This window comes from Streptomyces sp. NPDC046909 (assembly GCF_040644695.1).
Taxonomy (GTDB): Bacteria; Actinomycetota; Actinomycetes; order Streptomycetales; family Streptomycetaceae; genus Streptomyces.
In genome coordinates, this window is record NZ_JBEYXC010000005.1 from 111,648 (window position 1) to 338,653 (window position 227,006).

The 227,006-nt window shown below is 70.6% G+C and carries 199 protein-coding genes and 5 pseudogenes (2 of these 204 cut by a window edge); 106 read left to right on the forward strand and 98 right to left on the reverse strand.

What is annotated here, in order from left to right; translation table 11 throughout:
• On the reverse strand, positions 1-230 hold the beginning of the coding sequence (locus ABZ928_RS17545; protein WP_361519136.1) for a hypothetical protein. The gene continues 1,105 nt to the left of window position 1, outside the view; 230 of the gene's 1,335 nt are visible here — the first part of the coding sequence; the start codon lies at positions 228-230; its stop codon lies off the left edge, out of view.
• A 127-nt stretch (positions 231-357) separates the two neighbouring features.
• Here ABZ928_RS17545 and ABZ928_RS17550 point away from each other — a divergent pair, with 127 nt between their 5' ends.
• From ABZ928_RS17550 to ABZ928_RS17590, 9 genes are all read left to right on the forward strand, one after another.
• Positions 358-1,182: an SDR family NAD(P)-dependent oxidoreductase gene (locus ABZ928_RS17550; protein ID WP_361519138.1), complete on the forward strand. Its 825-nt coding sequence runs from the start codon at positions 358-360 to the stop codon at positions 1,180-1,182.
• The gene (locus ABZ928_RS17555; protein WP_361519140.1) at positions 1,175-2,074 is read left to right on the forward strand and encodes an amidohydrolase family protein; all 900 of its coding nucleotides are present in this window, start codon (positions 1,175-1,177) and stop codon (positions 2,072-2,074) included. The genes ABZ928_RS17550 and ABZ928_RS17555 overlap by 8 nt, the downstream gene beginning before the upstream one ends.
• Before the next feature lie 130 nt (positions 2,075-2,204).
• Entirely contained in the window at positions 2,205-3,572 is a 1,368-nt protein-coding gene (locus ABZ928_RS17560) for an FAD-binding oxidoreductase (protein WP_361519142.1), read from the forward strand.
• 14 nt (positions 3,573-3,586) lie between these two features.
• Complete coding sequence (locus ABZ928_RS17565; RefSeq protein ID WP_361519144.1) at positions 3,587-4,597, forward strand: ABC transporter substrate-binding protein; 1,011 nt, start codon at positions 3,587-3,589, stop codon at positions 4,595-4,597.
• A gap of 2 nt (positions 4,598-4,599) precedes the next feature.
• Complete coding sequence (locus ABZ928_RS17570; RefSeq protein WP_361519146.1) at positions 4,600-5,367, forward strand: ABC transporter permease; 768 nt, start codon at positions 4,600-4,602, stop codon at positions 5,365-5,367.
• 4 nt (positions 5,368-5,371) lie between these two features.
• Positions 5,372-6,187: an ABC transporter permease gene (locus ABZ928_RS17575; protein ID WP_361519148.1), complete on the forward strand. Its 816-nt coding sequence runs from the start codon at positions 5,372-5,374 to the stop codon at positions 6,185-6,187.
• Positions 6,184-6,978 carry an ABC transporter ATP-binding protein gene (locus ABZ928_RS17580; RefSeq protein WP_361519150.1) on the forward strand — a complete coding sequence of 265 codons (795 nt, stop codon included), beginning with the start codon at positions 6,184-6,186 and terminating at the stop codon, positions 6,976-6,978. The genes ABZ928_RS17575 and ABZ928_RS17580 overlap by 4 nt, the downstream gene beginning before the upstream one ends.
• Entirely contained in the window at positions 6,975-7,394 is a 420-nt protein-coding gene (locus tag ABZ928_RS17585) for a VOC family protein (RefSeq protein WP_361519152.1), read from the forward strand. The genes ABZ928_RS17580 and ABZ928_RS17585 overlap by 4 nt, the downstream gene beginning before the upstream one ends.
• Positions 7,395-7,481: 87 nt before the next feature.
• Positions 7,482-9,461, forward strand: coding sequence for a hypothetical protein (locus ABZ928_RS17590; RefSeq protein WP_361519154.1), 1,980 nt, complete (start codon positions 7,482-7,484; stop codon positions 9,459-9,461).
• Between the two features lie 69 nt (positions 9,462-9,530).
• On the opposite strand, the gene ABZ928_RS17595 is transcribed toward ABZ928_RS17590, so the two are convergent.
• Both ABZ928_RS17595 and ABZ928_RS17600 read right to left on the reverse strand, forming a co-directional pair.
• Positions 9,531-10,610 carry a tyrosinase family protein gene (locus ABZ928_RS17595; RefSeq protein WP_361519156.1) on the reverse strand — a complete coding sequence of 360 codons (1,080 nt, stop codon included), beginning with the start codon at positions 10,608-10,610 and terminating at the stop codon, positions 9,531-9,533.
• Complete coding sequence (locus tag ABZ928_RS17600; protein ID WP_361519158.1) at positions 10,597-11,091, reverse strand: hypothetical protein; 495 nt, start codon at positions 11,089-11,091, stop codon at positions 10,597-10,599. Before ABZ928_RS17600 ends, ABZ928_RS17595 begins: the two co-directional genes overlap by 14 nt.
• A gap of 109 nt (positions 11,092-11,200) precedes the next feature.
• Here ABZ928_RS17600 and ABZ928_RS17605 point away from each other — a divergent pair, with 109 nt between their 5' ends.
• Positions 11,201-11,890: a M24 family metallopeptidase gene (locus tag ABZ928_RS17605; protein WP_361519160.1), complete on the forward strand. Its 690-nt coding sequence runs from the start codon at positions 11,201-11,203 to the stop codon at positions 11,888-11,890.
• Between the two features lie 51 nt (positions 11,891-11,941).
• Here the strand turns inward: ABZ928_RS17605 and ABZ928_RS17610 are convergent, their stop codons facing one another.
• Both ABZ928_RS17610 and ABZ928_RS17615 read right to left on the reverse strand, forming a co-directional pair.
• The gene (locus ABZ928_RS17610) at positions 11,942-12,724 is read right to left on the reverse strand and encodes an SDR family oxidoreductase (protein ID WP_361519162.1); all 783 of its coding nucleotides are present in this window, start codon (positions 12,722-12,724) and stop codon (positions 11,942-11,944) included.
• Between the two features lie 58 nt (positions 12,725-12,782).
• Positions 12,783-13,514, reverse strand: coding sequence for an SDR family oxidoreductase (locus tag ABZ928_RS17615; RefSeq protein ID WP_361519163.1), 732 nt, complete (start codon positions 13,512-13,514; stop codon positions 12,783-12,785).
• Between the two features lie 108 nt (positions 13,515-13,622).
• On the opposite strand from ABZ928_RS17615, the gene ABZ928_RS17620 reads away from it, so the two are divergent.
• Genes ABZ928_RS17620 through ABZ928_RS17640 form a run of 5 tightly spaced genes read left to right on the forward strand, consistent with a single transcriptional unit; the run spans position 13,623 to position 18,511 of the window.
• Positions 13,623-14,495 (forward strand): fumarylacetoacetate hydrolase family protein, encoded by an 873-nt coding sequence (locus ABZ928_RS17620; protein WP_361519165.1) that lies wholly within the window; start codon positions 13,623-13,625, stop codon positions 14,493-14,495.
• Between the two features lie 6 nt (positions 14,496-14,501).
• Positions 14,502-15,320 carry a fumarylacetoacetate hydrolase family protein gene (locus ABZ928_RS17625; RefSeq protein ID WP_361519167.1) on the forward strand — a complete coding sequence of 273 codons (819 nt, stop codon included), beginning with the start codon at positions 14,502-14,504 and terminating at the stop codon, positions 15,318-15,320.
• Positions 15,317-16,528, forward strand: coding sequence for an amidohydrolase family protein (locus ABZ928_RS17630; protein WP_361519169.1), 1,212 nt, complete (start codon positions 15,317-15,319; stop codon positions 16,526-16,528). The genes ABZ928_RS17625 and ABZ928_RS17630 overlap by 4 nt, the downstream gene beginning before the upstream one ends.
• Complete coding sequence (locus ABZ928_RS17635; RefSeq protein WP_361519171.1) at positions 16,525-17,982, forward strand: carboxylesterase family protein; 1,458 nt, start codon at positions 16,525-16,527, stop codon at positions 17,980-17,982. The genes ABZ928_RS17630 and ABZ928_RS17635 overlap by 4 nt, the downstream gene beginning before the upstream one ends.
• 37 nt (positions 17,983-18,019) lie before the next feature.
• Positions 18,020-18,511, forward strand: coding sequence for a carboxymuconolactone decarboxylase family protein (locus tag ABZ928_RS17640; protein WP_361519173.1), 492 nt, complete (start codon positions 18,020-18,022; stop codon positions 18,509-18,511).
• Here the strand turns inward: ABZ928_RS17640 and ABZ928_RS17645 are convergent.
• Positions 18,508-19,458 carry an alpha/beta hydrolase gene (locus ABZ928_RS17645; protein WP_361519175.1) on the reverse strand — a complete coding sequence of 317 codons (951 nt, stop codon included), beginning with the start codon at positions 19,456-19,458 and terminating at the stop codon, positions 18,508-18,510. The two genes, ABZ928_RS17640 and ABZ928_RS17645, sit on opposite strands and share 4 nt — an antisense overlap.
• A 146-nt stretch (positions 19,459-19,604) precedes the next feature.
• Here ABZ928_RS17645 and ABZ928_RS17650 point away from each other — a divergent pair, with 146 nt between their 5' ends.
• Positions 19,605-20,345, forward strand: coding sequence for a GntR family transcriptional regulator (locus ABZ928_RS17650; protein ID WP_361519177.1), 741 nt, complete (start codon positions 19,605-19,607; stop codon positions 20,343-20,345).
• 105 nt (positions 20,346-20,450) lie between these two features.
• On the opposite strand, the gene ABZ928_RS17655 is transcribed toward ABZ928_RS17650, so the two are convergent.
• Positions 20,451-21,224 (reverse strand): SDR family oxidoreductase, encoded by a 774-nt coding sequence (locus ABZ928_RS17655; RefSeq protein ID WP_361519179.1) that lies wholly within the window; start codon positions 21,222-21,224, stop codon positions 20,451-20,453.
• A gap of 272 nt (positions 21,225-21,496) precedes the next feature.
• Here ABZ928_RS17655 and ABZ928_RS17660 point away from each other — a divergent pair, with 272 nt between their 5' ends.
• From ABZ928_RS17660 to ABZ928_RS17670, 3 genes are all read left to right on the forward strand, one after another.
• Positions 21,497-23,161, forward strand: coding sequence for a cellulase family glycosylhydrolase (locus ABZ928_RS17660; RefSeq protein WP_361519181.1), 1,665 nt, complete (start codon positions 21,497-21,499; stop codon positions 23,159-23,161).
• Between the two features lie 107 nt (positions 23,162-23,268).
• Positions 23,269-23,838, forward strand: a complete 570-nt coding sequence (locus tag ABZ928_RS17665) for a carboxymuconolactone decarboxylase family protein (protein WP_361519183.1) — start codon at positions 23,269-23,271, stop codon at positions 23,836-23,838.
• Positions 23,839-24,210: 372 nt separating this feature from the next.
• Positions 24,211-24,771, forward strand: coding sequence for an AAA family ATPase (locus ABZ928_RS17670; RefSeq protein WP_361519185.1), 561 nt, complete (start codon positions 24,211-24,213; stop codon positions 24,769-24,771).
• A 188-nt stretch (positions 24,772-24,959) separates the two neighbouring features.
• On the opposite strand, the gene ppk2 is transcribed toward ABZ928_RS17670, so the two are convergent.
• Positions 24,960-25,763 (reverse strand): polyphosphate kinase 2, encoded by an 804-nt coding sequence (gene ppk2, locus ABZ928_RS17675; RefSeq protein WP_361519186.1) that lies wholly within the window; start codon positions 25,761-25,763, stop codon positions 24,960-24,962.
• A gap of 270 nt (positions 25,764-26,033) precedes the next feature.
• Between ppk2 and ABZ928_RS17680 the strand changes: the two genes are divergently transcribed.
• Complete coding sequence (locus ABZ928_RS17680; RefSeq protein ID WP_361519188.1) at positions 26,034-27,011, forward strand: ABC transporter substrate-binding protein; 978 nt, start codon at positions 26,034-26,036, stop codon at positions 27,009-27,011.
• Here ABZ928_RS17680 and ABZ928_RS17685 read toward each other — a convergent pair.
• The gene (locus tag ABZ928_RS17685) at positions 27,006-27,221 is read right to left on the reverse strand and encodes a twin-arginine translocase TatA/TatE family subunit (protein WP_361519190.1); all 216 of its coding nucleotides are present in this window, start codon (positions 27,219-27,221) and stop codon (positions 27,006-27,008) included. The genes ABZ928_RS17680 and ABZ928_RS17685 overlap by 6 nt on opposite strands.
• A 149-nt stretch (positions 27,222-27,370) precedes the next feature.
• Here ABZ928_RS17685 and ABZ928_RS17690 point away from each other — a divergent pair, with 149 nt between their 5' ends.
• Positions 27,371-27,757, forward strand: coding sequence for a BlaI/MecI/CopY family transcriptional regulator (locus tag ABZ928_RS17690; RefSeq protein ID WP_361519192.1), 387 nt, complete (start codon positions 27,371-27,373; stop codon positions 27,755-27,757).
• A gap of 6 nt (positions 27,758-27,763) precedes the next feature.
• Complete coding sequence (locus tag ABZ928_RS17695) at positions 27,764-28,702, forward strand: M56 family metallopeptidase (protein ID WP_361519193.1); 939 nt, start codon at positions 27,764-27,766, stop codon at positions 28,700-28,702.
• 27 nt (positions 28,703-28,729) lie between these two features.
• Here the strand turns inward: ABZ928_RS17695 and ABZ928_RS17700 are convergent, their stop codons facing one another.
• Positions 28,730-29,185 carry a TerB family tellurite resistance protein gene (locus ABZ928_RS17700; RefSeq protein ID WP_361519195.1) on the reverse strand — a complete coding sequence of 152 codons (456 nt, stop codon included), beginning with the start codon at positions 29,183-29,185 and terminating at the stop codon, positions 28,730-28,732.
• A gap of 117 nt (positions 29,186-29,302) precedes the next feature.
• Here ABZ928_RS17700 and ABZ928_RS17705 point away from each other — a divergent pair, with 117 nt between their 5' ends.
• From ABZ928_RS17705 to ABZ928_RS17750, 10 genes are all read left to right on the forward strand, one after another.
• Positions 29,303-30,655, forward strand: a complete 1,353-nt coding sequence (locus ABZ928_RS17705; RefSeq protein ID WP_361519197.1) for a hemolysin family protein — start codon at positions 29,303-29,305, stop codon at positions 30,653-30,655.
• On the forward strand, positions 30,652-31,674 hold the full coding sequence (locus ABZ928_RS17710; RefSeq protein WP_361519199.1) for a hemolysin family protein: 1,023 nt from the start codon (positions 30,652-30,654) through the stop codon (positions 31,672-31,674). The genes ABZ928_RS17705 and ABZ928_RS17710 overlap by 4 nt, the downstream gene beginning before the upstream one ends.
• Before the next feature lie 154 nt (positions 31,675-31,828).
• Complete coding sequence (glnT, locus tag ABZ928_RS17715; protein WP_361519201.1) at positions 31,829-33,145, forward strand: type III glutamate--ammonia ligase; 1,317 nt, start codon at positions 31,829-31,831, stop codon at positions 33,143-33,145.
• A gap of 33 nt (positions 33,146-33,178) precedes the next feature.
• Positions 33,179-34,036 carry a glutamine amidotransferase gene (locus ABZ928_RS17720; RefSeq protein ID WP_361519203.1) on the forward strand — a complete coding sequence of 286 codons (858 nt, stop codon included), beginning with the start codon at positions 33,179-33,181 and terminating at the stop codon, positions 34,034-34,036.
• Positions 34,024-34,698 (forward strand): glutamate synthase, encoded by a 675-nt coding sequence (locus tag ABZ928_RS17725; protein WP_361519205.1) that lies wholly within the window; start codon positions 34,024-34,026, stop codon positions 34,696-34,698. The genes ABZ928_RS17720 and ABZ928_RS17725 overlap by 13 nt, the downstream gene beginning before the upstream one ends.
• A gap of 107 nt (positions 34,699-34,805) precedes the next feature.
• Positions 34,806-36,125: an FMN-binding glutamate synthase family protein gene (locus ABZ928_RS17730; protein ID WP_361519207.1), complete on the forward strand. Its 1,320-nt coding sequence runs from the start codon at positions 34,806-34,808 to the stop codon at positions 36,123-36,125.
• Positions 36,122-37,207: an FAD-dependent oxidoreductase gene (locus tag ABZ928_RS17735; protein ID WP_361519209.1), complete on the forward strand. Its 1,086-nt coding sequence runs from the start codon at positions 36,122-36,124 to the stop codon at positions 37,205-37,207. The genes ABZ928_RS17730 and ABZ928_RS17735 overlap by 4 nt, the downstream gene beginning before the upstream one ends.
• A gap of 9 nt (positions 37,208-37,216) precedes the next feature.
• A complete protein-coding gene (locus ABZ928_RS17740) occupies positions 37,217-37,831 on the forward strand; it encodes an XRE family transcriptional regulator (protein ID WP_059190389.1) in 615 nt (204 codons plus the stop codon).
• Positions 37,832-37,933: 102 nt separating this feature from the next.
• A complete protein-coding gene (locus tag ABZ928_RS17745; protein WP_361519211.1) occupies positions 37,934-39,229 on the forward strand; it encodes an ammonium transporter in 1,296 nt (431 codons plus the stop codon).
• Positions 39,230-39,392: 163 nt separating this feature from the next.
• Entirely contained in the window at positions 39,393-40,790 is a 1,398-nt protein-coding gene (locus ABZ928_RS17750) for a cytochrome P450 (protein ID WP_361519213.1), read from the forward strand.
• Positions 40,791-40,813: 23 nt separating this feature from the next.
• On the opposite strand, the gene ABZ928_RS17755 is transcribed toward ABZ928_RS17750, so the two are convergent.
• Genes ABZ928_RS17755 through ABZ928_RS17775 form a run of 5 tightly spaced genes read right to left on the reverse strand, consistent with a single transcriptional unit; the run spans position 40,814 to position 45,633 of the window.
• Complete coding sequence (locus ABZ928_RS17755; protein ID WP_361519215.1) at positions 40,814-42,028, reverse strand: PQQ-binding-like beta-propeller repeat protein; 1,215 nt, start codon at positions 42,026-42,028, stop codon at positions 40,814-40,816.
• 60 nt (positions 42,029-42,088) lie between these two features.
• Positions 42,089-42,955 carry a sugar nucleotide-binding protein gene (locus tag ABZ928_RS17760; protein WP_361519218.1) on the reverse strand — a complete coding sequence of 289 codons (867 nt, stop codon included), beginning with the start codon at positions 42,953-42,955 and terminating at the stop codon, positions 42,089-42,091.
• Positions 42,956-42,979: 24 nt separating this feature from the next.
• Positions 42,980-43,840 carry a fructosamine kinase family protein gene (locus ABZ928_RS17765; protein WP_361519221.1) on the reverse strand — a complete coding sequence of 287 codons (861 nt, stop codon included), beginning with the start codon at positions 43,838-43,840 and terminating at the stop codon, positions 42,980-42,982.
• A 58-nt stretch (positions 43,841-43,898) separates the two neighbouring features.
• Positions 43,899-44,339: a GNAT family N-acetyltransferase gene (locus ABZ928_RS17770; protein WP_361519224.1), complete on the reverse strand. Its 441-nt coding sequence runs from the start codon at positions 44,337-44,339 to the stop codon at positions 43,899-43,901.
• A 10-nt stretch (positions 44,340-44,349) separates the two neighbouring features.
• Complete coding sequence (locus tag ABZ928_RS17775; protein ID WP_361519227.1) at positions 44,350-45,633, reverse strand: MFS transporter; 1,284 nt, start codon at positions 45,631-45,633, stop codon at positions 44,350-44,352.
• A 175-nt stretch (positions 45,634-45,808) separates the two neighbouring features.
• Here ABZ928_RS17775 and ABZ928_RS17780 point away from each other — a divergent pair, with 175 nt between their 5' ends.
• Entirely contained in the window at positions 45,809-46,759 is a 951-nt protein-coding gene (locus ABZ928_RS17780) for an expansin EXLX1 family cellulose-binding protein (protein WP_361519230.1), read from the forward strand.
• A 27-nt stretch (positions 46,760-46,786) separates the two neighbouring features.
• Here ABZ928_RS17780 and ABZ928_RS17785 read toward each other — a convergent pair whose 3' ends face one another.
• Positions 46,787-47,437: a helix-turn-helix domain-containing protein gene (locus tag ABZ928_RS17785; RefSeq protein WP_361519233.1), complete on the reverse strand. Its 651-nt coding sequence runs from the start codon at positions 47,435-47,437 to the stop codon at positions 46,787-46,789.
• Positions 47,438-47,544: 107 nt separating this feature from the next.
• Here ABZ928_RS17785 and ABZ928_RS17790 point away from each other — a divergent pair, with 107 nt between their 5' ends.
• The 4 genes from ABZ928_RS17790 to ABZ928_RS17805 all read left to right on the forward strand — a co-directional run bounded on the left by ABZ928_RS17790 (position 47,545) and on the right by ABZ928_RS17805 (position 51,377).
• Entirely contained in the window at positions 47,545-48,606 is a 1,062-nt protein-coding gene (locus ABZ928_RS17790; RefSeq protein ID WP_361519236.1) for an oxygenase MpaB family protein, read from the forward strand.
• Between the two features lie 208 nt (positions 48,607-48,814).
• A complete protein-coding gene (locus ABZ928_RS17795; protein ID WP_361519239.1) occupies positions 48,815-50,023 on the forward strand; it encodes a cation:proton antiporter in 1,209 nt (402 codons plus the stop codon).
• Positions 50,024-50,142: 119 nt separating this feature from the next.
• Positions 50,143-50,334: a hypothetical protein gene (locus ABZ928_RS17800; protein ID WP_361519241.1), complete on the forward strand. Its 192-nt coding sequence runs from the start codon at positions 50,143-50,145 to the stop codon at positions 50,332-50,334.
• A gap of 152 nt (positions 50,335-50,486) precedes the next feature.
• Entirely contained in the window at positions 50,487-51,377 is an 891-nt protein-coding gene (locus ABZ928_RS17805; protein WP_361519244.1) for a PfkB family carbohydrate kinase, read from the forward strand.
• 326 nt (positions 51,378-51,703) lie between these two features.
• Here ABZ928_RS17805 and ABZ928_RS17810 read toward each other — a convergent pair whose 3' ends face one another.
• Positions 51,704-52,684 (reverse strand): TIGR01777 family oxidoreductase, encoded by a 981-nt coding sequence (locus tag ABZ928_RS17810; protein WP_361519247.1) that lies wholly within the window; start codon positions 52,682-52,684, stop codon positions 51,704-51,706.
• Positions 52,685-52,817: 133 nt separating this feature from the next.
• Here ABZ928_RS17810 and ABZ928_RS17815 point away from each other — a divergent pair, with 133 nt between their 5' ends.
• Entirely contained in the window at positions 52,818-54,392 is a 1,575-nt protein-coding gene (locus ABZ928_RS17815; RefSeq protein ID WP_361519250.1) for an APC family permease, read from the forward strand.
• A 12-nt stretch (positions 54,393-54,404) separates the two neighbouring features.
• On the opposite strand, the gene ABZ928_RS17820 is transcribed toward ABZ928_RS17815, so the two are convergent.
• Complete coding sequence (locus ABZ928_RS17820) at positions 54,405-56,588, reverse strand: nitrate- and nitrite sensing domain-containing protein (RefSeq protein WP_361519253.1); 2,184 nt, start codon at positions 56,586-56,588, stop codon at positions 54,405-54,407.
• 312 nt (positions 56,589-56,900) lie between these two features.
• Here ABZ928_RS17820 and ABZ928_RS17825 point away from each other — a divergent pair, with 312 nt between their 5' ends.
• Together ABZ928_RS17825 and ABZ928_RS17830 are read left to right on the forward strand one after the other, a co-directional pair.
• Complete coding sequence (locus ABZ928_RS17825) at positions 56,901-58,262, forward strand: hypothetical protein (protein WP_361519256.1); 1,362 nt, start codon at positions 56,901-56,903, stop codon at positions 58,260-58,262.
• Positions 58,263-58,450: 188 nt separating this feature from the next.
• Positions 58,451-60,034: a protein kinase gene (locus tag ABZ928_RS17830; protein WP_361519259.1), complete on the forward strand. Its 1,584-nt coding sequence runs from the start codon at positions 58,451-58,453 to the stop codon at positions 60,032-60,034.
• Positions 60,035-60,045: 11 nt separating this feature from the next.
• On the opposite strand, the gene ABZ928_RS17835 is transcribed toward ABZ928_RS17830, so the two are convergent.
• From ABZ928_RS17835 to ABZ928_RS17850, 4 genes are all read right to left on the reverse strand, one after another.
• Complete coding sequence (locus ABZ928_RS17835) at positions 60,046-60,663, reverse strand: TOPRIM nucleotidyl transferase/hydrolase domain-containing protein (RefSeq protein ID WP_361519262.1); 618 nt, start codon at positions 60,661-60,663, stop codon at positions 60,046-60,048.
• Between the two features lie 60 nt (positions 60,664-60,723).
• A complete protein-coding gene (locus tag ABZ928_RS17840) occupies positions 60,724-61,257 on the reverse strand; it encodes a GIY-YIG nuclease family protein (protein ID WP_361519265.1) in 534 nt (177 codons plus the stop codon).
• A gap of 105 nt (positions 61,258-61,362) precedes the next feature.
• A complete protein-coding gene (locus ABZ928_RS17845; RefSeq protein WP_361519268.1) occupies positions 61,363-62,082 on the reverse strand; it encodes a VOC family protein in 720 nt (239 codons plus the stop codon).
• A gap of 238 nt (positions 62,083-62,320) precedes the next feature.
• The gene (locus tag ABZ928_RS17850) at positions 62,321-63,523 is read right to left on the reverse strand and encodes a MalY/PatB family protein (RefSeq protein ID WP_361519271.1); all 1,203 of its coding nucleotides are present in this window, start codon (positions 63,521-63,523) and stop codon (positions 62,321-62,323) included.
• Positions 63,524-63,754: 231 nt separating this feature from the next.
• Between ABZ928_RS17850 and ABZ928_RS17855 the strand changes: the two are divergent.
• From ABZ928_RS17855 to ABZ928_RS17865, 3 genes and pseudogenes are all read left to right on the forward strand, one after another.
• Positions 63,755-65,861: pseudogene (locus tag ABZ928_RS17855) on the forward strand (Tat pathway signal sequence domain protein).
• Positions 65,862-65,888: 27 nt separating this feature from the next.
• On the forward strand, positions 65,889-67,778 hold the full coding sequence (locus ABZ928_RS17860; protein ID WP_361519273.1) for a glycoside hydrolase family 97 catalytic domain-containing protein: 1,890 nt from the start codon (positions 65,889-65,891) through the stop codon (positions 67,776-67,778).
• Positions 67,779-67,806: 28 nt separating this feature from the next.
• Positions 67,807-69,027 carry a glycoside hydrolase family 88 protein gene (locus ABZ928_RS17865; protein WP_361519275.1) on the forward strand — a complete coding sequence of 407 codons (1,221 nt, stop codon included), beginning with the start codon at positions 67,807-67,809 and terminating at the stop codon, positions 69,025-69,027.
• Between the two features lie 2 nt (positions 69,028-69,029).
• Here the strand turns inward: ABZ928_RS17865 and ABZ928_RS17870 are convergent, their stop codons facing one another.
• The 5 genes from ABZ928_RS17870 to ABZ928_RS17890 all read right to left on the reverse strand — a co-directional run bounded on the left by ABZ928_RS17870 (position 69,030) and on the right by ABZ928_RS17890 (position 74,462).
• Positions 69,030-70,721, reverse strand: a complete 1,692-nt coding sequence (locus ABZ928_RS17870; RefSeq protein WP_361520689.1) for a phospholipid carrier-dependent glycosyltransferase — start codon at positions 70,719-70,721, stop codon at positions 69,030-69,032.
• 55 nt (positions 70,722-70,776) lie between these two features.
• Complete coding sequence (locus tag ABZ928_RS17875; RefSeq protein ID WP_361519278.1) at positions 70,777-71,148, reverse strand: hypothetical protein; 372 nt, start codon at positions 71,146-71,148, stop codon at positions 70,777-70,779.
• A gap of 10 nt (positions 71,149-71,158) precedes the next feature.
• Positions 71,159-71,665 carry a SigE family RNA polymerase sigma factor gene (locus ABZ928_RS17880; protein WP_361519280.1) on the reverse strand — a complete coding sequence of 169 codons (507 nt, stop codon included), beginning with the start codon at positions 71,663-71,665 and terminating at the stop codon, positions 71,159-71,161.
• A gap of 166 nt (positions 71,666-71,831) precedes the next feature.
• Positions 71,832-73,841: a DUF1996 domain-containing protein gene (locus ABZ928_RS17885; RefSeq protein WP_361520692.1), complete on the reverse strand. Its 2,010-nt coding sequence runs from the start codon at positions 73,839-73,841 to the stop codon at positions 71,832-71,834.
• A 171-nt stretch (positions 73,842-74,012) separates the two neighbouring features.
• A complete protein-coding gene (locus ABZ928_RS17890; protein WP_361519283.1) occupies positions 74,013-74,462 on the reverse strand; it encodes a MerR family transcriptional regulator in 450 nt (149 codons plus the stop codon).
• 49 nt (positions 74,463-74,511) lie between these two features.
• Here ABZ928_RS17890 and ABZ928_RS17895 point away from each other — a divergent pair, with 49 nt between their 5' ends.
• Positions 74,512-75,324, forward strand: coding sequence for an MBL fold metallo-hydrolase (locus ABZ928_RS17895; protein ID WP_361519286.1), 813 nt, complete (start codon positions 74,512-74,514; stop codon positions 75,322-75,324).
• Positions 75,325-75,351: 27 nt separating this feature from the next.
• Here the strand turns inward: ABZ928_RS17895 and ABZ928_RS17900 are convergent, their stop codons facing one another.
• Positions 75,352-75,726, reverse strand: a complete 375-nt coding sequence (locus tag ABZ928_RS17900; protein ID WP_361519289.1) for a VOC family protein — start codon at positions 75,724-75,726, stop codon at positions 75,352-75,354.
• Positions 75,727-76,139: 413 nt separating this feature from the next.
• Here ABZ928_RS17900 and ABZ928_RS17905 point away from each other — a divergent pair, with 413 nt between their 5' ends.
• Complete coding sequence (locus tag ABZ928_RS17905) at positions 76,140-76,925, forward strand: endonuclease/exonuclease/phosphatase family protein (RefSeq protein WP_361520694.1); 786 nt, start codon at positions 76,140-76,142, stop codon at positions 76,923-76,925.
• 60 nt (positions 76,926-76,985) lie between these two features.
• Here the strand turns inward: ABZ928_RS17905 and ABZ928_RS17910 are convergent, their stop codons facing one another.
• Positions 76,986-77,690 carry a flavodoxin family protein gene (locus tag ABZ928_RS17910; protein ID WP_361519292.1) on the reverse strand — a complete coding sequence of 235 codons (705 nt, stop codon included), beginning with the start codon at positions 77,688-77,690 and terminating at the stop codon, positions 76,986-76,988.
• A gap of 213 nt (positions 77,691-77,903) precedes the next feature.
• Here ABZ928_RS17910 and ABZ928_RS17915 point away from each other — a divergent pair, with 213 nt between their 5' ends.
• Together ABZ928_RS17915 and ABZ928_RS17920 are read left to right on the forward strand one after the other, a co-directional pair.
• Positions 77,904-78,815, forward strand: coding sequence for a LysR family transcriptional regulator (locus tag ABZ928_RS17915; RefSeq protein ID WP_361519295.1), 912 nt, complete (start codon positions 77,904-77,906; stop codon positions 78,813-78,815).
• A 5-nt stretch (positions 78,816-78,820) separates the two neighbouring features.
• Entirely contained in the window at positions 78,821-79,258 is a 438-nt protein-coding gene (locus ABZ928_RS17920) for a YrhB domain-containing protein (RefSeq protein WP_361520697.1), read from the forward strand.
• A gap of 267 nt (positions 79,259-79,525) precedes the next feature.
• Here the strand turns inward: ABZ928_RS17920 and ABZ928_RS17925 are convergent, their stop codons facing one another.
• On the reverse strand, positions 79,526-80,455 hold the full coding sequence (locus tag ABZ928_RS17925; protein WP_361519297.1) for an ornithine cyclodeaminase family protein: 930 nt from the start codon (positions 80,453-80,455) through the stop codon (positions 79,526-79,528).
• Positions 80,452-81,213, reverse strand: coding sequence for an IclR family transcriptional regulator (locus tag ABZ928_RS17930; RefSeq protein WP_361519300.1), 762 nt, complete (start codon positions 81,211-81,213; stop codon positions 80,452-80,454). The genes ABZ928_RS17925 and ABZ928_RS17930 overlap by 4 nt, the downstream gene beginning before the upstream one ends.
• Positions 81,214-81,353: 140 nt before the next feature.
• Here ABZ928_RS17930 and ABZ928_RS17935 point away from each other — a divergent pair, with 140 nt between their 5' ends.
• Complete coding sequence (locus ABZ928_RS17935) at positions 81,354-82,667, forward strand: amidohydrolase family protein (protein WP_361519303.1); 1,314 nt, start codon at positions 81,354-81,356, stop codon at positions 82,665-82,667.
• The gene (locus tag ABZ928_RS17940) at positions 82,664-83,731 is read left to right on the forward strand and encodes a membrane dipeptidase (protein ID WP_361519306.1); all 1,068 of its coding nucleotides are present in this window, start codon (positions 82,664-82,666) and stop codon (positions 83,729-83,731) included. Before ABZ928_RS17935 ends, ABZ928_RS17940 begins: the two co-directional genes overlap by 4 nt.
• 6 nt (positions 83,732-83,737) lie before the next feature.
• On the opposite strand, the gene ABZ928_RS17945 is transcribed toward ABZ928_RS17940, so the two are convergent.
• A complete protein-coding gene (locus ABZ928_RS17945; RefSeq protein WP_361519309.1) occupies positions 83,738-84,301 on the reverse strand; it encodes a hypothetical protein in 564 nt (187 codons plus the stop codon).
• A 480-nt stretch (positions 84,302-84,781) separates the two neighbouring features.
• Here ABZ928_RS17945 and ABZ928_RS17950 point away from each other — a divergent pair, with 480 nt between their 5' ends.
• Positions 84,782-85,987, forward strand: a complete 1,206-nt coding sequence (locus ABZ928_RS17950; RefSeq protein WP_361519312.1) for an MFS transporter — start codon at positions 84,782-84,784, stop codon at positions 85,985-85,987.
• Between the two features lie 43 nt (positions 85,988-86,030).
• Here the strand turns inward: ABZ928_RS17950 and ABZ928_RS17955 are convergent, their stop codons facing one another.
• The 5 genes from ABZ928_RS17955 to ABZ928_RS17975 all read right to left on the reverse strand — a co-directional run bounded on the left by ABZ928_RS17955 (position 86,031) and on the right by ABZ928_RS17975 (position 91,937).
• Complete coding sequence (locus tag ABZ928_RS17955; RefSeq protein ID WP_361519314.1) at positions 86,031-86,492, reverse strand: hypothetical protein; 462 nt, start codon at positions 86,490-86,492, stop codon at positions 86,031-86,033.
• Between the two features lie 153 nt (positions 86,493-86,645).
• On the reverse strand, positions 86,646-88,277 hold the full coding sequence (locus ABZ928_RS17960; RefSeq protein ID WP_361519316.1) for a methyltransferase: 1,632 nt from the start codon (positions 88,275-88,277) through the stop codon (positions 86,646-86,648).
• Between the two features lie 97 nt (positions 88,278-88,374).
• Positions 88,375-89,550 carry a 4-hydroxybenzoate 3-monooxygenase gene (locus ABZ928_RS17965; protein ID WP_361519319.1) on the reverse strand — a complete coding sequence of 392 codons (1,176 nt, stop codon included), beginning with the start codon at positions 89,548-89,550 and terminating at the stop codon, positions 88,375-88,377.
• A gap of 214 nt (positions 89,551-89,764) precedes the next feature.
• Entirely contained in the window at positions 89,765-91,162 is a 1,398-nt protein-coding gene (locus tag ABZ928_RS17970) for a DEAD/DEAH box helicase (RefSeq protein WP_361519322.1), read from the reverse strand.
• A gap of 163 nt (positions 91,163-91,325) precedes the next feature.
• A complete protein-coding gene (locus ABZ928_RS17975) occupies positions 91,326-91,937 on the reverse strand; it encodes a TetR/AcrR family transcriptional regulator (RefSeq protein WP_361519324.1) in 612 nt (203 codons plus the stop codon).
• A 244-nt stretch (positions 91,938-92,181) separates the two neighbouring features.
• On the opposite strand from ABZ928_RS17975, the gene ABZ928_RS17980 reads away from it, so the two are divergent.
• The 11 genes from ABZ928_RS17980 (at position 92,182) to ABZ928_RS18030 (ending at position 103,060) form a co-directional block, all read left to right on the forward strand.
• Positions 92,182-93,432 (forward strand): sedoheptulose 7-phosphate cyclase, encoded by a 1,251-nt coding sequence (locus ABZ928_RS17980; protein WP_361519327.1) that lies wholly within the window; start codon positions 92,182-92,184, stop codon positions 93,430-93,432.
• Positions 93,429-94,493 carry a ketoacyl-ACP synthase III family protein gene (locus ABZ928_RS17985; RefSeq protein WP_361519329.1) on the forward strand — a complete coding sequence of 355 codons (1,065 nt, stop codon included), beginning with the start codon at positions 93,429-93,431 and terminating at the stop codon, positions 94,491-94,493. Before ABZ928_RS17980 ends, ABZ928_RS17985 begins: the two co-directional genes overlap by 4 nt.
• Entirely contained in the window at positions 94,490-95,698 is a 1,209-nt protein-coding gene (locus ABZ928_RS17990) for an MFS transporter (protein WP_361519332.1), read from the forward strand. The genes ABZ928_RS17985 and ABZ928_RS17990 overlap by 4 nt, the downstream gene beginning before the upstream one ends.
• A complete protein-coding gene (locus ABZ928_RS17995; RefSeq protein WP_361519335.1) occupies positions 95,698-96,690 on the forward strand; it encodes an alcohol dehydrogenase catalytic domain-containing protein in 993 nt (330 codons plus the stop codon). Before ABZ928_RS17990 ends, ABZ928_RS17995 begins: the two co-directional genes overlap by 1 nt.
• Positions 96,683-97,522 carry an SDR family oxidoreductase gene (locus ABZ928_RS18000; RefSeq protein ID WP_361519338.1) on the forward strand — a complete coding sequence of 280 codons (840 nt, stop codon included), beginning with the start codon at positions 96,683-96,685 and terminating at the stop codon, positions 97,520-97,522. Before ABZ928_RS17995 ends, ABZ928_RS18000 begins: the two co-directional genes overlap by 8 nt.
• Positions 97,519-98,418 (forward strand): NADP-dependent oxidoreductase, encoded by a 900-nt coding sequence (locus ABZ928_RS18005; RefSeq protein ID WP_361519341.1) that lies wholly within the window; start codon positions 97,519-97,521, stop codon positions 98,416-98,418. Before ABZ928_RS18000 ends, ABZ928_RS18005 begins: the two co-directional genes overlap by 4 nt.
• A gap of 85 nt (positions 98,419-98,503) precedes the next feature.
• Positions 98,504-99,370 carry a VOC family protein gene (locus ABZ928_RS18010; RefSeq protein ID WP_361519344.1) on the forward strand — a complete coding sequence of 289 codons (867 nt, stop codon included), beginning with the start codon at positions 98,504-98,506 and terminating at the stop codon, positions 99,368-99,370.
• The gene (locus ABZ928_RS18015) at positions 99,367-100,224 is read left to right on the forward strand and encodes a TIGR03619 family F420-dependent LLM class oxidoreductase (protein WP_361519347.1); all 858 of its coding nucleotides are present in this window, start codon (positions 99,367-99,369) and stop codon (positions 100,222-100,224) included. The genes ABZ928_RS18010 and ABZ928_RS18015 overlap by 4 nt, the downstream gene beginning before the upstream one ends.
• Positions 100,221-100,892: an HAD-IA family hydrolase gene (locus tag ABZ928_RS18020; RefSeq protein ID WP_361519350.1), complete on the forward strand. Its 672-nt coding sequence runs from the start codon at positions 100,221-100,223 to the stop codon at positions 100,890-100,892. Before ABZ928_RS18015 ends, ABZ928_RS18020 begins: the two co-directional genes overlap by 4 nt.
• Positions 100,889-101,902, forward strand: a complete 1,014-nt coding sequence (locus tag ABZ928_RS18025) for an ROK family protein (protein WP_361519353.1) — start codon at positions 100,889-100,891, stop codon at positions 101,900-101,902. Before ABZ928_RS18020 ends, ABZ928_RS18025 begins: the two co-directional genes overlap by 4 nt.
• Positions 101,903-101,935: 33 nt before the next feature.
• Positions 101,936-103,060 (forward strand): alcohol dehydrogenase catalytic domain-containing protein, encoded by a 1,125-nt coding sequence (locus tag ABZ928_RS18030; RefSeq protein WP_361519356.1) that lies wholly within the window; start codon positions 101,936-101,938, stop codon positions 103,058-103,060.
• A 30-nt stretch (positions 103,061-103,090) separates the two neighbouring features.
• Here the strand turns inward: ABZ928_RS18030 and ABZ928_RS18035 are convergent, their stop codons facing one another.
• The 11 genes from ABZ928_RS18035 to ABZ928_RS18085 all read right to left on the reverse strand — a co-directional run bounded on the left by ABZ928_RS18035 (position 103,091) and on the right by ABZ928_RS18085 (position 116,256).
• Complete coding sequence (locus ABZ928_RS18035; RefSeq protein ID WP_361519359.1) at positions 103,091-104,650, reverse strand: mucoidy inhibitor MuiA family protein; 1,560 nt, start codon at positions 104,648-104,650, stop codon at positions 103,091-103,093.
• A 6-nt stretch (positions 104,651-104,656) separates the two neighbouring features.
• Positions 104,657-106,741 carry a DUF4139 domain-containing protein gene (locus tag ABZ928_RS18040; RefSeq protein WP_361519362.1) on the reverse strand — a complete coding sequence of 695 codons (2,085 nt, stop codon included), beginning with the start codon at positions 106,739-106,741 and terminating at the stop codon, positions 104,657-104,659.
• A gap of 75 nt (positions 106,742-106,816) precedes the next feature.
• Entirely contained in the window at positions 106,817-107,101 is a 285-nt protein-coding gene (locus ABZ928_RS18045) for a hypothetical protein (RefSeq protein ID WP_361519365.1), read from the reverse strand.
• Positions 107,088-108,047 (reverse strand): hypothetical protein, encoded by a 960-nt coding sequence (locus tag ABZ928_RS18050; protein ID WP_361519368.1) that lies wholly within the window; start codon positions 108,045-108,047, stop codon positions 107,088-107,090. Before ABZ928_RS18050 ends, ABZ928_RS18045 begins: the two co-directional genes overlap by 14 nt.
• On the reverse strand, positions 108,040-108,270 hold the full coding sequence (locus ABZ928_RS18055; protein WP_361519371.1) for a hypothetical protein: 231 nt from the start codon (positions 108,268-108,270) through the stop codon (positions 108,040-108,042). The genes ABZ928_RS18050 and ABZ928_RS18055 overlap by 8 nt, the downstream gene beginning before the upstream one ends.
• A gap of 20 nt (positions 108,271-108,290) precedes the next feature.
• Positions 108,291-108,452 (reverse strand): hypothetical protein, encoded by a 162-nt coding sequence (locus tag ABZ928_RS18060; protein ID WP_361519374.1) that lies wholly within the window; start codon positions 108,450-108,452, stop codon positions 108,291-108,293.
• Positions 108,453-108,666: 214 nt separating this feature from the next.
• Entirely contained in the window at positions 108,667-110,706 is a 2,040-nt protein-coding gene (locus tag ABZ928_RS18065) for a glycoside hydrolase (protein ID WP_361519377.1), read from the reverse strand.
• 111 nt (positions 110,707-110,817) lie between these two features.
• The gene (locus ABZ928_RS18070) at positions 110,818-112,857 is read right to left on the reverse strand and encodes a beta-galactosidase (protein WP_361519379.1); all 2,040 of its coding nucleotides are present in this window, start codon (positions 112,855-112,857) and stop codon (positions 110,818-110,820) included.
• Positions 112,858-112,962: 105 nt separating this feature from the next.
• Positions 112,963-114,300 (reverse strand): sugar ABC transporter substrate-binding protein, encoded by a 1,338-nt coding sequence (locus tag ABZ928_RS18075; protein WP_361519382.1) that lies wholly within the window; start codon positions 114,298-114,300, stop codon positions 112,963-112,965.
• A 104-nt stretch (positions 114,301-114,404) separates the two neighbouring features.
• Positions 114,405-115,325, reverse strand: coding sequence for a carbohydrate ABC transporter permease (locus ABZ928_RS18080; protein ID WP_361519384.1), 921 nt, complete (start codon positions 115,323-115,325; stop codon positions 114,405-114,407).
• 4 nt (positions 115,326-115,329) lie between these two features.
• Positions 115,330-116,256: a sugar ABC transporter permease gene (locus ABZ928_RS18085; RefSeq protein WP_361519387.1), complete on the reverse strand. Its 927-nt coding sequence runs from the start codon at positions 116,254-116,256 to the stop codon at positions 115,330-115,332.
• 229 nt (positions 116,257-116,485) lie between these two features.
• Between ABZ928_RS18085 and ABZ928_RS18090 the strand changes: the two genes are divergently transcribed.
• From ABZ928_RS18090 to ABZ928_RS18110, 5 genes are all read left to right on the forward strand, one after another.
• Entirely contained in the window at positions 116,486-117,568 is a 1,083-nt protein-coding gene (locus tag ABZ928_RS18090) for a LacI family DNA-binding transcriptional regulator (RefSeq protein ID WP_361519390.1), read from the forward strand.
• A 239-nt stretch (positions 117,569-117,807) separates the two neighbouring features.
• The gene (locus tag ABZ928_RS18095; RefSeq protein ID WP_361519393.1) at positions 117,808-119,079 is read left to right on the forward strand and encodes a cation:proton antiporter; all 1,272 of its coding nucleotides are present in this window, start codon (positions 117,808-117,810) and stop codon (positions 119,077-119,079) included.
• 154 nt (positions 119,080-119,233) lie between these two features.
• Entirely contained in the window at positions 119,234-120,415 is a 1,182-nt protein-coding gene (locus ABZ928_RS18100) for a helix-turn-helix transcriptional regulator (protein WP_361519396.1), read from the forward strand.
• Between the two features lie 132 nt (positions 120,416-120,547).
• The gene (locus ABZ928_RS18105; RefSeq protein WP_361519399.1) at positions 120,548-120,736 is read left to right on the forward strand and encodes a hypothetical protein; all 189 of its coding nucleotides are present in this window, start codon (positions 120,548-120,550) and stop codon (positions 120,734-120,736) included.
• Between the two features lie 2 nt (positions 120,737-120,738).
• Positions 120,739-120,969, forward strand: a complete 231-nt coding sequence (locus tag ABZ928_RS18110) for a hypothetical protein (RefSeq protein WP_361519402.1) — start codon at positions 120,739-120,741, stop codon at positions 120,967-120,969.
• Between the two features lie 31 nt (positions 120,970-121,000).
• On the opposite strand, the gene ABZ928_RS18115 is transcribed toward ABZ928_RS18110, so the two are convergent.
• On the reverse strand, positions 121,001-121,447 hold the full coding sequence (locus ABZ928_RS18115) for a hypothetical protein (RefSeq protein ID WP_361519405.1): 447 nt from the start codon (positions 121,445-121,447) through the stop codon (positions 121,001-121,003).
• A gap of 246 nt (positions 121,448-121,693) precedes the next feature.
• Here ABZ928_RS18115 and ABZ928_RS18120 point away from each other — a divergent pair, with 246 nt between their 5' ends.
• Positions 121,694-121,897, forward strand: coding sequence for a cold-shock protein (locus tag ABZ928_RS18120; protein WP_037751662.1), 204 nt, complete (start codon positions 121,694-121,696; stop codon positions 121,895-121,897).
• A gap of 126 nt (positions 121,898-122,023) precedes the next feature.
• Here ABZ928_RS18120 and ABZ928_RS18125 read toward each other — a convergent pair whose 3' ends face one another.
• Both ABZ928_RS18125 and ABZ928_RS18130 read right to left on the reverse strand, forming a co-directional pair.
• Entirely contained in the window at positions 122,024-122,446 is a 423-nt protein-coding gene (locus tag ABZ928_RS18125) for a GNAT family N-acetyltransferase (protein WP_361519408.1), read from the reverse strand.
• A 222-nt stretch (positions 122,447-122,668) separates the two neighbouring features.
• Positions 122,669-123,481, reverse strand: coding sequence for a helix-turn-helix transcriptional regulator (locus ABZ928_RS18130; RefSeq protein WP_361519411.1), 813 nt, complete (start codon positions 123,479-123,481; stop codon positions 122,669-122,671).
• 85 nt (positions 123,482-123,566) lie between these two features.
• Between ABZ928_RS18130 and ABZ928_RS18135 the strand changes: the two genes are divergently transcribed.
• Entirely contained in the window at positions 123,567-124,364 is a 798-nt protein-coding gene (locus tag ABZ928_RS18135; protein ID WP_361519414.1) for a sulfite exporter TauE/SafE family protein, read from the forward strand.
• Positions 124,365-124,367: 3 nt separating this feature from the next.
• Here ABZ928_RS18135 and eno read toward each other — a convergent pair whose 3' ends face one another.
• Positions 124,368-125,651, reverse strand: coding sequence for a phosphopyruvate hydratase (eno, locus tag ABZ928_RS18140; RefSeq protein ID WP_361519417.1), 1,284 nt, complete (start codon positions 125,649-125,651; stop codon positions 124,368-124,370).
• A gap of 93 nt (positions 125,652-125,744) precedes the next feature.
• On the opposite strand from eno, the gene ABZ928_RS18145 reads away from it, so the two are divergent.
• Complete coding sequence (locus ABZ928_RS18145; RefSeq protein WP_361519420.1) at positions 125,745-126,605, forward strand: winged helix-turn-helix transcriptional regulator; 861 nt, start codon at positions 125,745-125,747, stop codon at positions 126,603-126,605.
• 124 nt (positions 126,606-126,729) lie between these two features.
• On the opposite strand, the pseudogene ABZ928_RS18150 reads toward ABZ928_RS18145, so the two are convergent.
• Positions 126,730-126,989: pseudogene (locus ABZ928_RS18150) on the reverse strand (MarR family transcriptional regulator); the annotation flags it as partial.
• Positions 126,990-127,095: 106 nt separating this feature from the next.
• Entirely contained in the window at positions 127,096-128,226 is a 1,131-nt protein-coding gene (locus ABZ928_RS18155; RefSeq protein ID WP_361519423.1) for an ABC transporter substrate-binding protein, read from the reverse strand.
• A gap of 443 nt (positions 128,227-128,669) precedes the next feature.
• On the opposite strand from ABZ928_RS18155, the pseudogene ABZ928_RS18160 reads away from it, so the two are divergent.
• Positions 128,670-128,822, forward strand: a pseudogene (locus ABZ928_RS18160) (transposase); the annotation flags it as partial.
• 153 nt (positions 128,823-128,975) lie between these two features.
• Here the strand turns inward: ABZ928_RS18160 and ABZ928_RS18165 are convergent.
• The 3 genes from ABZ928_RS18165 to ABZ928_RS18175 form a co-directional block, all read right to left on the reverse strand.
• Positions 128,976-130,088, reverse strand: a complete 1,113-nt coding sequence (locus ABZ928_RS18165; protein WP_361519425.1) for a polyprenyl synthetase family protein — start codon at positions 130,086-130,088, stop codon at positions 128,976-128,978.
• A 105-nt stretch (positions 130,089-130,193) separates the two neighbouring features.
• Complete coding sequence (locus tag ABZ928_RS18170; RefSeq protein WP_361519428.1) at positions 130,194-131,048, reverse strand: hypothetical protein; 855 nt, start codon at positions 131,046-131,048, stop codon at positions 130,194-130,196.
• The gene (locus tag ABZ928_RS18175; RefSeq protein ID WP_361519430.1) at positions 131,009-134,023 is read right to left on the reverse strand and encodes a M4 family metallopeptidase; all 3,015 of its coding nucleotides are present in this window, start codon (positions 134,021-134,023) and stop codon (positions 131,009-131,011) included. The genes ABZ928_RS18170 and ABZ928_RS18175 overlap by 40 nt, the downstream gene beginning before the upstream one ends.
• Before the next feature lie 268 nt (positions 134,024-134,291).
• Here ABZ928_RS18175 and ABZ928_RS18180 point away from each other — a divergent pair, with 268 nt between their 5' ends.
• Both ABZ928_RS18180 and ABZ928_RS18185 read left to right on the forward strand, forming a co-directional pair.
• The gene (locus tag ABZ928_RS18180) at positions 134,292-134,984 is read left to right on the forward strand and encodes a response regulator transcription factor (protein ID WP_361519432.1); all 693 of its coding nucleotides are present in this window, start codon (positions 134,292-134,294) and stop codon (positions 134,982-134,984) included.
• Complete coding sequence (locus ABZ928_RS18185) at positions 134,981-136,432, forward strand: HAMP domain-containing sensor histidine kinase (RefSeq protein WP_361519434.1); 1,452 nt, start codon at positions 134,981-134,983, stop codon at positions 136,430-136,432. Before ABZ928_RS18180 ends, ABZ928_RS18185 begins: the two co-directional genes overlap by 4 nt.
• A 411-nt stretch (positions 136,433-136,843) precedes the next feature.
• Here ABZ928_RS18185 and ABZ928_RS18190 read toward each other — a convergent pair whose 3' ends face one another.
• Positions 136,844-138,994 carry an MMPL family transporter gene (locus ABZ928_RS18190; protein WP_361519437.1) on the reverse strand — a complete coding sequence of 717 codons (2,151 nt, stop codon included), beginning with the start codon at positions 138,992-138,994 and terminating at the stop codon, positions 136,844-136,846.
• A gap of 467 nt (positions 138,995-139,461) precedes the next feature.
• The gene (locus tag ABZ928_RS18195) at positions 139,462-140,373 is read right to left on the reverse strand and encodes a LysR substrate-binding domain-containing protein (RefSeq protein WP_361519440.1); all 912 of its coding nucleotides are present in this window, start codon (positions 140,371-140,373) and stop codon (positions 139,462-139,464) included.
• 164 nt (positions 140,374-140,537) lie between these two features.
• Here ABZ928_RS18195 and ABZ928_RS18200 point away from each other — a divergent pair.
• From ABZ928_RS18200 to ABZ928_RS18215, 4 genes and pseudogenes are all read left to right on the forward strand, one after another.
• Positions 140,538-141,270 (forward strand): annotated as a pseudogene (locus ABZ928_RS18200) (SDR family oxidoreductase).
• Between the two features lie 107 nt (positions 141,271-141,377).
• Positions 141,378-142,001 (forward strand): NAD(P)-binding domain-containing protein, encoded by a 624-nt coding sequence (locus ABZ928_RS18205; RefSeq protein ID WP_361519442.1) that lies wholly within the window; start codon positions 141,378-141,380, stop codon positions 141,999-142,001.
• Between the two features lie 94 nt (positions 142,002-142,095).
• Positions 142,096-143,037 (forward strand): SDR family oxidoreductase, encoded by a 942-nt coding sequence (locus ABZ928_RS18210; protein ID WP_361519445.1) that lies wholly within the window; start codon positions 142,096-142,098, stop codon positions 143,035-143,037.
• 13 nt (positions 143,038-143,050) lie between these two features.
• On the forward strand, positions 143,051-143,710 hold the full coding sequence (locus ABZ928_RS18215) for an NAD(P)-binding domain-containing protein (RefSeq protein ID WP_361519448.1): 660 nt from the start codon (positions 143,051-143,053) through the stop codon (positions 143,708-143,710).
• A gap of 151 nt (positions 143,711-143,861) precedes the next feature.
• Here ABZ928_RS18215 and ABZ928_RS18220 read toward each other — a convergent pair whose 3' ends face one another.
• The 4 genes from ABZ928_RS18220 to ABZ928_RS18235 all read right to left on the reverse strand — a co-directional run bounded on the left by ABZ928_RS18220 (position 143,862) and on the right by ABZ928_RS18235 (position 149,264).
• Positions 143,862-144,971: a hybrid-cluster NAD(P)-dependent oxidoreductase gene (locus tag ABZ928_RS18220; RefSeq protein ID WP_361519451.1), complete on the reverse strand. Its 1,110-nt coding sequence runs from the start codon at positions 144,969-144,971 to the stop codon at positions 143,862-143,864.
• Positions 144,968-146,212 (reverse strand): aromatic ring-hydroxylating dioxygenase subunit alpha, encoded by a 1,245-nt coding sequence (locus tag ABZ928_RS18225; protein ID WP_361519453.1) that lies wholly within the window; start codon positions 146,210-146,212, stop codon positions 144,968-144,970. Before ABZ928_RS18225 ends, ABZ928_RS18220 begins: the two co-directional genes overlap by 4 nt.
• Positions 146,213-146,262: 50 nt before the next feature.
• Positions 146,263-148,311 carry an NADH:flavin oxidoreductase gene (locus ABZ928_RS18230; protein ID WP_361519456.1) on the reverse strand — a complete coding sequence of 683 codons (2,049 nt, stop codon included), beginning with the start codon at positions 148,309-148,311 and terminating at the stop codon, positions 146,263-146,265.
• Between the two features lie 170 nt (positions 148,312-148,481).
• Positions 148,482-149,264: an IclR family transcriptional regulator gene (locus ABZ928_RS18235; RefSeq protein ID WP_361519458.1), complete on the reverse strand. Its 783-nt coding sequence runs from the start codon at positions 149,262-149,264 to the stop codon at positions 148,482-148,484.
• A gap of 199 nt (positions 149,265-149,463) precedes the next feature.
• Here ABZ928_RS18235 and ABZ928_RS18240 point away from each other — a divergent pair, with 199 nt between their 5' ends.
• From ABZ928_RS18240 to ABZ928_RS18270, 7 genes are all read left to right on the forward strand, one after another.
• The gene (locus tag ABZ928_RS18240) at positions 149,464-151,047 is read left to right on the forward strand and encodes an ABC transporter substrate-binding protein (RefSeq protein ID WP_361519461.1); all 1,584 of its coding nucleotides are present in this window, start codon (positions 149,464-149,466) and stop codon (positions 151,045-151,047) included.
• A 2-nt stretch (positions 151,048-151,049) separates the two neighbouring features.
• Positions 151,050-152,003 carry an ABC transporter permease gene (locus ABZ928_RS18245; protein ID WP_361519464.1) on the forward strand — a complete coding sequence of 318 codons (954 nt, stop codon included), beginning with the start codon at positions 151,050-151,052 and terminating at the stop codon, positions 152,001-152,003.
• Positions 152,003-152,893 (forward strand): ABC transporter permease, encoded by an 891-nt coding sequence (locus ABZ928_RS18250; RefSeq protein ID WP_361519467.1) that lies wholly within the window; start codon positions 152,003-152,005, stop codon positions 152,891-152,893. The genes ABZ928_RS18245 and ABZ928_RS18250 overlap by 1 nt, the downstream gene beginning before the upstream one ends.
• Positions 152,893-154,635: an ABC transporter ATP-binding protein gene (locus ABZ928_RS18255; protein WP_361519469.1), complete on the forward strand. Its 1,743-nt coding sequence runs from the start codon at positions 152,893-152,895 to the stop codon at positions 154,633-154,635. The genes ABZ928_RS18250 and ABZ928_RS18255 overlap by 1 nt, the downstream gene beginning before the upstream one ends.
• Positions 154,632-156,650, forward strand: coding sequence for a CocE/NonD family hydrolase (locus tag ABZ928_RS18260; RefSeq protein ID WP_361519471.1), 2,019 nt, complete (start codon positions 154,632-154,634; stop codon positions 156,648-156,650). Before ABZ928_RS18255 ends, ABZ928_RS18260 begins: the two co-directional genes overlap by 4 nt.
• Positions 156,617-157,306: a TetR/AcrR family transcriptional regulator gene (locus ABZ928_RS18265; RefSeq protein WP_361519474.1), complete on the forward strand. Its 690-nt coding sequence runs from the start codon at positions 156,617-156,619 to the stop codon at positions 157,304-157,306. The genes ABZ928_RS18260 and ABZ928_RS18265 overlap by 34 nt, the downstream gene beginning before the upstream one ends.
• Positions 157,307-157,437: 131 nt before the next feature.
• Complete coding sequence (locus ABZ928_RS18270) at positions 157,438-159,648, forward strand: MMPL family transporter (protein WP_361519477.1); 2,211 nt, start codon at positions 157,438-157,440, stop codon at positions 159,646-159,648.
• Between the two features lie 192 nt (positions 159,649-159,840).
• Here the strand turns inward: ABZ928_RS18270 and ABZ928_RS18275 are convergent, their stop codons facing one another.
• Genes ABZ928_RS18275 through ABZ928_RS18295 form a run of 5 tightly spaced genes read right to left on the reverse strand, consistent with a single transcriptional unit; the run spans position 159,841 to position 165,885 of the window.
• Entirely contained in the window at positions 159,841-160,185 is a 345-nt protein-coding gene (locus ABZ928_RS18275; RefSeq protein ID WP_361519480.1) for a DoxX family protein, read from the reverse strand.
• Positions 160,182-162,149, reverse strand: a complete 1,968-nt coding sequence (locus tag ABZ928_RS18280; protein ID WP_361519482.1) for an acetoacetate--CoA ligase — start codon at positions 162,147-162,149, stop codon at positions 160,182-160,184. The genes ABZ928_RS18275 and ABZ928_RS18280 overlap by 4 nt, the downstream gene beginning before the upstream one ends.
• On the reverse strand, positions 162,146-163,732 hold the full coding sequence (locus tag ABZ928_RS18285; RefSeq protein ID WP_361519484.1) for a bifunctional 3-(3-hydroxy-phenyl)propionate/3-hydroxycinnamic acid hydroxylase: 1,587 nt from the start codon (positions 163,730-163,732) through the stop codon (positions 162,146-162,148). The genes ABZ928_RS18280 and ABZ928_RS18285 overlap by 4 nt, the downstream gene beginning before the upstream one ends.
• A gap of 18 nt (positions 163,733-163,750) precedes the next feature.
• Positions 163,751-164,704 (reverse strand): fumarylacetoacetate hydrolase family protein, encoded by a 954-nt coding sequence (locus ABZ928_RS18290; protein WP_361519487.1) that lies wholly within the window; start codon positions 164,702-164,704, stop codon positions 163,751-163,753.
• Between the two features lie 35 nt (positions 164,705-164,739).
• Positions 164,740-165,885, reverse strand: a complete 1,146-nt coding sequence (locus ABZ928_RS18295; protein WP_361519490.1) for a VOC family protein — start codon at positions 165,883-165,885, stop codon at positions 164,740-164,742.
• A 134-nt stretch (positions 165,886-166,019) separates the two neighbouring features.
• Here ABZ928_RS18295 and ABZ928_RS18300 point away from each other — a divergent pair, with 134 nt between their 5' ends.
• Positions 166,020-166,655, forward strand: coding sequence for a TetR/AcrR family transcriptional regulator (locus ABZ928_RS18300; protein WP_361519492.1), 636 nt, complete (start codon positions 166,020-166,022; stop codon positions 166,653-166,655).
• Positions 166,656-166,657: 2 nt separating this feature from the next.
• Here the strand turns inward: ABZ928_RS18300 and ABZ928_RS18305 are convergent, their stop codons facing one another.
• Complete coding sequence (locus tag ABZ928_RS18305) at positions 166,658-167,440, reverse strand: DUF2993 domain-containing protein (RefSeq protein WP_361519495.1); 783 nt, start codon at positions 167,438-167,440, stop codon at positions 166,658-166,660.
• Between the two features lie 36 nt (positions 167,441-167,476).
• Positions 167,477-168,115 (reverse strand): TetR/AcrR family transcriptional regulator, encoded by a 639-nt coding sequence (locus ABZ928_RS18310; RefSeq protein WP_361519498.1) that lies wholly within the window; start codon positions 168,113-168,115, stop codon positions 167,477-167,479.
• Positions 168,116-168,301: 186 nt separating this feature from the next.
• Here ABZ928_RS18310 and ABZ928_RS18315 point away from each other — a divergent pair, with 186 nt between their 5' ends.
• A complete protein-coding gene (locus tag ABZ928_RS18315) occupies positions 168,302-169,915 on the forward strand; it encodes an MFS transporter (RefSeq protein ID WP_361519501.1) in 1,614 nt (537 codons plus the stop codon).
• Between the two features lie 269 nt (positions 169,916-170,184).
• On the forward strand, positions 170,185-170,946 hold the full coding sequence (locus ABZ928_RS18320) for a maleylpyruvate isomerase family mycothiol-dependent enzyme (RefSeq protein ID WP_361519504.1): 762 nt from the start codon (positions 170,185-170,187) through the stop codon (positions 170,944-170,946).
• Positions 170,947-171,004: 58 nt separating this feature from the next.
• On the opposite strand, the gene ABZ928_RS18325 is transcribed toward ABZ928_RS18320, so the two are convergent.
• The 5 genes from ABZ928_RS18325 to ABZ928_RS18345 form a co-directional block, all read right to left on the reverse strand.
• The gene (locus ABZ928_RS18325; protein WP_361519507.1) at positions 171,005-172,912 is read right to left on the reverse strand and encodes a PASTA domain-containing protein; all 1,908 of its coding nucleotides are present in this window, start codon (positions 172,910-172,912) and stop codon (positions 171,005-171,007) included.
• 103 nt (positions 172,913-173,015) lie between these two features.
• Entirely contained in the window at positions 173,016-173,687 is a 672-nt protein-coding gene (locus ABZ928_RS18330; RefSeq protein WP_361519510.1) for a TetR family transcriptional regulator, read from the reverse strand.
• Between the two features lie 57 nt (positions 173,688-173,744).
• Positions 173,745-174,833, reverse strand: coding sequence for a catalase family protein (locus tag ABZ928_RS18335; protein WP_361519512.1), 1,089 nt, complete (start codon positions 174,831-174,833; stop codon positions 173,745-173,747).
• A 27-nt stretch (positions 174,834-174,860) separates the two neighbouring features.
• Positions 174,861-176,201, reverse strand: coding sequence for a peroxidase (locus ABZ928_RS18340; RefSeq protein ID WP_361519515.1), 1,341 nt, complete (start codon positions 176,199-176,201; stop codon positions 174,861-174,863).
• A gap of 13 nt (positions 176,202-176,214) precedes the next feature.
• A complete protein-coding gene (locus ABZ928_RS18345) occupies positions 176,215-176,823 on the reverse strand; it encodes a hypothetical protein (protein WP_361519517.1) in 609 nt (202 codons plus the stop codon).
• Positions 176,824-177,098: 275 nt separating this feature from the next.
• Here ABZ928_RS18345 and ABZ928_RS18350 point away from each other — a divergent pair, with 275 nt between their 5' ends.
• The 3 genes from ABZ928_RS18350 to ABZ928_RS18360 are packed head-to-tail and all read left to right on the forward strand — an operon-like array spanning position 177,099 to position 179,991.
• Positions 177,099-178,280 carry a DUF4331 family protein gene (locus tag ABZ928_RS18350; RefSeq protein WP_361519520.1) on the forward strand — a complete coding sequence of 394 codons (1,182 nt, stop codon included), beginning with the start codon at positions 177,099-177,101 and terminating at the stop codon, positions 178,278-178,280.
• Entirely contained in the window at positions 178,277-179,368 is a 1,092-nt protein-coding gene (locus ABZ928_RS18355; protein ID WP_361519523.1) for a hypothetical protein, read from the forward strand. Before ABZ928_RS18350 ends, ABZ928_RS18355 begins: the two co-directional genes overlap by 4 nt.
• 29 nt (positions 179,369-179,397) lie before the next feature.
• The gene (locus ABZ928_RS18360; RefSeq protein ID WP_361519526.1) at positions 179,398-179,991 is read left to right on the forward strand and encodes a TetR/AcrR family transcriptional regulator; all 594 of its coding nucleotides are present in this window, start codon (positions 179,398-179,400) and stop codon (positions 179,989-179,991) included.
• 306 nt (positions 179,992-180,297) lie between these two features.
• On the opposite strand, the gene ABZ928_RS18365 is transcribed toward ABZ928_RS18360, so the two are convergent.
• A complete protein-coding gene (locus ABZ928_RS18365; protein WP_361519529.1) occupies positions 180,298-182,547 on the reverse strand; it encodes an MMPL family transporter in 2,250 nt (749 codons plus the stop codon).
• Positions 182,548-182,651: 104 nt separating this feature from the next.
• Between ABZ928_RS18365 and ABZ928_RS18370 the strand changes: the two genes are divergently transcribed.
• Together ABZ928_RS18370 and ABZ928_RS18375 are read left to right on the forward strand one after the other, a co-directional pair.
• The gene (locus ABZ928_RS18370) at positions 182,652-183,221 is read left to right on the forward strand and encodes a TetR family transcriptional regulator (RefSeq protein WP_361519532.1); all 570 of its coding nucleotides are present in this window, start codon (positions 182,652-182,654) and stop codon (positions 183,219-183,221) included.
• Positions 183,222-183,269: 48 nt separating this feature from the next.
• The gene (locus tag ABZ928_RS18375) at positions 183,270-184,076 is read left to right on the forward strand and encodes an SDR family oxidoreductase (RefSeq protein ID WP_361519535.1); all 807 of its coding nucleotides are present in this window, start codon (positions 183,270-183,272) and stop codon (positions 184,074-184,076) included.
• A gap of 125 nt (positions 184,077-184,201) precedes the next feature.
• Here the strand turns inward: ABZ928_RS18375 and ABZ928_RS18380 are convergent, their stop codons facing one another.
• The 5 genes from ABZ928_RS18380 to ABZ928_RS18400 all read right to left on the reverse strand — a co-directional run bounded on the left by ABZ928_RS18380 (position 184,202) and on the right by ABZ928_RS18400 (position 190,801).
• The gene (locus ABZ928_RS18380) at positions 184,202-184,972 is read right to left on the reverse strand and encodes a hypothetical protein (protein ID WP_361519538.1); all 771 of its coding nucleotides are present in this window, start codon (positions 184,970-184,972) and stop codon (positions 184,202-184,204) included.
• Entirely contained in the window at positions 184,969-186,729 is a 1,761-nt protein-coding gene (locus tag ABZ928_RS18385; protein WP_361519540.1) for an FAD-dependent monooxygenase, read from the reverse strand. The genes ABZ928_RS18380 and ABZ928_RS18385 overlap by 4 nt, the downstream gene beginning before the upstream one ends.
• A gap of 102 nt (positions 186,730-186,831) precedes the next feature.
• On the reverse strand, positions 186,832-188,724 hold the full coding sequence (locus tag ABZ928_RS18390) for an acyl-CoA synthetase (protein ID WP_361519543.1): 1,893 nt from the start codon (positions 188,722-188,724) through the stop codon (positions 186,832-186,834).
• Entirely contained in the window at positions 188,721-189,668 is a 948-nt protein-coding gene (locus tag ABZ928_RS18395; RefSeq protein ID WP_361519546.1) for a fumarylacetoacetate hydrolase family protein, read from the reverse strand. The genes ABZ928_RS18390 and ABZ928_RS18395 overlap by 4 nt, the downstream gene beginning before the upstream one ends.
• A complete protein-coding gene (locus ABZ928_RS18400; RefSeq protein WP_361519549.1) occupies positions 189,665-190,801 on the reverse strand; it encodes a VOC family protein in 1,137 nt (378 codons plus the stop codon). The genes ABZ928_RS18395 and ABZ928_RS18400 overlap by 4 nt, the downstream gene beginning before the upstream one ends.
• 162 nt (positions 190,802-190,963) lie before the next feature.
• Between ABZ928_RS18400 and ABZ928_RS18405 the strand changes: the two genes are divergently transcribed.
• Positions 190,964-191,617: a TetR/AcrR family transcriptional regulator gene (locus ABZ928_RS18405; RefSeq protein ID WP_361519552.1), complete on the forward strand. Its 654-nt coding sequence runs from the start codon at positions 190,964-190,966 to the stop codon at positions 191,615-191,617.
• Here ABZ928_RS18405 and ABZ928_RS18410 read toward each other — a convergent pair.
• Together ABZ928_RS18410 and ABZ928_RS18415 are read right to left on the reverse strand one after the other, a co-directional pair.
• The gene (locus ABZ928_RS18410; RefSeq protein ID WP_361519555.1) at positions 191,610-192,473 is read right to left on the reverse strand and encodes an SDR family NAD(P)-dependent oxidoreductase; all 864 of its coding nucleotides are present in this window, start codon (positions 192,471-192,473) and stop codon (positions 191,610-191,612) included. The two genes, ABZ928_RS18405 and ABZ928_RS18410, sit on opposite strands and share 8 nt — an antisense overlap.
• A gap of 2 nt (positions 192,474-192,475) precedes the next feature.
• Entirely contained in the window at positions 192,476-193,756 is a 1,281-nt protein-coding gene (locus ABZ928_RS18415; RefSeq protein ID WP_361519557.1) for an NADH:flavin oxidoreductase, read from the reverse strand.
• A 146-nt stretch (positions 193,757-193,902) separates the two neighbouring features.
• Here ABZ928_RS18415 and ABZ928_RS18420 point away from each other — a divergent pair, with 146 nt between their 5' ends.
• Positions 193,903-194,556 carry a TetR/AcrR family transcriptional regulator gene (locus ABZ928_RS18420; protein WP_361519560.1) on the forward strand — a complete coding sequence of 218 codons (654 nt, stop codon included), beginning with the start codon at positions 193,903-193,905 and terminating at the stop codon, positions 194,554-194,556.
• Between the two features lie 47 nt (positions 194,557-194,603).
• Here the strand turns inward: ABZ928_RS18420 and ABZ928_RS18425 are convergent, their stop codons facing one another.
• The 3 genes from ABZ928_RS18425 to ABZ928_RS18435 all read right to left on the reverse strand — a co-directional run bounded on the left by ABZ928_RS18425 (position 194,604) and on the right by ABZ928_RS18435 (position 198,441).
• Positions 194,604-196,229 (reverse strand): hypothetical protein, encoded by a 1,626-nt coding sequence (locus ABZ928_RS18425; RefSeq protein ID WP_361519562.1) that lies wholly within the window; start codon positions 196,227-196,229, stop codon positions 194,604-194,606.
• A gap of 284 nt (positions 196,230-196,513) precedes the next feature.
• Complete coding sequence (locus ABZ928_RS18430; protein ID WP_361519565.1) at positions 196,514-197,281, reverse strand: NPP1 family protein; 768 nt, start codon at positions 197,279-197,281, stop codon at positions 196,514-196,516.
• Between the two features lie 26 nt (positions 197,282-197,307).
• Positions 197,308-198,441, reverse strand: a complete 1,134-nt coding sequence (locus ABZ928_RS18435; protein ID WP_361519568.1) for a glycoside hydrolase family 19 protein — start codon at positions 198,439-198,441, stop codon at positions 197,308-197,310.
• A 141-nt stretch (positions 198,442-198,582) separates the two neighbouring features.
• Here ABZ928_RS18435 and ABZ928_RS18440 point away from each other — a divergent pair, with 141 nt between their 5' ends.
• The gene (locus tag ABZ928_RS18440; RefSeq protein ID WP_361519570.1) at positions 198,583-199,737 is read left to right on the forward strand and encodes a hypothetical protein; all 1,155 of its coding nucleotides are present in this window, start codon (positions 198,583-198,585) and stop codon (positions 199,735-199,737) included.
• 54 nt (positions 199,738-199,791) lie between these two features.
• On the opposite strand, the gene ABZ928_RS18445 is transcribed toward ABZ928_RS18440, so the two are convergent.
• Positions 199,792-200,088: a VOC family protein gene (locus ABZ928_RS18445; protein ID WP_361519573.1), complete on the reverse strand. Its 297-nt coding sequence runs from the start codon at positions 200,086-200,088 to the stop codon at positions 199,792-199,794.
• A 167-nt stretch (positions 200,089-200,255) separates the two neighbouring features.
• Between ABZ928_RS18445 and ABZ928_RS18450 the strand changes: the two genes are divergently transcribed.
• Positions 200,256-200,978: a hypothetical protein gene (locus ABZ928_RS18450; RefSeq protein ID WP_361519576.1), complete on the forward strand. Its 723-nt coding sequence runs from the start codon at positions 200,256-200,258 to the stop codon at positions 200,976-200,978.
• Here ABZ928_RS18450 and ABZ928_RS18455 read toward each other — a convergent pair.
• The 6 genes and pseudogenes from ABZ928_RS18455 to ABZ928_RS18480 form a co-directional block, all read right to left on the reverse strand.
• Positions 200,964-201,890 (reverse strand): hypothetical protein, encoded by a 927-nt coding sequence (locus tag ABZ928_RS18455; RefSeq protein WP_361519579.1) that lies wholly within the window; start codon positions 201,888-201,890, stop codon positions 200,964-200,966. The two genes, ABZ928_RS18450 and ABZ928_RS18455, sit on opposite strands and share 15 nt — an antisense overlap.
• 782 nt (positions 201,891-202,672) lie before the next feature.
• A complete protein-coding gene (locus tag ABZ928_RS18460) occupies positions 202,673-204,010 on the reverse strand; it encodes an enolase C-terminal domain-like protein (protein WP_361519582.1) in 1,338 nt (445 codons plus the stop codon).
• A gap of 25 nt (positions 204,011-204,035) precedes the next feature.
• Complete coding sequence (locus tag ABZ928_RS18465) at positions 204,036-205,376, reverse strand: gluconate:H+ symporter (protein ID WP_361519584.1); 1,341 nt, start codon at positions 205,374-205,376, stop codon at positions 204,036-204,038.
• 124 nt (positions 205,377-205,500) lie between these two features.
• Complete coding sequence (locus ABZ928_RS18470) at positions 205,501-206,448, reverse strand: 5-dehydro-4-deoxyglucarate dehydratase (protein WP_361519587.1); 948 nt, start codon at positions 206,446-206,448, stop codon at positions 205,501-205,503.
• Positions 206,449-206,477: 29 nt separating this feature from the next.
• A pseudogene (locus tag ABZ928_RS18475) lies at positions 206,478-206,895 on the reverse strand (enolase C-terminal domain-like protein); the annotation flags it as partial.
• An 85-nt stretch (positions 206,896-206,980) separates the two neighbouring features.
• Entirely contained in the window at positions 206,981-207,457 is a 477-nt protein-coding gene (locus ABZ928_RS18480; protein WP_361519589.1) for a hypothetical protein, read from the reverse strand.
• Between the two features lie 536 nt (positions 207,458-207,993).
• Here ABZ928_RS18480 and ABZ928_RS18485 point away from each other — a divergent pair.
• The 4 genes from ABZ928_RS18485 (at position 207,994) to ABZ928_RS18500 (ending at position 213,158) form a co-directional block, all read left to right on the forward strand.
• Positions 207,994-208,641, forward strand: coding sequence for a (2Fe-2S)-binding protein (locus tag ABZ928_RS18485; RefSeq protein WP_361519592.1), 648 nt, complete (start codon positions 207,994-207,996; stop codon positions 208,639-208,641).
• Between the two features lie 6 nt (positions 208,642-208,647).
• The gene (locus ABZ928_RS18490; RefSeq protein WP_361519595.1) at positions 208,648-209,628 is read left to right on the forward strand and encodes a xanthine dehydrogenase family protein subunit M; all 981 of its coding nucleotides are present in this window, start codon (positions 208,648-208,650) and stop codon (positions 209,626-209,628) included.
• On the forward strand, positions 209,625-211,817 hold the full coding sequence (locus ABZ928_RS18495) for a xanthine dehydrogenase family protein molybdopterin-binding subunit (RefSeq protein WP_361519598.1): 2,193 nt from the start codon (positions 209,625-209,627) through the stop codon (positions 211,815-211,817). The genes ABZ928_RS18490 and ABZ928_RS18495 overlap by 4 nt, the downstream gene beginning before the upstream one ends.
• 174 nt (positions 211,818-211,991) lie before the next feature.
• Positions 211,992-213,158, forward strand: coding sequence for an XdhC/CoxI family protein (locus tag ABZ928_RS18500; protein ID WP_361519600.1), 1,167 nt, complete (start codon positions 211,992-211,994; stop codon positions 213,156-213,158).
• Positions 213,159-213,304: 146 nt separating this feature from the next.
• Here ABZ928_RS18500 and ABZ928_RS18505 read toward each other — a convergent pair whose 3' ends face one another.
• On the reverse strand, positions 213,305-214,198 hold the full coding sequence (locus ABZ928_RS18505; RefSeq protein ID WP_361519602.1) for a helix-turn-helix transcriptional regulator: 894 nt from the start codon (positions 214,196-214,198) through the stop codon (positions 213,305-213,307).
• A 173-nt stretch (positions 214,199-214,371) separates the two neighbouring features.
• Between ABZ928_RS18505 and ABZ928_RS18510 the strand changes: the two genes are divergently transcribed.
• From ABZ928_RS18510 to ABZ928_RS18525, 4 genes are all read left to right on the forward strand, one after another.
• A complete protein-coding gene (locus ABZ928_RS18510; protein WP_361519605.1) occupies positions 214,372-215,388 on the forward strand; it encodes a zinc-dependent alcohol dehydrogenase family protein in 1,017 nt (338 codons plus the stop codon).
• A gap of 70 nt (positions 215,389-215,458) precedes the next feature.
• Entirely contained in the window at positions 215,459-216,124 is a 666-nt protein-coding gene (locus tag ABZ928_RS18515; protein ID WP_361519608.1) for an SDR family NAD(P)-dependent oxidoreductase, read from the forward strand.
• Positions 216,125-216,182: 58 nt separating this feature from the next.
• Positions 216,183-216,482, forward strand: coding sequence for an SDR family oxidoreductase (locus ABZ928_RS18520; protein WP_361519611.1), 300 nt, complete (start codon positions 216,183-216,185; stop codon positions 216,480-216,482).
• Positions 216,483-216,578: 96 nt separating this feature from the next.
• Entirely contained in the window at positions 216,579-217,535 is a 957-nt protein-coding gene (locus ABZ928_RS18525; RefSeq protein ID WP_361519614.1) for an alpha/beta hydrolase, read from the forward strand.
• Between the two features lie 173 nt (positions 217,536-217,708).
• Here ABZ928_RS18525 and ABZ928_RS18530 read toward each other — a convergent pair whose 3' ends face one another.
• Positions 217,709-218,881 carry a cytochrome P450 gene (locus ABZ928_RS18530; RefSeq protein WP_361520700.1) on the reverse strand — a complete coding sequence of 391 codons (1,173 nt, stop codon included), beginning with the start codon at positions 218,879-218,881 and terminating at the stop codon, positions 217,709-217,711.
• A gap of 201 nt (positions 218,882-219,082) precedes the next feature.
• Here ABZ928_RS18530 and ABZ928_RS18535 point away from each other — a divergent pair, with 201 nt between their 5' ends.
• Together ABZ928_RS18535 and ABZ928_RS18540 are read left to right on the forward strand one after the other, a co-directional pair.
• Positions 219,083-220,612 carry a toll/interleukin-1 receptor domain-containing protein gene (locus ABZ928_RS18535; RefSeq protein ID WP_361519617.1) on the forward strand — a complete coding sequence of 510 codons (1,530 nt, stop codon included), beginning with the start codon at positions 219,083-219,085 and terminating at the stop codon, positions 220,610-220,612.
• Positions 220,613-220,634: 22 nt separating this feature from the next.
• On the forward strand, positions 220,635-223,229 hold the full coding sequence (locus ABZ928_RS18540; RefSeq protein ID WP_361519620.1) for a hypothetical protein: 2,595 nt from the start codon (positions 220,635-220,637) through the stop codon (positions 223,227-223,229).
• Positions 223,230-223,284: 55 nt separating this feature from the next.
• Here ABZ928_RS18540 and ABZ928_RS18545 read toward each other — a convergent pair whose 3' ends face one another.
• Complete coding sequence (locus ABZ928_RS18545; protein ID WP_361519623.1) at positions 223,285-223,881, reverse strand: nucleotidyltransferase family protein; 597 nt, start codon at positions 223,879-223,881, stop codon at positions 223,285-223,287.
• A 22-nt stretch (positions 223,882-223,903) separates the two neighbouring features.
• On the reverse strand, positions 223,904-225,346 hold the full coding sequence (locus tag ABZ928_RS18550; protein WP_361519626.1) for an aminotransferase class V-fold PLP-dependent enzyme: 1,443 nt from the start codon (positions 225,344-225,346) through the stop codon (positions 223,904-223,906).
• Between the two features lie 174 nt (positions 225,347-225,520).
• Here ABZ928_RS18550 and ABZ928_RS18555 point away from each other — a divergent pair, with 174 nt between their 5' ends.
• Positions 225,521-226,009, forward strand: a complete 489-nt coding sequence (locus ABZ928_RS18555) for an Lrp/AsnC family transcriptional regulator (protein ID WP_361519628.1) — start codon at positions 225,521-225,523, stop codon at positions 226,007-226,009.
• 79 nt (positions 226,010-226,088) lie between these two features.
• On the opposite strand, the gene ABZ928_RS18560 is transcribed toward ABZ928_RS18555, so the two are convergent.
• Positions 226,089-227,006, reverse strand: the 3' portion of a protein-coding gene (locus tag ABZ928_RS18560) for a non-reducing end alpha-L-arabinofuranosidase family hydrolase (RefSeq protein ID WP_361519631.1). The gene runs 549 nt beyond the window's last position; 918 of the gene's 1,467 nt are visible here — the last part of the coding sequence; its start codon lies off the right edge, out of view; it ends in the stop codon at positions 226,089-226,091.

Genomic DNA, 227,006 nt, shown 5'->3' on the forward strand with positions numbered 1-227,006 from the left:
GCCTCCTTGGCGTCGGCGGACGCCACGACACCGGGGAGCGTCTCCACCGAACGCAGGGTCGCGTCGCGCAACCGGACCGACGGCGGCAGTGAACCGACCACGTCCGTACGGCGGTTGAGCGGGCTGACCGACCAGCGCCCGGGTTCGTACGCGCCGGGTTCGCGCCGCGCCGCGAGTTCCGTGCGGAAACGGGCGATCTCGTCAGGGGTGAACACGGGTGGCTTGTCCATACGGCCATCCAAACTCGGTGTCGACACTAAAGGCAATACATCTGCGTTGAGAGCCTAGATGTTTACTTTCTGTCGACACCTCGCTAGAACTGTCGACAGTTTCGTCCCCCAGGAAGGGAGAACTTCCGTGATCCAAGACCTGCCCGACCGACGCCGGGGCCGCCTCGCGGGCCGGGTCGCCGTCATCGGCGGCGCCGGCAGTGTGGGCCCCGGCTGGGGCAACGGCCGCGCCACCGCGGTGATCTTCGCCCGGGAGGGCGCCACCGTCTTCCTGGCCGACCGGGACAAGGAGTCCCTGGAGGTCACCGCACGCCAGATCCGCGACGAGGGCGGCAGCGCGCACACCGCCGTCCTCGATGTCACCGAACCCGCCGCCGTCGATGCCTACTTCGCGGACTGCGAGGGTGAGGCCGGACGGATCGACATCCTCGTCAACAACGTCGGCGGCTCCCGTGCGGGCGGCGCGGTCGAGCTGAGCCTCGACGACTGGGAGAGCCAGCTCCGGACCAATCTGACCAGCGCCTTCCTCGCCTGCAAGCACGTCATCCCGGTCATGCGGCGCGGCGGCGGGGGCGCCATCGTCAACACCGCCTCGGCGTCCGGGCTGCGCTGGACGGGCGCGGCGCAGGTCGGATACGCGGCGGCCAAGGCCGCGGTCATCCAGCTGTCCCGGGTCACCGCCGTCGAGTACGCGCCCGACAACATCCGCGTCAACACGGTCGTCCCCGGCCAGCTGCACACCCCGATGGTCGAGGCCCGCCTCGCCCACCAACGTGCCGACGGGGACGTGGAAAAGCTCCTCGAACAGCGGCAGGCCCGGATCCCGCTCGGCTTCATGGGCGACGGCCGCGACACCGCGTACGCGGCGCTCTTCCTCGCCTCCGACGAGGCACGCTTCGTCACCGGCACCGAGATCGTCGTCGACGGCGGAATGACGGCGCGCTGTGACTGAACCCGCCCTTCAGGTGTCCCCGGGCTGCCCGCCCCCGCACCCCGCCCCGCGCAGGCCGGCCCTGGCGCTGCCCCGGGACAGCTGCGACGCCCACTGCCACATCCTCGGCCCCGCCGACGTCTTCTCGTACGCGCCGGACCGCACCTTCACCCCCCTCGACGCGCCCAAGGAACAACTGAGCGCCCTGCACGCGCACTTGGGGATCACGCGGGCGGTGGTCGTGCAGTCCTCCTGTCACGGCCACGACCACGCCGTACTCCTGGACGCGCTGCGATCAGGCGACGGGCGGCTGCGGGGTGTGGCGCTCATCGGCGAGTCGACGCGGAGAGGTGACATCGAGGAGCTCCACCGTGCCGGGGTGCGTGCGTTCCGGCTCAACTTCCTTCCCCACCTGCGCACTCCGCCGACCCGGGCCGAGATCGACTCGGTCCTCGAACGAGTCGACGGACTCGGCTGGGCGGCCCAACTCCACGTCCAGGGCGAGGAGATCGCGGGCCTTGACACCGTCGTGCGGGAGCTGCCCGGACGCGTGGTCATCGATCACATGGGCCGTGTCGACCTCGCCGAGGGGTTCGACGGCCCGGCCCCGCGGAGCCTGCGCGCCCTGCTCGACACCGGGCGCGTCTGGGTCAAGGTCAGCGGTGTCGACCGGATCTCGCGCCAAGGGCCGCCCTACGGCGACGCCGTGGCCCTGGCCGCCTCCCTGGTGGCGCACGCACCCGAGCGCGTGGTGTGGGGCACCGACTATCCGCACGTCAACATCGTCGGCGAGGCCCCCGACGACGGCCTCCTCGTCGACCTCGTCGAGCGCATCGCACCCGACCCCGCGCATCTGCGGCGGCTGCTCGTCGACAACCCGGCCGAGCTCTATGACTTCCCGTCAGCTTCCTGAGCTTCCTGAGAGAGCGATATGAGTTCACTAGTGTCGGCAGAGATAGCAGGTATTTCGCTGTCACATCCCTTGAAGCGCCAAAGTGTCGACAGTAGTGTCCCGACTCGAACCCCACGTGAGGAGAACGGCCATGCCTGAGCTTCCCCGCGACAGGCTCCTCCGACGCGGCGAGCCGGCGTACGAACAGGCCCGTCTCGACGCCGTCTGGAACGAGCGCAAGCCCGACCGCCACCCGGACGTCATCGTGCTCGCGGAGACCGAGGAGGACGTGCTCGCCGCCGTGCGTCTCGCCCGGCGCGAGGACCTGCGGATCGGGATCCGGTCCGGCGGTCACAGCTGGGTGGGCAACGGAGTGCGCGAGGGCGGGATGCTGCTCGACCTCTCACGCCTGAAGGGCATCGGCGTCGATCCCGCGACCCGCACCGCCGCCGTCCAACCGGCCGTGACAGGACCGGCGTTGCTCGCACGGCTCGCCCCCCACGGCCTGTTCTTCCCGACCGGGCACGCACCCACCGTCGGCATCGGCGGCTTCCTCCTCGGCGGCGGCTACGGCTGGGACTCACGGCGCCTCGGCCCCGCCTGTCTGAGCATCCGCGCCGTCGACGTCGTCCTCGCCGACGGCACCCTCGTCCACGCCACCGACGACACCCACCCCGACCTCCTGTGGGCGGCCCGCGGCAGCGGCCCCGGCTTCTTCGGCGTCGTCACCCGCTTCCACCTCGACCTGCACGACCTGCCCCACCGCATCCTGCGCACCGCCCACACCTACCCCCTCGACCTCCTCGACGAGGTACTCGCCTGGTCGTACGACACCCTCGAACTCCTGTCACCCGCCGTCGAGTTCTCGGCGAAGGTCGGCTTCTCACCCTGGCTGGAGCAGCAGACGGTCTCGATCACGGCCACCGCCTTCTGCGACACCGACGAGAACCCCCTCGCCCCGCTGGAGGACGCCCCCTTCCGGGACCGGGCCGTGCGCGCTGTGGTCGCGGAGGAGACGAGCATGGCCGAGCTGTACGACTACGCCGACCGCATGACCCCGCCCGGGATGCGCTGGGCCCTCGACGGGATCTGGACCGACGAACCCGTCGAGAAGGTCCTGGACGCCGCCCGGCCGCTGTTCGCCGCCATCCCCGACACCACCAGCCATGTGCTGTGGATGCTCTGGGGCGGCTTCCCGGAGCGGCCCGACGCCTGCTGGTCCAGCCAGGCCAAGCTCTACCTCTCGCCCAACGCGGGCTGGACCGACCCCGCCGAGGACCTGGCCCACGAGCACTGGACGCACGGCCTGCTCGCCGACATCCAGCACCTCTCCAAGGGTCTCCAGTTCTCGGACAACAACCTCGCCGACCGCTTCGACCACGGACTCAGCCCGGCCAACTCCGCACGCCTGGAACGGATCCGGGCCGCGTACGACCCCGACGGCCTGTTCCGGACCTATATGACCCCGCAGGAATCCACGACCGCCTACGCCGCCGCGGGACGCGCGCGGACCCACTGAAGGAGAGCCGTTCCATGGACACCACCACCAGAACCCCGCGGCGCCGCACCCTGTTCGCCCTCTCCGCGCTGGCCGTCACGCTCTCGCTCACCGTCACCGCCTGCGGCGGCGACTCGGACGCCGCCACCACCAGCGACGGCAAGGCCGAGATCACCGTCCTGCGCTCCAACGGCGCCATCTTCGAACCCCTCTACATCGCCGAGCAGCAGGGCTACTTCAAGGACGCGGGCCTCGACGTCACCATCAAGGCCGGCGCCCAGGACACCTCCCAGAACGCCCCCTCCGTCCTCAACGGCGAGGCCCAGTTCGCCATGACGGACAGCTCCGGCTTCCTCAAGGGCGCCGCCCAGGACATGCCCATACGCGTCGTCACCGGCCTCCAGTCGGCGACGACGAAGACCGACCCCACCGACGGACTCCTGGTGAAGAAGGACAGCGAGATCGAGTCCTTCAAGGACCTGGAGGGCAAGACCGTCGGCATCTCCGCGCTCGGCGGCACCATCCAGTTCATCTGCGAGTACCTCGTGCAGAAGGCCGGCGGCGACCCTGGCAAGGTCAAGTTCGTGGCCCTGCCGACGACTTCGCTCACCGACGCCGCCACCTCCGGCAAGACCGACGCCGTCTTCTCCTTCGGCCCCTTCTACTTCGCCGGCCTCGACGGCGGCCTGCGCTCCATCGGCAACGGCATGAACGACGTACCCGGCATGGTCCAGGGCCTGCTGTTCTCCAGCCAGGAGTACCTGGCGAAGAACGAGGACACGGCGAAGAAGTTCATCGACGCGGTCGCCAAGGCCATCGACTACGCCAACGCCCACCACGACGCCGTCAAGGCGATCGACAAGAAGTACACCCAGGTCCCCGCCGCCTTCATCGACGCGCACGACACCAACTACTACGACAAGAACCTCAACACCACCGTCATGCGCACGGTGATCACCAAGATGCACGAGTTCGACCTGCTCGACAACGAGCCCAAGGACGACGCGATCTACTGGGACGAGGCCCCGACCTCGGCCGGGGAGTAGCGATGGCCAAGGTCCGACTGCTGCAACTCGGTGCCGTCGTCGCCGTGTTGCTGCTGTGGGCGCTCGTCGCCGCCGTGGGCGTGGTCAGCTCGACCGCGCTCCCGGGCCCCGGCTCCGTGGCCGCCGCCCTCGCCGACCTCCTCGGCAGCGGCACCTTCTGGGAAGCGGTGGGGGAGACCCTGCGCGGCGCGGTCACCGGACTCGTCGTGGCGATCGCGATCGGCATCCCGCTCGGTCTGCTGACCGGCGTGTACGCGGCCGCCGAGGAGTCCTCCCGACTGCTCATGGAGATCCTCAGGTCGTTCCCCGTGATCGCCCTGCTGCCGGTGTTCCTGCTGGTCCTCGGCTCGACCCCGGGCATGAAGGCGACCGTCGTCTTCATCGCCTGCGTCTTCCCGGTGCTGCTCCAGGCCCAGTACGGAGCCCGCAGCGTCAGCCAGGCCGTGCACGAGACCGCGCGCGGCTACCGCATCCCCTGGCTGCTGCGACTGCGCCGGGTCGTCCTGCCCGCCGCGGCCCCCTCGATCATGACGGGCCTGCGGCTGGCCGCGACGACCTCGGTCCTGGTCTCCATCGGCGTCGAGGTGCTCACCACGCTCCCCGGCATCGGCCACATGATCATGGAGTCCCAGCAGGCGGGCGCCTCCGCACGGGCCTACGCCTACATCCTCACCGCCGGAACCATCGGCTACACGATCACCCTGCTCGCGCAGACCGCCGAACACCGGCTGCTGCGCTGGCGCCCGCCCACCCGCACGGGAGAGGAGTAGCCGCATGCCCTGGAAGCCGATCCTGCGCCAACTCTGGCTCCCCGCCCTGGTGTTCCTCGTCCTGCTGGTGTCGACCGCCGGCAGCACCAGCTTCTACTTCCCGCCCCTGACCGAGGTCCTCACCACCCTGTGGGACGAACTCCTGCACGGCGGCCTCGTCGGCGACCTCCTCTTCAGCCTGCGCAACATCCTGTGCGGGCTGGCCCTCGCCACCGTCGTGGGGGTCGGCGCGGGCCTCGTCATCGGTGAGATCCGGACCCTGCGCCTGGCCACCGGACCTCTCCTCGACTTCGCCCGCGCCACCCCCACGGTCGGTTTCGTGCCCGTCATCATCCTCACCCTGGGCATCGGCTCCGGACCGAAGATCTTCCTCATCTTCCTGGGCTCGGTCTGGCCGATCCTCCTCAACACCGTCAGCGGCGTGCAGGGCATCGGCCCCGCCGTCCACGAGACCGCGCGCGGCTACCGCATCCCCTGGCCGCTGCGCCTGCGCCGGGTCATCCTGCCCGGCGCACTGCCCCAGATCCTCGCGGGCATCCGGGTCGCCCTGTCCATCGCCGTCGTCCTCATGGTCGTCAGCGAGATTTACGGATCGCCCGTGGGCCTGGGCAACTTCATCCTCCAGAGCGGCTCCAGCTTCCACGTCGCCGAGACCTGGGCCGGAACCGTCCTCATCGGCATCCTCGGGTACGCCCTGAGCGTGCTGCTCCTCCTCGTCGAACACCGACTGCTCGGCTGGTACCACGAGCGCGCCCCCCGGACCCGCTCGCCGCGACCGGCGGTCACCGAGCGCATCGAGAGCAACGGAGTCGTCGTATGACACGCGGATCCACCCTGTACGTCGAGGACCTCTCCATGTCCTTCGGGGACCACCGGGTGCTCGACGGCCTGACCCTGAGCGTCGACCCGGGGGAGTCCGTGTGCGTCGTCGGCCCCTCCGGCGCCGGCAAGACGACCCTCCTGCGCTGCCTCGCCGGACTGACCCGCCCCACCTCCGGCCGGGTCCGCTACGGCGACCAGCCCCTGACCGAACCGCACCCCGACATCGCCGTCGTCTCCCAGGACTACCGCGGCTCCCTGCTGCCGTGGCTGCGCGCCTGGGACAACGTGGCCTTCCCGCTCCAGGGCCGAGGCGTCAAGAAGGCCGTACGCAAGCGGCGGGCCCTGGAGTGCCTGGAGGCGGTGGGCCTGCCGGACGTCGGTGACAAGTACCCGTGGCAGCTCTCCGGCGGTATGCAGCAGCGGGTCGCGACCGCGCGCGGACTGGCGTACGACGCCCCGGTGCTGCTGATGGACGAGCCGTTCGGGTCGGTCGACGCGCAGTCCCGCTTCGACCTGGAGGACCTCACGCTGCGGCTGCGCAGGGAACTCGGCATCACCGTCCTCGTGGTCACCCACGACATCGACGAGGCCGTCTACCTCGGCGACCGCGTCATCGTCCTCGGCGGCAGGCCCACCGCCGTCCTCGACAACCTCACCGTCCCGCTCGGCCCCGACCGCGACCAGCTCACCACCCGGGCCGACCCCCGCTTCGCCGAACTGCGCACCCGGGTCCTCGCCCGGATCCGCGGCGAGAAGGTGCCGTCCGGGCCGGCGACGGCACGCGCGTGACCTCCAGGTTCGACCACGTCGGCATCTCCGTGCCGGACCTGTCGGCCGCCGTCGTCTGGTACCGCAGGGCACTGCACCTCACCGAGGAACGTGCCTTCGCGGTTCCCGGCACCGATCTGCGCGGGGTGATGCTCCGTCACCCCAGCGGCTACCGCGTCGAGTTGCTGCACCGCCCGGCCGCCGCACCGGGCATCGCGGCCGACAGCCCCGTGACGGCCGCGGGCACGCTCGGCTACGGCCACCTCTGCCTGAGTGTCGACACTCCTGGCGAGGTCGACACGGAGTTCGCCCGGCTCGTCGCCGCGGGCGCGGGCGCACGGATGAGCCCGTGTCCCGCACCCCGGCCGGATGCCCGTATGGCGTTCGTGTCCGACCCGTTCGGCAATCTCATCGAACTGATCAACCGGACCCCCTGACCGTCCGGTTCTCCTGCCCCTCATCCCGGCCGACCGCCACCCCCGCGGTCAGCCATGCCTGAAAACACCGAGAACAAGGGAGTTCACGTGACAGACACCAGCAGGCCAGTCCCAGAGGTCACCTACCGGGCCCGTCCCCGCGCCCTGCTCGTGGCGGTGGCCGCCGCCTTCGCGCCGACGCTCGTCGTCCCCGCGAGCGCCCACGCAGCCACCACCAAGGCCGGCAAGCGGATCACCGTCGCCTCCGGGCAGACCCTGGAACTGACCGCGACGACGACCGCGACCCGCCTCACCATCGCCGAGGGCGGCTTCATCACCGTCCCCGACGGCTACAGCCTCACCCTCACCGTCAACGGCGTGGAGACCGGCAGCGAACTCGCCGCGCTCACCGATGGATACGGCGGCGTCGCCACCGCGATCGCCGCCGGCACCTACCGCGGCACCATCGTCCTGACGGTCGCCGAGGCCAACGACCTGACCTACTCCACCCTCACCCTGCCCTTCCGGCAGGCGCTCTACGTCGACGCCGACGGGGTCGACGAGTCCAAGTCCGTGCCCTCCGACGTGCTCGGCGGCACCGTCACCGACACCGGCGCCTCCGGCATCACCCTCACCTCCAACGGCGAGGCCTTCAACGGCGTCTACGTCACCGGCGGCGGCAGTTACACGCTCACCGACCCGACGATCGCCTTCGACGGCAACGGCCGCTGCGACTTCATCGGTTACGGCGCATCCGTGGTCGGCACCGGCTCGGGAACCACACTCGTCCTGGACGGGGCGAACATCAGCAACGTGGGCGTGGTCCGTACGGCGGTCATCGCCGACGCCACCGCCAACGTGATCGTGAAGAACTCCACCCTGCACTGCGCCGACGGGGTCGTCCCCGACGAGTACCCGGCCGCGGGCACCGGCGACACCCGCTACATGATCACCGTGCCGTGGATGCTCGGCCTGTCCGGCAACGTCCGCACCACCAACCTGCTCGGCGCGAGCACCAAGGCCTCCTACATCAACTCCACGATCTCCTCGGAGAAGTGGGGCGCCCTGTCCGTCGACGGCGGCAGCTACTGCACGCTCACCGCGATCAACAGCACCATCGCCAACACCGGTGGCCAGGGCTACGGTTCGTACGCCATCGGCAACGTCACCGAGCACTTCCTCGGCTGCACCTTCGACGTCGGCGACTACGCCCTCATCCACTGGGGCGCCTCCGCCCACTACGGGGACAGCACCGCGAGCGCGGTGGCCGCGCTCAACTCCTCCCTCGGTATCGGCCTCACCTCCGCCGAACTGAGCGCCCTGCCCGAGAAGTCGACCACGATCGACGCCGGCCGCTTCATGGTCCTGTGGTACGCGGCGGGTTCCGTCACCATCGACGGCGGCACCACGGTCAACACCGGCGAGACCACGTTCGTGTCCAAGGCGGTCGCGGGCACCGTCACCGTCGACGGCTCGGACGGCGCGACGATCAACTCGGGCAACGGCGTCATCTTCCAGCTCATGGACACCGACCGGCCGAGCAGCGTCACCGTGTCGGGCCAGCCCCGGTCCTCGGAGACCATCGGCACCTACACGGAGCCCACCGGCTCCCCGACGAAGTCCTCCAGCTGGGTCACCACCAGCTCCCAGTCCACCGACGCGAAGGGCACGTTCACCGACATCGACCTGACCGGCGACTTCTACAACTCGGTCTGGGGCGGCGGCAACGCGAGCCTCCAGGGCCAGAACCTCTCGCTCTCCTTCACCCGTTCCACCATCGAGGGCGTCATCTCCGCGAGCACCGCCAAGCACAGCGTCTCCACCATCACCAAGGACACCTACCGTGAGATCAGTGAGGTCACCAACACCCCGAGCGCGGTCGTCAACAACGGCGTCCTCGTGACCCTGGGCAGCGGCTCCACCTGGACCGTGACGGGAACCTCGTACCTGAGCTCCCTGACCCTCGCCTCGGGCGCGTCGGTGACGGCGCCCTCGGGCAAGACGGTCACCCTGACGGTCGGCGGTACGACCACGGCGATCGAGGCCGGCAAGACGTACACGGGGGCCCTCACCCTGACCGTGGCGTAGCCGCACGAGGGGCGCCGGCCCCCGGGACGCGCATCGGGTCCCGGGGGCCGGCGCCCGCGCACGGGCCGGCTAGAGCGGCGGCGCGTACGCGTACCCTTCGGCGTCGATGGTCCGCGTGTCGAGCACGTCCCGCACGCTCACGGCCGGGTCCCCGGAGAAGTCGGGCAGAAGCGCCTTGACATGGGACGTCACCAGCGTGTCGTACCCCGGTGTCGTACCGACCCAGGGCCACATCCGGTCGTCCCGGGCGTGGCCGGGCGGCTGCGGGTCGTGGGTGAACGGGGAGAGCTGCTGCGGCGGCGGATAGTGGTCCTGCGGCTTGGAGCCGGGGACGGCGGCGAGGCGCCGGGCCTGCCAGTTCGCCCACAGCCGGTCCACGTTGGCGTGGTGGAGCCAGAAGACGGGGTCGTTGGGCGAGAAGGCACCGGACATATGGCCGCCGATGAAGTTGTGCCCGGTGTTGTGCGTGGGCACGAACACCTGGGCGCCGTTGTCGTCGCGGCCCATGAAGCCCTCTTCGAGGGCCGCCCAGAAGTACCAGAAGGGGTGGACGCCGGGCTGCTGGAGTACGAGCTGTTCGAGCCGGGCGATGTGGGTCCTCCCGGGCGGCCACTCCGCCACGTCACTGCCTCGGGCCAGGCTCGTCCCGAAGGATTCCTCCAGGAGCGGATGGACCGCGTACCCGGTCACTCCCACGATGTCCGTCGGCCACCAGGCGGGACGCTCGGGAGGCGGAACGGGGTTGCGCAGCACGCTGTCGGCGAGCGGTTCGGGCTCGTCCGAGGTGAGGGAGCCGAGGAAGTCCCCGGTGAACAGCTTGGCGGTGGCGCCCGCGTGATCGGTCCAGTCCCAGTACGGGACGGTGACGCCGGGGACCTCGGCCTGGAGCGCCTTCTCGAACCGCCGGAGGTACTGGCGGTGCCAGGGGCAGAAGCCGATGTTCCAGTGCCCGTAGTTGACGGTCGTGCCGGGCGGGGATCCCGGTGGGACGACGGCCATGACCGCGGAGTGCAGGGCGACGAACTGGTCGTAGACGTTCAGACCCGCGGGCCCGGAGGAAGCGGGGCGGTGCTTGAGGCGGATGACGGCCTCAAGGAACCGGTCCCGCTCCTCGTCGGTGAGGTCGACCGCGTTCTTACGGATGTCCATGGCCGCCCCCTTCAGCGGGGTGTGCGTGCTGGTGTTCGAGATGTCCGGTGGCCGGGACGCCGTACAGACCGGCGAAGAACGGGCGCGCGGGATCGTCGGTCAGTAGCCGGCCGATCAGCGCCCGGAACGTCTCACCGGTCCGCGTCCGCAGGGCCAGCTCGCTCTGGTACATGCTCGCGGGGCCCAGTCCGACGCTGAGCAGGACCCCGGAGCGGTTCGACTCGACGCCGATCTCCGCCGGCCGCACTCCGACGAGACCGCAGTGGACAGTCCCCTCCAGGCTCTCGGCGAGCTCTGCGACGCGGTGCGCTGTGCAGCCGTCGAACGGCGAGAGGGTGGTGACGAGGACCAGACGGTCGATGAGCATCCGGGGACCGGTGACGACGATCCGCACCTCGGGAACGTCGACGACCAGGTCCACCAGTGAGGCGCCCCCCTTGGTGAGGGCGACCGTCGTACTGTCGGCAGAGGCTGTTGTCATGTACTGAGCGTCACGCCGGTCGTGCGACAGCGCGACTCAGGGCGTCCGAATGAGGGCTCCGAACCGCCTCTGTTGCCGAGAAACGATCTAGGAGCCTACCGTCGGGTCCATGGCAGACGACGAACCCACACGCGCGGCACGGCTGTTGGAGGCCCAGGCGAAGGCCGTACGGCTCTTCGCGGAGATCGAGGACCGTGGCCTGATTGCGGCGGGGCGAGCGGAGCGGGACGTCAGCGACCGTGTCCGTGATCTGGCGAACGAGCTGTTCGGCACGACCAGGCACTGGCACAAGCGGATCGTGCGCTCGGGGCCCAACACGCTGAAGCCGTACCGGGAGAACCCGCCGGACCGGGTGATCGGCACGGACGACATCGTGTTCGCCGACTTCGGGCCCATCTTCGAGGAGTACGAGGCCGACTTCGGCCGGACCTTCGTGCTGGGCGACGACCCGGTCAAGCACCGGCTGCGGGACGACCTGCCGGAGATCTTCGCGGCGGGCAAGCGGTACTTCGCCGACCACCCCGACAGCACCGGCAAGCGGCTGTACGCCGAGGTGGAGCGGCTGGCCGCCGAGCACGGCTGGGAGCTGGGCGGCTGGCACGCCGGGCACCTGGTCGGGGAGTTCCCGCACGAATGGATCGACGGCGCGGACGTGGAGTCGTACATCACGCCCGCCAACGACACCCCGCTGCGGCGCACCGACAAGGCCGGGCGCCGCTGCCACTGGATCCTGGAGATCCATCTCATCGACGGGGAGCGGGAGTTCGGCGGCTTCCACGAGGAGCTGCTGACCCTCTGAGCCGGGCGGAGCCGGCCACTCCCGGTACGCGTCCGGGCGGTGGCCCCGGCCCTACGCGCCGATCATGTTGTAGCCGCCGTCGGCCACCAGGAAGCCACCCGTGATGTGGTGGGCGTCCTCCGTGGCGAGGAACAGCGCGGCCCCCGCAAGCTCCTCGGGCCCGGGGATCCGCCCCATCGGCGTGGCCGCGCGCAGCACGTCACCGCGCCCGCCCTTCCAGTCCTCCCGCCCCAGCGTCGCCGCCGTCTCGATGAACCCGGGCGCGAAGACGTTCACCCGCACCCGGGGCGCGAAGGCGTGGGCGTACGACTTGGTCAGCCCGATGATCCCGTACTTCGCCGCCGCGTACTGCGGAGCCCGCGCACTGCCCCGGACCACCACGGTGGAGCCGATGTTGACGATGGCGCCGCCCTCCTCCTGCTCCAGCATCCGTGCCCCGAACTCATGGGTGCACAGCAGCGTGCCCTTGATGTCGACGGCGAGGACGTGGTCGATGGACTCCTCGGTGATGTCCCGCCAGGACATCTGCTCGCGCGCCACGTCCCCGACGTTGTTCACCGCCACGTCGAGACGTCCGAAGTGCGCCCACACCTCGTCCGCGAGCCGCTTGATCTGGTCGTGCTCGGCGATGTCGGCCTGCACGACACAGGCCTTGCGGCCGAGCGCGGCGATCCTCTCGGCCGTCGCCTCGGCGCCCTCGCGGGAACTGCGGTAGTGGACGGCGACATCGGCACCCTCCTGAGCGGCCCGTACGGCGATCTCGGCACCGAATCCGGTGCCGGCGCCGGTGACGAGGACGGTCTTGCCGTGGAAGCGGCCGGGGACGGTGGTCATACGGGCTCCGTTCGTGAAGTCTGGTCGATTGAAGAAGTCCGGTCGGGAGGAAGGGAGTTCATACGAGGGTGCGGCCGCCGTCGACGTACAGCACCTGCCCGGTGACGAACGCGGACTCGGCGGAGGCGAGGAAGAGGACCGGCCCGGTGAGGTCGTCGGGGCGGCCCAGGCGCCCGGCGGGGACGAGTGACTCCAGGGAGTCGCGCATGCCGGGGGTGGCGAGGTAGTCGCGGGTGAGGTCGGTCTCGGTGTAGCCGGGGGCGACCGCGTTGACGGTGACGCCGTGCGGGGCCCATTCGCGGGCCATGACCCGCAGCAGCTGGTTGATGCCGCCCTTGGTGGCGGCGTACGGGGCGTGGTGCCTGTGGGCGAGGAGGCCGGAGACGGAGGAGAGGTAGACGACCCGCCCGTAGCCGCTCGGCACCATGACGGCCCCGACGGCCCGGCCGAGATGGAAGGCGCTGGTGAGGTTGACGGCGATCAGCCGGTCCCACACCTCGTCCGGAGTCTCCAGCACGGGCCGCCGGTCATTGACCCCGACGGCATGCACGAACACGTCGATGCCGCCCAGCAGTTGGCGGGCCTCGGCGACGGCCGCGCGGCAGGCGTCGGGTGAAGTGAGGTCGGCGGCAAGGCTGTTGACGCCCGTCTCGGCGAGCTTGTCCTTGTCCACGTCGAGTACGACGACCGTCGCTCCCGCCGCCGAGAGCTCCCGGGCGATCACCGTTCCGATCCCGCCCGCGCCGGCGACCAGGGCGCGGGTGCCCGTGAAGTCCCATGTAGTGCGCATGCTCTGGACCGTAAGCCCTGCCTGTGATTTGTGTCCACACTTTGCGCAGCTATTGACGATCAATGGCCGTCTGGGCAGGCTGAGTGTCGACAGTTAAGGAGTGATCCGATGAAGCTGGTGACATTCGACGACGGTCTCGTCGGCCGGATCGACGGCGACACCGTCGTGGAACTGGACGTGGCGTCCACCCGGGCATTCTTCGAGCGCGAAGGCCAAGTGGGGGAGACCGGGCGGACGTTCGCGCTCGCCGACGTGAAACTGCGCGCGCCGATCGTGCCCAGGAAGTTCTTCCACACGGCCGGCAACTTCCGTGAACACCACGACGACCTGGTCCGGGTCGACTGGTCCCACCCGGTCAACAAGGGCATCGTCTTCTTCCAGAACGTCGACGCGATCATCGGCCCCGACGAGCCGATCGTGTACCCCGCGAACCTCACCCGGGAACTGGACTACGAGCTCGAACTCGCCGTCGTCATCGGCAAACCGGGCCGCTTCTTCTCCGCCGACCAGGCCGCCGAGCACATCGCAGGCTATCTCGTCTTCAACGACATCACCGCACGCGACATCCAGCGCCGCGAGATGGAGTCCGGGGTCTTCTCCTTCTCCAAGGCCATCGAGACCTTCTGCCCGATCGGCCCGTACATCGTCACCGCCGACGAGATCGACGACCCCCACGACCTCGACATGGAGCTCCGGGTCAACGGCGACGTCCGCCAGAAGTCCAACACCGCCCGGATGTCGGTGTCGATCCCGCAACTCGTCGCCTACCACTCCCCGCAGACCTACAGCGCCGGCGACATCATCACCACCGGCACCATCGCCGGGGTCGCCGCGAGCACCGACGACCCCTTCGCGAACTACCTCAAGCCCGGGGACGTCGTCGAGGCCGAGATCGAGGGCCTGGGCATCCTGCGCAACCCGGTCGTCTCCTGGTCGGAGGCGTACGGCACCGAAGAGCCGCCTGCGGAGAACTGGGTCTGATCGCCGATGCGCATCGCACAACTCGACGACCGCACCGTGCTGTTGACCGACGAAGGCGCCATCGACGTCCCCGCCGAGCCGGCCGCGGACCTCTTCGCCCGCTGGGACGACCTGCGCGAGTGGTCCACGTCGGCCACCGGCGCCCGCCCTTACGACCCGGCCGCCCTCCAGGCACCCGTCCCCGCCCCCCGCCAGATCTTCGCCGTCGCCCTCAACTACCGCCCCCACACGGCGGAAGCGGGCTACGAGGAACCCGACGCCCCCCTCGTCTTCACCAAGTTCCCGACCTGCCTCACCGGCCCGCACACCACCGTCGACCTGCCCCCCGGCAACGTCGACTGGGAACTGGAACTCGTCGCGGTCATCGGCCACGAAGCCCGCCGCGTCCCCGTGGAGAAGGGCTGGGACCCGGTCGTCGCACTCACCGTCGGCCAGGACCTGTCCGAACGGCTCGCCCAACTCGCCGGCCGCCCCGCCCAGTTCTCCCTCGCCAAGTCACACCCGGGATTCGGTCCCATCGGCCCCGCACTCGTCAGCCTCGACGAGATCGAGGACCGCGACGACCTGGAACTCACCTGCGAGCTGAACGGCGAGACCGTCCAGCACGACCGCACCGGCAACATGATCTTCCCGATCCCGCGACTGGTCTCCTACCTCAGCGAGTTCTGCACCCTGCTGCCGGGCGATCTCGTCTTCACCGGCACCCCGGCCGGCGTCGGCAACCGGCGTACCCCCCAGCGGTTCCTCACCCCGGACGACGAACTCGTCAGCCGCATAGGCTCGGTGGGGGAGATGCGGCACCGCTTCCGGAAGGCGACTCCATGACCCCTACCGTCTTCACCGGCGTCCAGGTCTTCGACGGCACCGGACGGGACCCCTTCCCGGCCGAGGTCCTCGTCGAGGGCAACCGCATCACAGCCGTCGCGGACCGCGTCCCGCGCGTCGGCGCCCGGGTGATCGACGGAGGCGGCGGCACCCTGCTCCCCGGACTGGTCGACGCCCACGCCCACCTGGGCTTCGGCTCCACCGTCGAACACCGCTCCCTGCGCCGCGACGAACCCGACGAGGAGAAGGCCCTGCTCGTCGCCCACGCCGGGCGGGTCCTCCTCGACCACGGCATCACCAGCGCCTACTCCGGCGGCAACCGGCTCCCGCGCACCGAGACCGCCGCCCGCAAGGCCTTCGCCGAGGGCTGGATGCCGGGGCCGAGACTGAAGGCGGCCTCCTGGGAGGGCAGCGCGGGCATGGTCGAGCCCGGCGTGTACGACTTCCCGGGCACAGACAGACGCGCCTCTGACCCCGAGTCGGTTGCCCGCTTCGTCACGGAGATGGCCGAACTCGACGCCGACATCGTGAAGTTGTCCCTGTCCGGCGAGAGCGCGGTCGTCCAGGGCACCTCACGGATCGTCCAGTTCACCGACGAGGAGGTCGCCGCGGCCGCCCGGACCGCCGAGAAGCACGGCGTCTGGCTCACCGCGCACGCCCACGCGGCCGAGTCGATCAAGATGGCCGTACGGCACGGCATCCGGGCGATCTACCACTGCACCTTCGCCGACGAGGAGGCCCTCGACCTTCTCGAAGCAGCCCGCGACCACCTCTTCGTCGCCCCGACCCCCGGCATCATCCACGCCAACCTCCACGAGGCCGGCAGCGAACCCGAGCCCGGCATGGAGGTCGAGGCCACCGCCGAGGCCGTACGCGAGGTCGTCCCCGAACTCGTGCGGCGCGGCGTGCGGGTCGTGCCCGGCGGCGACTACGGCTTCGCCTGGAACCCGGTCGGGCGCAACCTGCGCGACCTGGAGCTGTTCGTCGACTGGTTCGGCTTCACCCCGGCCGAGGCCCTGCGCGCCGCCACCTTCCACGGCGGCCAGGTCATGGGTATGGGCGATGAACTCGGCCTGATTCAGGAGGGATTCCTCGCCGACCTCGTCCTGGTCGACGGTGATCCGCTGGCGGACATCACGATCCTCCAGGACCGCGACCGGCTCGCGGCGATCATGAAGGACGGCGTGCTCCACAAGGCGCCGGCGTGACCCGGGTCCGGACGGCGGGCGGACGGCTCGTGGGGGAGCGGCAGAGCGGTGTCGCCGTGTTCAAGGGCATCCCCTTCGCCGAACCGCCCGTGGGGGAGCTGCGCTGGCGGCCGCCCCGCCGGGCTCCGGCCTGGGACGGGGAACGCCGGGCGGACACCTTCGGACCCGCGCCCCTGCAACCGCAGCCGCCCCGCGACTCGATCATGTACCACACCAACTTCGCCGACCGGCGGGCCCTGGTGATGAGCGAGGACTGCCTCTACCTCAACGTCTGGACCCCGGACACCGCCGGCGGACTGCCGGTGATGGTGTGGATCCACGGCGGCGGCAACCGTTACGGCCACGGCGGCCAGGAGATCCACGACGGTACGGCCATGGCCCGCCGCGGCCTCGTCGCCGTCACCCTCAACCACCGCCTCGGTGCCCTCGGCTTCCTCGCCCACCCCGAACTGGCCGCTGAGAACGACACGGGCGCCTCCGGCAACTACGGACTCCTCGACATCGTCGCCGCCTTGACCTGGGTACGCGAGAACATCGCGGCCTTCGGCGGAGACCCCGACCGAGTCACCCTCGCCGGCAACTCCGCGGGCGCCGCCCACATCTGCCACCTCATGGCGGCACAACGGTCCCGCCCGCTCTTCCGCGCGGCCCTCGCCCAGAGCGCCTCGGGCGTGGGGCGCGCGGAGGGACCGCTGCCGGAACAGGCCACCGCGCAGAAGCAAGGACTGCGCTGGGCCGAGCACTTCGGTGGGCGGGGCATCACCTCACTCCGCCGTCTCGACGGCGTCGAGCTCGTCCTCCAGGGCCACTTCGGACCGGTCGTCGACGGCCACCTCCTCACCGAGCCCAGCGACGACGTGTTCGCCGAGGGCCGCCAGCACGCCGTACCGCTCCTGCTCGGCAGCAACCGCGACGAGGGGTCGGTGTACGCCACCCTGGACGCCGTACGACATCTGCCGCTCGGGCCGGGCGGCGACGAACTGTACCCCGTCCGCGACGCCGACGAAGTCCGGCGCACGGCACGGCGGTTCACCGGCGAGAGCCGCTTCACCTACCCCGTATGGCACTGGGCCACCGCCCACCGCACCAAGGCACCGACCTGGCTGTACCGCTTCGAACGCACCCCACCCCTCCCCGCCGATCTGGAGGTGGCTCCGCCACGCGACGGCCTGGGCTCCTACGGCGTCCACCACACCGCCGAACTGCCGTACGCGCTGGACAACTTGGACTGCCGTCCCTGGCCCTGGACGGACCGTGACCGCGAGCTGGCTCGCACCATGGCGGACGCCTGGGCGCGCTTCATCGAAACCGGCGATCCGAACGGCGGAGACCTCCCGGTCTGGCCCGCCTTCACCGGAACCGAGGCGATGGTCCTCGGGGACACGGTCGAGGCGGGAACCGTGGAACGCCTCGAGGCGATGCGACTGCTGGCCCGCTGCCCCCGCCCTCTCTGACCTCGATGACCGACTGCCCCCTCTGGAAGGACCCCGCATGGCAAGACTCCCCGACACCGACGGCAGCGGCGACATCGCCCAGCGCATCCGCGACCGCCGGGGCGGCACCCTGCACCCCCTCGACCGCATGCTCCTGCACAGCCCTCAGCTCGCCGACGGCTGGAACAGCCTCCTCGGAGCGGTCCGCGGCCGCATGGAACTCCCCGCCGACATCCGGGAGATGACGGTCCTGCGCATCGCGGTCCTCAACCGGGCCGAGTACGAGTGGACGGCCCACGAGGGTGAGGCGCGCCGGGCCGGGCTCACCGACGCCGATCTCGTCGAACTCCGGCGGGAGGAACCGGAGTTCGACGAGCGGCGCCGACGGGTCATCGCGTACACCGATGCGATGACCCGGGACATCCAGGTGAAGGACGAGCTGTTCGACGCCCTGCGTGGCGACTTCACCGACGCGCAGCTCGTCGAACTGACGGCGACCGTGGCGGCGTACAACATGGTGTCCCGCTTCCTGGTCGCCCTGGACGTCTAGGAGCGGCGGCCGTGACGCCGCAGGAACCGGATGAGCAGTCTGTTCCAGGCGTCCGGCTGCTCCCAGTGCGGGTTGTGCCCGGCCTCGGTGACGACATGGGTCTCGACGTCCTGGAGGTGCTGGGCGTTGAGCCGCATCAGCGAGGGCGGGCTGTAGAGGTCGGAGTCGCCGGTGATGAGCTGGACGGGCAGGGTGAGGGTCTCCAGCGCGGCCCAGGTGATGGTGTTGGCCAGGGACTGCGGGAAGGAGTCGGCCGCCCGGGCCCGTTCGTGGATCGCCAGCCAGGCGGCGACACCGTCCGGGTCGCCGCCCCGGTAGGACGGACCGAGCTCCTTGAAGTCGACCGGCATGTCCCCGAACGGGTCCGGCTGGAGCGAGGCGGTCAGCGCCTGGTACTCGGCGTCCTGGATACCCATGACGCTGCCGGAGACGGTGAGGCTGAGCAGACGGTCGCCATAGGAGAGCGCGTAGTCGATCGCCACGGGGCCGCCCGCGGCCGAGCCGTCCACGTGGAAGCGGTCCAGGCCCAGGTGGTCGGCGAGCGTGTCGAGGTCCCCGGAGGCGGTGTCGGACTCCGCTCTGGTGCCGGCCACCGACCCGTAGGCGCCCCGCCGCGAGTAGCCGATGACCCGGAAACCTGCCCCTGCCAGCACCGGCTGCTGGTACGGCCAGCTCTCGCCGCTGCCCGACCCCGGATGCAGCAGCACCACCGGCTCGCCGTCGCCGCCGGTGTCCCAGCACCACAGGCTGCCGCCGCCGGAGACGGGCACCTGGTACTCGGTCACCGGCACCTGCTCGGGTATCGCGACCGGCTCCCACGGTTCCGGCGTATGAGATGTGCCTGCGTGGGCGGGGCCCGGCGCGGCTCCGGTGACGGCGAGCGCGGCCAGGGCGCCGCCGACCACCGCTCGTCTGCTGAAGGCCGCGGAGGTGCGGTCCGCATTCATGGATCCTCCCAGGGGTGTGATGTCTGTCGACACGTGATGTCTGTCGACAGGTGAACAGGGATGGCCGAAAGGGCTTGTGAGGGGATGAGATAGTGTCGACACCGTTGAACCGGCTGTGAGCCGTGGCAGGCAGGGAGAATCGCCGCATGACCGATCAGGACACGCACCTGGTGCTGGAGCGCCTGCTGCGGCTGCGGGACCGGCGCGAGCCGCTGGTCGCGCAGATCGCCGAATGGGTCGGCGCCGGGATCATCGAGGGACGCCTCGAACCGGGCCAGGACCTCAACAGCGTCGACCTGTCCCGCCGTTTCGACACCAGCCGCACGCCCGTCCGCGAGGCGCTGATGCTCCTCGAACAGGAGGGCCTGGTCGAGATGAAGGCCCGCCGCAGGCCCCGGGTCGCGGCGCCCTCGCTCCAGGACATCCGGGACATCTACCAGGTCAGGCGACAGCTGCTGGCCATGCTCGCGGGGCTGCTGGTCGAGCGCGCCACGGACACCGAACTGGCCGAACTCCGCGGCCGGGTGGAACGTATGCGCAAACTGGCCGACTCCGGGGACGTGGACGCGTACTTCTGGGCCCACGTCCAGCTCCAGGAGCGCATGACCGAGGTCGTCGGCAACGCCACCCTGAAGCAGATCCTCGACTCCCTGGCCCTGCGCACCCTCATGCTGCGCCACTTGAGCCTGACCCGCGCCGGGCGCCTCGCCTACAGCATCGACGACCAGGAACGACTCCTCCAGGCCTGCGAGGAGCGGGACGGCGAGCTGGCGTCGGCGCTCATCGCGGGGGCGACCGTCCGGGCGCTGCGGGCCGTGGAGGAACAGATGGAGCAGGACGCGGCGCGCACCCGCAAACCGACGCGGAAGCGGTCCGCCGTGTCCTGAGGGCCGGCGCCCGGCGCACGGTCGCCCGGTGAGTGCTCCGCGCGCATGGCCTCTGGCTCGTGGTCACTTGGCGAGCACTCGGCGCGTATGGCCTCCGGCTCGTGGTCACTTGGCGAGCACTCCGCCGTCCACCGGGAAGTTGCCGCCCGTCACCCACGCCGCCTCGTCCGAGGCCAGATACACCGCGCACCACGCGATGTCCTCGGGCGTCCCGGTCCGCCCCAGCGGAATCCGGGCCAGCAGCGCCTCGCGCGCGGCCCCTTCGTGCGCACCGGCCGACTCGGTCGCGGGCGTACGGACCATCCCGGGCGAGATGGTGTTGGCGCGGATGCCCGACGGCCCGCCCTCCACGGCCAGTTGCCGGGTCAGCCCGAGCACGGCCGCCTTGCCCGCGCAGTGGGCGACCATGCCGAAGGTGCCGCTGCCCCGAAAGGCGTTCACCGAGGCGAAGTTGACGATCGAACCGCCTCCGGACGCCGCCAGGTGCGGCCACGCCGCCTGCACCGGCAGGAAGACGACGTCGACCTCACCTTGCAGAGTGGGCGTCCACTGGGCGTCGAAGTCCATGCCGGCGGCCGTGGCCATGTGCGGGGCGATCGCGCCGGCGGTGACGAGGACGTCCACGCGCCCGTGCCGGGCGGCCGCCTCGTCGGCGAAGCGGCGGGCGTCGGCCGGCCGGGTCATGTCGAGCGGGGCCAGCATGTCGACACTCAGCCCGCGTTCGGCCGCGAGCTTGCGCGTTCCCTCCGCCGCGTCCGCGTCGATGTCGCAGCCGACGACGGTCGCGCCCTGCTCGGCGAAGAGCAGCGCGCACCCCTGTCCGATACCCGCGCCCGCGCCGGTGACGAGCGCGACCTTTCCGGAGAGCCTGCCGGTCACGTGGACCCCCTTCACTGGGCTGTCGTACGAGACCGCGGTACGGCTCGCCCTCCATTCCTAGTGTCGACACTATGGCGCGGTCAAGGGTGGTGGCGTTCGCCATTCCGGATAGTGTCGACAGTCGGGCATCGCGTCAGCCATGCATGCGCTTTCTATTGACGTGTACTCGGCAGGGTGGCTTTCATGGGAGCGCTCCCAAACCTGCTCCTGAACCCGCTCCCAACTCCCCTTCCGAAGCCTGAGTTTCTTGGCGCTCACTCCCTGGAGTCGCAGTGAGAAGAACAAGAAGCACGACAAGAAAGAGCCTCCTCGCCCGCCTCGTGATCGCCCTGCTCGGCCTCGTGGTCGTCGGCGCGCTGTGCCCGGCCGCGGCCCAGGCGCAGACCGAGCCGGCCGACGTCGGCACCCAGGCCACCGGGCTGCACATCGGCAACGGCAGGCTGCTCGAAGGCAATGGCAACGACTTCGTGATGCGCGGCGTGAACCACGCCCACACCTGGTACCCGAACGAGCTTCAGTCGCTGGCCGACGTCAAGGCGCTCGGCGCCAACACGGTCCGCGTGGTCCTCGCCGACGGCCACCGCTGGACCGCCAACACCGCATCGGACGTTGCCAACGTTGTCAGCCAGTGCAAGGTCAACCGGCTCATCTGCGTCCTGGAGGTGCACGACACCACCGGATACGGTGAGGACGCCGCCGCCGGCACCCTCGACCAGGCGGCCGACTACTGGATCGGCCTCAAGGACGTGCTGGCCGGTCAAGAGAATTACATCATCATCAACATCGGCAACGAGCCCTGGGGCAACACCGGTCCCGAGGGCTGGACCGCCCCCACCATCGCCGCGATCAAGAAGCTGCGCACCGCCGGCTTCGAGCACACGATCATGGTGGACGCGCCCAACTGGGGCCAGGACTGGCAGGGCGTCATGCGCGCCAACGCCCAGTCCGTGTACGCCGCCGACACCACCGGCAACCTGCTGTTCTCGATCCACATGTACAGCGTCTTCGACACCGCCGCGGAGATCACCGACTACCTCAACGCCTTCGTCACCGCCAAACTCCCCCTCGTCATCGGTGAGTTCGGCGGCCCCGCCGACCAGTGGGGCGACCCGGACGAGGACACGATGATGGCCACCGCCGAGCAGCTCGACCTCGGCTACCTCGCCTGGTCCTGGAGCGGCAACACCGACCCGATCCTCGACCTGTCCATCGGCTTCGACCCCACCCAGCTCAGCGCGTGGGGCCAGCGCATCTTCAACGGCGTCAACGGCATCGCCCAGACCTCCAAGGAAGCCACGGTCTACGGCGGCGGCACCCCGGGCGACACCCAGGCGCCCACGACCCCGGGCACCCCCACCGCCTCCGCCGTCACCGCCACGTCCGCGGCCCTGACCTGGACCGCGTCGACGGACAACGTGGGTGTCGCCGGATACGACGTGGTGCGGGTGAGCGGGGGTACGGAGACGAAGATCGCGGCCTCCACCGCCAACTCGGCGACGCTGTCCGGCCTCACGCCCGCCACGGCGTACACCTTCGCCGTCTACGCCCGTGACGCGGCCGGCAACCGGTCCGCCCGCTCGGCCACGGTGAACGTCACGACCGGCACCGCCCCGGCGCTCGCCTGCTCCGTCGGCTACCGCGTCGTGGGGGAGTGGCCCGGCGGCTTCCAGGGCGAGATCGTCATCCGCAACACCGGAGCGACGGCGATCAGCGGCTGGAAGCTCGGCTTCTCGTTCGCCGACGGACAGACCATCGCCAACATGTGGGGCGGCACACCCACCCAGTCCGGCTCCACGGTGAGCGTGGCCCCCGCGTCGTACACCTCGACCGTCCCCGCCGCCGGTTCGGTCACCGTCGGCTTCATCGGGAACAAGGGCAGCACGAACACCGCCCCGACCGCGTTCACGCTCAACGGGAGTGCTTGCGCGACCGGCTGAGCACCGGCCGAGCATCGCATCGGCTGAGCGCACCCTTGTGCTTCGATTTCCGAATCGCCATACTGATTCCGGAACGCTGGTTCGGAAATCGAAGCAGGAGGTGCCGCATGCCGCGCATGGAACCACTCCACCCGCCGTACCCGGCCCCGATCGACCGAGCGCTGCACCGCTGGATGCCCCCGGGCGCGCCGCAGGACCCGCTCACCCTGTTCCGGTCCCTGCACCGCAACCCGGACCTGGCCTCCCGCATGTTCGTCCTGGGCTCCGGCCTGTTGAACCACGGACTGCTCCCCGCCGAGGACCGGGAGCTCGTCATCGCCAGGGTCACCGCACGCACCGGCTGCGCGTACGAGTGGGGCGTGCACGCCGCCTCACTCGCCCCGCAGGCCGGACTCACCCCCGACCAGCTCCGGGCCACCGCCGAAACGACCACCACCGAGGCGGATACGGTGGAGTGGTCACCGCGTCACACGGCCCTGCTCACCGCGGTCGACGAACTGCACGACACCGCGCGGCTCTCGCAGCCCGCCTGGGACGCCCTGCGCACCCACTACGACGACGCCCAACTCCTCGAATTCCTCGTCCTCGCGGGCTGGTACCGCGTCATCAGCTATGTCGCGAACGGCCTTCTCCTGACGGAGGAGCCCTGGGGTGTGCCGTTCCCGGTGGGTTCGTGAACCGCCCGACGACCTTCCAGAGTTGGCGCTCCCGCTCCCTGTCATACGACTTGGCCGACGACCGGGCCACACGCCACCGGTCGACATAGTCCCCGCTGCCCGCCGGTGTCGCACCGAGGACGACATCGGCCAAGTACCGCTCCGCACGGCCGCGTCCGGTCGTGAACGGGGTGAGGGTCGTCGCGGGCAGGATGCACCGCATCGCGACCTGCGTATGTCACCTACACTGCCGCCACCGGGCACGAGCGACGCGGGCGAACTGGGCCTGCCGCGTGCCCTGGGAGTGACGGGCGTCTCCGGCATCCGAGCCGTCGAGAAGCCGCCTTCGTCGCGGCCCCACCCTTCCCTTCAGGCACGAGAGGCATCCTCACCATGCGCCGTTACGTTCTCACCGGCACGCCGGGCGCGGGCAAGACATCGATCCTGCGCGCCCTCGCCGGCCTCGGCCACGTCGTCGTAGAGGAAGCGGCGACCTCGGTCATCGCACGGGCCCAGGCCCGGGGCGAGGACGAGCCGTGGACACGCGCGTCCTTCATCGAGGACATCGTCGAACTGCAACGCACCCGCCAGTTGACGGCACCCGCCACGAACTCCCTCCAGGTGTACGACCGTTCGCCGGTCTGCACCCACGCGCTCGCGCGATACCTCGGACGACCGGTGCCGCCCTCCCTCGCCGCGGAACTCGAACGGATCACGACCGAGGGGATCTACGAGCGTCAGGTGCTCTTCGTCCGCAACCTCGGCTTCTGCGAGCCCACCAGCGCCCGCCGGATCAGCTTCGCGGAGTCACTGGAGTTCGAGAAGGTCCACGAGCGGAGCTACCGCGAGTTCGGCTACGAGCTCGTCGACATCGCCGCCGCGGGCCTCGCGGAACGGGTCGCCGTGGCCGACGCGGCGATCACCCGGCCCGGAGGGGGAAGTTTTTCGAGGTGAGCGGTGGTCGCTGTGCGTCGAGTGGATTGTTTTTCGCATCTGTCACGGATGTCGGATGTACCGCAGATCCCTTGAGGAGCCGTCGATGATCGTCGGACACAACCAGGACGAGTACCGCCTCGTCCCGCTCCTCGACACCGAACCGACGGTCACCGCCTACCCGGAGGGGGCCGCCGGGGCCCAGTGAGTCAGAGGCGCGCCGCGTGGTCCGGGACGTAGGTCTGCAGATCGCGCGGTGTGCGCTGGTAGCCGGTCGACGCGGGGCGTTCCGGCAGCTCCAGGACCGGCGGGGGCACCTCGTGGTACGGCACCGAGCTCAGCAGATGGGCGATGGTGTTGAGCCGGGCGCGGCGCTTGTCGTCGCTCTCGACGACGTACCACGGGGCCTCGGCGATGTCGGTGTGGACCATCATGTCGTCCTTGGCCCGGGAGTACGCCTCCCAGCGGGTGATCGACTCCAGGTCCATCGGGGACAGCTTCCAGCGCCGCAGGGGATCCTCCAGGCGGCGCCGGAAGCGCTCCTGCTGCTCGGTGTCGCTCACGGAGAACCAGTACTTGCGCAGGAGGATGCCGTCCTCGACCAGCATCCGCTCGAAGACCGGGCACTGGCGCAGGAAGAGCTGGTGCTCCTCCTTGGTGCAGAAGCCCATCACCTGCTCGACTCCGGCCCGGTTGTACCAGGAACGGTCGAACAGCACGATCTCCCCGGCGGCCGGCAGATGCTCGACGTAGCGCTGGAAGTACCACTGGGTGCGCTCGCGTTCGGTCGGCTTGGGCAGCGCCGCGATCCGTGCCACGCGCGGGTTGAGATGCTCGGAGACCCGCTTGATGGTGCCGCCCTTGCCCGCCGCGTCACGCCCTTCGAAGACGACGACCAGCCGGGCGCCCTCGGCGCGCACCCACTCCTGGAGCTTCACCAACTCCGTCTGGAGGCGCAGCAGTTCCTTCTCGTACGCCTTGCGCGGCAGCCTGTCTGACTTGTCGCCGGTCATGCCGCCTCCACGCCCGTCGTGCTCCGGAACACCAGGACAGCACCGTACTGTCCGGCGGTCGTCGGCGCATCGTGGAGGGCGGGGCGGCGGCCGCCTGCGCGGGACGCGACCACCCTTGTCGGGAGTACTGACAGCGCGAAGTGTGGCGTGTAGATTGCGGCCGTCACGAAAGTGCACAAAATCAGTCGGGCTGTCGACACGCACGTCGGGCTGTCGACGCGCACCAGGACAGCCGTGGTCTCTTCCCCACCCCTTCCCCCAGGAGAGCCCATGCAAAGGCGCATGTTCGGGCTTGGCGCAGCACTGATCACCCTCGTCGGCGTGGCCGGATGCGGATCCTCGGACTCGGGAACGAGCGGTTCGTCGTCCTCCGGCGGCGGCAGGACCACGACGGTCAAGGTCGGCATCGTGCCGATCGTCGACGTCGCCCCGCTCTATCTGGGCCAGAAGAAGGGCTTCTTCGGCAGCCGCGGCATCAAGGTGGAGATGGTTCCCGCCCAGGGCGGCGCCGCGATCGTCCCGGGTGTGGTGAGCGGCCAGTTCACCTTCGGGTTCAGCAACACGACCTCCCTGATGGTCGCCCAGGTCAAGGGAGTTCCGGTCAAGTCCGTCGCCAACGGCGCCGCGTCCAACGGCAAGGTGGGCGGCGATGTCACCGCCGTGATGGTGAAGAAGGACAGCCCGGTCAAGTCGGCCAAGGACCTCGCGGGCCGCACGGTCGCGGTGAACACCCTGCAGAACATCGGCTCCACCACCGTGCGCGAGTCGGTCCGCAAGGATGGCGGCGACCCGGACAAGGTGAAGTTCGTCGAGATCCCCTTCGACCAGATGCCGGCCGCCGTCGACGACGGGCGGGTCGACGCAGCGTGGATGGGCGAGCCCGCGCAGACCATCGCCAAGGCACAGGGCGCCCGCGTCGTCGCGTCACCGTTCGCCGAGACCGACCCCAAGCTGACCGTGGCGACGTACTTCACCTCGACACAGACCGTCCAGAAGGACCCCGACCTGGTGAAGAACTTCACCGCGGCGATGACGGAGTCCCTGGAGTACGCCTCCGCCCATCCGGACGAGGCGCGCCAGATCCTCCCCACCTACACCAAGATCAGCGGTGATGTCCTGAAGAACCTCATCCTGCCCAGCTGGCCGGCCGAGGTCGACATGGCGTCCCTGGAGAAGCTCGCCGGCCTCGGTGAGCAGGACGGCCTGTTCGGCGGCAAGAAGCCCGATCTGGACACCCTGTTCTCATGACCGGGGCGCGGCGTCCCCCTGGGCCCGGTCCGTGACGACCTCGCCCCGGATCACCCGGGGGGCCGCCCCCTCGTCCTGTGCGGCGCGCGCCTCCGCCTTGAGGATGCGCGCCGACTTGCCCGCGGAACGGGCGAGCCCGGGAAGCTTCTTCGCGGCGAGCACGGCGATGACGACGAGGAGAATGACGGCGAGCTCGCTCATTCCGAACATGGGGATCCCTCCGGATCGGACGGTGACGCCGAAGTCGGAGGCGATCCCGGCCAGGCCGGAAGCGTACCCGCAGGCGGCCGCGCGGGGCAGCGCGGTGTCCGTACGATGGACCGCCCGTGAAGTGCGCGGCAGCGGAAGGGAGACAGGGCGTGACGGAGCACCGGCGGCCCCGGCGGCGGAGGCAGGGCGAGCTGGAGGTGCAGGTCCTGTCGGCCCTGCGGGAGGCGGACGCGCCGGCGACCGCGGGCTGGGTGAAGGAGCGCCTCGGCGGGGACCTCGCCTATACGACGGTGATCACGATCCTGACCCGGCTGCTGGCCAAGGGCGCGGTGACCCGGGAACGCTCGGGCCGCTCCTTCACCTGGACCCCGGTGTCCGACGAGGCCGGGCTGGCCGCGCACCGGATGCGCAGGCTCCTGGACGGCGAGAGCGACCGCGAGGCGGTCCTCGCCAGCTTCGTCACCTCCCTCGAACCCGACGACGAGAAACTCCTGCGGGAACTGCTGGGACAGGCGAAGGACGAAGGGGACCACTGAATCCGCATGGGGGTGTTCGTCTTCCTGCCACTGGTCCTGCCCCTGACGGCATGGCCGATCGCCCGGCTGGCCGAGCAGCGTCTGCACCCGCGGGTCGCCACCCGTCTGCTGACGGGCGTGGCCGCGGTGATGGCCCTGTGCAGCACGGTCTGTCTCGGGCTGCTGATGGTGGTCGGCACCGCGCAGCTGCCCGGCAACCCGCTCCCGGACGGCTGGTCGGACCCGGAGGTCCGCGAGGCCGTCCCGTACGACGGGATCGCCGGCCGGGCCGCCATCCCGGCCCTGCTGGCCGTCGCCGCCCTCTGCGCACGCGTGCTGTGGCGCCATACCCGGGTACGGCGACGCGCCCACCGCGCGCTGGCCGGTCTCCCCGGCACGCGGGTCGCGGTCCTGCCCGACGACGAGCCGTACGCCTACGCCCTGCCCGGCCGTGACCGGGACGGGGACCGGGTCGTGGTGACCACGGCACTCCTGTCCGGGCTGCGCCCCGCCGAACGGCGCGCCCTGTTCGCCCACGAGCGCGCCCACCTGGCGGCCCGTCACCACCGGTTCCTGCTGCTCACGCAGCTCGCGGCGCACGCCAACCCCTTCCTGCGCCCGCTGCGCACGGCGGTGTCGTACACCACCGAACGCTGGGCGGACGAGGAGGCGGCCCGTCTCGTCGGCGACCGCAGGGCCGTGGCCCGCGCCATAGGCAGGGCGGCGCTGGTCTCCCGGGGCACGCCGGTGCCGACGCTGGCGGGCCTCGCCCTGCCCGGCCCGGTGCCACGCCGGGTGGCGGCCCTGTTGGCACCCGCTCCCGCGACGCCCGACTGGCCCTCGGTGTTCACCGCGGTCGGCGTGGCGGCCTGGGCGGCGGCCGCCGGTACGGCCGTCTCCGCGCTGTCGTCCGCCAACTCGGCGGTGACGATGATCGTCATCCTGCACGCGGCGACGCCGCTCTGAGGGCGCCGCCGCGCATGCCCTCGTGGCTCAGAGGTCGAACTCGTGCGGCGGCAGGTCCAGGGTGAAACACGCCTCGCGCACGACGGCCTGCTCGGTCTTGTCGAAGTCGCCGTCGGCGCCGCCGATGACGATGCCGATCTGGATGACGGCCCGAGCCTCGGCCGGCTTCTTCTTCGCCTTGGCGACCTCCTGCAACACGCTCACCTTGCCGAACGCGAAGTCAGCGGTCAGTTTGTTGATGTTGTCGTCGAAGCGACGCTGAAGGTCCGCGGCGTCGAAGTTCTGGAGCACCTCGTTGGAGGCGATCAGCTGAGCCACCCGCTGCCGCTCGGAGGGATCGACGGTGCCGTCGGCGGCGGCGACCAGCGCGCACATGGCCATGCTCGCGTCGCGGAAGGCGCCGCTCTTGAGGTCGTTCTTCTTCGCCATGAGCTGGGTCTGCATCGTCGACGCGGATTCTTTGAAACGGTCCCACAGGGCCATGACTACTCCATACGGTCGGTACGGTCGGTATCTACAGCAACGTAGAAACTAGCGGTCGGGCCGATAAGTTCCGAAGGAGCAGAAGTTGTTCGCTACACAGGGCGGGGTGGTTGTCCGATGAGTGCCGCCAACGCATGGCTCGGCCTGCTGGCCGTCTTCGTCCTCACCGCCGGCACCGGTTACTTCGTCGCCCAGGAGTTCGCCTACGTCTCAGCGGACCGGCTCGCCCTCGCCCGTGAGGCGGAGGCGGGTGACCGCCGGGCCGCTCGCGCCCTGACGGTCCTGGAGCGGCTGTCCTTCATGCTGTCGGGCGCGCAGCTCGGCATCACCGTCACCGGCCTGGTCGTCGGGTTCATCGCCGAGCCGTCCGTCTCCGCGCTGCTCAAGCCCGCGCTGACCGGCGTCGGCATCCCCGAGGGCGCGGTCGGCGGGATCTCCGTCGTGCTCGCCTTCGTGCTGGCCACCGTCGTCCAGATGGTCCTCGGCGAGCTGGCTCCGAAGAACCTCGCGATCGCCGTCCCGGAGCGGCTGGCGAAGTCCCTGGCCGCCTCCACGCTGGCCTACCTCAAGGTCGTCGGCCCGGTCGTGCGCGTCTTCGACGGCGCCGCCAACCGGCTGCTGCGCAAGGTCGGCATCGAACCCGTCGAGGAACTCCACCACGGCGCCACCCTGGAGGAGCTCGGCCATCTCATCGGCGAGTCCCACGAACAGGGCGAGCTCCCCAAGGAGACGGCCGAACTCATCGACCACGCCCTGGAGTTCTCCGAGCGCACCCTCGGCGAGGTCATGGTCCCGCGCGTCGACGCCGTGTTCGTGCGCAAGGACGCCACCGCCGCCGAGGCCGTCGACCTGATCGCCAAGCACGGCCACTCCACCTACCCCGTCCTCGGCGACCACCCGGACGACGTCCCCGGAGTCGTCGGCGTGCGCGAGCTGATGAGCCTGCCCGCCGCGCGGCTGGCCACCACCGGCGCGGGCTCGCTGGCCCGCCGCCCGCTGCTGCTGCCCGACACCCTTCCGCTGCCCGACGCGGTCGAGCGGATGCGGGAGCGGGACGACGAGTTCGCCGTCGTCCTGGACGAGCACGGCGGCGTCGCCGGCATCGTCACCTACGAGGACATCGCCGAGGAACTCGTCGGTGACATCGCCGACGAGACCGACACCGTCATCGAGGTCGCCGTCCAGGACGGCGCGGGCTGGCTGGTCGACGCCGGGCGCCGCCTCGACGAGGTCGCCGACGCCACCGGCGTCGAGCTGCCCGAGGAGGACGACTACGACACCGTGGCCGGCCTGATCGTGGACCGCCTGGGCCGCTTCCCGGCCATCGGCGACCGTCTCACCGTCGAACTCCTCGACGAGGGGCGCGCGTTGATCGTCGTACGCACACTGGACCGGCATGTTCCGGAGCGGGTCCGTATCGAGAAGGTGACCGAGAAGATGATCGCGGAAGTGGGGGAGGAGCAGTCTTGAGTTTCCCGATGGCGCTCTTCGTGACCGTGCTGCTGCTGATCGGCAGCGGATTCTTCGTCGCCGCCGAGTTCGCCCTGGTCGCCGCCAAACGGCACCGCATGGAGAAGGCCGTCGCGCAGGGGCAGCGCGGCGCCAAGGCGGCCCTGGCCGGGATGCGCGAGCTGTCGCTGATGCTGGCCGGCGCCCAACTCGGCATCACCGTCTGCACCCTGGGCCTGGGCTCGGTCTCCAAGCCCGCCATCTCCCACGAACTCGACCCGCTGCTGCACGACGTGGGCCTGCCCAGCGCGGTCAGCTACGCGGTGGCCTTCGTGTTCGCGATGCTCGTCGTGGTGTTCCTGCACATGGTGCTCGGCGAGATGGCCCCCAAGTCCTGGGCCATCGCCCACCCCGAACGCTCCGCGATGCTGCTCTCCCCGCCCTTCCGGGCCGTGGTGAAGGCGGTCCGTCCGCTCATCGCGGTCCTCAACCGCATGAGCAACGCGCTCGTACGGCTGTGCAAGGTCACCCCGCGCGACGAACTGGCCTCCGTTCACAACCGCGAGCAGCTCACCCACCTCGTCGAGGAGTCCGAGCGGCTGGGGCTGATCAGCGAGACCGACTCGGAGCTGCTCACCCGCTCGCTCGTCGAGCCCGAGACCCCCGTCGGGGACCTCCGGATCCCGGCCGCGCAGATCACCTCGGTCGACGGTGACGCGGGCGTCGACGACATCCTGCGCCTCGCCGCCGACCACGACCGCACCCGCCTCCTCGTCCTGCACTCCGGCGCGGTCCTCGGCTCCGTCCACGCCCGCGACGCCCTCGTCGCCCGCGCCCAGGCCCGCACCACCAGCGCCCGCGCCCTGGCCCGCCCGGTACCGGAGCTGACCGAGGACGACACGGTCGCCGACGCGATCGAACTGCTGCGCCGCAACCGTGCCTCCCTCGCGGTGGTACGGGACGACGCCGGCGCGCTCACGGGCATGGTGACGCTGGACGACCTGCTGGCCAGGTATCTGCAACCCGCTGGAGGGTCCTGACCGTGCAGCAGGGCCGGGTTCCGCCTCTTCGGGGGCGGAGCCCGGCCCTTCGCATTACCGGGTCCTTCCACGCCGGAAATCCCTCTGTAACGCCCTCGGGGTCTACTCATGTGCAACAAAGATTCACCACAGTGGACACCCTAAGGAGGGGCCCATGGTGACCGCCGCCCCCGATCTCGCCGAACTCGTCCGCGCCGACGGCATCGAGTTCGTGCTGGCCGTCTTCGTCGACCTGACCGGCAAACCGTGCGCCAAGCTCGTCCCCGCGCAGGCCGTCGAGGAACTCCGCGACGAGGGCGTCGGGTTCGCCGGATACGCCGCCGGCGCGCTCGGCCAGCAGCCCAGCGACCCGGATGTCATCGCCCGTCCGGACGCCCGGTCGTACACACCCGTCCCGTTCGTCAAGCCCGGCCTCGCCCTCGTCCACTGCGACCCGTACGTGGAGGGCGAGCCCTGGCCGTACGCCCCGCGCGTCATCCTGCGCAGCCTGCTGGAGCGGGCCGCCGCCCACGGGCTCGCCCCGTCGGTCGGCGCCGAGGTCGAGTACTTCCTCGTCAACCGGGACGAGCACGGCGTACTCAGCGTCGCCGACCCCAAGGACACCGCTGCCCAACCCTGTTACGACGCACGCGGGTTGACCCGGATGTACGACCACCTCACCGCGGTCTCCAGCGCCATGAACTCCCTCGGCTGGGGCAACTACGCCAACGACCACGAGGACGGCAACGGCCAGTTCGAGCAGAACTTCAAGCACGCCGACGCCCTCACCACCGCCGACCGGGTCATCACCATGCGGTACCTGGTCTCGGTCCTGGCCGAACAGCGCGGCATGACCGCCACGTTCATGCCGAAGCCGTTCACCGACCGCACCGGCACCGGCCTGCATCTGCACATCTCACTGTGGCGGGGCGACGAGCCGGCCTTCCCCGACGCCGCCGACGGACGCGGCCTCGGCCTGTCCCCGCTCGCCTACTCCTTCGTCGCCGGGATCGTCGAACACGCCCGGGCACTCCAGGCCGTGATCGCGCCGACCGTCAACTCCTACAAGCGCACCGGCGCGCTCTCCACCCGCTCGGGCGCCACCTGGTCACCGCGCCAGGCGAGTTACGGCGGCAACGACCGCACCCACTTCATCCGCGTCCCCGACGGCAACCGCATCGAACTGCGCGGCGGAGACGGCGCCGCGAACCCGTATCTCGCCGCCGCCGCTGCCCTCGCCGCAGGCCTCGACGGCATCGAACGCGGCCTCGACCCCGGTGAGCCAGGGGCGGCCGGGAAGGGGCCCGAACTCCCGCCCACCCTGCTGCACGCCGTCGAGGCGCTCCAGGAGGACGAGGTCATCAGCGGCGCCCTGGACGCGGCCGGGCCGGGGGTCAGCCGGTACTTCGCCGACCTGAAGCGCGAGGAGTTCTTCGACTGGCACGCCACGGTCGGCTCCTGGGAGCTCGACCGCTATCTCACCGCCTTCTGACCGCCTCCCGCCCGCCTTCCGAAGGGACTTGAGATGTGCGGAATCGTGGGACTCCATCTGCGGGAGCCCGCACTCGAACCGCGGCTCGGTGAACTGCTGACCGCGATGCTCGGCCAGGTCGTCGAGCGCGGCCCGGACTCCGCGGGCGTCGCGGTCTACGGCGACCCGCGCCTGTCGCCGCCCGGCCGAACCGTCGTATCGGTCCTGGGCATTTCGCCGGCCGAGGTCGCCGAAGCCCTGCCCGGCACGCCGGCCCACGACGCCGACGCCACCACCGTCGTGCACGCGACCCCCGCCGAAGTCGCCGCCGCGCTGCCCGGCGCCAGGATCATCGGCTCCGGCGAAGGCTTCGCCGTCCTCAAAGGCACCGGAAATCCGGTCGAGTTGGCCGACTCCTTCGGGCTCGCCTCCGTCACTGGCTGGCAGGGCGTCGGCCACACCCGCATGGCCACCGAGTCGGCCGTGACACCCGAGGGCGCCCACCCCTTCTCCGTCGGTCCGGGCCAATGCCTCGTGCACAACGGCTCCTTCGCCAACCACGCCACCATCCGCCGCGAACTGCGCGCCCAGGGCGTCGAGTTCGACAGCGAGAACGACTCCGAGGTCGGCGCCCGCTTCATCGCCCACCACCTCGAACAGGGCGCCGACCTGGAGAAGGCGCTGCGGCTGCTGTGCGAACGCTTCGACGGCTTCTACACCCTGCTCGTCTCCACCGGCGACGCCTTCGCGGTCGTCCGGGACGCCATCGCCTGCAAGCCGGCGCTCGTCGCCGAGACCGACGCGTGGGTCGCGATGGCCTCCGAATACCGGGCCCTCGACGTCCTGCCGGGCATCGAGGACGCCCGCATCTTCGAACCCGAGCCGGAAGAGGTGTACGTATGGCGACGCTGATCGACCTGGCCGAGACCTCCGTGCGCGACCTCAACCAGGCCCTGCACAAGGCGCCCGCGGCGGCTTGGCGGGTGCTCAATCCGCGCGGTGCGCACGCCGTGGCCTGCGGCATCCGGGAGAACCTCACCGTCGACGTCGACGGCCACGTCGGCTACTACTGCGCCGGCATGAACCAGCAGGCCACCGTCACCGTGCACGGCAACGCCGGTACCGGGGTCGCCGAGAACATGATGTCCGGCACGGTGCGCGTGCGCGGCAACGCGTCCCAGTCGGCGGGGGCGACCGCCCACGGGGGACTCCTCGTGATCGACGGCGACGCGTCCGCGCGCTGCGGTATCTCCATGAAGGGCGTGGACATCGTCGTCGGCGGAGACGTCGGCCACATGAGCGCGTTCATGGGGCAGGCCGGGCGCCTGGTGGTCTGCGGGGACGCGGGTGACGCGCTCGGGGACTCGCTGTACGAGGCCCGCATCTACGTCCGGGGCGCGGTGAAGTCGCTGGGCGCGGACTGCGTGGAGAAGGAGATGCGGCCCGAACACCTCACCGAACTCGCCGAGTTGCTCAAAGCGGCCGAGCGGGACGAGGACCCGGCGGGGTTCCGGCGCTACGGGTCGGCTCGGGAGCTGTACCACTTCAAGGTCGACAACACGGGGGCGTATTAGCTCCGGCGGACGGCCGTCTCTTGGCTGCGGGCCGTGTGTGGCTGGTCGCGCAGTTCCCCGCGCCCCTTACGGGGCGCTACAACTCAGCCATTCCAGAGGAGTTGACCTTGGACCCCGCATCCCACGGCCTGCGCGAGTCGGCGACCTTCGACCGCGCCACCATTCACGCCATCCAGCGTGCCGCCGAGACCGGCATCTACGACATCCGTGGCTGGGGCGCGAAGCGGAAGCTTCCGCACTTCGATGATCTGTTGCTGCTCGGTGCCTCCATGTCCCGGTATCCGCTGGAGGGTTACCGCGAGCGCTGTGACACGGACGTCGTGCTCGGTACCCGGCACGCCAAGAACCCCCTGCGGCTCGCGACCCCCGTCACCATCGCCGGCATGAGCTTCGGTGCCCTGTCCGCCCAGGCCAAGGAGGCCCTCGGACGCGGGGCCAGCGAGGTGGGCACGTCCACGACCACCGGTGACGGCGGAATGACGCCCGAGGAACGCGGCCACTCCAAGCACCTCGTCTACCAGTACCTGCCGTCGCGCTACGGCATGAACCCCGACGACCTGCGGGCGGCCGACGCCATCGAGGTCGTCCTCGGCCAGGGCGCCAAGCCCGGCGGCGGAGGCATGCTGCTCGGCCAGAAGATCACCGAACGGGTCGCGGGCATGCGGACGTTGCCCGTCGGCATCGACCAGCGCAGCGCCTGCCGCCACCCCGACTGGACGGGCCCCGACGACCTCGCCATCAAGATCCTGGAGCTGCGCGAGATCACCGACTGGGAGAAGCCGATCTATGTGAAGGTCGGCGCGACCCGGACGTACTACGACGTGAAGCTCGCCGTGCACGCGGGCGCGGACGTCGTGGTCGTCGACGGTATGCAGGGCGGCACGGCCGCCACCCAGGACGTCTTCATCGAGCACGTCGGCATCCCCACCCTCGCCGCACTGCCCCAAGCCGTTCGCGCCTTGCAGGAGTTGGGCGTGCACCGCGAGGTCCAGCTGATCGTCTCCGGCGGTATCCGGGGCGGCGCCGACATGGCCAAGGCCCTCGCGCTCGGCGCGGACGCGGTCGCCATCGGCACGGCGGCACTGATCGCGCTCGGCGACAACCACCCGAAGTACGACGCCGAGTACCGCGAACTCGGCTCCGCCGCAGGCTACTTCGACGACTACCAGGACGGCCGCGACCCGGCCGGCATCTCCACCCAGGACGAGGAACTCGCCGCCCGCCTCGACCCCGTCGACGCCGGCCGCCGGCTCGCCAACTTCCTGCGGGTGATGACCATGGAGGCGCAGACCCTAGCCCGCGCCTGCGGCAAGGGGCACCTGCTCAATCTCGAGCCCGAGGACCTGGTGGCGCTTACGATCGAGTCCGCCGCCATGGCCCGTGTCCCGCTCGCGGGCACGAACTGGATCCCCGGGGAGGGCCTGTGATCGCAGTCGTGGGTGCAGGCCTGATGGGCGCGGCCACCGCCTGGCAACTGGCCCGCCGCGGCCACGAGGTCACGCTGATCGAGGCGTACGACATCGGCCACAAGCGGGGGAGTTCGCACGGCAGTTCGCGGATCTTCCGACGGGCCTACGGCGAGAAGCTCTACGTGGATCTGACCGGGCAGGCGTACGAGGAGTGGCGCGAGCTGGAGCGCGACAGCTCGACTCCCTTGCTGCGCCTGACCGGTGGGCTCGACTTCGGGGCGGGGCGTGACCCGAAGGGCCTGGGACGGGTGCTCGGCGAGGCCGGAGTGCCGCACGAAGTCCTCTCCGCCGAGGAGGCGTCGGAGCGCTGGCCGTACGTCCGCTTCGACGGACCGGTCCTCCACCACCCGGGCGCCGGGGTGATCGACGCCGACGAGACGGTCGCCGCGTGTGTACGCAGGGCCATCGAGCACGGGGCGGACGCGTGGATCGGGGTGCGGGTGACCGGCTTCGAGGTGGGGGAGAAGGTGCTCCTGCGCACGGACGACGGCCGTGAACTGACCGCCGACACCGTGGTGATCGCCGCCGGAGCCTGGCTGCCCGAACTCGGACTGCCGGTCCCGCTGCCGCTGTTGAAGGTGACCCAGCAGCAGGTCTTCCACTTCCGTCAGCGCGACCCCTCGGTCGTGTGGCCGACGCTGGTCTTCAAGGACGACCTCATGCAGACGTACGGTCTGCCGTCGGGCGGCGACGGCGGTCCGCTGCCCGCCGTGAAGATCGCCGAGCACGACCGGGGCACCCGCACCACCGCCAGTACCCGCACCGGTGTCGTCGACCCGTCGTCGCGCACCCGGGTGAGCGACTTCGTCCGCGACCGGCTGCCCGGTCTCGACCCCGACCCGGTCGCGGAGGCGACCTGTCTGTACACCATCGCCCCGAAGGACGACTTCGTCCTCGACCGGCACGGCCCGCTGGTCATCGTCTCCCCGTGCTCCGGCCAGGGTGCCAAGTTCACCCCGCTCATCGGCGCGATGGCCGCCGATCTCGCCACGGGCCGGGCCGAGCCCCACGACCGCTTCCGCCTGAAGCCCACCGCATAGGATGCGCCGGTGACCGATCAACCGGAACCCGCGGCGGACCTCGACGACAAGGCCCTGGAGCGCATCATCGCGGTCCGGGCCCGCGAGTACCGGCAGGCGGCCGGGCTGTCGGTCGGCGAGATGGCACAGCGGGTCGGCATCTCCAAGGCCATGCTGTCGAAGATCGAGAACGCCCAGACCGCGTGCAGCCTCACCACCCTCTCCCGGCTCGCGCGCGGTCTCGACGTCCCGGTCACCGCCCTGTTCCGCGGCATGGACGACGAACGCGAGGCCGTCTTCGTCCCCGCCGGGCACGGCGCCCGGATCGTCCGCCGAGGCACCAAGGTCGGCCACGAGTACGCCCAGCTCGGCTCGTTGCGCGGCGCGCACAAGCGGATGGACGCCCTGCTGGTCACGCTCACCGAACAGAGCGAGGTCTTCCCGCTCTTCCAGCACGCCGGCACCGAGCTCCTCTACATGCTGGAGGGCGAGATGGTGTACGGGCACGGCAAGTCCCGCTACACCCTGCGCCCCGGTGACGCCCTCCAGTTCGACGGCGAGGCCCCGCACGGCCCGGAGCGGCTGGTGGAGTTGCCGATCCGCTTCCTGACGGTGACGGCCTTCGGGGACAGCCCGCAGCACTGAAACCCGGCTTTAATCGGCCATGAACGTGTCCTGTAACGCACCTTCGGTCTACTGCGGTGAAACGAAGTCTCCTGTAGCTGGACCTCTCCGCGGAGTGTGCGCATGGACACCGGAAGTACCGCTTGGATGCTCGCGAGCACGGCACTGGTCTGTCTGATGGTGCCCGGCCTCGCGCTCTTCTACGGCGGCATGGTCGCCGCCAAGAGCGTCCTCAACATGATCATGATGACCTTCGGGGCCGTCGCGCTCGTCGGCTGTATCTGGGTCGTCTACGGCTACTCGGCCTCCTTCGGCGACTCGATCGGCGGCGCCGGGATCCTCGGTGACGTCACCGAGTACTTCGGCCTCGGCGGCGTCATGAAGGACGACCCGAAGGCCGTCATCCCGCTCTCCGTCTTCGTCGCCTTCCAGGCCCTGTTCGCGGCCCTCACCGCCGCCCTGATCTGCGGCGCCATCTCGGACCGCATCAAGTTCGGCGCCTGGATGGCCTTCACCGGCATCTGGGTCACCCTGGTCTATCTGCCGGTCGCGCACTGGGTGTTCGCCTTCGACGGCGAGAACGTGACCGGCGGCTGGATCGTCAACAAGCTCGGCGCCATCGACTTCGCCGGCGGCACGGCCGTCCACATCAACTCCGGCGCCGCCGCCCTCGCCGTGATCCTCGTCCTCGGCAAGCGCATCGGCTGGGGCAAGGAGGGCGCCCAGGAACGGCCCCACAACCTCCCCTTGGTGATGCTCGGCGCGGGCCTGCTCTGGTTCGGCTGGTTCGGCTTCAACGGCGGCTCCGCGCTGACGTCCTCGAACGCCGCCTCGGTCGTCGTGCTGAACACCTTCACCGCCACATGCTCCGCGATGCTCGGCTGGCTCCTCGTCGAGAAGCTCCGCGACGGCCACCCCACCAGCCTCGGCGCCGCGTCCGGCGCGATCGCCGGACTGGTCGCCATCACCCCGTCCTGCGGCGCGGTCTCCCCGGTCGGCGCGCTCGTCCTCGGCGCCATCGGCGGCGGCGTGTGCGCCCTCGCCGTCGGCCTCAAGTACAAGCTCGGCTACGACGACTCCCTCGACGTCGTCGGCATCCACCTCGTCGGAGGCCTCACCGGCACCCTCCTGGTCGGCGTCCTCGCCACATCGGACGCCCCCAACGGCGTCGACGGCCTCCTCTACGGCGGCGGCCTCTCCCTCCTCGGCAAGCAGGCCGTCGGCGCCTTCGCCGTACTCGCCTACTCCTTCGCCATCACCTGGCTCATCGCCAAGGCGCTCGACAAGACGATGGGCCTGCGGGTCCACCCCGAGGCGGAGCAGGAGGGCGTCGACGTCCACCTGCACGCGGAGAGCGCCTACGACCTCACGCACCCGCCGGCCACCGCCCCCGCCCCGGAGCCCGCCGCTGCCGGGTGAGGCCCGTCCCGTGCCCGGGGTGCCGGCAGTCGCCTGCCACGCCCTGGGCACGGGTGCCGGATGTGAGCGTGATGTGGGGATCAGGGAGGTTCGGGTTCCGTGGGGATGATCTCGGGCATGCATGGGGGCGTTTATGTGTACCCCACAAGGAGTGAACTGCCCGATGAGCGCCCCCGCCATGTCACCGGCCCCCGCCACCCCCGCTCCCGCCGCCCCCGGCCGCCTGCCGTTGCTCGGCCACGCACACAGGCTGGCCCGAGATCCCCTGCCCTTCATCGACTCACTACGAGAACACGGAAGCGTCGTCCGCATAGGCATCGGCCCCTCACCCGCCTACGTGGTGACGGACCCCCTCCTCACCCGCCGGGTCCTCGTCACCGACGCCGTGAGCTTCGCCAAGGGCGGCAGGATCTTCGACGCGCTGCGGCTCGTCTTCGGCGACGGCCTGGCCACCGTAGGCGACGGCGACACGCACATGCGCAATCGCCGTCTGATGCAGCCGATGTTCAACAAGGCGCACATCGCCGGCCGCGGCGAGGCCATGATCGACCAGGTCCGGACCCTCGTGGAGGCATGGCCCGAGGGCAGCTCGCGCGATGTCTTCGCCGACATGAACGTGGTCGCCCTCGGGGCCTTCCTGGCCGCCGTGTTCGGCACCGACCTGCCCGACCACATGGCGGTCGAGTTCACGACGTTGATGCCGGCCATCATGGCAGGATCGATTCGGCAGACGATCCTGCCGTCGTGGATCAGCCGTCTCCCCCTGCCCGCCAACCGCGCACACGAGCGGCGGGTGGCCCGGCTCCGCGAACTCATCGACCAGGCCATCGACCACCACGCGGCCGCCGGTGACACGGCGTCGGCCCAGGCGGCCGGATGCCCGCACGTGGCCGCCGCACAGCGGGAACAGCCGGAGGCCGGGCTCTTCAAGACGCTGATGACGGCGGATGTGCGACTCACCCGCGAGGAGTTGCAGGACGAGGCGATCACCCTGCTGCAAGGCGCGGTCGAGACGACGGGCACCACACTGGCGTGGACCCTGTTCGAGTTGACACAGAACCCGGAGATCGAGCGGCGGCTGCGCGAGGAACTCGACTCCGTCTGCGCGGACCGACCTCTGGAGTACGACGACCTGGACCGACTGCCGTACTCGCTGAGGGTGTTGCAGGAGGCGGTCCGCAAGTACGGCCCGGCCTGGATGGTGACCCGCACCACCACCCGTGACGTCGACCTCGGCGGGTACCGGATCCCCGAAGGCGCGGACGTCGTATGGAGCCCGTATCTCCACCAGAACGACCCCGCCCACTTCACCGAGCCCGACACCTTCAACCCCGACCGCTGGCTCGGGGAACGCGCCCCGAGCACCCGCGGTTCCTTCTTCGCCTTCGGAGACGGCCGGCGCAAGTGCATCGGCGAGAGCTTCGCCTGGGCCGAACTCCAGATCATCCTCGCGACCGTCCTGCGGACCTGGCCCCGCTTCGAGGTGACGTCCCGCCCGCCTCGCAGGCAGGCGGTCATCACGGTCAAGCCGGACACGTTGACGATGGTGTTCGGGAAGTAGACCGGCTCTGTGCGTCGGGGCGGTCAGGGCAGCGGTACGGAGCGCAGGGCGGGGTGCGCCCGGGGCTTGATGACGACATGGCCCGCGTCGCCGCCGGGGACGACGAGCGACGGGATCTCGGCGTCCCGGGCCTCCAGATAGACCGGTGAGGTGCGGGGCGCGGCCGCGCCCGTCCCGTCCGGTCCGGTGTGCAGGTCGATGCTGATCACACGCGACTTGGTCGGATCGTTGACGGGGGTGAAGGTGACGAAGCGCCCGTCGGTCACGCCGCCTTCCTGCGTGGTGGTGGGGTAACGCCACAGCCTGCGGGCCTGGTCGAGGTCGTACGCGTACCAAGTGCCGGCGCCCGGGTCCTCCGCGCTGTCCTCGTACAGCAACAGCACGCCGTCGGCCGTGATCAGTCCGCGGAAGGGTTTCATGCCGCTGTCCTCGGCGGTGGCCAGCGGCCGAAGGGTCGTCGTGTCGAGGCGTCGCAGAGGCGGGAACACGTCGCTCGCCGACGCCGGGCTGCCGGTGCACACCAGGTGGCCGCCACCGGAGAGGAGGCGCGGGCACTCGACGCCCGAGGGGCTGGACGCGGTCGCGGTGCCGGTACGGGCGGCGCGGGCGGTGACCTGGGTGCCGTCGGTGGTGTACACCCGCCCACCGAAGGCGGCGAGGCCACCGGAGGGGTCCGCGTCGAGGCTCTTGTGCCACAGGGCGGAACCGTCGGACGCCCGGTACGCGCCGAGCGCGACATCCGTGTTCGAGTGGTCGCCGGTCGGCGTGTCGAGGGCGTAGACGGTCCCGTCCGCGGCGACCACGCGGACGAACTCACGCCCCTCGGGGAGCTGGTCGGACCAAGCCTGGGTGCCGGTACGGAGGTTGGCGGCCCGGAGCACACGGCCGGCGAATATCAGCGCGCGTTCGTCGGCGGAGTCGAGGACGGGTGCGTTGCTCTGGTCGGTGTCGGTGCCGGTAGCGGGGGTGGTCGCGGGTAGGGACCAGGTGAGGGAACCGTCCGTCCGTGACCGGCCGACGAGGCCGTCCGCCCCTGTGCCGCACACGAGTTGATGCTTCGTGGCGTCGCAGAGCGCTTGGGCCTCGCCGCCGGACGGTGTGCGCTTCCAGGCCTGCCAGGGGCCCTGCACGGGCACGGCGGAGGCAGGAGCCGACGCGGCCGGGATCGACGGGGCCGGGGTCGACGCGGTGGTGTCACGCCCCTCTTCGGTGGGATCACCGGCAGAACATCCACTCACCAGCAACCCCGCGACGGCGACACCCACTGCAAGCCCCACCCGAAACTTCCGCATCAGCGGTCACCCCCCTGTGAAACTCCCATCCTCGCAGGGCGCCCCTGCCCGACCAATCTTGAGGAACTCCCGCGCGCCCCGCAGCCGTACGCGGATGCGTGCCTGCGTCGCGGTGCTGTCGAGACGGACGTCGAGTGCTCCGGGACCGAGGAGGTCGGCTCGGCGTCCGGCAGGCAGCCGGGTGGCGTCGAGGCCGTCGCGGTGGGCGATGAGGACGCCGAGTTCGTGACGGCTGAGGGGGTCGGGTCCGGCCAGGTGGGAGATGCCGGCGTGGTCGGACTCGGTGAGTTCCAGGAGTGCGGCGGCGAGGTCCTCGACGTGGACCGGGCAGCGGATCGTGTCGGTGAACAGCACGCCGTCCGCGGTTCCTTCGGCCAAGCCGTGAACCATCCGCTCGTGCGCGGATCCACCGTCCCCGATGATCAACGAGGTGCGGGCGACCGCCGCACCCGGCACCAGGAGCCGCACCGCGCTCTCGGCGGCGGCCTTCGCCGCACCGTACGGCGTCACCGGATCCGGCAGACAGCTCTCGTCGTAGTGGGTCAGGGAACCGGAGAACACCGCGTCGGTGGAGACATGGACCAGCCGGCACCCGCGCCGCGCGGCGGCCATCGCTAGGCGGATCGAGCCGTCGGCGGTGACCGACCAGTCGTCGTGTCCGCTGGTCGCGTTGACGACGGCGTCCGCGGCAACCGCCTCCAGCACCTCGTCGATCTGTTCGGGGACCCGCAGATCGAGTCGGTGCCAGGAGGTTCCGCGAGCGCTGCCGGGACGGGAACAGTACGTCGCCGCCGTCTTCAGGCCCGCAGTGGTCGCCTGGCGTACGAGTTCCGTTCCGAGAAACCCGCTGCCGCCGATGATCAGTACCTTCATGGCGCCCTACCGTAGGGCGCCGGTTCAGTGCGCGGCCAGGAGCTCCCGCGCCGTACCGAGGGCCTGGTCGGCGTAGGAGCGGCCGAAGAGCACCGCGTGGACCAGGAGCGGGAAGAGCTGGTGGAGTCCGACGCGTCGGCGCCATCCGGCGGCGAGCGGCGCGGCGTCCTCGTAGCCCTCCACCACCTCCGCGAGGTACGGACAGCCGAACAGGCTCAGCATCGCGAGGTCCGTCTCGCGATGCCCGCCGTGCGCCGCCGGATCGATCAACCAGACGTGCCCGTCGGCACCCCACAACACGTTGCCGTTCCACAGATCCCCGTGCAGCCGCGCGGGCTCCTCGGGAGGTCCGGCCAGCTCCGGGAGCCGCGCGCAGACCCGCTCGAACACGGTCGCCTCGGCCGACCGCAGGACACCGCCGTCGACGGCCTGGCGCACATACGGCAGCACCCGGTGCTCGGCGTACCAGCCGGGCCAGTCACCGCCCACCACGTTCCGCATCGGGGCCTGCCCGATATACGCCTCGGTGGGCCCTCCGGGCGGCGGCGCCCCGAACGCGTCCGCACCGGCCGCGTGCAGAGCGGCCAGATCCCGGCCGAACCGCAGCGCTGCCGCCGCACTCGGCCGTCCCTGCGCCACGCACCCGGTGACCAGCCACCGCCCGTCCCGGCCGTGGACGACCGGCACCCGCACCGCACCGGCATCGCCCAGCCACTCAAGCCCCGCGCCCTCGGCCCGCGCCGCGTCCGGACTTCCGGCGTCCTTGACCACCACCGGTCCACCGTCGAGGTCGACTTCGGTGACCGCCGAGGCCAGCCGCCGCTGCGCCCGTACCACTTGCCCGGTGACCGCGGCGGCCACGGTCTCGGGCACGGAGTGAGTCATCGGACCTCCTGCACTGTGGCGCCGTACCGCCGGTCCCATCTTGTCCTGTGCTGGTGTCCTACACCGGTTTGCGCACCATGAACACATCCACCGCGTCCTCCGAGTCGGCCGTGAACCCATGCCGTTCGTAGAGCCGCCGCGCCGCGCTGCCCTGCAACACGTCCAGCCGCACGAGCGCACCCTCGCGGTCGCTCCGCTCCAGCAACTCGGCCAGTACGGCCGAACCGATGCCACGGCCCTGGAGATGCGGGGCGAGGAGGAAGTGCTCCAGCCAGTAGGCGTCCTCGGCGGGGCGCAGGGCCACGCAGCCGGCGAACGCGCCGTCCACCTCGATGGCCCAGGTGTGCTCCGGCTGGAAGGCGTCGCGCAGGCGTTGCCGCACCCGATGCGGGTCGTAGCGTCCGAGGCGTTCCAGATCGGGCCGCATGGCCACGGCGCGTATCTCGACCGCCGGTTCGAGGTCGGCCGGGGAAGCCGGCCGCATGTTCCAGTCCACCATGATCGAAACGCTACCCGGACTTGGTTTCGGAGGCGGATGGGGGCTGGTCGGCCGACGCAGCCTGCTCTGTGGAGGGCGTGGGGGAGGAGGACAGCGTGCGCACCTGGGGGGAGAGCAGTGCCCCCGCGGTGGCCAGTACCACCAGGAGCGCGCACCCGGCGAGGGCGTGGCCGACGCCCACCGCGGCGGCGATGGGTCCGGCGACGAGGAGGCCGAGCGGGGCGAGGGTGAGGGAGCCGAACCAGTCGTAGGAGCTGACCCGGGACAGGACGTGCTCGGGGATCTGCCGCTGGATGGTGGTGGACCACAGCACGCCGAAGACATCGCTCGCGACCCCGGCGGCGAACATGGCCGCGGCCACCGTCCAGACCGGGGCGCGGACGCTGAGCAGCGCGATCGGCACCGCGGCCGGGAACATGCACGCCACGGCGACCAGCAGCGGGCGGCGCACCCGCACCCGGGCGGCCAGTCCCGCCCCGCCGATGGTGCCCACCGCCTGGGCGGCCACGATGATCGACCATGCCCGGGCCCCGCCGAGGTGCCGCTCCGCCATCAGCGGCCCCAGGACGCCCAGGTTGGCGTTGAGCGCGGCGACCACGACCGCGCTCTGCGCGACCACGACCCACAGCCACTGCCGGGAGGCGAACTCCCGCCAGCCCTCCCGCAGATCGGCCCACCCCGACGCCTTGCCGCGCGGCGTGGAGACCACCCCCAGCCGGGCCGTGAGTACGGAACTGACGGCGAAGGAGGCGGCGTTGAGGGCGAGCGCCCAGCCGGCGCCGACCAGTGCGACCGTCACCCCGGACAGCGCGAGGCCGAGCAGGAGGGCGGAGTTGGTGCCGACGCGCAGCAGACCGTTGGCCCGCTGGAGCCGCTCGGTGGGCACCAGCAGCGGTACGAGTCCGTCCATCGCGGGCGCGAAGAGCGCGGTGGCCGTTCCGGCGGCCACGGCCAGCAGACACATCGCGGTGAGTGGCGCGTGCCCGCTCAACACCATCGCGGCGAGGCCCGCGTACGCGCCCATCCCCAGCACATCCGCCAGCGCCATCAGCCGCGAGCGTGACATACGGTCCGCGATCACTCCGCCCACGAGGACGAACACCAGCTGCGGCAGCGCCTGGCAGGCCAGCACCAGTGACAGCCGGCCGGCGCTCGCCCCCGGGAGCGAGAGCACGGCGAACGCCAGGGCCACGCGGGCGAATCCGTTGCCCAGCACGGAGACGACCCGTGCGGCCAGGAGCATGGCGAAGCGCCGGTCCCGCCAGAGCGGCGGACCGTCCGAAGATCGTGTCATGAGCAGGGACCCTAGAAGATTTTCCCGGGAGGGCGGCAACCTTTACGGATTCGGTGACCACTGATGAGTCAGAGGCTCCCGTACGTAAGGAGACACGTAAGGAAATGCGTGCGGAATCACGTACGGAGTCTCGTACGAAGCACACGTGCCCCCGAACCCCTTAAGGACCTCATCCGTGGCGTCCCCTTCGCATCACCGCCGTCCCCGCAGACAGGCCACCTGGGTGCTGCCCGTGCTCGGTGTGGCGGCACTGGCGCTCGTCGCTTCCCTGATCGCGGCGTTCGCCCCCGACCGGGGCTCCGACTCCGGCTCCGAGTCGGCCGCACCCGTGGCGGGCGCCCAGCTGAGCGCCGCGCCCTCGACGCCCGCGGCGACGACGCCTTCGGCCACACCGTCGCCGACCCCGTCGGCCTCCAAGGCCACCCCGTCGGCGAAGACGAGCACCCCGGCGGCGAGCCGGACCACCGCGAGCCCCCGCCGTACAACTGCCCCCGTGGCAACGGGCTCCGCGGCGGGCCGGATCCGGCCCGGGACCACCTACGACGGGGTCGCCACCTTCTACGACGCCGGCGACGGCGGCGGCGCCTGCTCCTACGGGCCGACCTCCGACGTCATGACCGCCGCGATGAACCACACCGACTACGAGACGTCCAAGGCGTGCGGCGCGTACGTCCGGGTCCGCGCGTCCGGCGGTGCCACCATCACGGTCCGCATCACCAACGAGTGCCCGCTGCCCTGCGCTCCGGGCCAACTCGACCTCAGTGCCCAGGCGTTCGCGAAGCTCGCCGAGCCCTCGCGCGGCCAGATACCCGTCACCTGGACGCTGCTCAGCCCCGCCACGTCCGAGAAGATCTCGATCCGGTACAAGACGGGCTCCAGCCAATACTGGTGCGGCATCCAGGCCATCGGCCACCGCAACCCGCTGGCGCGCCTGGAGGTCCGCACCGGCAGCGGATGGACCAGCCTGCCCCGCACCGACTACAACTACTTCCTCTCCGAGCACGGCGCGGGCTGCGGCGGCGAGATCAGGATCACCGACATCTACGGTGAGCGACTGACCGTCAGCGGCATCGCGGTGCGCCCGGACGCGGTGCAGCCGGCCGGGGTGCAGTTCGCCGCACACTGACGCGCCGCACACCGAGACACCGGGGTGTCAGCCGGCCGGCCACAGCACCCCGAGGATCAACCGCACCTGGCCCGTGAGGCGTTCGGCGTCGAACCGGCCGGGATCGGTGAGCGCCTCGCGGCCGAAGTGTTCCGCGCAGGCGACGAGGGCGTGGGCGAGGATCTCGGGATCGAGGCGCGGGCCGGCGTCGCGGTCGGCCTGGACGTGCGCGATCCATGCCTCGACCCGGCGCCGGAACCGCTGCCGGTCCGCCTCCACACGGTCGCGGACGACAGCGGGCATGTTGCCCGGAGGCGCCAGGATCAGCCGCCAGGTGTCCGGGTCCTCGCGGAGCATGGCGCCCATCCGGCGCACCGCCTCGGCGCCGAACACGGCGGGACCGGACAGGTTCCGCGCATCGGGGATCGTCTCCAGCAGCCGCGCGAAGGCACGCGCCTGCTGCCGGTCCAGCAGCGCCCCCAGCAGCGCGTCGAGATTCTCGAACGCGCCGTAGACCACCGACCGGGCGACCTGGGCCCGCTTCGCGATGGCGTCGATGGAGACCCGGTCGTAGCCGTCCTCGACGATCACGCCCAGGGCGGCGTCGAGGAGCTGCTCGCGGCGTTCCTCGATCGGGACGCGCGGGGCGTAGGGGCGTCGCCTGCGGGGCCGGTCGTGCGAAGACGTGGTCGCTGACACCTTGGCAGTTTACGACACTCGTGTCTTAATTTACGACAGCACTGTCTTAAGGGCGGTGTCCTGATCGAGGAGCGGCCCACGCCGCGGACGAACGAGGGAGCGGCTCCATGGCGAAGCGGAAGCGCGGCGAGGTCCGACCGCACGACGACTACGGCTTCTTCGGCCCCGGCTCGGTGGTGTGGAAGGTCTGGGGCTATCCGACCGCACCCACGGTGGGCTTCCAGCGCGCCGTGGTGGTCGAGGAGCTCGACCCGCCGCTTGTGGCCGCCGTCGACGCGACCCAGGGCATCTACCAGCGCTCCCGCACCCGCTACGACCGCACCCTGCGCTACTTCGCCATGGTCGCCTTCGCCGGCACGCGGGACGTGTGCAAGGCCGCCGACGTCCTGGTCAAGGTCCACTCCAAGGCGATCGGCGAACTGCCCTACGGCGGCGGCCGGTACGACGCCAACGCCCCCGACTCGCAGCTGTGGATCCAGCTCACCGGCTGGCACTCCATCCTCTACGCCTACGAGAAGTACGGACCCGGCAAGCTCACCGCGCAGGAGGAGACGGAGTACTGGGAAGCCTGCGCACTCGCCGCCGAACTCCAGACCTGCTCGCCCGACGACCTCCCCCGCAGCCGGGACGGCATCCGGGAGTACTTCGCCCGCATGCGCCCGCGGCTGTCCGCCAGCCCCATCGCCCGGCAGGCCATGAACCACCTGCTCAAGACCGAACTGGTCTTTCCGCCCCTGCCGCGCTGGGCGAAGCCGATCGCCGTGGCCGTCGCCCGGACCCAGCGCGCCGCCACGCTCGCCACCCTGCCGCGCTGGATGCGCGAGATGGCCGGGATCCGTCAGTCACGGCTCGTCGACGCGCTCATCGTGCCGGTCATGAAGGTGTCCTTCGCGCTCGCCCACCTCAATCCCACGGTCGAACTCCGGCTGCTCGGCATGCTCTCCCCGTCCAGCGTCGCGGTGGTCGCGCCGATCAAGCTCGGTATCCGGCCCCGCACCGAAGAGGTCCTCACCCCCGAGGAAGCCCGCACCCGGCACGGTTTCGCCAAGCCCGCCGAAGCCCATCTCGAGTTCCGGGCCCGGCAGTCCGCGCGTGTCTTCGCCGACGGCGAGGCACCCAGCGACCAGGGCCTCGTCGAGTCCCAGGAGATCCTGGGCCCGCTCGCCTGACCCCGCTGGGGCGCAACCGTGAGGGGCGCCGCCACCTGCCGAAATGAGTGCTGACACCGATGGCCGCGGACGCGGGGGCCGTGCCAGCGTGGAGGGGACGCAGACGGCAGCAGCCCACCACGACCCACCACTAGGAGAACGCGTATCCACCCCCGCCAGACACCACACCACCCCCGCATCCCCTCCGCCCGGCCGAAGGCGGTGACCCATGGGACACGCTGACACCCTGCTCGCCATGGGCGGCGCCTTCCTCGCGGCCGCGTTCCTGGCCCGCCTCGGCGGCCGCATCGGACTACCGACCATCCCCCTCTTCATGCTCGCCGGCATCCTGCTCGGCCCGCACACCCCGGGCATCGTCCTCGTCCAGGACGCCCACGACTTCGAGATGCTCTCCGCGCTCGGACTGGTCCTCCTGCTGTTCTACCTCGGCCTGGAGTTCCACCTCGACGACCTCAGAAGCGGCGGCAAGCGCCTCCTCGCCGCGGGCGGCATCTACCTCCTCCTGAACGTCGGCGCGGGCCTCGGCTTCGGGTTCGCCCTCGGCTGGGGCGCCCGGGAGGCGCTGGTGCTCGCCGGGGTGCTGGGCATCTCGTCGTCCGCGATCGTCACCAAGGTCCTGATCGACCTGGGCCGTATCGGCCGCCCCGAGACCCGCCTGATCCTCGGCGTCATCGTGGTCGAGGACATCTTCCTCGCCCTCTATCTCGCGGCACTCCAACCCGTCATCGGGGGCGCGCGGGGCGTCGCGGACGTCCTGCTGGAGGCGGGCAAGGCCTTCGCCTTCCTGCTCGTGCTGGCCGCCGCGGCCCGCTACGGGACCCGCGTGGTCGGCCGCCTGATCGCCGTACGGGACAACGAACTCCTCGTGATCAGCTTCCTCGGCGCGGCGGTGCTCGTCGCCGGGGTCTCCGAAGTGCTGGGCGTCGCCGACGCGATCGGCGCCTTCATGGTCGGCCTGATCCTCGCCGGCACCCCGTCCGCGGCCCGGATCCGACGGCTCGTCCATCCCCTGCGGGACGCCTTCGCGGCGATCTTCTTCTTCGCCTTCGGACTGGCCATCGACCCGGCCGTCGTCGCCGACGTCGCCGGACCGGTCGCCGCGGCGGCCGCCCTGACCGTCGCGGTGAACGTGCTCGCCGGACTCCTCGTCGCCCGTCTGTACGGCTACGGTCCCGACCGCGCCGCGGACATCGCCACCACCCTGGTCGCCCGCGGGGAGTTCGCCCTCATCCTCGCCGCCATGGCCACCAGCGCCGGACTCGACGCCCGGCTGGGGCCGTTCATCGCCGGTTACGTCCTGGTCCTCGCGGTCCTGGGCCCCGTACTGGCGGGCCGTGCCCACCTGTTGGCACGTGCCCTGAAGTCCGTCGGGATGCGGCCACCGGCGTTTGCAGGCGTCAACTACCAGGGAGAATAAGGCGAGACGTCTTCGCGAGCGCGCCCGTGTCCGTGCCGTCCGTACGGTCTGTGCCGTGCGTGCCGTCTGCGCTTCGGAGCATCCACCCCTTCCGTCTGACCTCGCGCGAAGGAGATGCCATGCCCCGATCCGACGACGGGCAACTGTCGGCGCTCGAAGCCCGGTTCGCGTGGTGGGCGCTGGCGATCGGCGCGGTCGTCCTGGTGGGCGGTGTCGTCGTGGCCAACGGGTTGCTGATCGCGACGGGCTTGGTGATGGCCGGTGTCGCAGCTCAGTCGCTCGATCCCCAGCGGGAGCGCAGGAGGCGCTGATCGGTCTCCGCGCGGTCTCGCTCCGCCGCGTGGACGTTGATCCGGACCGGGAGGATGATCAGGACCAGGCGGTGATCCGGACCGGGAGGACGGTCAGGGCCGGGGATGGTCAGGGCCGGAAGGGTTGCCGGAACCGGGAGGAGGAGACCGAAGTGCCGGAGCGAACGCCGGTCGGCCTGTTCGTCGGTCTCTGCACCCTCGACGTCATCCAACTCGTCGACCACGTGCCCACCTCCGACGAGAAACTGACGGCCCGGGACCAGGCCATCGCCGCCGGTGGCCCCGCGGCGAACGCGGCCGCCGTCTTCAGCCACCTGGGCGGCGCGGCCCGGCTCCTCACCGCGATCGGCTCCCACCCGCTCGGCCTCGCCGCGGCGGCCGACCTGCACGACCTCGGTGTGACCGTGACGGACCTGGCCGCCTCGTCCATGGACCCGCCCGCCGTCTCCTCGATCCTGGTCACGGCGTCCACCGGCGAGCGCGCCGTGGCCTCGACGAACGCGACCGCCCACCGGCTCACCCCGCCCGACGACCTTGACGCGCTCGTGGCGGCCTGCGACATCGTCCAGTTCGACGGCCACCACACGGAGTTGGCGCTCGCCGCAGCCCGCGCCGCGCAAGCTCTGGGCCGCCCGACCGTCCTGGACGCCGGCAGCTGGAAGGACGGCACCTGGGACCTGCTGCCGTCGATCGACGTCGCCGTCTGCTCCGCCGACTTCCGCCCACCCGGCGCCGCCGGCACACCGACGCGGACCCTGCGGTTCCTGCGGGAGCAGGGGGTCGCCTGGTCGGCGGTCAGTCAGGGAGGCGGCCCCATCGTGTGGGCGGGCCCCGACGGCGGCGGCACCGTCGAGGTGCCCGAGGTCCGGGTGGCCGACACGCTCGGCGCGGGGGACTTCCTGCACGGGGCACTCACGCACCACCTCGCGCTGCGAGGCGAGTTGACGTCGGGCGGCTTCGTCGAGGCGCTGCGGGCAGCGGCCGTCGTCGCCTCACGGGCGTGCACCTCGTTCGGCACGCGCGCGTGGATGCGGGGAGAGTGATTGGACCCCGGAGCGCGATTGGATGCCGCAGTCGGCCGCGCCGAACCCTTCTCAGCCGTTCGGCTCGGCGCCCGCCGGCTCCCGGAAGGCGACGACCGCTTCACCGTTGGCCCGCGCCCACCCGGTCAGCATCACGATCGGCTCCTGGAGGTACGGCCGAGCTCGGTGAGGCTGTACTCGCCCCGCGGAGGCGCTGTCCTTCGCGGCGGGGGGTGCGGCCCGGATTCCCTTCGCGGCAGGCTCCCGGCCGGGACCGATTCCGCAGGAGGGAACCGGCCGATCCCGGCTCAGCGCGCCCCCGCAGGAAGGAACCCGCCGACCCCGGCTCAGCGTGCCACCGCCGTCCGTCCCGTCCCCCGCCCCACCCGAGCCGCCCCGGCCCGCCGCACCAGATCCGCGGCGGCCCTGTCCCACTCCGGGAACGTGAACTCGAACCCGGCCCCGAGCAGCCGCCCCGGCATCACTCGCCGGCTCTTGAACAGCAACTCCGTGTCCGTGCGCAGCGCGAAGGCGCCCAGCTCCGCCATCCACCGCGTCGCCGGCAGTCCGACCGGGACACCGCGGGCCGCGCGGAGCGTCCGCATGAACTCGCGGTGGGGGAGGGGGCCGGGGGAGGCGAGGTTGACCGGTCCTTCGAGGTCGTCCCGGGCGATCAGGAACCGCACCGCTCGTACGAAGTCCTCGTCGTGGATCCAGGAGACGTACTGCGCGCCCCCGGCCACCGGTCCGCCCAGTCCCAGCCGGGCCAGCCGCAGCAGTACGTCGAAGACGCCACCTCGGTCGGGGCTCATGACCATCGCCGAGCGCAACGCCACCTTCCGGGTCGACGGCGTGGGTGCCTCGGCCTGTGCCCGCTCCCAGTTCTTGGCGATCTCGACGCTGAACGCCCAGTAGTCCGGCACCCCGGCCTCCCGGCCGCCGATCACCCCGGTCGCCTCGTCGTGGGGCGCGTCGAAGCGGTGGGCGTAGATCGTCGCCGTACTCATCTGCAACCACACCCGCGGCGGCCGCGCGGCGGCGGCGATCGCCTCGCCGACCACGCGCGCGGAGTCGACGCGTGAGTCCATCATGGCCCGCAGGTTCTCGGGTGTGTAGCGGCAGGAGACGCTCCGCCCCGCGAGGTTGATCACGACGTCGCTGCCGTCGATCGCCTCGGCCCAGGGGCCGAGCGTCACTCCGTCCCAGGCGATCTCCCCCTCCCGCCGCGGCCGCCTGGTCAGCACCACGACCTCGTGTCCGGCAGCGGTCAGCGCGCGGTCGAGGACCGTGCCCACCTGTCCGGTTCCCCCGGGCAGCACAACCTTCATCGAAAACCCCCTCCATGTCGGTCGGCGTAAGCCTAGCGCGCATATTTGAACGCGTTCAAATCACGTGGGGACGGGAAGAGATGGTCAAGAGTTCTCCATGAACGCTTGTGCGGTTGTGACGCGACGGCGGATCATGGCGCGCACCCCCCACCGCCCCCTGAGCACACTGGAGGCCTCGGTGGCCGCTGCCCCGACAACATCCGAGCCGGCCCCCGTACCGGCCGCAGCCGTGGCGGAACGGCAGAAGCTGCGCAAGCACTTCGGCCGCTTCGACATCCTCTTCTTCCTGCTGTGCACCATCGTCGGCGTCGACACCATCGGCACGGTGGCCTCCTCCGGCGCCGAGGCCTTCACCTGGCTCATCGTGCTGGCCGCCGTGTTCTTCGTGCCGTCCGCACTGCTGACCGCCGAGCTCGGCGCCGCGTTCCCGGACGAGGGCGGTCCCTACATCTGGACCAGCCGGGCCTTCGGGCGCCTGGCCGGCGCGGTCAACAACTTCCTGTACTGGATCACCAACCCGGTGTGGCTCGGCGGCACCCTCGCCGTCTCCGCCGTCACGGCGTTCACCACCTTCTTCAACGACGGCAAGGACCTGAGCACCCCGGCCTTCTACGCCTTCACCGTCATCTTCGTCTGGGTGGGCGTGCTCGCCGCGATCCTCTCCTTCGACGTCGGCAAGTGGATTCCGACCCTCGGTGCCTGGAGCCGGTTCATCCTCCTCGGCCTGTTCACCGTCACCGTCGTGATCTACGGCGTCCAGCACGGCCTGCACGGATTCGGGTTCGGCGACTTCTCCCCGACCTACGTGGGCTTCGTCGGCCTGGTGCCCGTCCTGATGTTCAACTACGTCGGCTTCGAGCTCCCCAACACGGCCGGCGACGAGATGACCGACGCCCAGAAGGACGTGCCGTTCGCCATCTTCCGCAGCGCCGCCCTCGCCGTACTGCTGTACGCGCTGCCCATCCTCGGCATCCTGCTCGTCCTGCCGGTCAAGGCCATCACCGGACTCGGCGGATTCATCGACGCGATCCGCCAGGTCTTCACCGTCTACGGCGGTGATGTCGCCGCCGACGGAACCGTCACCCTCAGCGGCGCGGGCACCCTGCTCGGCGCACTCGCCGCGATCCTGTTCATCCTCACCGTGCTGTCGTCCGGCGTCACCTGGATCATGGGCTCGGACCGCGCGCTGGCCGTCTCCGGCTACGACGGCGCCGCGCCCCGCTTCCTCGGCGTCATCTCCAGCCGCTTCGGCACCCCGGTACGCGTCAACCTCCTCAGCGGCATCGTCTCCACCGTCGTCCTGGTCCTCGCCCACGAACTGACCGACGGCAGCGCCGCCAAGCTCTTCGGCGCCGTCCTCGGCCTCGCCGTCTCCACCACCCTCGTCAGCTACCTGGGCATCTTCCCGGCCCTGGCCGTACTGCGCCGCAAGGCCCCCGACGTCCCGCGCCCCTACAAGGCCCCGTTCCCCCGCACGATCAGCACCGTCCTCACCCTGCTCGTCCTGTTCGCGAGCGTCCAGCTCGTCGCCCCCGGGCTCGGCGACCACTGGTTCGGCGCCGACTACGCCCCGGACGGCTGGAGCCACGACGAGCGCTGGCAGTACCTGCTCACCGAGGCCCTCCCGCTCGCCGCGTTCATCCTCTGCGGTGTGCTGTTCTGGGCCCTGGGCAGGCCCACCCGCAAGGCCGCCGAGGCCGGGCGGTAGCCCCCCGTACCGTCATCGGGGCGAGTCGGGAGCCGGACCGCCGTGCTCGCCCCCGGTCAACTGACCGCGCCGCTGCTGGCGGTGGAGGAAGCGGCTCATCGCGTCCGTTCCCTGGTCGTCCCAGGTCTCGTGGACGCCATGGCCGTGCCGGGCGGCGGTCTCCGCGGTGATCGCGGCGACCGCCGCGTAGGGCGGCGCGCCCTCCGGGGAGTAGGGGAGTTCGGCACCTCCCCCGCCGGGGTCGCCCGCCGTGTACGTGATCGTGTCGGGGAGCATGACCAGCGACGTCGTACCCGTCTGCGTACGAGAAGGACGCAACTGGACGCGGATGCCGTGCCGCTCGGCGAGGCGGCCCACCACGAACAGGCCCATCTGCCGGGAGATGTTGGCGTCCACGGTGGGCGGATGGGCCAGCTTGTGGTTGATGGCCGCGAAGTCCTCGGCCGTCAGACCGATACCGCTGTCGTGGATCTCCACCATGATGCGCCCGTCGGGCAGCCGCCCCGCCGTGACCTGGACCTGGGTCTGCGGCGAGGAGAACGCGGTGGCGTTCTCCAGGAGTTCGGCGAACAGGTGCACGAGATCGCTGACCGCGCGGCCGTGGATCTCGGCCTCCGGAACACCGGACAGCTCGACGCGCTCGTACTGCTCCACCTCGGAGGCGGCGGCCCGCAGCGCGTCGATCAGGGCCAGCGGTCCCATCCCGTGCTGGTTGGACTCCTCGCCGGCCAGGACGAGCAGGTTCTCGCCGTTGCGGCGCATCCGGGTCGCGAGGTGGTCCAGACGGAAGAGGTTCTCCAACTGGTCCGGATCGGCCTCGTTGTTCTCCAGATCGGTGATCAGCGACAACTGACCCTCGATCAGCGACTGACTGCGCCGCGACAGGTTGGTGAAGATCGCGTTGATGTTGCCCCGCAGCAGGGCCTGTTCGGAGGCGAGTCGTACGGCCTCCCGGTGTACCTGGTCGAAGGCGCGGGCCACTTCGCCGATCTCGTCGGTCGAGGTGATGGGGATCGGCGCCACCCGCGAGTCCACGCGTCCGGGGGTGGAACGGGAGAGCTGGGCGAGCAGGGCCGGCAGCCGCTGCCCGGCGATCTGGAACGCCGAGGCACGCAGCACGCTCATCCGGGTGCTCATCGAGCGCGCCACCGCGGCGGCGATCAGGAACGCGGCGAGCACGGCCGCCAGCGCCACCGCGGAGTTGATGATCGCGTCACGGCGGGCGCTGTCGGCGATGTCGTTCGCGTTGGCGAGCGCGGTGTCGGTCAGATAGACCTCGACCTGCCGGTACGCGTCGAAGGAGAGCGTGGACGCGGCGAAGAACGAGTCGCTGGTGATGCCCTGCGCCGAGAGGTCCGCGGCCGACTTCCCCGACGCGATCTCACTGATCATCGTCGTCATGTCCGGCGGCGCGACATACGTCTTCCCGGCCGCCTCGGCCTGTTCGGCGGCCTTGACGCCCTGCTGCTCGCCCTTGGCCTTGGCGGACGTCAGCGCCTGGTCGAGGCGCGCGCTGTCCTGGCTCGTCGCGGCCCCGTCGAACTCCACCAGCGCGACCTGCTGGAGATAGGCGTAACTGCGGAACGAGGCGAGCTGGGTCTCCAGTTCGCCCTCCTGGAGGGCGGCGCGGTCCTCGACCAGGATGTGCGTGCCGATGGCCCGGGTCAGCGCCTCGGCGGCCTGGGTGAGGGACATGGCGTACAGGGCGCGGCCGAAGCTGGCCTGGTTGCTGCTGCCGAACCCGAGCTCGTTGGCGAGTTCCATCAGCGGATGCTGGATCAGGTGGTACTTCTCCTCGGTCTGCACTCCGGGCAGCCGGGACGTGAAGGCATCCGCGCGAATGGCGTCCAGCTGCTTCACGCCCTGCTGGACGACCTCGACCCGCCTCAGCAGGCGATCGGTCTTGGGCATGCGCCCGACGGCCACGTCGAAGGCGGCCCGGTCCTGATCGGTGACCTTGCGCGCCCGGGCCACCACGTCGGAGTCGGTGTCGCCGCGCAGCAACGGGACGACGGACAGGTCACGTTCGTTGATCGCGTCACTGGCGAACTTGTTCGCCGCCTGCACCAGTTCGGCCACCCGCACCGCGTCGTCGGCGCTCTGCCAGGTGTCCACCGCCCGCTTCACCCGGAAGCCGCCGAACACCAGGGTCACCAGCACCGGAATGAGCAGGATGGCCCGCAGCCGCCGTGCCACGCGCCAGTTCCGGGTGGAGAACCGCCCCGGCGCCCGCTTCGCCGACTCCGGTGCGGAGTCCGGAGGTTGCGCTGCTCCTCTTGTTTTCCCCACGCGACTTCCGACCTCTCGACGACGGCACCGTTTCCTGACCGCATGCTTCCGAAGCCGATCACGGCTCCCTCCAACTCGTACGGAAATCAAGCGCTTCGCGTTCAGGGCATGACAAACCCGACGGAGTGACACCAGACGCCTGGGAAGCCTGCGGGGGCGCTTCAGAGGCGTGCGCGGGCGCCTCGGCGGCGAGCACGCGTGACGGTTACGTTGAGCCGCATGACGAACCTCAAGCATCCGCGGCTGTCCGGCTTGGGCCGCAACCCGGCCGCTTCCGTCGACGTCCTGGTCCGTCTCGCCGCCCACAAGGCCGGCCGGCACGGGATCGAGATGCGGCGCGGCAGGCTGGCGGACGCGGTGGTCGAGGCCCTGCTCACCCACGGCGACAGCCACAGCGCGGTGGGCCTGCACGGGGACCGTGTCTCCCCGGCCATGCGACGCAGGATCGCCGAACACCCCGACCAGGGCATCCGGAACGCGTTCGCCGACTTCATCCGCTACACCGTCGAGCGAGAGGTGTCGACCGGCATCGACAACCTTGAGGAGGCCTACGGCCACCCCCGCACCGAACTCGCGGCGGCCCCGGATCCGACGCTGCGCGCCGCGGTCGCCCGAGCCTGGCACGACCGGCCGGACACGGTCCAGGCGGCCCTGCTCGGCGACCCGGATCCGAAGGTCCGTGCCGCCGCCACCCGCCACCGGCACCCGGGTGTCCCACCGGAGTGGTGGGCCCGTTGCCTCGCGGACCCCGCCGTGCGGGTGAATGTGGCACGCCAAGTCCCCCTGACGCCCGACCAGTTCACCGAGCTCATACGAACCGGCGGCAAGGAGCTCCACCGGTCCGTCGCCGCCAACCCGCACCTGACCGCCGACATGATCGCCCGACTCCTGGACCTCGACGACCCGATGGTGCGGATCGCGGTCGCGCACAGCCGCCACGTGGATGCCCCGACCCGCGTCCGGCTGTACGCGCGCGTGGAGGAGGAACGCGCGAACGGAAGCGTCGACGCGCACGTGGCACTGAACTGGAGCTCCGCCGAACCGACTTGGCTGCGCGACGCACCTCTCGACGAGCGGATGACCCACCTCGACTCCCCGTACCCGGTGTTCCGGCGCGTCCTGGCCGGCTGCCGCGACCTCCCCGAGGAGGCATGGCGCCGCCTGGACGCCGACCCGGACCTGCTGGTGCGCCGCACCGCCGCCCGCAGACCCGACACCCCGCCCGAGATCCTGGAGCAGCTGGTACGGGCCCACGGCGACGCCTTCCACATCCGCCCTCTCCTGGTCGACCACCCCAACTTCCCCCGCCACGCCCTGCGCACCTTCGCCGACGAACCGAGCCCGCACGTCCGCTTCGTCGCCCTCCAGGACCCCGAACTCCCGGTGCCCGTCCTGCGACAACTCGCCGCCGATCCAGAGGTCTTCGTCCGCCGAGGCGCCGCCCGCCACCCCCGCATCACCGCACCGCTGCTGGACCGACTCCTCGCCGACCCGGCCCCCGAGGTCGCCGACGACGCCGCGGCCAATCCCGTGCTCCGGCCGGCCCGGATGCTGGGGATCCTCGCCGAAGCCGGCCTCTGACGCGTGGGCAGGCCAGGTCACGGGTCTCGGCGGCAGGCCAGGGCGGGGGAGGAGGGCGGAGGGCGGAGGGTCGGGGCGGGGTGAGAGCGGAGGGTCGGGGCGGGGTGAGAGCGGAGGCCAGGGCGGGTTGAGACCGGCAGGTCAGGGTGTGGCGAGAGGTGTCAGTGGCGCCCATTAGGCTCCCGCCCATGAGTGAGGCAGACAGAGGCCCCGAAAGACGAGTCGTCGACGGGCGCTTCGAGTTGGAGAGCCGTCTCGGTGGCGGCGGGATGGGCACGGTCTGGCGGGCCAGGGATCTGGTGCTGCACCGGCTGGTGGCCGTCAAGGAGGTCCGCCCGCCCGACCGGGACCTCGCCGAGTACGACCCCGACGGCGCGCGCATGCTGCGCGAGCGAGTGTTGCGCGAGGCCAGGGCCCTGGCCCGGATCGACCACCCGAACGTCGTCACCATCCACCACATCGTGGACGGCGGCGAGGGCACCTACCCATGGCTGGTGATGGAGCTCGTCAGCGGCGGCTCGCTGGCCGACCGGCTCGCGAAGGGCCCGATGCCACCGGCCGAGGCGGCGCGCGTCGGCCGCGGCGTGCTGGCCGCGCTCCGGGCCGCCCACGACGCCGGCATCCAGCACCGGGACGTCAAGCCCGCCAACGTCCTGCTCCGGCCGGACGGACGCCCGGTCCTCACCGACTTCGGCATCGCCGCGATCCGCGAGACGACCAACCTCACCGCCACCGGCGCCATCATCGGCACCCCCGACTTCATGGCCCCGGAACGCATATCCGGACACGACGGCGGCCCCGCCTCCGACCTGTGGTCGCTGGCGATGATGCTCTACACCGCCGTGGAGGGCCGCCACCCACTGCGCCGGGCCACGACCCTGGCCACCCTCGCCGCGGTCCTCAACGAGGCCGTGCCCCCACCGGAACGCGCCGGCGCCCTCGGCCACGTCCTGATGAGCGTGCTGGTACGGGACCCGTCGGCACGCCCGTCCGCCGCCGTGCTGGACGCCAGGCTCGCCGAGGTCGAGTCGGCGCCGGGCGCGGCTTCGACGGCCCCACGGGACGAGCCCACTTCCTACCCACTGAGCCCACCGGTTGTCGCCGCGCCTCAGCCGTCGACCGGACCCGTGCGTGTGGACCGCCGCCCCCTTGCCCTGCGCAGCGCATCGGCCCTCTCGCTCGTCGGCGCCCTCGCCCTGGCGTGGTGGCTGCTGCCCCTCGGCGAGGACTCGGGCAACGCGAAGGCAGGAGGCTCGCCGTCGACATCGGCCACCCAGCCGACGGTCTCACAGTCTTCACCCTCATCACCGGCCGCCACCGGATCGCTGCTCACCCCCGATGCCATCCGCACCGTCATCAAGGCGCTGGAGAAAGAGAGCGGCCGGGACAGATTCGGCGACTTCACCGTCTACTCCGACTTCGTCACGGCCAAGCTGATGGTCAACGGCAGCGACACGCGGTACGACTCCTACACGTACCGCCCGGGCGAGGGCGTGAAGGAAGGGCTCGACAAGGGCACCCTGTCGGGCGGCGACCAGCCTGTCAGCCTCGACGGCTTCAACTGGGACAGGATTCCCGCGCTGCTCAAGGAAGCGGACCAGAAGCTCAATGTGGAGAAGCCGGAATACCGTTATGTGATGGTCCGTCAGCCCAACAGTCTCAGGGACACTCCCGCGGGCCTGCTCGTCTATCTGACCGATGACTACGGGGCCGGCATTCTGGAGACGGACATCCACGGCAAAGTCATCGACGTCTCGCCCGCCGAGAACTGACCGCGCTCACCTCAGAGCGCGGCGAGAAGTCCGTCCAGTGGTGCGGGCACGCGGTCGAGGTCGAGGGCCTCGACGAGGACGCGCCCGTAGTGGATCTTGCGGCCCTTCTTCGTGCCGAGGAAGCGCCGCAGCTGCTGCTGTGAGGTGCGGCCCTGCTGGGCGGGTTGGTTGAGGAAGGTCTGCAGAGGGCGCAAATCGCCCTGGGCTTCGACGAGTTCCTTCACCCGTGTCACGCCCAGCGCGCGGATGAGCTCGTCCTCCAGATCCGCCGCGCACACGAAGATGCCTTCCTCCGCCGCACCGCCCCGCTCCCAACCACGCGCGTAATAGCGGCGCTCCGCCTCGTCGCACAGCCCCATCAGACGAAGCCCCAGCCCGGACGGGCCGAGCAGACCGGCGAAACGCCCGACGTTCATCGCCCCGCGCATCGACACGACACAGACTCCCTCGGCCTCCAGATCCCGCCCGCGTCGGGCGGTGAGCGCGTCGATCGCCGCGACATCGCTCGGCCCTTCGAGGAGCACCACGACTTGGACGGACAGCAGCGCGGCCAGCTCATGTGCGGGGTCGCCGGGCCCACCGGCCGCCCACGCGGTGACGGCTTCCCGGAACGCCCCCATGTCAGTCATGAGATGAGTCTCCGTGCTGCCCGGCCGGTGCGCGAGGGAATTTCCGCCGACGGGCGACGGTCATGCACGCCTGTGCGGCATGCGGCGGTGGCGCGGCCGTGTGGACGTGAAGTCCCCAGCCTTCTCCACGGCTTCTATGGCCTCGGCGAGTTTCGCGACCCTCGCCCTCTTCGCGCTGATCGCCCGGGTGAGCAGGCGTAGGTGGGTGGAGGACTCGGGCACCGTCGCCTCGAACTCCTCAAGCCGTCTGCGTTCAACGGCCAGTTGGGTCCTCAGGCGCGAAGCGGGATCGGGGGGAGGAGGCGGGGTGGAGCCGTTGAAGACGACGTTGTGCCGGGGATGTTCGGCGCGCACGGCTCGGCGTTCGGCAGTCTCCGGGTCGTCGGGGTAGTCGACCCGGACGGCGATGACCTGAGGCCCCCACGGCTGGTCGCGAAGGTGGGTGCGTATGCGGGTGAGGGGGCAGCTCGTGATGCCGACATAGAGCAGCCCCTCGCGCCCGTACAGCCGGTACAGCGCGACCCGGCCACCGGCGTACAGGCCGCCCTCCTCGTCGAACAGCCCGCGCAGGAACTGCGTGTCGATGCCGGTCACGTCTCGACCCCCTACGGTCTGCCCGCCTCCGGTGCTGTCTCCACGGTGCCACGTGGGTCTGACAGCGCCGTCAGCCGCCGTGTTCGCGCCGTGCCGACGGCTGTGCTACCGGGAGGTCAGCAGGCAGAACTCGTTGTCGTCGGGGTCGGTCAGCTCGATCCGGCCCTCGTCCTGACGTCCGGTGTCGATCCGTGTCGCGCCGAGGGAGAGGAGATGGTCGAGCTCGGTCTGCCAGTCGCTGCCCTCGGGTGGTGTGAGGTCGAAGTGGAGGCGGTTCTTGCCGGCCTTCGGCGCCACCGGGGGACCGCCCCAGGTGATCTTGGGGCCGCCGTGGGGTGAGCGGATGGCGGTCTCCTGGTCCTGGTCCCAGACCAGCGGCCAGCCCAGCGCGCGGCTCCAGAAGTAGCCGACGTCCTGTGAGCCGTCGCAGGCCAGTGCCCCGAGGAAGCCGCAGTCGGCGAGGAAGTTGTTGTCCGGTCCGATCACGCAGAACTCGTTGCCGTCGGGGTCGGCGAGCACCACATGGTCCTCTTCCGGGAGTTGGCCGACGTCGATGTGGCGCCCGCCGAGTGCCAGCGCCCGCTCCACCGTCTCCTGCTGGTCCTCCAGGGAGGAGCTGGTCAGGTCGAAGTGCATACGGTTCTGGTCGTTCTTGGGTTCCTGGCCGGGCAGGAAGCGCAGCTGGAACCCGGTGTCGTCGTTGGGGAGGAGCGTGGCTCCGTGCGGGTCGTCGGCCGGCTTCCAGCCCAGGACCCCGGACCAGAACTGCGCGAGGCGCAGTGGCTCGTGTGCGTCGAAGCAGAGTGCGAACAGTTGAGACGTCATAGCGTTGCGCATCCCCGATCTGCTGATCGACCGATGTCGACGGCACCCGGCCGCCACTTGGAGCGCAAAGCCTAGGGGCGCGCGGATGCCGACCGCATCCGAGTATTCGGGCGGTAGGCTGCCGGCCGCCGGGTGCCGGGCCGTCGGTCGTGGGGGAGGAGCGGAGTCACGGGGTCACGCGGGCCCAGGCCCTGCCGCCGGATCGCCCGACCGGCATCTCAAGGCCCCGCACCGCGCCTCAAAGGCCCCGCACCGCCTCTCCCATCCGGCTCAGCGCCTCCCGCAGAATTCCCGGCGTCGTCGCGAAGTTGAGCCGCACATGTCCCTCACCGCCCGAGCCGAAGACATGGCCCGAGCTGACCGCGACCCGGGCCTTGTCGAGGAACATCTTCGCGGGACCGGCGACGTCGCTCACCACACCCGGGCCGTCGCCGCCGGGCCCGCTGTCCAGTCCGAGTCGTGTGCAGTCCAGCCACGCCAGGTAAGTGCCCTCGGGTCGGTGATACCGCACGTCGGGGAGGTGTTCGGCGGCCAGTTCCCCCAGCAGGTGCCGGTTGGCGTCGAGCCCGAGGAGGAGTTCGTCCAGCCAGGGGCCGCCGTCGCGGAAGGCCGCGGTGTGGGCGATGACCCCGAGGTGGCTGGGCCCGTGGCTGACCTCCTCGGGCAACAGCCGTAGCTCGTCGGCGGCTTCGGGCCCCGCGACGGCCACGGCGGCCTTGAGGCCGGCGAGATTCCACGCCTTGGAGGCCGAGGCCAGCATGAACGCGTTCTCGGCGCCGGACACGCTCAGGAACGGGGTGAAGGCGGCGCCCGGCAGCACCAGCGGAGCGTGGATCTCGTCGGACACCACCCGTACCCCATGAGCGCGAGCGAGGGCCGCCATGGCCTCCAGCTCCCGCCGGGCGTGCACGACGCCGGTCGGATTGTGCGGGTTGCTCAGCAGGAACGCCGCGCGCCGACGCCCGCGCCGAGCCCGTACGAACGCGTCCTCCAGCGCCGCCATGTCGACCCTCAGGTCCGGGCCGAGGGGTGCCTCGACGACCTGGCGGGCGTCGTGGGAGAGGAACGCGTAGAAGGGCGGGTAGACCGGTGAGCACACCACGACCGCGTCCCCGGGATCGGTGATCAGCCGGAGCACTTCGACGATGCCCATCATGACGTCGGGCACGATCGCGGTGTGCTCCACGCGCAGCCCCTCCCACCCCCAGCGCTCCGCGGCGAAGGCGGCCAGGGCCTCGGCGTAGGCGCTCCCGTACGGGTATCCGGTGTCCCCGAGGGCGGTCGCCGCGCGCAGGGCCTCTGCGACGGGCTCGGCGAGCGGCACGTCCATCTCCGCGACCCACAGCGGAAGCACGTCCGCGGGATGGGTGCGCCACTTCATGCTGGTGCGCTGCCGCAGCTCCTCCAGGGTCAACCGGTTGAGGGGATCGGTCCGGCGCATGTCACCGCTCCTTTCGACTGTGCATCAATACATCTGTGCGTCAATACATCGGATGAGTCCGTCAGTCGTGTCGAGCAGCTGGACGTCACAGTAGCCCCACCCCTCCTCCAGGCCGCTGAACGATGGCTTGATCTCACCACTGTTAGGGTTATTGACAGTTGCATGACGCCTGCCTACGGTCCCCGGATACACCCGATGAATCGCAGATCTCTTCGGATCCGGAGGACGACGATGACCTCACCCTCGGGGAAGATTCCACCACTGCGCCGCAGAGCCGTACTGGGCGGCGCGCTCGGTGGCGCGACAGCGGCCGCCCTGCCGGGAACGGCCCATGCCGAACAGGCGGCCGCGCGCCCCTGGAGACTCCGCGACACCATGACCACCGACCGCGCCTGGGAAGGATTCCTGCGCGGCCAGGATCTGCGGTGGAGCAGGCTGCCGACGCTCTGGTACGAGGGTCCGTTCCTCGGCGACGGCCTGCTCGGCAGCATGATCTACCAGGAACCCGGCACGGATCGGATCCGCTTCACCGTCCAGCACGGCCGAGTCCAGGACCACCGCCCCGAGTTCGGCAGCGGCTGGGGCACCGCACGCCTCCCGGTCGGCCACCTCACCCTCGAACCGACCGGCACCATCACCGCTGGAGTCCCCACCCACCGGCTACACCCCCAACCCGCCCTGGACCACCCGCACCACCACCGACGGCGCCGAGCAGGTGCTCCAGCCCCTCACGGGCGGCGGTCAGACCGCGACCTCCTACCGCAGAACCGGCGACGACCTGCTCCTCAGCGTCGGCCACAGCTTCCTCTCCGCCACCGCCGCCGAGGCCGACTCCCTGCGCAACCTCCGGCGCGCCCCGTCGTACGACGTCCTCAGACGCCGGCATCTGCGCTGGTGGCACGCGTTCTACCGGAAGAGCTTCGTCTCGTTCCCCGACGAGCGGCTGCAGAGCTTCCACTGGATCCAGCTCTACAAGGTCGCCTCCGCCAGCCGCGCGGGCGGCCCCGTCATGGCCACCTCGGGGCCGTGGCTGGAGCCCACCCCCTGGCCCGCGGTGTGGTGGAACCTCAACGTCCAGCTGGAGTACTGGCTCATCCACGGCTCCAACCACCTCGAACTCGACTCCCTCGCCACCACGTTGCGCCAGAGCCAGGAACAGCTCATCGCCAACGTGCCCGCCGCGTACCGCGCCGACAGCTCGGGCGTCGGCCGCAGCTCCGACATGTTCGCCAACCGCGGCGTGGGCATGCCGGGGACCGGAGCCGAGACCGGCGATCTGACCTGGGCGCTGCACAACGTCTGGCTGTCGTACCGCCACACCATGGACAAGTCCCTGCTGCGCGACACGATTTACCCGGTGCTGCGCCGGGCCATCAACTACTACCTGCACTTCCTTACCCCGGGCAGCGACGGCAAGCTCCACCTGCCGAGCACCCTCTCGCCCGAGTACCCCGTCGTACCGCCCCAGGACACCAACTACGATCTCGCCCTCATCCGCTGGGGCTGCCGGACCCTCATCGACGCGGCCGAACTCCTCGGCATCGACGACGAGTTGACCCCGCGCTGGCAGGAGGTACTGGCCCGGCTGACGCCGTATCCGGTCGACGGCAACGGCTTCATGATCGGTGCCGACACCCCGTACGCGCAGTCCCACCGCCACTATTCGCACCTGCTGATGGTGTACCCGCTGTACCTCGTCAACTGGGACCAGCCCGAGAGCCGCGATCTGATCACCAAGTCGGTCGTTCGCTGGCATGCGTTGACCGGCGCCCACCGGGGCTACAGCTACACCGGGGCCGCGTCGATCTACGCGATGACCGGTGACGGCGACACCGCCATCGGCTATCTGCGGAAGTTCTTCGACACCAGCACCCGCTATCCCTGCCGACCCAACACCCACTACACCGAGGCAGGGCCGGTGATCGAGACGCCGCTGTCCGCCTCGCAGTCCCTGCACGACATGTTCTGCCAGAGCTGGGGCGGTGTCGTCCGTGTCTTCCCGGCGGTTCCGACCGCGTGGCGGGACGTCACCCTGCATGACTTCCGCACTCAAGGGGCCTTCCTGGTCAGTGCCGTTCGCAAGGCCGGGGCCACCCGCTTCATCCGGATCAGGAGCCTGGCGGGCGAACCGCTCAGACTCCGCCACGGCCTGAGCGGAAGCCTCACCGTGCTCCTCGACGACGGCACCCCGGCCCGCACCGAGGATCTGGGCGACGGCACCCTCGCCATCGACCTCCCCAAGGGCCGCGAGGTCCTCGTCCACTCCGGCGCCCGCCCCGACCTCGTCATCGCGCCCGTCGCCATCAGCGAACCGGGTCCGGCCTGGGGACTGCCGTAACCGAAGAACCCGACAGGGAGGAATCTCATGGCGGTTCCGATCAGAACAGCGGTCGCCGCGCTCTGCGCCGGACTGGCGGCCACCCTCTGTACGACGGCCCCCGCACGGGCCGAACCACACGACCAGGCCTGGACGGTGACGGAGGCGCCCCACGCACCCCGCGCCCGCGTCTCCCTGGACGCCACCACCGGCACGCTCAGCCTCACGGTGACCCGGGACGGCCGCACGGTCCTCGAACCGTCGCCCGTCGGCATCGTCACCGAACAGGCCGACCTGTCACAGGGGTTGAGCTTCCTGCACCGCAAGGACCGTACGGTCGACGAGCGGTACCGGACGACGTCCGGGAAACGGCTGGACCGGCGCGTCCGCATGAACGAGACCCGGCTCTCCTTCGCCACGACCGCGGGCGCCCGCCTCGACCTCGTCGTCCGTGCCTCCGCCGACGGCGTCGCCTACCGCTACGTCCTGCCCGCAGGCCTCGGCGACGTACTCTCCGAGACCTCGGCATTCCGGCTTCCGCCGGACGCGAGCGCGTGGCTCAGCACCTACCGGGTCGACAACGAAGGCCAGTTCGCCCAGTACACCGCGGCGACGGCCCCTACCGCCGCCTACTCGCCCCAGGCCCTGTTCGCCACCGACGGCGGCTACACCCTCCTCGCCGAGTCCGACCTCACCGGCGCCTACTCGGGCGCCCGCCTCGCCCACGTCCAGGGCACCGGCACCTATCGCATCCAACTCGCCGACGACCGCGTACCCACCAAAGGCCCGCTGACCACCCCCTGGCGCGCCATGGTCACCGGCGACCTCGCCACCGTCACCCGCTCCACCTTCACCGACGACCTGGCACCCCCGTCCAAGGTCCCCGACACCGGCTGGATCCGGCCGGGCACCGTCCTGTGGACCTGGCTCGCCGGCGGCCGCACGGCGGGCCAGAGCCTCACCGCGCAGAAGGCCTACGTCGACTACGCGGCCGAACGCGGCTGGCCGTACGAGGCCGTCGACGCCGGCTGGTACTTCAAGACCGACGAGTGGGACACCACCGACCCGAACTGGCAGACCAACAGCTGGCTGCCCGAACTCGTCCAGTCCGCACGGGCCAAGGGCGTCGGGATCGTCGTCTGGATCCACCAACGCGACCTCGACACACCGGAGGAACGCGCCCAGTGGCTGCCGACCCTGGAGCGCTGGGGCGTCAAGGGAGTCAAGATCGACTTCATGAACTCCGAGGCGCATTCCATGCTCCAGTGGTATGACGCGATCCTCGCGGAGACCGCCGCCCACCACCTCATGGTCGACTTCCACGGCTCCACGATCCCCAAGGGCATGCAACGCACCTGGCCCCAGGTCATGACCCTGGAAGGCGTGGCGGGGGAGGAGAAGCGGACCAACACCGCCGCCCACCTCACCACCCTGCCCTTCACCCGCAACGTCATCGGCTCCATGGACTTCACCCCCGGCGCCTTCCAACGCGTCGGCCTGCGCCCCAACTCCGACGCCGCCGAGACCGGCCTCGCCGTCGTCTACGAGTCGGGCTTGCAGATGTACGCCGGCACGCCAGAGTCGTACGACGCCCGGCCGCTGGCCCGGAACTTCTACGACCAGCTCCCCGCCGCCTGGGACGACACCCGGCTGCTCGCCGGCGCCCCGGGGCAGGAAGCGGTGCTGGCCCGGCGCAGCGGCGACCGCTGGTTCCTGGGCGGGGTCTACGCGGGCGCCGCCCACACGGCCGAGGTCCCGCTCGCCATCGGTCCGGGCCGCTGGCTGGTCGAGACGATCCGGGACGGCGCCGACGGCCTGGTCCAGGAGCGCCAGGTACTGCGCGGCGGCGACACGCTCGCCGTCGACGTCACCGCCAACGGCGGCTTCGCCGGCCTCGCCTGCCCATGGAGCCCGGGCGTCACCACCTGCCACCGCTGACCGCCCGTGTCGGGCTGAAGGGACGGACATGAGTGTTTCCCGGCGTACCGTGCTGACGACCGCGGCGGCAGCGTCTTTGGCCGCATCGGCACCGACCGCGGGCGCGGCCGACGGCCCGTTACCCGCACCCACCCTGCGTACGCTCCGCTCCGCGGCCGACTACGCGGTCGAAAAGGTCCGCAGTGTCGCACCGAACGTGACCGCGTTCCCGGTCGGGACCAAGTCCGAGAAGTGGGTCTACTCCCAGAGCGGCGACTGGGTGGGCGGGTTCTGGCCCGGCACCCTCTGGATGGCATGGCTCCACAGCCACGACGACGACTTCCGCACCCGGGCACTGGCGTCGGCACAGAAGCTGGCCCCACGCCAGTACGACACCGGCACCCACGACCTCGGCTTCCTCTTCTACCCCTCCTGGGTCACCGCCTGGCGGCTCACCGACGACGACACCTGGCGCGCCGGGGCCGTACGGGCGGCCGACTCCCTGATCCGGAGATACAACCCGCGCGGCCGCTTCATCCGGGCCTGGGGCGCGCTGGACGACCAGAAGAACGCGGGCCGCGTCATCATCGACACGATGATGAACCTGGACCTGCTGGCCTTCGCCTCAAGCCAGACCGGGGATGCCACCTATCTGGACATTGCCGTGGAGCACGCCAGGACCGCCCAGCGCGTGTTCCCGCGCCCTGACGGATCGACCCCGCACGTCTATGACTTCGACCCCGACACCGGCACACCGCTCGGCCCGAACACCGTGCAGGGCTACAGCCCCACCTCCTGCTGGTCGCGCGGACAGGCCTGGGGCGTGTACGGATTCACCACGATGTACCGCCGCACCGCCGACCCCGAGTTCCTGGCCACCGCCCGCAGACTCGCCGACTACGCGATGTCCGCCCTCACCCCGGACCACCTCCCGGTCTGGGACTACCGAGCCCCCCAACAACCCCATGACATCAAGGACGCCTCCGCCGGCGCGATCATGGCCTGCGGCCTCCTCGACCTGTCCGCCGCCACCGGCGTTCCGTCCTACCGTGACACGGCGCTGCGCCTGCTCACCGCCCTGTCCGAGACCTGCCTGACGAGGAAGTCCACGCGCGCCGAGGCCGTCGTGGCCCGGTGCACCCGCAACCGGCCGGCCGAGGACGGCATCGAGATCTCCCTCCCGTACGCCGACTACTACCTCCTCGAAGGCATCCTGCGTGTCCTTCGACCCCAGGACATCGACAGGGCGATCGACCTGTCCCAGCCCTGACCTCAGATCCAGCTGTCCAGCCACATCCTGGCGCGCCAGTCGGCGTACGGGATCGTCTGCCCGGAGTAGATGGGGAAGAAGTAGATGAAGTTCCAGGCGATGAGCAGCACCAACACCCCCGCGGCCACCGCACCTTGTGTACGGCGTTGGGCAGTCGCACCCGGCGGGCCCAGCACGGCCCCCAGCATCATCGTGACGGCCAGACACAGGTAGGGCACGAACACGACGGCGTAGAAGGAGAAGACCGTGCGGTCCTGGTACAGGAACCAGGGCAGATAACCGGCCCCCACCGCACACAGGACGGCACCGGCCCGCCAGTCGCGGCGCAGCGCCCACCGGTACAGGAGGTACAGCAGCGCGCAGCAGGCCGACCACCACAGGAGCGGGGTGCCCAGGGCGAGGATCGTCTGGGAGCAGTCGACGGTGGTGTGGCAGCCGTCCGTGCCGGGCTCGGGCGACTCGTAGTGGAACAGTACGGGCCGCCCGAGCACCAGCCAACTCCAGGGATTCGACTCGTACTTGTGGGGCGAGTGCAGGCCCACGTTGAACTGGTACACCCCGTACTCGTAGTGCCACAGGCTGCGCAGCGGCGCCGGGATCCACGCCCAGGTGCCGCCGCGGCCGTCGGCCCAGTGGCGGCCGTAGCCGTCGTCGGACGCGAACCAGCCGGTCCAGGTCGCCACATACGTCACGAGAGCGACCGGGACGAGGGAGAGCACCGACCAGCCCAAGTCCCGGCGCAGCACCGCCCGGTACGGCCGCCGTGCCCCCGCGACGCGGCGGGCGCCGACGTCCCACAGCAGGGTCAGGACCACGAAGAAGGCGAGGAAGTACAGACCGTTCCACTTGGTCGAGGCCGCCAGGCCCAGGAAGAACCCGGCCGCGATCCGCCAGGGCCGAACTCCCGTCCCGGCACGGTCGCCGGTGGGTGCGTCGGGGCGTACCCGGCCGTCCTCGTCGGCGGGCAGGGCCGCCGCGAGCCGGGCCCGCGCACGGTCCCGGTCGATGAGCAGACACCCGAACGCGGCCAGGACGAAGAACATGACGACGAGATCGAGGAGCGCGGCGCGACTCATGACGTAGTGCAGCCCGTCCATCGCCAACAGCGCTCCGGCCAGGCAGCCCAGCAGCGTGGAACGGAACAGGCGGCGGCCTATTCGGCACAGCATCAGCACCGACAGCGTGCCGAGGACGGCCGTCATGAACCGCCAGCCGAACGGATCGAGGCCGAACCCCCACTCGCCGAGCGCGATCACCCACTTGCCCGTCGGCGGATGCGCGACGAACGCCCCGCCATCGGAGAGCGGGATCACCTGAGGATCGGCCAGGATCTGCGGATCGGCGATCTTGCGGTCCGGCCAGCTGCCCTCGTAACCGAGCCGCAGCAGAGCCCAGGCGTCCTTGGCGTAATACGTCTCGTCGAACACCAACGCCCGCGGACTGCCCAGCCGCCAGAACCGCGCCACCCCGGCGACGAGCGCCACCAGGAGCGGCCCGCCCCACCCCGACCAACGCGCCAGACGCTCCGCCGCCGCCCGGGACAGACCGAGCCTGCGCCACACCCACGACGCCGGTTCGGGAAACGGCACGACCAGCCGATCTCGTACGGCGATCCGCGGCCGCTCGACATAGCCGAACCGGCGCAGTCGCTGCTCCCAGGAGGCCGGTCGGCGGTTCGCCGCCTTGCGGGGCACGTCGGTGACCGTGGGCGTGTTCTCGTGGATCACTGGGGGAGCCTTCTACTCGCTGTCACTCACCGGCGCCGCTGGCACCCGGCTGAGGCGCCACCTGCCGCACGGTCGAGGTCCGGGGCGGGACCGGCATCCGCCCCGCGGTGGAGGCGGGGTGGGCCGTCGACGGCGTCAGGAAGGACTCGGCGGAGGTGACCGGGCGAGGCTGAGGACCGCCCGGGCCGCCCTGCGCGACAGAGCTCGCCAGGACCAGCAGTCCGACGCCCAGGCCGGTGACGGTCAGCACGGACGCGGTGGCCATCCAGAGCGCCCGCACCCGCTGCCGGGCGCGGACACCGGCGTGCAGCCGGGAGCGGTGCCGCTCCTCGTAGGGCGAGTCCTCTCGGCTCTCCCGCATCATGCGGGCCAGCTCCTGCTCGAAGTGATCCATGACTCCTTCTTCACTCCACCGGCTCGACAGCCGCGGCCAGCAGCTGCCGCAACCGGGCGACGCCCCGCGTGGTGAGGGAACGGGCGGTACCCACCGGGCACCCCAGCGCCTCCGCGACATCGCGCTCGGGCAGGTCCTGGTAGTAACGCAGCACCACCGCGGCCCGCTGCCGCGCCGGAAGCAACGCCAACATGGCCTCCAAGCGGGTGCGTTCGTCCACGGCGGCGGTCGCGTCGCCCACCTCGGGCGGGTCGGGGAACCGTTCGACGGGCTGCTCGCCCCACCAGCGGCGCCGCGCCGAGCGGGCCGCGGCCCGGGCCAGGACCTTGCGCACATAGGCCTCGGGCGCCTCGGCGCCCACCTTCGGCCAGGCGAACCACAGTTTGACGAGCGACTCCTGCAACAGGTCCTCGGCCCGGTGCCGGTCCCCGCCGGTGAGCAGCCGCGCCAGATGGAGCAACGCCGACCAACGGGCCGCCACGAACCGGTCGAACGCGTCGGCCCGCGCCTGCCCCATCAACGTCGACCCCCTGCCCCCAGTCGGACGCGGCCGCGCCCTCTCACCCTTAACAAAGACGCCGGCCCCCGGCCCGCTATGCACTCTCGCCATGTGGTGTGGGTCACATGTACTCGAGTGCGGGCGGGCCGAGGGCCGGTGCGCCGGTGGGACGTCGCGCCGCCGCTCACATATAGCGGCGCCTGGTACGGCGGAGGAGAACGAACCCGGAGATCAGGAGGACCGCTCCCGCCGCGGCCGGCCACAACTGCGTGCCGGTCTCGGCGAGGCTGCCCTGACCGCCCTGCGGTTCGGTCTGCCCTCCGACCGGGGGCTGCGCCACGGCGACGCTGCTCTCGGACGGGTTCGCGGTGGTCTCCTGACGGGGGTAGGAGGTGGCCTCCGGGGAGGAGGCGGCGGGTTCGGCCGAGGGGGAGGTGTACGTCTTGGGCTGGTTGTCGGCGGGTGCGGTGCTCGTGTCACCGGTCGAGTCGGTGGGGGTGGCGGTGGCGGTGTCGGTCGGGGTCGGCTGTTCCTGGGGCTCGTCGTCGGAGCCGCCGTTGCCTTCCGAACCGGAACCGGAGCCCGGTTCCTGACCGGCGCCGTCGTCCGAGCCGTTGCCGGCACCGTCGCCTGCACCGTTGTCCGAACCGTTGCCGTTGTCGCCGCCGTTGCCGTTGCCGTTGTCGTCGCCCTGGCCGGGTTCCTCGCCCCCGCCCGTGCCCGCGCCGCACTGGCGGCCGTCGTTGATGCAGCCGACCATCTCGTTCATCAGGTCTTCGTCGAAGATGTTGATGAAGTCGCCGTGGTCGGTGACGGGCTTGTGGAGCTGCTCCGGGAAGGCGTCCACGGCGAACAGCGGGGTGGTGCGGCCGCCGTCCTGGAGGCTCGGCGCGTCGATGTCGTAGACGATGCGCTGAACCAGCTGCGGGATGGCCTGGAAACCGGCCGGGCAGGCGCCGTCGGCCTGGGCGAACGCCACGTGGGTGCGGTGGTTGGCGCTGTCGATGTTGCGCCCGTCCCAGCAGCTCTGGAACTTGAAGGTGCGGACCACGTCGCTGCCCTGGGGGCACAGCGGGTACTTGTCCTTCAGCTGGCGGTCCTCGAAGCCGGTGCAGCTCCAGGACGCGTTGGCGTTCGCGGTGCCGTTGACGAACGCCTTCGCGTCGCCGGTGATGATGCGCAGCAGCCGCGGCATGGCCGTGACCTTGCTGTTCGGGCTGCCGACGAAGGTGAGGGTGACCTCCTTGGGCGTGACGATCTCACCCGCGTTGCCCTCGATGCCGCCGCCCGGGCTGCCCGCGTCCTGCTCCTGGGTGCCGTTCTGGAGACGTATGACGGGCCAGTAGTAGGAGGACTTGTCGCCCTGGTCGACGCAGCTGGTACCGCCGCCCGCCAGTTCGTTGTCGTCGGCGAAGGCGTTGTTGGCCTGGTTGCCGACGTAGTCGTGGAAGTGGTGGGCGCCGTTGGAGACGCCGGGGGCCACGATCACGTTGTCGGAGTTGAACAGGCCGTTGGCGTTGACGCCGCAGCTGGTGACGAAGGTGCCGCGGGAGGCGTCGGCTCCGGCGTTCGGGGCTTGCGCGGCGGCCGGTGCGGAGGTGATGTCGGCGTAGTCGGCCGCGACGGGGCCGTTGCCGGACTGCCCGCCGTTGCCCTGCTGCTGGTCGCCTTGATCCTGACCACCTTGGTCACCCTGGTCGCCCTGGTTGCCTTGGCCGTCCTGCCCGTTCTGCCCGTCCTGGGCCCCGTCGTTCTGGCCGTCGCCCTGCTCGCCGCCCTGTCCGTCGTCCTGGCCCCCGGCCTGGTCGTCCGACTCCTGGATCGAGCACGCCGCCATGCCGTCGAGGCCGTCCGGCTTCGCCCCGGCACCCTCAAGGGCACCGGCGATGCGATCGATCGTCGCGCCGCGGTTCTCCGCGAGCGGGCCCATGACCTCGCTCTCGGCGTCCTCGCGGCTCTGCACCGAGGGGTCCTGCAACTTCTGGTAGGCCTCGGCGGTCTGCTGGTCGAGCACCGCGAGTTCCTTGTCGACCTCGGCCCTCGCTCCGTCGGGGACGTAGGTCAGGGCGTCGCCCACATCGGGGCAGCCCACCGTGCCCGCTCCCCAACTGGCCGAGAACGGCTGGCTGGTTTGGCCGTCCTCGGTCGCGGAGGCGTACACGTTCACGGCGACCAAGCCACCACCGCCCAGCATCAGGGCCACGGCGGCGAATGTCGCCCGCCGCGCACCTGTCGGGCGTTTGCGCTTACTGCGTCCCACGGAAGTACTCCTGCGCCTGTAGTCCGTCCCGGCATGGAAATCCCCCCGGCCCCATACGGACGCGGCGCCGCTTCTGTTCAACCGCACGGAAAATTCACAGCAGCCTCATCGGTAGGACCCCGCGTGGTCCGCCCGCCCCGCAGGTGGGAGGGCGGCGCCCGCCGAGGCCACATTGCCCACGGCCCGCTTGAAGTCCGGGCAGTCGACGAGCGGTTCGTGGTCACAGACGGCCGCGTGCCGCAGGCTGTCGCGGAGCCGGGTTAGCCGGCCGATCTGCTCGTCGAGGGCGTCGGCCTTGGCGGCCATGCCTGTCCGCAAGTCCGTGTCGGACGGCCGGGCCTGGAGGAAGCGGCCGAGTTCGGCGACGGAGAATCCGGCGCTGCGTGCGCAGGTGATGAGCGCCAGGCGTTCGAGGACGTCCGGGTGGTAGGTGCGGCGCAGCCCGTTGCGGCCGGCGGGAGTGATCAGGCCCTTCTTCTCGTAGAACCGCAGCGCCGACGGCGCGAGCCGTGTCCGCTGTGCGACCTCGGCGATGTCCAGCAGCGACGCGTCCATCAAAAGCCTCCTTGACTTGAACCGCGGTTCAAGTCGCAGCCTAGTCGCCATGAGGATCCATCACTTGAACTGCGGCTCGGTCCGCACCATCGAGGCCACCTACGAGGGCCCGCGGCCCGCACCCGCCGTCAACCACTGTCTGCTGATCGAGACCGACGCCGACGGCCTGGTCCTGGTCGAGACCGGGCTCGGCCTGGCCGACGTCCGCGACCCGGTCGGCACGCTCGGCGCCGAGTGGGTGGAGATGGCGCAGCCCGCGCTCGCCGAGGAGGAGACGGCCGTACGGCAGGTCGCCCGGCTCGGGTACGCGCCGTCCGACGTCCGTCACATCCTCGTGACCCATCTGGATGTCGACCACTGCGGCGGCCTGCCCGACTTCCCCGACGCCCAGGTCCATGTGCTCGCCGCTGAACTCCGGGCGGCGCGCGCGGAGTCGCCCAGTCGCCGCTATCGCCCGGCCCACTGGGCGCACGAACCCCACTGGGTCACCTACGAACCCGGGCCCGGCGAAGAGTGGTTCGGCTTCACCGCGGTACAACCGAAAGAACTGCCACCGCAGTTCAAGCTGGTCCCCCTGGGCGGTCATACCGCGGGCCACACCGCGGTCGCCGTGCACACCGGTGACCGATGGCTCCTTCACTGCGGCGACGCCTACTACTACCACCGCGAAGTCGAGGACGTGAAGGAACCGCACCCCCTGCTGGATTTCGTCCAGACAGGTGCTGAGGTCCACCGTGATCTGCGCCTGGGCACCCAGGCCCGACTGCGCGAACTGCTCCGCGACCACGGCGACCAGGTCGAGACCTTCTGCGCCCACGACCCATGGGAGTTCGCCCGCTACCAGGACGTCGACAGGGGGTAGCAGGGCGACGGTACGGGGGAGGCCGCGCTACGCCCCCGCCTCCGGCTCGGCGGCGGGCTGCCACAGCTCGATTCGATGGCCCTCGGGATCGGTGACCCAGCCGAACCGTCCGACACCGTCCATGTCCTGCGTTTCCTCGGACACATCCGCTCCCTTGGCGCGCAGTTGCGCGAGCATCGCGTCAAGGTCGCGGACCCGGAAATTGAGCATGGACTGCTGGGTGCGGGACCCGAAGTAGTCGGTCTCGGAGTCGAACGCCGCGAACACCGTCGGCCCGGCTTCCGGATGCCACAGCCCGTGCTCGTCGGTGTCCAGGCCCAGACAATCGCGGTACCACGCGCTCAGGGCCGCCGGGTCTGCGGCGCGCCTGAAGTATCCGCCGATTCCAAGTACACGTTCCATGCGGCCATCGTGGCAGGGCCGCGATTGAACGGGACGGCACCACGCCCGCGCCCGGTCACCGGTGCTCGCCGGGTGCGGTAATATTGATCACGAGCTGGCCGCCACAACTCAGGGCGGTTGTTCACGCGTTGGTGGTCCAAGGAAAGACGCCCCACTTCCTGTGGGGAAATGCAGGTGCAAGGCCTGCCCGGCGCTCCAACTGGGGCCTGTCCGTACAGACGGACAGGCCCCAAGTGTTTTCTCGGCGCGCCCTCGCCGTGGCGTGGCGCGCGCGGACTTGTTCAACAGGTAGGTCCCGTAATCTCGTTGAGGAGATCGAAGAGTTTCGGGATGTCGGGCGTACTGAATCCGAGGGGGCGAGGGTGTTCGGAAAGGGCACGTGGGTGCTCGCGGGTGCCGTGATCGCGGCCTTCATGCTGCTGCTCGGCCCCAGCGCGCCGGGCGGTCCGCTGTTCGGGGTCTCGCAGCCGGTCGAGGACGCCCGGAAGGTCGTACCGAACCGCGTCATGACATGGAACATCTGCAACCCCTGCGACACCAGCAACGTGGACCGGGCGGCGGAGATCGCCAGGTACGCCCCCCAGGTCATCGGCCTGCAAGAAGCCTGTGTGCGGGACGTCGAGCAGATCCGGGAGTATCTGGAGAACCTGCACGGGCTGGTGTACCACGTCGAGTACGGGTCGGTTCTGCAGAAATGGAGCCGCTGCGGCGGACTGCCGTGGAATCCGGGGGCGTTCGGTGAGGCGATCCTGTCCGCGGCGCCGATGACGGACCGCGTCCACGAGGAATACCCCGACGGTGGATCCGAGGACCGCGGCTATGTCGCGGTCACCACCACGGTGGACGGCCGGCGCATCCGGGTCTTCAACACCCACCTCGCCGAACGACGCCAGGAGTCGGTCCGGGCCGAGCAGGCCAAGGTTCTCGCCAAGGAGGTCGCCCGGTACGACCGCACCATCGTGCTCGGCGACTTCAACGCTGTACCGGACGCCCCCGAACTCGCCCCGATGTGGGCCCTGGCCACGGACGCGGACCCGCAGTGCCATCCCACCCTCGGCGGCACCTGCGAGACGACCACCGACTGGCACAGCAAGTTCGACTACGTGTTCCTGCGCGGCATCACCGCGACCGGGCACCGAGTGCACCCCACCCAGTACTCGGACCACGACATGTTCCAGGCCGACCTGAACGCGACGTGAGGGCCGGTCCTCCTCGGGAGCTGTCGGCCGGCCGCGTCCGTGGCGGCGCGATGCGCGAGGTCAGGCGCCGGTCAGCGCCGCCGACGCGTCGTCCGTCTCGCGGAGGGACGCCGACAGGGCGCGGGCCTCGTGCTCGGTCATCCGTGAGGTCTCGTACGGGACGGCGTTGACCCACCGCTGTGTCAGCCGGGCGATCCGCTCGCCGTACCGCTCCGCGGTGATGCGGTCGCCGCGCGATCCGGCGTGCTCCGGGCCCTGGTCGGCGTGGCTCTGGCTCATCAGGCCCAGCCACGAGCCCAGCCGGTTCACATCGTCGCGGCTGCCGCCGCTCCAGTTGTTGCCCGGCATGTCGCCCACGCCGATCCACTGCATGCCCATCTGCGCGGCGAACACGGCCAGTTGCTCCAGAACCGTCAGCTTGTCGCCGCTCTGCGAGGCGGACATGGTGAACCCACCCGCCAGCTTGTCCTTCCAGGCCTGCGTCGTGAATGGCGTGAACGCCGCCTCCATGAACGCCTTGAACACCGCCGAGACGCTGCCCATCAGCGTCGGGCAGCCGAGGACGATCGCATCGGAGCGGTCGAGCAGCGCCAGCACCTCCGCGTCGTGCCAACGGCCCGCGACGACGTCCTCGGGCCGGATCTCGACCAGATGCACCTGGGCGCCGGGCACCTGCCGCGCCCCGTCGGCGAGATGCTCGGCCAGGACCCGGGTGTGCCCGTGCACCGAGTGGTGAACCACCGTCACGGTGACGGTCGGTGCCACGTGCCCAAGGCCAACTCGCTCGTGCCCAAGGCCAACGCCCTCGTGCCCACGGTCAACTCCATTGACAGCCATATCTACTTCACTACTTCCGTCGCGAGGTGACGACCTCTGCCTGCTTGCCCAGCCATCACATCCCGCGCAGGGCACGGCATCAACGCCGAACTTCGACGTGCAGCGATCGGTAGCACCGATCGATCGCGTTAGCCTGTCCCCGTGGACCGGATCGAACTGGAAGCATTCGTCGCCGTCGCGGAGGAACTCCACTTCGGCCGCGCCGCCGAACGCCTGCACCGAGGGCAACCCACCGTCAGCGACGCCATCAGACGGCTGGAGAGCGCTCTGGGCGGACGGCTCTTCCACCGCACCAGCCGACGGGTGTCACTGACCGACCTCGGCGCGGCGCTGCTGCCCGACGCCCACGCCACCCTGGCCCAACTGCGCCGCTTCCAGCAGCGAGGACGCTCCCTGGCCGCGGGTGAGGGAACCCGCACCACCCTCGTCGTAGGCCACGCCGAATACACCGACCACCAGCTGCTGCTGCGCTGCCTGCCACAACTGCGCGACCGCTTCCCCGACGTGACGATCGTGCCGGAACCCATGCCCACCACGGCCCAGCTCACCGCCCTCCGCACGGAGACGATCGGACTCGGCATCGGCTGGGCGACCGACGGCATCACCGGCGTACGCGCGCGCGTGCTGTCCACCGAGAGGTTCATGGCACTGGTCCCCGAGACCCACCCCCTCGCCGGCCACACCGAACTGACCGCCTCCGAACTGTCCACCACCGCCCTGCTCACCTGGCCCCACCAGATCAACAGCGGCCTCTGCGACCGCCTCCTGGCCGCCTTCCACATCGGCGGAGCCGACCTGCGCATCATCAGAACCGCCGACAACGTCCACGCCATCGCCGCTCACGTCGCCGCCGGAACGGGCATCGGCATCACCGTCGAATCCGCCCTCGACCACCAACCCCCCGGCCTCCGCACCATCCCCCTCACCGGCCCCTCCACCACCGCCGACCAGATCGTCCTCACCCCCACGGCCCCCTCACCCACCGCGACAGCCCTGCGCGACCTGCTGTTGCAGACCTCGACGGAAACTCGCTGGCCGATTCGGAGCCCGTAGAGTGGATCGTCCACTGGCAGTCCGCGGAGTACGTTCGCACCCGGCGCCGCGATGCCATGCTGGTCGGCAACGGGCCCTACCTCGTCGACCGTGTCGACGGAGGGCTGCACCAGATCGGAGTCCTCTCCGCGCAGTTCGGCGACTGGGAGGCCGACTACCGCGCACGCATCCGCGGACTGGCCATCCGTACCGCAGTGGACGATCTGCATGACGAGATACGCGAAGTGGCCTCCGTCCATGGGCGCGCGCAGGCCGCGCGTGCTCTGCGGCAGAGGCTTCCGGTGCTGTCGCCTGCAGAGGCACTGAAGTACGTCAGCGCACTGCTGGACGGCGATCTCCCCGCCCACCTCATGGCTGTCGCCGTCGCGCAAGTCGTCGAACCGGTCGACCCGGTGCTGGCGGTGACGACCATCCGCCCAGGAACCCCCGGCCGGACGACATGACCCCCGCGCATTGACCATGGGGAGATCACACCGACCCCCCTCAGGTCGAGGCGCCCGCATCCAGAGGCTCGCCCCGGCTCGGGCGTAGCGGGCGGCGAGTTCGGCGAAGGCCGCGGCCAGTTGGGGTGGGCCGACTTCGGCGTGACCTGGGTCCTGGACGTACCGGCCCCGTACAACGGCTGACCCGCGCCCGGCGGGCAGAAGAGGCACCGCACCGGCCGGGCCGCCCCCATCCACGTGCCGCCCGGCCCCGGCCCGCCGCTCCGCCTACCGCAGCGCCCCGCCCGACACCGACCGGTGCACGACATACGCGGCGGCGACATCGAGCGCCGCGTGCCCGGTCGACTTGAACACGGTGAGGGAGCCGGGGGAGGACCGCCCCGGTGCCTCGCCCGCCAGGACGGACCCGAGCAGGGTGACGCCACAGTCGTCCGGCAGCCCCTGCAACTCATGGGCCCCGGAAGGCGGTGCCGTCCCCGCCGCTCCGGGCCACTCGGCGAACAACTCCGCCTCCCGCACCGTCTCGGCGTCCAGCTCATGCCCGTGGGAGCCGCCGACCGAGCTCACATGCGCAGCCGGCGCCAGCCACTCCCGCCGCAGGACCGGCTCTGTGGCACCGGTGCAGCAGTACACGGTCGCCGCCTCGCGTACGGCGTCCTCGATGCCGTCGCCCGCACGGCCCGCCGGGTGCAGCGCGGCGACCGCCCGCGCCGCAGCCGGATCGCGGCCCACGACGGTGACCGGCACGTCCGGCTGGAGTACGGCCAGCAGGGACACCTGGGCGCGGGCCTGGACGCCCGTGCCCACGACCACGACCGGCCCAGGACCGGCCAGGGCCAACGCGCTGTGCGTGGCGGACGCGGCGGTACGCCAGGCCGTGATGGGCTCGGCGTCCAGCACGGCCAGCGGCCTGCCGTCCTCGGGGTCGAAGAGGGCGACGATGCCCCGGTGACTGCTCCGGCCCGGACGATCGGGGTCGTGGAACACCGACACGAGCTTCGCCGCCAGCCCCAGCCCGGGGACGTAACCCGGCATGGCGCCGAGCAGCCCGCCGGGGGCGAAGGCGGCGGTGCGCGGGGGAGCGGACGCATGGCCCCGTGCCACGGCGACGAGCGCTTCGGCGACGGCGGTCATCAGCTGCCGTGGGTCGAGGGCGGCGAGGGTGGCCTCCTTGTCCAGGACGAGGATGTCGCTCATACGGCGGCCTCCGCGCGGGTTCCGGAGAGCAGTTCACCGAGTGCGTCGACCGCGGTGGCGAGGTCGGTGCGCAGTCGCTCCAGGCGGCTGTCGTCGATCTCCGCCGACGGTCCGACGACGGTGATTGCGCAGACGGGCACGCCCGCGGCGGGGACGACGGCCCGGCTGATGGACGCGACGAACCGGTCGTTGCGTCCGTCCTCGACGGCGTATCCGTGGGCCGCGGTCCGTTCGAGGTCGGCGAGCAGCCCCGCGGCACCGTCGATCGGGTGCCCGGCGGTCCGGGCCACGTCGAGATACGGGGCGCGTGCCTCCGGCGGAAGCGCGGCCACCAGAGCCAGTGGCCCGGCGAAGCGGTGCACGGGCAGGCCGTCGCCGAGGAGGGTGCTGATCATGGCCAGCCGGTCGGGGCGGACCACGTCCACCACCCGGGAGCGGTCGCTCTCCAGGACCTGGAGGTTGACCATCAGGCCCGTCCGCTCGGACAGGTCCTCCAGTACGGGCCGGGCCAGCGTGGTCAGGGAGTTGTGCGCCGCCCGGGCCGACATCAGCAGCACGGCCGTACCGGGAAGGTAGCGGTCGTCGGCACGCAGGACCCAGCCCCGGCGTACCAGGTCCACGAGGATGCGGTAGGCGGTGGCCCGGTGCAGTCCGACCTCGTCGGCGAGATCGGTGAGCCGGGGCGGCCTGGGCGCCCGGGCGACCGCCTCGACGAGGTCCAGCGCTTTGTCCACGGCCGTACGCGGCGCTTGCGGCATCGAATCCCTTCCGGCTCTGGGGCGAGAACGATCCGGCGGGGCGTATGCACCGCCTGTTCACCGCCGGAGTCCGGAGGTAGGGTACCGCTTGTTTTGTTCAGCGAGAGAGTTGTTACCCAGAGCGCAACAACGGAAGGTTCATGATGAGCGAGAGTGCCGGAGCGGCGACGCCGTACGCGCCCCCGGAGCAGGGCCCGAGGGTCGTCTACCGGGGCGTCACCCTCTTCGACGGAACCGGCACCCCGCCCCGCCCCGGCACGTCGATCGTCGTGGACGGCTCCGTGATCCGGGCGGTCGTCGACGACGAGGAAGCCGAGGCCTTCACCGAGGGCGCCGAAGTCGTCGATCTGACCGGCCACTTCGTCACCCCCGGACTCGTCGACGCCCACCAGCACCTCGCCACCCCGCCCGACCGCCCGGCCGCCGAGGCCGTACTGCGCCGGCTCGTGCACAGCGGCGTCGCCGCCATTCGGGACATGGCCGATGACCTCCGTCAGATCGGCGACCTCGCCCGGGCGACCCGCGTGGGCGAGATCGCCGGCCCCGACATCCACTACGCGGCCCTCATGGCCGGCCCCGGCTTCTTCGACGACCCCCGCACCCATCAGGTCACCCAGGGCGCGGCGCCCGGCGAGGTGCCCTGGATGCAGGCCGTCACCGACGCGACCGACCTGCCGCTCGCGGTCGCGATGGCCCGCGGCACCTTCGCGGCCGCCATCAAGGTCTACGCCGACCTCGACGCGACCCACGTCGCCGCCATCACCGCCGAGGCGCACCGTCAGGGCATCCCGGTCTGGGCGCACGCCGCCGTGTTCCCCGCGACGCCGGGCGAGGTCGTCGAGGCCGGTGTGGACGCCGTCTCGCATGTCACCCTCCTCGCGCATGAGGCGGCGACGGCGCCGCTGACGTCGTACAAGGACAAGCCGCCCGTCGACCACGCCGGTCTCGTCACCGGCGAGGACGAGCGGCTGGAGAAGCTGTTCGCCCGCATGCGCGAGCAGGGCGTCGTGCTGGACGCGACCGCGGGGCTGTACGCGTCCAGCGAGTTCGCGAGCGACGATCCCGAGGTGGTCGAACGAGCGGCCCGCAACACCGAGTTGGCGATCGCCTTGACGGCACAGGCCCACCGCGCCGGCGTCGAGCTGGCCACCGGCACCGACTACGAGACCCCGCCCGAGGAGCCCTTCCCCGCCCTGTACGAGGAACTCGCCTTCCTGGTACGGCGATGCGGCATCCCGGCCTCGGACGTCCTGCGGTCGGCGACCCTCGTCGGCGCCCGCAGCGCCGGGGCCGGCGATCTCACCGGCAGCGTCGAGCCGGGGAAGCTGGCCGACCTCGCGGTCTTCGCGCGCGACCCGCTGGCGGACATCGACGACCTGCGCACGATCACCCTGACCGTCAAGCGGGGGCGCCGCTTCCCGCGCTCCGCCTACCGACCCCGGGAGAACCGTTGACCGGCACGCCGATGATCGTCAACGCGCTCGGCCAGCTCGACAACCCGAACGCCGAGCGGTCGCGGGCCGCCGCCGGTGAACTGAATCAGACCAGCGAACAGTTCACCCTCGACGCCCGCACCCTGTCCGAGGCCCGCGCCTCCGGCCTGACCGCCGTCAACATCACCCTCGGGTACGTCATGGGCGACCTGCCGCCCTACGAGCACACCCTGCACGAGATCGACGTCTGGGACCGCCTCGTCGCGGGTCACCCCGACGACCTCCTGAAGGTGACCACGGTCGCCGACATCGACACGGCCGCGCGGGAAGGCCGTACCGGCGTCATCTACGGCTTCCAGAACGCCGAGGCCGTGGGAGACGACGCCGGCCGTGTCGCGACCTTCGCCGAACGCGGGGTGCGGGTCGTGCAGTTGACGTACAACCAGGCCAACCACCTGGGCGGCGGCTCGATGGCACCGGCCGACACCGCGCTGACCGGCTTCGGCCGTGAGGTGATCGACGCCCTCAACGACCACCACCTCATGGTCGACCTCTCGCACAGCGGCGAGCGCACCTGCCTGGAGGCGGCGCGGCACTCGCGCGTCCCCGTCTCGGTCAACCACACCGGGTGCCGGGCCCTGACCGACCTGCCGCGCAACAAGACCGACGAGGAACTGCGTCTGGTCGCCTCCCGGGGCGGGTTCGTCGGCATCTACTTCATGCCGTTCCTCAACCCGACCGGGCACGCGCGCGCCGCGGACGTGGTCGAGCACATCGCGCACGCGGTCGACGTCTGCGGTGACGACCACGTCGGCATCGGGACCGACGGACCGGTCACCGCCATCGACGACCTCGACGCCTACCGGGCCCACCTGGCGGAGCACGTCGCCCGGCGTCAGGAGGCAGGGGTCTCCGCCGCGGGCGAGCGGGCGGACACCTCCCCCTTCGTGGTGGATCTGCGGGGCGTGGATCAGTTCCGTGAGCTGATGCGGCTGCTGGAGCGGCGCGGATTCTCCTCGGAGCGCATCGAGAAGATCATGGGCCGCAACTTCGTCGACTACGCGGCCCGCGTCTGGAAGGCGTGAAGGCTCTCAGCGCTTCCTCGGCAGCAGGTCGTCGAGCCGTGTCCCGCCCGCCCAGCGTTCCAGCGCCGGGCTGTCCAGCAGGACGGTCGTGCCGTCGCGCTGCGCCCAGCGGATGTCGCGGGCCTGGAAGGTGCCCCGGTGCACTATCAGGTGGACCAGCGGGTCCGGACCCCCGCGGTGGGCGTGCGGGTGCGGCAGATCCTCGTCGGGCAGGGGTTCCGCCACCGGCCGGAAGGCCACGTCGAGCCGGCGGCCGTCCGGATGGCGGGCGCACAGGCGCGGCCGGTCCGGCGCCGGTAACAGCCGTACCTTCCACTGGTCCCGGCGCAGCATCCGCGCCACCGCCAGCGCCAGGCCCTGGATGTCCAGTTCGAACAGCTCCTGCGGGGTGTAGTGGCCGCTGCGGCGCCGGGCGCCCGGGCGGCGCCGCCTGAGCCCGATCGCGAGCACGACGCCCAGCACGAGGACACCGACTACGGGAACGACGATCCCGGCGGCCCGGGACCCCAGGACCAGGACGGCCACGACCGCGCACACCACCGCCGCCAGGACCACGAACCCGGGCAGCACATCCCGGAACCTGGGCCCGTAGCGGCCCTGCCTGCGCAGCCGACGTACCGTGTCCCGTTTCCCATGACGCTGATCCCCACCGTGATGCCCACCGCGCTCCCCACCGTGATCGGACGTCCATGACGGGCGTGCCACAGTGTCAGCCCCCCTGCGTCTGCCTACGCGGACTCCGGAGAACTACCCAGCGGGCCGAACGAATGCTCGACCGACGATGGAGAACCGGCCAAGCGGCGGGGCGCACGGATGCACCGGACGGCGCAGAGCCCGAAGGAAGCGAAACGGCACGCCTGTGACATGGATCATGGCGGCCGGGGCGGGATCTTGGAATGTCCGGGACCGTGCCACTGCTGTAGCCGTTACGGGCTTTCCATGCCCTGGGGGCGCCGGGCGACGATGCCAGGCACGACGGATCACCAGTAGACCGAGGCCGCGCCCCCGCACGCCCTCCCGCTCGCCGCCCCTGAAAGGTTGTCCTGCGCCATGCCGCTGGCTCTCCTGGCCCTGGCTGTTGTCGCTTTCGGCATCGGCACCACCGAGTTCGCCACGATGGGACTGCTGCCCCAGATCGCCGACGGGATAGATGTGTCGGTGCCCCAGGCGGGCAACATCGTCTCCGCGTACGCGCTCGGTGTCGTCGTCGGTGCCCCGGTCTTGACCGGTATCGGCGCGCGCGTCCCGCACAAGCGGCTGCTGCTGCTCTTGTCCGGCCTGTTCGTCATCGGCAACGTCGCATCGGCGCTCGCCCCCAACTTCGGGCTCCTCTTCGCCGCCCGCTTCCTGGCCGGTCTGCCGCACGGAGCGCTGTTCGGCGTCGGCGCGGTCGTCGCCTCCCGCCTGGTCGCCCCCGACCGTGCCGCACGCGCGGTGTCGAAGATGTTCCTCGGCCTGACCATCGCCAACATCGTCGGCGTCCCCGCCGGTACCGCCCTCGGCCAGCAACTGGGCTGGCGGTCCGCGTACGTCGCGGTCGCCGTCATCGGTCTCGTCGCCCTCGCCGCGCTGGCCGTCTTCGTGCCCCACCAGCCCCGCGGTCAGCAGTCCGGCGTCCGCCACGAACTGCGGGCGATGGGCAACAAGCAGGTCATGATCGGCCTGGCCACGGCGGTCGTGGGCTTCGGCGGCTTCTTCGCCGTCTACAGCTACCTGGTGCCGATGCTGACCAACATCACGGGCCTCTCCGACTCCTCGACCACCCTGGTCCTCGCCCTCTACGGCGTCGGCATGACCCTCGGCACACTGATCGCCGGCCCGCTCACGGACCGCGCCCTGCGCCCGACTCTGTACGCGGGCCTCGCCCTGCTGTCCTCGGCGCTGGTGGCGTTCTACTTCACCGTCCACAGCACCGTGCCCGCCCTGGTGACGATCACCTTCATCGGCGCGATGGGCGCCCTGATCACGACGCCGGTCCAGATCCTGCTGATGGCCAAGGCGAAGGACGCCCCCACCATGGCCGCGGCCTCCAACCACTCCGCCTTCAACCTGGCCAACGCGGGCGGCGCCTGGCTCGGCGGCCTCGCCATCTCGGCGGGCTGGGGCTGGGCCTCACCCGTCCTGGTCGGCGCGGCCCTCGGCGTGGCGGGCCTGGGCCTGGCGTTCATGGGCGGCCTCCTGGACCGCGACGGCAGCGGCTCCGAGGTCATCGCGACGTCGGGCGCGCAGCAGGAGCAGGTGACGGCCGCCCAGTAACAGCGCCGCTCGCTGGCTAGAGGCGTACAGGCGGCCGGGCGGCTCAGTCCCAGAGCGGATACGACACGGTCGGCGCGAACCGCTCCGGGCGGCTCGCCGTGTAGGTGAGCGTGATCCGGGAGTAGTGCGAGAGCTGCGGCCGCTTCTTCCACGGGCGCGGATGATCGAGCCGTACGGTCACCGGGTACGCGTGGAAGCGGCCCGCCGCGCAGTACGGCGTGCAGTCGTTGACCCAGTTCACGCCCTCGGCCCGCGCCGCGTCCGCACCCCACCGCGACCACTGGAGCGAGGCCAGGCGGCTGTTTCCGTCGCCGCAGGCGAGCATGAACTCGGTCGGACGGACCTGTGGGTGCCACAGGCAGTCGACGAGAACCGGCTGAGCGACCTGGGCGACCTGCTCGACGGCCACCGGGCCCGACCGGTTCGCGGACGGTGTACCGGCGGCGGTGGCGAGGGCGGCGACCCCGCAGAGCGCGATCGCCGTCGTCAGTACACGTATCCGCATGACCGTTCCCCGCTGCCGCTCGCCGCCGGATGTCCCGGTTCCGACGCTACGACCGGTGACCGGTGGGCACCACTCGGACGGAGCAGCACGGCGCCGGCCGACCATGATCACCACGCAACCCGTGCGGTCCCTCGGGCGCGCCGGTCGTCACGGTCATGGGTTCCGGACGGCGTGCAGGAGCGCGGCGCCCAGCGGCAGATCATGGCGGGCCGTCACAGTGAAGCCGGCTTGCGCCAGCAGATGCTCGTAGTGCTGGGCGGTCCGCTCCCTGCCGCCCACGTTGCAGAGCATGTGGACGTCCCACGCCACCGCGGGCGACGGCGCCCCCTCCTCGTGGGGCAACAGCCGCTCCACGACGAGGAGTTCGGCGCCCGGCCGCATCGCCTGCGCGCACCGCCCCAGGATGGTCAGGCACCGTTCGTCGTCCCAGTCGTGCAGCACCCGGGAGAGCAGATAGACGTCCCCGCCCTCCGGTACGGCCGTGGTGAAGTCCCCGGCGACGAAGGAGCAGCGCTCGTCCAGTCCCGCCGTGGCCAGTTCCTTGCGCGCCGCCTCCAACGCCTCGGGCCGCTCCAGCAGCACGCCCTCCAGATGCCCATGGGCGCGCAGGACCCGGCTGAGCAGGGCGCCGTTCCCGCCGGCTACGTCGACCACGCGCCGCGCGGCGGAGAAGTCCACCACATCCGGTACCGGCGTGAACATGTCCGCGCTCGCGGCCATCGCCCGGTGGAACAGGTCGCCCAGTTCGGGCCGTTGGGCGAAGTGCGCGAAGTGATGCTGCCCGTGGCGGTGGGCGAAGGCCTCGCGTCCGGTGCGCACGGAGTACGTCAGGTCGGCGAAGGAGTCGTAGAACGGGCCGCCGTACAGCAGTGCCAGCGGCTGGAGGGAGAACTCGGTGGCGGTGCACAGGGGTTGGCCGAGCGCGGTGAGGTGGTACGTGTCCTCGGCGCAGGTCAGCAGGCCCAGCGCGCTGAGATAGCGCAGCAGCCGCCGCAGCGCGTCCGGGTCCGTGCCCGTGAGCTCGGCGAGGTCGTCGGCGCCGAGCCCGGGCCGGTCGGTGAGGTGGTCGGCGATGCGGAGTTCGGCCATGGTGGCGACGGCCTGGGTGGCCCAGGCGCCGGTCATGACGCCGAGCAGGGAGAGCGCGGGGTCGGGGATCGGCTCGTGGCGGCCGGGCAGCCGGAGTTCGAAGCGGCGGTGCCGGCGGGTGCGGAAGTACAGGACGGTGACGTTCTCGTGGCCGTTGTACCCGCCGCCGTCCGGCACCGCCCCGCCCCGTTCCGTCAGCAGCGTCCGCAGCCCGGCCGGGACCACCGTCCCCGGCGAGGTGAGGGCGAAGGCGTGATGCGCCTCGTGCTCGTGGACGCGCTCCTCGTCGGCGACGCTCTGCATGGGGGAGCCGGGCGGCACGGGCAGCGCGAAGATCTCCACGCTCCGCCCGTCGACGGGGACGTGCACGATGGCGACCGGGGTGTCACCGACGAGCGAGCCGTGGCGACGCATCAGCCGCTCGCGGACCACCACGCTCGGTGTGACGGGCCCCGGCGCGAACCCGTGTCCGCGCAGGTCCTCGCACAGCCCGTCGAGGGTGGCGGGGAAGACGAGCACGGCGGTGTGGTCGAACACGAGATGACGGCAGACATCGGCGCGCTCCTGGGCCGTGAGTCCGGGCAGCAGGTCGGCGAGGACCTTCTCGGTGTCGAGGTCGCGAATCTGAGCGGCCGCGCGGTCGATCCGTTCCAGGTCGGATGCGTGCAGGCAGGCCTGAGCGACAGGGAGGTTCATGAAAGGGGGTTCCCGATGATGGTGGGGGCAGGACGGGGACGTGCGGGTCCCCGGGATGCAGAGGAGCTGGGGGTAGTGGATCTGCCGCAGGGGGCGGTCAGATGCCGGTGTAGTTCTCGGCGAAGAAGTCCTGATGGGCGCGGGAGTCGCGCAGACTGTCCAGCCGGGCGTACTGGAGCGCCCGCCCGTAGCCGGCCTCGGCGCCGTCGCCGGCCGGGCCGTGCAGGAGCCCGCTCATCCAGTGCGAGAACTCATGAGCACGCCACACGCGCGGCAGACAACTGGCCGTGTAGCGGGCGAAGCCGCTGTCGTCTCCAGTGGTCAGCGCCCGGTGCAGCGCTTCGGCGAGCAGTTCGGCCTGGAGGACGGCGAGGTTGGCGCCCTTGGCCGCCGACGGGCTGATGAGCCCGGCGGCGTCACCGGCCAGCCACAGCTGTCCGGCGCCCGGCCTCTCCAGTACGTCGGAGCGCAGGTCGACGACGGCCTTCTCCAGGACCGGGCCCTGCTTGAGGGGGCCGAACTCGCCGGTCCGCATGCGTGTGGCCAGCTCGCTCCAGACGCGATCCTCGCTCCAGTCCGCGGAATCGGTTCCTCTCGGGCACTGGAGGTAGTACCGGGTGACGGACTCGGTACGGGCCATGTGCCCGGCGAATCCCCGCTCGTGGAGGGCGTATCCCACGGCCGCCATGCTGGGCGGGGCCTCGACCAGCACCGCCAGCCAGGACACTCCGTGATCCCACCGGTCCACCCGCGTCCCCCGGGCGGTCAGCGCCCGGCGTGCTACGCCCCGGTGCCCGTCGCAGCCGGCGACATACCGTCCCGTCACCTCCGCGCCGCCCCGCACCCGCACCCGGCCCCGCACGATCTCCTCGGCCTCGGCCTCGAACCGCAGGTCACCGCCCCGCCGCAGATACTCGGCCACCAGGTCCCGCACCAGCTCCTGCTGGGGATAGACGGTGTGCACCTCACCCTGGCCGAGCTTCCCGTAGTCCAGGGTGAACTCCCCGCGGTCGCTACGGAACAGACAGGTCCGGTGCGTCCGCCCCCGGGCCCGCACACCGGCGGCCAGCCCGTGGTCGGCCAGCACCCGTACGGAGTGCGCGGCGAGGAAGCCCGCCCTGGCCCGCCCCTCCACGGCCGCACGGCTGCGCCGCTCCAGGATCACGCAGTCGACGCCTCGGTCGAGCAGCAGATTCCCCAGGACCAGCCCCGCCGGGCCGGCTCCGAGGATGACCACTGCGACCTGTTCCCCCGAGTGGAACCGTTTCTTCATACCCGCCTCTGGAGTGCTGCACTTGATCAAGGGGTTTCATATCACCCCCATCTGGGGCGTAGGTAACCGAAATTGATCAATTGGGCCGCACGGGTGACTGCGGGATGATCCGGCGTCAAAAGGCGTTGTGAGAGGCCGTGTTCGGGTGGGGCGGGGCGCACGCGTGCCCCTGCACTCGGATGCCCCCTGTGGGCGGGCACAGCCCCTGTGGGCGTCAGCGGCTCTTGCGCACCCGGGCCGCCGCGCGGGCTTCCGCCGCCTTGCGGGCCTCGGCGGACTTGCGGGACTCCTTCGCGGGGCGGCCCGTACGGTTGCCGAGGCCGCGGAAGGGGATGTTGCCGGTGCTGGACCTCGTCGCGGTCGGCGGCCGCTTCGCACCGGTGATGGCGGTCAACTGCGCCTCGCCGGAGCGCACTTGGGTGACCGTCGGGCGGATGCCGGCGTCGGACATCATGCGGTTGACGTCCCGCCGCTGGTTGGGGGTGACGAGGGTGACCACGGTCCCGGACTCCCCGGCGCGGGCCGTGCGTCCGCCCCGGTGCACGTAGTCCTTGGCGTCGGTGGGCGGATCGACGTTGACGACGAGGTCGAGTGTGTCGATGTGAATGCCCCGCGCGGCCACGTTGGTGGCGACCAGCACGGTGATCTCGCCGTCCTTGAACTGGCCCAGCGTGTGGGTGCGTTGAGGCTGCGACTTCCCGCTGTGCAGGGCGCCGGCGCGGACGCCGCTGGCCCGCAGGTGGCGGGTGAACTGGTCCACGCCGGCCTTGGTGTCCAGGAACATCAGCACCCGGCCGTCCCGCGCGGCGATCTCGGTCGCGGTCGCGTACTTGTCGGCGGGATGGATGTTCAGCACATGGTGTTCCATCGTGGTGACCGAGCCCGCCGCCGGGTCGACGGACGCGAGCACCGGATCGTGCAGGTACGTCTTCACCAGCTGGTCGACGTTGCGGTCGAGCGTGGCCGAGAACAGCAGCCGCTGCCCGTCGGGGCGCACCTGGTCCAGGATCTCCGTCACCTGTGGCAGGAACCCCAGGTCGCACATCTGGTCCGCCTCGTCCAGCACCGTGATCCGCACCTGGTCGAGGCGGCAGTCCCGGCGTGACACCAGGTCGGTCAGCCGCCCGGGCGTGGCGACGAGCACCTCGGTCCCGGTGCGCAGCGCCGCCTGCTGCCGGTTGATCGACAGTCCGCCGACCGCTGTGGCCAGGCGCAGGTTCAGGGTCCGCGCGTAGGGCTCCAGCGCGTCGCTCACCTGCTGGGCGAGTTCCCGGGTCGGCACCAGGACCAGCGCGAGTGGCCGCTTCGACTCCGCCCGCGTGCCGGCGATCCGGGCGAGGAGCGCCAGCCCGAAGGCCAGCGTCTTGCCGGAGCCGGTCCGGGCGCGGCCGAGGACGTCATGGCCGGCCAGCGCGTTGGGCAGGGTGGCGGCCTGGATGGGGAAGGGCTCGGTCACTCCCAGGTCGGTCATCGTCGCCACGAGCTTCGCCGGCAGTCCGAGCGCGTCGAAGGAAGCGGCGGCGGGCAGGCCCGGGGACCGCGTCTGAGGCGTCCGGGGAGTCTGCGGTGCACCGGCAGCGGCAGATCCGGAGTCCGACGGCTTCGCGTTCATGGGGGGACCCTCCTGAGGTGGCGCCCCGGAATGGTCCGGGGCCCGTACCCTCCGGTACGGGCCCCGGTGAAGTCGAAGCGTGGGGTCATTTTATCAGCGGACGCCCGTCCGCCCCGCTGCCCGCAGCCCCGGGCCCCCGGCTCCGCCCCCTGCGCCGGACGCGTCACGCCTCGCCCAGCAGCACCCGGACCGACTCCCACGCCATCCCCGCCACCGTCCGCAGCGCCTCGGTCGACGCGCCGTCCCGGGCCCGGTGCGACATGCCCTGGACCACCACCCCGGCGAACTCGGCCACTGCGCGCGCGTCGGTGGCAGCCGGGAGGAGCCCCGCCTCGACGTCGGCTCTGATGCGGGCCTCCAGGCGGTCGATGTTGGCGTTGCGCAGGTCGCGGAGGCGGTCGGCGACCTGCTGGGCGGCGTCGGAGACGCGGGTGGCGGAGCCGATGATCAGGCAGCCGCCGGGGCCGTCGGCGAGCGTGTAGGTGTCGGCCGCCTCGTGCAGCAGACGCCGGATCAGGGCGGGGGAGCGGTCCTCCTCGTCGAAGGCGCGCTGCATGAAGCTGCCTCTGCCGTTGTTGTAGTAGTCGACGGCGGCGTAGAAGAGCCCCTCCTTGCTGCCGAAGGCCGCGTAGAGGCTCGGAGCGTTGATCCCCATGTCCCGCGTGAGGGTGGCCACCGAGGCGCCGTCGTAGCCGTGCCGCCAGAAGGCGAGCATGGCCTTCTCCAGGGCGTCGTCGAGATCGAACTTACGGCCCTGGCCGCGTACGCCTGCCATGTGGTGCTCCCACGTCGTCGTTGAGCGAGCTCGGTCGCGTGCGTCGGCCGGAGGCGCGACGTCACGTCAGTGTGATCCATTATTCATGTAGCGATCGCTAAACGAATGATATGGTCGCCAGGCCCGTGAACGGAACCGCTGCGCCCACCATGCGTGGTTCCTCCCGCACTTCGGTGCGGCGCGGCGCGGCGACAGCGCGGTCGCGGCCATGACCCATCACGCCTGCACACCGTGAGGACTTCCTGTGCGTATAAGTGCCCCTTACACCGATGGCTTATCCCGCCGACACTCCACCTCGCCGTCCTGGACCGTCGAGGCCGTCAAGCAGGTCCGCTACCACGTCGTCGAGGCATCGGGCCTGTTCGACCCGGACAGCACCCAGCTGCTGTCCGGCTGCCCGGACGCCCCGCTGAGCTCCGGCGACCGCCGGCTCGTCGTGATCGACTCGACCGTTCACGCGCTCCACGGGGAGCGCATCAGCCGCTGGTTCGACCACCACGGCATCACCGTCACCCTCCTCCCGGTGCGCGCGGACGAGAGCGTCAAGCGGCTCAGTCTGGTGACCGACGTGGTCGACGCGATGAACGACTTCGGTATCGATCGCAGGCGCGAACCGGTGATCGCGATCGGTGGCGGCGTCCTCCTCGACGTCGTCGGACTCGCCGCCAGCCTGTACCGGCGCGGCACCCCCTACATACGCGTCCCCACCACGCTGGTGGGCCTGGTCGACGCCGGGGTCGGCGTGAAGACCGGGATCAACTACGGCCAGGGCAAGAACCGGCTCGGCACCTACGCCCCCGCCGTGGCGACCTTCGTGGACCGCTCCTTCCTGAGCACCCTCGACGCCCGCCACCTCTCCAACGGGCTGGCGGAGATCCTCAAGATGGCGCTGATCAAGTCGGCGGAACTTTTCGCGCTCCTGGAGGACTTCGGCCCGCGGCTCATCGAGGACCGCTTCCAGGGCAGCACCCCCGAACTGGAGACGGCCGCCCGCCGGATCGTCTCCGAGGCCATCCACCTGATGCTGGAAGAACTCCAGCCCAACCTGTGGGAACAGTGCCTGGAACGCTGCGTCGACTACGGGCACACCTTCAGCCCCACCATCGAGATGGAGGCGCTGCCGGAGCTGCTGCACGGTGAGGCGGTCACCGTCGACATGGCGCTGACCACCGTGATGGGACGGCTGCGCGGCGATGTCAGCGAGCACCAGGCCCAGCGCGTCCTGACCCTGATGGACCGGCTGGGACTGCCGCTGTGGACCGAGGTGCTGGCCCGCCCGGGCATCCTGGACGGCGCGCTCGCCGACACCGTGCGCCACCGCGACGGACAGCAGCGGCTGCCGCTGCCGGTCGGCATCGGCCACCACCGCTTCGTCAACGACGTCACCCCCGAGGAACTCGACACCGCCCTCAAGGAACTCGACATCGCGCGCCGGCGCACCGGCCAGGACTTCGCACCGGCCGCCGGACTCGTCCGGGCAGGTGAGGCAGCGTGAAGTGGGACAGCCTCTACATCGAGGGCTTCGGCTCCTATCTGCCCGAAGAGCGCGAGCACGCCGCCGAGATGGTGGCCAGTGGCCGCTACAGCCAGGTCGAACACCGCAAGACCGGGCAGATCTCCGCCGCCGTGGCCCGGCCCGAACGGGGCGAGACCGCACCCGAGATGGCCGTGTCCGCCGGACGCGCCGCGCTCGCGGACGCCGGCACCGACCCCGCCGACATCGATGTCCTGGTCCACGCCGTGGTGCTGCACAACGGCCTGGAGGGCTGGAACTGCGGCGCCTATCTGCAGAGCGAGCTCGGCATAGAGGAATGCGTGCCGATCGAGATACGCACCGCCTGCGCGGGCGCCGTCGTCGGCATGGAACTCGTCGGCCGCTGGTGCGCGGGCTCCGGCAAGGGCATGGTCACCGCCTCCGACGCCTGGCAGCTGCCGCTCTTCGACCGCTGGTCCTCCGACAGCGGACTGGTCTACGGCGACGGCGCGGGCGCCCTGATCCTCGGTCACCGGGGCGGCCCCTTCCGGGTGCTGTCCACCTCCGTCGTCAGCGACCCACTGCTGGAGCGGATGCACCGCGGCGACGACTCGATGGCGATGCCGTACTACGGCTCCGGCGCCCCCATCGACCTGCGCCGACGGGTCGCGGCCTTCGCCGAGGCCCGCAGCACCGAGGAGTTCTGGACCCGCAACACCGCCGCCCTGTCCCGCTGCGCGGAGACCGCCCTCGCCGACGCCGGCACCGCGCACGCCGACATCGCCCACTGGCTGGTGCCCAACTTCGGCAAGGTCCTGCTGCGCAAGCAGTGCTTCGGCCCGCTGAAGATCGACGCCGCTCAGACGCTCGCCGCACGCGGCTGGGAGATCGGGCACACCGGCGCCGCCGACCCGGTCGTGGGCCTGGACCTGCTGCGCCGCTCCGGTGCCCTCACCCCGGGCGACCGGCTGCTGCTCACCGGCATAGGGGTCGGCTTCACCTGGGGCTGCGCCGTCGTGGAGTACACCGGCGAGCCCGCACCCACCACCGACACCAACGAGAAGAAGGGGAGCGTCCGTTGACCGCCACCACCCGCACCGAGACACCGCCATCCACCGTGGGGACGGGCGCCAACGCCGCCGTCCTGTGGATGCTGCTCGCCGTCTTCGGCGTCGGCACCGTCGAATACCTCGTCGCCGGCGTCCTGCCGGACATCGCGGGCGACGTGAATGTCTCCGACGCCACCGCCGGCCTCCTGGTGACCGTCTACGCGGTCACCGTGATGATCGGCGGCCCGCTGCTCACCATCGTCACCACCCGGGTGCCGCGCACCGCCCTGATCATCGGCTCCATGGCGGTCTTCGTCATCGGCACCCTCGGCACGGCGCTGGCCGACAACTTCGCGCTGCTGGTCGTCTTCCGGATCGTCACCGCGCTGCCGCACGCCACCTTCTTCGCCCTCTGCCTGGTCCTCGCCACCTCGCTGGTGCCGCCGGAGTTCCAGGGCCGGGTGATCGCCCGGGTCTCCCTCGGCCTGAACCTGGCCACCGTCCTCGGCGTGCCGCTGGGCACCCTGATCGGCGGCGAGTTCGGCTGGCGGACCTCCTTCGTGGTGGTCGCGGTCTTCCAGACCCTGGTCACCGTGGGCCTCGTCGCCGTCACCCGGAACGCCCCCGCCCGCCCCGCCGGGTCGATCTCCGCCGAACTCACCGTGTTCACCCGCCCCTCGGTGTGGGCGGCGCTCACTCTGACCGCGCTCAGCCAGGCGGCCCTGTTCGTCGTCTTCACCTACATCGCGCCCTACCTGCGCGACTACACCGGCTTCTCGTCCGGCCACGTCACCCTGCTCCTCTTCGTCTTCGGCCTGGGCTCGGTGCTCGGCAACCAGCTCGGCGGACACTTCGCCGACCGCTCCATCGACCGCACCCTGCTCGTCGCGCTGGGCGCGCTCACCGTGGCGCTCGGCCTGCTGGCCCTGTTCGGATCGAGCACCTGGTTCACCGCGCCCTGGCTCTTCGTCCTCGGTGCCGCGGGCTTCTCGATCATCCCGCCGCTCGCCTCGAAGCTGATCACCGCGGCGAGCGAGGCCCCCAACCTCGCGGCCACGGTCAACATCGCCGGCTTCCAGCTCGCCAACGCCGCCGGCGCCTGGATCGGCTCCGCCACCCTCTCCCTGGGCGCCTCGCTCGCCTCGCTGCCCGCCGTCGGCGCCGCCCTCGCGCTGGCGGCCGTCCTCGCCCTCGCCCTGGGCACCCGCCGCACCCGTACGGCGGGGGAGGGCCGTTGATGCGGGCCGCCGTCATAGACAAACCCCACAGCGCGACCCTGGTGGAGACCGTCCGCCCGACCCCCGGCCCCGGCCAGGTCCTGGTCAGGATCGCCTACGTCGGCCTGTGCGGCAGCGACCTGGAACTCCTCCACGGCACCTCCCCCTACCTCGCCGACGGACGGGCCGCCTTCCCGCACCGCTTCGGCCACGAATGGGCGGGCACCGTCGAGGAGTTCGGCACCGGCGTCACCGGACTGCGCCACGGCGAGGTGGTCACCGGCTCCACCATGATCCCCTGCCAGTCCTGCCGCTCCTGCGCCAACGGACACCGCAACCTCTGCACCGAACTGCGCGAGGTCGGCCTGTACGGCTGGACGGGCGCCGCCGCCGAGTACCTGGTGATGCCCCGGCACGCCCTGGTCCCCTTCGGCCCCGGCACCGAGCGGCCGCGCCCGGCCCACGTCCTGGTCGAACCCCTGGTCACCGTCCTGGAGGCGGTCCGCGCGGCCGAACTCCGCCCCGGTGACCAGGTCCTGGTCATCGGCGCGGGCACCATGGGCAGCCTCGCCGCCGCCGTACTCGCCCGCTACCCGGTGACCGTCGACATCGCCGAACCCGGCAGCGTCGGCCACCTCCCACCGGGCAGCTACCGCGACCACGTCCCGCGTACGGCCGACGCCCCCACCGGCTACGACCTCGTCCTGGAGTGCTCCGGCGCCCCCGGCACCCTCACCGCCGCCCTGGACCGGCTGCGCCCCGGCGGGCTGTGTCTCCTGGTCGGCGTCGCCGCCCGGACCGAGACCGTCGACCCCGGGCGGATCACCCTCGACGGTCTGCGCATCTCCGGCGTCCGGCACGGCGTGGACCACTACGCGCGGGCCGTCGCACTGGTCGACGAACTCGCCGCGGACCTCGTCGACCAGGTGATACCGCTCGCCGAGGTCGCCCGCGCCTTCGACGTGCTCCAGCACGGGCGGACGCGGCCGAAGGTGGTGCTGAGCCTTGTCTGACCGCCGGCCCGCCGTCGACCTCCACACCACCCTCATCACCGGCGCCAGCAGCGGCATCGGCCGGGCCACCGCCCGGGCGCTCGCCCGCCCCGGCCACCGCCTCCTCCTCGGCTACGCCACCGGCGAGGACCGGATCCGCCGGATCGCAGAGGAACTGGCGGACACCAGCGGCGCCGAGGTCGTGCCGGTCCGGGCCGATCTCCGCGATCCGGAGGCCGCCGTCGACAGCTGCATGGCCGCGGTGGAGCGAGCCGGGCGCATCGACTGCCTGGTCAACAACGCCGGCATCAACGACCGCAGCGCCGCCGACGCCCTCGAACTCAAGCGCGCCGACGAGGTGTTCGCGGTCAACGCCCTGGCCCCCATGGCGCTCGCGTCCGCGGTGGGCCACCACATGATCAGGGCCGGCGTCCGGGGCAGCATCGTCAACGTCACCTCCGTCCATGAGACCGTGCCCATCACGGGCGGCGCCCTCTACTGCGCCAGCAAGGCCGCCCTCGGCATGGTCACCAAGGTGCTCGCGCTGGAGTTCGGGCGACACGGCATCAGGGTCAACTCCGTGGCCCCCGGCGAGACCGCCACCGCCATGAACGGCGTCCACGACGAGGACACCTACCGCGAGATATCCCGCCCCGACATCCCGCTCGGACGCCCGGCCGGAGCCGAGGAGATCGCCTCGCTCATCGCCTATCTCGCCGGGCCCCACTCCGGCTACCTCACCGGCGCCTCCGTCCTCGCCGACGGCGGACTCGCCCTGACCGCGGCGGAGGCCAACGCCCGCCACGCCTTCACCACCGTGCCCGCAAGCCCGAGGGAGAACCCACCCGCATGAAAGCCGTCACCTTCCAGCACACCGGAGACCCGGACGTCCTCACCTTCGCCGAGGTGCCCGAACTGCCCGTCGGACCGCACGACATCCGCGTCACCGTCACCGCGGCCGCCGTGAACCCGGTCGACCTCAAGACCCGCTCCGGCTTCCTCGACCTGAACCTGACCTACCCGTCCGTCCCCGGCTGGGACGTCTGCGGCGTCGTCGCCGAGACCGGCGCCGAGGTCACCCGGTTCACCGTCGGCGACCAGGCCATCGGCATGATCGCCCAGCCGTCCCACCGCTACGGCACCTACGCCGAGCAAGTCACCGCCGACGCGGGCCTGTTCGCCCACGCCCCAGCCGGACTCCCGCTGGAGGAGGCCGCCGCGCTCCCGCTCGCGGGGCTGACCGCCGTCCAGGCCCTGGCCAAGCTGACGCTGCCGCCCGGCGCCCCGGTCCTCGTGACGGGCGCCGCCGGCGCGGTCGGCCGGATCGCCGTACAACTGCTGCTGAGCGCCGGCCACCCGGTCGACGCCCTGGCCCGCCCCACCGACACCGAACCCCTGCGCGCCCTCGGTGCCGGCACCGTCCACACCCGCCCCGAGGACCTCCCGGAGGCCACGCACACGGCCGTCGTCGACACCGCGGGCGTGGCCGCCTCGATCCGATCGGTCGCCGACGGCGGCCAGTTCGTCGCCATCGACGACAACCTCCAGCCCGAGCCGGAGCGCGGCATCACCCCCGGCAAGAGCTACGTCAACGAGAACGGCGACCAGCTCCAGACCCTCAGCGACCTGATCACCACCAGCCGCCTCACGGTCCCGGTCGGCCGCCGCTACCCCCTCGCCGACGCGGCCCGCGCCCACCAGGACTTCGCCGCGGGCGGCCTGCGCGGAAAGGTCCTCCTGCTGCCGTGACCCACTCGCACCCGCCGACGCCCCCACACCCGGCCACCGGGTTACGCACCGTCGAATCGGACCCCGACCCCGAAGGAAGTCCCGCATGACCACGGCCCCGGACACCTCCCTGTCCCGCACCCCGAGCCCGCGCACCCCGGCCCACCGCATCACGGTCGCGGTGCCCGACGTGGACGTGGCAACGGCCTTCCTCGCGGAACTCGCCGGTCCCTCGACCGTCGACCGGGACGGCGCGGACGGCGTCGTCTCCTTCTCACCCGGCATCGAGGTGCGCCTCGTCCCCACCGCGGCCACCGCCACCCCCGAGACGCCGCCCCGCCTGGTCGACATCGGCACGAACCACCTCTGCCTCCGCGTCGGCGACGTCGACGCGGCCGTCGCCCACCTGGAACAGCTCCCCGGGGTCGACGTACTCGGCGACATCATCACCATCCCCGAGGGCCCGATCCGCGGAAACCGCTGGATCTACTTCCGCTCGCCCTGGGGCACCCTCTTCGAACTCCAGCAGTGGCCCGACACCCCCGGCTACGCCGACACCACTACCGAACGGCTCCACCACGGCCAGCGCCCCGCCGCCGACGCGCCGCTGCCGACCCTCCTCGGCCTGGACCACACCGGCTACAGCGTCCACGACCTCGACGCCACGATCGACCACCTGGTCACCCACCACCAGGCACGCGTCGTCCTGCGCACCGAGATCGCCGCCGACCGGGCCTTCATGCAACGCCAGTTCGGCCTCGACGTGGAAGGCACCTCCGCGATGGCCATGGTCGTCGTCGACGACGCCCTCAACCTCGAACTCTTCGAACACGGAATCCCCGACCGGCAGTCGCCGCGCGCCCTCGACCGCCTCGGCGGCAACCTGCTCGAACTCCACGCCACCCCGAAACCCGCCCCCGAAGCCCACCACGCCCCCTTCGGACTCACCCTCCCCGGACCGGTCGCCACGTGAAATTCGGCATCAACCTGCCCAACTTCGGCCCCCAGATGACCCCCGAGGGCATGCTCACCTGGACCCGCGAGGCCGAGCGGCTGGGCTTCGACACCGTCCTGGTCTCCGACCACCTCGCCCTCACCGACGACGCGCACCGCCGCTCACCCGCCCCCTTCTACGAGAGCCTCGCCACGCTCTCCTGGCTGGCCGGGCAGACCGAGAGCGTCCGGCTCGGCGCGGGCGTCCTGATCGCCTCGCACCGCCATCCGATCGCGCTCGCCCGGGCCGCCGCCACCATCGACCAGCTCAGCGGCGGCCGCCTGGTCATCGGTGTGGGCGTCGGCTGGGCCCCTCGCGCCTTCGACGTCCTGGGCGTGGAGTTCCGCAGACGCGGCCGCCTCACCGACCACACCCTGGACGTCCTGGTCGAGGCATGGACCTCCGACACCGTCACCTACCGCGGCCACCGGGTGCACACCGCACCCCGCCCCGTACAGGACCCGCACCCGCCGCTGTGGATCGGCGGCAACGGACCGCGCGCCCTGGAACGCGTCAACCGCGTCGGCACCGCCTGGCACCCGCTGCACCCCAACCGCCAACTCTGCGCCCGGGCTGCCGCGGTGCTCGCGGAGGGCAAGCAGTTCGCCCCGAGGATCTTCTTCCTCCCCACCGCCACCCCCGCCGACCCCGACTCCCGCCCCCTCGGCTACGGCACACCCGACCAGATCCGCGCCGACATCGCCTTCCTGCGCGAGCTCGGCGCCGACCACGTGATCCTCGACACCGACCCCGGCGACCAGCGTCTGCGCAGGCACTGGAAGGAAGACCTCGAACTGATCCGGCTCGCCGCACACACCCTGGAGCTCGGATGACCTCCCTCACCGCCCGTGCCCTCCTGTTCGACATGGACGGCACCCTCGTCGACTCCGCCGAGTCCATCGACCGCGTCTGGCGCGAGTTCGCCGGCCGCCACCGTCTCGACCCCGCCACCGTCCTCGCCGCGCTGCCCGGCCGCACCGCGCACGACATCGTCGCCGGGTTCCTCCCGGCGGCCGAGGTCACCGCCGAAGTCGCCTGGATCCGGGCCCGCGAGGAGGCCACCGCCGACACCGTCACCGAGATCCCCGGCGCCCGTCGGCTGCTCACCTCCCTGCCCGACCGCACCTGGGCCGTCGTCACCTCCGCCTCCCGCACCATGACCGAACGCCGCCTCACCGCCGCCGGCCTGCCCCTGCCCGCCGTCGCCGTCTGCGCCGACGACGTCCGCTCCGGCAAACCCGACCCCGAGGGCTTCCGCGCCGCCGCCCGCCTCCTCGACGTGGACATCGCCGACTGCGTCCTCTTCGAGGACTCCGCCCCGGGTCTGCTCGCCGCCCGCCGCTCCGGCGGCACCCCGGTCGCGGTCGCCGCCCTCACCACCGAACCGGCGGCGTATCGCGTCGACGACCTGACCGCCTTGACCGCCCGCCCCCAGGACGGCCGTATCCACCTGGAGATCACCCAGGCACAGACCGAACTCGCGGAGGGGATACGGCGGTGAGCACCCCGTCGGTGACCCAGGACCGCGACGACCGGCTCCGTACGCAGGTCGCCGTCGACCTCGGCGGCACCTGGCTGCGGATCCGCACCGGGCAGGGGGAGCCCGTACGGCTCCCCGCGCCCAGCATCCTCAACCGCCCCGGCGAGGACCCGGCGGTACTCCTCGACCAGCTCATCGAGAAACTGGCCGACGCCGTGCCCGCGCACGCGCGCGTGGCGATGTCCTGCGGTGCCGCCATGGACGAGGCGGAGGGCGTACTGCACGGCTCGGGCCCGCTCTGGGGCGGCGGCCCCGACCGGCCCGTCCCGCTGCGCGCCCTGCTCACAGCCCGCCGCCCGGACGTCAGTTGGCACCTGTTCAACGACGTCACCGCCGGCCTCGCGAGCTTCGTCGAACGCTTCGCCCACCCCCAGCACCGCCGTGCCGTGTACATCACGGTGAGCAGCGGCATCGCCCTGCGCACCGCCGACCTCACCGAACGCTCCGTCCCGGTCGACGCGCACGGCATGCAGGGCGAGGTCGGCCACCTCCCGGCCGTCTCCACCGCACCGGCCGCCGTCCGCGCACTGACCTGCCCCTGCGGCGGCACCGGCCACGTCGCCGCCCTGGCCGCCGGCCCCGCCCTCCCGCACGTGGCGACCGCGCTCGGCATCGAAGACCCGGAGGGCATCCGCGACAGCCTCCCCGCCAGGCTGAGGGCAGGGGAGCGGGCCGCCCGCCTCCTCCTCACCACGGTCGTGGAACCCATCGCCGAGATCGTCCGCACCCTGCGCTGCCTCGATCCCCGCATCGACCTCATCGGCATCGGCGGCGGCTACGCCGAAGGCCTCGGCGACCCCTACCGCACCGAACTGGTCCGCCAGATCAGCGAGATACGCAGTTACGCCGACCGCGACACCGGCGCCGACGAGGCCGCACAGGGTCTGCGGTTGTGCCGCCCCGGCGAGGTGGACCCGATGGCAGGCGCGGTCGCCCTCTCCCACGGGTCACTGACCATCACCAAACACTGAGACCAGCCCCCACTTGCTCCCCGGAAGGACCCCATGTCGGCCACGGCCACCCACCTCGCGATCGTCCGCCACGGCACCACCTGCCGTATCGAAGAGGTCCCCACTCCGGACCCCGGCGAGGGCGAACTCCTGCTCGCCCCCGAGCACGTGAGCCTGTGCGGCACCGACATCCAGATCCTGCGCGGCGACCGCGACGACCCGTCACCCGTCGTCGGCCATGAGGGCGCCGCCAAGGTCGTGGCCGCCGGACCCGGCGCCGACGGTTTCGCCCCCGGAGACCGGGTGGTGGTCAACCCGACCCACCCCGGCGACCCGTCCTTCCTCCTCGGCCACAACGTGCCGGGCCTCTTCCAGCAACGCGTCCTGATCGGCGCCTCGGCCGTCAGCGGCGGCCTGGTCTCGCACCTCCCCGAGGATCTCCCCGCCGCCCGCGCCACCCTCGTCGAGCCGTACGCCGTCGTCCGTTACGCCCTGTCCTGCCTGGCCGCCTCGACCCCCGACACCCTCGTCATCCACGGCGACGGCCTGACCGGCAACCTCGCCGCCCTGCTCGCGCCCCGCTTCCTGTTCCCCACGGTCCAAGTCGTCGTGGTCCACCGCACCGAGGCCGGCCTCAAGTGGACCCAGACCCACGCCCCTCACGTGCGCAGCCTCCTGGCGACCGACCCTCTGGCCCCGCAGGTGACGGGCACCGTCGCGCTCCTCGTCACCACCCACCGCGGCGGCACCGTCCCCGCCGTCGAAGCCGCCCTGACCGCACTGGGCGAACGCCTGGTCGCCGTCCACCCCTTGGGCGGCGTCCCGCCCCGCGCCACGACCCCCCTCCTTCCCGGCGTCGACCTCGACGGCGTCCGCCGCGCGGGCACCGGCGGTCCCTGGCCCCCGGCCCTCACCACCTTCACCCGCCCCGGCCTGCACGTCACCCTCAGCGGCAACCGAGGCGTCACCAACACCCAACTCCTCGCCGCCGCCGAGTCCCTGCGCACCGACGACACCGCCGACCCGCTCCTGACCCACGTCCTGCCCCTGGAGCCCGGCCTCCACCACCTCAACCGCATCATCGGAGACCGCACCCGCACCGTGGCCGGCGAACTCGTCATCCGCCTGGTCATCGACCTGGGCAACGCCCCCGTACCCCACAGCGGCGAACAGCCGTGACGACTCCGCCGCGGAGCAGGCTCAGAGCCCTCAGAGCCCGGTGACCTTCCCGCTCGCCGAGAGCTCGTAGACGAGGGTGAGCGTGCGGCGGCCGTTCGCCGGGAGGGCGATGTCCCAGCGGGCGATGCCCTCGGCGTCGACCGCGTCGGGGGCGGGGGAACAGGCCTCCTTGCGGAGCTTGACCTCGACCGCGGAGACCTCGGAGACCGGGATCCGTTCCCGGACCGCCACCACCTGCTCGCGTTCCTCGCCCGGTGCGGAGAAGCGGGACAGGTTCAGCCGGACCGTGCGTGTGACCGTGGTGCGCTGGGTCAGTGTCGCGGTGTCGCGGTGCTCCTCGACGTCGCGGAGCACCCGGTAGTCGTCGTGGCTGCCGAAGGCGAGTTCGAGGGGCGCGCCGGGAGCGGTGAAGTCCAGTGTGCCGCGCCCGATGAATCCGCCGGCGCCGACGAGGTCCACCGGGCCCGCCAGGAGCGCGTGTCCGGTCGGGTTGTCGCAGCGCACCATGTGTGTGACGAGGGGGGACAGTTCAGGGGAGCAGCTGTACTCGCTGCTCGCGGCCGTGGTGGCCACGGAGAGCGGGACCCGGTGGGCGTGACCGTCGGAGGGGACGGAGACGGGCGTGGGGGAGTGCAGGACCTGTGTGCGGCCGCCGTCGTCCACGCCGGGCAGGCCCTGCACCGGCGCCGGGCCCAGCTCCGCGATCTCCTCCTCGCGCAGCTCGACGGCGACCGTGCGGCGATCCAGGAGAGCCCGGTCCTTGAGCGCCAGCCGGTCCTCCGTGAGCCGGGGCGGTTCGGTGGACAACGCCGAACGGGCCGTCGACAACGTCAGACGTACGTCCGACCAGTCCTCGCCGGTCCGCTGCCAGACGACGGCGTCGGTCTCCAGGGTGAGCGCCTCCCCGTCGAGCACGGCCCGATAGGCGGGGCGCCACAGCGCGCAGGCGGTGAGGTGAGTCAGCCGCAGCCGGGCCGGGCCGGCTGTGTCGGCCTCGACGGTCAGCTCGACATGGGCGACCAGCTCGGCGGGACGCTGTTCGGACAGCTCGACGGCGAGTTCGGCTTCCCGGAGTTCGGCGGCGAGGGCCTTCAACCGGGCCTCCGCGGCGCGCAGTTGGTCGCCGTGGTCGTCGCGTTCCTGGTCGACTCGGTCCAGTTCGGCCGTCCAGCGCGCGGTGTCGGTCTCCCCGTGCCCGGTGCCTTCGCCGATCTCGCGCAGCAGGTCGGTGGTGAGGCGGCCGAGGAGGTCGAGGCGGGCGCGCAGCCGGTCACACCGTCGCTCCAGCGCGGACTGTTCCTCTTCGATGTCGTGAACGCGCCGCCGCAGAGCGGAGTCGTCCGCATCGGGCAGCGGCCCACGCGGCGTCCAGGTGCGGACGACGCGGGCGTCGAGGACGGTCGCCCGCTGGTCGGCGGTCAGTTCGGCGTGCAGGGTGCGGTCGACCGCCAGCGCGCTGACGGGCCCGAGACGCAGCCGCTGTACGCCGGCCCGCAGGTCGATCGCGGCGGATCGTTCGATCTGGGCGCGGTCCTCCAGGCAGGTGACGGCGGTGACGGGGAGGGGGATCGGCTCAAGGTCCGTGGACATGACGGTTCAGCTCCTGCGGTCTCCGCCGACCAGGGTCTTGGCGGCGGGGATACGGATCTCGTAGCCGCCGTGGCGGGCGGCGGTGCCCGCGGCGGGCAGGTCGACGCGCCACACGCGCGTGCCGGGGGTGAAGTGATCGGGCCCGTCGCCGTCCTGGGGCACGGTCCAGTCGGCCCGCTCCTCGATCCGGACATCGGCATCGGAGGTGACCGGCACCTGTTCGCGGACCTCGACGGTGACGGGCCGGGCGAGCCGGTTGGCCAGCTCCACGTGGACCCCGTGGTCGAGCACGGTGACGTTGCTGCGCAGCCCCGCCGTCGACTCCTTGAGGCTGGTGCGCCGGGTGACCTGGATGCCCTCCGCCGGGCCGAGCCCCATCCTGCGCACCCCGCCCGGGGCGAGCGTGGGCAGCGCGGCGGTCAGTACGAAGTCGTCGTCGACGCCGACCTCCACGGGCCCGGCCAGCAGTGCCTGGTCGGTCGCGTTGGACAACACCAGGGTCTGGTAGACGCGTTGCTCCACCGCCGGCACACACACGTACTCGGTGCGCAGACCGACCGGGATCTCGGTGACGGTGACGGTGCGCCAGGTGCCGTCCGAGGGAACGTCGACGCGGGCGACGGCGTCGTAACGGTGGTCGAAGGACCCCGCCGACTCCCGCGGCCGCACGGCGTGACCGGGCAACGGCAGCGAGGCCACCGCCTCGGCCCGTCGCCGGTGTTCCACCGCGACCGCGTCGAAGGACGCGGCCGGGAACAGCAGCCCCCTGCGGGCGGCGGGCTCGCCGGGACCGCTGAGGACGAGACCGGCATAGTCGAGCTCGGTGCCACTGGGCCGCGGCGGACCGGCCACCGGCGCGGGAGGCGCCGAGGGAGCCGCCGAACCCCCAGGCACGGCCGGACCCATGGGCGCCGCCGGCATGACGGCCGGAGCCGCCGCGGGCGCACCGGCGAGGGAGGGCCGCCGTGGTTGCGCCCGCTGCGGCTGAGGGGCGTCGGGCATGGCTTGGAGGGCGCCGCCGGCGGCCGCGGGCAGCACAGGCGCACCGCCGTACACCGGCATGGCCGATGGAGGGGGCGGAGGCGGGGGCGGCGGGGCGGAGCCGGGCGCCGGCGGGAGCGCGGCCCCGACGGCCACGGCCTCAGCGGCCGCCGACACGGCTCTCGGCGCCGGGCGCGGGCTCGCCGCGTCATACGCGGTGAAGAGATCGGCGAGCCCGGCCGGGGGCTCCCGCCAACCGGCCGGTTCGGGGACGGCCTGTCGGCGCCCGATCCGCAGCGAGCGCAGCCGCGGCGCCTCCATACGGCGACTCAGATCGGCTGTGGCCAGGGCGATGCGCACCCCGGTCCAGTCCTCGCCGGTGCGCTGGGCCACCGAGGCGCGCAGCACGAGCGTGCCGTCGTCGTCGCCTTGGCGGTACGTCAGACGGTAGGCCGGAACCCATACGGCGCCCGGGACGGCGTACTCGATCTCCAGTCGCACCTCGCCCGACCCCGTGAGGGTGACGGCGGCGCACACGTCGGTCCGTACCGGCCCTGACGGTGTGCCGGTGGAGGCGCGCTTCCAGCGGTCGACGGCGAGGGCGACGTCGTGTTCGAGACGGCGCAGTTCCTCCTCCTGCGCGGTGAGGCGGGCGTGCAGGCCGGTCAGCCGCTCGTCGACGAAGTCCGCGAACACCAGCCACGCCTCGGCAGGGGTCGGGCGGTGCGGATCCTCGCGCTTACGGGGCGGCGGAACCGGGTGGAGGCCGGTGATCTCCCTGATCCGGTCGAGGAGCCGGTCACGCCGCCCTCGGGCGGCCTCGCACTCGTCCTCCAGCCGCTCCAAGGACTCCCGCAACCCCTCCGAAGGACCCCGGTCGGACGGCTCGGCGTCCACCTCGACCCGCACCTCGGTGACCCGCACCCCGGAGCCGTCCACGACACGGGCCCGCACGGAGGCGGGATCCACGGAACGGGGCAGCCCCGACACCAACACCCGCCCGTCGGCCGGCACATCACCCCGCGCCACCCGGCTGCACACCGCGCCCCGCGCATAGACCACGACCGCGTCGAGACTCGACTCCCATCGCGGCACTACCTCGGACTTCATGGCTTCAGGCCCCCCGTCGTGTCCCTGCCGGGGAAGCCTAACGTCGGAGAGGCCTGCTCGAACTCCCCTTTTCGCTCAGACGGCTTCGACCCATCCGTACGCCGTCAGTTCCTCCACCAGCCGGGCGACCGGGTGGACCGTCTGCGAGGGCGGGCAGTCGGCGGCCTCGGCGAGGATGGCGTGGAGGTCGTCGTGCGTGCGCGGTTCGCGCAGGGCCTCCAGGAGGATCCGCGCGGACACATTGACGTGGGCGGCGGTGAAGGTGCGGTCGTCGATGACGTGGGCGCCGCCGTCGGGCTCCGCTTCGAGATGGAGGGAGTCCACGAGGCGCAGTCGGGTCGCGGTCTCAGCTGCGGACAAGGGCGGCCTCCGTGGCGATGAAGTCGAAGTGCATACCGGTGAGGCCGTTGCCGACCCCGAGATGGATACCCGCGGCGCCCTCGTTGAGCAGGCAGTTCAGGCTCCAGTCGACACGTCCCGGGTCCAACAGGCCGGTGCCGATGGCGAGTTCGGTCACCGCGCCGCCGTACTCGCGACCGCTCGTCGCGTCGATGCCGTCGGCCCAGGGGCCGAAGCCGTCGACGAAGCGGTTGTCCTCGATGGTGACGTAGAGGGGGCACGCCGTGCGCATCTGTGCGGCGATGTTCTTCGCCGTGGTGAAATAGTCGGCCCTTTCTCCGTGCAGTTCCCGGTGTTTGGCGACCAGTACCGAATCCACGCGCAGGGTTCCGGAGACAACGAGTTCCGAGTCGACCTGACCGGCCAGGTCCGTGGGTGACATCGCCACTTCGAAGTAGTTCCCGATGGTGGAGTGTTCGTCGGGAAGGAGTTCCGTCCGGGTGCGGCTGGAGAGCTGGAGCATTTCCGGGAGTCGGATGGTGAGATCGGTTCCGGGTCCGGTCATGCGGATTTCCTCGCGGGCGAGGAGAAGTTGGGATATCACCCGCCGGTTGGCCGCCACCGCGCCCGACAGATCGATGTCCGCGAATTTCTCGATGGCGTAGGTGGCGACGTCGAGTTCCCCGGAGAACGACGCGAGGGAAATCCACAGCATGCTGCTCCGGGCGAAGATGTCCCGCAGTGCGAGACGGGACGGCAGACGCCCGTAGTCCAGGGGTACGGCGATGGCGCGGGCCGGGGGTGCGTGGCCGCCGGAGAGGACGTCGTCGAAGGTGGCGGCCGGCGCTCCCAGGTCCGTGAGCCAGGCGGCGAGCGTGGGTTCGTCGGTCAGGAACACGCCGTCCTGACCACCGAAGACCGCACGCAGATTGGCCTCGATGCCGGTGCGCAGGGCCGTGTCAGACATCGAGTGCCTCCCGTGCGGGCGTCAGTGCGGCCAGGCAGGGGCAGGACGGGATGTCTCCCAGATGGCTCTTGAGGATCGTTCCCGCCTTGCGCTGCACGCCGGTTGCCCCACGGGGGGCGGCTCCTGAAGCGTCGCCGCCCCGCCGGTCGGGCAGGTGCAGGGCACGGCCGTAGATGTCCCCGTCGCCGGCGACTCCCTCGGCCACCCAGATCCGCCTTGGCATTTTCTATGACACCTGGGCGATCAGATGCCGTTGTAGATGATGGCCATGACCGGCTTGGGAGCCTGTTCCTCCAAACCCATTCCGGTCACACCCTGTTCGTCGTCCAGGGCTCCCAGCGGAGTGATCCTGGGAGCCTCCATGCTGCCGATAAAAAGCTGCTCGGCGACGACGATCTGCGTCATTTCTCTACCTCCAGGCAAGCCGGGTGGTGCGGCTGGATGGTTTTTCCGGCCGCAGAACCAGCGTACGAAGGCAGGGCGGAGTGACAATGGTGACGTCCTTTCATGACGCAACCTTGTCTCCTGCTTTGCTCCGCTCTCACCGCTTCCTCACCAAGGGCCATAAGAACGCAGAAGGGCCCGTCCCCGAAGGGGAACGGGCCCTCGCGCTCGTCGGTCAGCTCACCTCGGTGATCCGCCAGCGTTGGTTGGCACCGGAGTTGGCCTGCCAGGTCGTGACGGCCGCGCCCTCGTTGGTGGCCTGGCCGCCGACTTCCAGCAGCCGCCCGGTCGCGGCGTTCACCAGCGTCCAGGTGCCGTCGCCGGTGGTGGACAGGATCCACTCGGTCGCCGGGTCGCGGTCACCGGTGTCGGGCTCGATCACCGGCACGTTGTCCCGTACGGCCAGCCGCTTGCCCTCGGCCGGGTTGGCGAAGACGTAGCGGGCACGGTTGCTGCCCTTCTTGCCGTACTTGGCCTCAAGGCGCCACTCCTGCGCGACCGTGCCGTTGGCCGAGTTGATGACCAGGTTGGTGCCGCCCGCGCCGACGGTCACCGCCTTGCCGCTCTGCACGCCGGTCAGGGTGTAGGACGCGCCCTTGCTGAACAGGCTCGCGTCCTTCGCGACCCCGGAGACGCCCTTGACGGCGAAGGAGGTCACGGACTGCGCGGGGACGGTGTACGTCGCCTTGCCGTCGACGACCTGGACCGGGGCCTGCTTCACCAGCTTGCCGGCCGCGTCGGTCACGGTCGGGGTGACGGTCGCATTGTCCTTGATCTTCCCGAACTTGGACAGGTCGATGGTCACCGCGCGGGGCGCGGTCGTGGAGTTGACGTGGACCAGCGAGGCGCCCTTGCCGTCCTTGGTCACGGCGGCGGCGCTGGAGGTGTCGTTCACCTTGATCAGGCGGTCGCCGGGCTTGATGAAGTGCGTGAAGTTACGGGCCGTGTCGAACTTGGTGTTCGTGTAGATCGGGCAGGACTGGAGGGTGTCCGTCGACGTGCAGCTGAACGGCAGCTGGATAGAACCCCAGTTGCCGCCCTTGGCGGACTCGCCGCCCGGCTTCATGTTGTCGTAGTCCTCGACCGGCTGCCAGAACACCCAGGCCTTGGGCTCCAGTTCACGCAGATCGTTCACCATCTGCTGGGCGAGGCCCAGGCCGGGGCGCATGTCGGTGAAGCTCTGCCCGTCACCCCAGTCGCCCTCGACCTCGCTCATCCACAGCGGCTTGTCGGCCGCCTTGGCGAGGTCGCGGACGGTGGTGCGCTGACCGGTGCCGTAGGTGTGGACGTTCATCTGGCCGACGAGGTCCTTGGACGCCTGCGAGTAGGAGTTCCAGTTGGTGGAGAACAGGCCGGGGTTGGTCTCGTCCATCGCCGATATGTCGGCCTTGACCTTGGCCTTCTTGAGCGCGGGCGCCAGCGCCGCCAGCACCTTCTCCTGCATCGCGGGTCCGATGTGCGCACCCTCCTGACGGCCGCCCACCGGCTGGCCGTTCGCGTCGAGACGGGTGCCCCAGTAGCCGGTGTTGGGCTCGTTGAACGGGTCGACGGTGTCGACCTTGATGCCCTCGGACTTCTCCAGCCGCTTCGTCGCCCCGGCGAGGTAGGTGGCGAAGTCGCCGACCGAACTCTCCTTCAGCTGCTCGGCGTTGGCGTTGAAGCCGCCCGAGACATAGCCGCTCTCGGTCATGAACCACGGCGGGGAGTTGGAGAACGTCTCCCAGTGGTCGATGTCGTTCTTGATCCGCTCGACCCACCAGCGCTGCGTGGCGTCCGCGTCCGGGTTCCAGTCGGCGGGGTCGTCGGCGCTCCACCAGTCGGTGTCGGTCCGGGTCGTGCCCTCCGGCGCCTTCCACCAGCCCTCGACCGCGCCACCGGCGCGCAGGTAGTCCTTCACGTCGGGGGCGTTGCCGCCGCCGATGTTGTACCGGGCGATGTTCAGTGCCAGACCGTCGTCCCCGAAGAGCAGATCGGCGAGCTTCTCGCGGATCTCCTTCGGGTAGTCGCCGGTGGCGTTGGCGAACCAGACCAGGCTGGTGCCCCAGCCCTCGAACTTGTCCTGCTTGTACGACGGATCGGGCTGAACGGTGACCGACGCGGTGGCCGTGTCGGCCTGTGCGAGCGGCGCGGGCCCCGAGAGCAATGCCGCTCCGGTCGCCAGCGCGGTCATCGACGCGGCCCCGAGGAGCCGTCTGCTGCGGGTGAGTCCTGCCATCGTGTGCTCCCAGCTTTCATAGGTGGAAACGCTGCGGTGGTCCCTCCCGCCGGACCTATGGGGAGGGGTGTCCCCGGGCGGGCCATGTGCCGCCCGGGGAGACAACTGCGGTCAGGCCTGTGGCCGGCGCACCACGCCGACCTCGCGCGGCCCGAGGACGAGCCCGCCGTCGCCGGTCGTGCCGTACAGCACGTCGCCGGCGAATCCGGGCAGCGGCACCGTGTCGTCGGTGCGGTTGACCAGGAAGAGGAACTGGTCCTGGTCGTTCTTGCGGACGACCAGCTCGACCCGTCCGCGCGCCTCGGCCGGGAGTTCGCTCTCCACACCGGCCGGTTCGAGGAGGCGCGGCAGCAGCGCGGTGAGCCCCTCGACGCCGAGGCGCGTGGAGACGTACGACGCCGAACCGGCCGCCGCCGTACGGCGGGTCACGGCGGGCCGCCCGGCCTGGTTGCCGGAGTCGTAGCGGGCGAGGACCTCGGTCCGGTCGTCGGCCACGGTGATGCGGTCGGTCCACAGGGTGCCGATGGAGCCGTCGTCCAGGGACACCGACTCGTTGGCGAGCAGCGGGCCGAACTCCTCGACGCGGATGCCGAGCACCTCGCGCAGGGCGCCGGGGTAGCCGCCGAGCCAGATGTGGTCGTTCTGGTCGACGACGCCCGAGAAGTAGGTGGTGACCAGGTGGCCGCCCTGCTCGGCGTAGCGGGTCAGTTCCTTGGCGAGCTCCGCCGGGACCACGTGCAGGACCGGCGCGATCAGCACGTCGTAGCGCGCGAAGTCGCTCTTGGTGGTGATCAGGTCGGCGCGCACACCGAGCGCGAGGAGCGCGGAGTACCAGTCCAGGCCCTCCTGGCGGTAGTTGAGCAGCGAGGTGGGGTGCGAGTCCTGCTCGCTCGCCCACCAGGAGTCCCAGTCGAAGACGATCCCGACCTTGGCGCTCTCGCGGTGCGAACCGGCCACCGGGGCCAGGGTCTTGAGGGTGGCGCCGAGTTCGGCCACCGCGCGGAACAGCTCGCTGTCGGCGCCGGCGTGCGGGACCATCGCCGAGTGGTATTTCTCGGCGCCGGCCGCGGACTGCCGCCACTGGAAGTAGCAGACGGCGTCCGCGCCGTGCGCCACGTGCAGCAGCGCGTCACGGGCCAGCTCGCCGGGCCGCTTGGCCACGTTCACCGGCTGCCAGTTGACCGCGCTGGTGGAGTGCTCCATCAGGAACCAGGGCCGGCCGCTCGCGATGCCGCTGGTGAGGTTCGCGGAGAAGGACAGCTCGTCGCGGGACTGCGGGCCGGGGTGGACGTAGTGGTCGTTGGAGACGAAGTCGATCTCCTCGGCCCAGTCCGCGTAGTTCATGCCCTTCGTCTCGCCCATCACCATGAAGTTGGTGGTGACGGGGACGTCCGGGGTGATCGACTTCAACAGGTCCCGCTCGGCGCGCAGATAGTCCTTGAGGACGTCGGAGGAGAACCGCTTGAAGTCCAGCTGCTGCGTCGGGTTCGGGTGCGAGGCCGCCAGGCGCGGGGGCAGGATCTGCTCCCAGTCGCTGTAGCGCTGCGACCAGAATGCTGTGCCCCAGGCGTGGTTGAGGGCCTCCAGCGTGCCGTAGCGGGCGCGCAGCCAGTCGCGGAAGGCGCGGGCCGCGTCGTCGGAGTAGTCGTAGACGTTGTGGCAGCCCAGCTCGTTGGAGACGTGCCAGGCGACCAGCGCCGGGTGGTCGGCGTAGCGGCCGGCCATCTCGCGGACCAGACGCAGGGCGTGCTCGCGGAAGACGGGGGAGGTGGGCCGCCAGTGCTGGCGGGCGCCCGGCCACAGGGTCTCGCCGGTCACGGTGACCGGCAGGATCTCCGGATGGGCCGTGGTCAGCCACGGCGGCGGGGAGGCGGTGGCGGTCGCCAGGTCGACTCCTATGCCGCCCGCGTGCAGCAGGTCCATGACCTCGTCGAGCCAGCCGAAGTCCCAGGTGTCGGCGGTCGGTTGCAGGCGTGCCCAGGAGAAGATCGCCACCGAGACGACGGTGACACCGGCCTCGCGCATCAGCAGGACGTCCTCCTCCCACACCTCCCGGGGCCACTGCTCAGGGTTGTAGTCGGCGCCGAAGCCGAGACGCGGGGTGAGGTCACCGTCCGCCCCGCTTCCGCGGGAGTGGAGGGTGGAGATCATGGCGGTCCTTCCGAAGGGGTGGTGCACGGGGGCGGCGCGGCCCGGGAGCCGCGCCGCCCGGCGTTCGTTGCTTGCGCGAGAACTGGTTCTCGGCTTGCGCGAGAACTACTTCTCGATGGTGAAGCCCTGCTCCTCGCCGTACTTGACCGAGGCGTCCTGCCAGGCCTTCAGACCGTCGGCCAGCGTCGTGTTGGAGACGTAGGCCTTGCCGACCGTGTCGTTGAAGATCGAGTTCGCGTACTGCTGGAAGGGCAGGTACGACCAGTCGCTCGCCACGTTCGCCGCGGAGTCGGCGAAGATCTTGTTCGCTTCCTGGCCGTCGAAGTAGTCGAACTTCTTGCTCTGGAATGCGGGGTCCTCCAGCTGAGCCTTGGTGGCGGGGAAGGCGCCCTCGGAGACCCGGGTGGCGACACCGGCGCCGGAGTTGGCGTACTCGGTGAAGGCGTAGGCGAGTTCCTTGTTCTTGGCCAGCTCGGGGACGGTCAGCGAGGAGCCACCGTTCTCCGCGCTCGCCTTGTCACCCTTGGTCCAGGCCGGGAGCGGCGCGGCACGCCACTGCCCCTTGGCGCCCGGGACACCGGTCTCGAAGTTGGCGGGCATCCAGGCGCCGCTGGCCAGGGTGGCGATGCTGCCGTCGCCGAGGCCCTTGTACCAGTCGTCGGTCCAGCCGTTGATCGGGGCGAGCAGCTTCTCGTCGATCAGCTTCTGCCAGACGGTCTCGAACTTCTTGGCGCCCGCGTCGTCGAAGTTGATGCCGACCTTGGTGCCGTCGACCTTGTAGGGGCGCGAACCGGCCTGCCACAGCATGGAGGTGGTGAAGCCCGCGTCGCCGGCGTCGTTGGCGATGTAGACCTTCGGGTCGGCCTTGTGGAGCTTGCGGGCCGCGTCGAGGTACTCGTCCCAGGTGGTCGGGACGGCGATCTTGTACTTGTCGAAGACCGTCTTGTTGTAGAACAGCGCCATCGGGCCCGAGTCCATCGGCAGGCCGTAGACCTTGTCGCCGTCGCTGACCGCGTTCCACGGACCGGCCGTGTACTTCGAGGCGAGCTTGTCGGCACCGTACGGGGCCAGGTTGGTCAGGCCCTTGGTGAGGGAGTACTGGCCGAGCGCGAAGTACTCGACCTGGGCGACGTCCGGGACGCCCTTGCCGGCGGAGATCGCGTTGGACAGCGCGGTGTAGTGCTTGTCGCCGGAGCGCTCGCTGACCAGGTTGACCTTGACCTTCGGGTACTTCTTCTGGAAGTCGGCGGCCACGGTCTTCAGGGTGGGCTCCCAGGCCCAGACCGTGATGTCGCCGCCCTTGTCCAGGGCCGCCTTGATGTCCGCGGCGGAGACGGCCTTGGTGTCGGAGTCGTCGTCCGAGCCGCCGCAGGCGGTCATGCCCAGGGCGAGGGTGGAGACGAGGGCGATGCCGCGAAGGACGCGGCTCGTTGTTCTGCGCATGGAGGTGCTTCCACTTCTTCGTGGGTGGGACAGGTGAGGGTGGTGGTGTTTCAAGGGGTGTTTCAGGGGTGCTGCATTGGGGGGTTTGGGGGGCGTCGCCGCCGTCACTCCTTGACGCTTCCGGCGGCGAGACCGGACTGCCAGTACTTCTGGAGGAACAGGAAGGCGGCGATCAGCGGGATGATCGTGAGCAGGGAGCCCGTGATCACCAGGTTGAAGATGACGTCACCGCCGATGGTCTCCGCCTGGGAGTTCCAGGCGCTCAGACCCAGGGTCAGCGGGTACCAGTTGGGGTCCTTGAGCATGATCAGCGGGAGGAAGTAGTTGTTCCAGGTGGCGACCGTGGTGAACAGCAGCACGGTCACGATCCCGGGGGCCAGCAGCGGCAGCGCGACCTGGAAGAAGGTCCGCACCTCGCTCGCCCCGTCCATCCGGGCCGCTTCCAGCAGCTCGGTCGGGATCGCCTCGGCGGCGAACACCCACATCAGATAGAGGCCGAACGGCGAGACCAGGGACGGGATGATGACCGCCCATGGGGTGTCGGTGAGCCCCATCTTGCTGAACATCAGAAAGGTCGGCACCGCGAGGGCCGTACCCGGCACGGCCACCGCGCCGATGACGACGGCGAAGATCCCGCGCTTGCCGGGGAAGTCGAACTTCGCCAGCGCGTACCCGCCCAGCACCGCGAGGAGCGTCGCGCCGCCCGCGCCGAGCACCACGTAGAGCAGGGTGTTGAGCAGCCAGCGGACGAAGATGCCGTCGTGGTAGGTGAAGGTGGTCGAGATGTTGTCCCACAGGGCGAAGTCGTGGGCGAACCACAGTCCGTTGGAGTCGCCCAGACCCGCCTGGGTCTTGGTGGAGTTGATGACCAGCCAGATCAGCGGCGCCACTGTGTAGACGACCATCAGGGCCATGAGTCCCGTGAGCAGCAGGCTGCGCTTCGGCTTGCCCGGGGTGTGCTTCTTGCGCGGGGTGCGCAGCGGGGAGGCGCTCTTGGTGGGGGGAGCGGCGACAGAGGTGCTCATCGGGTCACGCTCCCTTGCGCATGCCGCGCAGCTGGACGGCGTAGGCGACGATCATCGTGAGGACGCCCATGATGATGGCCACCGTCGCGGAGTAGTTGTGCTGCTGGCCGTTGAAGGACAGCGAGTACGTGTAGAAGTTCGGGGTGTAGTCGGTGGTGATGGCGTTGCGCGCCAGCGGGCGCAGGATGTTCGGCTCGTTGAAGAGCTGGAAGCTGCCGATGATCGAGAAGATCGTGGCGATGACGATCGCGCCCCGGATCGCGGGCAGCTTGATCGAGCTGATGATCCGCCACTGACCGGCGCCGTCGATCTCCGCCGCCTCGTACAGCGAGGTCGGGATGACCCGCAGCGCCGAGTAGAAGATCAGCATGTTGTAGCCGACGAACTCCCAGGTCACGATGTTGCCGATGGAGGCCAGTACCCAGTCGGGGGAGAGCAGGTCGGGCAGCGAGGTGCCGAACGCCTCGTTGATGTCGCCCACCAGGCCGTACTTGGTGCCGTACATGAAGCCCCACATGAGGGTGGCGACCACGGCGGGGACGGCGTACGGCAGGAAGATCGTGATCCGGAAGAAGCTCTTGCCGTAGAGCCGGCCGCTGTCCAGCGCGAGGGCCACCAGCAGGGCGATGCCCAGCATGATCGGCACCTGGATCGCCAGGAAGAGCGCCACTCGGGCGACGGCCTGCCAGAACTGGTCGTCCTCGAGGGCCTGGGTGTAGTTGTCCAGGCCGACGAACTGGTTGCCGCCGATGAGCTGGTCGCGGAAGAGGCTCAGGTAGATCGAGTACGCGATCGGCGCGAGGAAGACCAGCGCGAACACCGCGACGAACGGTCCGATGAATCCCCACCCCGTCCAGGAGCGGCGGTCCCGTTTCGCCGGGGGCGGTGCCGGGCGCGGCTCGGCGGCGGCCGGCGGTTGCAGCGTCGTCATGATCGTTCCTCGCTCGCTCACTCATGGAACCCGCGGCCCGCCCCGGTTTTCCCTGTGCGCGCCGCCCCGATGTTTACGCAAACATCGATCAGCAAAAAAAGAGACTCGTGCTGTTATGTTTACGTAAACATCTGATGGCGGCATGTCTACACTCCTCCGTTGACACCGGTCAAGGGTCACCCGGGGAGATCGTGACCGAAGCGATGCAAGGAGAGGCAGGGGGTAGGAGATGGACGCGGCACACGGCATGCCGACGCAGGCACCCGCACCGGCGGTGGCCGGCGGCCGACGCTCACCCGGCCCGGCCCGCCCCTCGGTCTCCATGTCCGACGTGGCCCAGCTCGCCGGCGTGTCCTCCCAGACCGTCTCGCGCGTGTCGAACGGCTACGCGGGCGTCACCGAGGAGACGCGCCGTCAAGTCCTCGCCGCCATGCGGGAGTTGGGCTACCGACCCAACAGCGCTGCCCGCGCCCTGAAACGCGGCGAGTTCCGCACGCTCGGCGTGATCACCTTCTCCCTCACCACGACCGGCAACGTCCGCACCGTGGAGGCGATCGCGACCGCCGCGGCGGCCGAGGGATACGCGGTCACCCTGCTGCCGGTCGCCGTCCCCACCCAGGACGAGGTGCGCGGCGCCTTCACCCGCCTCGAGGAACTCGCCGTCGACGCGGTGATCGTCATCATGGAGGTGCACCTCCTGGACGCGGCCACCGTCAACCTCCCGCCCCGCGTCCAGGTGGTCGTCGCCGACTCCGACGCGGGGGAGCGCTACACGGTCGTCGACACCGACCAGGCCGGCGGCACCCGCACCGCCGTCCAGCACCTGCTGGACCTCGGCCACGACACGGTCTGGCACCTGGCCGGCCCCGAGGGCTCCTACGCCGCCCAGCGCCGCAGCGATGCCTGGCAGGCCACGCTCGTCGACGCCGGCCGCAGAGTGCCACCGCTGGTACGCGGCGACTGGTCGGCGGAATCCGGCTACCGGGCGGGCCTCGACCTCGCCGCCCGCGAGGACTGCACCGCGGTCTTCACCGCCAACGACCAGATGGCCCTCGGCCTGCTGCGCGCCCTGCACGAACGCGGCCGCCGCGTCCCCGAGGACGTCAGCGTCATCGGCTTCGACGACATCGCCGAGGCCTCCTCCTTCCTGCCGCCCCTCACCACCGTCCACCAGGACTTCGCCGAGGTCGGACGGCTCTGCGTCCAGGCGGTCCTGCGCAAACTCCGCCATGAGGAGCCGCCGCACGGGACGACTCTGGTGCCGACGCGGTTGATGATCCGCGAGAGTACGGCGGCGCCGGGGGTGGGGTGAGGGCCGACGGAGGGTACCTGTCCGGTCTCGTGGCCTCGCCGCGTTCAGGAGACCTCGTTGGATCCGACCCCGCTCCGAGCTGAAACGATGTCTTGATGCGCTCATGGCATGGCTGTCGGCCGAGTTGAGCGCGTGGTCGGGCGAGTTGGTGGTGAGGGGGTTGCTCACCTTCCCCTCCTCACAGAACCGCTTGCCGGACCGCACCGCACCGGACCGCACCCCGACCCGGAGACCCCTTCGTGCTGAACCCCGCCATCCTCGTCCTGGCCGACCTGGCCCTGGTCCTGGCGCTCGGCTCCCTGCTCAAACCGCTGCTGCGCCGACTGCGCCAACCCCCGGTCATCGCCGAGATCGTCGCGGGGCTCGCCCTCGGCCCCAGCCTGCTCGGCCTCTTCCCCGGCAACCCCACCGATGTGCTGTTCCCGCAAACGGTACGCACCGACCTCGCCGCCATCGCCCAAGTCGGCATCCTGCTCTTCATGTTCCTGATCGGCTGGGAGATGAACCTCGACCAGCTGCGCCGCCAGCCCGGCGAGGTCCTCGGCGTGTCCCTGTCCACGATCGTCCTGCCCTTCGTGGGCGGCGTCGCCCTGGCGGGCTGGCTGTACGCCCGCCACGCGGAGGCCGGCGGCCACAAGGTCGACACACTGGTCTTCCTGCTCTTCGTCGGTGTGGCCATGTCCATCACCGCGTTCCCGGTGCTCGCCCGCATCATCACGGACTGCGGGCTGCGCGACCAGCGCGTTGGCGTCCTCGCGCTGGCCGCCGCCGCGGTCGGTGACCTGATCGCCTGGTGCCTGCTGATCGTGGTGTCGGTGATCGCCGCCGCGGGAGGTCCCGGACGACTCGTCCAGGTCGCCGCGCTGAGCGCCGTACACGCCGCGGTCCTGATCCTGCTCGTACGGCCCCTGCTACGCCGCCTGCTCCAGCCGCGCGACGGCCGACCGCCCGGGCACGTCCTGCCGCTGCTCGCTGCCGGTGTCCTGGCCTCCGGCTACGCCGCCGCGGCGATCGGCCTGGACGCCATCTTCGGTGCCTTCGCCTTCGGCCTGGTCATGCCGCGCGACCTCGGACACGAACCGAGCGAGCAGATCGCCGCACCGATACGGCAGATCACCGCGCTGCTCATGCCGGTCTTCTTCGTCACCACGGGCCTGTCCGTCGACATCACCCGCATCGCCGGCGGCGCCCTGCTCGAACTCGCGGGAATCCTCGCTGTGGCGTGTCTCGGCAAGATGGTCGCCGCCTACGTGAGCGGACGGCTGATCGGCCTGTCGCGACCGGACTCCCGACTGCTGGCCTTCCTGATGAACACCCGGGGTCTGACCGAACTGGTCATCCTGAATGCCGGGGTGACCCTGGGAGTTCTCGATCAGTCCATGTTCACCATGATGGTGATCATGGCACTGGTCACCACCGGGATGGCAGGCTTCGTCCTTCCCGCCGCCGGGCCTGAGCAGCTTGGCACCTCGGTGCCCGACCGGACGCGTCCCGTCAACCTTGGTGCGTGAAGCTCACTTATACGCTCGGCGCGACCTTGTTGTTCCGGAAGCAGGACCCGGCCGGCGACGCCCACCGCCGGCGCGGCCGTACCAGTCGGCGCCCACATCAGATACCTCACAGGAAGCTTACGCAGGCCCCCGCGGGTGGCCGTACGCTCGAATCATGAGCGCCAGCGTTGGCAAGCGGCTTCAGGAAGTACGCAAGTGGCGCGGCATGACACAACGTCAGCTGGCGAGCGAGTCCGGTGTTTCTCTGTCCTTGATCAGGAAGCTGGAGCAAGGAGAGCGGGCAGACACTCGTCTGGAGACCGCGCGTCAACTCGCCCAAGCCCTGCGGGTGCCGACGACGAACCTCATCGGTGAGCACGAAGAGGTCGAGGCGGAGGCGCCTGGGGCCGCTGAGCGCTGGGAGTCCGTCCGGCGCTCGCTCGTCAGCCCGGTACGGATGGATGGAGTGACCGAAGAGCCGACACTGGGAGGAGTGCGGGAAGCCCTGGAATCGGCTCTCCCCCTCTTCTCCGGTGATCGTTTCGCAGAGCTGAGCGTGATCCTTCCACCCCTCCTTCGGGACGCTGATCTCATTGCCGAGAGTGGTCCCGAGGGGCGGGCCGTGCGAGTCCGGCTCTCGCATCTGACCGGCTGGCTGCTGACCCAGACCCGGCAGTTCGAGGCGGCGGCCGTCGCTCTGTCCCGGTCCCTCGAAGAGTCCTCGGACCGGCTCCAGGCGGCAGCGACGGTCAACACGCAGTGCTGGCTCTTGCTGCGGCGCGGTCGGCTCGCCGAGGCACGCGAACTGGCGATCCGGTGGGCCGATGAGGTCGAGCCGCGCGTTTCGAGAGCGACCCCGGCGGAGCTGAGCGCGTGGGGCTGGCTGCTGCTGCGGACCTCCGCCGCGGCGATCCGGGACAACCGGCCCGGCGAGGCCGAGGACGCCTTGCGGTACGCCAACTCGGCGGCGGTGGCGATGGGCTGGGAGTTCGCTCCGCGCGATGACTTCTTGCAGGCGTTCGGACCGGTCACGGTGGCCCTGAAACGGGCCGAGAACGCGATGATCGTCGACAAGCCGGACCTGGTCCTCAAACTCTCGGCGCGCATCCCGACCAGCGGTATGCGTCCCACGTCCAACAACCGCAACCGACATCTCCTGGACGTAGCGGAAGCGCATGCGCGCTCCCGTGACTACGCGAAGACGGTCGAGGTCTTGCAGGGTATCCGCGCAGATGCGCCGCAGTGGCTGCCCAACCAGCGGTACGCACGGGACATCTTCAGCCGTGTGATCGCCCGTCGGCGCACCCTCACCTCGGAGATGAGGGAGTTGGCCGACGCGATCGGTGTGCCGGTGTGACGCGGTGTGGCACTTCGGTCTGACACCTCATCAAAGTGCCATTGAGGTGCACTCCTGCCGTTACGTAGCGTCATCAACATGGCGACTCAAGGAAGAGCAACAGAGGCAGGCGTCCCTGAGTGCGGAGAGCTGATGTACGACCCCGTTACGCGCAAGGCGGGTGAGTTCCAGGGCAAGGCGGGGCCGTACGTCATGCTGCGCCCGGTCGGTGGTGGCCGTGAGTGGGAGGTTGATCCCGATCAGATCCGTCCGGCCACTGTCGCAGAACGGCTCAGTGCGGGCGTGAAGGCGGTCAACTCGCGCACCGAACAGGGGCTGTGAGCGTGCGCTCGGTGATCCGCCACGAGACGTGGACACTGACACCGGACCGGGAGCCGGACGCGGAGCCGACCACGTACTCAATGGAGTGCGCGGTGTGCGCGGAGTCTTCGGCGACCAGTGAGAACTTCACCGACCCGCAAGGCTGGGCGCTCGCCCACTCCGGCCGTAACCCGTCGCACCACTCCTTCCGCGAGACCATCACCCGTCCATGGCGCACCTGGCGGCACCTGTGATGAAACCGAGCTGATCACCACCGCTCTCGCATCACCAGGAAGGGGCCGAAGGCTGCACGGACGGCCAGTCGGCCAGCCGGGCCCGGGCTTCCTGCGCGATGACCGGCCACGGGTCATCAACCAGACGCGCAACCGCCGACCGCGGCGATCGCGGATGGCCTGCGACGAGCCTCCGTACCGCGTCATGCGGATCGTCGACCAGCCGTTCCAGCAGCTCAGGCGGGCAGTTGCGCTTACTGGCCACCCGGTCTCGGACCCGCCAATCCGGATCCTTGATCAGCTCGGCCAGAATCTCCGACGGCACCGTCCTGTTGTGCGCGGCCCAGAAGCGCATGTCGGGACGGTTGCGTACCAGGTCCCACCAGACTGCCAACGGCATGGTTGCCCACGCCGAGCGGTTGTACTCCGCCGGGTCCTCGCTCTCCCGCAGCCGGATGAACTCCTCCACAGAGGTGATCTCAGGGAAACGGTCCGTCATGGAGCCAGTAAGCCACGGCGTCAAGGCCAGACGTCAAGCATCAGCTGCTTCACGGCGCCCGGTGTGGATCATGACGGTAATTCTCTGGTGAGGGGCTGTTTCGCGGTGTAGCGTCTCTGCCAGCTGTCGTGGTTCGCAGTACCTGCCCGCGCTCCGGTGCGGGCGTTTTGCTGTGCAGTACCGGACCAGGGCGATCACCTCCAGGACCGCGCGGTGCGGTTCTGACGTCAACTGAGAGGTACCAGCATGGCCAGCGGAACCGTCAAGTGGTTCAACGCGGAAAAGGGCTTCGGCTTCATCGCCCAGGACGGCGGCGGCCCCGACGTCTTCGCGCACTACTCCAACATCAACGCCTCCGGCTTCCGTGAGCTCCAGGAAGGCCAGGCGGTGACCTTCGACATCACCCAGGGCCAGAAGGGCCCGCAGGCGGAGAACATCACCCCCGCCTGATCCGGGGCCGGTCCTCGGACCGGTAGGTCGGAACGAAGTCCTGCGGGTCGCCGCGGCGTTGTGCACGCCGAGGCGACCCGCAGGCCGTTGTGCCGCGCCGACGCCGCAGGCGGCTCGGATCCCGCGTCACATCACGCGGTACATGCCGATCGAGTCGTGCGTGGCGGTGTCGGCGAAGCCGAACTTCTCGTACAGGAAACGGGCCGGGCCGTCCGCGATCAGTGAGACATAGGCCGTAGCGGGCGCGCGGCGCTCCAGTTCCTCCGTGAGCGCGGCCATGATGCGCCGGCCTAGACCGCGCCCTTGGTGTGCGGGGTGCACGCAGACGTCGACGATCTGGAACGCCGTACCGCCGTCCCCGATGACCCGTCCCATGCCGATGGGCTCCCCCTCGTGACAGAGCACCACCCCGTGCCAGGTGTGGGGGAGGGCGAGCGCGACAGCCTCGGGGGCCTTGTCGGAGAGGCCGGCATCGGTGCGCAAGCGGCGGAAGGTCTCCAAGGACGGAACGCCGACACGCAGCTCGTAAGGGTCACTGGCGCTATTCATACATTACAGCGTACAAGGTCGCATGTGCCGGCCGTCCCGCCGTCAGGCTGACGTCCGGAGGTGTTCGAGCAGCAGGCCGTTCAGCGTCTCCGCCGCTTCCTCGGGGATCCAGTGGCTGACGCCCGCGGTGGTGCGGATGCTCAGTTCGGACATGCCCCACTCCTCCATACCGACTGGTCGGTAAGCCTTGTGGTGGGGCATCGGAATGTCAAGGCCGGAATGTCAAGGCCGACAGGGACCGCCGCCACCCCGTCCGGACGGCCCGCCTGCCGCGCCGCGCGCGGTGAAACGGGACGGCGGCATGCCGAACGCGCGCGTGAAGGCGGCCGTGAACGCGGCGGGGGAGGCGTAGCCGAGGCGGCCGGCGACCTCGCTGACCGACGCGGTTCGCAGCAGCGGAACGGCCGCCAGCAGCCGGGCCCGGGAGCGCCATACGGCAGGGCTCTCGCCGGTCTCCGTACGGAAGCGGCGGGTGAAGGCCCGCTCGCTCATGGCGGTGCGCGCGGCCCATACGGTGTTGGTGACGCCGGCGTCCGGGGTGGCCAGGTAGGCGCGGCAGAGGGCGGCGAGGTCGGCGGAGGCCGGGATCCCGACGTGGAAGGGGAGCGGGGCCCGGGCGGCGATCTCGTGGAGCAGGAGTTCGGCGATGGTGCCCTCGCGGCCGGAGCGGCTGTAGTCGGGTGCGAACTCCGCACTGGCCAGGAGCAGTTCGCGCAGCAATGGCGGTACGTCCACGACCGTGCAGACCGCGGGCCACCAGGGGACGGCGCCCGGCTCGACGTACAGGCTGCGGGTGGTCACGCCCAGCATGTGGACCCGGTGCCGGGTGGCGGGCGGGATGAGGACCGCGCGCTCGGGCGGCACGGTCCAGGTGCCGTCGGCGGTGTCGACGACCATCACGCCGGTGGCGCCGTAGAGGAGCTGCGCCCTGCGGTGCTCGTGCCAGTCCAGCACATGGCCCGGCGGATAGTCGGTGCCGATCGGCAGGACGGCCCGGTCGAGGTGGTCGACGTCGGCCAGGGGGATGTTGCGCACCGGGTGACTGTACTGGCCGAGACGCGAAGGAATCGTGCCGGGCATCGCATGCGGGACGGCCGGCCCGCCTGATGGGGTGGGCGTCATGGATCTTGTGGCGTTGATCGGGATCGGTGTCCTCACCGGGGTCACCACCGTGCTGTTCGGCTTCGGCGGCGGGTTCGTCGCGGTGCCGGTCGTGATGTGGGCCGACGCGGGACTCGGCGCGGACGCGATACGGGTGGCGACGGCCACCTCGGCCCTGGTCATGCTCGTGAACGCGGCCTTCGCCACCGCCGTCACCCCACGCCGCGTGCTCGTCGCCCTGCGCGGCACCGGCCCGCTGCTCGCGCTGCTGGCGGCCGGCGCCGCCGCCGGGGCGCTCGCCACCCGGATCCCCCCGCCCGGCCTGACCCGTTGGGCGTTCATCGGCTACGTCGTGATCACCATCGCCGACCTGCTCCTGCGCCCCGGCTTCCTGCGCCCAGGCGCACGGACCGGGACGGCATCCGCCGAGCCCCGACCGCTGCCGCCCCTCCTGGGCGCGCCGGTCGGAGCCGTCGCCGCCTTCCTCGGTGTGGGCGGCAGCGCGATGACCGTCCCGGCGATGCGGCGGTCGGGCCACACCATGCGCGTGGCGACCACGCTGGCCAACCCGCTCACCCTCGCCATCGCGCTCCCGGCGGCCGCGGTCTCCCTCGGGGGCTCGGCACTCGCGGCCACGCACCCGCGCCTGGTGGGTCTCGTCGACCCGCTCGCCGCCGCGGCCCTGCTCATCGGAGCGCTGCCGGTGATCGCGGTCCTGCGCCGGCGCCCGCCGCGGATCCCGGACCGGGTCCACTCATGGGCGTACGTCGGACTGCTCGCCCTCGTGGTGACGGCGATGCTGCCGAGAACGCACTGAGGCTCAGCGGCGCAAGCCCAGCGCCGCCCGCCCCGCGTACCGGGCCTGGGCGCCCAACTCCTCCTCGATGCGCACGAGTTGGTTGTACTTGGCGGTGCGGTCGGCGCGGGACAGCGAGCCGGTCTTGATCTGCCCGCAGCCGGTGGCGACGGCCAGGTCGGCGATGGTGGTGTCCTCGGTCTCGCCGGAGCGGTGGGACATGACGACGGTGTACCCGGCACGGTGTGCGGTGGACACGGTGGCCAGGGTCTCGGTGAGGGTGCCGATCTGGTTGACCTTCACCAGGATCGAGTTGGCGACGCCGTCGCGGATCCCGGCGCGCAGCAGGGTCTCGTTGGTGCAGAAGACGTCGTCGCCGGTGAGCTGGCAGCGCTCGCCGAGACGGGCGGTCAGGTCGCGCCAGCCGTCGTGGTCGTCCTCGGCCATCGGGTCCTCGATGGAGGCGACGGGGTAGCGGTCGACCAACTCGGCGAGATACGCGGCGTGTTCGGCGGGCGTACGGCGAACTCCCTCGCCGGCGTAGTCGTACACGCCGTCGCGGAAGAACTCCGATGTGGCCGGGTCCATGACCAGGGTGATGTCGGTGCCGGGCTTGTATCCGGCCTGCTCGACGGCCCGTACGACGAAGTCGAGGGCCTCGTCGGCGGTGCGCAGATCGGGTGCGAAGCCGCCCTCGTCGCCGACGTTGACGTTGTGGCCGGCCGCGAGAAGGCCGGCGCGCAGGGTGTGGAAGACCTCCGAGCCCATACGGACCGCCTCGGCGAACGTGGCCGCACCGATCGGGGCGATCATGAACTCCTGGAAGTCCAGCGGATTGTCGGCGTGGGCACCGCCGTTGACGATGTTCATCATCGGCACCGGCAGGACACGGGCGTCGACCCCGCCGACGTAGCGGTACAGCGGCAGCCGGTGGGCTGCCGCGGCGGCCTTGGCCGTGGCCAGGGAGACGCCGAGCAGGGCGTTGGCGCCGAGCCGCGCCTTGTTGTCGGTGCCGTCCAGGTCGATCATCGTGCGGTCGACGGTCGCCTGGTCCTCGGCGTCGAGCCCGATCACAGCGTCCGCGATGCTCTCGTTGACCGCGTCGACGGCGCGCCGGACTCCCTTGCCGTGGTAGCGGTCCGGGTCCCCGTCGCGCAGCTCGACCGCCTCGCGGGCGCCGGTCGAGGCGCCCGACGGCACGGCCGCGCGGCCGAGCGATCCGTCCTTGAGCTCCACGTCCACCTCGACGGTCGGATTGCCCCGGCTGTCGATGATCTCCCGTGCGACGACCCGGCTGATGGCGGTCACGATGCGGCTCCTCAGGATCGGCCCGCGCGATCGCGGGCGGTAAGTTTCACTAAGTAATGAAGTGAGTCCCGAAAGGGAACCTACTATGGGCGCATGAGGATGCACAACGCCGACGAGACCTGCGGCATCACCCAGGCCGCTCTCGTCCTGGGCGACTGGTGGAACGTGCTCGTCCTGCGCGAAGTGGCCCGCGGACACGTCCGCTTCGACGCGCTGGCCGCCGAGATCGGCCTGTCCCGCAAGGTCCTCAGCGAGCGCCTCGGCCGCCTCGTCGCGAGCGGGGTCCTGACCCGCAGCCTCTACCAACGCCGCCCCGTGCGCTACGAATACCTGCTCACCGACGCCGGTACGGCACTGCTGCCCCTGCTCGTGGCGATGCAGGACTGGGGCGACCGCTGGGTACTCGGCGACGGCACCCTCACCGCGACGGCCGAGGCAGACAGCGCCGAGCACACCCGCGTCCACGCCCTGCCCGGCACCCGTCTCCCCGCCGACCTCCAACTCCCCGGCGCCCATGGCACCGACACCCCGCTCGTCTCACCGGACGCCCCCGCGACGGTGCTGTTCACGTACCCCGGCACCGGAATCGAATGGGGCCCCATCCCGGGCGCGGCGGGCTGCACTTTGGAGAACCGCCTCTTCCGCGAGGCCTGGCCCGACTTCGAGCAGGCAGGCGCGCAGATCCGCGGAATCAGCACCCAACTCACCGAGGAACAGCGGGAGTTCGCCAGCACCGAGAAGATCCCGTACCCGCTCCTCTCCGACGCGTCCCACCAACTGGCCGCCGCCCTACGACTGCCCACCTTCCGCGGCGCGGGCCGCCTCCGCCACAAGCGGCTCATCCTGATCACCGACGCCGAACGGACCGTCCGCCACGTCCTGTTCCCGGTCGACGACATCCCACACGCGGTCACCGAGAGCCTGCGGCTGGCCAAGGAGTGCGCAGCGCTTTGAACCGGCGGTTCCCAACGCCCCGGTGAGGGAACTCTGCGGGGAATTGTGCGTGGGGTTGAACGCAAGAGCAGCGGACTCATGATCCGTCGGCCGTGGGCTTGAGTCCCTCGGCGGGGAGCGGCGCCAGCTGCGCGCGCAGGTCCTCGGGGGAATCGGTGCGCGCCACGAGTCCCGCCGCCATACGGTCCCTCAGCCGGGTGGCGCCGCCCGTGGTCAGGAGCTGTTCCTGGGCGATGGCCCGCATCGACATGCCCGGTGCGCCCGCCCGGCCGAGGATCAGCAGCACCTCGAACATGAGATGACTGATCCCGCAATTCTCCTCCCGAGGATCAGTTCGTGGTCGGCGGCCCCCTTCGTCGTGCTGGTGGCCGCCTGCTCGCTCACGGCCTCCAGCCGTCCCGGGTGTCAAGGTACCGATCATGCCCGGGACGGCAGGGTGTCAGGTCCGGCGCGTGGTCGCGGGGCACCGGCCGGCGCGCCCGCCCTACGTCTATGCCCCTGGGTGCAGGCCCAGCCAGCCGGGCGTCGGGTTGCCCTTGACCTCGCCGAAGTACAGGGCGAAGGTCTGCTTCCAGCGTTCGACCGCGGCGCGGTCGGCCATGAAGCGGGGGAAGCCGTCCAGGTTGGCGTTCGGGTACTCCCAGATCGGCTTCAGGCCTGCCGGGGGAGTGACGTCGGAGCGGACGGACCAGCCGTTGAAGGAGCCGTTCTGCATCTCCTTGGACAGCTGCCAGTTGAGGAACAGCTTGGCGGCGGTGGAGTTCTTGGCCTCCTCGAGGACGGCCGTGCGCTGGCCCCACGCCATGAACGGGTGCCCGGCGCCGATGGCGAACGTCACGGGAGAAGTGCCCACCGCGGACCCGGCGGTACCGACCCCGATCGCCTTCTGGCCGCCGAACACGGCGTCGCCGGGGGAGTTGCTGCCACGCCCGAACTGCACGTCCTGCGCGGCGAACCGAGCCACCCAGTCCCAGCCGTAGGTGCGTGCGTACAGGGAGTACAGGTAGAGCACCGCGTCGTCGTCGTGCGGATAGGAAGAGGCGATCCTGCCCTTCCACTTGGGGTCCACCAGGTCGGGCGGAGTGAGCTGCGTGGCCGAACCGACCGTCGCCGTGTTGTACATGAAGCTGAAGGCGATCGCGCCCGTGGCCACCCAGGCGCCCTGCGGATCCTTGAACGCGTCGTAGACCTTGGAGAACCCGGCCGGCTTGTAGTGCAGCAGGCGGCCCTGCTGCTTCCACCGGTCGAAGTCCTGGAGGGTCTGGAACTGGACGACGTCGGGGACGAGGGTGTCGGTGGCGAACTGGTTGTCGACACGCACGTCGTGGTACTTGCTGTAGTCCACGATCAACGTGAGGTCGATGTCCGGGAAGCGGGCCTTGAACGCCGCCTTGGTGCCGTCCTGCTGGGTGGGGGTGTCGCCGCCCGCGTAGACGACCAGCTTGCCGCCCTCGGCGAGCGCGGCCTGGTAGAGCTCGTCGAGCGTCCGCGTCTCCTCGCGCCCGCCCGCACGGCGGTAACCCGCCGGGGCGGCCGCGGCCGGAGTCGCGGTGGCGCCGAGGGCTCCGACACCGAGGGCGGCACCGGTGGCCAGGACATGTCGTCTGCTGAATCTGGGCACGCTGAGGAGGCCTCTCTCATGGGGGGTGAAGCCCGCGGCCTGGGCGAGGCCATGGCCGTCGGGCGCCCTTCATCCTGGCCGTGTCCCGCCCCGGTGGGCAACGTTTTCCAAGGGTTCAGCCCCACGTTCAATCGAACGGTTGAACGCCCGCTGCGCAGCTCGGTTGACGTCCTCCTTCGCCGGTCGCGCCGTGGACCGGCGGGGTACGAGCGTGGGGGGAGGTCCGTCGATGACCCTCGCCCCGTACGAGCAGCTTCCGGACCCTGACCGGCCTCCTGATGCGGAGCCGGCGTCGAAGGTCGGGGCAGGCCATCTGGCACACGTCGCTGGTCGCGGCGGCGATCACGGTCGTCCAGAACGCTGGGCCTCCTGTCGCCCCTCGGCGTCAACTCGGTCAAGGCGGACGCCGTCGTCGGCGCCGACAGCTGCGGGGCCGACGACGCAAGCTGGTCGACGGGCGCAAGAGGCATGTCGTGGTCGACACTCTCGGTCTGCCGCTCGGGGTGATGGTCCCCGCCGCGGATGTCGGCGACCGCGCCGCCGCCCGGGTGCTGCCTGAGCAGGTGGCCGACGCGCATCACCGCCTCGGACTCGTCCGGGCCGACGGCGACTGGACCGGCAGCCTGGTCGAGTACTGCCTGGCCGCGCTCGCGCTGGTCCTGGCGATCGTGAAACGCAGCGACGACATGCCACGGACAGCACCGACCTGTCCAGGGCGTGGTCCTTCGGCCCAATCTCCTTCCTCAAGTTCACGCGCGTTTCGGCGAGTCGCTGTTCCAGTACGGCGACCTGTCGGCGGAGGTGGCCGATGTCGGGTGTGGCCCCGAGTCCGGACTCGCGCCCTGCCTGGCAGCCCTCTCGGTGATAGCCCGGCACAGGTCTTCGAGGGCATCGCGGGCGTCGCAGCGCGGGAGGTTCCGGAGCGTCCGCAGGGCGCGTTCTGTGCGCTGCGCGACCTCTGCCCGTGCCAGTGCGAACGCCCGGTGCCGGCGCAGCAGCCGGAGTGCCTCGGTGCGCTGGCCGCCGTCCTCCAGGTTGCCGTCGAGCAGGGTGCGTAGCCGGACGTCGTCGGCGTCCCCGGGGTCGGGCGGCAGGGAGCGCAGGATCAGGACGGGAAGGGTGCTCACCCCCTGGCGCAGATCCGTTCCGACTTCCTTGCCCCAGGCGGGGACGCCCCCGTCGATGTCGATGAGGTCGTCGACCAACTGGAAGACCACGCCCATGTGTTCACCGAATTCGGCGAGCTGCTCGACCGTGGAGGCGTCCGCGCCGGCGAGCATCGCCCCGATCTGCGCCGCGGCGGCGATGAGGGAGCCGGTCTTGCCACTGATGACGTCGAGATGGTGGCGGATCGGGTCGTCATCCGGCCCGGGGCCCTGTAACTCCAGCGCCTGGCCCTCGGCCAGCCGGACCAGCATGCCGCTCCGGGCGCGTGCCGCGTCGTCGCCGAGGTCGAACGTCAGCCGGACGGCTCGTGCCAGCAGGAAGTCTCCCGTTCTGATCGCCGTCCTGTCGCCCCAGACGGCGTTGACGCTCGGCCTTCCGCGTCGCGTCGTCGCCGCGTCCATGACGTCGTCGTGGTAGAGGCTGGCCAGATGGGTCAGTTCCAGGGCCGCGGCGCCCCGGATGACGCCCGGCGTGTCCGGATCGCCGAACCGGGCCGTGAGGAGGACGAGTACGGGGCGGAATCGCTTGCCACCGGCCGCCAGGAGGTGCTGGGCGGCGTCCGCCAGCAGCGGTTGTTCGGACTTGACCGACTCGGCGAGTACGTTCTCGACGGCGGCCAGCTGCTTCTGGAGACGGGACCTCAGCCGTCTGTGCCTGATGCTCATCACATGCGCGGACGGCGGCGCGAGGGTCATCGCGGGCCTCCTCCCTGTCTGTCGAGTGCGCGGTCTGCCGAGCGACGGAATCGGCGGAGTCCGCCGGGCCGGGCCCCGGACCCGGGGGACTCCGCCGGACGTTCGTCAGCCGCGTGTCATCGCGAAGACGTGGAGGGTGGGTGTGTCAGGTGCCGCGGTGGCACTGGCATCGGGCAGCCGCACGCTCACCGGCGTCTTGCCGGCTTGGAGCGGCACACCGACGTAGTACACGTTGCCCACGTGGTCGTAGGTGACGTTGCCCTGGCGGTTCTGATACGCCGTACCGACCGCCAAGTCCCCGCTGCCGCCGAACCAGTCGGGACTGCCCAGGGTGAAGTCCTGGGCCGATCCGTCCGCGTAGCGGATGGTGCCGGTGCCGCCGGTGGGGCCGTAGCTCGCCGTGACCAGGAAGCCGAGCGTCCGGCCGCGGGTACCGTCCATGGCGACCGTCTGGCCGGAGGCGACCACGTTGTCGGGCAGGCCGTAGACCGCCGTGCCCTGGGTGCTTCGGGCACCGGCGGTCGAGGGCCAGGTGAAGCCGAGCCCCGCGTGGTCGAGGGACCCGCCGGCGGTCACGCCCTTGGCGGCCAGTGCCTGTGCGGACAGGCTGCTGCCCCATCCGTCGATGTCACCGAAGCCGGTGGCGTCGTCCTGGGTGACGGCGACGCTGTTGAACGTCGACGTCAGCTCCGGGACGGCCGTGCCCGACGTCATGGCGAAGACGTGGAGGGCGGGTGTGCCGGGCGTCGCGGTGGCACTGGCATCGGGCAGCCGCACGCTCACCGGCGTCTTGCCGGCCTGGAGCGGCACACCCACGTAGTACACGTTGCCGGCGCCGTCCTCGGTCGTGTTGCCCGGGCGGTTCCGGTACGCGGTGGCGATCGCCACGTCCCCGCCGTCACCGGCCCAGTCGGGACTGCTCAGGGTGAACTCCTGGGCCGTACCGTCCTCGTAGTACACCGTGCCCTCGCCCGCGGCCGGACCGGAGGTGGCCGAGACCAGGAAGCCGAGCGTGCCGGAGGTTCCGCGGATGTCGATGACCTGTCCCGCGGCGACCGTGTTGTCCGGGGTGCCGTGGCCGGCCAGGTGAAGCCGAGCCCGGCATGACCGAGGGCCGCGCCCGGGGTGACACCCGCGTTCGCCAGCGCCTGTGTGGACAGACTCGAACCGGTGCCGTCGAGGTCGCCGACGCTCGTGCCGCCGTCCTGTGTGACCCCCACGTTGTCGAAGGTGGCGGCGAGGGAGGGGGCTCCGGTCGGCGGGGTCTCGTGCTGCTGGTCCTCCGCGATGGCATCCAGGTACGAGCGGAGCTGCGTGATGCTCAGGCCCACCACGTGCTCGTCGTCGATCAGCGCACGCTGTGCCTTGGCCAGATCGGCCTTCGCCGTCAGGCCGGCCTCCTCCATGGCGGCGATCAGTCCGTCCGCGAAATCGTTGGCCGCGTCGATCTGCTCCTGGGTGAGGAGGACGTCGTCCTCGTCGGACGTTCCCACCGCCTGGATCACGGGTTTCCAGAGCTGGAGTGCCCGGACGAACCGGTCGAGCAGTTCGCCCTGGAGGGGGATGTTCGCTTCGACTTCCTCGCGGTTGTCGAAGAAGAGGTTCCCGTAGTACTTGGCGGCCGGTGACTGGTCGACGACGGAGACCTGGTAGAGGTGCACGAGAGAACCGGCCAGGTCGTCGACGGGGACTCCGGTGGCGTTCAGGGCGTCACCGCTGTCGTACAGCGAGGCGAGGATCGTGCAGGTGAGGCCGGTCCCGCAGTTCGCGGGGCGCGGGTCCGGAGTGTTCCCGTTGATGCCCACGTTGTTCGTCCACACCGAGTTGGTGGTCGAGGTGATGATGCTGTCGGCCCCGTGGAGGTCCCGGGTCGCCGTCATCACCGCCGCATAGGCGGCGGCGAAGTCGGAACCGCTCGTCAGGTAGTGGGTGAGCGCCCGGTACATGATCTGCTCGGCGGGAAAGGATCCGTACAGGGTCGCCATGCGGTAGAAGGCGTAGTTGATGATCCCGCTGTTGGAGTGCACACCGCCGTTGTCGGCGCAGGTCGTCCTGTACTGGTCCATGTGCTTCGGATGGCCGTAGGCGGTGGGATCGGACATGGACCTGATCGGCTCCATCGCGTCCAGGTCCGTACCGAGGAGCCAGTCGGTGCGGCCCTTGACGTATCTCTCGGTCATCTCGCCGAAGATGTCGGAGATCGCCTCGTTGAGCGCTCCGGACTGGTACTGGTAGGTCAGGTTCGCGGTGTGCTCGGTGACGCCGTGGGTCATCTCATGGGCCGTGACGTCCTGCGACAGCATGCCGTCGCCGTACGTCATCCGCGAGTTGCTCCAGAAGGCGTTCTTGTAGCCCGTCTGGTAGTGGACGCGGGAACTCAGCGTCATCCCCAGGCCGTCGATGCTGTCGCGGCCGAAGGCCACTCTGTAGTAGTTGTACGTCGCACCGGACTGGTTGTAGGCGTCGTCGGCGTCCTTGTCACCGGAGGGCGAACTGTCCTCGGTGCGGACCAGCGGGAAGGTGCCGTTCTCGCGCGTGCTGTGCTGCATGTCCCGCACTTCCCGGTCCAGGGCGTCCATGGACAGCGGAACGGCGGCGACGAACCGCCCGGCGTTGAGCGCGTCGACGAACACGCGGGTGCTCCGCCCGGTCTCGTCGGTCAGGTCGACCTGCCAGGTGAGGTACGCGGGGGTGCGCACGCCCGCCGTCGCGACACCGGCGTAGACCACGAGGCCGGGGGTGGCGGTGCTGCGCCCGCCGGGCACCGCCTTGACCGCCGTCCGCACGGCTTCGGCGCGGTCGATCCCCGGAGTCATGGAGGCGGGCGGGATCAGATCGGGCCGCAGCCCGTTGGTGACGGCCGTCACGGTCCGGCCGTCACGGTCGAGGTGTACGCCGACCTGCGCCCCGAACACCGGTACGCCGTCCATGACTTGGTCGTACCAGGCGTGCGTGGCGCCGGTCCTGTCCTTCGGCTGCACGCGCCGTGTGTTCTTCCGCAGCATGCCGTCGGTGTCGCCGACCCCGAAGACCTTCGCATGGGTCCCGAGCCAGCCCAGAACACCGTGCCCGCCCAGCGGGCTGTGCAGACCGCCGAGCATGGACGGAGTGCCGGTGCCGGAGTTGTTCGCCCGGTACGGCTCATGCCCCTTCTCCGTGCCCAGCGCGTCGACGGCCTTGTCGACACCCGGGGCTCTCCACTTCTGCCGGTTCGCCACCCCCGTGGGGTCGGCCGGAGTGGCGGCGGCAGCGCCGACGGAGACGAGTGAGGCGATCAGCCCGGTCACCGCCATGACCGCCACGGCCCGTACGCCGCTCCGGCGGGCCTTCTCGGCCCCGCGCACCGAGGACGGTTCGGGACCGAACGGCCACCAGCGGATCACGGCACCGCCCACCAGCAGCGCCCAGGCCGCCGACGAGCCGGCGGTGCCGACCGTCGACAGCGGCATCTCGAAGCCCGAGGCGGACACCGGCTGCTCCGCCACCGCCACCGCGATGCCAGTGAGAGCCGCGTAGCAGACGGCCGCAGAGATGATCAGTACATGACAAGGTAACGCAAGGCGGCGCGCCGCGACGACGGTGCACACGGCCAGCACCGAGGCGCCGGCGAACGGACCCGCGCCCACGAGAAGCAGCCTCGAATGCTCACCTATCGCCCACGCGGCGGTGATGTGCCCGGAGAAGGGCGACATTCTCCAGTCGACCGGCACTCCGCTTCCGGCGGCGAACCCGCCCACGGTCCCGGAGAAATCCGTGGTGAGAAGTTCCGCCACGAAGACGTCGAAGTACAGACCGCTGTGTGCGATCACCATACGCAGTGCGACATGGACGGTCGCCAAGGCGGCGGCCAGAGCGGCGAAAGCGCTGCCGACGGCGACCCAGGCCATGTGCCAGGCGCGGTCGCCCGACGGCGACGGCGTGCTGGTATGACTCATCGTCATCCTTCTGTAGTCCCGGCCTTCCCCAGCCGGGAAATGGCCAGAACGAAGGCTCCGGTCACGACCCGTGACGGGCCGAGGATCTGAGCCTCCGTCGGAGACTGTAGGAATGACGCAGTGGAAAAAATGTGCGCCCGCTGTTCACGGAGGTGGTGCCGCCGATCATGCGGGAGCAGCGCGGTCCCCAGCAACGCTCTAATCCTGGCCTCAGGTTGATCGGCGACAATGAGCGGAAAAGGCATCGACTGGAGGGGGGCGTGCCGGCGTGCGGATCATGATCGCGGATGACGACCCGGCCATCCGTGACTCGCTGGAGCGCGTGCTCCAGGTCGAGGGTTACGACACCAGCACCGTCACCAACGGTTTCGCCGTGCTCGACGGGGTCGGTGGGGCCGGCGGCGACACGCTGGATCTGCTGCTCCTCGACGTGATGATGCCCCGCCTCGGCGGGTTGGAGACCTGTCGGCGGTTGCGGGCCGCGGGCCGGGATCTGCCGGTGCTGATGCTGACCGCCCGTGACCAGGTCTCCGACCGGGTCGCGGGGCTGGACGCGGGCGCCGACGACTACCTGCCCAAGCCGTTCGCCACCGAGGAGTTGCTGGCCCGGGTACGGGCCCTGCTGCGCCGGCGCATGCCGACCGACGAGGAGTCCCAGATCCTGTCGTACGCCGATGTCCGGCTCGATCCGGACAGGTTCGAGGCGTGGCGGGGCGAGCGGCCGCTGCACCTGACCCGGACCGAGTTCTGCCTCCTGGAGGTCCTCATGAGCAACGCGACCCGGGTCTTGACCCGCGACGCGCTGTTCGATGCGATCTGGGGCTTCGGCATGAGCTCCACCGCCAACAACCTCCAGGTGTACGTGAGTTACCTGCGCCGCAAGTTGGAGGCCGAGGGTGAGCCGCGATTGATCTACACACTGCGCGGTCTGGGATACACGTTGCGGGAGACTCCTCCGTGAGCAGGCCCGCGGGACGGGAACCGCGCCGGCTGACCCGTTGGTGGCGCCGACGGTCCCTGCGGGCCAGGCTGACCGTGATCTCGGCGACGGCCATCGCGGTCAGCGTGTTCCTGGCCTTCCAGGTGGCCAGCCAACTCATGGGCCGGGAGCTGCAGAAGACCGCCGAGAACGAGGTGCGCGCCGACGCCCGCGTCCTCGCGACGAACGCGGAGCGCGCCGGTCTGGCACAGGTCCAGCTACCGCCGTATCCCGGATCCGGTCGGCTGGTGCGGGTCATCCTCCCCGACGGCTCGATCCGGACACCGGTCGGCCAACCCGCGCTGCCCCCGGTGAGCGAGCAGGCCGGGCGCGTGGCACAGGGCGCGTCGGCCGACCTGATGGAGTCGAACGACAGCGACGAGGACGGCTACGCCATCTACACGCTGCGGGCGGGCGACGGCGCGGTTCAGGTGGCCCGCGTCGTCGACGACAGCCCGATCAACCGGTTCGGGTTCGGCATGCTGCTGATCGGGCTGCTCTGCGTGGTCGGCGGCGCCCTTGTCGGGCGGACCGTGGCGCGGACCGGGCTGGCACCGATCGACCGGCTCACCGCCGCCGCGGTACGTGTCGCGCACACCCGGGACCTCGACGCCGGCATCCCGGACGAGGGCGGCGGGGAGATCCGGCGGCTCATCCAGTCGATCAACGACATGCTCGCCGCGCTCCGGGACTCCCGGCTGGCCCAGCGGCTGCTCGCCGAGGACGCCGCCCACGAGCTCAAGACCCCGCTCACCAGCCTGACCCTCAACGTCGAGCTGCTGATACGGCTCGATCGGCGCGGCACCCTGGACAGCGCACTGCCGGCGGAGAGCCGGACCCGGCTGCTCAACGATGTCGGCGCCCAGGTGACCGAGTTGAGCACCCTTGTCGCCGAGCTGACCGACCTGGCCCGCGGTGACGTCAGCGACGAGAGCACCGAGGTGCTCGACCTCGCCGACGTGGTGGCGGCCGCCGCGACCCGGGCGCGTTCCCGCGTGCCCGACATCGAGGTCGCGCTCGACGTGACGTCTGTGTGGGTGAGCGGGCGTCCCGCCGCGCTCGAGCGGGCGGTGCTCAACCTCATCGACAACGCCGGCAAGTGGTCCCCCGCGGACCAGCCGGTCCAGGTCCGGCTCCGTGCCGAGGGCGCGTCGGCGGTGCTCGAGGTCGACGACGCCGGGCCGGGCATCGACGCCGCCGACATACCCCGGGTGTTCGACCGGTTCTACCGTGCCGACAGCGCCCGGGCGTTGCCGGGATCCGGCCTGGGGCTGTCGATCGTGCAGCGGGTCGTCGACGCCCACGGCGGCCGGGCCGGCGTCGCCCGCTCCGCACGCGGTGGCGCGCTGCTCCGGGTCGAGCTTCCGGCCGCGGCTCCACCCGCCTCGATCGCCCGGCTCACCGCCGGGGATGACAGCGCGGTGCACTGACCCGCCCCGCCCCGCCCACGCGGCGCAGGACAAGGGACGGCGGCCCTCGGGCATGGTTCGGCCCGGCTCACCGTCGGGGCGGGACACCGCGATGCGCCGGCCCCAGCCCCCCGGACGCTCGGCGCAGGACCAAAGGGCGGTGGCCGTCGGGCAACGGCCCGGCGCGGCTCACGGTCAGTTCGGGGCACAGGGGCGCGCCGACCCCAGCCCCGGCCGCACAGCACAGGACAAGAGAGCGACGACCGCCGGGCCATGGCCCCCGCGCGGCTCACCGTCGGGGAGGGACCCCGGGGCGCGCCGACCCCAGCCGCGGCGCGCAGCGCAGGACCAACGGGCGGCGACCATCCGGCCCATGAAAAAATCCGGGACGGGTCTGGGGCCCCGTCCCGGATCTCGTCCGTGCCGCCGCGCTCACCGTTGCAGCGCGGGCTCCTCGTCGTCGGCGAGCGGCTGTTGACGGTCCGGAAGCTCCGCCGCCGGCCGGGACAGTCGGCTCGGCCACCAGATGCGCCGGCCGATCAGCAGGGTGAGGGCGGGCACGAGGACCGACCGCACCAGCAGGGCGTCGAGCAGCACGCCGAAGGCGACCAGGAACCCGACCTCGATCAGCATCACCAGCGGCAGTGTGGCGAGGACCGCGAACGTGGCCGCCAGGACCAGGCCTGCCGAGGTGATGACGCCACCGGTGGCCGAGAGGGCTTTGAGCATGCCCCTTCCGGTGCCGAGACGCACGGTCTCCTCCCGGGCCCGGCTGGCCAGGAAGATGTTGTAGTCGACGCCGAGGGCCACCAGGAACAGGAAGGCCAGCAGCGGCACCGAAGAGTCGACACCCTTGAACCCGAGGATCGTGTCGAAGACGAACACGCTGCCGCCGAAGGCCGCGGCGAACGAGACGATCACGGTGGCCATCAGGACCAGCGGGGCGAGAATCGCGCGCAGCAGCAGCCCGAGGACGATCAGTACGACGGCGAGCACCAGCGGGATCACCAGCTTCTCGTCGCGCTTGGTGGTCACCTCGGTGTCGAGGTTCTCCGCACTCGGCCCGCCGACGATCGCCTCCGCCCCGCTCACCGCGTGCACGGCGGTGCGCACCCGCAGAATCGTGTCGTACTCCGCGGCGGTGTCCGGCGCGTCCTTCGGGAACACGGAGATGTTGGCCCAGCCACCGCTGGTCTGCTCCGGGACGGCCAGGGCCACACCGCGCGTGTCCTTGACGATGTCGAGCACCCGCTGCTGCTGCTCCGGCCGCGTGAAGACCGTCATCGGCTGGCCGCCGAGCTCCGGGAAGTGCTGGCGGAGAACGGTGAAGCCGGTGACCGACTCCGGCGCCGACAGGAACTGGTCCTGCTCCCGCAAGGCGCCGGTGTTGCCCGCCAGCCCGAGGGCGAGCACGCCGAGGATGCCGAGCGAGCCGAGCGTCGCCACCCACCGGCGGCGGCTGATGGCGGTGCCGAGCCGTCCCCACAGCCCCGGCCTCTCCTCCACGGCGGTGCTGAACCGCGGGACGGCCGGCCAGAAGATCCGCCGGCCGAGCACCACGAGTACGGCCGGGAACAGCGTCAGCATGGCCACCAGCGCGCACAGGATGCCGGCCGCCCCGATCGGGCCCAACCCGCTGGTGCTGTTCAGGTCCGCGACGAGCAGACAGAGCAGGCCGGCGACCACGGTGGCCGCGGACGCGACGATGGCCGGCGCCGCTCCGCGCAGCGCGTGGACCATCGCGACCCGGACATTCTCGTGGTGGTGCAGTGCCTCCCGATATCGAGCGATGAGCAGCAGCGCGTAGTCCGTGCCGACGCCGAACACCAGGATCGTCAGCAGCGCCGAGTTCTGGTCGTTGACCACGATGCCGAAGCCCTTGACGAGCAGGTAGACGGTCGCCATCGCGGTCAGTGCGGCCGCGCCCACGGCCACCAGCGGGATGAGCCACAACACCGGGCTGCGGTAGGTGAGGATGAGCAGGAGAGTGACGACGGCGATGGTGGTGAGCAGGACCTGCACGTCGATGCCGTCGAAGACGGCGTCCATGTCGCCGTCGATCGCGCCCGGGCCGGTCACGTCGAGTTCCAGGCCGGAGGGGCGGTCCTTCGTGGCGTCCCGCAACGGGCCGACGAGGGTCTCCGGTTCGCCGTAGGTCGTGCTCACCTCGACGCTGAACATCATCGCCTTGCCGTCGGTGGAGGGGGTCGTCGGTGAGCCTTCGTCGTCCTCGCCGCCCGCCGCCGTCGCCTTCGGCGGATACCGCTTGGCAAGCGTGTCGTAGTGGCGCTCGACCGTCGCGCGGTCAGCGTCGGTCATGCCGCCGGCGCGGTGGTACACGAAGACGAACGTGTTGCTGTCACCGTCGGGGAGACTGTCTTCCAGCACCGCCACCTTGGTGGACTCGGCACTGGCCGGCAGGGTGTCCACGGCGCTGTCGGTGGTGACCGAGCTCAACTTTCCGCTCAGCGGCACCATGCCCGCCGCCAGCACCAGCCATAAACCAATCACCAACCAGGGCACCCACCGACCGGCCAACCGACCGGCCGGCGCTTCCCCGGACGGCCCTGCGTTGACTGCCATCACTAGCCTCCTGCATACGGCTTGCATCGCTTGTCTGGACGCCGACTTCCTAGCGAGCGAACCTGAGGCGACTGTTAATGCGCTGCTCAGACCGGTTGGCCGAACCATGTGCCCTGCGCACGCCCCGGCGTGATGGCATCGAGGTCATGCCCGGTGGACAAGGTCCGGGCGACGCAGCCGTCGGGCCGGATGAGCAACGCGTCGACCCTCACGCAGCAGGTCCGCCGACCCGGGTCACCGCGGTGTCGGAGAACATCTCCCACTGCGCCATCGTCTGCGCGTCGGGGCGCATCAGGGCGATCTGGCCCGGGTGTTCTACCAGCGGGTCCCGGACGACATCGTGGTGATCGCGACATCGGTGCCGTTCACCCGCCGGATGCTGTCCTACGGCTCCTCGACGGTGAGCGGCTCGACCTGCCGCGGCACGTACCACGTGTGCCAGGTGTTGTTGTGGTCAGTTGGACCGCTCAACCGTGCTGTGAAACGGCATCGCCGCCGAGCTGCCACATTTCATAGTTCCCGCATTCTGCCGTGATCTCGGCCGTCTCCTGAGCGGCGGTGATGAAGTCATCGACCACTGGCGAGGTTTGCGATGCCGCCACCGCGAGGCACACCTGGTCGGGCGCGAGATCCGGGATGGGCACATAGACGACGTTCGGATGGGAGGAGAACACGGACGCCGAACGGGCCAGGAACGAGATGCCCCGGCCGGCCGCGACATGTTCGAGCGTCTCGTCCACCCCGCGCACCAGGTACCCGGCGTTGGGGTGCGGGCGGCTGGTGGGCTGCGTGCTCGGGTCGGCATGCCAGAGCAGCGGTTCGCCGGCCAGGTCGGCCTCGGTGACCGCTTCCTTGCCGGCCAGCCGGTGGCCGGTTGGCAGCACGGCCACCCGCGGCTCGGTGTACAGCGGGGTGACGCGCAGGCCGACCTCGTCGATGGGCAGGCGGACGTAGCCGACGTCGATGCGGCCGTCGAGCAGCATCGAGGCCTGGTCGTCCCCTTCGATGCGCTGCACGTCCACGACCACGTCCGGGTGGCGGGCCTCGAACGCCCGCGCAGCCGGGATGACCGGGATACCGGCCCGGAAACCGACCGTCAGCCGGCGGCTGCCGCGGGCGGCCGCGGACACCCGGCGGCGGACCGCCTGCGCGGAGGCGAGCAGCGGACCGGCGTCGGCCAGCAGTTGCCGGCCCGCGTCGGTGAGTTCCACGCCGTGCCGGTCCCTGGTGAACAACGAGGCGCCGAGATCCTGCTCAAGCGCGCGGATCTGCCGACTGAGCACCGGCTGCGCGATATGCAGCTCCTCGGCGGCCCGGCCGAAGTGCAACTGGTCGGCCACGGCGGCGAAGTAACGCAATTTCCGTAGGTCCAGATCCATGGCGTCTCCCGGTCCGGTGATGCCTTGAGGGTATCACCACCGCCAAGAGAGGTCTTGGACACCCGCTCAGGCCAATGGCAGCCTGAATAGGGCAGCCATTGGGGCCGAATTGAATTCGGCACAAGAATTCGACATCCGGGCCCCATTAATTCAGCGGAGTGATCGTGGGAAAGCTCGACGGCAAGGTAGCGGTGATCACCGGTGGATCCACCGGTATGGCACTGGCCGGAGCCAAACTGTTTGTCGAGGAGAGCGCACGTTTTCATCCAGGCCCGGCGGCAGGAAGCACTGGACGACGCCGTCAAGCTGATCGGCCGTAACGTCACCGCCGTCCAGGGTGACGCGGCCGAACTGGACGACCTGGACCGTTTGTTCGACACCGTCAAGCGGGAAAAGGGCTCGCTCGACGTGCTGTGGGCCAGTGCCGGGATGGGCGAACCCGCGGTCCTCGGCGAGATCACCGAGGAACAGTTCCACCGCGCCTTCTGGCTCAACGCGCGCGGCACCCTGTTCACCGTCCAAAAGGCACTGCCTCTGATCAACGACAACGGCTCAATTCTCATGACCGGCTCCAATGCCTCCCTCGGCGCCTTCCCCGGCTGGAGCCTCTACGCGGGAAGCAAAGCCGTCCAGCAGTCCTGGGCCCGCGTCTGGCTCAACGAACTGCGCGACCGCAGGATCCGGGTCAACGTCCTGACCCCCGGTCAGGTCGCCACCGCCAAACAGGAAGAACTGTTCGACGAGGCAACCAAGGCCGCATTCGAGTCCCTCATCCCGCGCGGAAAGATGGGCCGCCCCGATGAAATCGCGACCGTCGCCCTGTTCCTCGCCTCCGACGACTCCAGCTACGTCAACGGCCTGGAACTGGTTGCCGACGGCGGCACGACCGCCATCTGAACAGACATCAGAAATGGCGCGGCCACAGTGTTGCGCGAGCGCCGAATTCGCGTGCACGAATAAGACAGGGCGACACCTCCAAAGAGAACAGGAAGAGAGCACACCTCATGAGCAGCATCACCCTCATCGGCACGGGGAACATGGCCCGTACCATCGGCACGCTCGCCGTGGTGGGCGGCAACACCGTCGAGGTCATGGGACGCGATCAGTCCAAGGCCGATGACCTGGCCAAGGCCCTGGGCGGCGGCGCGACGACGGGCGAGTGGGGCGCCGTCCCGGCCGGAGACATCGTCATCACGGCCCTGTTGTACGACGGTGTCGTTCCGGTCGTCGCCGAGTACGCGGACGCTCTCGTGGGCAAGGTCATCGTCGACATCAGCAACCCGTTCAACGCCACGTTCGACGGACTGGCGCACAACGAGGAGACCTCGATCGCGCAGGAAGTCGCCAAGGTGGCCCCGGCCGGCGTCACCGTGGTGAAGGCGTTCAACACCATATTCCGCGATGTCCTGGAGAAGGGCCGGCCCAACGTCTTCATCGCTGGCGACAATGCGCAGGCCAAGGCAGACGTGGCGGCATTCATCGAGAGCCTCGGGCTGCGCCCGCTGGACGTCGGCGGCCTGAAAATGGCGCACTGGCTCGAAGGAATGGGGCTGGTCACGATGGGCCTCGCCGGCAACGGGGTTGGCCACTGGGACTTCGCCCTCGGCGTCGACGAATTCACCGGCTGAGCGCACGCACCACCACTTCCCGCGCCACATCACGCCAGTGGATCCGAGGCACGCGGAGAAGCAGCCCCCACCCACTTTCACCAGGAGCAGTCGCATGCGTGTTTTCGTCACTGGCGGGACCGGCCATTCCGGTTCGTACATCATCCCCGAGCTCGTCGCCGCCGGACATGAGGTCACCGGCCTGGCCCGGTCGGACATGGCCGCGGCGGCGCTGTCCGCGCTTGGCGCGAAGGTGCGTCGCGGCGACCTCGAGGACCTCGACGGGCTCAAGGAGGCGGCCGCGGGCTCCGACGGCGTCATCCACGTCGCGCACCGGCAGGACCTGCTTCCCTCCGGAGGGATCGACGCCGTGGCCGCCGCGGAGCTTCCGGTCATGCTCGCGTACGGCGAGGCACTGGCGGGAACCGGAAAGCCACTGGTCGCTGCGGGGAGCATTGGCTCGCCCGGGCAGCACCTGGGCCGGCCGGTCACCGAGGAGGACCCGGCCCTTCCGGGCGGCGACGAGTACAAGGGCACCCTGCGGGTCCGGAACATCGTGGAGACCGCCGTGGTTGGCCTCGCCGAGCGGGGAGTGCGGTCCTCGGTCGTGCGGATCGCCAACATCGCGCACAGCACGACCGACCGTACCGGCTTCCTCCCCACACTGATCGCGCTCGCGAAGGAGAGGGGTTTCGTCGGCTACCCCGGAGACGGCGCGAATCTGTGGAACGCCGTGCACGTCCACGATGTCGCCTCCTTGTTCCGCTTGGCACTGGAGAAGGGGCCGGCCGGCCATTACTGGCACGCAGTTGGGGACGGAGGCATTCCGTTCCGCGAGATCGCCGAGGCCATTGGCAGCCGTCTGGGCCTGCCTGCCGTAAGCGTTCCCGCGGACGTACTGATGGTGCCGGGATACTTCGGGTTCCTCGCCAACATAGTCACCCAGAACTATCCGGCGTCCAGCCTCATCACCCGCCGGACCCTCGGCTGGGAACCCGCTCAGCCCGGCCTGCTCGCCGATTTGGACAACGGCCACTACTTTTTGGAAGGACGCTGAGAATACGACGACGGTGGGATTCATCGGAAGCGGACACATCGGCGGTGCCCTCGCGCGACTCGCCGTCGAGGCCGGGCACCAGGTCGTGCTCAGCAACTCGCGCGGTCCCGAAACGCTCGCGGACACGGTCGCGGAACTGGGGTCGCGGGCGTCCGCGGCGACGAGCGGGGAGGCCGCGGCGGCCGGTGACATCGTCGTGGTCACCGTGCCGGTCAAGGCGTTCCCCAACCTGCCCGCAGAGCCACTGGCCTGGAAGCCGGTCATCGACACGTGCAACTACGGTCCTGAGCGTGACGGGCACATCCCCGAGCTGGACAACGAGTCGCTCACCTCGAGCGAGCTGCTGCTGCGGTACAGCCCGGACGCCATGGTCGTGAAGGCGTTCAACAACATCTTCTTCAAGCACCTGCTGTCACTCGCCCGCCCGGCGGGGGCTGCCGACCGCTCGTACCTGCCGATCGCCGGGGACTCCGCGCCGGCCAAGGTGGCGGTGAGCGAATTCATCGAATCCATCGGGTACGGCGTGGTGGATGCGGGATCGCTGACCGACAGCTGGCGGCAGGCGACGGGCACGCCGGTGTGGGGGACGCCGTACGGGTCGTACTCGAACGAGAAGGGCCGGCCGGCCGACGAGGACGCCATCCGCACGGCACTGGCCACCGCAACGCGGTAACCGCAAGTTGGCGCGGGCCGCGGTATGGTCCGGCCGTGTCATGGCCCCGTCCTGTAGGCGCCGGGCGGGGGCCGTGTGCGGCTGGTCGGCAGGTCACGGCGAAGTAGACGATCGAGGTTGTCGCTCGCTGTCCCGATCGCATGCGGCGTCGTCAGGCGTCGACGACGAGATCCTCCCGTGGCTTGGCGCAGCACAGCAGGATCTTGTTCTGGGCGATCTCACGAGGCCGGATGCCTCCGTTGTGCCGCATGTCGACGGACCCGGACAGCAGGGTCGTCTTGCAGGTACCGCACATTCCCTGGGCGCAGGACGCCGGGAGGCTCAGGCCCGCCCGGGAGGCCGCCGCGAGGAGGGAGGTGTCCGCGTCGCAGGTGAGGGTGCGCCGGCTGCGGGTGAACTCGACGGTGTACGCAGGGTGTTGTTCGGCGGTGTCCGTCGGGTCGGCCGGGGGTTCGTCGGCCTGGGGTGGGTGTTCGCCGGGCTGGGGCGTTTCGAAGGTGAAGCTCTCCTCGTGATGGCGGGTCATCGGGAACCCGGCCGTCGCGAGCAGGTCGCGCACCGCCGCCATGTAGCCGGCCGGGCCGCACGTGAAGATCTCCCGCCGGTGGAAGTCGGGGGCGATCTGCCGGAGCATGTCGAGGGTCAGCCGGCCGCGGTGGCCGCCCCAGGGTTCGGTGGGGCCGTCCTTCTCGCAGACGTGCACCACCCGGATGGTGGGCGCGGTGGCGGCGATCAGGTCGAGTTCGCGGCGGAAGAGGATGTCGTCGGGAGTGCGGGCGCTGTGGACGAACACCACGTCGGCCGGGTGCGCGAGGTCGTACAGGGTCCTGGTCATGGCCATCATCGGCGTCGCGCCGCTGCCGCCGGACAGGAAGAGGTACTTCGGCGCGGGGTGCCGGGTGAAGGAGAAGTCCCCGAGCGGACCCCGCGCCCGTACCGTGCCCCCGGGACGCAGATGGTCGTGGAGCCAGTTGGAGACCAGCCCGCCCGGCACTCGCTTCACGGTGATCGTCAGCGAGTGGGGGCGGGTCGGCGGCGAGGAGACGGTGTAGCAGCGCTCGACCGAGCGGCCGTCGATGTCGACGCCCAGGGTGAGGAACTGCCCGGGGGCGTGGCGGAAGAGCCGGGGCTGCGGGGACTGGAGGACGAAGGTCTTCACGTCGGGAGTGAGGACGTGGACCTGCTTGCAGACCAGGAGCCCGCCGTCGTCCTCGTCGTTCCAGGGGAGGGCGTCGGTCCAGTCCATCGGGATGTCGGTCATCGTGCGAGGTGCGCCTTCAGCCGGGTCACGTACCAGTTGACGAACGCCTCGACCTGGTACTCGGTGGGGTTGTACGGCCCCGGGAGATAGGCGGGGCTGGAGATGCCCTGCTGGGCGCGGGCGACCAGGAGCGCGTCCTGGTCGTTGGTGGCCGTCCATACCCGGGTCAGGGAGTCGAGGTCGTAGTCGACGCCCTCGACCGCGTCGGCGTGCACCAGCCAGGTGGTGCGGACCAGGGTGCGGTCCGGGGCGAGCGGGATCACCGAGAAGGCGATGGCGTGGTCGGAGAGGAAGTGGAACCAGGCGTTGGGCTGCATGTGCAGGGACAGGCGGCCCAGACGGGGTGTGGTGAAGTCGGCCAGGAGTTTCCCGCAGGCCGCCGTGCCGTCCTCGGTGAAGGACTCGCCCGCGCCGTCCAGCGGTTCGCGCTGGATGCGGAAACCCGTGGCGCGGGTGTCCAGTTCCTCGATCGCGGCGTACGGCAGGCCCAGCGACTCGTACGTCGTCCGGGACTCGGCGTCGGCGTGGAGGTAGCGGTCGTACGCCGGGCGCAGGACCGGCGGCACGTCCTCCTCCGCGTAGCCGTAGACGGGGAAGAGGGAGCACTGGAGTTCCGGGTGGCCTCCGCAGTGGTAGCACTCCCGGTTGTTCTCCATCGTGAGCTTCCAGTTCCCGTTCTCCACCAGGTCGATCTGCGTGGCCACCTTGGCCCGGCCCAGGCCGTGCGGCGCGATGTACGGCTCGATGCGGGCGGCCACCTCGTCGAAGTCGGCGGGCGGTTGCTCGGCGAGGCAGATGAACACCAGGCCGGCGACGGTACGGGCGTGCACGGCGCGCAGCCCGAAGCAGGACCGGTCGAAGTCGGGCGGCAGCGACTCCGCGTGCAGCAGCCGGCCGTCCACGCCGTACGTCCAACGGTGGTAACCGCAGACGATGTTGCCCACCGAGCCGCGCTCCTCGTTGAGGATGCGGGCGCCGCGGTGACGGCAGACGTTGTGGAAGGCCCGTACCTCTTCGTCGTCGTCGCGGAGCAGGATCACCGAGTACGGGCCGAGGGCCACGGTCACGTAGTCGCCGGGCTCGGGGAGTTCGGCCTCGGCGGCGACGAACAGCCAACTCCGGGCGAAGACCGCCTCGATGTCGAGGTCGAAGAACTCCTGGCCGGTGTAGAAGGGGGCTTCGAGGCTCAGGCCGGGGGTGCGGCGGGCCACCAGGGTGGCCGGGTCCGACACAGAGGTCACGGGGGCGAATGTCGTCAACTTCGTTTCTCCAGACGGTTGGTGACAATGGGTCAGAGCGGCAGGCACAGGCGCAGCGCGTCGTAGACGGCGGCGTGGATGTTGCGGCTCGCGACCGCGTCGCCGATGCGGAACAGCTGGTAGCGGCCGGTGTCGTCGCGGACCACCGTCTGCGGTCGGTGGGCGAGCAGGGCGCGGTGGTCCACCTCGCCCAAGTTGCTGGATCCGGGCAGGAGGTCGCGGTACAGCTCGTCCGCCGGGAGGGTGCCGTGCTCCACGATCACGTGGTCGACGATGAGTTCGGCGTCGGCGTCGGTGTAGTCGCTGCTCAGGGTCGCGGTCAGGCGGCCGTCCGGGGCGCGGCGCACGGCGCGCAGGCGGCGCGCGAGGGTGGTCGTCACGTCGTGTTCCGCGAACACCTTCAGATATGCGGGGGAGTTCATGCTGCCGACGTCGGGCGCGAGGGTGCGTTCCGGTGTCACGTAGTGCAGGCGGGCGCCGGCGGCGGCGAGCACCTCGACGGCGTCGAGGGCGGGATAGCCGCCGTGGTCGTCATACACCAGCACCTCGCCCTTCGGGCGCAGTGAGCCGGTCAGTACGTCCCACGTGTCGGCGACCAGGTCCGCGCCCGCCTCCAGGAAGCTGCTGTTGGGCATGCCGCCGGTGGCGACGACGACCAGGTCGGGGTGTTCGGCGAGTACGTCGGCGGCCTCGGCATAGGTGCCGAAGCGCAGGTCGACGCCGTGGTGCTTGCACTCGGCGACCCGCCAGTCGACGATGCCGAGCAGGTCGCGGCGGCGGGGGTTGGAGGCCGCGAGCCGGATCTGGCCGCCCGGCTGGTCCCCCGCCTCGAACAGCACCACGTCGTGGCCGCGTTCGCCCAGGACGCGGGCGGCCTCAAGACCTGCCGGACCGGCGCCGACGACAACTGCCTTCCTGCGAGCGCCCGTTGTGGCCGGAATGGTGTGGGGCAGGTGGAGCTCCCGCCCGGTCGACGGGTTGTGGACGCACTTCGTGTCGCCCGAGTCGTAGATCGCGTCGAGGCAGTAACTCGCGCCCACGCAAGGGCGGATACGGTCCTCCTGGCCCGCGGCGACCTTGAAGACCAGATGCGGGTCGGCGATCTGGGCGCGGGTCATGCCGACCAGGTCGAGCAGTCCCTCGCGCAGGGCGTACCGCGCGGTCGCCGGATCCGCGATGCGGGCCGCGTGCATCACCGGCACCCGCAGCCGGCGCCGGACCTCGCCGGTGAACTCCAGGAACGGTCCCAGCGGAGTACCGATCGGCGGGATGGCCCGTACCAGGGAGGCGTCGCTCTCGATGGAGCCGCGGATGGTGCTGACGAAGTCGATGCCGTCGTCGGTGAAACGCTCCGCGGCCGTCAGGGCGTCGTCGAAGGTCAGCCCGCCGGGCCGGGCCTCGTCCAGCATCAGCCGGATCCCGACCACGAAGTCCGGGCCGACCGCCTCCCGTACCGCCCGGACCACCCGGCGCGGGAACGCCATGCGGTGCTCCAGGCCGCCGCCGAACTCGTCGTCGCGGTGGTTGGTGGTGGGGGAGAGGAAGCTGTCGAGGAAGTGGCCGTACGCCTCCAACTCGATGCCGTCCAGGCCGCCTTCGCGGCAGCGCAGCGCGGCCGAGACGTAGTCGGCGGTGATCCGGTCGAGGTCCCACGGCTCGGCGGCCTTGGGGAACGCCCGGTGCGCGGGCTCCCGCAGCGGTGACGCGGAGAGCACCGGCAGCCAGTCGCCGGTGTAGTTGCTGGTACGGCGGCCGAGATGGGTGACCTGGCACATCACCGCGGCCCCGGCCTCGTGCACCTCGTCGGTGAGCCGGCGCAACCACGGCACGATGTCGTCCCGGTACAGCAGCAGGTTGCCGAAGGCGGGCGGGCTGTCCGGCGAGACCACGGCGGAGCCGCCGATCATGGTCAGGCCGACACCGCCGCGCGCCTTCTCGACGTGGTAGGCGCGGTAGCGGTCCTTGGGCAGGCCGTCCTCGCCGAAGGCCGGTTCGTGGGAGGTGGAGACCACTCTGTTGCGCAGGGTCAGGTGTTTGAGGCGGTAGGGCTGGAGCAGGGGATCGAGGCTCTGGGCGGGCATGACCGCTCCTCGGGAGGTGGGGTGCCGACGGCCACGTCAGGGCAGCGGTGACTGCATAGCCGTAACGGCTGTATCGCATTGCGAAACAGATGCGCGATGCGAGACAAATGGTGGAGTCGCAAACCCGCGGCCGTCAAGAGCCGACCGCGGCCGCCGGTCCCGGTCCGCCGTCAGCCGTTCTTGCGGTGCCCCCGGCGCCAGGAGATCCGCGCGCCCGCCTCCCGCACCCGTTCGGCCAGCGCCGGCACGGTGTCCTCGTTGACGCGGAACGTCGGGCCGGAGACGGTGACGGCGGCCACGATCTGGCCGTCCGGCGAGCGCACCGGCGCGGCGATCGCGGCCAGCCCGATCTCGTGCTCCTCCGACGTGGTGGCGTACCCGCGCTCCCGGATCGCCTTCAACTGCTCCTTCAGACGCGCCGGTTCGACGATCGTGTGCGGGGTGTACTCCACGAGCCCGCGCCCCAGCACCTCGTCGAGTCGCGACTCCGGCATGTACGCGAGGAAGAGCTTGCCGGCCGCGGTCGCGTGCAGGGGGCTGCGCTTGCCGACCCAGTCGACGCTGGAGATGGTCGCGCCGCCCATCTCCTGGTCGATGGTGATCACTTCGAGCCCGTCGTGGATCGCGAGGTTCACCGTCTCGCCCACCTCGGCAGCCAGCTCCCGGCAGACCGGGCGGCTCAGCAGGGACAGATCGCTCTGCCGTCCGGCACCGGCGGCCAGCTCGACCATGCCGAAGCCGAGGCGGTAGCGCCCGCGCTCGGCGTCCTGCTCGACCAGGCCGCGCGACTCCAAGGTGGCCAGGAGCCGGAAGACCGTCGCCTTGTGCAGACCCAGCGCCTCGGCGAGTTCGGTGACTCCGGACGGCCCGCGCCGGGACAGCGACTGGAGGATCGAGACGGCGCGGTCCACGGACTGCACCGAGGTGTCGCGGGGCCTTCCGGTGCTGGTCATGGCGGAAAGGATAACCAGCCGACCGGGTGCCGCCACGGCCCCCGGAGTCCGGCCTGCCGCTCCGGCCCGCCGGTTACGGGTCCGTTTCGGCGGTTAATTCTCCGCGCCCGGGGGTTGGCGGGAAACCGTCAGCTGGCTATCGTTCCGGCACTCCACTCAATCGTTCCGCTGAACGAATAACGAGAAGGACGGTCGGCCCATGCCCGACACCCACCACCCAGGACGGCGGTCGTTCCTCACCGCCGGCGCGGCGGGCGCCGCCTGCCTCGGTGCGTCCTGGCTGCTGTCCGGATGCTCGGGCGCGGACGCCGGCACGGTGCTGCCGGCCGCGGCGCCGGCGGGCACCCCGGACCGCGGCGGCACCCTCCGCATCGCCCGGCCGCCCGCCTCCGACGCCGAGACCCTCGACCCGGCCAGCTCCCTGTCGGCGTACGAATACCTCGGCGCCCTCTACAACCGCCTGGTCCGGGTCGGCAGCGACGGCGCCCTCGCCCCCGACCTCGCCGAGTCCTGGGAGACCGACGCCAAGGCCACCACCTGGACCTTCCGGCTCCGCAAGGGCGTCACCTTCCACGACGGACGGGCCTTCACCTCCGCCGACGCCGCCTACACCCTGCGCCACATCATCGACAAGGCGACCGCCTCCCCGCAGGCCGCCGTCCTCGCCCCGCTCATCGACGCGAAGACCCTGCGCACCCCCGACGCGCACACCCTCGTCGTCCCGCTGAAGTCCCCCAACGCCGAGTTCCCGAGCCTGCTCACGCACTACAACTGCTACGTCGTCCCCGACGGCAGCGCGAAGTCCATCGGCCGCACCGGCATCGGCACCGGCCCCTTCAAGCTGGAGTCCTTCGCACCCGCGGGCCCCGGCCGCATCACCGCCTACGCCGACCACTGGGCCGGACGCCCCGTCCTCGACGCGATCTCCTTCTACTCGGTCGCCGACATGTCCGCCCGCGCCAACGCCCTCCTCGCCGGCCAGGTCGACCTGCTCTCGCAGACCAACCTCGACTTCGCGACGGCCCGCGTGGTCGCCGCCTCCGACCGCGCGACCGTCGCCCGCGTGAAGAACGCCCAGTGGTACGTCCTCCCGATGCTCACCACCGACAAGCCCTTCACCGACGTACGCGTACGCCAGGCGATGAAGCTCGCCTACGACCCTGAGCACGTGGTGAAGGTCGCACTCCAGGGCGCCGGCACCGCGGGCTGGGACAACCCGGTCCCGCCGGACGATCCGCTGCACCTCGCCGCCCACCCCGCGCACGACCCGGAGAAGGCTCGGGCACTGCTGAAGCAGGCCGGGCAGGAGGGGCTGGCCGTCGACCTCTACACCTCCGCCTACGACCCCCTGCTCACGCCGATGGCGCTCGCCTACCAGGAGTCCGCCAAGCGGGCCGGCATCCGCATCCGCGTGAAGACCGCCGCCGCGGACTCGTACTACACGCAGATCTGGATGAAGAAGCCGCTGATGGCGACCTACTGGTACACGGGACGGCCCGTCGACCAGCTCTTCACGCAGATCTTCCGCAGCGGTTCCTCCTACAACGAGACCGCATGGTCCGACAAGGCCTTCGACACGCTCCTGGACCGCGCCCGCGCCGAGACCGACGACGCGTTGCGCCGCGAACTCTACGGCCAGGCGCAGACGATGGTGATCGAGAAGGGCGGGGCGATGACCCCGATGTTCGCCGACCGGCTGGTGGGGATCTCCCGCGAGGTGCGCGGATACGCCGAGCACGGCTTCGAGTTCGACTACCTCGGCATCGGCCTGAAGGGAGCCTGAGCATGCTCGTGTTCGTCGCCCGACGACTGGCAGCCGCCCTCGGCACGCTGCTCCTCTCCTCCGTCCTGGTCTTCCTCGCCCTCCAGGCCCTGCCCGGCGACGTCGCCACCCAGATCCTCGGCAAGGACGCCACCCCGGACGCGGTCGCCGCCCTGCGCAAGCAGCTCGGACTCGACCAGCCCGCCTGGGAACGCTACTTCGACTGGATCAAGGGCGCCGTGCACGGCGACTTCGGTACGTCGCTGGTCTCCGCCAAGCCGGTGGGGAGCGAAGTCGCCCAGTACCTCGGCAACTCGGCCCTCATCGCCGTCGTCACCATCGTCTTCGCGGTGACCGGGTCCCTGGTGCTGGGCATCCTCGCCGGCCTGTACCGCGACCGCTGGGCCGACCACGTGATCTCGACCGCGAGCCTGGTCGGCATGAGCGTCCCGGAGTTCGTGGTCGCCACCGTCCTGGTGCTGTGCTTCTCGGTCGCGTTGCCGTGGTTCCCGGCGGTCGTCCTGTACGGCCCCGACGCGAGCGTCGGCCAACTCCTGCCCGCCGTATGGCTTCCCGCGCTCGCGCTGGCCATCGTGATGGCCGCCTACATCATCCGCATGGCCCGTACGTCGGTCATCGACGTGATGGCGAGCGAGTACGTCACCACGGCCCGGCTCAAGGGCCTGTCCACCTGGCGGGTTGTCACCCGGCACGCCCTGCCGAGCGCCCTGCTGCCCACCCTGCACGTCATCGCCCTCAACGTGGCCTGGCTGGTGGGCGGAGTCGCCGTCGTCGAGAACGTCTTCAACTACCCCGGCATCGGCAAGCTGATGCTCAGCTCCGTGCAGAACCGGGACCTGCCCGTCGTGCAGGCCGTCGCCCTGATCAGCGCCGTCGTGTACGTCGTCTGCAACCTCGCCGCCGACCTCGGCGCCATGGCCCTCAACCCCAAGCTCCGTACGCGCGGGAGGACCTGATGACCACCCTCGACACCCCGCCGGTGCCCGTGGCGGCGACGCCGGGACGCGCGGCACGCACCTGGCGCACCCTGCGCTCCTCCCGAACGGCCCTCGTGGGCCTGGCGATCGTCGGCGTCCACACGCTGATCGCCCTCCTCGCCCCCCTGCTCACCTCCTACGACCCCATCGCCAACGACCCCTCCCAGGCCCTCCTCGGATCGAGCTGGTCGCACTGGGCCGGCACCGACATGTACGGCCGGGACGTTCTCACCCGTGTGCTGTACGGCGGCCGTTACGCGCTCGGCGTCTCGGTCGTCGCCACGGTCATCGCCCTCGCCCTCGGCACGGTCATCGGCTGTGCGGCGGCGCTGCGCGGCGGCTGGTTCGACGACCTGCTGGGCCGCGTCCTCGACGCGGTGCTGTCGGTGCCGGCCGTCCTCGCGCTGCTCGTCGTCGTGACCGCGCTCGGCACTGGCCCGGCGGTCATCGTGATCGCCGTGGCCGTCGTCTTCGTGCCCCAGGTCGTACGGGTGGTGCGGGGCGCGGCGCTGGCCGTCGTACCCGCCGACTACGTGACCGCGGCCCGCGCCCGCGGCGAGCGCACCTGGTCGATCCTGCGGCGCGAGGTCCTGCCCAACATCGCCGACGTGGTGTACGTGGAGTTCGCCATGCGGGCCTCCTGGGTCGTGCTGCTGATCTCCTCGCTGTCCTTCCTCGGCTTCGGCGCCGACCCGCCGACCCCCGACTGGGGGCTCATGGTCGCCGAGAACCGCACCGCCATCACCGTCGTCCCGATGGCGAGCCTCGCGCCGATCATCGCCCTGGCCACACTCGTGGTCGGGCTCAACCTCGCGGCCGACGGCCTGTCCAAGGCGTGGGGCGTGGACCGGATCAGGGAGGGCTCGTGATGACCTCTGCAACCGTGGTGTCCGTCAACTCCCTCTCTGTTTCCTACCGTTCGGGCGGGCGTGACGTGCCCGTCGTGCAGGACGTGTCCTTCGACGTCGCCGAGGGCCGCACCCTCGCCCTGGTCGGCGAGTCCGGCAGCGGCAAGTCGACCGTCGCGGCGACTCTGCTCGGCCATCTGCGGCACGGCTCGCGCCTGGACGCCGGGAGCGTGCGGGTGGACGGCAAGGACGTGTTCGCCCTGTCCGTACCGGAGTTGCGGCGGCTGCGCGGCGGGACGGTGGCGATGGTCGCCCAGAACGCCGGGCACGCGCTCACCCCGTCCATGCGCGTCGGACGGCAGATCGCTGAGGCCGGCGGCGAGGTCCCGGTCCTCGACCTCCTCGAACAGGTACGGCTGCCCCGCCCCGCCGACCTCGCGCGCCGCTACCCGCACGAACTCTCCGGAGGCCAGCAGCAGCGCGTCGCCATCGCCATGGCCCTCGCGGCCCGCCCCAAGGTCCTCGTCCTCGACGAGCCCACGACCGGCCTCGACGTCGTCACCCAGCGCGGCATCCTCGACCTCGTCACCGCCCTGCGCGACGAACTCGGCCTGGCCGCCGTGCTGGTGAGCCACGACCTCGGGGTGGTCGCCCGGATGGCCGACGAGGTGAGCGTGCTGCGGTCGGGCCGGATCGTGGAGTCGGCACCCACCCGCACCCTCTTCGCCGGAGCCCAACACACCTACACCAGGCGCCTGTTGGCGAGCGTGCCGCGCCTGACCGACGACGGGCTCGCCCTCGTCGGGGAACACGGTGAGCGGGAGGTGCGGGCGAAGGCGCTGGTGGCCGCGGACGCCCCGGTCGCGGTGTCGGCGACGGACGTCACCATCGACTACGGCTCGGCGCGTGCCGTGCACGGCGTCTCCTTCGACGTCCGGCGCGGCGAGATCGTCGCCCTGGTCGGGGAGTCGGGCAGCGGGAAGTCCACCCTCGCCTGGTCCCTCGCCGGTCTGCGCACCCCCTCCGGCGGCACGATGACCCACGGATCCGGCGACCTCGCCAAGCCCGCCCGCGGGCGCCCCACCGCGCTGCGGCGGTTGGTCCAGCTGGTGTTCCAGAACGCCGACACCTCCCTCAACCCGCGCCGCACCGTCGGCGACGCGATCCGCCGCCCGCTCCGCTTCTTCGGCACCGCCCCCGACCTGCAGTCGGCCGCCACCCGCGCCCTCGACCTCATCCGGGACGTACGCCTCGACCCGGCGTTCGCGGACCGCCTGCCCGCCCAGCTCTCCGGCGGCCAGCGCCAACGCATCGGCATCGCAAGGGCGCTTGCGGGCGAGCCGGACGTCCTGATCGCCGACGAGATCACGACCGCGCTGGATGTCTCGGTCCAGGCCGAGGTGCTGCGCCTGCTCGACGACCTGCGCCGGGAACGGCAGTTGGCCTGCCTGTTCATCAGTCACGACCTGGCCGTCGTACGGGGCATCGCCGACCGCGTGCTGGTCCTGCGCCAGGGCGTGGTGGTCGAGGAGGGCCCGACCGAGGCCGTCTTCGCCGACCCGGCCCACCCCTACACCCGGGAGCTGATGGCGGCGGCCCTCGAACCGGACCCCGATGCGAGCCCGTTCGTGGCCGACGCGCCCGACTGGACCGACGCGGCGGAACCGGACGACGTGTGGACCGACCACGGCGGCGGTCACCGCGTCCGCCGCTGGCGCGCGACCAACACCCCCCTCACCTCTGTCGGCGAAGGAGTTTCGTGAAGTATCGCGAGCGGTTCGAGCGCCAGGTCGTGCGCGAGGACGTCTGGATCCCCACCCGTGACGGCAGGGTCCGGCTGCACGCCCGTATCTGGCGCCCGGCCGACGCGGAGGCCGACCCGGTGCCCGCGCTGCTGGAGTACCTCCCGTACCGCAAGAGCGACTGGACCGCCCCGCGCGATGCCCAGCGCCACCCCTGGTACGCGGGCCACGGCTACGCCTCCGTGCGCGTCGACATCCGCGGCCACGGCGACAGCGAGGGCGTCCCCGGCGACGAGTACGACGCGCAGGAGCTGGCGGACGGCGTCGACGTCGTCGACTGGCTCGCCCGGCAGCCTTGGTGCACCGGCAAGGTCGGCATGTTCGGCATCTCCTGGGGCGGCTTCAACTCCCTCCAGATCGCCGCCCTGGCCCCCGAACCCCTCAAGGCGATCGTCACCGTCTGCGCCACCGACGACCGCTACGACAACGACGTCCACTACATGGGCGGCGCGGTCCTCGGCATCGACATGCTCGCCTGGGCCGGCACCATACTCGCCTTCGCCGCCCGCCCGCCGGACCCGGCGAACGTCGGCGCCGACCGCTGGCTGCCGATGTGGCGCGAACGGCTCGACGCCCTCGACCCGTTCCTGCACACATGGCTCGCCCACCAGCAGCGGGACGAGTACTGGCGGCACGGGAGCGTGTGCGAGGACTACGGCGCGGTGCAGGCCGCGGTGTTGGCGGTGGGCGGCTGGAACGACCCGTACCGCGACACGGTGTTGCGGCTCGTGGAGCACCTGCCGCCCGACCGCGTCCGGGGGTTGATCGGGCCCTGGTCCCACCAGTACCCGGACCGCGGCCTGCCGCCGGGCCCGGCGATCGGCTTTCTCCAGGAGACGTTGCGCTGGTGGGACCACTGGCTGAAGGGCGAGGACGCGGGGGCGATGCGCGAGCCCCTGCTCCGGGCCTGGATCAACGACCCGGTCCCGCCCGCGACTTCGTACGAGGTGATGCCGGGCCGATGGGTCGGGGACACGAAATGGCCCTCGCCACGGGGCACTTGGCGGGAACGCTCGCTGGGTACGGAGGGCGCGCTACCCGCCGTCGTCCGTTCCCCGCACCACACCGGCATCGACGCGGGCCGCTTCTTCCCGTTCGGCAACGCGAGCGATCTGGCGCCCGACCAGCGGGAGGAGGACGGCCGTTCGGTCTGCCTGGACTCGGCGCCGCTGACCGAACGCGTCGAGATCCTGGGCCGCCCGCGCGTGAGGCTCCGCCTGGACAGCGCCACCCCGCGCGCCCATGTGATCGCCCGCGTGTGCGACGTGGCCCCGGACGGCTCGTCGACCCTCGTCACCCGGGGCGTACTCAATCTGCTGGCCCGGCACGGACGGGACAAGGCGGTCGAGTGGACCCCTGGCACGTACGAGGACGTCGAGTTCGAGCTCAACGCGACCGGGTACGCCTTCCCGCCCGGCCACCGCATCCGGGTCGCCGTATCAAACGCCTACTGGCCGTGGGTGTGGCCGCACGGAGAACGCGGCGAGCTGACCCTGCTGCCGGCGGACAGCGTCCTTCTGCTGCCGGTCCGTGCGCCCGGCGACGAGCCGCCGATCCGCTTCGAGGAACCGGAACAGGCGCCCCCGCTCCCGGTGACGTACGACGTCGAGTCCGAGCCGCGCCCGGAACGCCTGGTCACCCATGATGTGGCGGCGGGGGAGTGGATCCTGGAGGTCGACCCACGCTACGGCGGCTCCCGCACCTACCCCGACGGCCTGCGATACGCGGAGAACGCCCGGGAGACGTACCGTATCCGCAGCGACGACCCCCTCTCGGCCTCGGCCGTCTCCGAGTGGACGATCCGGCTGACCCGTGGCGAGGACGGGGCCGCATGGGATGCGGAGATAGTCGCACGGACGGAACTGCGGGCCACGGCCACGGAGTTCGTCATGGACAGTCACCTCGAAGCACGGGCGAACGGAGAGACAGTGGCCAAGCGCGCATGGCACCGCACCACCCCGAGGACGTCGGGATGAAGGCCGAGAAGAAGGCCGAGAGGAGCCCGCGCCGCGCCGTCGCCGCCGCCGACCGCACCCGGCAGCCCACCGAGGTGCGTCGCAAACTCATCGTCGAGGCGGCGGTCCCGCTGATCGCCGAGCGAGGCTACGCCTCGGTCGGGGTGCGGGACGTCGCCGCCGCGGCCGGGGTGTCCGTCGGCACGGTCACCTACCACTTCGGCAGCGTGCAGGAGATCCTCTCCGAGGCGATGGTGCTCCAGATCGAGCGGTACTACACGGGTCTGAGCGAGGCCGCGGAGCGGGCCACCAGCGGGGCGGAGGGACTGCGGCTGCTGGTCGACGCGCTGTTCACCGAGGACACCGACCGGCACTGGCGGATGTGGTTCGAGTACTGGAACGTCGGCGAGCACCACCCGGACCCGGCGTTCGCCCGCGGCCAGGACCGCCGCTACGAGAGCTGGCACCGGCAGATCCGGAGCCTCGCCGAACGCGCCCTCGCCGAGGGCGACTTCACCTCCGCGGACCTGGACGGCTTCACCGTCCGCTTCGCCGCCCTCGCCGACGGCCTGGCCCTGCAACGCCTGCGCCAGACACCGCCGTTGACGGTGGAGGACGCGCGGCGGCATCTGCGTCACTTCATCGACACGGAGCTGGGCCGGGGCCCGGGGTCCTGAGGTCGATCAGGCCCTTGGTGCCACCCTCTGCCTGGCGGCCGACCGGGTGCGTGACCGGAGCAGGTATGGGACATTTCATCTACTTTGAGGTATTCATCAGTGGATCTGTGACCCTATGACCGGAGTGAGCCATGGCCACCCTCCTGTACCGCCTGGGGAAACTCGCCTTCCGCCGCCGCAGAATCGTCCTCGCCCTCTGGACCCTGGTGATCGCCGCGGTCGTGGCAGGGCTCGGTGTCGCCGGTGAGGACACCGACGACACGTTCACGATCCCTGGCTCGGAGTCCCAGCAGGCCCTGGACACGCTCCGAAGGGTGTATCCGGCGGCCGGCGGAACCAGCGCGCAGATCGTCTTCATGGCTCCCGAGGGGGAGAAGGTCACCGCGAAGAAGTACCAGGCGGGAATCGCCGCGACCCTCAAGGAGGCCGCCGACGCCCCGCAGGTGACCGCGGTTCTCTCGCCCGAGCAGACCCGGGCCGTGTCCAAGGACGGCCGCTCCACCCTCGCCCAGGTCCAGTACTCCGTCACCAACGCCGAGCTCGAAGACGGTTCTCTGGACTCCCTGGAGGACACGATCGGCCCAGCCGAAAAGGCCGGGCTCACGGTGTCGGTGGGTGGGCAGGCCTACAACAGCACCGGTGTCGACATCAGCGCCAAGGAAGTCGCCGGTGTCGTCATCGCCCTGATCATCCTGGTCATCACGTTCGGCTCGTTGCTCGCGGCCGGGATGCCGGTGCTCACCGCCGTCATCGGCGTCGTCATCGGGGCCGGCGGGCTGCTGCTGGTGAGCCACCTGGCCACGATCTCCTCCACGGCGCTGACCCTCACGGTCATGCTGGGCCTCGCGGTCGGCATCGACTACACGCTGTTCATCCTGTCCCGCCACCGGGACCAGCTGAAGGCGGGCATGGCCACCGACGAGTCGGCGGCCCGCGCCATCGGCACCTCCGGCAGCGCGGTCGCCTTCGCCGCGCTCACCGTGATCATCGCCATGGTCGGGCTCTCCGTCGTCGGCATCCCCTTCCTGACCGCGATGGGGCTCGCCGGCGCGGGGGGCGTGGCGATCGCCGCGCTCGTCGCCCTCACCCTGCTCCCCGCGCTGCTGGGATTCGCCGGCGACCGGCTCAGGCCCAGGCCGAAGAAGACGTCCGCGCCCGGAGACCAGGCCGCGCCGAAGCAGGCGCTCGGCGCCCGGTGGGTGCGTACGGTGACCCGCGTCCCCGCCCTCACCGTCGTCCTCGTCACCGCCGGACTCCTGGTCGTCGCCTGGCCCGCCCGCGACCTGCAGCTCGCCCTGCCCGACAACGGCAGCGCCGCGCAGGGCACCACCCAGCGCGAGACCTACGACACCATCAGCGAGGAGTTCGGCCCCGGCCTCAACGGCCCGCTGCTCATCCTCATGAACACCGGCGACGCCAAGGCGTCCTCCGCCGCGCAGCTGACCGCCGAACTGAACACCGTGCGCAAGGAACTGGCCGCCACCAAAGGCGTCGCCCTCGCCTCGGCGGCCCAGCGACTCGACTCCGAGTACGCGCTGCTGACCGTCGTACCGACCACCGGCTCCGGGGACGAGGCCACCAGCGATCTGGTCAAGGCACTGCGGGACAAGGAGTCCTCGCTCCGGTCCCAGACCGGGATCTCGCTCCAGGTCACCGGCCAGACCGCGGTCAACGTCGACGTGTCGCAGAAGCTCAGCGACTCACTGCTGACCTTCGCCATCGTGGTCGTGGGCCTGTGCCTGCTGATCCTGATGATCGTCTTCCGTTCCCTCGTGGTCCCGGTCAAGGCCACGGTCGGGTTCCTGCTCTCGGTCGCGGCCTCCTTCGGTGCCGTGGTCGCGGTCTTCCAATGGGGCTGGGCCGCGGACTTCATCGACGTCACGAGGACCGGGCCGGTCGTCTCCTTCCTGCCGATCATCCTCATGGCCGTGCTCTTCGGACTCGCCATGGACTACGAGGTGTTCGTCGTCTCCAGCATCCACGAGGAGTACGCCCATGGCGGCGACGCCCGCCGGGCCGTCCTGGCGGGATCGCCCCTGGCGTTCCGGGTGGTCACCGCCGCCGCGCTGATCATGGTGGCGGTCTTCGCGGGCTTCGTCACGATGCAGGACGCGATCGTGAAGCCGATCGCCTTCGCCCTGGCCTTCGGGGTCCTGGTCGACGCCTTCCTCATCCGGATGACGTTCGTGCCCGCCGTGCTCATGTGGGTCGGCCGGGCCGGCTGGTGGCTGCCGCGTGGTCTGCAGAAGATCCTGCCGAACGTGGACATCGAAGGGCGCGATCTGCCCAAGCCCCCGGCACAGCCGAGCGCGACGCCCGCGACCGCCTCCGAGCGCGACTGACATCCCCGGGAACGGGGGTGTCACGTCCGGGGCCTGTCGAGCCCAGCCGTCTCGCAGGCCCCGGACGTCGGCGCGGGCCGCCCCGGCCTCGGAGGGAGGGGGAGGCCGGTGTGCGATGGCAGCCCGCACGGAGCCGGGGAGGGACGGCCGCCACCCTCACAGGGGGCCGCCCGTGCCCGGCCGTACAGGACGTCAGCCGACGGTCATCGCCGTCACCGCGTACGTCAAGGAGATCAGGACCATGACGACGGCCGGGACGGCCCGGGGCAGCGGGTCGCCGAGCCGCAGGTGGACCACCGCCGCCCCGACCATCAGCAGGGCGAGGCCTGTCGCGGCGGCCACGCCCAGTGGCATCCAGGCCAGACCCGCCAGCAGACCGGCGACCCCGGCCACCTCCAGCGCGCCGACGACGCGATAGAGCCGTACCGACATGCCGACATGGGCCGCCGCCTGGCGCATGACCGGCGCCGCGGCGAGCTTCGCCAGCCCCAGCGGAAGGAAGACCAGGGACAGGGCGACGGCGAGCACGGTGGTCATGAGGCGGACCTGCCCTTGCGGCGGTCCTCGCCCAGTCGGGCGTAGTGGTCGATGAGTTCGGGGCTGTCCACGGTGGCGGGGTTGAGGACGTCCTCGACCCGGGCGCCCTGGAGCAGCCGCTTGATCGGGACCTCCAGCTTCTTGCCGGTGCGGGTGTGGGGGATGCCCGGCACTTCGAGGATCTCGTCGGGGACGTGGCGGGGTGAGGCGCCGGTGCGGATCGCGTCGCGGATGCGGTCGCGCAGGGTGTCGTCCAGCTCGACCCCGGCCGCCGGGACCACGAACAGCGGCATCCAGTAGCCGCCGTCGGGTTCCTCCGCGCCGATGACCAGCGCCTCGGCGATCTCGGGGAGACGTTCGACGACGTCATGGATGTCGGCGCTGCCGAGCCGGACGCCGTTGCGGTTGAGGGTGGAGTCGGAGCGGCCGTGGATGATCACCGAGCCGTGCCCCGTGACGGTGATCCAGTCGCCGTGTCGCCAGACGTCGGGGTAGGAGGAGAAGTAGGCGTCGCGGTAGCGGGTGCCCTCGGGGTCGTTCCAGAAGTACAGCGGCATCGAGGGCATGGGGCGGGTGACGACCAGCTCGCCGACCTGGTCGATGACGGGGAAGCCCTCGGCGTCGTACGCGGCCAGCGCCACGCCCAGGTGCGGCGCCGACAACTCGCCTGCCCATACGGGGGTGTTGGGGGCGCTGCCGGCGAATCCGGAGACGATGTCGGTGCCGCCGCTGATGGAGGCCAGCAGGACGTGGTCGCCGACGTGCTCGCGGACCCAGGGGTAGGCGGAGGCGGGCAGGGCCGAGCCCGTGCAGCCGACGACGCGGATCGACGACAGGTCGTGGACGGACGGGTCGATGCCGAACTTGGCCATGCCCAGCAGGTATTGGGGGCTGGTGCCGAAGACGGTGACCCGGTGGCGGGCGGCCAGTTCCCATAGCCGGTCGAGCTTGGCGAAGGGGGCCGGGCTGCCGTCGTAGGTGCAGGTCGTGGCGCCGGTGAGGAGGGTGGAGGCGACCAGGTTCCACATCATCCAGTGGGTGGTGGTGTACCAGAGGAGGCGGTCGCCGGGGCCCAAGTCCGAGTGCAGGCCCAGGGTTTTGAGGTGTTCCAGGAGTACGCCGCCGTGGCCGTGGACGATGCCCTTGGGTAGGCCGGTGGTGCCGGAGGAGAAGACGACCCACAGCGGATGGTCGAACGGGACCGGCACGCAGGCGAGTTGCTCGGTACGGGTGGAGGCGTCCTCCCAGGGGACCACCAGCGACGGGTACGCCTGCGACGGCCAGGGCAGGTCCATGTGGCCCACCAGCACGGTCGCCTTCAACGTGGGCAGGGAGTTGGCGAGTTCGAGGGTGGCGTCGCGGCGGTCGTGGGTGGTGCCGTTGAAGAGGTAGCCGTCGGCCGCGATCAGCACGGTGGGTTCGAGCTGGGCGAAACGGTCGGCGGCGGCCTTGGGGGCGTAGTCCTGACCGCACACCGACCACACCGCGCCGAGGCTGGCCGAGGCGAGGAAGGCGACGATGGCGTGCGGGGTGTTGGGCAGATAGCCGACGACCCGGTCGCCCTTGCCGACGCCGAGGTCGCGCAGGGTGGCGGCCACGGACGCCACCAGGGCACGCAACCGGGCGCCCGTCACCTCGTATCCGGCACCGGTCTCGTCGAGGGCGAGGATCGCCACGTCGTCGTCGGCCAGGTTACGCAGGGCGTGGTGGGCGTAATTGAGGGTGGCGCCGGGAAACCAGCGGGCGCCCGGCATCCGCTCCTCGGCCAGCACCCGCTCGTAGGGGGTGTCGGCGTCTATGTCGAAGTACTCCCACACCGCGCCCCAGAAGCCCTCCAGGTCGGTGACCGACCACTGATGCAGGGCGGCGTAGTCCTCCGGGTCCTTGCCCTGGAGCCGGGCGAAGTCCGCGATGCGACTGGCTGCCGCTGTCTCCGGGTCGGGGGTGAAGAAGGGCGTACTCATCGCGTCGTACTCCTCAACAGGCGTTTCGTGGCCGTCCGTTCGGCGGGGACGGGGCTTCGGGTGGTGTGCAGCAAGGAGGCCCAGGCGGCGGTCGCCGTGAAGTCGTGACCGCCCGAGGGGACGACGTCCAACACGACGCGGTCGGGCCGCAGCAGGACCGCGTCCGCGCGTCCGCCGCGCAGCCAGGCTGCGAGGGTGCCGTCGTCGCCGAGGTCGGTCACGGAGAGCGCGCGTATGCCGAGGCTGTGGGCGAGCGCGGTCAGGGAGGGGCCGGGTTCGGTGGCGGTCAGCACGGTGAAGGAGTCGCCGAGGAGCTCGTCGAGACGGGTACGCCGTCCGTCGACGCTCACCCACGGTTGCGGACAGTGTGTGCCCGGCAGGCGGCGGCGGACCCCGCGCCGCACGAGCGGTCCGGCGGTGAGGGGCGGGCTGAGGTCGCGGCCGGCCAGCTCGGTCAGGCCGGGTATGCGGCAGGCGGCGGCCAGCGCCCGGCGGCGGAACGCGGCGGCGCCGTCCTGGCCGCCGGTCATGGCCCAGCCCATGGTGACCGCGAGGCGGACCACATGCCGTGCGTGCGGCTTGCGTTCGCTCTCGTAGGTGTCCAACAGCCGTTCGTCGCCGCCCTGTTGGAGGACGCTGGCGAGTTTCCAGGTGAGGTTGTAGGCGTCCCGCAACCCCGAGCACAGGCCCTGTCCGATGAACGGCGGGGTGAGGTGGGCGGCGTCGCCGAGCAGGAAGACCCGTCCGCTGCGCCAGCGGTCGGCGACGCGGGCCCGGAAGGTGTACCGCGTCTCGCGGACCACCTCGAAGTCCCCGTTGTACGAGGGCGGCAGCCACGGGGCGACCAGCTCACGGACCGTCTCCTGCCCTTCTCCTTCACGGAGCCGGAACTCCCAGCGGTAGCGGGTCTCGTTCACCCGCATGAAGGTCCCCGGCCGGTCCGGGTCGCAGACCTGGTCGACGCCTTCCCAGCAGCGGACGGGGCCCGTCGTCTCGGCGTCTATGACGGTCCACTTCTCCTCGAAGCGCAGGTCCTCCCAGACGCCCCCGATGGCTTCGCGGGTGAGGCTGTTGGCGCCGTCGCAGCCGAGGACCGTCTCGGCCCACAGCTCATGCTCGCCGTGGTCGTCGCGGTAGGTGACGCGTACGGGCCCCGTGGTGTCCGGGCCGACACCGGTGACCTCCACGCCGCCGCGCAGTTTGCACTCCGGGCGCTGGGCCAGGGCGTCACGCAGTACGCGTTCCAGTTCGGGCTGGTCGAACATGCTGGACTGCGGATAGCCGTGGTGGCCTTGCCGGGAGCGCCGGAACTCGGCCATCACGCGGTGCCGGGAATCCAGCAGCCGCAGACCGTTGGCGGGGCGGGAGATCGAGGTGAACTCCTCGCCGACGCCTGCGGCTTGGAGGATCCGGTGGATCTCGTCGTCGTTGGCGACGGCGCGGGGGAGCGGGTAGACGTCCCGGTGGCGTTCGAGGACGACACTGCGGACTCCGCGCCGGGCCAGGAGAAGGGCGGCGGTCACGCCCACCGGTCCGGCGCCGACGATCACGACGGGCACACGTGCGGCTTCGTCGACGTTCATGTGCGGCTCACCTCGGGGTTAGTTCGCGTCCGCGACGGGCGCGTCCGCGACGGGCGTGCGCTGCTCGCCGAGGTCGACGCGGCCGTCCGGGGTCGCGATCGTCGCCGTGATCACGTCACCCGGGTTCAGGTAGTGCGGGTTCTTCGCCTGGCTCTTGAAGAAGGCCTTCCATTTCACGGCGGGCGGCAGCAGCGCGCCGATCTTCTCGACGGCCTTCGGCGGCGCCTTGAGGGCCGTGCCGCCGGGGGTCCCCGTGAGCAGCAGGTCACCCGCGTCCAGGGTCTGGAACCGGGCCAGCAGGGTCAGCGCCTGCGCCGGACGGACGATCATGTCGGCGAGAGTGCGGTCCTGGCGCAGCTCGCCGTTGACGCTCAACTTCAGCCGCAGGTCGAGGAGATGGGCGAAGTCCTCTGGCTCCGGCAGCGTCAGGTACGGACCGGTCGGCGTGAAGGTGGGGTATGACTTGCTCTCGTAGAACTGCGTCTTGGTCAGCTGCACCTCACGGGCGCTGATGTCGTTGGTGATCACCAGTCCGGCGACGTACGACGGCAGGTCCCGCTCCTCGACGACGGTGCCGACGGGCAGCGGCGCGCCCATGACGAGGCCCAACTCGATCTCGTAGTCGAGGAATTTCACGTGGGAGGGGCGGACGACGGCGTCGCCGGGGCCGCTGACCGAGCCTGACGCCTTGCGGAAGAAGGCGGGCGGGACGTCGCCCTTGAAGCCCGAATCGCGGGCGTGGCTGCGGTAGTTGACCATCTGGGCGACCACCCGGCAGGGCGTGGTGACCGGCGAGAGCGCGACCAGGTCGGCGACGGGCGTGCCCGGTTCGCCGGAGGCGGCGGCCTCGCGGACAGCCGGCCGGTCGGCCAGCAGCTCGGCGGTGGTCACGGCCTTGGTCTCGACCGGGACGGCTCGGCCGCCTCGGACGACCCACCAGCCGTCGGCGGTGCGCAGGACATTAGTGCTCATGTCAGTGCCTTTGTGAGGGATTTACGTGCGGGGGTTCATGAGTTGGCGGCCTTGAGCAGGCCGAACAGTCGCGCCCGGTCCATCTCGTTGTCGCCGCGCAGGGCCTCGATGACGTCACGGACGCGTTGCGGGGAGGGGCTCGCGCCGAGGAAGTCGCGGGTGGCCGGCGGGCCCCACTGGGCGAGGCCGCTGGTCGACATCGGTGCCCAGCCCGGCTCGACGTCGCAGGAGAACAGGTCGCCGTCGGCGAAGTGCTCCAGCATGAAGTGGTCGGGGTCGCGCCAGTAGTCGAAGAGCTGGCTGCCCTGGATGTGCCGGCCGATGCCCCAACTGCGCTTGTAGCCGCGTTCCTTGAGGTACTCGCCGCCGGCGGCGATGGAGTCGAGGTCGGTGACCTGGTAGGCCGAGTGGACGTACCCCGTGCCCGGACCCAGGTGCATGGCCAGGGTGTGGTGATCGGCCGGCACTCCGCCCAGGTCGCAGCGGATGAACGCCATGGTCGGGCCGCGTCCGCGCTGCCCGTCCAGGAACAGGAAGTCGGACACGATCATCCCGAGGGTGTCCAGATACCAGTCCAGGGCCCGGCCGAACACCCTTGTCTCCAAGACCACATGCCCGAGGCGCTGGATGCGGGAGGGTTCGCGCGGCGGGCGCTGGGTGGCGTTCGTACGACGGTGATCCGTGCCGAAGTTCAGCAGCAGCGGCTGCTGCTCCGGCAGCGCGGGGAGCCGTTCGGCGCAGTGCACGACCCGGACCGGGAAGCCCGAGGGGTCGAGCAGGTCGACCACCTTGCCGCCGCCGGGAACGTCGGAGTCCCGTATGGATGATCCGGTGGCGCGGGCCAGCCGGTCCAGGTCGGCTCGCTCGGCGGCACGGAACGCCGGGCCGATGAAGCGGGATGTGCGCCCCTTACGGATCACCATGCAGGGTGAGCCGGCGAAGGTGCCGCGCAGCCACAGCTCCCGCTCGGTGCGGGCGACGATGTCGAACCCGAAGTCCCGGGCGAACACTTCGGCGCGGTCCAGGTCGGGCTTCTGGAACTCCAGCCAGGCCAGGTCGGCCACCTTGATCACGGGATTCCGGGAGCGGCCGGGGTGTTCGCCGCGCAGGGCGCCCTGCTCGCTGTGGAGGTCCTGGTGGGCCGTGATGACGTCGGCCCCGTTGACGCGGATTTCAGACATGGTGCCCTCCGAGCAACATTGCCGTAATGAGGAAATCATCAACTGTGACAGTTCTGTCGTCAAGATGTTCGCGACAGGAAATGATGAATTCATCAGGACTGCGATCGCCATCGTGCGACCGCTAGACTCTTCGCATGTCTACGTCAGCCCCGCCCAGCAACCGCTTCGAGCGACGTCGCGCAGAGACCCGTGGGGCTCTCGTGCGAGCGGCCCGGCAGATACTCGCCGAGAGCGGCGACACCAGCGCGAGCATCCAGGCGATCGCCGAGCGCGCGGATGTGGGCTTCGGCTCCTTCTACAACCACTTCGACTCCAAGGCGGAGTTGTTCGAGACGGCGGTGGTTGACGCCCTCGAGGAGTTCGGGCAGGAATTCGACGAGCGACTGACGGGGATCGACGACCCGGCGGAGCGGGTCGCGGGCGGCTTCCGGCTCAGTGCCCGCATGGCCGACTCTCACCCGGAGCTGATGCAGGTCCTGCGCCGCCGTGGCCTCGGGCACGTCCACTCGGACAACGGACTGTCCCGACGTGCCCTGCGCGACCTCCAGGTCGGCATCGCCTCCGGTCGCTTCATGACCCCCGACCCCGTGGTCGCCCTGTCCGCGCTGGGCGGCACCCTGCTGTCCCTGGTGGAACTGCGGTTCGCCCGCCCCGAGGTGGACGGCGACGAGGCCGCGGTCAACCTCGCCGAGATGGTCCTGCGGATGCTGGGCCTGCCCGCTGACGACGCCCACGAGGTCGCCCGCCGCCCCTTGCCTGACGCCGCCTGACCTCACGCGGACGACGAGTCCGGGTGGAACGTGACCGAGCGGCCTGTGAAGCGGGCGTCGATTCCGTCCTCGCGGGTGGTGACCGACCGCAGCCGGAGCCCTTCGGGTACGTTCCGCAGCGGTATGGGCTCGTCCAGGGCCTTGTCGAGCAGCGATTTCAGCGGAGGGAGCAGTTCACCCCGCTCCGCGCGTACGTCCGTGAAGGCGATGCTGTTGCCGTCGGCCGCCGAGACGGCCGCGCTCACGGTCACGTCGCCGGCGAGCGGCAGACTCGCGGTCGCGTCGACCCGGCCCGGCTCGTCCCCCTGCGACACCTGCACGCCGAGCGCGCTCGACACGTCCGCGTACGACAGGAACGCGGTCGCCGTGACGCTGTCCGCGTGAGCCTCGTCGGCGCTCCCCGAGGTCTTCAGCCCGTCCATCCCGACCGTCAGCTTCGTCACCGGCAGCGGCCGGGTGGAGCCGTCGGCCGCAATGTCGTGGGCGGTCAGGTCGACATGGTCCAGGCTGCCCGCAGCCAGTTGGTTCAGTACGGGAAAGCCCCTGACGTGCACCGACGGCCGATCGGCGGTTCCCATGCCCTCCTGGAACGCCTTGGCCATACGGCTCTCCGCGCGACCAGCGGCGATCCGGTCGACCGCGACTCCGCAGACCAGCAGGGCCATCAGGGACGCGGCGGCGATGATCATGCGCCGCCTGGTCCGGGTCGGAGGGCTCACGTACACCGAGCCGTCGCCGTAGTAGGGCTCGCCGACGTACTCGTCGTCGCGGTGGGACTGATACATGGTTCTCCTGTTCGAGTGGTGCTTGGGGAAGCGCGCCTACGCGGCATCGCCCGCGGGCCGGGCGAGCCCGTCGACGCACGCCGCAGCGCTGTCTCCGGCCACGCCCATCGCGATCAGGGCGGCGGTAGCGGTGCTGGTGCCGTCGTCGCTCCAGACCCCGCTGTTCACGCAGTCGAGAAGCCCTAGCAGGTGCCCCTCCAGCGCCCGGGTCAGGACGACCGGGGGGACGCCGGTGTGGAAGGCGCCCTGCCGCTGCCCCCGGCCGATGATCGCCTCCGTCATGTCCCGCGCGGGGGCCAGGACTTGAGCGAGCCGATCGGCCCCGAGGTCCTGGGGGGCGAGCCGGAGCAGGATGCGGTAGCGATCTCCGACGGGCCACACCGCGAGGACGAAGCGCGCCAACTCCGTGACGGCGTCCACCGCCGGTGCGCGCGGGACCGCGAGCGCCTGCCGCAAGGCCCACGCGGCCTCCTCCACCAGCCCCTCCATCAGTGCGGCCCGCCCGTTGAAGTGGCCATAGACCGTACGGCGCACCACCCCTGCCGCCTCGGCGATGTCACTGAGGCTGCTGTCGGGGTCACGGGCGAGTTCCTGCCGGGCCGCCTCCAGGATGCGAGTCCGCGTGAGCAGAGTGCGGCTGCGTTCCGGGGCGGCTGTCAGGTGTGCGTGGATCATGTCGAACCTCCGGTAGGCGGGGGAGGGCGACTCGATAGTTGCACATCGACGGGCAATAAACTAGTCTGCACATCAGTGGGCAATTAGTTGCCCCCGGTGCCAGGCCTCCCTTGGCCCACGTGCACCGATCCCATCGATTCCGCACCCCCGAAGCCTCCGCTTCACCTCCTGCCGAGGAGCCCGACCATGCCGCTCTTTCCCAACACACCCGTCGAGAAGATGACGGAGCCCTACCACCGCCGCTGGTGGGCCCTGCTGGTCCTGTGCCTGAGCCTGCTGATCGTCGTCATGGCGAACACGTCACTGATCGTGGCCGCCCCCGACATGACCAAGGACCTGGGGCTGAGCAGCAGCGACCTGCAATGGGTCATCGACGGTTACACCGTCCCCTACGCCGCGCTGATGCTGGTGCTCGGCGCGATAGGCGACAAGTACAGCCGCCGCGGCGCCCTCGTCCTCGGCCTGCTGATCTTCGCCGGCGGTTCGGTGATGGGCGGCCTGGTCGACGAGACGAACCTCGTCATCACAGCCCGCGCGATCATGGGTGTCGGCGCCGCCGTCGTCATGCCGGCCACGTTGTCGCTGCTGGTCGCGATCTTCCCGCGCGCCGAGCGCGCCAAGGCGATCACCGCCTGGTCCGCGACCTCCGGTCTCGCCATCGCCGCCGGTCCGCTGGCGGCCGGCTGGCTGCTGGAGAACCACGCCTGGGGCTCGACCTTCCTGATGAACGTGCCCATCGCCGTCCTCGGCGTCGTCGGCGCGCTGCTGCTGGTACCGCCGTCGAAGGCGGAGGGCATGGGCCGCATCGATTACGTCGGCGGTCTGCTGTCGATCGTGTCGGTGGGTTCCCTGGTCTACGCGACCATCGAGGGCCCGCACTTCGGCTGGGGCGCCGGCCCCATCACCGCGGCCGTCGTCGCCGGCGTGGGCCTGCTGGCCTTCGTCGCCTGGGAGCTGAAGCACCCCAACCCCATGCTGAACGTGCGCAAGTTCACCGAGCGTCCCTTCAGCGGCTCGATGCTCGCGGTGCTGTTCTTCTTCTTCGGCACCTTCGGCTCGATCTACTACTCCACCCAGTTCCTCCAGTTCGTCCTCGGCTACGACGCCCTGGAGACCGGCATCCGCCTGCTGCCGCTGGCCGGAGCCGTGTTCGTCGGCTCCGCCGTCACCGGCAAACTCGCCCCGAAGCTGGGCGTGAAGATCGTGGTCGGCACCGGAATGGTCATCGGCACCGCGGGCGTCTTCCTGCTCACCCAGATCGAGACGGGCTCGACCTACACCGACTTCCTGACGCCGCTGCTGCTGCTCGGCTTCGCCATCGGCCTGAGTCTCGCACCGGCCACCGACACCATCATGGGCTCCTTCCCCGAGGACGAACTGGGCGTCGGCGGCGGCGCCAACGACACCGCCCTGGAACTCGGCTGCGCCCTGGGCATCGCCATCCTCGGCTCGCTGCTGGCCACGTCCTACAAGGACAAGCTCACCGACATGGTCGGCGGCCACCTCCCGGCCGAGGCCATGGACGTCGCCAAGGACTCCGTCGGCGGTGGCATCGCGGTCGCCGAGCAGGTCGCCAAGAACCCTCAGGGCGGTGCCGAGCAGGCCCAGACCCTGCTGGGAGCGGTGCACGAGTCCTTCGCCCACGCCATCGCCCACACCAGCCTCATCGGCGGGATCATCATGGCCGCCGGAACCCTGATCGTCATCGCCGTCCTGCCCGGCCGGGGTCACACCACCAAGCACGATGCGGAAGAAGCGACACCGGCCACCGAGGAGCAGACCGAGACCGTGGGCGCCTGAGCCCCGCACACCGGAGGCCGGAACCCCGATTCCGGCCTCCTCCACCCCCATGACGGGCTGTGCCTGAGCGGCGCACGGCCCCGGGACGGTGCCGGGAGGGGACACCCGGCACCGTCCCACTTTTTTGTTGTCCGCGACCGAGACGCCGCCTCGGCCCCCCGGGAGAGGGATCCTCGAACCGTGCCACGAGTGGCTTCCTGTTCTCCCGCAGCTGACGGCCTGAAAAGAAATGGGATGCGGTCGCTGAACTGGGCTGATAGGTAAGCCATGTGACAGAGAGTCTTGAGTATTCCGCCCTGCTGCGACTGATCGACGAGCGGTCGGCCGCGTTTCGGAGTGCGGTTGCCGCCGCGCCCGGCCTTGACGCGCCCGTGCCGTCCTGCCCCGAGTGGACGGTGTTCGATCTGTTGCAGCACCTGGGTACGGGCCAGCGCTGGTGGGCCGCGATCGTCGCCGCAGGTCCGGCTGAGGCTCCGCCGGCCAAGGATGCCGCGGAGGCGCCGCGCGAGCTCGAGGCGCTGTTGGCCTGGTACGCGGAGTCGAACGAGCTGCTGCTGAGCGCGCTGCGCGAGGCGGGTCCGGAGCGCGAGTGCTGGACGTGGTGGAGCGCCGGTGTGTCGCCGGCGAATGCCTGGGGCGTTGCCCGGCGCAGGGTGCACGAGCTGCTGGTGCACACCTACGACGCCCAGCTCGCCGCAGGCGCCGTGCAGCCGATGCCGGTGGACGTCGCGGTCGACGGCGTGGCCGAGTTCCTCGACACCTGCAACTCCACCCCGGTGGCATGGCCGCACGAGCCAGCCACCATTCAGTACCACGCCACCGAGGGCCGCTCCTGGCTCCTCGTGCTGGACGGCACCGGCGCCTGGCCCGCGCCCCTCACCGAGGACTCCGCGCCTGCCTCCGTATCGGCCACGGGCACGGCCGAGCAACTGCTCCTGTTCGTCTGGGGTCGCCTCACGATGGACGACCTGAAGATCGAGGGCGACCGGCAGGTGTTCGAGCAGATCATCGCCTGGGAGCCCGAGGAGTAGGCAAGCCAATACCGCCGGCGGACGCTCTCGATGACGTCCGCCGGCGGTCAACGATGTATCACTGGCCGCCGTTCGTCGCCCCCGGCGTCGTCGCCGTGCCGTCGTCCGACGGCGTGTCCTGAGCCTCTTCGGTCACGACGACCACCGTGCCGCCCGCCTCGACCTCGCTCCCGGCCGCCGGGGTGCTGGACGTGACCACGGCGTCAGAGGCCTGCGAGTACCCGGAGGCAACGGTCACCTGGAGGCCGAGGTCACCCAGTTCCTTCTGGACCTCCGCAAGGGTCTTTCCGATGATGTCCGTCGGTATCTGCACGGTCTGCACCGACTTGGCGATCTGGACGTCGACCGACGTACCGGGCTCGACCTCATCTCCCGCCGCGGCGCTCTGCTCGACGACGGTCCCCGCCTCGGCGCTGCTCTCCACATCCGTGGTGTCACCCAGTTCGAGGTCGTGCTCGGCGAGCAGCTTGCGAGCCTCGCTCAGGGTGCTGCCGGTGAGGTCGGGAACCGTGGCCTTCTCGGCCTCCTTGGCCACCGTGAGGGTGATCTCGGTGCCCTTCTCGACGCTCTCGCCGCCGGCCGGATCCTGCTCCAGGACGGTCCCCGCGTCCTCGGTGGACACCTTCTGCCGGAGCTTCACCTTGAAGCCCTTGTCCTCAAGGATGCGGGACGCGTCATCCTCGTCCTTGTCCGTGACATCCGGCACCTCCACCTTCGGCGCGCCGGTGGAGACGGTGACCGACACCGCCTCGCCCTTGTCGAGCCGGCCGTCCAGTGGGGTCTGCTCGCAGATGTGCCCCTTGGGCTGGTCCGCGCAGGGTTCCCTTTTAGTGACGGTGAGCGTGAGCTCGACGTTGTCCGCCGTACGGCGGGCCTCCTCCAGGGTCTGGCCGACGAGATCGGGTACGTCCGTCTTACCGTCGTCGGCCGTACCGCGCCCGAACATGAACCAGCCGAGCACGAGTGCCGCGACGACGACCGCGACACCCGTCCCGATCAGCGCGGCAGTGCTGCCTCTTCGGCGACCGCTCTCCGCCGTGTCATCGCCGTCCGGCTCCTCGTTGACGCTGTCGAACGCCCGGTCCAGGACGGTCTGCGCCCCGAGGAACGCCTCGATGTCGGCGAGCATCTCCTGCGCGGCCTGGTAGCGGTAAGCGGGGTCCTTCGTCAGGGCCCGCAGGACGATCGCGTCGACCTGCGGTCCGACCTCGGGGTTGTAGAGACTCGGCAGTCGCGGTTCCTCCTGGACGTGCTGGTACATCACGGCCATCGGCGAATCGCCCGTGAACGGGGCGCGCAGGGTGAGGAGTTCGTACAGAAGGCAGCCCACCGAGTACAGGTCGGAGCGGGCGTCGAAGGCGTGTCCCATCGCCTGCTCCGGCGAAACGTACTGCGCGGTGCCGATCACCATGGAGGTCTGCGTCATGCCGACGTCCCGTGCGTCACGGGCGATGCCGAAGTCCATGACCTTGACCTGGCCGGACCAGGTCACCATGACGTTGGCCGGCTTGATGTCCCGGTGCACGATGCCGTGCTGGTGGGAATGGGCGAGCGCCTCCAGAACGCCGGCCGTCACCTCCAGGGCGCGCTCGACCGTCAGCGGCGGTCCGGAGTACAGGGCATCACGCAGGGTCATGCCGTCGACGTACTCCATCACGAGGTACGGCAACTGCGCCCCGTACGAGAAGTGTTCGCCCGTGTCGTAGACCGCGGCGATGGCCGGGTGGTTGAGCGAAGCGGTGGACTGCGCCTCCCGCCGGAACCGCTCCTGGAGTGCCGGATCGTGGGCGAGGTCGGTGCGCAGCGTCTTCACCGCGACGCCGCGGTCGAGCCGGAGATCGTGCGCGAGGTGCACCTCGGCCATGCCTCCGGAGCCGAGGAGCAGCCGCAGTTCGTATCTGTCGCCGAGGACCGCCACCGGCGCAGGGTGGGAGAAGGCCAGATCGTCTGGTCCACCGAAGTTCATGGACAAGATAATTGCACATGAAGGGGTAAGTAAAGAAGCGGGGGTGGACACGGAAAGACCCCGGCGCTTCGCACCGGGGTCACGTCGTACGGCAGGGGGGATCTCACCCCTCGGCGGCGGCCACCTCGTCCACGACGGTCTGCGCCCGCTTCTCCGGCACACCGGCCGCGATGAGCGTGGTGACGGCCACCCGAGTGCCGTCGTCCTCCAGCGCCCCGGTGTTGACCTCCTCCAGCAGGGCGACCGTCATCGCCTCCAGGCCGGCGCTCAGCACCGGGGCCGGCAGCTGGGAATGGAAGATCCCGTCTCGTTGTCCCTGCTCCACGATGGCCGTGGCCCTGACCCGGGCGGGCTCCAGGATGCCGGCGACACGGTCCATGCCGAGGTCCCGTCGGGCCAGCGCCAGCAGCATCCGGTAGCGGTCGCCCACGGGCCAGAGTGACAACGTGAAGTGGGCGAGCGCCCGGTCGGCCGGTTCCGTTACCCCCGCGCCGACCGCGACGGCGGCCTGGAGTGCCTCGGCGGCCTCCTCTGCCAGCGCGTCCAGCAGCGCCGCCCGCCCGGGGAAGTGCCCGAACAGCGTGCGCCGTACGACGCCTGCGGCGCGGGCGAGTTCCTCCAGGGTGATGTCGGGGTTCCGGCCGAGCTCCTGGCGGGCGGTGGTCAGGATGCGGGCCCGGTTGGACCGTGCGTTGCGTCGCTGGGGCACGCGGCCGACGGGCTGGGTCACGAAAGGAACCTCGAAGAAGCCGGGGTGGAGAAGGGACTTCTCCATTCTGGCATGCGAGTCCTGACCGACCCGCGGACGTATCCGGGGTCGGTCGGGACCTGGTCAGGCGGGCAGCTCCTTGATGTCGGACGGCTCCTGCGGCTCGATGCCGTTGAAGCGGTGCCGGAAGTCGCTGGACGCGGGGTACGCGGCGCGCCGGGAGCGCATGATCGAGCCCAGCGGGCGGTGGGCCTCCAGGGCGTGCCAGGGGCTGAAGGAGAGGACGTCGTCGGCGTAGCGGCGGCGGGCGTCGCTGTAGGCGTCCTGGGCGGGCAGATGCAGCACGGCCACGGTCTGGTGCGGTGACAGTTCCTCGGACCACAGGACCGAGGCGTCCTCCACCGGCATCCGGTCGATGTCCGTGCACAGCTGGGCGCGGATGTCGTACTCGGCGCTGTTGCCTTCGAAGAAGTCGACGACGAGGTCGCGCAGAGCCGACTCGCCGGCCTTCTTGTCGACGTGGCTGCCGGTGAGGGCTCTGACGTTCGCCGAGCGGGGCGCGGCGGACATCTTCGCCACGTGCTCGCCGTAGCGCAGCGCGGCCATGGAGTGGAAGGTCTCGCCGAGGATGTGGTCGTTGGCGGCGGCCAGGGTCTCGACGGCGGGCGGTAGCGGGCGTCCGACGGTCGTGAGGGCCTTGGCGGCCACGCGGGCGGCGGCGCCGGTGAGCTGGAGCTGCTGGTCGCTCTGGCCGGGCTGCTTCTCCAACAGGTCCTGGAGTTTGGCGTATTCGGCGATGTTGCCGAAGGGCAGGGTGGGGTGGTTGACGAGGAGGAAGTCCTGGGTGGTGAAGCCGTCGTCGAGGGCGCGGGGCCCGGGGGCGCCGATCACCTTCATCGCGAGGCCGCGCTGGACAGGTACCTGGTCGGAGCGCAGGTCGCCGGGGGCGGAGGAGAAGCGGACGATCACCGGGTAGGTGACCGGTGCGGCGAAAAGGCCCTGGGCGAGGTGGGCGGGCAGGTCGGGCTGGATGCGCAGCTCACCGGCGAGGACGCCGTGGCTCTTGGCGTGGGCGTCGCGCAGACCGTGCCGGTGTTTGTCGGCGACCTGCTGGTTGGCCTTGCCCATGGCCGCGACGACCTGACGGACGAGTTCGTCCTCGTCCGGAAAGGGTTGTTCGAGGTCGGGGCTGTAGGGGACGTACGAGGTCATGGGGAGTGCCTCCGCGCGAGGTGGGGGTCAGTTGCCGCTGAGCCAGCGGATGGCGGACAGGCTCGGCATGAAGAAGTACTCGCCGCCGAGGAGGGTGTTGAAGGACTGGATGTTCTGCACCCGGCGCGGCGGGGTCCCGGGCACGGTGAAGTAGGCGCCCTTGTCCTGGAGCGAGATCATCGGGTCCTTCTCCTTGCCCAGGCCCATGAAGTTGCCTGAGCCGACCCATTCGCTCTGCAGGAACTCGACGTTGTCGATGGCGCGGGCGCCGAGGGCGATGAAGTCCAGGCCGCGCGGTGTGCCGTCGTCCTTGAGGCGGTCGGGGGGCAGCGGGGTGCCGTAGGAAGTGCCGCGCCGGATGATGCGGCGGATGTTGACATCGCTGAGGACCGTCAGCTTGGTGTCGCGCGGGTTCATCCGGCGGATGTGGGAGCCGAGCGGGGTACGCAGCCCGCGCGGGTCGGCGGAGTAGTCGAAGTCGTTGATCCGGTTCGGGTCCTCGCCGATGGCGGGGGTGTCGCGCTCCGGTGTCAGTGCGAGAGGTGCGCCGCTGCGCCAGCGGCCGACCAACTTGGCGGCCAGCAGCTCGCGTTCGGCCTCGGTGGAGGCGTTGTCGTGCAGCCACTTGTTGAAGGCCGCGACGTGGGAGTGGTACTTGCGGAAGACGACGTACGTGCCGTTGCGGCCGAGGACGTCCGGAGCCGGTACGGGCAGCGGCACCCCGGTCTCGCTCGGGTATCCGAGGACGAACTCACCGGCCTTGATGGGCCGTCCGTCGCCGGGCAGGGGTTCGGCGCCACTGCCCTCGACCACCGGCTGGCTGAAGCCGTCCCGGTAGCCGAAGACGTTGAACCCGTCGGCCGCGAAGTCCTGGTGCGACAGCAGCCGGACGCCCGGGACCTCGCCCAATTCCTTCTCGTAGGCGGCGACTTCGGCCCGCCAGTCGTCCTCGCTCGCGGCATACACCGTGACGGCGGCATGCACGCGCGGGGTGCCGAAGGGGAACTCCCAGCGGTCCGGCGCGTTCACGCCGGTGTCGCGCAGGCGCTCGGCGCGGGCGGCCATCCCGGCGCGGAAGTTGGCAGGGAAGGAGGTCAGTGAGGACTCCGGCAGCCCCAGTGCGACCAGACCCTGGTAGCTGAGGGCGAGGGCCAGCCAGGACGGCTGCGGTTCGTCCCAGCGCGCCGCCGAGGTCACCCTCGGCGCCAGTCGGCGCAGCAGTTCCCTGCCCGCGGCCGGCTCGGTGATCTCCAGGATCGCGTGGGTGCCGAAGTAGGGCTCGGGCCGGGCCCGCAGCAGGGTCGCCTGGATGTCGTCGAGGTCCAGGGTGGGCGGGCGGCGCAGCCGCCGGAACAGCGGGGAAGGCATGGTGCGCCTGCCTTCAGTTGAGGTCCGACAGGAAACGCTGCACCGCGGCCTCCTGCCGCTTGAGCCGGTGGCCCTCCGCGACGGTGAGGTTGGGGTGGGCGACGAACCACGCCTCGGCCGGGATCTGGTACTTGACGATGAAGTCCTTCACGTCCGGTGAGGTGATGCCGGGCCAGCCTTCGACGTTGGTGAACAGGAAGTCCATCATGTCGGGGATCTTGGTGGCGAAGTCGTCGATGTAGGGGTCCCACTCGCCGTCGAAGGCGGTCGCGAACAGCAGCTTCGTGTCGTTGTCGAGGAACGCGAAGCGCATGTTGTGGAGGGTGCCGACCTGACCGGCGCCCGCCAGGTTCCCGTTGAGCAGGCCGAAGAATTTCCGCAGCCGCTCTGCGCCGTTCGGCTTCAGCGGCAGGATCGTCGTCAGCTCGGACACCTCACCGCTCTTGGCGCCGATCCGGCCGGCGGTGGTGACGGCGTGTTCGGCCATCTCCTCCTTGTCGGCGAGGATCTCGGCGGCCTTCAGCTTGAGGGCGATCTTGGCGTCCGACAGTGCGGTCTCGACCTTCTCGCGGACCGCATCGGGGAACTGCTGGAACTTCGCGTGCAGGTCGTTCTCGCTCATGGCGCCTCTCCTTGGGCGTGGGCGGCAATACTCCATGTATCGCCACAAATAGGCCACCGCAGGGTGACGTGCAAGCGGGAGGAAACCCGCTTTCTGACCGTCCCCGCATAACTGATTACATCATCAGTTCGCCGTTCCGGCTTGTCAACGCGCTACTCGCAGGTAGTCACATGGCGCACGCCACTGTGAGACAGGTTGACTCATTGCGCATCTGTGAGTCATCGTGTCTCACAGATGGCGCACCTCGACCCACCCGTCACTCGAAGGAGTCCCCGATGGCGGATCACTTCTCCGGACCGCGCGTCCTCTTCGACCCCGCGTCGGACGTCGCCGACGTCTTCGCCTTTCCCAGCCCGGACCGCCCCGGCTGCCTGGTGCTCGTCCTCGACGTGTTTCCGGCCGCCGCTCCCACCGCGCTGTTCTCCGATGCGATCACCTACCGCTTCCGGGTCCGGCCGGTCGCCCCGGCCGCAGGTCGGGCCGCGTTCACTGTCGGCGACACCGAGTACGGCCTCGACTTCACCTTCGCCACGCCTGGTCGGATCCCCGGCGGCGACGACCCCCTTCAGATCGGCACCTGCACGACGTCCAGCGGTGAGGAGGTCCTCTTCCTGGTCGGAGGGGACAAGCCCACCGAGGCCGATGGGCTGAGGGTCTTCGCCGGACCACGACTCGATCCGTTCTTCATCGACCTCGCAGGCGTTCTGGCCGCCGACGCCACCCAGAAGCTGGCCTTCCGTCCCGGCGCGGACAACGCCCTCGAAGGGGTGAACGTGCTGAGCATCGTCGTCGAGGTGGACCCCGAAGTGGTGTTCGGCCTGGACTGCGGCCCCCTGCTCGGCGTCGTCGGCGAGACCGTGACCTCCGGCGGGCGCCCGGTCCGGCTGGAACGCATGGGCCGCCCCGAGATCAAGAATGTCGTTCTGGCGAGCAAGAGCTACGACCTCGTCAACAGCGACCTGGAGATCCGAGACCTCTACAACGAGGAGGACGCCTTCGCTCTACGACCGGACTACGCCGAGGCCTACCGGGCGCGGTTCAACGCCAACCTGGCCTACTTCGACCGCCTCGACGGAGAGCTCGTCTGGCCGCCGGACGACCAAGGCACCCACCCGCTGACGGAACTCCTCCTGGCCGACTTCCTTGTCGTCGACATCTCCAAGCCGTTCGCCGAGGACAGCTGCTTCGAGATCGAGACCGCGCTGCTCGCCGGACGCCCCCACATGACCTGCGGCGGCCGTGCGCCCAACGACGACATCGTGGACACCCTCTACACACTCCTGGTAGGCGGCGTCGACGGTCCGCGCATCAGCGACGGCGTCGACCAGGCCACCCGGCCGGCCACGCACGACTTCCCGTACCTCGTGGCCCCCAACCCGAGCCCGCCGGACCTCATGACGGTGATGACCGCGCTGCTCACCCCGCCGGAACCGGAACCTGGGGTGGAAGCGGCATGACGGGCAGGCCCGTGCGCGCCGACCGGGAACCGGTCACGACCAACGGCACCCTGGCCCTGGTGAACCTGTCGGCCCAGATCGACGGCATGGCGGCGCCCGTAGGTCGGGCCGCCTCGACCGCGCCACTCGCCGTCGCACAGCAGGCGGTCCTGGTTGACCTCCTTACACTCCGCGGACACCTCCTGGGCCGCGTCGCCGACTACGAGCGGGCCGCACAGCTCTCCGAACACATGGTGTGTTGCGCACCTGAGGACAGTGCCGCCCTGCTGGCCCGGGCCCGCACCCGGGCGACCCTGCACCGGTTCGCCGAGGCCATGGCCGACCTCGACGCGGCGGGCCGGGCCGGCGCGGAGCAGCCCGCCCTGGAAGCTGAACGGGCGTCGATCCTCCAGGCGGTCGGCTGTCATGCCGAAGCCCGTGCCCTGCTGCGGAGCGCGGCGCCCCATCAGCCCGATTTCACCAAGCTGTCGGCGTTGGCCGTCTTCCAGGCGGAGCGGCGCGAGACCGCCGAGGCGGAGCACCTGTTCGACGAGGCGCGCGCCGCTCACCGGGGCGTCTCGCCCTTCCCGCTCGCCCAACTGGACTTCCGCCGCGGGGTGATGTGGCTGCGCGAAGGTGATCTGCCCACGGCTCGGTCCTCGTTCGACGCGGCCCGGCGCCGGGTGCCGGGCTACGCACCGGCGACCGGGCATCTCGCCGAGGTCGACCTGCTCCTGGGTGACCCCGAGACCGCTGTCGCCCGCCTGTGCCCGCTGATGGAGACGAGCGACGACCCCGAGTACCCAGCACACCTCGCACTCGCCCTGCGCGCGGCCGGACGTCACCAGGAGGCTTGGCCATGGCGGGATCGAGCGGCGGAACGCTACGAGGAGCTGGTGGGACGTCACCCGGAGGCCTACGCCGATCATGCCGCCGACTTCTGGCTCACGGTCGGAGGCGATGTCGACAGAGGGCTCCAACTCGCCCTTCAGACTCTGGTCATGCGCCAGACCAGCCGGTCGTACGCCCTGGTCAGGCGTGCCCGCGAGGCAAGCCGGGGACGCGCCCACGACGCCTCCGGACCGCGACACCCTGCGACTAGCATGTGAGGCAACGTGTCTCACACGAAGGGTGCCACATGCCGGAGGAGCGGGCCGATCCACGCCAGGTGCGCAGCCGCGCGGCCATGGTGACCGCAGCCACCACGCTGCTCACCGAGGGCGGCCTGGAGGCCGTCACGCACCAGGCGGTTGCCGCCCGAGCCGGAGTCGGCCGGGCCACGGTCTACCGTCACTGGGCCGACCTGCTCGGTCTCCGTCTGGCGGCGCTGGAGGCAGGCATGCCGCCCCTGTCACCGGCGCCCGAGGACGTGCGGGCGGCGTCCGGTGCCGAGCCGCGCGCCGAGCTGGTCCATTACCTGCGCCAGCTCGGCGAGCGGCTCGACGACGCCCAGGCCGGGGCCGTTCTCGCCGCCGTACTGGGCGGGGCACAGCACGACGACGGGATGCAGCACCTCCGTCAGACCGTGCTGACCCAGATCGTCGACTCCCTGCGCCCTGCCGTCACCGCTGCCGTCGCCCGGGGGCACCTGCGCGACGACGTCACGGCCGAGACATTCGCCATGATGACCGTCGGGCCGCTCGTCCATCAGCGGTTCCTCGTGGGCGCCCGGCTCGGTCACGACACGGTGGACGCGGTGGTGGATGCGGCGCTTCGGGCCTGGGCGCCGTAGCGAGCCGGTGCCGAGGGACTTCTGTATGCCGAGTTCGGCATCGGCAGGCCTGTCCGGCTTCGCCTGCGCCTGGCTCCTGCTGAGCGGGCGGCGGTGGCCATGACCGTACTGTGCGCCGGCGGTCCGCTCGGGACGGTCGGCGCACAGGACGTGTCTGGTGGCTCAGGCCGTGTCGGCCTCTTGACGCCGACAGGTACAGGAACTGTAGGGGTCGTAAGGGGGGTAGTGAGGCTCGTACGGCTCGGCTTCCTGGTCGTCCTCGTCAGAGCGCTCGCTCATGGCTCCTCCCGCGCCGGTCCGGGGTGCTCAGCTCACGGTGGCCTCGCGCTGCTTCTCTTCGGCCGCGGCGGGCTGGTCTCCCCGCTGTGCGGCGCGGGCCGGCAGTTTCGCCCCTTCGATGTCGACGTCGGGGGTGATGCGGTCGAGCCGGCCGGGCAGCCCCCAGGCGCGGCGGCCGAGCAGGGCCATGGCCGCCGGGACCAGGGTCATGCGGACCACGAATGCGTCGACGAAGACGCCGAAGGCCAGGGCGAAGCCGATGGACTTGATGATCGGGTCGTGGTTGAAGACGAAGCCCCCGAACACCGCGACCATGATCAGCGCGGCGGCGCTGACCACCCGGCCGCTGCGGGCGAACCCCTGTGTGACGGCCTCGGCGGCGTCGCCGGTGTGCTCGTAGTGCTCGCGCATGCGGCTGACGAGGAACACCTCGTAGTCCATGGTGAGTCCGAAGAGCACCCCGATGAGGAGGACCGGCAGGAAGCTGGTGACCGGGCCCGCCGAAGGGATGTCCAGCACACCGTTCAGGTTGCCGTTCTGGAAGACCCAGACCGTGGCGCCGAGCGACGCGGCGACCGACAGCAGGAAGCCGAGGGCCGCCTTCACCGGAACCAGCAGGGACCGGAAGGCGATGGTCAGCAGGATCAGCGCCAGGATCACGATGATGGCGATGAACAGCGGCAGCGCGTCGGACAGCTTGCCCGCCACATCGATCGCCGCGGCCGTCTGGCCCGCGATGTAGAGGGTGCCGCCGGCCTTCTCGACCGTGGTGGCGTTGTCCCTCAGCCGGTGCACCAGGTCGGTGGTGGCCTGCGCGTCGGGGCCGGTCTTCGGGACGACGGCGATGACGGCGAGGGTCGCGTCGGCGTTGGTGACCGGCGCGGCGGCGACGGCCACCCCGCGGTCGCCCGCCAGGGCCGTCCGCAGGTGTGTCACGGTAGCCGTGCGATCCGCGGCCGGAACGCCGTCGAGGTCGACTACGGCTGTGAGGGTGGCGTTGAAGCCGGGCCCGAAGCCCTCGGTGAGGAGGTCGTAGCTCTTGTGCTGGGTGCTGTCGACCGGCTGTGAGGCGTTGCTCGGCAGGCCGAGTCGCAGGTCGCGGGCGGGGACGGCGAGCGCGAGCAGGCCGACCACTCCGGCCAGGAGGACGAGCAGGGGCTTGCGGGTGACCGCACGTGCCCAGGCCAGGCCCCAGGCGCCGGGGGCGCGTTCGGTCGTACGGGCCGTACCGGTCGTACGAGTCGTATCGGCTGTACGGGTACGGCGGTCGCGTGGGCGCATCCGCTCGCCGAAGAAGCCGAGGGCGGCGGGGACGAGGCTGACGGCGACCAGCACCGCGAGCGCCACGGTGGCCGCGGCGGCCAGGCCCATGACGGTCAGGAACGGGATGCCGGTGACCGCCAGCGCGGCCAGCGCGATGATGACGGTCGCCCCGGCGAAGACGACCGCGCCTCCGGCGGTGGCCACGGCACGCGCGATGGAGTCCTCGACGTCCTGTTCGGGATCGGCGAGCTGCTCGCGGTGGCGGGAGATGATGAACAGGGCGTAGTCGATGCCCACGGCCAGCCCGATCATCAGGGCGAGGACGGTGGCGGTGGACGTCATCTCGACGTACCGGGTCATGAACTCCACGCCCAGGACACCGATCGCCACCCCCACCAGGGCGGTGAGCAGCGGCAGTCCGGCCGCTACGAGCGAGCCGAGGGCCAGGGCCAGGACGGCGAAGGCGATCACCACGCCGACGATCTCGGCTGGGCCGCCGACCTCGGTCTTGGCCTCCATCGCCGAGCCGCCGAACTCGACCTCGAGACCGGCGTCCCGGGCCTGGTCCATCGCCTCCGACAGCGCGTCCTTGGACTTCTCCGGTACGTCGCTGGCCTGCTCGCGGAAGCGGACGTCCGCGTAACCGATGCGCAGGGACCGGGAGACCGTCTTGGCCTTGAGCGGGTCGGAGACGTCCACGACCCCCGACACCTCGGCGGCCTTCTTCAGGCTCGCCTCGATGGCCGCCGCGTTCTTCGACTCGGTCAGCGTGCTGCCCTCGGGGGCCGCGAGGACGACCCGGACCACCCCGCCCGCCGCCTCGGGGAACTTCTCCTCCAGCAGGTCCTGTGCCTGCTGGGACTCGATCCCCGGCACCGAGAACTCGGTGGTCGCCTTGCCGTGCAGGGTGATCCCGAGGCCGCCGACGACGGCGAGCAACAGCAGCCAGGCCGCGACGACCCTGCCGCGACGGCGTACCGCCCACCGTGCCCATGTGTACAGGCGTGAGGCCATGCCCGTGTCCCTCTCTTCTGCGGTTGTCCGAAGCTCGACTCGCTACACCGTAATGCATTTTTACACTTGCCTGTAAAATCGCAGTCGATGGTAAAGTGGTGGTCATGATGAGCGAAGGGCTGCGGGAGCGCTCCAAGGCGCGGCGCAGGGAAGCGATCCTCCGGGCGGCGTACGAACTGTTCGCCGAGCGCGGTTTCGAGGCGACGACGATCGCCGACATCGCGGCGGCGGCCGAGGTCTCGCCGCGCACGGTCACGCTCTACTTCCCCTCGAAGCTGGAGCTGGCGACCTCCCACTTCGACGCGGTCGCGGACCGGCTTGCCGCCGCACTGCTCGAACGGCCGGACGGGCAGACGACCCTGGACGCGCTGGAGGTCTGGCTACGGAAGGAGATCGCCCAGCACAGCGATCTGGACCATCTGCACGACCGCATGCTCGACCTCAACCCGCAGCTGAGGGCCGTCACCAACGCCCGTCTCACCGAGGTGATCCAGGAGGGCGCCCGCATCTTCGCCGAGGAACGAGGCGACGCCCCCGACGACTTCGGCCCCCGTATGGCGGCCGCGGCGGCGGCAGCGATCATCAGCGAGGTCTGCCTTCACGCGGAGGACGCCCACGTCGACAAGGCGATGGCCTTTCTGCGCGCCGGTGTCCGCACGCTCGACACCGCCTAGTCCACCCGCCACCTTGTCGAACAAGGTCTACTGCGAAGGGGCCGAAGTATGCCTCTGCCGACGCCGTACCCCACCAGCACCGCGGTCGTGACCGGCGCCTCGTCCGGCATCGGCGCGGACATCGCCCGCGAACTGGCCGGTCGCGGCCACGGCGTCACCCTGGTGGCCCGGCGCGAGGACCGGCTGCGCGACCTGGCCGCCGAGCTCTCCGGGGCCGTCCGGGTCGAGGTCGTCGCCTGCGACGTGGCCGACGCCGAGCAGCGCGCGCGGCTGTTCGACACGGTGGCCGAGCGGGGCCTCACGGTGGACATCCTGGTCAACAACGCCGGCATCGGCACCATCGACGCGGTGGCCGACTCCCCGGTCGAGGCCGAGATCGCCCAGGTGCGGGTGAACGTCGAGGCGGTCATCGACCTGACCACCCGCGCGGTGCAGCAGATGGTGCCCCGCGGACGCGGCGCGATCCTCAACGTCGGATCCGTCAGCGGCTTCGTCCCGCAGCCCGGCCAGTCCGGTTACGCGGGGACGAAGGCGTTCGTGCAGCGTTACAGCGAGGGGCTGCGCGCGGAGCTGGCGGGCACGGGCGTCACGGTCGCGGTGCTCTGTCCCGGCCCGGTGCACACCGAGTTCGCCCAGTCCGCCGGGCTGGAGAGCGACGGCTATCCGCCGTTCCTGTACATGCCGTCCCGCGAGGTGGCGAGGATCGGCGTCGACACCCTCGACGGCGACCGCGGAGTGGTGGTCGCCGGACTGCCCATGCGGATCGTCAGCCGCCTGATGCGGCTGACTCCCCGACGCCTCCTGCTGCCCGCGCTCGTACGGCAGAACCCCGGCCTGAAACGGGCTCGCGCCTGACCCTTCAGGACCACCACCAGCCGGGCGTACCGGCGCGGCACCAGCCGTACGAGCAGGTCGGTGATCTGCGCGTCGGCGCCGACGAGGATCCGCGGACTGCTCCCCTCGACGCCTGCGATCGCGTTCTAAGCAGTGACCGGCGTCGAACCGATGCGGATGACCGGCACGCTCCGCTCCACGGTGTAGGCGTGGACGGCTGCCAGCACCGCCCGCTGCTCGGCCACGATTCCGGTGACCTGCTCGGACTTGAGCAGGTCGGCCATGGCGGCACGGCTGTCGGCTCCGACGACGACGCTCGCGTGATAGCGGCGGAAGGCCGGGTTGTCGTGGCAGACGCCGGGCGTGGGGTGCACGAACCGTGACCACGGCAGGAAGGTGTACGTCCGCAGATCGCGCGCGCCGGCCTCCTGGAGTGCCGGGCCGATGCGGTCGTGGACGAACCGCCGGAAGGTACGGCCGCTCACGCCTCGGCGTCGCCGCAGCAGCAGAACCGTGCGATGGCCTACGGCGTCGTCGTGCCCGTCGGTCCACCAGCGGCCTCCGCCGGGGCCGGTGACCTGTCCCAGAACCCGTTCGAAGACGTTCTGTTCGTCGAGGTAGACCTCCCGCATGTGCATCGGCATACCCAGCGCGGCGGCCGTGCTCCCGAAGCGGACCTCGGCCACGCCGTCGCAGCGCCAGCTCGGCGGGACCACCGTGCCCACGGTGGGGGACGCCGGCCAGTAGCCGTGGTCGGTTGGCGAGAAGTGCCGCTGCACGTACTCGGCCATGTTGGGCAGCCGCCCGGCGATCCGGGCGTGCGGCCCGGCCCAGTACCCGAGGGCTTCCTCCCTCGGCAGGTCGGCGCGCAACCAGACGGGGGACATGTAGGAGGTGGTCTTCACCGGTCGGCTCATGTCTGCTCCTGTACGGACTGGCGGGCGCCCCGGATACGGTCGATGACGTGCAGCGGGTCGGCGGGCACGGTGTCTGCGCGCCAGGCGACGTGCTGGTCGGGTCGTACGACGACCAGGTCCCGTTCGTAGAGGGCGCGGGCGTGCGGATCGCGCACGTCGACGACCTCCAGGGGGACGCCGCGTTCGGCGGCGGCGTCGGTGAGCGCGGTGACGTCGTGGTCGGCGAAGCGCAGCAGGGTGAATCCGGTCGCGTCGAAGAGGTCGAACAGCGCGCTGCCGTCGGCCAGCAGGACGCTCGGGGGTCGCGCACCCGGCCAGGTGCTCGGGACGTACTCGTCCATCGTCAGACGCGGTGCCCTCGCGCCGGGTGCGGTGTCGGGGCAGACGACGGGTGAGCTGTCGTAGCGGTAGCCGAGTTCGATGCCGAGTGCCTCGTTCTCGAGGTTGCCCAGGTCGAGGATCTCGCGGCCGACGCGCTGCCGGGTGCGGGCGCCGAGCCAGCGTTCGCTGTGCAGTTCGGCCCGGTTGGCCGTCATGGCGGCGGCCCGTACGAGGGCGTGCCGGGCGGCGGCTTGCCGGTTGCGCAGGGCCACGGACCGGCGCTCATGCTCGTAGGCCGCCAGGAGGTCGGGGGCGCCCCAGCCCTGGAGGACCGCGGCGAGCGCCCAGCCCAGGCCGACGGCGTCGCCGACGCCGGTGTTCATGCCGTAGCCGCCGGTCGGGGTCACCTGGTGGACGGCGTCGCCCGCGAGCCAGACCCGGCCGCGGCCGAAGGAGTCGGCGACGGTCAGGCGCGGTGTCCAGGCGTTGGCGACCAGCACGTCCGCCTCGAAGCGGCAGCCGAGACGGTCGTAGAGGAACTCGCGCGGGTCGATGCGGTCGGCGTCGGTGCCCATGCCGAGGGGGGCGTGGAGGGTGAAGGTGTCGCCGTCGTTCTGCGAGATCAGGGTCCAGCCGTCGGGGGACTGGAGGTGCCAGACGGTGCCGAACCGGCGCAGGACCCGCGGGTCCTTCGTCGTGAAGTGCACCAGGTAGAAGCGGCCGTCCGCCGGGCGTTCCCGCCGCTCCCGGAAGGCGCGGGCGAGGGCGGCCACCGTGCGGGGCAGGCCGATCTCCTTGACGACCAGCTTGCGCAGGTCGATCTCGTCCAGGCCGATGCCGAGCTGCCTGCGGGTGCGGCTGCCGGCGCCGTCGCAGCCGGCGAGGTAGCGGGCGCGGACGGTGCGGCGGCTGGTGCCGTCGGCGGAGACCAGGTGGGCGGTGACGCCGTCGGCGTCCTCCTCGAAGCTCTCCAGCCCCCACCCGTACCGCACGCTCACGTGCTGCGCGCGGTCCTCCAGCAGATCCCGCAGCGCCGGTTCGAGGATGACCTGGGAGACCCGCATCCAGGGCTCCAGGGGCCCGGTGCCGTCGTTGCGCTCGCGGTTCTTCGCCCGCATGTCGTCGACGCTGGGGTACTCGAAGGAGGCCAGCTCCCAGCCGGCCGCGTTCGTCGCCCATGTCACCTTCGTACGGCGGTCGCCGGGGATGGCGACCTTGCGCAGGTCGTCGGCGACGCCGAGGCGGCGGTACAGCTCCATGCTGCGGCCGTTGGTGACGTCCATCTTCGGATGCCGGGTGGTGGAGGCGTTCCGCTCCACGAGCAGGGTCTGCACCCCGTGCTGTTCGAGTTCCAGGGCCAGGGTCAGGCCGACCGGGCCCGCCCCGACCACGAGCACCGCGGTCTGCTCGACCGTCGGCGGTGTTGGTTTGGTCATCGCGTGGCTCATTTCCGGAGGAGGGCGATCAGGTAGGCCACCACGACTTCGAGTGCGCCGATGACGCGGTAGCCGCCGACGGTGTTGTCGAGGGCGGTCATGTCAGTCGCCCTCCGGCGTGACGATGCGGCAGGGCACGGCGAAGTCGCCGAGCCTGCGCGCCACTTCGGCCTCGGCCGCCCGTGTCCGCAGGGTCACGGTGACCGTCACCGTCCCGGAGTCGGCATCGGCGCGGATCTCCTCGACGTCGTCGAGGTCGACGAGAGCCTCGGCCAGCACACGGCGGGTGGCGTCGGCGCGCAGCGGGAGCTTGTACGGCTTGCCGACCGCGGTGACGGGCAGGGCGTCGAGGACGCGTACGGCCTTGGGGGCGGCCGCCTTCTCGCCGACGTGTTCCGCTGCCCAGGCGAGGAGGTCGGCCTCGCCGACCATGTCGTTCCCGACCGTCACATACGCCACCGGTACCTCACCCGCCCGCCGGTCGGGCTGGCCGACGGCCTGGGCGCCCGTGACCGAGGGGTGCGAGAGCAGGGCGTCCTCGATGACCCGTGGGTCGATGTTGTGGCCGCCGCGGATGATGAGGTCCTTCGCGCGGCCCGTGAGGTAGAGGAAGCCGTCCTCGTCCAGGTGACCGAGGTCGCCGGTGTCCAGCCAGCCGTCGACCACCTTGCCCTGCCCGCTGATCCGGTAGCCGTTCTCGTCGCGGCCCTCGACGTAGCCGGGGAAGACCGTGGGGCCACTGACGAAGATCGTGCCGACCTCCCCGGGCGGCAGCCCGTCCCCGATCCGGAGGTGCTGGTACGGCATCCGCTGCCCGACCGATCCGGGACGGCGGACGTCCAGGAAGCTGCGGACGCTGGCGCAGGTGGCCTCGGTCAGGCCGTACCCCTCCAGCAGCGTGATGCCGGTCGCCGCCTCGAAGCTCGTCCGCACGCCCTCGGGCAGCGCGGAGGCGCCCACCACCGCGCCGCGCATCGAGCTGATGTCCGCCCCGCCGACGGGCACGGTGGCCAGGACGGCGTACACGGTCGGTACGCCGCTCATGGTGGCGATCCGGTAGTGCTCGACGATGCGCCAGAACTCGCCGTAGAGCGCGATGTCCCGGTAGCCGAGCGGCCCCGCCCACACGACCCGCTGGCCCCGGAACAACGGCGCGAGCAGCGTGACGACGAGCGCGTTGACGTGGAAGAGCGGCAGCGCGGCGAACACCACCGAGTCCTCGTCCAGCAGCGAGTTGGCCGCGATCGTCCAGGCGTCGGCGATCTCGTTGGCATGGGTGTGGGCGGCGAGTTTCGGAGCCCCGGTCGTGCCGCCGGTGTGGAAGAAGGAGGCCAGGTCAGCGGCGGTGGGCGGCTCTCCGAGGAACCGCTCGCGTGGACAGTCGGCCACGGCGTCGGCAAGGTACGCCACGGTGGCTTCCCCCGCCTTCGGCAGCACCGCGGCGGGGGCCTTGGCGGCGGTCGGACGCAGCACCAGGACGTGATCCACCAGTCCCGCCTCGGCCAGCGCCGCGCTCGTCGCGAAGGACTCCGCGTCCAGTTCCGGGGACGCGGTCACGACCACGCGGGCACCGGAGCGGCGGATCAGCTCGGCCACGTGATCGCGGGCGAGTGCCGGGTTGACGGGAGTGACGATGCCGGCGAGCTGGGCGGCCAGGAGGGCGGTGAGCAGCTCGTCGCAGTTCGTGGAGAGCAGCGCGACGGTGTCGTGGCGGCGTATGCCGAGCCGGTGCAGGGCGTTGGCCGCCTGGTGCACGTCGGCGAGCAGCTCCGCGTACGTGCGGTTCTCGGGCGTGCGCCAGGACGCGGCTTCGGGCAGGACGGTGAGCGCGGTCCGCTCGGGCCACTGCCCGGCCGCACGACGCAGCAAGTCGTACGACGTTGCGGGCAGGCCGCGGTCGGCGAGCGGTACGGCCTCGATGGCGGCCAGGTCGCCGGGCCGGTCGTAGCGCGGCCATGTCATGGCGGTGTCGGCGGTGTCGGTGTTGGTGGTCACGCGTACCTCACCTTGTTCTGCTGGATGCCGAGGTCGATGGCCCCGTCGGGGGTGCGGATGGACAGCTCCACGACGTCGCCGTCGCGGAGGTATCTGTCGTTCTTCGCCTGGGCCTTGAAGAAGGCCTTCCACTTGGCCGCCGGAGGCAACAGGGAGCCGATGATCTCCACCGCCTTGGGCGGGGCCTTGAGGGCCGTCCCACCGGGTGTGCCGGTGAGGATGAGGTCACCGGTCGCGAGGGCCTGGAAGCGGGACAGCTCCTGGAGGGCCTGGAGCGGGTTGTAGATCATCTCGGCGAGGTCGCTGTTCTGGCGGATCTCGCCGTTGACCTTGAGGACGAGCCGCAGCTGGGAGAGCCGGTCGAGTTCGTCGGCGTCGAGGAGGACGAGGGAGGGGCCGACCGGCGTGAAGGTCGGGTACGACTTGGCCTCGTAGAACTGGGTCTTGGGCAGCTGGACGTCGCGTGCGGAGATGTCGTTGGTGATGACCAGGCCGGCGACGTGGTCCTTCCAGTTGGCGGCGGTCACGGTGGCGCCGACCTTCAGGGGGCGCCCGATGACGAGGCCGAGTTCGATCTCGTAGTCGAGGAACCGGACGTGGGCGGGCTTCACGATCTCGTCGAAGGGTCCGGTGATCGATCCCGAGGTCTTGCGGAAGAACGTCAGCGGGACGGTCGCGGGGTCCATGCCCGAATCGCGCACGTGGGAGACGAAGTTGGTCATCTGTGCGACCACCCGGCACGGGGCGGTGACCGGGGAGACCAGCTGGAGGGTGCTGATGCTGCGCGCCTGCGCGGACGGCCCGCCCGAACGGGCCGCGCTGACCGCCGTCAGGTCGTCCAGCAGTTCGGCGGTCGTGGTCGCGGTGGTGTCGACGGGTACGGCTTCGTGCTCGTCGAGCGCGACCCACCAGGAGCCGGGGGTACGGAGGACGGTGATACTCACGAGGAAGCCACTTTCAGAAGGCCGCGCAGGCGGTCGAGGTCGAACTCGTTGTCGTCTTTTCGCAGAGAGGCGAGGATCGAGCGCAGCTCGGCCAGCGCCTCCCGTCCCGGGGCGATGCCCAGGAAGTCCTTGGTCGCCGGCGGTCCCCACTGCGCGAGCCCGGAGGCCGTCATGGGCGCCCAGCCGGGTTCGAGAGTGCTGTCGAACATGTCGCCGTCGGTGAAGTGCTCGACCAGGAAGCCGTCGGGGTCGCGCCAGTAGTCGAAGATCTGGCTGCCCTGGATGTGCCGCCCGATCCCCCAGGAGCGGAAGTAGCCCTGGTCGAGCAGGTGTTGGCCGCCGGCGGCGAGCGCGTCGAGGTCGGTGACCTCGTACGCCGAGTGCACATACCGGTTGGAGGGCCCGAGCGTCAGGGCGAGGGTGTGGTGGTCGGTGAGCGTGCCGCCGCGGTCACAGCGGATGAAGCTCATCGTCGGGCCGCGCTCGCGCTGCCCCTCGTAGAAGAGGAAGTCGCTGACGATCAGGCCGAGGTGCTCCAGGTACCAGTCGAGCGTGCGCCGGTACGTCGTCGACTGGAGAACGACATGTCCCAGGCGCCGCACACCGGCCGGCTCACGGGGTGGTCGCTGGGTGCCGTTGGCCCGGTCGATGTCGCCGCCGAAGTTGAACCGATGCGGATCCTGCCCCGACAGGGCGGGCAGCTCGTCCGTGTCCGCGACCACCCGCACGCGCAGCCCGTCGGGGGCGGACAGCTCGATCACCGACCCGCCCAGCGTCTCGGGTAGCGGACGCACCCGGACGCCGAGCGCGTCTCCCAGGCGCAGCAGATCGCGGGTTTCCACGGCCCGGAAGGCCGGCCCGAGAAACCGGGACCGGCGGCCCTTGCGGATGATCACGCAGGGGGCTCCCGCTTGGCTGCCCCGCAGATGCAGCTCGCGACCGTCGCGGTACGACGTCACGAAGCCGAACGCCCTGCCGAAGACCTCGGCACGGTCCAGGTCGGGCTTGGCGAACTCCAGCCACGCGATGTCGTGGACCTTGATCAACGGGTTCGCCGCGCGCCCCGGATGCTCTCCAGGCAGCGCGCCCTGCTCGGAGTGCAGGTCGTTGTGGGTGCCGGGGTGAACAGCCATGGTCACCACCTCCTGAAGAAATCGTCACTTCCGATAGTGATGTCAGTCAATAGGGCTGACGAAACATTCAGAAAACGAGACGGACATGTGCGCGGGATCGGATCACAAAAGAGTTGATGATATCTTCAACTCTGAATCGGCGTGGGTGCGAGGGAGGATGCGATGGCCGAGCGGAGCACGTCCCGGCGAGTCGACCAGCGGCGGGCGCGGACGCGGAACGCGCTGGTGTGCGCGGCGCAGCGGCTGCTGGCCGAGGGGCGTACCGACGTCGCGGTCCTGGAGATAACGGAACTGGCCGACGTCGGGGTCGGCTCGTTCTACAACCACTTCACCACCAAGGAGGACCTCTTCCGCACCGCGGTGGAGGAGGCGATGGAGTGGTTCGGCGGCCTCATGGACCGGCTGACCGCGGAGATCGACGACCCGGCGGTCGCGTACGCCCAGAGCTTCCGCATGACCGGCCGCCTGCATCGCCGCTACCCGCAGCTCAGCAGGGTCCTGCTGAAGCACGGATTGGACGTGGTCCACTCCGACCGCGGCCTGGGACCCCGGGCTCGCCGGGATATCCAGAACGCGATCGAAGCCGGCCGGTTCGAGGTGGAGGACCTGGACCTCGCCCTGGCGATGACGGTCAGCGCCCAACTCGCCCTGGGTACGCTCCTGCACGCCCAGCCCGACCGCGACGACGCACGCTCCTCGGACCTGATCGTGCGCGGGCTGCTGCGACACTTCGGCATGACCGCCGACGAGGCCGCGCGGATCTGCTCGCTCGAACTGCCCGACCTCGACCTGGTCGACGCCCTCGGCGTCACGTGAGCGTCCTCGGCCGGTCCGCGAGTCGCACGGCTGTCGTGAAGCCCTCGTCCCTCCCGAGCACCCGGTCGGACAGCGGGCCCCACAGCCCGCGAAGGAGCAGCAGTGTCTTCCAACGCCCGGGTACGACCAGGGTCTTGCGCGGTACGGCGATCACATCCGCCAGGCCGCGGCCTGCCATGGCGGGACTCAGTGGGGTCTTCAGGAAACCGGGAATCGAGGCGCTGTAGCTCCGGCCGGCCTCGTCGGCCCAGACGGCCGCGTTCATGGCCGTGTCGATGTAGGCGAAGTAGGCGATCGTCACATCGACTTGCTGAGGGGCCAGTTCGCTCCTCAGTGAACGTCCGAGAGACTCGACGGCCGCCTTTGAGGTGGCGTAAGGGGACTGAAGAGCACCGTTGTTGAAGGCGAGGACCGACGAGACGATGACGTACTGGCCGCGCGCGGCGACGACTTGGTCGAGAGATGCTCTGACCGTGTTGGCGGAGCCGTGCAGGTTGACGTCGATGATCCGCTGGAAGTCGGCCGGTGTGGTGGCCTGGAAGGTCCTCATGCCGGTCCCGATTCCAGCGTTGACGACCACAGTGTCGTAGCCGCCGAACGCCTCGGTCACCTGGGCAAGCGCCCGCTCCAGGGACGGGGAGTCGCACACGTCTGCGGTCAGGCCGAGCGCGGTCGTCGTGTCGCCCAGCTCGGTCGCAGCCCGGATCACCGCATCGGCGTGGATGTCGAGCAGGGCCACGCGCGCGCCGCGGCGGACCGCCTCGCGCGCTGTTTCGAGTCCGATGCCCTGGGCGCCGCCGGTGATGACGACCGTGCGGCCGACCAGGTCGGCGGTCTCCTTGCGTCTGGTGCGCATGCTTACTCTCCGGTCCTGGTGCGGTGCTTTTCGATCATGTCGTCGCGGTCGCGGCGGATCTCGTCGCTGTAGCAGTCCACGGGCAGGCCGCTGAACCGGGCGATGCAGCCGTTGCAGTAGCCGCAGACAGGCCGGTCGGCCACGTCGCCGAGGACGTTCCGGTACAGATAGGGGTCGGCGATCATGGCGCGGGCCGCCGAGACGGCGTCGGTCCTCCCGCTCGCGATGGCCGCTTCCATGCCCGTCCTGGTGTGGAATCCGCCGACGCAGATGACGGGGACGTCGAGGGCGCGGGAGAACTGCTCGGCCTGAGGCAGGTTGAAGCCTTCCAGCGGTGGGCGCAGTCGCTCGGCGACGTGTTCGATCAATGGCGCGACGGCGAGGGTGACTGCCCTGCGCCGGGCGGAGACGTGCTGGCCGGCTCCTTCGGTGAGGCTGGTCCGGATGAATCCCCGGTACCTGCCCTGGATCATGCCGGGCCAGGACTCGTAGTGCCCCCGGGAGATCTCGACGGCGTCGACGCCCTCGTCCTGGAGCCGTACGGCGACCCGGACGAGCTCTTCCGTCGTCGCTCCCCTGCGGAAGGGGAGATCGTCGGTGCCGTTGATCTTGACGAGGATCGGATAGCCGTCGCCGAGATGCGCGCGCAGGCCCTTGAGCACCTCGACGAGCAGCCGGGCGCGGTTGTCGAGGCTGCCGCCGTAGGCGTCGGTACGGCGGTTGGTGTGCGGGGTGAGGAACTGGCTGAGCAGGTAGCCGTGGGCGGCGTGGATCTGCACGCCGTCGAATCCGGACTCCCGGGCCCGCTCGCCGGCCGCCACGAACGACTCGACCACCCCGGGCATCTCGTCCAGCCGCAGCGGCGACGGCTTCGTCCCGTACAGCGGCTCCCGTACGTCGGACGCGGAGACGATCCGGTCGGTGCCCGGCGCCGGCTGGGCGATCTGCCGGCCGCCGTGGTTGAGCTGGGCGACGAGCGGGACACCGTGCCGGTGGGCCAGACCGGTCCACTCCCGAAGGCCGGGGATCTTGTCGTCGGCGTCGATGCCCGCCTGGCGTCCGGCCGACTTGCCCTGCGGGGAGACGTACAGATTGCCCGTGACGATCAAGGGCGTACCGGCCTCGGCCATCGGCTCGTAGAAGGCGAGCAGCTCGTCGGTGACGAACCCGTCGGCGTCGGCGCGGGTCTCGCTGGTGGCGGACTTGAACAGCCGTCCGGTGACCGTCATCGAGCCGATGTCCAGGGGTGACGCGAGTCGTTTTCGGTGGGGCGATTGCGCCATGTCCGCAGCTCCCTGAGTCGTCGACGTTGACGTAGGGCGTGATCCACCGGCCCGGAAGGGGGCGGCGGAGGGGCCGGGACACAGCATTCGACATGGTGTCGATTAAGTCAACGCTCTGTCGGGAACGTGATTGGTAGGCTCCCGCCATGGACTCCGCAATCGAGCCGTCGCCCGCACCGTCGACGAGGGGACGCAGGGCACGCGGCTTCAGCGGGGACGACCGGGAGCGGGCGATCCTCGCCACCGCGGAACGGCTCCTGGGCGAGCGGCCGCTGTCCGAGATCTCCGTGGACCAGCTGGCCAAGGGTGCGGGTATCTCCCGGCCGACCTTCTACTTCTATTTCACGTCCAAGGAGCAGGTGCTCCTGGCGTTGTTCGACCGGGTCGTCGAAGAGGCCCGGTCGAACCGTGGTGACGCACTCCAGCGGCTCGCCGACGGCGAGGAACAGGGCTGGCGCGACGCCATCGGTCCGTTCTGCGCGACCTTCTCCGGCCACCGGGCGATCACCGCCGCCGCCGCGGCGGCGCAGTACACCAGTGCCGCCGTCAGGGACCTGTGGTCGCAGGTCATGGAGCAGTTCGTGGTGGAGGTGACGGAGGCGATCGAGTCCGAGCGTCGACGTGGGGCGGCTCCCGACGGCGTCCCGGCCCGCGACCTGGCCACCGTGCTGAACTCCATGGTTGAGCGGTCCCTGTTCAGCACGTTCAGCGGCCAGACACCGGCTGTGCCTGAGGAGCGCCTGTTGGACACGCTCGTGCCGGTCTTCTTGGGGGCGATCTACGGGCGTGCCCAGGGCTGAAGGCGGGCTGCCTGCGATCGGCGACTCACTCCACTCGCAGCCTCCGACTACCCGCTGACCTCTTTTCGCCTCGGCTGATCCGACGACGAGACCGGGCCGGGCCCATCAGCGAGGTGTTGCGGAAGCGGCGCGGCACGCTGAGCGAGCATTTCCAGTTCGGCGATGAGGGCGTGGGCGGCAGGCCGGGGCATCGCGCGGAGCCAGACCCTGACGGGAGTTCCGGTGGAGGGCGGGGGATTGAGCTGAGCGTAGGTGGCGTCGACGACGTCGGTGGAGAAGCCTGCCTTCGCCAGGAGCGACAGTGCGTAGGCGACCTGCTCCGCGGTGGCCGTCGCCTGGAGGTCGTCGAGGGCCAGTGCCTGCCGCAGGTAGCTGGTGACGGAGCCTTGTGAGAGGTCGTCGGGGTATTTGAAGTAGCGCGTGTGGGCCACTCCCGGGAAGCGGGCCCATCTGCCGTTGTTGCGCAGGGCGATGTCACGGATGCCGTTGCCGAACAAGGGTTGCAGGGGGCCGCCGAACGCGTCGCCCTCGATGCCGAAGTTCTCCGGCCGCCAGGCGAACCAGAGGTTGGTCCATCGCACGACGGCGAAGGGGGCCCCGTCGTGCAGCACGGTCCGTCGGTCGTGCCGTGTGTAGGAGTAGCGCGGGGGAGTGCCGGGCTCGCCGTAGGTGTGCTGTTCGCTCTGTGGCGGGCAGGTGGGCAGTTCCTGGCGCTGCACGCGCCGGTCGAATTCCTCAGGCGTGCGGGTGTAGAGGACATCGGCGAAGTACATCGGGGTGCCGCAGGTGACGAAGTCGGTGATCTTCCAGGGGTGGCCCTGGGCGCGCAGGCCTCGCCACAGCCGGTTCTGGGCTTGCTGGAAGTCCTTGATGTGCAGGTCGTCGGGGCGCGGGCCGGTCGTACGGAGAAGGCCGGCCGCGAGGTCTTCAAGGTGCTGGAGTCCGTCTGGGGCTCCGGGATCCAGGGGCTCCTTCTCCCCGGCGGCGTCGTTCTTCCGGGCCCAGAGGTAGCTGATCCCGTCGTAGGCGATGTAGGCGCCGAGGCTGTGGGCGACCACGATGATGCGGTCGTAGCGGTCGTTCTTGCCGTACTTGGCGTTGTGGAGGTCGGTCAGCAGTTCCACGAAGCCCTGGCGGATGCTGCGGCGCATGGCGTAGGAACGCGGAGAGGTGTCGAGGTAGCGCACCACATCGGCGAAGCTGCTGACGATCTGCCGTTTCAGCAACCGGCTCAGGGAGGCCAGGACCGTCACGACGGCGGCCACCAGGACGGCGCCGCCCACACCGGCCAGCCACTTGCTCACCTCGTGCCAGCCGTTCGGCATGAGGAACGGAACGGCCACGAGAACGCCGAGGATCAGCAGCCAGCAGGACAGCCAGATCCCGCGCAGGCCGACGGGGACCCTCGCGGGCCTGCGGAGAAGGAGGCGACGGAAAGTCGGGAACAGGTCGCTGAGCAGGTTCCCCTGCATCAGGTGCGCCCAGTGGTACTCGAAGAACTCCGTCTGCGGCCTGCCGTCGGCCGCGGGTGCCAGATACCGGCGGGAGTCGAACGAGTCGGTGACGATGTCGGGGCAGGAGTAGTAGTGGCGCTGCCCGTTGCCCCTCTTGTCCGCGGGAAGCCCCGCGTTGATGAAACCGTTCAGGGCGGCCAGCGGTCGCTGCTCGCCCATCCCGTGCACGATGACTACCGCCTGACGCCCCTGGCGCCTTGGCTGTCTCGTCGTATCCATCGCGCTCCCTCTTTCTTCGAGAGCCTGAGGACCGTGGTGTCGAGGCCGCTGACCACCCGGGCCGCGTCATCCACATCATCCACGGTAGAACCAGCTGCCCGGTGTGGCCCACTCGGCGGCGGGACGGCGTACGGGAACGGCCCCCGCGGGCTCAGTCAGTGCGCGGGGGCCGTCGTCTCACATGAGCGCGGGCTGCGGGCCTCGGGTTCTCGGAGGGCCGGGTGTCAGGCGTACGGGTCGAAGGGGATCGAGGGCGGCTTCGCGTAGTTCAGGGCTCCTTGGAAGTCACCGTCGTCGATCTTGATGGTCGCCGAGCCGAAGTCGGCGTTCATGAGCTTGTCGCGGTATCCGGCGGGATAGCCGTTCCAGCCGACGAGGCGCGGATAGAACCAGTTGCCCGTGGCGTTCTCCGCCGGTTCGTCGTTGGTGCCGGCGAAGCGGAAGCAGTGACTCGACACGCCGTCCTTGTGGTAGACGATCTTCGGATGGGTGCCGTCGAAGCGGATCGCCGAACGGGTCGCCAGCTGATAGCCGCTGTGCTGCGACACCGACACGTACTGGACCTGGTCGCCGGCGATCCAGACGATGACGTGCTCCCAGTCGTGGGTGTGACCGAGGGCCGCCGGACCGAGTGTGATCTGGTCCTTCTCGAAGTAGCTGGCGTACATCACGGCACACCAGCCGTTGTTGCACTTCGCGCGCGAGTAGGTGTTGGCGTTGGCCAGCTGGGCGTAGTCGTGGCAGTGGCCGTTGACGTCGCCGCCGAGCTTCAGACCGGGGTTGAGGGTGCCGTCGGCGCCGATGGCGGCGGTGGCGTAGCAGCCGTCGCCGTCGTAGTCGTAGGCGGGGGAGAAGGTCTGGTCCAGGCCGTCCGCGTTCTGCGGCAGCAGGGTCAGTACGGCGGCGTCGGCGGTCGCCGGGACGGCGACGACGAGCGCCAGCGCGGCGGCCGCCCCGAGCGCGGCCTTGCCGAGGGATCTCAACTTGCACATCTCGACTCCATGGTGAGCGTCGGCCGTCAGCAGTAGAGGTTGGCGCCCGGCGCGACGCCGAGGATCGAGGTGAACCGGTTGTAGGCGTCCACGCGGCTCTGCACCTGGGCCGGGTTCCTGCCGTCGCACTCCAGCGAGCCGTTGATGGAGCGGATGGTCTGGCCGAAGCCCGCCTGGTTGACCATGGCGTTGTGCGGGGTCATGGTGCCGGGCCCGCTCTGGGTGTTCCAGTACCAAAGGCCCGTCTTCCAGGCGACGGACGCGTCGTTCTGCACCAGCCAGGGGTTGCCCAGCAGATCGAGGCCGAGGGCGTCACCGGCGGCCTTGTAGTTGAAGTTCCACGACAGCTGGATCGGGCCGCGCCCGTAGTAGGCGGCCTGCCCCGCCGGGCAGCCGTACGGCTGGTTCCAGTCGCAGTAGGTCGGGTAGTTGGCGGTGTTCTGCTCCACGATGTGGACCAGTCCGCCGGTCTCGTGGTTCACGTTGGCGAGGAAGGCGGCGGCTTCCTGCTTGCGCACGGTGTCGCTGCCGGTCGTGGTGAAGCCGGGGTAGGCGTTGAGCGCGGCGACCAGGCCGCTGTACGTGTAGAACGAGTTCCGGCTCGGGAACATCTGGTTGAACTGCGCCTCGCTGACGACGAATCCCGACGGGGTGCCGCCACCGCCGCGCGCGGGCGCGTTCCACTTCTGGTTGGCCCCGCCACTGCACGTCCATATCTGCAGCCGGGTGCCGTTGGCGCTGTTGTTGCCGGTGACGTCCAGGCACTTGTTCGCGGCCGGGTTCACGATGTCGTTCGCCGAACTGACCACCCACTGCTGGTTGGAACCACCGGAGCAGTCCCACAGCTGGACCTGGGCGCCGTCGGCGGTACCGCGATCGACGACGTCCAGACACTTGCCGAGCGCGCGCAGGGTGCCGTCGGCGGAGTTGGACCAGATCTGGGCGGCGGTGCCGTTGCAGTCGTAGAGCTGTACGGCGGTCCCGTTGGCGGTGCTGGCACCGGCCACGTCGACGCACTTGCCGGCGAGCCCGGTGATCGAGCCGTCGGCGGCCTGAGCGGGCGTCACCGTGAACAGCGCGGTGATCAGGGAGGAGAGAACGGCGAGAACGGCGAACCGAGAAGAGGAGGTTGAGAAGGTCGGGGAGAGAGGTCTGGGCATGTCCGCATGGCCCTTCGTGGGGGGTGGACGCGTCAGGTGGTGCGGTGCTGACGCGTGAATCTAAAGGTCTGGACCACTTACGTCAAGGAGTGAAGTAAGGCCTGAGGGAAGTGAGTTGCCGCGGGCCGCTAGCATCCGGGCATGAAACGCGACGCCCCACCACCGAGGCCGGTCGCCGTCGGAGATGTCGTCGCGGTGTACTCCGACGCGCTCGACGCCTGGACCGCCTCACAGATCACCGGCATCGACGCCGCGTCACAGTGCGCCGCGGTTCTCGAACTGGACTGGTCCGGCCCCGAGCCCGCGACGGTGGCCGACCTGGACGACGTACGGCCACTCCGCCTCACGCACCACAGCTGGAACGGCACGCTCGCGTACTGCAACCACACGTGGGTGCTGCCGAGAAGCTTCGCGGTGATCGGTGCCCTGCCCCCGCTGGTGACCGAACCCTCCTACGCGTACGCCTCGGCGTGGGGGAAGGGCGAACAACTCGCCCGCCAGCGGCACTGGGACAGCGGTGACCGCGAGAACTGGAGCCCCCCGTACGCCCAGACATACGCAGCCGAGGAACTGGCCGCCTACCAGGCCCGCGGCACCCTCCGACCAGGCATCAAGCACCTCACCGTCCACGGCATCGCCGAGCTCGACTGCGCCCGCCTCGTCGCCGACTTCCCGGACCTGACGCGCCTGTCCCTGTCGGGGAACCTGGGCACGCTCACCTCGGCGGCCGCCCTGAACCGGTTGCCGCTGCTGCAAGGGCTCACGATCCGGGAGCTGTTCGGGATGGAAGCCTCCGACTGTCTGCTGCCGAGCGATGTCCCGGCGGTGGAGGACGTGTGGCTCTACGGCATTCCGGCCGACTACGCGGCCGCGATGCGCAAGGCCTGGCGTCCCCACGTACGGCACGGAGTGCACCTCGACGTCCGCGGCGCCCGCAGGCCGGAGTGGATCGCCGCCAACGCCACCAACCCGCTCCGCGACTGGGACGGCCGCGAGCACATCCCCCGCACCGGGTACCGCAAGGCCGTCGCCCAGTACAAGGCCACGAGGGAGGCCTTCCTCGCCGAGGTCAACGAGGGTGAACAGCCCGACAACATCAAGGAGATCGGACGCGCCTTCGCAACGGCCTTCAACGCGCTGGACAGCCGCTCGCCCTTCATCGAGACCGTCGAACGCGAGGAACTCTTCGAGGCCCTGGACTTCTTGGCGGACGAAGCGCAGACAACCGCCGGTCGCGACCTGAGCGCGGCCCGCGCGGCGCTGGTCGAGGGGGCGGACTCCGTCCGCGACTGGTGAACGTCGCCTGAGCGCCCCCCGACATCAACGTGGATGGCTGCTCGGGGCGCGGTCCTACGGTGCCAGCGTGCGAAGGACGCAGAACTCGTTGCCCTCCGGATCCGCCATGACCACCCAGTTCCCCTCCGAACCCTGGCCCACATCCGCCCTGTTGGCGCCGAGGCCGATCAGCCTCGCCACTTCGTCCTCCGTGCCGGCGTCGATCGGACTGACGTCGAGATGGAGCCGGTTCTTGAGGGCCTTGCCCTCACTCCGGTCGATCACCTTGAAGTCCAGGACCTCGCACCAGAAGGCCGCCAGTCTCTCCGGATCGTGGCAGTCAACGGCCAGTTCGGTGAGCCTGCTTGTCATGACTCTCTCGGATAGTGCGGACGGCACTCAGGGTATGGGTCGGTCACAACGCACTGAGCCTCGGAGGCGGGTGGCGTCGAGAGCATCGAAGCGTTCGCGGAGGAGGCGGCCGTTGCCGCAGAAGTCGGTCCTGGAGTCGTGCGCGGAGCGTACTAACGTTCGCGGTTGTGAGAAGTCTTCTGCGCATATGGATCGCTCTGGCTCTGTTCGGTGTGGGGCTCACGCTGCTGGTCGACCGGCTCGCACCGTCCGCGCGTGTCCTCGCCACGGTGCGCCACTGGTGGCCACTCGCCCTTGTACTGCTCGGCGTTGGCGGAGCATTGAGGCTTCTTGTCGCCACCAAGAACGTCCTGCGAGGCCCGATGGTCGTTACCGTCGCAGGCGGCCTGCTCCTGCTGGTGACTCTCGACCCCTTCTCCGCCTCCGTCCAGCCACTGCTCTGGCCCGCTGCCCTGCTCGCGGCAGGTACCGCCATGCTTGTTGCCCTGGCCGTGCGCGCGTCCACCGCCGATGAACGACTTGTCACACGGCTGGTATCGGTGGCGGAGGGACGCCGGGTGGTCTGGCCGAAGGGCGAATTCTCGCTCGGCACGGTCACGGCGGTGGCGAGTGGCTGTGTCATCGACCTCAGTGAAGCGCGCCTTCAGGAAATACGGGACGCGGACACGGACGAGTTGCTCGGTTACGAGGCGAGGATCGACATCACCGCGGTGCTGAGCGGTATCGATCTCATGGTTCCGGAGGGGTGGCGAGTCAGACACGAGGAGTATCCCGATACTCAGCGGGATGACGAACTCCCTTCAAAGGCACCCACATTGCGCATCAAGACGTTCTCGCTGTTGGGCGGTGTCAGGATTCGTCCGGAGGGACAGGCGTCAGGAGGATCCTGAGGTGTACGGCACCGCAGGTGGCTCCAGATCGGTGTCCTTGCGTTGCCACAATTTGGTGAGCGATGCGTTCAGTTCCCGCTCCTTGTCCGTGTCGGCGGGTATGGCGATGGACATCTCCGGCAGGAGTTTCAGCCGGTAGACATCGATCACCGCGCAAAAGGCGTCACCGTACATCGTCGCCGCGTGGACAGCGGACCTGTAAGCGAGCCACGAGAGCAAGCCGAAGGCCAGCGAAACCGCAAGCCACCATGTGTGGAGCGCAAGCAGCGCTGCGGTCACCGGGGCGGCCAGGGCAAAGGAAATGCACAGGCGGGTCATGATGTCGAGCTGATTGCGGTACTCGGCGAGCTTCTGCAAGGTCTCGGGAGACACCACATAGTAGAGACGAGGCCATGCGAGCAGCGCGTTGAGCCTGTATGGCCGTCCCGCGCGTTCCTCGGCCGCGCGAAGCCGGTTCCCCAATGCCGTCGGCAGTACCGGCCATTGATGGGGCATCCGGGTCAATCGATGGCGCGCGTCGTCCTTCAGAGGGTCGCCTGACGGTAGCCGCTCCACCTGCCACATGAGCTTCGACTTACGGCGTTGTTGTACCCATGCGCCCATCCGGCCCAGCGGTGCCAGAGGTCCGCGAGCGCTCCAATAGCCCTCCAGGAAGCGGATGGACGCCAACTCCAACGGTTGCAGAAGTAGGCCAGCGACAACCGAGCCGACGGTCCCGAGGACGGCGCCCGTCCACCCGTACAGCTGGGCGTTGTGGCTGAGCTGGTGTATCGAAGGCGCCTGGCGTGGGGCTCCACTGAGCAAGAGGGCGACCACCGTTGCGATGAAGACGGCGGAGGGCAGAATATTCACGAACTTCAATCGGGGCGACAGGTCGGCATCCGTGATGCCCAGGGTGCTGAGCTGGCTCATCAGGCTCCCCGGTGGTCGTCGCAGCGGACGGTGAACTCCGTGTGCGCGGCAGGATCATAGCAATCGATCGAAACCGTGACCTCGCACCTGGGCTTCGTGCAGAGCACGTCCAGATCGGTGTCGCCTGGGTGCGCGTTCCTGCCGGGGACGTCGCGGTGCGCACGGCAGCCGTTGAGCTTGGTCAGGTCTTCAAGGAACCGCCCCCAACGACACCCGGGCAGACCACACACAAACAGCGTGCGCCCCCCGTGCGGCTCGAGCCCTGGCTTGAACTGCAGAGCCGGCATCGTTCTCGCGAGTAGTCGCACCGTGGAGAGCAGGCCCGGTCTTCGCGACGGCATATCCCACCTCGGGCTGCAGGGACAAGGGAATACGAAGGTAGGGCCGACCCAACTGCCGCGTCGAGGGGCTACGGTGCGCGACGTGATGTCCGAAGGGGCGACAGACGACGACGCCACCTCGTGACGAAAGGGTCCGGGCGAGCCGCCGCTGCTGACAACCTCGGCATCACGTCGGAGCTCTCGTGCTGCGGCCCGCATGGCCGTGGCAGTCAGTGGAGGCACATCGAGACGTCCCGCAGCCGGCCTTCGCACCGGTGGCCCGGGCCGCGTCGGGGGCTTCGGCGGCCCCTGCTGCCAGACCGGTCCCGCAGGCGGGCGTGGGGGTTTACAGCCTTCGCCCGCCAAGGTCGCCATCGCGTGAGGACGACCGATGCGGCGAGGGCTCCGTCCGGTCTGCGATCCCGAGCGGCGCCCTCGTGGTGTGCGGTGCGGGGATCAGCGTTAACGCACCAGGCACGGCCGCTTGTTGTCGAAGGTCCAGTCGGGGATGAGGTAGCGCATGCCGAGGGCGTCGTCGCGGGCGCCCAGGGTCTTCTCGCGGTAGAGGTCGTGGGCGGCGAGGAGGCGGTCCATGTCGAGTTGGATGCCGAGGCCGGGGGCGCGGGGGATCGTGATCTCGCCGTCGGTGATGCGGGGCGGGGTGACCGTCAGGCGTTCCAGGCCTTCCTGCCAGATCCAGTGCGTGTCCAGGGCGTTGTACTCGCCGGGTGCCGCGGCCCCGCAGTGGGTCACCATGGCGAGGCTGATGTCGAAGTGGTTGTTGGAGTGGCAACCCCAGGTCAGGCCCATCGAGTTGCACAGCTGCGCCACGCGTACGGAGCCCTGCATGGTCCAGAAGTGCGGGTCGGCGAGCGGGATGGAGACGGACTGGAGGGCGAGGGCGTGGGTCAGTTGGCGCCAGTCGGTGGCGATCATGTTGGTGGCCGTGGGGAGGCCGGTGGCGCGGCGGAACTCCGCGAGGATCTCGCGGCCGGAGTAGCCGTCTTCCGCGCCGCACGGGTCCTCGGCGTAGGCGAGGGTGCCGACGAGCGGGGCGCAGAGGTCGACGGCTTCCTTGAGGGACCAGGCGCCGTTGGGGTCGAGCGTGATCCGTGCGTCGGGGAAGCGGTCCTTGAGCGCCTGTACGGCCTTGACCTCCTCCGCGCCCTCGAGCACCCCGCCCTTCAGCTTGAAGTCCCGGAAGCCGTAGTGGTCGTAGGTCGCCTCGGCCTGGCGGACGATCGCCTCGGGGGTGAGTGCCTCCTCGTGGCGGATCCGGTACCACTCCACGTCGGCGTCGGGTTCGCGGGCGTAGTCGAGGTCCGTGCGGTCGGGGTCGCCGACGTAGAAGAGGTAGCCGAGGACGCGTACGGAGTCGCGCTGTTGTCCGTCGCCCAGCAGGGCGGCCACGGGGACGTCGAGGTGCTGGCCGAGGAGGTCGAGGAGGGCCGACTCGACGGCGGTGACGGCGTGGACCGTCGTACGCAGATCGAAGGTCTGCAGGCCGCGGCCGCCGGTGTCGCGGTCGCCGAAGCGCTCCCCGATCTCGCGCAGGATCCGCTTGTAGTCACCGATCCTCGCGCCGACGACCAGGGACTCGGCGTCGCGCAGGGTCTGTGTGATCTTCTCGCCGCCCGGTACCTCGCCGAGGCCGGTGCGGCCCTCGGAGTCCGTCAGGACGACCACGTTGCGGGTGAAGTAGGGGCCGTGGGCGCCGGAGAGGTTGAGCTCCATCGAGTCGCGGCCGGCGACGGGGTAGACCGCGAACGTGGTGACGGTCGGCTGGCTTCCGCTGGTCATGTGAGGGTTCCTTGAGGGGGGCGGGTCAGATGCTCAGGGCGTCGAGGGTCCGTTCGACGGCGAGTACGCCGCCCAGGCCGAGGATCGCGAGCACGGTCGTGTAGGTCGTACGGGCTTTGATGGCGTCGAGGACCGACAGGTTGAAGTACTCCTTGAACATCCAGAAGCCCGGGTCGTTGACGTGGCTGAAGGCGATCGAGCCGCAGGAGACGGCGAGCACCATGAGTTCGGGGTGGACGCCGCTGCCCGCGACGAGCGGGGCGACGACGCCGGCGGCGGTGACGACGGCGACCGTCGCCGAGCCCAGGGCTATGCGCAGGATCGCGGCGATGAGCCAGGCCAGGATGATCGGCGAGATGCTCCAGCCCTCGGTGAAGTCCTTGATGTAGTCGGCGATCCCGCCCTCGACGAGGACTCCCTTGTAGGCGCCGCCCGCGCCGATGACCAGGAGGATCATCGCCATGGACTTGGCGGCTGACACGCAGGAGGCGCTCACCTCGTCGAGGCTGCGGCCGATGCGCGGGCCGAAGGCCCAGATGGCGAGGCAGAGGGTCAGGAGCAGGGCGACGGGGGCCGAGCCGATGAACTCGACGGCGTGCAGGACGCGGTTGCCGTCGTCGGAGACCGCCATGTCGGCGACGGCGGCCCCGGCGATCAGGACGATCGGGACCAGGGCGACGAACAGGGACCAGCCCATGCTCGGCAGCTCGTGCTCCTCGAACTCCCGCTCGGTGACCAGGCCTTGGGGGATCGAGGGGTCCATCCGCCGGATGAACGGCAGCCTGGGCCAGACCAGAGCGATGGCCGCGCCGATCGGTACGGCGAAGAAGAGCCCGTAGAGGAGGGTGTGGCCGACGGAGGCGTGGAAGGTGGCGGCGACGGCGGTGGGGCCGGGGTGGGGTGGCAGGAAGCTGTGCATCGTGGAGAGGGCGATCGACATCGGAAGTCCCACCCAGAGCAGGTTCTTGCGGGTGACCCGGACGATGGTGAAGGCGACCGGCACGATGATGACGAAGGCGACCTCGTAGAACATGGTCACGCCGATGAGCATGGCGGTGATGACCATCGCGACCTGGACGTGGCGTGGGCCGAAGGCGTCGACGAGCCGGCCGGCTATGCGCTGGGCGGCGCCCGAGTCGCCCATCACGCGGCCGAGCATGGCGCCGAGTCCGATGACGAGCAGGGTGTCGCCGATCTGGTCGCCGACCCCCTCACCGAGGACGTCGCCGATGTCCGCGGCCGGAATTCCCTGGACCAGCGCTACTCCCACGGCCACCAGGAGCAGGGCGATGAGGCCGTTGAGCTTGAGTCTGGTCATGAGGAACAGCAGGACGAGCACGCTGACCGCTACGACGACGAGAGGCATGGATCAGTTCCCCTTTGAACTGTGCTGCTGAGCTGTGTGCCGTGTGCTGTGTGATGTGAAGTGCTGACCTGACGGCCGCCGTCAGGGCCCGGCGGGGCGCGGCCGTGCGTCCCGCCGGGGTGGTTCAGCGGGTGGCGCCGACCAGTGACAGGCCCGTTTCCAGGAGCTTCTCCAACTCGGCGAGGTCCTGTGGGCCGGGGTCGGTGAGCGGGGCACGGACCGGGCCGACCGGCTTGCCGCGCAGTCGGGCGGCGGCCTTGACGAGCGAGACGGCGTATCCGGGTACGCGGTCGCGGAGTTCGACGAGCGGGATGTAGAAGCCGCTCAGCAACGCGTCGATCGTGGCGTCGTCCTCGTTCTGGAGGGCGGTGAAGAACGCGTTCGCGATCTCGGGGGCGAAGGCGTGGACCGCCGAGGAGTACGCGGGGACGCCGACCGTGGCATAGGCGCGGGCCTGGATCTCCGCGGTGGCGGCGCCGTTGAAGAAGAGCAGGTGGTCGGGGGCGGCGAGGGTCAGGCGCTGGAGGCGGTCCAGGTCGCTGTGGCCGTCCTTGAGGCCGATGACCGTGGGGATCTCCGCGATGCGGCGCAGGCTCTCGACGCTGAAGGCGACCTGGTCGCGCTGGTAGACGATGAGCGGGATGCCGGTGCCCGCGGCGATCCGGCGCACCTGCTCGACCAGGCCGTCCTGCGGGGCCTTGAGCAGGTAGTGGGGCAGGACCAGGGCGGCGTCCGCGCCGGCTTCCTCGGCGATCCGGGCGAAGCGCAGGGCCTGGGCCCAGCCGTAGCCGATTCCGGGGACGACGGGTATGCGGCCGTCGGCCACCTCCACAGCCGTGGTGACGACCTGGCGGTACTCGTCCTCGTCCAGCGCGGTGAACTCGCCGGTGCCGCAGGCGGGGAAGAGCGCGCCGGGGGCGGTGGCCACCTGGCCGGCCAGGTAGGCGCGGCAGGCGTCCAGGTCGAGGCTGCCGTCGTCCGTGAAGCTGGTCAGAGGGAAGGACAGCACGCCGCGTGCCATGCCGTCCCGCAGGCGCTGCGCGACGTCCTGGGCCGCCGTGTTCAGTGACATGAACTCGTCTCCATGTATATGGATGCCATCTACGTATGAGGATGGAGGTTAGGGCGAGGGGCATGGCTGGTCAATGGGCCGACGGCCACGAGACCGGTCCGCGACGACAGATGCATCCGGCCGTCGCTGATCCGCAGCCGCTCGTTGAACAGCGGCTCCAGCCAGTCGAAGTGCTCCACCCACGGCTCGTGCTCATAGGCGGCGGCCAGGTGGAGATGGACCTCCATGGCGAAACGGGGTGCGAGTTGCAGATGCCGGCTCTCCGCGAACGCGGCCGGCTTGAGGAACTGCGTGATGCCGCGGCGCGTCCGGCTGGATCACGTCCACCGCGTCGTGCCGCAGCAGCTCCTGGTGCTCGGCCACGCTCGCCGGCATTTCGCCCGTCGCGACCGGCGTGTCCAGCGAGGCGGCCAGAGCGGCGTGGCCCTGGGCGTCGTACGCGTATAGCCCTCGTCGGCTTCTCAGGCGGGTGGCACCGACGACGAAGCCGACGAGATTCTTGGGGGGGGCTGGGGCAGCGGATTTCGGGCGGTCAGGCCTCGGAGGACCATTCGTGGAGGAGCGCGATGTCCGCCTCGTGGAACTCCGCGAGCACGTCGAGGAATCCGGTCCTGCCCCACAGCGCGAGCCCCAGGACGGCGACGCCCACGGCCGTGATGTGTACGGCCCCGCTGAGGTCCTGGCACGAGACCGCGCGCATCGCCGACTGGTCTCCGCGGGCCCACGCCCGCGTTGCCTCGGCGATGGCGAACTCGTAGTGGAGCGGGGCGGCTACGGCGATGCCGTCGGCCTGCCGCACCAGGTCGTCCAGCCCGAACGACCTTCCGGTGAGCTCCATGATGCTGATGGTGGAGCGCACCAGGCCGTTCAGGACGGCGTACACCTCCAGCGAGCCGTCCGCGTCCAGGCCCTCCAGCGCCATTTGGACCGCGCTGCCGTCGTGGTGCACATAGCCTCGGACCACGTCCATCGCGCGGTCGCGGGAGGTCATCTGCGCTGCGTCGCTCATGAGGATCACCCTAGGAACGCAAGGAGAGGAGCGGATCGGTCTTGCGGCGCAGCCTGCCTCGGAAGAAAGCACTAAGACCAGCGACTGCGGGCCATCAAGCCAGGATGTGAGTTCGCCGCCATCCGGCCACCGCGACAGTGGCCTGACCCAATCCCGCTGGTAATGCAGAGGAAATGCCGGTGTTTTGGCCCGAATCCAGGAAATGAGACGCTCCGAAGATCGGAGCGATGTCCAACTCCCCTGCTGCTGGGCGGCTGTGAGTGCACGTCAGGTCACCGGAGTAAGCCATGCTTCAGGTCCACGGGATTATCGCAGGAGGAAGAGGGTGAATCCCCGCCGCGTTCGCCCTGCGACACGCGATTCGTATGGGGGGAGGAAAATCTCCCTGTTTCCCTCGCGATGACGATGGCACGCTTCCGCGTAACGGGATGCGCCCCAGAGGCGCCCGGTTTGTATTGGTCCTGCGGCGACGACCAGCCGCCTCTCGCCGTACCGCTGTGTGCGACAGATCCCGACCGTGATGCGAAGGCGTAGGCATGTCCACTGAACTCCCTGAATCCGCTCCACCCCCCACCGCATCCAGCGAGCCCCCTTCGACACCCACCCGCCGGACCTTCATCGCCACCACCACGATGGCCGGTGGTGTCGTGGTCGCGGGTGGCGTGATCGGAGGAACCCTTCTCGGCGCTTCCGAAGAAGCGGCCGGCGCCGAGGCGTCACCGTCCAGCCGGGTGACGCTCGAGGTGAACGGCTCCCGGCGGACGGTGACGGTGGACAACCGCACCTCACTGCTGGACCTGCTGCGTGAGCACTTCGATCTCACGGGCACCAAGAAGGGCTGCAACGCGGGCGCGTGTGGTGCCTGCACGGTGCTGGTCGACGGGCGGCGGGTGAACTCCTGCCTCACCCTCGCGGTACGGCTGGAGGGCGCTGAGGTCACCACGATCGAGGGCCTGGCCGACGGTGACCGGCTGCACCCGCTCCAGCAGGCGTTCATCGACGAGGACGCGTATCAGTGCGGGTACTGCACCCCCGGCCAGATCATGTCCGGCGTCGGCTGCATCCAGGAGGGACACACCGGCTCACCGGAGGAGATCCGGGAGTGGATGAGCGGCAACATCTGCCGCTGCGGTTGTTACGTGAAGATCGTGCGCGCGGTCGAGCAGACCGCCGGCCGGAAGTGAGGACCGATGCATCCCTTCTCCTTCACGAAGGCCACGTCCACCCGTGAGGCCCTCAACGCCGGTCGCCGCGGCGGCCGTTACATCGCCGGCGGCACCACCCTCGTCGACCTGATGCGGGAAACCGTCGAACGCCCCGAGACCTTGGTCGACATCAGCGGCCTGCCGCTGCGCGAAGTCAGGGCCACCGAGCGAGGCGGACTGCGCATCGGCGCGCTCGTGACCATGTCCCAGACGGCCGCCCACCCCACGGTGCGCTCCCTGTTCCCGGTCATCTCGGAGGCGCTGGAGCTGAGCGCGTCGGCCCAGCTGCGCAACATGGCCACCATCGGCGGCAACATCATGCAGCGCACCCGCTGCACCTACTTCCGCGACGTGACGGCCGACTGCAACAAGCGTGAACCGGGCTCGGGTTGCGCCGCGCTGCACGGCTTCAACCGGATGCACGCCATCCTCGGCACCACCGACGCCTGCGTGGCCACGCACCCCTCCGATGTGGCCGTGGCCTTCGCCGCGCTGGAGGCGACCGTGCACCTGCTCGGTCCGGACGGGGAGCGGCGTATCCCCTTCGCCGACTTCCTGCTCCGACCCGGCAACACCCCCAACCGCGAACAGGCCATCCGACAGGGCGAGCTGATCACGGCGGTCGAGCTGCCGGCCCTGCCTCGCCCGCTGAAGTCGGGCTATCTGAAGGTGCGCGACCGCCAGTCGTACGAGTTCGCCCTGACCTCGGCGGCGGTCGCCCTGCATGTGCGCGGCGGGGTGATCCGCGAGGCCAAGGTCGCCGCCGGCGGAGTGGGCACCGTGCCCTGGAAACTGCCCGCTGTCGAGCGGGCCCTCATCGGCGAACGCCCTTCGGACGCCCTGTGGTCAGCTGCCGCCGAGGAGGCGGCGACAGGGGCGCGGCCGCTCTCGGGCAACCGTTTCAAGGTCGAACTGCTGCAACGAACCATCGAGCGACAGCTGCGCATCGTAGGAGGAACCAAGTGAGCCCCCAGCCGCAGGCAGCCGTCGGTGCGCCGCTGTCCCGGGTGGACGGACGGCTCAAGGTCACCGGCAAGGCGCAGTACGCCGCCGAGTTCAACGCCGAGGGGATGGTGCACGCCGTCATCGTCGACGCGAGCATCGGACGCGGCCGCACTGCCGGCTTCGACACGGACGCCGCCGAAGCCGTCCCGGGCGTGCTCCGAGTGATCCACCACGGCAACGCTCCGACGCTGCCCTACCGAAACAACCCCGGCTCCAACAATCTCCCCGGTAACAAGGTGCGGGTCTTCCAGGACGACCGGGTCCTCTTCCACGGCTTCCCGGTCGCCGTGGTGGTGGGTACCACGCTGGAGGCCGCGCAGCACGGTGCGAGCCTGGTGAAGGTCAGCTACGACGCCGAGCGGCCCACGACCGACCTTGCCGAGGGAGAGCCGGTCGCGGGACGGCCGTACTCGCGCGGCGACGTCGAAGCCGGACTGCGCGACTCGGACGTCACGCTGGACCTGACGTACCACCTGGCGCGCAACCATCACAACCCGATGGAGATGCACGGCACGATCGCCCGCTGGGACGGCAACCGGCTCACCGTGTGGGACAAGACCCAGTGGGTGCCCGGCACCCAGCTGGAGCTGTCCACGGTGTTCGACATTCCGCTGGACAACGTGCGCGTCATCAATCCGTTCATCGGAGGCGCCTTCGGCAGCGGGCTGCGCTGCTGGCCGCACACGGTGGTCGCCGCGCTCGCTTCGAGGGAGGTGGGCCGTCCGGTCAAGCTGACCCTGACCCGTCGGCAGATGTACTTCGGCACCGGCTTCCGGCCCTCCTACGCGTACCGGATGCACATCGGCGCCGACCGCAACGGCCGCCTGGTCGCCTCGGACCAGGTGATCGACGCCGAGACCTCGTCGTACGAGACGTTCAACGAGGCCGTCACGGGCCCCGGGGCCAGCCTCTACACCACGCCCAGCGTCCGCCAGGCCTACCGGACCGTCCCGTTGGACGTGAACAGCCCGATCTGGATGCGCGGCCCCGGCGCCGCCACCGGGGTCTACGTCGTCGAGTCGGCGATGGACGAACTCGCCCACGAGCTCGGCATGGACCCGATCGAGCTGCGCCGCCGCAACGAGCCGACCCAGGACCCGCAGAGCAACGCGCCGTACTCGACGCGCCGACTGCTGGAGTGCTACACGGTCGGTGCCCGCGAGTTCGGCTGGGACCGGCGCAGCCCGCGGCCGCGTTCGCGGCGTGACGGTGACTGGCTGATCGGCATGGGTGTGGCCTCGGGCGTCTACCACACCGGCGTCGCCCCGGCCCAGTCCCGTGGCCGTCTGAACGCCGACGGAACGGCCGAGATCGAGTGCGCCACCAGTGACATGGGCCCGGGCACCTACACCTCCCAGACGCAGGTCGCCGCCGACGCTCTCGGACTCGGCATGCGCGCGGTCGACTTCCGGCTCGGCGACTCCCGGTACCCGCAGACCCCGCCGCACGGCGGCTCGATGACCATGGCGAGTATCGGGTCCGCCACGCTGGACGTCTGCAACCAGCTCCGCACCCAGGCGATTCGGCTCGCCATCGGCGACGAGGATTCGCCGCTGTACGGCGTCGAGGCCGAGGACGTCGTCGTCCGCAACGGCCGACTGCATGTGCAGGGGAATCCGACCCGCGGCGAGACGTACAAGCAACTGCTGACCCGCAACGACCGGGACCGCCTGGAAGCGAACACCTCCTTCTCCCCGCCGCGCGGTGAACAGCTCTCCATCAGTGCCTACAGCGCGACCTTCGCGGAGGTGGCGGTGGACTCCACGCTCGGCCTGGTGCGGGTGCGGCGGATGCTCTCCGTGTACGACGCGGGGCGGATCATCAGCCCCAAGCTGGCGGACAGCCAGGCCCTCGGCGGCATGGTGGGCGGCATCGGCCAGGCGCTCCTTGAACACACGGTCACCGACCACCGTGACGGCCGGATCGTGAACGCCGACCTCGCCGGCTACCTGGTCCCGGTCAACGCCGACGTGCCCGAGCTCCGCGCGATCTACCTCGACGGGGAGGACGAGGACGCCAACGCGCTCGGCGTCAAGGGCCTCGCCGAGCTCGTGATCTGTGGAGTGGCGCCCGCCATCGCGAACGCGGTCTTCAACGCCACCGGCCGCCGCGTGCGCGAACTTCCCATCTCGGCGGAGGCGTTGATCTGACACCGCGCTCCGGTCGGTCGGCTGCCGACTGGCCGCAGCGCGCATATGGCCGTCCGGCAGCGGGTCCCCCCGTCCCGTCGCCGGACCTTCAGGGCCGCCGCCGCGTGGGCGCGCACCCCCGTGACGCGGCGGCGGCCCGACCAAGACACCCCCCACTGCAAGAAGGACCTGTTCATGCTGAACATCGCGGACACACTGCAGAGTTGGTGCCGCGAGGCCCGCCCCTTCGCCCTGGCCACCGTCGTCGACGTCCGGGGGAGTGCACCGCTGCCGGTCGGTACGTCGGTCGCAGTGGACGGGGACGGCAACGCGATCGGCAGCATCTCCGGTGGCTGTGTCGAGGGCGCGGTCTACGACCTCTGCCGACATGTACTCGAGGACGAAGGCGCCCCGCAGCGCGCCTGGTTCGGCTACTCCGACGACGACGCCTTCGCCGTCGGGCTGACCTGCGGTGGCGAACTCGACGTCCTCGTCCAGCGGTTCGACCCCGCTACGCAGCCGCTCCTCGGCGCGGCCCTGGCCGACGTGGTGGAGGGGCGGCCGGTCGCAGTCGCCCAGGTCGTCGAGGGCCCGGAGGAACTCGTCGGCGCGATGCTCTATGTCGACGCGGCCGGCGGCATCCGTCCCGGACCGCTTACCGGGCCTGTGCGCCGAGAGGTGGGCGCACAGGCGTGGGCATTGCTGCGCTCCGGACGCACGGCTCGGGCGGAGGTCGGCGGAGACGCCGCCACCTGCCCAGAGCGCTTGTCCGTCCTGGTGCACGTGCACGCGTCCCGCCCTCGCATGCTGATCTTCGGGGCGGTCGACTTCGCCGCCGCGCTCAGCCGGGCCGGAAGCTTCCTCGGCTATCACGTCACCGTGTGCGACGCCCGGCCCGTGTTCGCCACCAAGGCCCGTTTCCCGTACGCGGACGAGGTCGTCGTCGACTGGCCGCACCGCTACCTGGCGGAGACGACCGTGGACGCCCGCACCGCGGTCTGTGTCCTCACCCACGACGCCAAGTTCGACATCCCGCTGCTGTCCCTGGCTCTCGACCTGCCTGTCGGCTACGTCGGCGCGATGGGATCCCGCCGCACCCACGAGGAACGCCTGCGCCGACTGCGGGAAGCCGGAGTCACGGACGAGCAGATGGCCCGGCTGCGTTCGCCGATCGGGCTCGACCTGGGCGCCCGGACGCCCGAGGAGACGGCCATCTCCATCACCGCGGAGATCATCGCCCAGGCCAACCGAGGGTCGGGCCTGCCTCTGACCCGGCGCACCGGCCCCATTCACCGGGACCCGGTCGAGGAGGCCTGTGGGGACACCACCGGGCCGTGGTCCGCGTACGCGTCGCAGGGTTAGCGGTGCGGGTGCGAGGCCTTCTTCACCACCGGGACCGGACAGCAGGGGACAGGCTTCGCACATCAGGCGCTCAGCGTGGGCCCGGGGCGGTGGCGACAGGTCGCGGTATGCCGAGGTGTCCGGAGGACGGCGTACACCGCGCTCCGCTATTGACCACCCTCGCGGAAATGGGATGAGGCCGGCAGATGCTGGTCGGCGGCCCAGGAGGCGAGGATGCGCAGGCGCTCGTGGGTGGGGGAGCCGGGCGCCGCGGTCCACACCGTGAGGTGCTGGTCGGGGTCGGTGTTGGCGGTCAAAGTGTCCCAGTCCAGAACGAGTTCGCCGACGACCGGGTGGTTGAGGGTCTTCGTGCCCACGGTGCGGGCGGCCACCTTGTGGTCACCCCACCACCTGGCGAATTCCTTGTCGCGCGTGGACAGTTCACCGACCAGCTCGATCAACCGCGGGTCGTCGGGGTATTTGGCGGCCTCCATGCGCAGCTGTGCCACGGAAATCTGGGCGGAGGTCTCCCAATCGGCGTACAGATCACGCATCGACGGTTCGGTGAACTGGATCCGGGGATAGTTGCGATGCTTTTCCGGGATCCGGGAGAAATCGATGACCAGGGCGGACGCCAGCGCGTTCCAGGCCAGGATGTCCCCGCGTCGGCCCTGCACGATGGCCGGAGTGGCGGTGAGGTCGTCCAGGACGCGCTGAAGCTGGGGCTGTACCTGCTGCCTGCCCCGGCGCCGCACGCGGACCGTGGTCTTGCCGGCCAGCTGGAAGAGATAGCCGCGCTCGTCGTCATCCAGATGGAGGACACGGGCCAGGGTCTCGAGCACCGGAGCGGATGCCTGGAGACGGCCCTGTTCGAGTCTGGTGTAGTAGTCGGTGCTGATGCTGGCCAGCTGGGCGACCTCCTCGCGGCGCAGCCCGGCAACCCGGCGGGGCCCGCCCGTCTCCGGTAGCCCGACTGTGCGCGGGCTCAGCTCGGAGCGGCGTTTCTTGAGGAATTCTCCCAGCTCGTTGAGGGTGACATTCTCACTCATGCTTCCCAGCATGGCATTGATCGTGCCTCGATAAGGGGGGAGAGTTTTCTCCCAGGATGTAGCCGTCCCCGGATGGTTTTCTCCGCTTTTCGAGCCTGCCTTTGCGTGCGAGGCTCGACGACGAGCAGCCCGGTTTTTCCCGTGAGGCTGCTGACCGAAGACCTCACACCGAAAGAAGCATCCTCATGCGCGGAGCTGTCATCCACGCCCCCGGCGACGTCCGTTTCGAGGAGGTCGACGACCCCAAGATCCTTCACCCGACCGACGCCGTCATCCGGACCGCCGTGACCTGCGTGTGCGGTTCGGACCTGTGGCCCTACCGCGGTGCCGAGCCCCTGGAGGCGCCGCATCCGATGGGGCATGAGTACGTCGGTTTCGTCGAGGAGGTCGGCAGCGAGGTCACTCATGTCAAGCCGGGGCAGTTCGTCATCGGTTCGTTCGCCACGTCCGACAACACGTGTGTGAACTGCCGGGCGGGCTACCAGTCCAACTGTCTGAACCGCGAGTTCATGTCCACCTGCCAGGCCGAGTATGTGCGCATCCCCAATGCCCACGGAACCCTCGTCGCCACTCCTGAGCACCCCGCCGAGGAGCTGTGGCCCAGCCTGTTGGCGCTGTCCGACGTGATGGGCACCGGCTGGTGGGCGGCGAAGGCCGCCGAGGTGAAGCCCGGCTCCACCGCGGCAGTCGTCGGCGACGGCGCGGTCGGCCTGTGCGGTGTCATCGCCGCCAAGGAACTCGGTGCCGAACGCATCATCGCCATGAGCCGGCACGAGTCCCGGCAGAAGCTTGCGCTCGAGTTCGGCGCGACCGACATCGTCACCGAGCGCGGCGAGGAAGGCATCGCCCGCGTCAAGGACCTGACAGCGGGCGTCGGCGCCGACAGCGTGCTGGAGTGCGTGGGTACCGCGCAGTCGATGCAGCAGGCGCTGCACTCCACCCGTCCGGGCGGCAACGTCGGCTTCGTCGGAGTCCCGCACGATGTGGCCGTCGACGGCCAGGAGCTGTTCTTCTCCCACGTCGGCCTGCGGGGCGGCCCGGCCCCGGTGCGTGGCTACCTGCCCGACCTGATCGAGCGGGTCCTCGACGGCCGTATTGACCCCGGCAAGGTCTTCGACCTCACCCTGCCCCTGGATCAGGTCGCCGAGGGCTACAAGGCGATGGACGAACGCCGGGCCATCAAGACCCTGCTGAAGCCCTGATCGCAAGCACGTTCCCCGTCGGGGGCCGGCCGGCACACCACCCGGCCCCCTCCCTGTTGAAGGACCCCCTGTGACCACCTTCGCCCTCGTCGGCGCGGGCCCGGGCCTCGGCCTCGCCGCCGCCCGCCGCTTCGGAGCCGCCGGCCACACCGTCGCCCTCCTCGCCCGCAGCGCCCAGCACCTGGACACCCTCACGGCCGAGCTGGCCCAAGACGGCATCCGGTGCCGTGGCTTCACCGCCGACGTCCTCGACATCGAGTCCCTGACCACGGCCCTGCACCTGGCGGAGTCGACCCTGGGCCCCATCGAGATCCTCCAGTACAGCCCCGTCCCCCGCGCGGACTTCATGAAGCCGGTCCTCGACACGAGCGCCGACGACCTCGATGATCCGCTCGCCTTCTCCGTCAAGGGCCCGGCAGCGTGTGTGAACGCCGTGCTGCCCGGCATGCGCGCGCTCGGCCGCGGCACCGTGCTGTTCGTCAACGGTGGCAGCGCCGTGCGGCCCCACCCCGAACGCGCGGGCACCTCGATCGCGTTCGCCGCGGAAGGCGCGTACGCCCGCATGCTCCACGACGCGCTCGCCCCGGAGGACATCCACGTCTCACAGCTGATCGTCCCGAGCGCCATCCGACCCGACGCCGAACACAGCAGCCCGCAGGCGCTCGCCGAGCGTCTGTACGACATCCACACCCGGCGCGACGGCTTCCGCCAGTACGCCGAGCCGCTGCCCGACTGAATCCGCCTGCGCCGCCCTGACTCCGGGAGCGGCCGATCCCATCGAAAGGAGCCCTCTCTTGAGCACGACGACCGATCCCCTGTCCACCGGAAGGGTCGCCTTCGCCACCGGAGCGGCTTCCGGCATCGGACGGGCCACCGCTGTCGCCTTCGCCCGAGCCGGCGCCGATGTGGCTCTCGCCGACCTTTCCGAGGCGGGCTTGAAGGAGACCGCACGGCTGGTCGAGGAAGCGGGAGGCCAGGCCGAGCCGATCGGCCGCCTCGGCACGCCGGACGAGATCGCCGCGGCTGTGCTGTGGCTGTGCTCGGACGCTGCCTCCTTCGCCACCGGCCATGCCCTCGTCGTCGACGGCGGCTAGACCGTCTGACCCGCCCGCTCTGTAGGCGGCCACACAGAGAAAACAAGAGACACCGACTCGCAAGAGTCCTTGATCCTGATCCAAGGAGCGATCAACATGCCTCTACAGGACGACGGTTACACCTTCGTGCTCTCCGACGACGTCACACGGACCCCCGTCCGATACAAGAACCGCTACGGCATCGAGATCGCCGCGGATCTGTACCGCAGCGTGGATCTCGACGAGTCCGTCCGTCACTCCGCGGTCGTCATCGGCCCGCCGCACGGCGGGGTCAAGGAGCAGGCGCCGGGGGTGTACGGCCAGGAGCTGGCCAAGCGTGGGTTCGTCGCCATCGGCTTCGATCCCTCGTACAACGGTGAGAGCGGGGGCGAACCCCGGCACGTCACCTCGCCGGAGCTGTTCGCCGAGGACTTCAGCGCGGGCGTCGACTTCCTGGGCACGCTGCCCTATGTCGACCGCGACCGGATCGGCGCGATCGGGGTCTGCGGCAGCGGCGGGTTCGCCCTGAGCGCCGCACAGGTCGACACCCGGATCAAGGCCGTCGCCACATCGGCCATGTACGACATCAGCCGTGTCGCGCGCAACGGGTGGCAGGACACCACGAGCGACGACGACCGCCGCAAGGCGCTGGACGAGATCGCGGCGCAGCGCTGGAAGGACGTCGACGCGGGCGAACCCGCGCTGACGCCCACCTTCCCTGCCGAGATTCCCGACGGTCTCGACCCGATCACCAGCGAGTTCTTCGAGTACTACGTGCCCACCTCCCGTGGCCACCACCCGCGGTCCATCGGCGGCTTCGCGGTCACCAGCACCCTGTCCCACATCAACTTCGGACAGCTGCGCCACCTCGCGGACATCGCTCCGAGGCCGATCCTGCTGATCACCGGCGAGCAGGCCCACTCCCGCTACTTCAGCGACACCGTCCACGCGGAGGCGACGGGGCCCAAGGAACTGGTGGTGGTGCCAGGGGCGCGGCACATCGACCTCTACGACCGGACCGATCTGATCCCGTTCGACAAGCTGGAGACATTCTTCTCCACGCATCTCAAGTAGCGGTTCCATCCTGGGAAGGAGTTCCAGGGACGAACTCGCGGGATCCCGCCAGGGAGATCGGCCGCGGCCTCGGCAGGTCCACAGCATCCTCGCCCGCGCCAACGACAACCCGGCGCTGCACGCGCTGCTGAGGTGCTTGCGGGAGCGGATGCCGTGACATGAGCGGCGCGCGGTCAGGTCGCCCGGTCCCACCGCACATGCAGGGTGGGGGGCTTGCGGAAGACCAGGCCGTGCGGGGATGTGGGGTGGTCGGGGTCGAGGCGCAGGGCCGGGAGCCGTTCGAGTACGTGCTGGAGGGCGATGCGGGTTTCCAGGCGCGCCAGGTGGGCGGCGAGGCAGTAGTGCGGGCCGTGGGCGAAGGCCAGTTGGAGACGTGCGTTCTCGCGGCGGACGTCGAACCGGTCGGGGTCGGGGAAGACGGCCGGGTCGCGGTTGGCCCCGGTCAGGGAGACGGTGACGAGGTCGCCGCGGCGGATAATGGCCGGACCGAGGACGGTGTCGCGGGTGGCGTAGCGGTCCACCACCGCCGCGCCGGGTTCGAGGCGCAGCGACTCCTCGATCGCGCCGTCCAGGAGAGCGGTGTCGGCCCGGACCAGGGCGAGTTGGTCGGGATGCCGCAGCAGGTGCAGCAGCGCGTTGGTGATCATCGCCTCGGTGGTCTCTATGCCTCCGAACATCAGCACCGCCGCGTTGGACGCCACCTCGGGCACGGTCAGCCGCCCGGCGGCCGAGACGAGCAGGGAGGCGGTGTTCCGGTCGGCGACGGTGGCCTCCACCGCGGCGCGCAGCTGCGCGTAGGCCGCGACGCCCGCGGGGCCGGCCTCCAGTCCGGCGGTGATGTCCGAGACCGACTGGACGATGGAGTCGTACCAGGCGAGGACCGTCTCCGAGGTGGTGCCGATCAGCCCCAGCGCCTCGGTCACGACCGCGACCGCGAGGGGACCTGCGAAGGCCCGCCGCAGTTCACCGGCTCCGGCCGGCTCCAGCTCGGTGATGAGCCGGTCGGTCTCCTTCTCGATGAACGCCGCGAAACCGTCATGCGCGGCCCGGGGCCGGAAGGGCGCGGCGAAGGGCTCCCGGTGCCGGGCGTGCCGGTCGCCGTCCAGGGACAGCATGCTGGGGCCGACGACCTGTGCGGTGGAGAACCTGGGGTCGTCGACGGTGAACGTCTCCGCGTCCCGCATCACGTTCAGCGCGAGATCCCGCCGGGTCACCAGCCAGCCGCCCATCTCGGGGATCCACGACACCGGCTCCTTCGCCCGCAGCAACGCCAGTCGCGCATGCGGATCCTCGGCGAGCTCGGCGAGCGTGGTCGCGGCACCGAGCGGGGAATCGACGACGTTCATGGCGCGCTCCGGGCGGTCGGAGAAGGACGGGTCACTGGTGAACGCTAACAAGTGGACGTGACGCTCCCGCAGGGCCTGCACGTTCCTGCAGTACTGGCCGCCGACCTCGAAGGACGCCTCGGGGACCCGCGTCAGCGAACAGGCCCAGGCCGCGTCCATGAGGGGTCCCGCTCAACTCGCAAGTATCAGTACCGTGTTGGCATGGCACAGTCTCCGGCGGTCTTCGTCTCGCACACGGTCCGGGATCACCGGGATCATGACCTTGCCCACCGCCTGGCCGAGGGGCTCACCGAGCGGGGCATCAGGGCATGGATCGCGCCGGACGACGTACCGAGCGGAGCGGACTGGCAGGAACGGCTGGTCACGGCCGTGCTCGACGAGTGCACGCACTTCCTGGTGATCCTCTCCGCGGCCAGCGCGAACGCGGAGTGGGTCCGGGCCGAGATCGACCTGGCCAGACGCCGACGCGAGAGCGACCCGGCGTTCACGATCCTGCCTCTGGTGGTCGGCGATCAGCGGCATGAGTTCCTCGACCGCTTCCAGCGGATCCCCTTCCAACCCCATTTTCCCGAGCAGTTGGCCCTCGTCCTCGACGCCTTGGACCATCCGGCGGAACCGCCGGCGAGGGTGGCGGAGCTGACCGAGCACTTCGTCGGCCGGGAGAGCGTGTTCACCGCCTTCGACATGTTCCGGACCCGCCACGACCGCGGGCTGTTCACCGTCGTCGGCGACCCGGGGGAGGGCAAGAGCGCGATCTGCGCGGAGTTCAGCAGACGCACCGGCTGCGCCGCCCACTTCAACCTCCGGGCCGAGGGCGACCACCACGCCCTGGGATGCGCGGTCAACGTCCGCGCGCAACTGGCCAAGCGGCTCGGCGTGACACTGCCCGGCCCCCCGGGCAGCCCCGCCGAACTCGGCGCGTTCTGGACACGGCTGCTGGAGGCCGCGGCCTCGGCGGGCGAGCCGGTCGTCATCGCGGTGGACGCGCTGGACGAGGTGGATCTGTCCGACCATCCGGACGGCACCAACGTGCTGTTCCTGCCCCAGTCGCTGCCGCGGAACGTGTACTTCCTGCTCACGCGTCGCCGCAGCGCGGTGCCGTTGCACAGCCGGGCGCCACAACAGACCTACGACCTCGGCGCCCACCGGGACGAGAGCCGGACCGACGTCATGGAGTACCTGCGGCGCGCGGTGACACGGCTGGACCTCGCACCGTGGATCGCGGAGCAGCCGGGTCTCGACGAGGACGGCTTCGTCGAGACCCTCGCGGACAAGAGCCAGTGCAACTTCATGTACCTGCACTACGTCCTTCCGCAGATCGCCGGCGGCACCTACAGCGCGGTCGACGTCACCGAGCTGCCCGAGGGCCTGCAGGGGTACTACCAGGACCACTGGCGGCGGATGGGCATGCAGAAACATCCCCTGCCCCGCAGGAAGATCCACATCGTGTACGTCATGTCGGAGCTGTCGCGGCCCGTGTCCCGCACGTTCCTCGCCGACCTCCTGCGCGAGGACCCCACGGAGGTCCAGGCCGTCATCGACGAGTGGGAACAGTTCCTGCACGTGGGCCGCGCCCACGGCGGGCGCGTCTACAGCATCTACCACGCGAGCTTCCTGGACTTCCTGCACGACAAGGAGATCGTGCGGGCGGCCGGCGAGTCGATCACACGGATCAACGAGGAGATCGCCGACCGGCTCTACGCCGACCTGTTCGGGGCCGACGATGCGTGAGAGCCGACCGCGGCTGGATCTCATGTCCCCGGAGAAACGCGCCTATATCTGTGCGGAGCTGTGCAACCACTTGGCCGCGGCGGGCCGGTTCGAGCGTCTGGACTCCCTGCTCACGGATCTCGACTTCCTCACCCAGCGCTGCCGGTACGACGGGGTGGACGGAGTACTCCGCGACCTGGAGAACGCCCGCACCGCCCGGCCGCGGCCCTGGCCGGACGACGCGCCGCAGGCCCAGTTCGCCCGGTTCCTGGCGCGCTCGTCGCACCTGCTGCGCCGCCAGCCGGGGCTCCTGTGGCAAGAGGCCCTCAACTCCGCGGAACCCGCGGTGGCGGACGCCGCCGAGGCCCATCGCGAGCTGATGCCCACCGAACCCAGGCTGCGCCGGGCGACCCCACCGGTGGCGGACCACCACACCGGGCAGATCGTCTCCCTCGCCTTCTGGGGAACGGACCTGCTCGTGTCCACCACCGGCCTGGAAGTCTGGGCGTGGGACGTCGCCGGCGCCCGGGTACGGGCCCGCTTCGACACCCCGCCCGCACCGGCGAAGTCACTGTCGGTCTCGCCTGACCAGCGCCACCTGGCAGCGGGCTACGGCTCGCCCGAGCCCTCGCCGTACCTGTCCGGCGTGCGCGTGTGGACGCGCGACGGCGCCGTACGGGCGACGCACGAACTGCAGGACTGGGTGTACACCGTGCGGTGGTCCTCCGCGGACCAGCTGGTCGCGGGCGGCGGGATGCCCCAGGGATCGGAGGCCCTCGGGACGATCTGGCGCATCGACCTCACCCAGCAGAGCAGCGAGCCGGTCGACCACTGGCTCGCGGACCGCCCGGTCGTCCTGACCTGGGACCCCGAACCCGGCGACGCGGACCAGATGATGGCCCTCACCATGGACGGCTTCGTCCTGCACCTGAGCCCCGACTACCGCCCCATCACCCAACGGGAGGCGGTCGACCTCGGCTTCCGCCTGATGGAGGAAGGCGACTACATCGCACACGACGCGCGGATGCTGGCCCGCCGACCCGTCGTCCTGCACCTCGCCGCGCCGGCCACCGACACGGCAGGCTTCCTGCGCGCCGCCGACGCCTTTCGCCACGCGAACCGGATCTGTCTGCTGGGACACCGGCCCGTGCCGCCCGAAATCATGGCCTGGCACAGTTCCGTGGCCGACGGCGTGTACCTCCTGGACCTGGCCGACGGGGAACACCTGCACTCCGGGTTCCACCAGCAACTGATGGACGCCGGGTACCGCGCCCTGTGCATCGCCGCGTCACCGGTCGACGAGAGCTTCGCCTACGGCGCCGGACACGGCCGGGCGTACGTCGGCACGATGGCCGAGACGCGCGTGATCCACCGGGGAGGCGCCCCCGTCACCGCAGTCTGTTTCGACGACACGGCCCACCTCGTGGCCGTCGGGGACGCGGCATCGGGCGTCACGGTCTACGACGTCCACTCCGGCGAGGAGCGGATGCGGACCCGACGCCCCGCTCGCGCCATCGCCGCACTTGCCGGTCCCGACGTCGACCTGGTGCTCTTCGCCGACCATGTCGAGGTCGGAGCCAAGGCGGTGCCGCTGCCGGAGGGGACGACCGGGATCGACATCGCGCGCTGCGCCCAACTCGCCGTAGTCCTCTACCGGGACCCGGAAGCCCCCGCACCCACATCGCACTGGCTCATGGTCGTCGACCTGCGCACGCAGACCGCGCTAGTGCCCGTACCGGTCAAGGTGGCGCACCGAGGCCGGGCGGCCGACGCCGAGGCCCCGGTGTTCCGCCAGGTGGAGATGGCCCTCGAGCCCGACGGATGCCGGGTGTACCTCGCCTCACCCGAGGGCGTGGCCTCCTGCCTGCTTCTGGCCCCCGAGGCGGCCACCTCCCTCGTGCTGCCGGCCGAGGTCCGGGAACGCGAGCGGTCCATGACGGCGTACCGCGTGGGACAGCGGGACCCCGATCTCGCCTGCACTCTCCTCGCCGCCCGGCCCGGGGGAGTCCTGGCCGCCTACGCCGACAACAAGGCCTTCCCGATCGTGACCGGGGAACTGCACATGTGGACACCCGAACACACGGAAGTCATACGGTGCGACAGTGCCGTCACGGCTTTGCGGGCGACGCCCGACTTCGTGGTCGTCGGCACGGAACACGGCGAGGCCATCGCACTGCGACGCGACGCCGGCACCTGGCACCGCCTCGCCACCGTCCACCATCCGGTCACCGTCACCTCGGTGTCCGTCACCGGGGATCTGGCCTGCTCGGCCTCCCAGGACGGCCTGATCATGGTCTGGCGCATACACGACGGCGCGAGCGTCCTCACGACCTCCCTCGACACCGAACCCCTCTCCCTCTCTCTGAACGGCCCCTCCCTGTCCGTCGTCGACACCGTCGGCCGCACCCACCGCTGGCACATCGAGAACCTCCCCCTCACGTCGCCCGCACCACCGCAGCCATCGACCACCGAGCAACTCCACCTCCAGGCCGCCGAATGCATCGGACAGGCACTCGCCGTGGCCTCAACAGGCAAGAAACGCCAAGCAGTCCGGCTCCTCGACACCCTGCCCGACCTTCCCCGACGCTCCACCGTCAAGAAGTACTGGACCAGGCTGCTGCGGCGCGGCCGGTTGTGACGAGTACGCCCGAGCGTGCGTCGAAGCCATCGGATGACCCGTTCCGGGAAGACCGTCAGTTCGGCCAAGGGAGGACTGTGAGTTCCGGCCACTGGTGCTTCCAACGTGCCGCCTTGGTCTCGTAGACCTCCCTCGGGGCAAGGACCGGGTTGGGGCGAACGAGAAGGTTGAACATGTCGGACAGCCCGTGAGGCGCATAGACGCGCCATCCTCCGTCGGATTCCGGCCGGATGCCCAGACAGCACGTCGTTGCGGCGAAGCAGTCGATGGCGGACTCGGTGGACTCATACGGAGGGCACGGCACTCCGAACTTCTGCTCGTACCAAAGATGCACGCGGGCTTCGTTGCGGATCTCGACCTCGGCCGGCAGGTCAGCGAACAAGGCCTGACCTGACTTGATCACGGCATCCTCCGCCTCCCAGGAGAGATCGGTGTTGTCGAAGTAGAAGATGTCGTAGTCCTTGATCCCGTTGGTCGGGGGCCTGCCGGTGGCCACGTTCCACACTGTCTGGAAGAGGCAGCCCGCCGTCATGTACCAGCCGGGCAACTCCAGGGCTGCCGCACGGGTCATCACGTCAGTCAAGATCTCGTTTTGGGTCAGCACGGCTCGCAAGCCGTCGAGTTGCTCGCTGAGAGGAAGTCGCCCAAGCATCCGCCTTGCTTACCACGCTCATTCAGGATGGGCGGGACGGCTTGCGCTTGGCCTCGGCGGTGATGATCTCCAGCGCTTCGGTGATGCGGTCGTGGTGGGTGCGGTGGGAGACCACGCAGACGCGCAGGGTGTAGCGGTTGTCGACGACCGTGCTGGAGAGCACGATGCGCTGGTGGCTGTTGATCCGCTCCAGCAGACGGCGGCTCTCCTCGTCGGCCCGCTGGGCGGCGGCCGGGCTGTTGTCGGCGGGGCGGATGCGGAAGATGACGGTGGACAGGTCCGGGCGCTGCGGCACTTCCAGCTCCGCGACGCCGGACAGCACCTCGTGGACGTGGTCGGCCAGGTCGAGCTTCTCGTCCAGGGCTTCGCGGAAGGCGCCGACCCCGTGCAGGTGCAGCGGGAGCCAGGCCCGCAGGCCGCGGATCTCGTGGGTCAGCTCGGGTCCCAGATGACCGGAGTCCGGGACGCCCGTCGCTCCCATGTCCTGGAGGTAGCTGCCGGTGCCCTCGTGCGCGGCGTGCAGGGCGGCGAGGTCGCGGACGACCAGGGCGCCGGTGCCGAACGGCATGAACAGGGTCTTGTGCGGGTCCAGCGTGACCGAGTCGGCCTCCTCGATCCCGGTCAGACGTTCCCTGCCGCGTCGGGTGAGCCGGAAGAAGCCGCCGTAGGCCGCGTCGACGTGGAACCACACGTCCTCGCGGCGGGCGAGGTCGGCCAGCTCGGGCAGTGGGTCGACGGTGCCGGTGTCGGTGGTGCCGGCGGTGGCGACCAGCAGGAACGGCCGCAGCCCCGCCTCCCGGTCGGCGCGGATCATCGCCGCGGCGGCCGCCGGGTCCATCCGCAGGTCCGTCGTGTGCGGCACGGTCCGTATGTGCGCGGCGCGGATCCCGGCGAGGCGGGCGGCCTTGGCGACGGAGTGGTGGGCGAAGGCGGTCGTGTAGACGGTGCCGTCGGCGAGGTCCTCGCCGAGCCGGTAGTGGCGGGCGGCGACCGTCGCGGAGAAGGTCGCCATCGAGCCGCCGCTGGTCAGCAGGCCGCCGCTGCCCTCCGGGAGGCCGCACACCTCGCGGGCCATCCAGCGGATCACGCTCTCCTCCAGCGCGGCGAGGGCCGGGGCGACCGAGGCGAGGCCGCCGTAGCGGTTGACGGCACGGTTGTAGAACTCGGCGAGCGCGGCCGCGTACAGACCGCTGCCCGGGATGTAGGCCAGGTGACCGGGCCCGGCCGTCTCCAGTGCGCAGTCCGCCGCCTCGTCCAGACGCGCGAGCAGCGCCTTGAGGTCACCGCCCCGCTCGGGCGGCGGCGCCAGGAAGGACTGGACGAGCTCGGCCTCGGCTTGCGGGGACAGGGGGCTGGTCGCGGGGCGGGTGGCGAGGTGGTCGGTGCGGTCGACGACACGGTCCAGGACGAGACGGCCCATTTCGGTCATCGTGGCGCGGTCGGGTTCCAGGGAGAAAGGGTGCATGGGGCAGTCCGATGTGCGTGAGAGGGGTACGGAGGCGGCGGGACCGGCCTGGCGGGTCGGCCGCGGCGCGTGACCAGAATGCGCCGCCGATCCCGGCACGCGATGTCGTAATGAGCGCCTGTATGGCGTCACAGCGCAGGATTGTTCGACTATCCAGCCGATACGCTGCATTTCATGCCACGCCCCCTGTACGACCGTATCGACCGGGCGATCCTGGATCACCTCCAGCGCCACGGCCGCACCCCCAACGTCGACCTCGCCGAGGCCGTCCGCCTGTCACCCTCCTCCTGTCTGCGCCGCACCAAGGCGCTGGAGGAGGACGGGGTCCTGGCGGGCTACCGGGCCGATCTGGACCGCGAGCGCCTCGGTCTCGGGCTGACGGTGTTCCTCTCCCTCAAGGTCGAGCACTCCCGCACCACCTCCCAGGTGGTCGAGGAGGCGCTGAAGGCGATCGAGCACGTGGTCGCCTGCCATGTCGTGTCCGGCGACGCCGACTTCCTCGTCGAGCTCGCCGTGCCGGATCTGCGGACCTTCGAGAAGGTGCTCACCGATCAGATCCTGGCCATCGGTCCTGTGCGCGACGCCCGCAGCACCTTCTGCATCCGCACCGTCATCGACCGCGGCCCGCTGCCCCTCAACTCCTGGCCCGCGTCCCGTGCGTGACCGCACGACACGGCCTGGCCCGTTTCCGTGCGGCGAGCGGGTCCGGCCCCTTCGCGGAAGCCGGACCCGGGTCATGCCGTCAGCGCTGCAGTGTCAGCAGCCCCGGACGGTAGGGGAGGAGGCCGTAGTCGCCGCCTGAGCTGGGGCTGCGGCCCTGGTAGAGGAGTTGGAGGTTGCAAGGGTCGACGGTCATGGTCTGGTCGGCGCTGGCGCGGATCAGCTCGCCGTGGCTGATGTCGTTGGTCCAGGTGGCTCCGCTGTTGGCCTTTCCGGCGAAGGGGTTGCTCTCGGTCGCGGCCTGGGGCGTCCACGTGCCGTTGAGGCTGGTGGCCGTGAACGAGCGGAAGTAGCGGCCCTGCGAGCCGATCGCCTCGACGATCATGAGGTAGCGGTTCTGGCCCGCCAGCTTGTAGACCTGCGGGGCTTCGAACAGGTTGTTCGTCGTGTCGCTCATGACCACGGTGGAGGTCGTACCGAAGCTGCCCGGGAAGTTCCCGATCGGCATGCTTGCCCGGTAGATCTTGCCGTTGTCGCCGGCGAAGAACAGGTACATGTTCGTGCCGTCACCGATGAGCGTCTGGTCGATGGGACCGGTTCCGGAGCCGGAGATGCTTCCGGAGAACAGCACCTGCGGGGACGACCAGCCGTTCGGGTTGGTCGGGTCGCTCGATGTCCGGTAGGAGAAGGCGGTCGCGCCCCACTGGTAGGCGAGCACCCAGATGTTCTTCGGCGCGAAGTAGAAGAGCGTGGGCGCGACCGTGGATGACGACATCGTGTTCTGGCTGGCCGAGGCCATCTCGGACCAGTTGGTGAACGGACTGAAGTTCATCGAGCCCCAACTCGTCCCCGTGTCGTGGGTCGTGGCGTAGACGAGTTGCTTGCCGTTGTAGGGAGCGACGGTGAAGTCCTTGAGCGAGACCCAGCCCGACTTGGGCTGCGCCAGGGCGCCCGTCGATGACCAGCGGTACGTCGACGGAAGGTCGCACGCGCCGGGGGT

What these genes read in the sequence shown, in the direction of transcription:
- ABZ928_RS17560 (WP_361519142.1), top strand. Translation starts at nt 2,205, where the DNA reads ATGCCTGAGCTTCCCCGCGACAGGCTCCTCCGACGCGGCGAGCCGGCG.
- ABZ928_RS17565 (WP_361519144.1), top strand. Translation starts at nt 3,587, where the DNA reads ATGGACACCACCACCAGAACCCCGCGGCGCCGCACCCTGTTCGCCCTC.
- ABZ928_RS17570 (WP_361519146.1), top strand. Translation starts at nt 4,600, where the DNA reads ATGGCCAAGGTCCGACTGCTGCAACTCGGTGCCGTCGTCGCCGTGTTG.
- ABZ928_RS17575 (WP_361519148.1), top strand. Translation starts at nt 5,372, where the DNA reads ATGCCCTGGAAGCCGATCCTGCGCCAACTCTGGCTCCCCGCCCTGGTG.
- ABZ928_RS17580 (WP_361519150.1), top strand. Translation starts at nt 6,184, where the DNA reads ATGACACGCGGATCCACCCTGTACGTCGAGGACCTCTCCATGTCCTTC.
- ABZ928_RS17595 (WP_361519156.1), bottom strand. Translation starts at nt 10,610, where the DNA reads ATGGACATCCGTAAGAACGCGGTCGACCTCACCGACGAGGAGCGGGAC.
- ABZ928_RS17600 (WP_361519158.1), bottom strand. Translation starts at nt 11,091, where the DNA reads ATGACAACAGCCTCTGCCGACAGTACGACGGTCGCCCTCACCAAGGGG.
- ABZ928_RS17605 (WP_361519160.1), top strand. Translation starts at nt 11,201, where the DNA reads ATGGCAGACGACGAACCCACACGCGCGGCACGGCTGTTGGAGGCCCAG.
- ABZ928_RS17610 (WP_361519162.1), bottom strand. Translation starts at nt 12,724, where the DNA reads ATGACCACCGTCCCCGGCCGCTTCCACGGCAAGACCGTCCTCGTCACC.
- ABZ928_RS17615 (WP_361519163.1), bottom strand. Translation starts at nt 13,514, where the DNA reads ATGCGCACTACATGGGACTTCACGGGCACCCGCGCCCTGGTCGCCGGC.
- ABZ928_RS17620 (WP_361519165.1), top strand. Translation starts at nt 13,623, where the DNA reads ATGAAGCTGGTGACATTCGACGACGGTCTCGTCGGCCGGATCGACGGC.
- ABZ928_RS17625 (WP_361519167.1), top strand. Translation starts at nt 14,502, where the DNA reads ATGCGCATCGCACAACTCGACGACCGCACCGTGCTGTTGACCGACGAA.
- ABZ928_RS17630 (WP_361519169.1), top strand. Translation starts at nt 15,317, where the DNA reads ATGACCCCTACCGTCTTCACCGGCGTCCAGGTCTTCGACGGCACCGGA.
- ABZ928_RS17640 (WP_361519173.1), top strand. Translation starts at nt 18,020, where the DNA reads ATGGCAAGACTCCCCGACACCGACGGCAGCGGCGACATCGCCCAGCGC.
- ABZ928_RS17645 (WP_361519175.1), bottom strand. Translation starts at nt 19,458, where the DNA reads ATGAATGCGGACCGCACCTCCGCGGCCTTCAGCAGACGAGCGGTGGTC.
- ABZ928_RS17650 (WP_361519177.1), top strand. Translation starts at nt 19,605, where the DNA reads ATGACCGATCAGGACACGCACCTGGTGCTGGAGCGCCTGCTGCGGCTG.
- ABZ928_RS17665 (WP_361519183.1), top strand. Translation starts at nt 23,269, where the DNA reads ATGCCGCGCATGGAACCACTCCACCCGCCGTACCCGGCCCCGATCGAC.
- ABZ928_RS17670 (WP_361519185.1), top strand. Translation starts at nt 24,211, where the DNA reads ATGCGCCGTTACGTTCTCACCGGCACGCCGGGCGCGGGCAAGACATCG.
- ppk2 (WP_361519186.1), bottom strand. Translation starts at nt 25,763, where the DNA reads ATGACCGGCGACAAGTCAGACAGGCTGCCGCGCAAGGCGTACGAGAAG.
- ABZ928_RS17680 (WP_361519188.1), top strand. Translation starts at nt 26,034, where the DNA reads ATGCAAAGGCGCATGTTCGGGCTTGGCGCAGCACTGATCACCCTCGTC.
- ABZ928_RS17685 (WP_361519190.1), bottom strand. Translation starts at nt 27,221, where the DNA reads ATGTTCGGAATGAGCGAGCTCGCCGTCATTCTCCTCGTCGTCATCGCC.
- ABZ928_RS17695 (WP_361519193.1), top strand. Translation starts at nt 27,764, where the DNA reads ATGGGGGTGTTCGTCTTCCTGCCACTGGTCCTGCCCCTGACGGCATGG.
- ABZ928_RS17700 (WP_361519195.1), bottom strand. Translation starts at nt 29,185, where the DNA reads ATGGCCCTGTGGGACCGTTTCAAAGAATCCGCGTCGACGATGCAGACC.
- ABZ928_RS17705 (WP_361519197.1), top strand. Translation starts at nt 29,303, where the DNA reads ATGAGTGCCGCCAACGCATGGCTCGGCCTGCTGGCCGTCTTCGTCCTC.
- glnT (WP_361519201.1), top strand. Translation starts at nt 31,829, where the DNA reads ATGGTGACCGCCGCCCCCGATCTCGCCGAACTCGTCCGCGCCGACGGC.
- ABZ928_RS17720 (WP_361519203.1), top strand. Translation starts at nt 33,179, where the DNA reads ATGTGCGGAATCGTGGGACTCCATCTGCGGGAGCCCGCACTCGAACCG.
- ABZ928_RS17725 (WP_361519205.1), top strand. Translation starts at nt 34,024, where the DNA reads ATGGCGACGCTGATCGACCTGGCCGAGACCTCCGTGCGCGACCTCAAC.
- ABZ928_RS17745 (WP_361519211.1), top strand. Translation starts at nt 37,934, where the DNA reads ATGGACACCGGAAGTACCGCTTGGATGCTCGCGAGCACGGCACTGGTC.
- ABZ928_RS17750 (WP_361519213.1), top strand. Translation starts at nt 39,393, where the DNA reads ATGAGCGCCCCCGCCATGTCACCGGCCCCCGCCACCCCCGCTCCCGCC.
- ABZ928_RS17760 (WP_361519218.1), bottom strand. Translation starts at nt 42,955, where the DNA reads ATGAAGGTACTGATCATCGGCGGCAGCGGGTTTCTCGGAACGGAACTC.
- ABZ928_RS17765 (WP_361519221.1), bottom strand. Translation starts at nt 43,840, where the DNA reads ATGACTCACTCCGTGCCCGAGACCGTGGCCGCCGCGGTCACCGGGCAA.
- ABZ928_RS17770 (WP_361519224.1), bottom strand. Translation starts at nt 44,339, where the DNA reads ATGGTGGACTGGAACATGCGGCCGGCTTCCCCGGCCGACCTCGAACCG.
- ABZ928_RS17775 (WP_361519227.1), bottom strand. Translation starts at nt 45,633, where the DNA reads ATGACACGATCTTCGGACGGTCCGCCGCTCTGGCGGGACCGGCGCTTC.
- ABZ928_RS17790 (WP_361519236.1), top strand. Translation starts at nt 47,545, where the DNA reads ATGGCGAAGCGGAAGCGCGGCGAGGTCCGACCGCACGACGACTACGGC.
- ABZ928_RS17795 (WP_361519239.1), top strand. Translation starts at nt 48,815, where the DNA reads ATGGGACACGCTGACACCCTGCTCGCCATGGGCGGCGCCTTCCTCGCG.
- ABZ928_RS17800 (WP_361519241.1), top strand. Translation starts at nt 50,143, where the DNA reads ATGCCCCGATCCGACGACGGGCAACTGTCGGCGCTCGAAGCCCGGTTC.
- ABZ928_RS17810 (WP_361519247.1), bottom strand. Translation starts at nt 52,684, where the DNA reads ATGAAGGTTGTGCTGCCCGGGGGAACCGGACAGGTGGGCACGGTCCTC.
- ABZ928_RS17815 (WP_361519250.1), top strand. Translation starts at nt 52,818, where the DNA reads ATGGCGCGCACCCCCCACCGCCCCCTGAGCACACTGGAGGCCTCGGTG.
- ABZ928_RS17825 (WP_361519256.1), top strand. Translation starts at nt 56,901, where the DNA reads ATGACGAACCTCAAGCATCCGCGGCTGTCCGGCTTGGGCCGCAACCCG.
- ABZ928_RS17830 (WP_361519259.1), top strand. Translation starts at nt 58,451, where the DNA reads ATGAGTGAGGCAGACAGAGGCCCCGAAAGACGAGTCGTCGACGGGCGC.
- ABZ928_RS17835 (WP_361519262.1), bottom strand. Translation starts at nt 60,663, where the DNA reads ATGACTGACATGGGGGCGTTCCGGGAAGCCGTCACCGCGTGGGCGGCC.
- ABZ928_RS17845 (WP_361519268.1), bottom strand. Translation starts at nt 62,082, where the DNA reads ATGACGTCTCAACTGTTCGCACTCTGCTTCGACGCACACGAGCCACTG.
- ABZ928_RS17850 (WP_361519271.1), bottom strand. Translation starts at nt 63,523, where the DNA reads ATGCGCCGGACCGATCCCCTCAACCGGTTGACCCTGGAGGAGCTGCGG.
- ABZ928_RS17860 (WP_361519273.1), top strand. Translation starts at nt 65,889, where the DNA reads ATGGCGGTTCCGATCAGAACAGCGGTCGCCGCGCTCTGCGCCGGACTG.
- ABZ928_RS17865 (WP_361519275.1), top strand. Translation starts at nt 67,807, where the DNA reads ATGAGTGTTTCCCGGCGTACCGTGCTGACGACCGCGGCGGCAGCGTCT.
- ABZ928_RS17875 (WP_361519278.1), bottom strand. Translation starts at nt 71,148, where the DNA reads ATGGATCACTTCGAGCAGGAGCTGGCCCGCATGATGCGGGAGAGCCGA.
- ABZ928_RS17880 (WP_361519280.1), bottom strand. Translation starts at nt 71,665, where the DNA reads ATGGGGCAGGCGCGGGCCGACGCGTTCGACCGGTTCGTGGCGGCCCGT.
- ABZ928_RS17885 (WP_361520692.1), bottom strand. Translation starts at nt 73,841, where the DNA reads ATGCTGGGCGGTGGTGGCTTGGTCGCCGTGAACGTGTACGCCTCCGCG.
- ABZ928_RS17890 (WP_361519283.1), bottom strand. Translation starts at nt 74,462, where the DNA reads ATGGACGCGTCGCTGCTGGACATCGCCGAGGTCGCACAGCGGACACGG.
- ABZ928_RS17895 (WP_361519286.1), top strand. Translation starts at nt 74,512, where the DNA reads ATGAGGATCCATCACTTGAACTGCGGCTCGGTCCGCACCATCGAGGCC.
- ABZ928_RS17900 (WP_361519289.1), bottom strand. Translation starts at nt 75,726, where the DNA reads ATGGAACGTGTACTTGGAATCGGCGGATACTTCAGGCGCGCCGCAGAC.
- ABZ928_RS17905 (WP_361520694.1), top strand. Translation starts at nt 76,140, where the DNA reads ATGCTGCTGCTCGGCCCCAGCGCGCCGGGCGGTCCGCTGTTCGGGGTC.
- ABZ928_RS17925 (WP_361519297.1), bottom strand. Translation starts at nt 80,455, where the DNA reads ATGAGCGACATCCTCGTCCTGGACAAGGAGGCCACCCTCGCCGCCCTC.
- ABZ928_RS17930 (WP_361519300.1), bottom strand. Translation starts at nt 81,213, where the DNA reads ATGCCGCAAGCGCCGCGTACGGCCGTGGACAAAGCGCTGGACCTCGTC.
- ABZ928_RS17935 (WP_361519303.1), top strand. Translation starts at nt 81,354, where the DNA reads ATGATGAGCGAGAGTGCCGGAGCGGCGACGCCGTACGCGCCCCCGGAG.
- ABZ928_RS17950 (WP_361519312.1), top strand. Translation starts at nt 84,782, where the DNA reads ATGCCGCTGGCTCTCCTGGCCCTGGCTGTTGTCGCTTTCGGCATCGGC.
- ABZ928_RS17955 (WP_361519314.1), bottom strand. Translation starts at nt 86,492, where the DNA reads ATGCGGATACGTGTACTGACGACGGCGATCGCGCTCTGCGGGGTCGCC.
- ABZ928_RS17960 (WP_361519316.1), bottom strand. Translation starts at nt 88,277, where the DNA reads ATGAACCTCCCTGTCGCTCAGGCCTGCCTGCACGCATCCGACCTGGAA.
- ABZ928_RS17965 (WP_361519319.1), bottom strand. Translation starts at nt 89,550, where the DNA reads ATGAAGAAACGGTTCCACTCGGGGGAACAGGTCGCAGTGGTCATCCTC.
- ABZ928_RS17970 (WP_361519322.1), bottom strand. Translation starts at nt 91,162, where the DNA reads ATGAACGCGAAGCCGTCGGACTCCGGATCTGCCGCTGCCGGTGCACCG.
- ABZ928_RS17975 (WP_361519324.1), bottom strand. Translation starts at nt 91,937, where the DNA reads ATGGCAGGCGTACGCGGCCAGGGCCGTAAGTTCGATCTCGACGACGCC.
- ABZ928_RS17995 (WP_361519335.1), top strand. Translation starts at nt 95,698, where the DNA reads ATGCGGGCCGCCGTCATAGACAAACCCCACAGCGCGACCCTGGTGGAG.
- ABZ928_RS18005 (WP_361519341.1), top strand. Translation starts at nt 97,519, where the DNA reads ATGAAAGCCGTCACCTTCCAGCACACCGGAGACCCGGACGTCCTCACC.
- ABZ928_RS18010 (WP_361519344.1), top strand. Translation starts at nt 98,504, where the DNA reads ATGACCACGGCCCCGGACACCTCCCTGTCCCGCACCCCGAGCCCGCGC.
- ABZ928_RS18020 (WP_361519350.1), top strand. Translation starts at nt 100,221, where the DNA reads ATGACCTCCCTCACCGCCCGTGCCCTCCTGTTCGACATGGACGGCACC.
- ABZ928_RS18030 (WP_361519356.1), top strand. Translation starts at nt 101,936, where the DNA reads ATGTCGGCCACGGCCACCCACCTCGCGATCGTCCGCCACGGCACCACC.
- ABZ928_RS18035 (WP_361519359.1), bottom strand. Translation starts at nt 104,650, where the DNA reads ATGTCCACGGACCTTGAGCCGATCCCCCTCCCCGTCACCGCCGTCACC.
- ABZ928_RS18040 (WP_361519362.1), bottom strand. Translation starts at nt 106,741, where the DNA reads ATGAAGTCCGAGGTAGTGCCGCGATGGGAGTCGAGTCTCGACGCGGTC.
- ABZ928_RS18050 (WP_361519368.1), bottom strand. Translation starts at nt 108,047, where the DNA reads ATGTCTGACACGGCCCTGCGCACCGGCATCGAGGCCAATCTGCGTGCG.
- ABZ928_RS18055 (WP_361519371.1), bottom strand. Translation starts at nt 108,270, where the DNA reads ATGCCAAGGCGGATCTGGGTGGCCGAGGGAGTCGCCGGCGACGGGGAC.
- ABZ928_RS18060 (WP_361519374.1), bottom strand. Translation starts at nt 108,452, where the DNA reads ATGACGCAGATCGTCGTCGCCGAGCAGCTTTTTATCGGCAGCATGGAG.
- ABZ928_RS18065 (WP_361519377.1), bottom strand. Translation starts at nt 110,706, where the DNA reads ATGGCAGGACTCACCCGCAGCAGACGGCTCCTCGGGGCCGCGTCGATG.
- ABZ928_RS18070 (WP_361519379.1), bottom strand. Translation starts at nt 112,857, where the DNA reads ATGATCTCCACCCTCCACTCCCGCGGAAGCGGGGCGGACGGTGACCTC.
- ABZ928_RS18075 (WP_361519382.1), bottom strand. Translation starts at nt 114,300, where the DNA reads ATGCGCAGAACAACGAGCCGCGTCCTTCGCGGCATCGCCCTCGTCTCC.
- ABZ928_RS18080 (WP_361519384.1), bottom strand. Translation starts at nt 115,325, where the DNA reads ATGAGCACCTCTGTCGCCGCTCCCCCCACCAAGAGCGCCTCCCCGCTG.
- ABZ928_RS18085 (WP_361519387.1), bottom strand. Translation starts at nt 116,256, where the DNA reads ATGACGACGCTGCAACCGCCGGCCGCCGCCGAGCCGCGCCCGGCACCG.
- ABZ928_RS18090 (WP_361519390.1), top strand. Translation starts at nt 116,486, where the DNA reads ATGGACGCGGCACACGGCATGCCGACGCAGGCACCCGCACCGGCGGTG.
- ABZ928_RS18100 (WP_361519396.1), top strand. Translation starts at nt 119,234, where the DNA reads ATGAGCGCCAGCGTTGGCAAGCGGCTTCAGGAAGTACGCAAGTGGCGC.
- ABZ928_RS18105 (WP_361519399.1), top strand. Translation starts at nt 120,548, where the DNA reads ATGTACGACCCCGTTACGCGCAAGGCGGGTGAGTTCCAGGGCAAGGCG.
- ABZ928_RS18115 (WP_361519405.1), bottom strand. Translation starts at nt 121,447, where the DNA reads ATGACGGACCGTTTCCCTGAGATCACCTCTGTGGAGGAGTTCATCCGG.
- ABZ928_RS18120 (WP_037751662.1), top strand. Translation starts at nt 121,694, where the DNA reads ATGGCCAGCGGAACCGTCAAGTGGTTCAACGCGGAAAAGGGCTTCGGC.
- ABZ928_RS18125 (WP_361519408.1), bottom strand. Translation starts at nt 122,446, where the DNA reads ATGAATAGCGCCAGTGACCCTTACGAGCTGCGTGTCGGCGTTCCGTCC.
- ABZ928_RS18135 (WP_361519414.1), top strand. Translation starts at nt 123,567, where the DNA reads ATGGATCTTGTGGCGTTGATCGGGATCGGTGTCCTCACCGGGGTCACC.
- ABZ928_RS18145 (WP_361519420.1), top strand. Translation starts at nt 125,745, where the DNA reads ATGAGGATGCACAACGCCGACGAGACCTGCGGCATCACCCAGGCCGCT.
- ABZ928_RS18165 (WP_361519425.1), bottom strand. Translation starts at nt 130,088, where the DNA reads ATGACCCTCGCGCCGCCGTCCGCGCATGTGATGAGCATCAGGCACAGA.
- ABZ928_RS18175 (WP_361519430.1), bottom strand. Translation starts at nt 134,023, where the DNA reads ATGAGTCATACCAGCACGCCGTCGCCGTCGGGCGACCGCGCCTGGCAC.
- ABZ928_RS18190 (WP_361519437.1), bottom strand. Translation starts at nt 138,994, where the DNA reads ATGGCAGTCAACGCAGGGCCGTCCGGGGAAGCGCCGGCCGGTCGGTTG.
- ABZ928_RS18195 (WP_361519440.1), bottom strand. Translation starts at nt 140,373, where the DNA reads ATGGATCTGGACCTACGGAAATTGCGTTACTTCGCCGCCGTGGCCGAC.
- ABZ928_RS18205 (WP_361519442.1), top strand. Translation starts at nt 141,378, where the DNA reads ATGAGCAGCATCACCCTCATCGGCACGGGGAACATGGCCCGTACCATC.
- ABZ928_RS18210 (WP_361519445.1), top strand. Translation starts at nt 142,096, where the DNA reads ATGCGTGTTTTCGTCACTGGCGGGACCGGCCATTCCGGTTCGTACATC.
- ABZ928_RS18220 (WP_361519451.1), bottom strand. Translation starts at nt 144,971, where the DNA reads ATGACCGACATCCCGATGGACTGGACCGACGCCCTCCCCTGGAACGAC.
- ABZ928_RS18230 (WP_361519456.1), bottom strand. Translation starts at nt 148,311, where the DNA reads ATGCCCGCCCAGAGCCTCGATCCCCTGCTCCAGCCCTACCGCCTCAAA.
- ABZ928_RS18235 (WP_361519458.1), bottom strand. Translation starts at nt 149,264, where the DNA reads ATGACCAGCACCGGAAGGCCCCGCGACACCTCGGTGCAGTCCGTGGAC.
- ABZ928_RS18240 (WP_361519461.1), top strand. Translation starts at nt 149,464, where the DNA reads ATGCCCGACACCCACCACCCAGGACGGCGGTCGTTCCTCACCGCCGGC.
- ABZ928_RS18245 (WP_361519464.1), top strand. Translation starts at nt 151,050, where the DNA reads ATGCTCGTGTTCGTCGCCCGACGACTGGCAGCCGCCCTCGGCACGCTG.
- ABZ928_RS18250 (WP_361519467.1), top strand. Translation starts at nt 152,003, where the DNA reads ATGACCACCCTCGACACCCCGCCGGTGCCCGTGGCGGCGACGCCGGGA.
- ABZ928_RS18255 (WP_361519469.1), top strand. Translation starts at nt 152,893, where the DNA reads ATGACCTCTGCAACCGTGGTGTCCGTCAACTCCCTCTCTGTTTCCTAC.
- ABZ928_RS18265 (WP_361519474.1), top strand. Translation starts at nt 156,617, where the DNA reads ATGGCACCGCACCACCCCGAGGACGTCGGGATGAAGGCCGAGAAGAAG.
- ABZ928_RS18270 (WP_361519477.1), top strand. Translation starts at nt 157,438, where the DNA reads ATGGCCACCCTCCTGTACCGCCTGGGGAAACTCGCCTTCCGCCGCCGC.
- ABZ928_RS18275 (WP_361519480.1), bottom strand. Translation starts at nt 160,185, where the DNA reads ATGACCACCGTGCTCGCCGTCGCCCTGTCCCTGGTCTTCCTTCCGCTG.
- ABZ928_RS18280 (WP_361519482.1), bottom strand. Translation starts at nt 162,149, where the DNA reads ATGAGTACGCCCTTCTTCACCCCCGACCCGGAGACAGCGGCAGCCAGT.
- ABZ928_RS18285 (WP_361519484.1), bottom strand. Translation starts at nt 163,732, where the DNA reads ATGAACGTCGACGAAGCCGCACGTGTGCCCGTCGTGATCGTCGGCGCC.
- ABZ928_RS18290 (WP_361519487.1), bottom strand. Translation starts at nt 164,704, where the DNA reads ATGAGCACTAATGTCCTGCGCACCGCCGACGGCTGGTGGGTCGTCCGA.
- ABZ928_RS18295 (WP_361519490.1), bottom strand. Translation starts at nt 165,885, where the DNA reads ATGTCTGAAATCCGCGTCAACGGGGCCGACGTCATCACGGCCCACCAG.
- ABZ928_RS18300 (WP_361519492.1), top strand. Translation starts at nt 166,020, where the DNA reads ATGTCTACGTCAGCCCCGCCCAGCAACCGCTTCGAGCGACGTCGCGCA.
- ABZ928_RS18305 (WP_361519495.1), bottom strand. Translation starts at nt 167,440, where the DNA reads ATGTATCAGTCCCACCGCGACGACGAGTACGTCGGCGAGCCCTACTAC.
- ABZ928_RS18310 (WP_361519498.1), bottom strand. Translation starts at nt 168,115, where the DNA reads ATGATCCACGCACACCTGACAGCCGCCCCGGAACGCAGCCGCACTCTG.
- ABZ928_RS18315 (WP_361519501.1), top strand. Translation starts at nt 168,302, where the DNA reads ATGCCGCTCTTTCCCAACACACCCGTCGAGAAGATGACGGAGCCCTAC.
- ABZ928_RS18325 (WP_361519507.1), bottom strand. Translation starts at nt 172,912, where the DNA reads ATGAACTTCGGTGGACCAGACGATCTGGCCTTCTCCCACCCTGCGCCG.
- ABZ928_RS18330 (WP_361519510.1), bottom strand. Translation starts at nt 173,687, where the DNA reads ATGGAGAAGTCCCTTCTCCACCCCGGCTTCTTCGAGGTTCCTTTCGTG.
- ABZ928_RS18335 (WP_361519512.1), bottom strand. Translation starts at nt 174,833, where the DNA reads ATGACCTCGTACGTCCCCTACAGCCCCGACCTCGAACAACCCTTTCCG.
- ABZ928_RS18340 (WP_361519515.1), bottom strand. Translation starts at nt 176,201, where the DNA reads ATGCCTTCCCCGCTGTTCCGGCGGCTGCGCCGCCCGCCCACCCTGGAC.
- ABZ928_RS18345 (WP_361519517.1), bottom strand. Translation starts at nt 176,823, where the DNA reads ATGAGCGAGAACGACCTGCACGCGAAGTTCCAGCAGTTCCCCGATGCG.
- ABZ928_RS18350 (WP_361519520.1), top strand. Translation starts at nt 177,099, where the DNA reads ATGGCGGATCACTTCTCCGGACCGCGCGTCCTCTTCGACCCCGCGTCG.
- ABZ928_RS18355 (WP_361519523.1), top strand. Translation starts at nt 178,277, where the DNA reads ATGACGGGCAGGCCCGTGCGCGCCGACCGGGAACCGGTCACGACCAAC.
- ABZ928_RS18360 (WP_361519526.1), top strand. Translation starts at nt 179,398, where the DNA reads ATGCCGGAGGAGCGGGCCGATCCACGCCAGGTGCGCAGCCGCGCGGCC.
- ABZ928_RS18365 (WP_361519529.1), bottom strand. Translation starts at nt 182,547, where the DNA reads ATGGCCTCACGCCTGTACACATGGGCACGGTGGGCGGTACGCCGTCGC.
- ABZ928_RS18370 (WP_361519532.1), top strand. Translation starts at nt 182,652, where the DNA reads ATGATGAGCGAAGGGCTGCGGGAGCGCTCCAAGGCGCGGCGCAGGGAA.
- ABZ928_RS18375 (WP_361519535.1), top strand. Translation starts at nt 183,270, where the DNA reads ATGCCTCTGCCGACGCCGTACCCCACCAGCACCGCGGTCGTGACCGGC.
- ABZ928_RS18380 (WP_361519538.1), bottom strand. Translation starts at nt 184,972, where the DNA reads ATGAGCCGACCGGTGAAGACCACCTCCTACATGTCCCCCGTCTGGTTG.
- ABZ928_RS18385 (WP_361519540.1), bottom strand. Translation starts at nt 186,729, where the DNA reads ATGACCAAACCAACACCGCCGACGGTCGAGCAGACCGCGGTGCTCGTG.
- ABZ928_RS18400 (WP_361519549.1), bottom strand. Translation starts at nt 190,801, where the DNA reads ATGGCTGTTCACCCCGGCACCCACAACGACCTGCACTCCGAGCAGGGC.
- ABZ928_RS18405 (WP_361519552.1), top strand. Translation starts at nt 190,964, where the DNA reads ATGGCCGAGCGGAGCACGTCCCGGCGAGTCGACCAGCGGCGGGCGCGG.
- ABZ928_RS18410 (WP_361519555.1), bottom strand. Translation starts at nt 192,473, where the DNA reads ATGCGCACCAGACGCAAGGAGACCGCCGACCTGGTCGGCCGCACGGTC.
- ABZ928_RS18415 (WP_361519557.1), bottom strand. Translation starts at nt 193,756, where the DNA reads ATGGCGCAATCGCCCCACCGAAAACGACTCGCGTCACCCCTGGACATC.
- ABZ928_RS18420 (WP_361519560.1), top strand. Translation starts at nt 193,903, where the DNA reads ATGGACTCCGCAATCGAGCCGTCGCCCGCACCGTCGACGAGGGGACGC.
- ABZ928_RS18425 (WP_361519562.1), bottom strand. Translation starts at nt 196,229, where the DNA reads ATGGGCGAGCAGCGACCGCTGGCCGCCCTGAACGGTTTCATCAACGCG.
- ABZ928_RS18430 (WP_361519565.1), bottom strand. Translation starts at nt 197,281, where the DNA reads ATGTGCAAGTTGAGATCCCTCGGCAAGGCCGCGCTCGGGGCGGCCGCC.
- ABZ928_RS18435 (WP_361519568.1), bottom strand. Translation starts at nt 198,441, where the DNA reads ATGCCCAGACCTCTCTCCCCGACCTTCTCAACCTCCTCTTCTCGGTTC.
- ABZ928_RS18440 (WP_361519570.1), top strand. Translation starts at nt 198,583, where the DNA reads ATGAAACGCGACGCCCCACCACCGAGGCCGGTCGCCGTCGGAGATGTC.
- ABZ928_RS18445 (WP_361519573.1), bottom strand. Translation starts at nt 200,088, where the DNA reads ATGACAAGCAGGCTCACCGAACTGGCCGTTGACTGCCACGATCCGGAG.
- ABZ928_RS18455 (WP_361519579.1), bottom strand. Translation starts at nt 201,890, where the DNA reads ATGAGCCAGCTCAGCACCCTGGGCATCACGGATGCCGACCTGTCGCCC.
- ABZ928_RS18460 (WP_361519582.1), bottom strand. Translation starts at nt 204,010, where the DNA reads ATGACCAGCGGAAGCCAGCCGACCGTCACCACGTTCGCGGTCTACCCC.
- ABZ928_RS18465 (WP_361519584.1), bottom strand. Translation starts at nt 205,376, where the DNA reads ATGCCTCTCGTCGTCGTAGCGGTCAGCGTGCTCGTCCTGCTGTTCCTC.
- ABZ928_RS18470 (WP_361519587.1), bottom strand. Translation starts at nt 206,448, where the DNA reads ATGTCACTGAACACGGCGGCCCAGGACGTCGCGCAGCGCCTGCGGGAC.
- ABZ928_RS18480 (WP_361519589.1), bottom strand. Translation starts at nt 207,457, where the DNA reads ATGAGCGACGCAGCGCAGATGACCTCCCGCGACCGCGCGATGGACGTG.
- ABZ928_RS18485 (WP_361519592.1), top strand. Translation starts at nt 207,994, where the DNA reads ATGTCCACTGAACTCCCTGAATCCGCTCCACCCCCCACCGCATCCAGC.
- ABZ928_RS18490 (WP_361519595.1), top strand. Translation starts at nt 208,648, where the DNA reads ATGCATCCCTTCTCCTTCACGAAGGCCACGTCCACCCGTGAGGCCCTC.
- ABZ928_RS18500 (WP_361519600.1), top strand. Translation starts at nt 211,992, where the DNA reads ATGCTGAACATCGCGGACACACTGCAGAGTTGGTGCCGCGAGGCCCGC.
- ABZ928_RS18505 (WP_361519602.1), bottom strand. Translation starts at nt 214,198, where the DNA reads ATGCTGGGAAGCATGAGTGAGAATGTCACCCTCAACGAGCTGGGAGAA.
- ABZ928_RS18510 (WP_361519605.1), top strand. Translation starts at nt 214,372, where the DNA reads ATGCGCGGAGCTGTCATCCACGCCCCCGGCGACGTCCGTTTCGAGGAG.
- ABZ928_RS18525 (WP_361519614.1), top strand. Translation starts at nt 216,579, where the DNA reads ATGCCTCTACAGGACGACGGTTACACCTTCGTGCTCTCCGACGACGTC.
- ABZ928_RS18530 (WP_361520700.1), bottom strand. Translation starts at nt 218,881, where the DNA reads ATGAACGTCGTCGATTCCCCGCTCGGTGCCGCGACCACGCTCGCCGAG.
- ABZ928_RS18535 (WP_361519617.1), top strand. Translation starts at nt 219,083, where the DNA reads ATGGCACAGTCTCCGGCGGTCTTCGTCTCGCACACGGTCCGGGATCAC.
- ABZ928_RS18540 (WP_361519620.1), top strand. Translation starts at nt 220,635, where the DNA reads ATGTCCCCGGAGAAACGCGCCTATATCTGTGCGGAGCTGTGCAACCAC.
- ABZ928_RS18545 (WP_361519623.1), bottom strand. Translation starts at nt 223,881, where the DNA reads ATGCTTGGGCGACTTCCTCTCAGCGAGCAACTCGACGGCTTGCGAGCC.
- ABZ928_RS18550 (WP_361519626.1), bottom strand. Translation starts at nt 225,346, where the DNA reads ATGCACCCTTTCTCCCTGGAACCCGACCGCGCCACGATGACCGAAATG.
- ABZ928_RS18555 (WP_361519628.1), top strand. Translation starts at nt 225,521, where the DNA reads ATGCCACGCCCCCTGTACGACCGTATCGACCGGGCGATCCTGGATCAC.